This window comes from Pseudoalteromonas sp. Scap06, assembly GCF_013394165.1.
Taxonomy (GTDB): Bacteria; Pseudomonadota; Gammaproteobacteria; order Enterobacterales; family Alteromonadaceae; genus Pseudoalteromonas.
Genome location: NZ_CP041330.1, coordinates 1,463,187 through 1,693,872 on the forward strand (window position 1 = coordinate 1,463,187; position 230,686 = coordinate 1,693,872).

Sequence of the window (230,686 nt, forward strand, 5' to 3'; positions counted from 1 at the left end):
GCAGTTGTAGAGGCAACATCGTACATTTCTTTTAGATTATTTCGCTCTGTAATACGCAGTTCAACACGCTTTAATTTTTCGTTAAGTTCCTTAAAGTCTACTGGCTTGGCAATATAATCATCGCCGCCATACCCATATGCTATGAGTTTGTCTTCACTTGATGTTAAAGCGGATATAAATATAATTTCGCAATCATCGTATTCACCGGATTGAGTTATTTGTTCAACTAAATCATAACCAGTAAGGCCATTACTAAGTAAAATATCCATCAGGACGACTTGTGGTTGATGCTGTTCCATTAGTGCTAATATTGGCTCGGTTCCATCAGATGAAGCAATATCGTGTTGCTTAGAAAGCGCAATTTCCATGATGTTTCTATTTTGAGGGTTATCGTCAACGGACAATATTTTCACTTTGACTCCTTAATTTAGTTATTGTCGTCCTATCTTAAATGATATTAGTCATGGAAATGGCTACCCGCAAATAATCGACTTATGTATATTTTTCATTACTTATTTAAGTGATACAACTTGAACCCTCAATTAAGGTAGTTACCTAATTTATGTGTTTATAACCCCTATTAAAGCGGAGAAATTGTCATGAATGTCATTAGCAACACTACAATAATCACTGACTCATTAGCTTCGTGGCATAAGAGCCAATCGACGTTTCAATTTCAAGGTCATGACATTGCATATCATGTGCAAGGGGAAGAGGGCGCGCCGTGTTTATTACTGATCCATGGTTACCCAACCGCAAGTTGGGATTGGCATAATCAATGGGCTGCGCTCACTCAACACTTTAAGGTGTTTACCCTCGATATGCTGGGCTTTGGTTTTAGTGATAAACCAAAAAACAGTCGCTACACCATTAGTATGCAAGCGGATTTACTGACATATTTTTTAAAGCTGTTCAATGTAAAAGCAGCGCATATTTTAAGCCATGATTACGGTGACACAGTTGCGCAGGAGCTACTTGCTAGAAGCAACTTAAATGAAGCACATGCCATAAAAATACAAAGCATCTGCTTTCTTAACGGCGGGTTATTTCCAGAAACACATAAACCGGTATTATTGCAAAAGCTGTTACTTAGCCCGATAGGCGCTTTAGTGTCGCGACTTGCGAACTATAAAAGTTTTAAGCATAATTTTGACAATATATGTTCTATACCACTTGCTGAAAAAGAGCTAAACGAATTGTGGCAGTTAATTGAATACAAACAGGGTAAGCCTGTAATGGCAAAACTGATTTATTACATCACAGAGCGTAAATTACATCGCGCTCGTTGGGTGAGCGCTTTACAACAAGCAGATATACCCATGCGGTTAATTTGCGGTATGGACGACCCTGTTTCGGGCCGTCATATGGTTAAACGATATCGCGAATTAATCATTAATCCAGATATTATTGAATTGGAAGGGGTAGGACATTACCCGCAATTAGAACAACCAATTCAAATAACTCAGTCCTTTTTTGAATTTCATACATTAAAATAAAGACTAATTTGGCGTTACCAGCATCAGCTTTGCCTTTTTGCCATCGGTTAATATCGCTACATTACCTTCAGCAGTAACAAACACATCTCTGAGCCTGCCTTTAGCCTCTGGGAAAATATGTGATTGGGTGAACTCACCATTTGCTAAATTAACGCTGTAGAGCTTTTTATCGACCAATGTAGTAATAAGTACGTGGCGTTGCAGTGAAGGGAAGGCTGCATGCATAGAGCCATAATATGCCATGCCTGATGGCGCAATTGAGGGCGTCCAATCTACGGTTGGTTTAGCCATGCCTGGGTAGTCTCTAAAGGGCGAAATACGTGCTTGCGAGTAGTCATCACCGTTGGTTATTACTGGCCAGCCGTAATTGGTGCCAGCCTTTAAGTAGTTGAGCTCATCACCGCCTGCGGGGCCGTGTTCGTGGCTAATGATTTGCTTGGTATCGTAATCATAAACCAAGCCTTGCAAGTTACGGTGCCCGAGTGAATAAATGGCATGCGCGGTAGGGGTTTCATGTTTAATAAACGGGTTATCGCTTGGAATGGTGCCATTTAAATTAATTCGTAGCACTTTACCTAATTGGCTGGTTATAACTTGTGCTTGCTCGCGGTAGTCAAAGCCATCACCACTTGAAAACAGTAAGCTATTATCGGGCAGTACAAGCGCCCGGCCAGAGTAATGCTGCGGTGTGCCCTTATCGGTGGCAACTTTATAAATAACTTTTGGTGCTGAAAACTGCTCGCCATCAAACTTAGCTTTGGCAATAACGAGTCTGTTTGCATCAAGCTCACCTTGGGCATAAGTGAATATTATTTCTTTTGATTCACTGTAATTTGGCGAAAGTACTATATCGAGTAAACCGCCTTGCCCTGCAACGTATAAGCCCTCGAAGCTTATTTTAACTCGGCTTTGTTGGTTGTTTTTTATGATGACAACATGGCCATCACGCTCTGTAACTAACCACGTATTGTTTGGGAGCTTAACCATGCTCCATGGTGAATTGAGATCTGTTGCTAAGGTACTAGCAGTATATTGCTGTGTTGGTAATTCGGCACTGACGTTACAAGAAAACGTTAAAAGCGAGAGTAGCGTAATACAACGTAGAGATTGTTTACCCTGCAAGCCTTTGCTAGTGTAAGGAAAAAGTTTTATTTTAAGTTGAGATAACCATGCAGTTTTTAACACGTATACTCCCGTCATTTCTAGTTTCTTGGTTGCTTACATTCACTCTTGCTAGCTTGTTTCATAGCCAATACGTTGTCAATCAATTAGTTAATGTAGGTGTCGTGGTGGGCTTTAATGATTGTGTTAATTTAACCCTTGAAGACTGGCTTGGCTTGCTACCCACTTACGGCGCTATTATTGCTATTGCATTGAGTATTGCATTTTTTGTGACTTGGTTTATCGCGAAAAAGCTTAAAAATCAGGGAGTACAATTATTTGTAATTGCGGGTATTGTAGCGTTTGCAACAGCGTTAATTGCTATTGAATCTATTATGAATATTACCATTATTGCGGGTGCAAGAGGCTGGGGGTTTTATGCGCAATTATGTGCAGGTGCAGTAGGGGGTTATGTATTTGCAAAACTCATTAAGGCAAATAAGCAAAAGGCAGAGCATCACGGTTTTTAAGTCCGTATTGGTCTGTAATGTAAAAAGCCGCTATAAATACAGCGGCTTCTGTGTGTAAGAATTGCGTAGTGATATCAAAAAATCAAACTAAAAAGTTTATAACCACTTAAGCCAAAAATAAGCACTAATACTGGTAAAGTAAATAGGTTTACCAACACTGAGTTAGTGTATTTACCCATTACAGAGCGTTGATTTACTAGCCAAACAAGGTAGGCAGTTACAATTGGCAATAATAAACCATTAGCGGCTTGGGCAAAAATTATCACGGCAACAGGGTCTAAACCCAGAGATGCTACGGCAGCACCAAATAATAAAATAACAATGGCAACGCCTTTAAAGCGAGTGTTATCCATTTTATTTGACCAACCTAACATGCCACATACCGCGTAAGCGCCGGCAAGGGGAGCCGTAATAGCGCTGGTTAAGCCTGCGGCAAATAAACCAATAGCAAAAAAGTAATGGGCGGCATCACCTAGTAAGGGTTCAAGTTGTACCGCCATATTGGCAGCACTTATTTGCCCTGCATCGGTGCCATAAAACGCCACTGATGCGGTTGATAAAATAGCTAAGGTGATCACGCCACCTAGGGTGATGGACACGCCCGTATCTATATTGGTTTCTTTAATTACTTTTTGTTTGTCACTCTCGCTGTCATGGCGAGCAGCCAGTACCCCTGAGTGTAAAAATAAGTTATATGGCACTATGGTCGTACCTACCAATGCTAATACTGTGGTAACTGAGCCCTCTGGCATGCTAGGAACAAAACCAGCTAATATGTCACTGAGCGAGGGAGCCGCCATAACAAGCGTAGAGATAAACACTAGGCTCATTAAAATCACTAGTAAAATAAGCGCATTTTCAACAACTTTGTGTTTACCGCTATACAGTAATACGGCACTTAAAAATGCAATCAGTGGTGTCCAAAGTTGGGCATTTACCTGAGGGAATATTTCAATTAATCCCATGCTGGCACCGCTTAAATTACCAGCCTCGTAGGCGGCACTGCCAACACCAATGGCGCTGATCACTAAAAATATAGCAAGAGATTTAAATAGGGGAGTTTCAATATGGGCTCTTAGTGCTTGTGCTAAGTCTTGCCCGGTGGCTACGCCTAGGCGCGCCGCCATAGATTGTAATAATATGGTGGCAATTACTGAAAATAGTAGCGTCCATATTAGTGCAAAACCAAAGTTTGCACCCGCTACGCTCGCGGTGGTAATAGTCCCTGGTCCAATGAAGGCAGCGGTGACGAGTAGTCCTGGTCCTAATCGCATAGTTTGACCCTAATAGTGCTTTTTATATTGCTATTTAAAGTTACACCTAACGTTTTATAACGCGATGCCTGTAATTATTGCTGCCACTTATACTAAGTGCCTTGCAGCATTGGCCGCCCCTTGGCTTTGCCTTTTTTGATAACCATATGTTAAAAAAGGTCGCGTAGCATACCAACTTGTATATAAATTTAAAGGGGATAGGTTGCGTTTGCCTAAACTTTAAACGATTTAATAGGTTTTAGTTGTTATCAAGCTTTGGTACCAAGCAAAAATCTTATATGATGTTGACAATAGCACACAATATAAACTTTCAAAGGCGACCATTATTAGTGACTGTAATACATCACCTTTAGCTGATAACTCAGAACAATCCCCTGAGATGATGATAACCAATTCAACATTAAAAATAGCCACATTTAACCTGTTTAATTATCTTGAGCCACCTAATGCTTATTATGAGTTTGAGCGGATATATACCGCGGAGCAATGGGCAAAAAAACAGCGCTGGATTATTGATTATTTAACCGAGCATCAGCCCGATGTAATTGGCTTTCAGGAAGTGTTTAGCATTGAGTCGCTTAGAGAATTAGTAAAGCAGCAAGGTTATGCGCACTTTGCTGTGGTGGATGAGCCACAGGTAATAGATGATTTTATTTATAAACGCCCCGTTGTGGCAATAGCTGCAAAATACCCCATTGCTGAAGTAGCGAGCGTAAAACACGACTATGAGCTTGCCAGTACTTTAGGTTTAACTGAAGATTTTGCCTTTAGTCGTAAAGTTCTTAGAGCCACAATAAATTTGCCGCATATCGGTAATACCGATTGCTATGTGGTGCATTTTAAATCTAAACGGCCATCAATTGAGATTGATGAAAATAATAAAGAACTAACCGCTGAAAAAAACATTATTGAAATTTTAAAAGCAAATGTAGCGGGTGGCTGGGGCTCAACTATTCAGCGCGGTAGTGAAGCAACATTGCTGATGATAGAAATGATAAGCCGTCGTGAGGCCACGCAACAGCCTATGATATTAATGGGAGATTTTAATAACGACCTAGCTGATGGCGTTTTAAGCCATTTACTAACCAATACACTGCGTTTTTCCCCTACGTTTGATAGTAAAACTTACCTTGCAAAATATTGTCTTAACGATGCGTGGCAGTTATTTACAAAGTTAAACGATGATTGCGAGCTTGATGAAGCACCTAATGAGCCAATAAAAGGTATTACCGATAAAGATAATCGAGGTTTAAAACTACCACGAAAAGCAACGCATTACTTTGGCGCAAGCAGCTCTGTGCTTGATTATATTTTGCTATCTTGTGAGTTTGATTCTGGCTATGACGACAGTTTTTTTGAAGTAAGCGATTATCATACTTACGATCGTCATTTAATTAACCCCGAGTTTGAGCGCGACGATTTAAGTACCGATCACGGCGTTGTATGTATCACGCTTAAACTGCGGGAATAATGATTAACTCACCACTGTTTAGATATTATGCCAAACAGTGGCGGGTCGTTATTTACTGACGAGGATTTATCTCTAAAGGTGACAAGGTAATGGTGGCATTACTACTTGCGCCTTTGTAACCTTGATACTCTTTGTTTTCAAACAGTGTGTAAAAAACATCGACATAATCATCATTATTGGTAAACCATTCATCAGGCATTGCTTTAAGTAACTCATTAGTGAGTTTAGGAATAATAGTATAGCCCTGTGCTTGTAAGTCAGGGATACTTGCCATTACTTGCTCTGATATTTCTAATAACTTCATTGCTAAGGTTTTATAATTTGTGTTGTCATCTTGCTCCATTAAAAGCAAATCGACAGCTTGCCAACGATAACGTTGCCAATGAATTAAAACCTGATTAGGGCTGTAATTGGTTTTATCATGATCTAAATAAGGTAAATCAACAATATCTAATATTGGTTCATCTCTGCTAGGATCGATCCCCGTTACGATGGCATAGACTTCTGCTTTACCTGAAATCCAAGGTTCTTTATCATCCTCTAAATGTATTTTTTTCAGCACGCTAGTTTGTAATGGCTGATCATTATTTAATTGATTTTGTGGGCTAACCATGTTTTTGCTGAATTTGTTAGCTGACAAAATTCCTTTCATTACTGCAATACCCGCACCCTGTACTTTTTGCTGATCTAATTCGACAATAAAAATAGGTTGAGTTGGCATTTGGTCTACGCTTAAATAATGAATGTTACCAAACTGATCGAACGCTTCAATCTCGCTCCATTGGCTATCGTCACCAGCGGGTGCAAATGCGAATAAAGGGTTTTCACCTTGTTGCCAATCAGTTAGCATGGTTTCGCTAGCTAAACGCACTTGTAACAAGCTTCCTGTATTTTTAGGTAAGCCTTTAAGCTGTTGTAAGGCACTATTTGCCTGACTTATATTACGTTGTGTATGCCGTGCTACTGTTGATAACTGATCAGCATTTAAAACTAAGTTATATTTATTTACTGATTGTTTTAAATCAGCATTCAACACTGAATAATTAAGCGCTACTTGCTTTGCGAAATTACGCTTAATAGTTGCTACGTTTTTGTATTGAGCTTGCTGTACCAAGCTTTCTGCATTTTCAATATGATCTTGAGCTGAAAAAGCAGGTACTGATATAAAGTTCAATAATGCCGCCGTAGCTAAAGATTTGGTTATTTTATTTTTCATAAAAATTCCGCCGTTCCATTTTTAGTAACATCTATAAAACAACAATTAGAATAAATGCTCAAGTTAAATTTATAAAATACGTAATTAGTATTAATATTATGTCAAAGTTTAATATACATTACATAAATACCGTAATTTTTATATAAAGCAGGAATCTATTACAAAAAATGTATATTTTGTAAAATAATTTATATACATATCAGTTGGTTAAATTTGGCTTAATAGTTGCTTTAACTATTATTCTAATAACAACACAAAGGAAAAAACAATGACCGATATTGCACATTCTGCGTTTGTAGCATTTTACCTATACTTAATTATGATGTTAGTTCAGTGGGCCGTTGCGACGTTTAGTAAGGCTAAACAACCTGGTGCAGTGCCAGGGAAAATTGATAAAGAGCTATCTCATGGGAGCTTTATATTTAGAGCGCATCGTACTTTTCATAACACCTTAGAAAACAGTGCACTATTTATAGGAACGGTTTTATTTGCTTTTGTGATGAATTACCACAGCTCGGTATTTGCAATATGTATATGGGTATATGTGATTGCACGCTTAATTCATATGGCACTGTATTACGCAATCGCCACCGAGAAAAACCCCAGCCCGCGTAGTTACTTCTTTTTAATAAGTGTGATTGCAAACATTGTGATGTTAGTGCTATTGGGACTGCGATTAGCAAGCTAATGAAATGGTTAAAGCGAAAAGCAAATCGGCTTTTCGCTTTAAAAAATATTTATACTATCGGCAACCAGTACTATTAAAGTCAACCACTAGACTTGCGCCCTCACTGTTTCCAGAGACTTTTAGGTACCCCCAAAATTGCTCCTGATCACGAATGAAAATACACTCGTTATTCGCACTATTGGCAGAGTTTGCAATCTCGTTACTACCATTTGGCCAAGTACTATTCGAGTAACTTAAGTCAATATTACCGCTACCATTTGCTGATGTTATTGAAATACCTGACTGACTATTTACATCTGCAATGGCAAACCACATTGGACCACTGTTACTTAAACATATGACTTCACCATCTTTAAGGCGGCCTTTACTTTGCCCTGATGACGTTGCACATGCATCAGGCAGTGAACTACGCGTTTCTTTATATGATGCAGTGAGCTTTACATTATCATAGTTATTATAACCGTTTACCATTACATGATAGTTTCCTACGTGGGCAGGATTGAAAATACATTGTTCGTTATTTCCTTCAAGGTATGGGCGACAGTCATAGCGAGATAAGGTTGGCTCTGAGTTATAACTGACGTATAAATCAGCATCCCCTGAGCCATCATTTAGACTAAATGTTAATTCGCTAGCGCCAAAAGGGACGTCAAAATTAAACTGTAACTGGGTGTTTTGCTTTTGAGAAATAAAAAGGGGTTGACCATTTATGAGCGTTTGTTTATTGCCTTGAGTATTTTCAGTTACGGTTGCGATAATTGTTTTCATATCAATGTCGCCATCGTTATCAGTGACGGTTAATGATACGGTATATTGACCTGACTGCGTGTAAGTATGTATTGGATTGGCATCTGTGCTGCTAATACCGTCGCCAAAGAGCCAAGTATAACTTACGATATTTCCGTCGCTATCGTTACTACCAACACTTGAGAACGTAATAGGGGTATTTTCTAGGCCCGAATATGGGCCATTTATATTGGCACTCGGTGCAATATTTAACGGCGAACCATATACCAACTGATCGCACCATTGCACAAATTCATTTTCATAGTTATTAGCCCAATGTTGGGTTTTATTTTTGTACGCACGCCAATTTCCTTGACGTGTGTCCGTGAGCATAGCGTTGAGTTGTTCTTTGTAGCGCTCAAACATAAAGCGTACCCCTAAATAGCCCCAACGATAAATTCTATCTTGATCAAAACCATCGTAGTTAGTGGCAAATATTTGCTGCAGGGTAAAGCGCTGTCCATTTTTAATGGTATTTATTGCCGCTTCATTATCATTTTGATTCGCGATGTATTCTGCGACCCCCTCAGACCACCATACAATGTCTTCGGTTGGTGAGTTGAAGTTACCATATAAGTTAAAACGACCGTCTAAGTAATGAACATATTCGTGCTCTAAATTCCATACAAAATGATCCGCTTTTGCATAGCTTGCTTCATAAGCTACAAAGTTGGCTTCGTTATCAGTATCAGAAGGATCGCCCTCTAAATACATTCCGCCATTATTAGTATTAATACCAAAAATGGCTTTGGCATACTTGCTATAGTCGTCACTACTATCAAAAATATTTACGTATAAAAAACGGTTATAATCATTCGCGACAGGCATATTTTCTGTGGCTAATTTAGTATGAAATAACCCTTCTTCAGCCTGCATTGCATCACATGCTGCAGCGTGTTGAGCTGCTGTCATCGCCTGTGAACGGATTTTTATGGTGTTGCTACAATTATATTGCTGGGAAAGTACTTGTTGAGTGAGTGTATCTACAAAATTACAAACACCAAACTTACTGCAATCAGTGTAATAATTTACAATGTCTGCAGCGCCAAGCCACACGGCATCACCATAGCCATAACTTTGATAGGTATTAAAAATATTAGTTAAGCCTGCGTCTACATCAGGTTGAATACTTGCTTTAGAATATTTTTTAAGGCGCGCAAGCTCACTTGCTGCATTTACTATTAAAAACTCTCCGTCAGATCCAATTAACCATTGTTTTTGCGTAAATTCACTTAATTTTATTGCTAAAGCTTTATCGTTTGCTATTAACGTTACAAATTCTCCATTCCACTGCCCGCGATATAGCAACGTAAAAATTCCATTAACTGCATTACTCATATTCCAACTGCTCGCATAACTTTTATCAAAACGCGTTAGCCATTGCTTAACAACTTCAAGATAACGATGTTGTTGTTCAGCACTATCCATTGTAATAATGACTTCTGACAGTGTTTTACCATGGTCATCGTTGTTATCATAAAAATGTTGATTGTTTACAAAGGCATTAATGGCATCTGCAACGCTAGGAGTTACCAATGCAGGAAAGTCGATAGAGTCATTATAAAACTCTGCATAAAAGCCGGTTCGCAAATATAAAAATAAAGCTTCGATCTGCTCATTGCCACCACCAGTGTAACTTTGTGAAAGTGAGTTAGCATGGTTAGCTACAGCAATCATATTATCGGTGGTAAAAATCTGTGGTTGAAGATCGGTTGCAGCGAATAACTCGTTGATACACCGTGTACCTTGGCGCTTTACTTCGTCAATAATCGTAATGGGATTTGCAACAGCAAGGGCATTCAAATCACAATTAACGGCCATTACCTGGCTTAACATTCTCTTCGTTCTAATATGTTGCTGTATTGGCGTTTGTTGAGGTAGCTGTTGCGGCTTTTTTTGTGATTGTGCCACAGGTGCATTGCTATTACTGTATTGGTTTACGCCGTGATGCATGACGCGCTCTACAATAGCAGGCTGCGGTTTAAACGTTCGTTCTTGCTGGGAATGTGCAGTTGCAAAGCCGGTGATACCTAATAGCGGTAAGGCCAAAATAAATTTATATATTTTCATAACTTTCCTTTGATAATGATTATCTCAATCTGTAGTACACAATTGAGGTACAGGGTTGTATCATTTTTCTCCCTTTGCAATCAATAAGTTTTACTTTTAGTTTTAAAGTTAATGCTTTAGTTTGTTAGGTGTTAAGCTTTGGAGGCAATGAAGTCGCATTAGATGCGAAGCACTTGTAGACTTAAAGATTTAAGCAGACTCATAATATTTTTAACTCAATAGCTATTATCTTTAGTGAGCAAGGGCTTATAAACGGGTGAGTTTTGTTGATTTATATAAAGTTATTTGAAGAGATGACTAAATTAATATTCTTTAATGGCGTTTTATTTAAAGCGAATCTGATAGTGAATTCATAATATCACTTTAAAATACGATGCGCGTCTGAGGGGAATTCGGTCCGCGCAATTATTCCTTGGTTTATTGAGTTAGCTTGATTTTTCGGGTCACAATAAAACACATTAATGAGCCTAATGTAACTAAAACAACGCCTTGCCAGAATACGCTGGTGAGCGATATTGATAAGTAAATAGAGGCAAATAGTGTTGATAACACAGGAATAAAGTAAGACAAGGTGCCTAACAACACTAGGTTACCGCCAATGATCGCTTGGTTCCATAGTGCGTAACCTCCACCAATAACAATACCTGCTAATACTAAGGTCAAGCTAGAATATAGGCTAAACTCAAAGCTGGGTTCATTACTCAGTCCGTAACTTATCCATAAAGAGATTGCCGTGGCTGCAAAAAATACACTAATGGCATTTTTACCCTCGCTAAGTTTAACCGTTACACTGCAATACACAGCCCAAATAAACGCCGCTGCAAACGCCATGGAGTAGGGTAATGGATTGTCACTAATATTAGCGGTTAATACTCCTACAGATAAACCACTATTACCTGCAATGCACCATGCAACGCCTAAAAACGCAATCAGTATGCTCGGGTAGACTAATGCGCTTACTTTAATGCGGTTAACAATAATCGATAATAAAATGGTTAACGCTGGCCAAAGGTAGTTAATAATCGCCATTTCTAACGTTTGCTGGCGACTATTTGCAAAGCCAAGCGATAAAGCCAAACACATTTCGTAAATCACAAATAAGCTGCCACCAAAGACTAAATAGCGCTTTGGATAATTGTTTAGCTTTGGTACACCCATGACAAGCATTAAAAAAATCGCACTGACGCTATAAATCAAAGCAGCACCGCCAATTGGGCTAAATAACTCCGATAAATCACGAACAAAAGCAGTTAAACTGCTCCAAAGTAAAATAGCGAGCACCCCATAGAGGGTGTATTTATGTTTAATTAAAAAAGACATGGAGAGCTACTTAATGAAAAACAAAAGTAACACTTTAATATATATCAAGGGGTAGGGCATTAGTTTTACTAACTTTTAGTCTGATAGGTAGTAGCAGCATGTAGGGTCTTTTTAATCGTGGCGCGAGGTTTGTAACCTCGTGAGCAGTTGATAACTGCTCACGCGTTATTCTACTGGCTTACATCCATGTAAGAATAAGTAAGTCCGAGCAAAGTTTTCGCGTCTTGCTAACGCTCCTTACCTACATTCAGTGGGCAACAAAGAGTAAATCCACCCTAGGGAAGAGCTCGATGGGCAGCGCCTGTTTGGCATTGATGCAGCGTTATTGCCTAAATGCCAAACAGATTACTACAAATCTAACCTTAAAAGACCAACAGACCCTAGTTAAATAATTTAAATAGCATCCACAAATATAGAAGGGTTATTTATTCAATATTTACCTGAATGCTGCTTACTTGATTATCGTAGGTCGCTGAAACAATAAAACTACCAGCGCTATTCGTTTTACTGGTTAATCTATAAACCGCATTCTCTGTACCTGCGCTAATTAATTTTGTAGTTACCAAACTGCTTCCATTAATGCTCCAATCAGCAAATTCAGTTACATTCACACTTGAAGTTTCATCACTGCCATTAGCCGTCAGTGTGAGATTAATTGAACCAAGAGGGGTCATAGTTAATATTGAACTGCCATCATTTATTTGAAGATCATTTAAATCATCAGAACCATCGACTGTTACTGTAATAATTTTCTGCTTGTTGCCACAGCTGCCAATTAATTGAGTTTCACCAGACTTGAGAGCAACAAGCGTTCCTTTGTTTTCGCCTTCATCTGTTATACCAATATAACGGGTTCCTACTTGCGACCAAGTAATAGTGTCATTAATAGTCTTAGCTTCTTGAGCTACCAAAGAGGCAATTGCACTAACTTGAATACGATCGCCAATATTAAGATTGATCTCTTCAGTTGGCTCATCATTAACTAAAATATCGATAGACTCTAAATTTTTAGGATCTGCTTTCACTGTCAGCTTACCAAGAACATTGTCTATTTTAGCTGTAATAGTTGTATCTTCAACATCAGGAGCGGATGTAAACAATAAGCCGTCAGAGTTGATTGTTGCAGTACTGCCGTTATCAACAGCAAAACTTAAACCTCTAATGGTATTTAAAGATGTATATCCATCAGCATAGGTAAGATCGGCTGATAATTGCGCAGGTATACATGTATTAATGTAATCAATGTTAGAAGCGGCTGTTTTTAAGTTAATTTCAGTGACTGAGACATCACTTACTGAAACCTCACCTTCACCTGAGATATCATTGATGGTAGTTCCTGTGATAGATACAGCCCCTTGGTTTGCTGTAGTACTCGAAACCGCATTTACAACACCATTACTATTTACAGTTGCAATAGTCGGATCGTTAGATTCCCAGGTTAACTCACTAGTAATGTCGCGCGTGTCACCATTACTATCTATACCCGTAGCACTTAATTGTAATGTCTCACCTGGCTTTAAGCGTTTTTGATCTCCAACTATCTTAACAGATTCAATAATGGTGCCTTCAGAACGAAGTTTGTCTAACTGTATTGCTTTTGCAAGATCCGTTGTATCACTTTCAGAACCGCAACCCGTAACGCTGATAATAAATAATGTGGTTACAGATAATTTAAAAAAACTGTGTGTATTAATCATATTTCTATTGCTTCCTTTCATACATAACTAAAAGTGATAAACAAAGCCTAAGGTATAACCTATTATTTCAATATCATCACCTTTGAAAAGGGATTGATAACCAAGTCTTATTTGAGTGTTTTCTAAATAAGGAATTTGCTGGTGCATTGCGACTCCCCAAGAAAAACCATCATATTTATAATCACCATTTATTGACGCGGAAGGATTAGACACAACAACTTGATTTTTTGCATAACCCAATGAAACGTCCAGACCAAAGCCATTGACTACATCAGATTGCATAACAAAATAAAGGGCCAAGCTTTTGTCTAAATTAAACTCAGTATTGTAGATATGATCGCTGCTGCTAGATGCTAGGTAATGCGCTTCAAAAGCCATGTTATTGTTACTGATACCAGCACGTATTAACGCACTTTTAGGGGTTGCGTTTTCATTACTTATTTTGATATCACTCATCATGTAGTCAACACCAATATATGGAGTATCAGCAAAACTATTGAATGATGCGGTAAGTAAAAGTAGTGTATAAATTTTTTCCATAAATCTTAACTTATAGTCCATCGGTATTTTGGGTACAAATAGTATTAAATCGCCTTGCATTAATCAAGCTGAGCAGTTTACTTAATATATAATTAGCGGTTAATTATACTTTTTCGAATACATTATAATTATTCAAAATGTTATCAAGATAAGAATTTAATTAGGTGTGTAAGGTATCGAAAGTAGTACCTTACACACTGGTATTTATTCAATACCAATAAAGCCGCCAGTTTGATGTACCCACAGTGCAGCGTAAATGCCGCCTTGGGCAATTAACTCATCGTGACTGCCTTGCTCTACAACACCACCTTCATCAAGCACAATAAGCCTGTCCATTTGTGCAATGGTTGATAATCGGTGTGCAATAGCAATAACCGTTTTGCCTGTCATTAAATCATCTAAGCTTGCTTGAATAGCTGCTTCTACCTCTGAGTCTAAAGCGCTGGTGGCTTCATCAAGTATAAGAATAGGCGCGTTTTTAAGTAACACCCGAGCAATAGCAATCCGCTGGCGTTGCCCGCCCGAGAGGGTTACTCCTCGTTCGCCCACTTGTGCCTCAAAGCCTTTATTGCCTTTGCTGTCTTCTAAATCGTTTATAAAATCGAGCGCTTTGGCTTGTTTGGTCGCATCGAGCATTTCCGCTTCGGTTGCATCAGGTCTGCCGTATAAGATGTTGTCTTTTACTGAGCGGTGCAGTAGTGAGGTGTCTTGGGTGACCATAGCGATATAGCGGCGAAGGCTTTCTTGGCTTACATCAGTTATATTTTGGCCATCAATACTAATACAGCCTTTGGCTGTATCGTAAAAACGTAGCAACAAGTTAACTAATGTGGATTTACCCGCGCCAGAGCGACCCACTAAGCCAATTTTTTCGCCCGGTTTAATATTTAAGTTTAAACCGTTAATTACTGGACCTCGGTTATTTTCATTAGCGGTTTTACCATAATTAAAGTGTACATTGTTAAAGTCGATTGCCCCTTGAGTTACTTTTAAACTATCGGCTTTTGGCTTGTCATCAACCGCAATCGGGTTTGAAAGGGTGCGCATGCCATCGGCTACGGTACCAATGTTTTCAAATAAGCTGCTAATTTCCCACATGATCCATTGGGCCATGCCATTAAGCCTTAACGACAAACTCAATGCTACTGCAATAGCCCCCGCACTAATGGCACTTAACGACCATAAATACAAAGACACCGCTGCCACCGAAAATACCAGTAAATAGTTCAAGCTTTGAATAACCACATTAAGGCTGGTTACCAAACGCATTTGTTTATATACAGGCTGTAAAAATACGTCCATGCTTTGTTTAGCATATTGCTCTTCGCGTTGGGTGTAAGAAAACAGCTTAATGGTTGAAATATTGGTGTAGCTATCAACAATACGGCCGGTCATTTCTGAGCGTGCGTCAGCTTGTGAGCTTGCAATGCTTTTTAACCGTGGTACAAAGTAAATTTGCACGCAAATATATAATGCTAACCACACTAATAACGGCAGCATCAAGCGCCAATCTGAGGCGGCCACTAAAAACACCATTGAGCCAAAATAAACGGCAATGTACATCAATACATCAAGTAACTTAGTCACTGACTCTCGCACAGCCAATGAGGTTTGCAGTACTTTAGTGGCTATTCGCCCGGCAAATTCATTTTGATAAAAGCTAACACTTTGGCGTAATAAATAACGGTGCGCTAGCCAACGAATCGACATCGGATAGTTGCCTAATAAAGCTTGATGTAAAATGGCCGACCTAAAAAATACCACCACAGGCATCACAACTAGGAGCATTAACCCCATTTTTATTAATTCGGATTGTTGCTGCAAAAAAAGTTCTTCAGGGGTGTACTCGCCAAGCCAGTCAACCAGTTGCCCCATGTAACTAAATAAAGACACTTCTAAAATAGCTAATAATGCGGCACTAAGCGACATAAGCACCAACGACAGTTCCATGCCTTTGGTGTAATGGCGGCAAAATGCAAATAAGGTATTAGGAGGCTGAGACGGAGAACGCTCCGGAAACGGTTTAGTCATCCGTTCAAATAATCGATACATATTAGAAGCTTATTAAGTATTTATAGAGATGTCCCATTATACCATTGTAAAATACAAAGGCGCAGTGGGAATGAGATGTTTAAGTGTTATCTTAAGTTGAGTTAACGCTTTAAAGTTTTGTGTGACCGGTTTTATTTTTTACCAGCCAGTAAGATATACCTAAGGCTATTGTTACCAATGCAAGGCCAACAATTTGCTCTGAGGTCACTAATTTTAAATCTAAAACAATAATTTTACGTGCCACAGCCATTAGTGCGGTGGCAATAACCAGTTCAACCGGCAGTGAGCTTGAACCTAAATATAAACGAATGTTAGTAAATATTTCTACTGCTATAAGCACCACCATAAAAGCACCAAAGGTTTGTAGAATGTCTTCAATGTTTAATAAAAAGTAAGGGGGAGAGCTCAATCGCATATATAAAACATATACTACATCAGCAATACTCCAAAAAATAACCAACACCATGAGTACCGCTAATATTTTAATGGCAAAGCGAATCGCATGATGTAAATACTGCATAAGGGGATCAACATGATCCTCAGGTAATTCTTCGTGTTTCTTCATATTTTTACAGCACCTTATTATTTTAAACAGGGTATATAAAATGATAGCTGATTAATCGTGTTTCTCTCCTTAGTATACGTACAAATCAGTATAAGTGATTATTTTTATTAAACTAGCGTACTTATTAGTTGCAAATGAACTAGGCCGAGCAAGCTAGCTAATGTTAACTAAATGTAATTTAACCTGAGGTTTTTAACGTCTATCTCAAATGCATTGCTGTATAACTGCAGAGCTGTCATTTTAAAAACATCAACAATAAGGATTAAACTGCTATGTCAATTTCACCTTTAAAGTTAGTTACTCGGATTATTAAGTATAGTGCGGTTGCATCTGTTTGTAGCGCGTCATTTTATAGTGTGGCGACACAAACCACACAACAAGCATCATTGCATAATATTGCAGGGCAAATTTCAGCGCAGCGTATTGGAGATGATATTCAAACGTTGGTGGATTTTGGGACTCGCCATACTTTATCTGAAACTAAATCGGATACTCGTGGTATTGGCGCGGCAAGGCGTTGGATAAAAAAAGAATTTGAAGCAATTTCTGCACAGTGTGGTGGCTGTTTAGAAATACTAGAAGTAAAGCAAACCATTTCGGGAGAAAAGCGTATTCCTAACCCTGTAGAAGTGGTTAATATAATTGCGATTCAGCGCGGTAATACCGATCCTAACCGTATGGTGATGATGTCGGGAGATATAGACTCGCGGGTTAGTGATGTTATGGACTTTACTAGCGATTCACCGGGGGCAAACGATAATGCATCAGGGGTGGCCGGTGTTATTGAAGCTGCACGGGTGTTATCGCAATATACGTTTAATGGCTCAGTGGTATACGCCGCACTCTCAGGTGAAGAGCAAGGTTTATTTGGTGGTAAAATTTTAACTGCTTACGCACAAAAAAATAACTGGCAGGTTCATGGTGTTTTAAATAACGACATGATTGGCAATATTACCGGCATTAATGGCGTAACCGATAACACAACTGCACGCATTTTTTCTGAAGGCACGCGCGTCGTTGAAACTAAAGAACAAGCCCGCACTCGTCGTTTTACCGGCGGCGAAGTTGACTCAGCGAGCCGTAATTTAGCACGTTACATAGACACCATTGCTGATAAATACATTGAAAACTTAGATACCATGCTGGTATATAGGCTCGACCGCTTTGCCCGAGGCGGGCATCACCGTCCGTTTAATGATGCGGGCTTTGCGGCTGTGCGTATTATGGAAACCAACGAGCATTATGACCGCCAACATCAAGACCTGCGCACAGAAAATGGGGTTGTGTACGGTGATACCATTGATGGGGTCGATTTTGATTACGCCGCAAAGCTAACTTCATTAAATGCGGTTAGTCTTGCGTCAATGGCATGGGCTCCTGCGCCTCCAAAAGAAGTGAGAATTAGTGGTGCTGTACGCGCCAGTACCACTCTTACTTGGCAGCCAACAGAAGATGAAAATGTAGCGGGCTACCGTATATACTGGCGCTACACCAGTGAGCCACAATGGCAATATAGCCAATGGGTTGATAATGTCAGTGAATTTACACTAAAAAATGTGGTTATTGATAACTACTATTTTGGGGTGGCTAGCGTGAATCAACAGGGTATTGAGTCGCCAGTGGTATTCCCAGGTGCTGTAGGCTCGTTTGATCACAATATAAAGTAAGTGTGCTTTGCTTGAAAATTCAGCAAACAGCTGCGAATAAGGTGTTAAGCACGCTATTTATGCTTGCGCCTTATTTGTTATGCCCTTAAAGTGTAAACAAAGAAGTAAAAAGGTTATTAAAATGCAGCAACAAGAACAACAACCATTAACACCAAAGCAGCAAGCTGAACTTCAGCAACAAGAAATTAAATGGCAGCGCGAGTGTTTTCAAAATGCACAACAACATTTAGCTGAAAAAGGCATTATGCCTAAAACCTTGCTTGAAAAAGAAAGTCGTTTTTTAGCGCCTTTATGTGCGCTTTGGAAATTTAAAGCGCAAAACGGTAAGAGTTACTGGGTGATCACAGGTCGTTTACCAACCGATCACGCTGAAGCGTCTGCAGCAAAAGATGCACGTGATGCCATGCGTTATTTTTCATTGCAGTGGCAGTTAAAGGCCGACCAAATTATTACAGCGGGTCCGCGTGATAAAACCCAAGCCGACTTTGCAAACTTACTTATAAATCGTGCTCACGGCTTATATGAAATGCATGAAAATGAGCAGCTTTGGGCAAAAGAACCAGCTTAAAAATAAACGTAATTACCCTTTAAAAAAACCTAACTTAGGTAACTAAGTTAGGTTTTTTCAGCTATTGCCTTGCAAGAAGCTTAATACGCGCTATCTACTCGCACTGTGTTATTGGTTAAGTAGATTAGGCGAACATTATCCCCTTGATGAAAACGCATAGCGGGATCGCTGTCTTGTACCACCATAAATTGCTCACCACTTTCTACTTGTATCAGTAATTCAACGAGCTGTGTGTTTTCATAGCGCTGTGTTTGCTGCTGATTATGAGCAACGTTACCACCAATCACCGATCCTAAAATAGTCGCTACAGTACGACCACTGCCGCCGCCAAACTGGTTACCAATAACGCCGCCTATTAAGGCACCGCCAAAGGTTTTCCAGCCGTTACTTTTGTCTTGTACTAATTGTTGCTCAGTAATAGTGCGCACCGACTTTACTTTACCAAATAGTACTTGCTGTACAGGAACGGCTTTATTTCGTTCGTACTTGGCAAACGTTGGGGCACTTACTACTAATAAAGCGCATAAAATTAAGCTAAGCGTTTTCATAATTCGCTCCTGTTATTACCAACCAAACGTTGATTTTTCACGCGTTTTACGAATTTCAGTTTCGTCAGCCCATTCAATAAGGCCGCTTTGCATATCCATTAAACGTATTGTAAATTTGTAGTACACATCGGCTTTATCTGCATTAGATTTAACAATGCTTGATAGGTTACCGTACAGCATATATTGCGCACCAATTTGCTTACCAAAAGCCACCGCAGTACTTGGGTTGACTAAGGCGTCTTCGTTTTGAAATGTAATTTGCTCACGAACCGCCTCTACACGGGTCATATCAACAAATCTAAATTTGCCGCTACGCAGTAATTGTGTAGAGATTGAGTCGGTGATTGATTCTGTATCTATGTGTTCACTAGTTTTATTTTTAATACGCTCTACAAATACCACAGGGCGTGTATTGGCGGTCATAGTACCAACTACAGGCGAACTAAGCAGAGAGTCGGTCATTTGCGAGGCAACTTTTTGTAAGTCAGTAGAGCCAAAGTTTATATCTGTGGTTTCTACGGCTTGGGCATCACCATAGCTGACAACTGCTTTATTGGCACAGCCTGCAAGTGTCAGTGCCGCTAAGCCTAAAATTGCATAACTAGACAGTGATTTAAATTGTTTATTGATCATCATGATTTCCTTTAATCTTTAAATTCTTGTGCGTCGGTTGATACTTCTCTTACCGCTAATGAGAAGGTAACGGCATTAGAGCTAGGCGCTAGTCCTGCAAGCTGAGTTTTAGCAAAGCCAAATAATGTAAGGGCTTGCCACGGTGAGTGATTGCCTTTAATAACAAAGCCATCTTTATCAAACCAGTTAAATTGATACTGTAAGTATTGCGACTTTTTATAGGTACTCGCTAAAGTAACTACCACGTCGGTAAGGTTATTTGTTTGACGCGTTTTTACATCACTTATTAAAAGCTTTTTAGCTAATTGTGGATTATTAACATTGAGCTGCTCTTTATAAGCGCTGGCAGTTTGCTCAACCCCAATACCTGAGGTTACAGGTCGGCTGCTACACGCGCTAAGCATAAACAGCGCAATAACGGGAAGTATGTATTTCATGATGGCTCCTAAAGTTGCACTACATGGGAGTTAAAATAGTTATTGACAGAGGTTAGGTATATTAACGTTAACCCTTGCTTACTAACGGTAAAATTTATTGGCGGTTGCGAGCCAACGTTTAAAGTATGTTCTCCTGCTTTTACTGCACTGCGGGCAAGGCTGATCTGATTAGGCAGGGTAAGCCAACTACGCGTATCTGCTTGCTCAGATGCAAGATTATACAAATTAGCCAAAATGTTCCCTACATCACCGGCACTGCGCGCAAGCTCTGCACGCATTTTTTCTTTAGCGACAAGGCGTAAAATTTGTCTTGAAACACGCCCAGCTACTTGCTGCTCTAAGGTTTTAGCAGCCAGTGCTTCTAAATGTACTAACGGGCTTAATGCTAATACTTGGTTATTAACTTTTATATTATTCACGGCACTGCTGTAGGCATTATTTATATAAACAGGCATTGCTAGGCTATAAAAGCGGGCATCCCCCTGCGAAGTATAAATAGGCAATCGCAATTTAAACTCGTGCTGTTTTGGTATAAGACCTTGTTCAAATAATATAACTACTTCGCCTTGATTTTTATCTATGGTGTTTACTTCACCAAACTGTCGTTTAAATTGTTTGTAGTCATCCGCAAAGCCTTGCTGCTTAGCAAGGCGCAATATATCTTGCTGTAAATACGGATTGCTAGGTTGTATTTCGAGCGCTTTTTTATAGTCTATGTAGGCATCATCGCCTTGCTTTGCCGTTTCATACAGCAGCCCTGATAGGTAAAACGTATACGCATTTTGAAAGCCATTTTTTACCGAGCGAGTTAAATTATCCATGCCTGGGTAGTGTTGTTGTGCTTGAGCAACGGCATTATCAAACTCGCTTTGATTATCGAGTAGTGCATCAACTTGTACTTTATTGGCACGGCGTATTTCAACTAATGCGCTCTCAATATCGCGCTTATAAACATAATTAAGTGCTTTGTAGCTATGCAACATACTCATTTCGTAAGCAGGTGGGATATAACCTATCGCTGAGTCGTTAGTTAACAGCGCATTACTTTGCTCAAGCCCTGCACTTACTTGTATTTTGGCTGCTTGGCGCTTAGCTTGCATCTGTTGGTAGACAGTTTCAAAATATGTTTGCGCACTGTCTGGATTATTAGCTAAATCAGCAATACGCCCTTGCTCTAATTGGTTCAGTAAATAATTACTGTGGGCTTTACTGTTGGTTTTTATAAGGGTGCGTGCATTTTCAATATTATTATTGCTAATAGCTTGCCTAACAGGGGTGGTGTTTGTGGCATAATCATTAAACAAGTCGTTAAAGCCAATAGTGCTGCAACCACTTACAATAAAGCAAAAACTGAAAATTAAAATGTGACGCACACGCACTCCTTTTATCTATTTTATAAGGTTAACACATGGCTTATAAATGTAGGTGTGAAAGATTGTAAAAAAGCGTAGTGTATAAACATTAAAGCTTTATCATTAAAAAATAACCATATTAACGTTTACAACAATGGACGCTAATTTAACCTGTACATAAAAACGGTACATATTTATCAATACGTTAGGAATTTATTTGAAAGCCACTCTGTTTACTATTATCGCGTTAGTTGCCTTTGCTGCCAATTCGTTATTGTGTCGCTTAGCATTAGCTCAAGGTTATATTGATGCGTGGAATTTCACTGTTATACGGCTTCTCAGCGGGGCAGTGTGTTTGACCATTATTATGCTGCTCTATACAAAGCAGTTAAATAAAAATGCACAATTAAGTGGTTCTGTTATTAACGATACCGGAAGCTGGCGAAGCAGTGTGAGCTTGCTGATATACGCGCTGTGTTTTTCTATAGCTTATATAGAGTTAGATACCGGTATGGGCGCGCTTATTTTATTCTCCGCGGTGCAATTTACCATGATCGGCTGGGGCATCTATAAGCAAGAGCGCTTAATCGCTGTGCAATGGCTTGCATTTATTGTGGCGTTTGCGGCTTTTGTTTACTTAATGCTGCCTTCGCAAACAGCGCCACCGGTAATGGCGGCAGTATTAATGAGCATAAGTGGCGTGGCATGGGGAATATACAGTATTCGTGGCAAGGCGTGTGTGTCACCACTTAGGGCCACCACTTATAACTTTATTCGCAGCTTATTAGTGCTACCTATTTTAATTGTGGTGGGTATGAGCCAGCTTAAGAATGTACGCATGGAAGGGGTGTTACTTGCCATTGGCTCAGGTGCGATAGCATCTGGTGTTGGTTACAGTATTTGGTATGTGGCTATGCCATTATTAAAAAGCACGCATGCAGCTATAGTGCAGTTATGCGTGCCCGTTTTGGCAGCTATTGCAGGAGCGGTGTTTTTATCAGAAACCTTAACTGTGCAATTTATGCTCCCGAGCAGTATTATTTTACTAGCGGTATTGGTTTTTACGTTAAATAAAAAAACTAATAACACTGCTTAGCTGGTGGACTCACATTGAGCACAAAGCGTTCATACAAAGCAGGTAAGTGGGTTAAAATAGCGTCTTTACCTAATAAATCACTCTCTTTAATGCAGTTGTGTAATACCTCAACTGACAGGTGCCTCATAAGCTGCTCTGACTGCGAAATATGGCTAATATGCCAAAGTTCTGGGGCAACACCGCCTAAATCGTGCTGATAAGGCCGATAAAATCCAAATTCTGCCAGGTGGGTGTCTAGCCATTGACTCAGTTCGGCAAAAGGTCCGCCATGCTGATATTCATCGGGGGTTAGTTGCAACTCATAATCGTCACTCACTGCGCCTTTATCAAAAATATCTAAGTCAGTGCCTAAATGATGGCGACTTGCCCCTGGCAGTGCAGAGTACAGCATTATGGCGGTACATTTTTCAATATCACTCAGTGAATTTAGTTCAACGGCTTGTTGCGCTTTATTTAACACCACGCGCTTATTTGAAAATTTAGCATTCCAAATAGCTGATTGACGATTAAAATCTCGAAAACTTGATGCAATACATAAATCAAAGCCAGCGGATGCGGCCGCTGATTGCAGTGCAACAAAGTCGTTGACAATATTGGCATGCAAATAATGGTTTTGTATGGCGACTAGGTGTGCATCACTTTGTCCGGTGATGCATTGTATGAGTTCTTTATTTGCAGTCATTAAGTTAACAGTTGTTCTAATATTTGCTCGTAAATATCTGCCAGCGCGATCAGGTCATCTGTGCTAACACACTCATCAACTTTATGAATTGTGGCGTTACGTGGCCCCAGCTCGATTACTTTAGCGCCGGTTTGAGCAATAAAGCGGCCATCTGATGTCCCACCTGTTGTTTCTAAATTAGTGGTTAAGCCAGTTACTGATTTAATGGCAGCGACGGTAGCATCAACTAACGGACCGTGATCGGTTAAAAACGGTAGGCCATTTACAATCCAATTTAGTTCGTAATTCAAATTATGTTTTTGTAAAATCGCGTTCACTTCTTGTTGCAGCTGCTGATGAGTAACTTCGGTGCTAAACCTAAAGTTAAATTGTACTTCAAGCTCACCGGGGATCACATTACCAGCACCTGTGCCACCATTAATGTTAGAGATTTGAAAGCTGGTGGCTGGGAAAAAGTCGTTACCCATATCCCAGACAGTTTGGCTTAATTCGGTTAAAGCTGGTGTGGCTAAATGAATTGGGTTTTGCGCTAAATGCGGGTAAGCCACATGACCTTGCACGCCTTTAATAGTTAAAAAACCAGTTAAAGAACCACGACGACCATTTTTAACCACATCACCGAGTACATCGCGCGATGAAGGCTCACCAACAAGACACATATCAATTTTTTCACCGCGCTCTTCTAAAGTATCTATTACGCGGGTAGTGCCGTTAATAAACGGGCCTTCCTCATCTGAGGTAATTAAAAACGAGATAGAACCTTTATGATCAGGGTGCTTAGATACAAAACGCTCTGTGGCTACAACCATAGCTGCCAGTGAGCCTTTCATGTCGGCAGCGCCACGACCATGTAATAAACCGTCTTCAATTAGGCCCGCAAAAGGCGGGTGCTGCCAGTTTTTTTCAGGTCCAGTGGGCACCACATCAGTATGACCGGCAAAACAAAAATGGGGCGATTGCGTACCTTTACGTGCCCATGTGTTTAGGGTATCGGTAAAAAATAGCGATTCAATATCAAAGCCAATAGCGCTTAGACGTTCATTCATCATATGTTGGCACCCAGCATCTTCAGGTGTAACCGACTCTCGCTGAATTAAGGCTTGGGCTAGGGTAATTACTGGATGGGTCATTATTTAAAAATCTCATCGTATTGGGCTGCTTTAAAGCCTAAGTGGTACTGCCCGTTATTAACAAGTACAGGGCGTTTGATCATTGCAGGTTGTTCAACCAATATATCGATAGCAGTTTGCTTAGTTAAGTTTTGCTTTTGCTCATCCGAAAGCGCTCTGTAGGTTGTGCCACGTTTATTAACAAGTTGTTCCCAGTCAATATGCTCTGCAAAATCGCTAACCATATTATGATTAACGCCATCTTTACGATAGTCATGGAAAGTGAATGCGATGTCATTATCGCTTAGGTATTTTTTTGCTTTTTTAATAGTGTCGCAGTTGCTAATGCCATAGAGAGTGATCATAAACCTACTTCTTTTTGATAATAGTTAATAAGGTATCTACACCAGCATTGACCTGCGGGTGAGAATAATGAAAAGTGCCTAAGTCGTGGCCATTGAGTATGATAAGGCTAGCTAAAATAGGCGCATCGAGTTCACGCAAATCAAAGTAAGCTAGGCGCTGTCCTTTGGTTATTTTGCTGCCATTAAGCTGAGCAATATGAGTATGCGTGAGAGTTTGAGAATCAGGCACAGCTAAGTTTATTAATACTTTTAAGCCATTTTTAGCTTTTAGAATAAATTCGCACCCGCCGCTTTTAACTTGCAATAAAGTACCATTAAATGGCGCTAACACTTTATGGCTAGTTAAGCTGACAATAATCCCTGGTCCTAAAGTTCCAAAGCGGAAAAAAGCTTCAGGATGCGCGTCCATTTGCATAATTTTGCCACTGAACGGACTGGTTATTTGTATTGCGCTTCGGCAAATTTTATTTTTAGTTAAATAGCTAACGTCTTCAGATTTCATTATTAATTAAGTTACCACGTTGTAGCCATCGGCTTTAAGAGCAGCCATTGCTTTGTTGACGGTTTGCTTTTTTACTAAAATATAGTCGGTGTCATAGGTTGAAATTGAAAAAATTGACACGCCAGCTCTTGCTAATACTCCTGAAATATTTGCCATAATACCGGTTAACGAAAACCCTAATGGGCCAATTACTTCTAATGCTTGCCAATTCGATTCTGTATCTTGGCTATCAATTATAAAGTCATCAGGGCAAACGACCGAGAGTTCATCGTGCGTTTTTGAAATAAAAAATAATGGTTGCTTTAACAGGGCAGGAGGGATGTCGGCATCAAGCGCTAAACTATGAATTGATAAAACAGTGCTGTGTAATTGTAGTGTTTGTTTTGACATAAAACCCATCCCTAGCAGCAAGATAATAGCTTTATAGTATAGAGTATTGAATCTAAGTTAAAGGCCCAAACTGAGCCGTTGTTAAAGTTTTTATTAATTAAAAAATAATTGTCCACAATTTCTGTGGATAAGCTTGGGGGTTGTAAGGTATAAATAGCCTAACCTATTAATAATTAATTAAAAATTGGCTAGGCTATAAAAGGGGCATGTTAGTTAAAGGGGTTAATTAAGTGCCTCAGCTTGCGCTGCTTGAATGGCAGTTAAAGCAATGGTATACACTATGTCGTCAACTAATGCGCCACGGCTTAAGTCGTTAACTGGTTTACGCATCCCTTGCAGCATCGGACCTATACTGATCAAATCAGCGCTTCGTTGTACCGCTTTATAGGTGGTGTTGCCAGTATTTAAATCAGGGAATATAAACACCGTTGCTTTACCTGCAACAGGGCTGTTAGGTGCCTTTTTAATCGCTACACTTTCCATAATTGCCGCATCATACTGTAGTGGTCCATCTATAATTAGATCTGGGCGCTTTTGCTGGGCCAGTTTAGTTGCCGCTCGCACTTTTTCTACATCAGCCCCACTGCCTGAATCACCAGTACTGTAACTTATCATGGCTACGCGAGGTTCAATACCAAATGCTGCTGCTGAGTCGGCAGATTGAATTGCAATGTCGGCTAGTTGTTCGGCATTAGGATCGGGATTAATAGCGCAATCACCATAAACTAGAACCTGATCCGGTAATAGCATAAAGAACACAGATGACACTAATGATGAACCTGGCGCGGTTTTGATTAACTGTAGCGGTGGGCGAATGGTATTGGCAGTGGTGTTTACCGCACCCGATACCAGACCATCGACTTTACCTTGCTCTAGCATCATGGTGCCAAGTACGACGTGATCTTGTAGTTGCTCTTGGGCGACTACTTCGGTAAGACCTTTATTCTTACGGATTTCCACCATAGGTGCTACGTAGTCATTTATGATACTGCTTGGCTCAATTACAGTTACATGCTCGTTAAGCTCAATGCCTTGCTGCTCGGCTATACGCAATATTTCATCACGATCACCTAATAAAATTGTTTTAGCAATGCCACGCTGGCCACAAATAGCGGCTGCTTTAATGGTTCTAGGTTCGTTACCTTCAGGCAATACAATTGTTTTTTCGGCTTTACGAGCTTTTTCAGTCAATAAATACCTAAAGGCAGGAGGGGATAGTTTTCGGGTTTTCCCCACACTTTTAGCTAAGGTATCTAACCAATCAGAATCTATATACTCTGCGTTATGATCTTTTACCTTTTCAATGCGCTGTTCATCATCGCTTGGCACTTCTAGGTTAAAGTTATGCAGTAATAACGAGGTGCGCCAAGTGTCGCCTTCGGTTGCTAAAATAGGCAGCCCTGTTTGCATGGCTTGTTCGCACAGCGCCATGATGCGCGGCTCAGGCTCAAAGCCACCGGTGAGCAAAATAGCGCCTAGTTTAGTACCGTTCATAGCAGACAAGCAGGCTGCAACCAATATATCTGAACGATCGCCTGGGGTGACCAATAACGCACCTGGGGTAAAATAATTTAGAATATTTGATACTGTACGGGCACAAAAAGTAATGCGTCTTAGTCGACGATGCACCATGTCGCCTTCATTAATAATAGTGGCTTTTAGATAAGCACTTAAATCTTTAACGCGTGGCGCTACCAGCTCAAAATCCCACGGAATGGCACCAAGTAACATAAAAGGGTTTTTTCTAAAAATTGGTAAAGAAGCCAGGCGGTTAAGCTCGTTATCAAGCGCTTCTGGCTTGTAAGTATCGACTAAATCAGCGCGAGCACGGCCTTCTTCATCTAGAGGGGCATTTACTTTATTGAAAATACAACCCAGCACACGAGGGTGATCTATGCCACCGTAATTTCCAGCAGCAATTTCAAGGCGATCTTCAATTTGGGTAATACTGTAATTCCCAGGGGTAAGCACAAATACAATATCGGCCCCTAAGGTTTGTGCAATTTCACGGTTTATGCGTCCTGCATAAGGTTGGCGACGAGTTGGCACCATTCCTTCGATTATGGCCACTTCGTCATCGTTTATCTTACTTTGAAAACGCTCAACAATTTCTTCTAATAAGTCATCACCTTTACCATCACCAATCATTTGCTCTGCGTAATCGAGTGCAAATGGTGTTGGCGGCTTAATCGGTGATCCTTGAGTAACAATTTGGGTCGATTTTTCAGGGCCAGTTTCACCTGCACGCGGCTGGGCGATAGGTTTGAAAAAGTTAACCTTAACCGTCTTTTGTTCCAGCGCTCTTACTAAACCAACTGATACTGAGGTTAAACCTACCCCTGTAGAGATAGGTACCAACATAATACGACGAGCCATATTATAACTCCTTGGTGATGTTTGCGGCGTCGAGTGCAATAACCCATTCTTCGTTGGTAGGCATAACCACCGCTTTGCTTGTTGAATTAGCAGCGCTGATTAATCCAGCTTGGCCAAACCGTGCATCAAGGTTTGCTTGAGGGTCTAAATTGATACCCAAAAATGCTAACTGTGTAAGTACTTTTTCGCGAATAATATCGGAATTCTCGCCAATCCCACCGGTAAAAATAAGCGCATCTAATTTTTGCAGCGGTACCATGTAGGCGGCTATTTGTTTTGCTAAGCGGTAGCAAAACATATTAAGTGCCAGCATGGCTTGCGAGTTGCCAGCAATAGCAGCCTCTTCAATAGTACGGCAATCGTTTGATAACTCGCTTATTCCTAATAGGCCACTCTTTTGATTTAGCAGGTCATCAATTTGCTGCGCAGTGTAATCAAGCTGCGTAGTTAAAAAGTTAAATAACCCTGGGTCAATGTCACCACAACGGGTACCCATTACAAGTCCTTCAAGCGGGGTTAAGCCCATGCTGGTATCGACACTTTTACCGTTTTTGATTGCACACACCGAGCAGCCATTGCCTAAGTGGGCGCTAATAAAGTTACTTTCTTCAACAGGTAAAGCCAGCATTTTAGCGGTTTGACCTGCTACATAAAAATGGCTAGTGCCATGAAACCCATAGCGTCTAACCCCAAAGTCCTTATAAAGTTGATAAGGAAGGGCATATAGATAAGCAACCTCATCCATAGTTTGATGAAATGCGGTATCAAACACGGCTATTTGTGGTAAATCTTTAAATGATGCTTGTGCTGATGAGATGCCCAGTAAATTAGCGTGACCATGTAAAGGGGCTAGTGTGGCTGCTTGGGTAATACCTGCAATGACGTTATCGTCAATTAAAACTGATTGAGTAAAGTGCTCGCCACCATGTACTACGCGATGGCCCACAGCTACTAATTGATCGTCTAAATTGTGATCTTTTATTAAATCAACCAGCGTATCAATTGCTTGGGCATGTGCTTGGTTAGCAGCAAGCTTAATAGTGGTTTTTTCTCCCTGAAACTTATATTTAATTGAGGGAGCATTATCACCTAGGCGCTCAGCTAAACCTGATATAATGTCGTTTCCTGTGTTTGCATCAATAATTGCAAACTTTAGACTTGAGCTTCCACAATTGAGTACCAAAACATGGTTCGGATTATTTGGGAGTGTTGGCATAGATTCATTTTCCATTTAAGTATTAATCAGTACACTTGGTTGATGTATAAGCCTTTGTGGCTTAGATAAGCCTAGACTAAAGTGTAGTAGACTTTATTAAAAGAGCTTTGTGAGATTCTTTCGATAATTTATGCTTTTTGTGAGTTTTACTAATGAAATTAAGCATTTTTACCGATAAAGTGAAAGCAGCTATAATTGTGTTACACTTTTATAAGTATTACGTTTGTTGAAATGTTACAAACCGAGACTATGAGGATTTATTAATGCAAAAAAGTGTGATATCGCAAGTTCAATTAGGGCGTTCTTATGCTAAAACATGGCCAATGCGTAAAGAGGTCGCGCCATTATTTGCAGAATTTAAAGTGATCAGAGCCACTGAGCTTGCAATCACAGTAATGCCAATATTAGCCATGCTGACCCTGTTTTTTCAGATTAATTATTTAGGCTCAGATTTTCTGCCCCAAGCGATTGCCAGTAGTCTGTTTTTTATCTCGTTGCCATTACAAGGGCTTTTATGGTTGGGTAAACGTGCGCAAACTGAATTAGAGCCTGCTATGCAGCAATGGTATAACGAGTTATTTGCAAAAATGGTTGCTAACGGTTACGACGCGCAAATGGGAAAAAACAAGCCCCGCTATTTGGAGCTTGCCGAATTACTAAAAGATATGTTCGATAAAATGGATAAAACTTTTACTAAAGAGCAATTTTAGTAAATTGCGTAATATAAAATGACAAGGTGACGCTATGATTTTGTTTTTGCTCAAGAGCTTGCCAATGTTCTGGTCTAAACTTCCACGCAAATGGCGTCATCATAATTAAGTTCTTAACATCGTTAAATGTAAGCGATACCTGCTCTGTGATTAATTGTTGCGATGTATTTTCAAAGCCCGCAGGTGCTGCTATTTCGGTATGTTCGTTTACGTTGCTATAAATATAATCTTTTAGTTCTTTCAAATGAGTTGGGCCTGGGCTTGCCACAATTAAGCAACCATTATCTTTGACCAGGCGTGCAAGTTCACTGTCAAATAAAGGCGCAAATACACTAACCAAAACGTCAGCAAGGTGATCATCAAAAGGCGCTTGGCTAATTGAAGCAACGCTAAAGTGGCATTGTTTGTAACGTTTTGCCGCATATTTTACTGCCGACTTTGATATATCAACACCGTATACGTTAGCCTGGCTGTTGTTAGCAATAGCGTGAGTATAAAATCCTTCACCACACCCCAAATCAATCACTATGTCGGCATTAAGTGGCTTAACAATATTGGCTAAAGCCGTTTGTAAAAAGCCATAATAACCTTGTTCTAAAAATGAACGCCTAGCTTGTACCATTTCCAACGAGTCGCCAGGCTGTTTAGAATTTTTGTTTTGTACAGGGAGTAAGTTTACATAGCCTTCTTTGGCAAAATCGAAGCTGTGATTATTATCGCATCGTAATGTTTTATCATTGAGTGCTAGTGGCTGTTTACAAATAGGGCAATGGTAATGAAGACTCATGAGCCTAAATAGTCCTTATCAAAAAAAGTTTTTACCCAATGTGGGCGATAGGTGATCAGTACAGTGATTGCCATACCGTTTAGCATAGCTTCAGGAAAGGCCAAAATAGGACTTAGATAAATATAATTCTCGCTCAGCTGATGCCAACTATATTCACCTATTGCGTAATAAAAAGCACCACCGAGTATAATGTTAATACAGGCAACAACACCTGCTGTTAAAAAGCTACAAACAAATATATAGATAAAAAAGTGCCGTGCTAAATAGTGATAACAGACAATAAAAACTAAATAGCTTAATAACACCGGTATAAAGGCACTAATAATGAGTTTTAACGCGACTAATTCAGGTGTTATTTGTCCAAAAGTAGTTAAAAGCGCTGTTGCGAGTACACAACTTAAAATAGCAAGGCGCCACCCCAGTGTTAGGGTTACAGCGGTTATACCTAATATATGCAGATCGAGACCGGGCAAAATACCTGCCTTGATACGCCATAATAAAGCGAGCACCAGCGCACAAGCAAATACACCTGTTTGTCTTGCTGGGGTATTAAATAAGTGACTGTATGTTGATTTGTTAATGCTTAAAAAGCCAATAACGATGACAACAATCCACAGTAACCCTTGTAATTGCGCGCTCAACATAATCGTTAATTAAACTCTGACCAAATAGGCGCATGATCTGACGGTTTATCGATAGCACGCAGTTCATAATCTATGCCTGTGTCGATACAACGAGCCGCTAAGTCATGCGTTGCCAGTACCACATCAATTCGTAGACCGCGATTATCAACAAACCCTTTTGAACGATAGTCAAACCAGGAGTATTGGTCGTTAATTTCTGGGTTTTGTTCTCTAAAGGTGTCTTTAAAGCCCCAATTTAATAAGGTAGCAAGCCACTCACGTTCAACGGGTTGAAATGAACATTTACCCGTTTTTAACCAACGTTTTGCGTTTACTTCACCAATACCAATATCTAAATCGGTAGGGGAGATATTAATATCACCCATAACAATTACATCTTGGTCAGGAGTGAAATGGCTATTTAGATGGGTCATTAAATCTTGATAAAATTGACGTTTATACGGGAACTTAGTTTCGTGATTAATGTTATCGCCTTGTGGGAAATAGCCATTCATTACATGTAAGTCACGGCCATTTTCTTGTTCTACAGTGACGCTAATCATCCGCTTTTGCGACTCATCGGTGTCAGTAGAGAAGCCTTTTAATACCGATTTAGGCTCTTTTTTGCATAACATTGCCACACCGTAATGGGCTTTTTGCCCATGAAAATAAACGTGGTAACCCATCTTTTGTACATCATCTAGCGGAAACGCTTCATCGTGTACCTTGATCTCTTGAAGACCGATAATATCTGGTTGATGTTTATCAATAATAGCTTGTAACTGGTGTAGACGAGCGCGCAGGCCATTGATATTAAAAGAAATCACTTTCATAAAGTTAACCTTCAAACTTATTTTCATTGTTAGCTAAATTGTATCAGCATTTAGAGCGACATAACATGACTGAAATGAGAAAATAACTGCACAATTGTTGCTCAATTACTGCTTAATGTTTAAACATTGTAAATGCATTATTAAATAACAAAATAAATAAAATATTCAATTGATATGTTAAAAGTTGTCTATATAATGCGCAGAAATCGTTTGTTTAACTCGTTCAAATAGGACTACCCCTGATGAAAACTCAATTACTTTTAGCTGCCTCTCTTTTTGTTTCTGTTACTGCTTCTGCACAAAGCAATACATACTTTAGCAAAGACAACAAATTAGAGTCTAACTTGTGTGTAGTAAGCGCCAATGAAGGTTTTTCAGCTGCACGTAAAATGGCTGCAAAGCATGGTATGTACTTATCGCGTTATTCAAAAAGTATCCTATGTAATGGTCAAGATATCCGAGATATAGCTAAAAAAGAATCAGCGGTTCAAGTTGCTTCATCTAAAGTTGAAGTATTTGCAAAAGATTCACATCAAGAAACACAGTTATGTATGACTGCATTAAAGCAAGGCTTACAACCAGTACGTAAGCAAATTGGTAACTTAAACACATTAAAGTGTAATGGCCAAAACGTAACTGATTTTGTAAAGCGTTACCAAGACGCTGCAATCTAAATTGCCGTATTTGATATAAACAGCTCGGTTCTTACCGAGCTTTTTTTTGCAAAAATTACCACAGTAGTTTGCAAAAATTGCATTGTCGAATATCGCTGCACAAGAGTGTTGTTTTTAAGTTATTGTTTTTATTGAATTATAATTCTGGCATCGTATTTGTATTATTTAAATTGAAATTTATTAATTTACAAGGATACGTCTTATGAAAAAATTAACGATAGCTTCTACTATTTTAGCCGCATTGAGCTTAGCTGCATGTTCTTCAAATCAGGGTCTAGAAAAAATCGACAGTGATTTTGCAAGCTTAGATAACGATAGCGATGGTTTTATCTCAAAAACTGAAGCTGACGATGATAGTATTTGGCAACACTTTTCAAATATAGATACAAATATAGATAATCAAATAAGTCGTACTGAATATGATGCTTATATGCAGCTAAATGCTGGTAAAGTTGCAACTGATAGTGAAGTAAGTGAGTCTGCATTTAAGGCTGATATTGCGAAGTTTGATAAAATAGAAAATGACTTTAAAAGCTTAGATAATGACAGCAACGGCTTTATTTCAGTTACTGAAGCTGACGATGATGATATTTCAAATCACTTTGGCTACATGGACAGCAATAAAGATAAACGAGTAAGTAAAAATGAGTTTAATAGCTATATCCAAAAGCATGGTGATTCTGTTGCAGAAGACGATGCACTTGAGCAATTCAAAAATAGCTAAATTACATTATTAAATACACTTGATACCAAGCCAGTGTTTTTCACTGGCTTTTTTATACCTATTAAATGTTATTTTATTAATATGTTTTCCTAGTTTGCCGTTGTTCTGTCATAATAGATGGCTGTGTGTTTTTATTAACTTTAGAGTGATTATGGTTGGTCGGCGAATTAGTGATGAACAATTAATTGAAATCATTGAAGCGGCGATTTTCGTGGCAGACAAGCCCGTATCAAAACGTCATCTTAAGGACACGGTTTTAAACGACTTAGCAATTTCTATGGCGCGCATTAATGATGCTGTAGAGGCCATTCAAATTCACTATCAGACGCGTGGAATACGTTTAGTTGAGGTAGGGAGTGGCTATCGTTTTCAAGCGTGCAGTAGTTTAAGCCCATGGTTGAGTAATTTATGGCAAGAACGTGCGCCTAAGTACTCGAGAGCTTTACTCGAAACCCTGTCGCTAATTGCCTATAAGCAACCCATTACCCGTGGTGAAATTGAGCAAGTACGGGGTGTAGCAACTGGCTCAAATATTATTAAAACTCTGCTTGAAAGAGAGTGGGTTAAAGTAGTTGGGCATAAAGAAGTACCCGGTAAACCGGCACTTTATGCAACGACTAAACAATTTTTAGATTATTTTTCGATAACGGGACTTCATGATTTACCCGCATTGCCAGAGCAACAGCAAAGTAAAATTACCCAGTTATTAAGTGATCCTTCTGTGAGAGAACCATCCAAATGAGTATACAAGGTGAAAAGTTACAAAAAGTCCTAGCCCGTGCAGGGGTAGGTTCACGCCGTGAAATGGAAAAATACATCGACGCTAACCGCGTGAGTGTAAATGGTAAAGTGGCGAAATTAGGTGACAGGGTTGAAGAAACCGATTTAATTCGTGTGGACGGTCACACTGTTAAAATTGAAGAAAAAGCTGACAGAATTTGTCGTGTGATTATGTATAACAAGCCTGAAGGTGAACTAAGCACCCGTAAAGATCCTGAAGGGCGTAGAACTGTATTTGATCGTTTACCCCGTATTGATGGTGACCGCTGGATAGCGGTAGGGCGATTAGATGTGAATACGTCAGGGCTAATGCTTTTTACCAATGACGGTGAATTAGCGAATCGCTTAATGCACCCGAGTTACGAAGTTGAGCGCGAATACTCCGCTCGTGTATTTGGTGAAGTGACTGACGAAACGATGAAAAACTTACTTCGCGGTGTAGAGCTTGAAGATGGTCCGGCTAAATTTACCGGCATAAAGCCTATGGGCGGTGAAGGAATTAACCGCTGGTACAACGTAACACTTAATGAAGGTCGTAATCGCGAAGTTCGTCGTCTATGGCAATCACAAGATGTGGAAGTATCACGCCTAATTCGTATACGCTACGGTAAATTAGAGCTTGATAAGCGTGTACCACAAGGTGGTTGGATTGAGTACGATTTAGACACAGTTAACTACTTACGTAAAACAGTTAAACTTGGTAAAGAAACGCAAACTAAGCTGTCGGTTATCCCTGAAAAACGTAAAGATAAGCGCGCTAAAATAAATCAAATTCGTAAGGCGGTTAAAAAGCACAATCAACGTGTAAAACCGACTAAACGTAAGTAATTACGCTACTAAAAAAACAATAAAGCCGCTTTTTATAGCGGCTTTTTTACGTTTAAAACTAAATATTATTTTTTAACTTGTGCGTCTAACGATTGGCCATTGATATCTTTTGAGTCATCGCTCATTAAGTACAGATAAGTTGGCATTAGATCTTCAGGTGTCGCGAGTAAATCTCGATCTTCGCCCGGGAATGCGCTTGCACGCATTGACGTACGGGTTGCACCTGGGTTGATACAGTTTACACGGATTGGCGTTTTTTCAACTTCACACGCCCATGTCTGCATCATACCTTCTACTGCAAATTTAGAAATTGCATATGGTCCCCAAAACTCTCTTCCTTTGCGACCCACACCCGAAGAAGTAAATACTACAGATGCACTCTTTGACTTTCGCATTACAGGGAATAGCGCTTTAGTGATCATCGCTTGTGCGGTGACGTTTACTTTCATCACATTTTCAAATGTTGATGAACAAAAATGTTCTAACGGCCCTAAAGTACCTAAAATACCTGCGTTATTTAATAGTCCATCTAAGCGGCCAAATTGGCTCTCGATAGTTGCAGCTAAATCACGATAGTTTTGTTTAGTTGCACCTTTTATATCCATAGGCACAATAGCGGGCTGCGGGTAGCCAGCATTAATGATTTCGTCATACACACATTCTAATTTATTAGTTGTTTTTCCTAATAAAATAACGGTTGCACCATGTTTTGCATAGGTAATAGCTGCGACACGGCCAATCCCATCACCTGCGCCTGTGATCAAAATTATTTTGTCTTTAAGTGCGTTTTCAGTTGCTTGATAGGTATGCATAAAAGTACCAATGTTTAAATTTTTATTGATTTTAACATAGCAAATCGACAAGTAATCGAATTTATTGCAAATTTAGGTGGCGAAACCAGAAACTTTAAGTTAGATTTAACTGGTCTAATGTCTCATTAATATACTAGCTACATTAAATTAACTTAATTACACTGACTATAAACACACTATAAAAATAAGATTTGTGCGGAGAACACTATGAAAAAAATGCTACTCTCGCTCTCAGTTGCAGCTGCATTAGCAGGCTGTGGCGGCGGAGAAACGTTAGAAGATGTTAAAAAAAATTCAGTTACAGTTATTCCTAAAGCGACGGTAAAATTTGACCCTGCAAATGGTGTTATTTCGGTTCCTAATGATTTATTAATGAGTGGCACCCTCGATGGTACTATAAATATTCCAGGGGAGTTAAATAGCGAAAATGTTTCTATCCCTAGAACTGCCTATGCAGATCCGCAACTAGCAATAGGAGCACTTGATGGCTGGTCTACTCAAGTGCCATTCAAAATTGATCTAACCTTTCCACCGGGCATTAGCCTTGATGAAACGTCTGCAGCTTCACCAGGCTCTGTACGTATTTTTGAAGTTATCATGGGTGCAAGCCTAACTGATGCCGAATGTTCGCAAGCACCAGCCGGTGCAGCATGTAAATTAGTAGGCGAATTGACCTTTGGCGTGGACTTTGTAACCCAAGCTTCTGGTGACGCAGTAGCTATTGTCCCACTTAAGCCTTTTAAAGCCGGTAGTTCATACATTAATGTGTTAACGACTGGACTGAAAGATTCAGAAGGTCGCTCGATTGAACCATCTTCAACTTATGCCACTGTTAAACAAGAAGCGCCTTTAGTAACGCCATCACAACTTGCGCTGCAAGGGGCTGTTAATAGCTACGAAAACGTAGTGGTTAGCTCTGGTGATATTACCAAAGACGATATTATTTTTTCTGCTGCCATGACAATGCAATCAGCAGGACCAGTGCTTGGCACGATTAAAAAGGTTTTAGCAGCAAGCCTAACAGAGCCAACAATTCCAACTCCTGCGTTGCAAATTCCAACTCAGCCAATGGCTAACGTACAACAAGCTTTTGCATTGCAGGGTGTTACCGTGCCCGATATATTCCAAGTTGCACAATATCAAAAAGGCAGCATCCAGCTACCTATGTATTTAGGTACACCTACGGGTAAAGAGATCAGTGATCTAAATGATACTTACTGGCAAGGTATGTGTGACAGTGCCGTTGCTATTTTAGGTTACAAAGCGCAAGCTGGTGAAGCGTTCCCAACCGATCCCATTAGCACTAACGATGCGATGTGTGCTGCTTTGAGTGATGGACAGCTTCGTGATTTAGGGCTTGATAGCACTAAACACTTAACTAAATATAACTCACTTCCTAAAATGCAAAGCATGGCGAATGTGCCAGTACAAATTACCAAGCCAATTTTACCGGTTGTTAATGCATACCGTTCAGGTTTAGGTTTAGAGCCATTTACTGCTATGCCAGCAGGTGGTTGGCCTGTAGTTATTATGCAACATGGTATTACCACGCAAAAAGAAAGCATGTTGACACTAACAGCGCAGCTTTCATTACAGGGTTTTGCCACAGTTGCAATTGATCATCCTCGTCATGGTGAGCGTGGTGTAGATGTTGATGTAGACGGTAACGATGATTTTAACGCAACAACAGGCTCTGTACTTAGCTACATGAACTTGAGCTCTTTACTGGTCGCCAGAGATAGTTTACGCCAGTCAAGTGCTGACTTACTTGGTCTACGTTTAGGCTTAAATTTCAGTGGTGACAGTTCACTAAATTCTACTGATGTATCTTACATTGGCCATTCACTAGGCTCAATTGTAGCACCTGCATTTATTGCACAAACGAATAGCCCATTAGCCGAACAAGTAGATCCATTATTTAAGGTTAACGCTGTAGCATTAGCAAGCGGCGGCGGTGGTATTGCTAGCTTCTTGTTAGAATCAGCAGCATTTGGACCATTTATTCAAGGTTCTGTGCTTTCTCAAGCAGGAACTGCTGAAGCTGATGAGTTTAATGCATTCTTAAACGCTGATGCTTTATCAAACTGTGGTGCTTTGTTACCAGACATGCAGGACTTCTTGAGCTGTGGCTTTAATGAGTTTGCAGCATCGCTAACTATGGCGGGTGAAACTGATAAACTAGCTAATATAAAGGGCGTAATGACGCAGTTTGTATTTGCAGCACAAACAGCATTAGATAGTGGCGATCCTACTAACTATGCTGCAACGGTTAAAGCACTAGAAACACCTGTTTACATGAATGTTGTGGTAGGTGATGGCACAGAGAATAACAAGCCAGACCAAGTTATTCCGCCGATGACTGCCAGCAATCCAATTGCAGGTACTGTTCCTCTAGCTAACTTTATGGGGTTAGAAACGGTGAGTACAACTCAAGCGCCAACAGAGATGGGCTCTAGCTATTTAGTTAAATTTAACACAGGTCATCATGGCTCTGTGTTAACACCGGCGCAAGATGAAAGACAGTCGACTACAGTAGCGGGTAGCGCAGCAGCAAATGCAGAAATGCAATTGCAAATTGCAACTTACCTAGTATCACGTGGACGTTTATTATCTGTATCAGATACTGATATTGTGACTAATTAGTAGCCAACCACTCAATTAAGTCTAAAAAGCCACTGTTAAGTGGCTTTTTTTTGCTTTAAAGCATGCTAAATTGACTGAAATTTATAAACGGAGAATACAGTTGGAATTTTTATACGAGTACGGTTTGTTTTTTGCTAAAACCATTACCTTTGTTATTGCTATCGCTGTCATTTTAACCTTAATTGTAAGCTCGGCTGTTAAGCCAAAAGCAAAAAAAGGTGAGATTGAAATTGATGATTTATCGGAGCAACTTACCAATATAAAAGAAAGTTTTTTAAATAATACGCTAGGTAAAAAAGAGTTAAAAGCCTATCAAAAGCAACAAAAACTAGAGCAAAAAAAAGCTGAAAAAGATGAGCCTAAATCACGACTCTACGTTATTGATTTTAATGGTAGTATGGATGCGCATGAAGTAGAAAGTTTGCGCGAAGAAGTGACTGCGATTATTTCAATCGCGGACCCTAAAAAAGATAAAGTGCTAGTTCGTCTTGAAAGTGGTGGTGGCGTGGTACATGGCTACGGGTTAGCTGCATCACAACTACAACGTTTTAAGTCAGCTGGTATTGAGTTAACCGTATCAATAGACAAAGTTGCTGCTAGTGGTGGCTACATGATGGCCTGTGTGGCAGATCATATTATTGCCGCGCCGTTTGCAATTGTTGGCTCTATTGGTGTGATTGCACAAATTCCAAACTTTAATAAAATCTTGAAGAAAAATGATGTTGATTTTGAACAAATTACGGCGGGCGAATTTAAACGTACGCTAACACTTTTTGGTGAAAATACCGATAAAGCCCGTGAAAAATTTCGCGAAGAGATAGAGCAAACCCATGTGTTATTTAAAACCTTTGTGAGCACACAGCGTCCCAGTTTGAATATGGACTTAGTGGCAACGGGTGAACATTGGTTTGCAACCCAAGCGATTGAAAAAGGCTTAGTTGATACCATTAAAACCAGTGATGATGCCTTACTAGAGCAGCAGCATCAGCATCAAATATACAAGGTGCAATATAAAATTAAAAAAGGGCTAAGTGATAAGCTTGCAATAGGGCTCAGCCATGGTGTGAATAAGGCAGGAGTGAGTTTAATGTCAAAATTTAAGGCGTTAAACCCTTAATAATTTCATAGCTTATACATAATAAAAAAGCCTTGTTACTTAATGAAGTAGCAAGGCTTTTTTTATAACTTAAGATAGAAGCTGTTAATCAATTGATTTGTGATAGTCTTCTAAATCTTTAGCTGCATTAGGGTCGTTGAAAATACTTTCATCTAGTTCACCCTCACTTTTAGCCACAACACAGGTTACCATACAGTCGCCTGTTACATTTACTGCGGTTCGGGTCATATCAAGTAGTCTATCAACACCTATTATAATTGCGATTCCTTCAACCGGTAGGCCTACTTGGTTAAGTACCATGGCCAGCATAATTAAACCAACGCCAGGAACACCCGCTGTGCCAACCGAGGCAAGCGTTGCTGTTAGTATTACCATTAAGTAATCAGAAATAGTTAAATCAACACTAAATACTTGAGCAATAAATACCGTAGCCACACCTTGCATAATTGCAGTGCCATCCATATTAATGGTTGCGCCTAAAGGTATAGTAAATGAAGCGACAGAGTTATTAGCCCCTAGCTTCTTCGTTGCAGTCTCAAGGGTGATAGGCATAGTTGCGCTGGAACTTGAGGTACTAAAAGCAAATAAACAGGTGTGTTTCATTTTAGCTAAGAAAGTAAGCGGGTTTAGGCCTGTAAGTATTTTTAGCAGAAGAGTGTAGTTTACGAATGCATGTAATAACAGGGCTAAAACAACCACGCCAAAGTACTTAGCTAAGCTCACAATTAAGTTAAGTTCGATGGTAGTAAATAACTTAGCCATTAAGAAAAATACGCCGTAAGGAGCAATATTCATTAATAAAGTAACTAGTTTTAAGATAACGGTGTTCAAGTCTTCAAATACTGTTGCTACACGTTTGCCTGCTTTACCGCTAAGTGCCATTGCAATACCAAATAATAAAGCAAACACAATAACTTGTAGCATATTTCCTTTGGCCATTGCTTCAAATGGATTGGTTGGGAACATATCAATAATAACGCGAGCTAAAGTAGGCGCTTCTTTTGCGTCGTAGCTTGCTTGCGAAGGTAGCCCAATCCCTTCACCTGGGTTAAATAGTAACGCCAGTGAAATTGCTACTGTGATTGCGATCGCTGTGGTAACCAAATATAGACTAATCGATTTTCCACCTAAACGACCTAATTTTTTAGGATCGCTTAAACTACAAGTACCGCACACAAGCGACACAAAGACGAGGGGAACAACTAGCATTTTTAAGCTAGCTATAAATATTTGTCCACCTACATGGAAAAGGCCATCAACAAAAAAGGCTTTAATTGGCAAAGAGAATAACCCAAGAGGGATTAGGTAATCGTCTTCACCAGCTAATATAGCCTGAAATATAAAGCCTACTGCAACACCAAGAACCATACCAATCATGATGCGAGTAGTTAAACTCATCGAACGGATTTTAGACATATTTCCAATCTATTTTTTATAAATTTGGCATAGACTAACAGCATGTAATTTTTTTTACAGAAAAAACGTCAACTTTTTTAAAAATTTTTATCGCAAAAAGAAGTAAAAAACTGAGATTTTAGACTAAGTTATAGGTTAACATTAAGTAAATAAGTTTAACTTAGTAATAGCGCATTGGAGAAACATATGCCTTTAACCCGTTTGCTTAGCATTATATTGCTCAGCTCATTACTCATCGCTTGTGGCGGTGGTGGCTCACTTGAGAAGACAGGAACCGTTGGTGGGGATACTGGAGGCGACAATGCCGTACTAGATACCCAAGTTGAACTTAATTTTGAAGATCGTATCGTTACCGCTAACAATCCGCTTGAGGTCGTTGCGACTGTAACTGACAGTGATGGACAACCCGTTGTTCGTCAAGAAGTTAGTTTTACTACAACACTTGGTTCTTTCATACCTGCTACAGCAAGCGCATTAACAAATACAAGTGGTGTTGCAACTATAGAGCTCAGTGCAGGCAGTGTTGAAGGAGCAGGAACCATTGTTGCAAGCTACGAAGGCTCAACAAGCAAGCTCGGTTTTTATACCGCCGGTGACGAGCCGCAATCTAACGACGATGCTGCAAATATTGACATTAAAATCTTACAAAACTGTCCTGATAGTTGGTTAAATATAGATAGAGATTCTTTTGAACTTGATCCATCAGATTGTTCGCAAAATAGTAATTTACTGGGTCAGCAAGCGATTGTTTATGCAAAAATCACAAAACCTGGTAGTAATACGCCAGCCAGCAATGTGTTAGTTCAAGCGACAACCACGCTAGGCATTTTATTACCTGAAAGCTTAACGGCTAAAACTGATGCGTTTGGTGTGGCTATTTTGAATTTATTGCCAGGCAGTAGCTCAGGTGTTGGCCAAGTTGAATTAACCGCACAGGGCGGAGTTGCGAGTGCTTTATTTGAAATTAACGCTGTTCAAGTAAATGTAAATCTAAGCGCAGGTATTGCTACCGGTGATGTACTATCTGCCGGCTCTACCACGATTATTACGGCTCAGATTGTAGACGGTAGTAATAATGTATTTACTACCCCGCTGGAAGTGCAATTTACTTCTGCTTGCGCAGAAGAATCTACCCCCAGAGCCACTATCGATAATGTGGTAACGAGTATCGGTGGTACGGCAAGTGCAACATACAAAGCTGATGGCTGTAATGGTATAGATACGATTACCGCGACCGTAGTTACAGGTGGTAATGTTGCAACAAAAACCATAAACATCAATGTAGCTGCGGCTCAAACAGGTTCAATTGCGTTTATGGGGGTGACTAATCAAGTATTAGCTATTAAAGGAGCGGGCGGTCAAACCTTGACTGAAAATTCAGAGCTCACCTTTAAGCTCTTAGATGTAAATGGAAATCCAGTGGGTCAAAAGCAAATTGATTTTGCACTTTCACAAAACCCAGGTGGTGCTCTATTAGATAGCGCATTTCAATTTACTAACAATGAAGGTTTAGTGACTGTAAACGTTCGCTCAGGAAAAGCTGCTGGTATTTTATCTGTGATTGCCTCACATCAGATTGACAGTAGCGATACCTCACAAAATAGTGTGATCTCTATTGTCTCTAATGACATTACTATTACGACTGGTGTTCCAGATCAGGATAGTTTCACGCTTGCAGTGCAAACCTTTAATACCGAGTCATTAAACGAAGCTGGGGTGACTACAGACTTAACCGTATTTGCAGCCGATCATTTTAATAATTTTGTACCAGATAACACGGCAATTTATATTGCCAGTGAAGGTGGTGCAGTTGGCACTATTGATGATGAACAATTTACACCTTTATTACTTTGTCGCACCATAGACGGTTTGTGTAAAGCGCAGTGGCGTAGTCAAAACCCAATTCCATACCATTACAGCATTTACAATAATTCTGTTGCAGATAAATGCGACCGTTATTTTGGACAATCTGCACCTTGTACTTTAGGTATCAGAGAATCACAACTCGACGCAAATGGTAACTTAATTAATTATTTAGATAGCAATGGCGATCCAATTGCGCTAACTGATGCGCCTAATAACGCGCCAATTGATTATCCACTTGGTGGGCGTGTTAGCTTACTTGCTTATTCTGTGGGTGAAGAGTCATTTAATGATGTATCTGCCAACGGTGAATTTAATCAAAACGAGTTTGACTCAACTTTACAAGATTTACCTGAAGCCTTTATAGATTTTAATGAAAATGGGGTGTTTGATGGGAATTTACCAGCCCCAACAAATCCTGTGGATTCTAATGGTGGTGAAGATGAGTGGTATGTGGAACGCTCAGGTGCACAAGATAATGGCCAGTATGACAGTGGTGATGGTATATACAATGGCTTACTATGTAGTGATGAAGCCCTAGCTGCAAATGCATGTACCCGTGAAACAGTTAATGTGCGCGCTCGTTCAGAGTTAGTTATGTCAGGTAGTACACCTTACATTAGAGCTGTAACGGCTTTAAATAACTGTAGTTTAAGCGATGGTATTCGCTTAGAAGCTTCTGATATGGCAGGTATGTGCGACATAAACCTTATTGATATTAGCAATTCAACACCTTACAGCGCGATTTCAGTGACTATTTTCTTCAGTGACATTCATAATAATCCACTACCTGCGGGTACTACAGTGAGCGTTACTGCCGACAATGGTGTATTAAGAGGGTTAACAGATTACACCGTGGTTAATACTGCACAAAAAACGCCAATCTCTGTCTCAGTTAATATTACTAAAGAGGCTGAGCCAAATGATGTTGATTCTGGGTTTTTATACATTGAGTTTGAAACGCCTGGTGGTGTGAAAACACAATATACCGTGATGTCGATTTTAGACGAACCTAAGGTTTAAAATATGTAAAGCATAAAAAATGCCAACCAATAAGGTTGGCATTTTTGTTTCTATTCTATATATTCCACATCAATTATTCAAAAAACGCTGGTTTGTTTAAATTAACAACAGAAATTGTTTGTTTATTCAGTAAATACTGAAAAGTTTGTATTAAAAGCTTGTAAGAACTAGTGTTTGTAGATATACCTATAAATATTCGCGCCGCATGAGTCGGCTAAACACATTTAAAAAACTAGGTTAGAAATAGGCAACTATGGGCAAATCGCTAGTAATTGTAGAGTCACCTGCTAAGGCTAAAACAATTAATAAATACTTAGGTAATGATTTTATCGTTAAGTCCAGTATTGGGCACGTACGAGATTTACCTACATCAGGATCAGGCAAAAACAAAGTACCAGCAAGCAAGACACCTGCTGAGGTTCGTAAAATGCCACCTGATGAGAAAGCAGCGTATAAACAGCAACGTGACTATTCTAACTTAGTCGCGCGTATGGGCATTGATCCCGAAAAAGGGTGGGAGCCACATTACGAAGTATTACCGGGTAAAGAAAAGGTTGTTCAAGAATTACAAAAGCTTGCCCAAAATGCTGATCAAATCTATCTCGCAACGGATTTGGATAGAGAAGGGGAAGCAATTGCTTGGCATCTTCAAGAAATCATTGGTGGCGAACCTGAAAAGTATAAACGCGTCGTGTTTAACGAAATCACTAAAAATGCAATACAACAAGCGTTTGAAACTCCGGGTGAATTGAACACCGATATGGTTTTTGCACAGCAGACTCGTCGTTTCCTAGACCGTGTGGTTGGTTTTATGGTCTCGCCATTATTGTGGGCCAAAGTTGCACGAGGTTTATCTGCAGGACGAGTTCAATCTGTTGCAGTGCGTTTATTGGTAGAACGCGAACGTGAAATTAAAGCGTTTATTCCTGAAGAGTTCTGGGATATTCATGCAGACGTTAAAAATAGCGAGTCAGACTTACGTTTAGAAGTCACTAAACAAGCAGACAAGCCATTTAAGCCTGTAAATGAGGCACAAGCTACAGCAGCAGTTAAAAGCCTTGAGAATGCCGAATATAAAGTTGTAAGCGTTGAAGAAAAACCAAGTAAGAGTCGCCCAAGTGCGCCATTTATTACTTCAACCATGCAACAAGCCGCCAGTACTCGACTCGGTTATGGCGTTAAAAAGACCATGATGCTTGCGCAGCGCCTATATGAAGGTGGTTATATTACCTATATGCGTACCGATTCAACTAATCTATCAAAAGATGCGGTTGAGATGTGTCGTGAGTATGTGACCAATGAGTTTGGTGCAAAATATTTACCTGCTGATCCAATTAACTATAGCTCAAAAGGCAATGCGCAAGAGGCGCACGAAGCGATTCGTCCTTCTAGCGTATCGGTACTTTCAGGGCATGTTGAAGGTGTTGATGCCGATGCTAAAAAGCTTTATGAGCTTATCTGGCGTCAGTTCGTGGCTTGTCAAATGGTGCCTGCTGAATACGACTTAACCACATTAACCGTTGCCGCCAATGATTTCACATTAAAGGCAAAAGGCCGTGTGCTTCGCTTTGATGGTTGGACAAAAGTACAGCCAGCAGTGCGTAAAAAGAACGAAGAAGATCAATCACTTCCTGCTGTTAAGCAAGGTGAAGTTCTCACCTTAGTTGAGCTTGATCCTAAGCAGCATTTTACCAAGCCGCCAGCACGTTTTAGTGAAGCGAGCTTAGTTAAAGAACTTGAAAAACGTGGCATTGGCCGTCCTTCAACTTACGCGTCTATTATTTCGACAATACAAGACCGTGGTTATGTACGAGTTGAAAATCGTCGCTTTTTTGCTGAAAAAATGGGTGAAATTGTTACCGATCGCCTAGTTGAAAACTTTACAGATTTAATGAACTTTGACTTTACCGCTAAAATGGAAGGTCGTTTAGATGATATCGCCGAAGGCGAGCGTGTTTGGACGCAAGTTCTCGATAAGTTTTATGCTGATTTCTCAACCCAGTTAAACATTGCTAAAGGCGAACCAGATGAAGGCGGGATGCGTCTTAATCAAATGGTAGAAACCGATATTGACTGTCCAACCTGTGGCAGAAAAATGGGCATTCGTACTGCTTCAACGGGCGTATTCTTAGGCTGTACAGGTTATAACCTGCCACCTAAAGAGCGCTGTACTACCACTATGAATTTAGTGTCGGGTGATGAAGCGGTTGCAGCTGATGTTGAAGACGTTGAAACAGAAACATTAATGCAAATGAAGCGCTGTCCTATTTGTGAAACAGCGATGGATTCATACCTTATCGATGAAACCCGTAAATTGCATGTGTGTGGTAATAACCCAGCATGTCAGGGGCATGTTGTTGAAGAGGGTACCTTTAAAATTAAAGGCTACGACGGCCCTATTATCGAATGTGATAAATGTGGCGCTGATATGGAATTAAAATCAGGCCGATTTGGTAAGTATTTTGGTTGTAACAACGATGAATGTAAAAATACACGTAAGTTGTTAAAAAATGGTGAAGCTGCGCCACCAAAAGAAGATCCAGTTCATATCCCTGAATTAGAATGTGAAAAGTCTGAAGCGTATTTTGTATTACGTGATGGCGCGGCTGGTATTTTCTTAGCTGCAAATACGTTCCCTAAATCACGAGAAACACGTGCTCCTAAAGTAGAAGAGTTACAACGCTTTAGAGATCGTATTTCGCCTAAGTTTTACTACCTAGCTGATGCACCAGCCAAAGATCCTGATGGCAACCTTGCTGTTGTGCGTTACAGTCGTAAAAACAAAGTCCAATATGTGATGACTGAAGTTGATGGTAAAGCAACTGGTTGGACGGCCCATTACGAGGGTGGTAAATGGGTAGAAGAGGCTAAGAAAAAAGCTGCGCCTAAAAAGAAAGCTGCAGCTAAAAAAGCGCCAGCTAAAAGTAAAGCTAAAGCCAAACCAAAAAAAGATGATGAATAATTAATTATTCATCGCTTTAATAATAAAAACCCGGAACGCACAGCCTGTGACAGTTCCGGTTTTTTTTGCATTATCAAACCTATCGCAATGGCATTTTTAATCTGACTTTTTATTTTACAGAGTTAAAATGTAACCAATTTAGGTTTGAACTGCTCAATTATTCATTAAATCTTAACAGCAGTGACTTTGTTATAGCCTTCAGATGTTAGTTCATCATTCACACACTTTAAAACATAGTTATAAATTGCTTCATCGCTTACGTCGTCTTCTTTAGCCCAGCTAATACACATTTCTGTGAACTCTTGAATCGTTTCGGCTGAAGCGTCTGTAGTATCGCTTGTAACTGCATTTGCAGCTGATAAAACGAAAAATGGTGCAACGATTAACGCGAGTAATGCTTTATTCATTTTCTTATTCCTAAAAATGGAGTAACAATCGAATTATGCATTCAAATAATGCATGCATAAAACAAGTGTAACCAAGCCAGAACATCTCTGTTGGTAAGTTGATTTTTAATCACAATTATCACAAAGGAAAACGAAATATTTTTATCGTCAGGATAAGCATATTGTGTACCTATCTTTTATTTTAAGTGATTGTGTTACAGCTAGATTTGAGCTAATGTCGCGTTTTAATTTTTAGGTGCCCCTATGTCAGAGCCTCACACAAATAATACAAATAAAAAAATACATCCTGTTCATAAAGTAGAGCATGCGCTTGAGTCGTTTATATTTAAAGGACGCTGGTTACTTGCCCCATTTTTTGTCGGCTTATTATTTGCTGTGGTTTTATTACTTATAAAGTTTTTTAAACAGCTATATTTGATGGGGATAGCGACGTTTACTGCTAGTAATCAAGAGTTGTTGGTTGGTATATTAACGTTAGTTGATACTGCTTTGTTAGCAGGGTTGCTGTTGATTATTATTTTTAGCGGCTACGAAAACTTTGTCTCTAAGCTTAATATCGAAAATCATGAAGACCGCCCAGTATGGATGGGCAAGGTCGGGTTTTCTGGTTTGAAAATGAAGCTGATCAGTGCAATCGTGGCTATTTCAGCTGTTGAGCTGCTTAAGGTATTTATAAGCTCTGCCTCTCATTCTAATGATGAACTACTCTGGAAAGTGCTAATACACGTTACGTTTGTGGTATCAGGTGTACTATTTGCTTTTACTGATTATTTAAATAGTAAAACAATTAACCACTAAAAATTTGCTATAAAAAACCCGAGCAATGCTCGGGTTTTTTATTTGTAATAATGTAAATACTAATTGCAGTTGGCGTAATAACTACCAAATGGCTCAACGGTCAGTGTTTTATTATTAAGCTGCGCGTTGTAATGAGAAAGCGTGTTATGTTCTTTTTCAACACTAACATCAATAACAAGCTCTGCTTTTGCCCCGCTTAAATTGAATACACACAACATCTTTTCTTCGTTTAATGTGCGGTAAAACGCCAAAATTGGCTCGGCGGTTTGTATAAACTCAATATCACCTTCAAGTAATACTGGCTGGTTTTTACGCCAGGCCATAAATTCACGGTACGCGTTTAATATTGAGTTTACATCATTCTCTTGTTCAGCAACTGCTTGTAGCCTGTGTTGTTGATCAACAGGTAACCACGGTTTTACCTCACTAAATCCTGCATTGTGTGCATTGCTTTGTGAGTTATCTAGGTTCTCCCAAGGCATTGGGGTACGACAGCCATCACGACCTTTAAAGTTTGGCCAAAAAGTTATGCCGTACGGGTCTTGTAAATCTTCAAACGCAACGCTGGCTTCACCGAGTCCGAGTTCTTCACCTTGATACATACACACGCTGCCACGAAGTGAAGCGAGTAGGGCGGTCAACATTTTACATTGCGCTGGGTGTACCTCTCCCGTTTCACTCCAACGGCTAGCAACACGTTCTACGTCATGGTTGCTAAATGCCCAGCAAGGCCAGCCTTCAGTCATGCATTGCTCAAGTGTAGTAACGGTGTTTCTTATATACTCGCTCGAGTAATCATCCGTTAATAGCTCAAAGCTGTAACCCATGTGCAGTTTATCGCCACCTTGGGTGTATTCTGCCATTGTGGCTAATGAATCTTCAGATGAAATTTCACCCAGTGATACGGTACCAGGGTACTTGTTGAGTAAAGTTCGAATATCACGCATAAACTCTATGTTTTCAGGCTGGGTATTATTGTAGTAATGGTACTGAAATGCATACGGATTATCTTCGCTAAAGCCACGGCCTTGACGTTTTTCTTTTGGTTTAGCTGGGTTATCACGAAGCAAAGCGTCATGGTAGCAAAAGTTAATTGCGTCTAACCTAAAGCCATCCACGCCCTTTTTAAGCCAGAATTCAACATTATCTAGAACGGCTTGGCGAACATCGGGGTTATGAAAGTTAAGATCAGGCTGTTCAGTAAAAAAGTTATGCAAGTAGTATTGTCCACGACGCGGCTCCCATTGCCATGCACCACCACCAAAAATAGACAACCAATTATTAGGTGCTGTGCCATCTTCTTTAGCATCGGCCCATACATACCAGTCGGCTTTATCGTTAGATAAGTCTTCACGGCTATCAATAAACCATTGATGTTGATCTGAGGTGTGGCTTAGCACTTGGTCAATAATAATTTTAATGTCGCGTTGATGTGCTTGTGCAATTAACTCATCAAAATCAGCTAAATTACCAAAAAGCGGGTCAATATCACGGTAGTCACTAATATCATAACCAAAATCTTTCATAGGCGATTTAAAGAAAGGTGAGATCCAAATAGCATCTACCCCTAAGCTTTTAATGTAATCAATACGATTTATTATTCCTTTTAAATCACCAATGCCATCGTTGTTGCTATCTTGAAAGCTACGCGGATAAACCTGATAAATAACCGCACCTTTATACCATTGCTTTTGGGCCATGCTTTTCTCCGTTTTCACACTGTCTTTGTGTTGTTCTTTTTTAGAGGTAATAATCCTCGTTTATTTTAAAAAGCATACTTGAAGCCTGTCATGCTGTAAAAATCCTGCATACGTATGCACCTATTTCAAGGCATTAAAACAAGATGTACAAATCATTAAGGCAAGCGTTTTGGGCCGTGGATTATTCTTATTTTACTTTACCAATTCTAATATTGAGTTGTTAATTTATTGTTTGCGCCATGTAGGTGCGTAAAAACAAAGGTGTGCACTGAGTTGGTGTTTTTTAGTATTGGTCTTACCAATTTAATTTGAATAGATAGTGTGTTTAATAATAAATTAAAAAATAAAATCACTTTGTTTCACTTTATTGTCGTTTTATGAATGGCTTATTTCATAAAAAAATAAATACAGGTTAACGTCAAGCTCATAAAGTATAATTGCACCAAAATAATCCATTGTAAAACAGTTGCTTACATGTTTGTTTGTAAATTTAATGTTAACTTTGGCTGTGTAATGCTATTTTGAATACGTATGCATAAAGTTGTTAATAAAATAATACGAGCGTTAATATTCATCCTGACAACAAAATAAGCTCGCATGTTTAACTATCACTTAAACAAGTAAGCGGGTATCACATTATGGGTAACGGGAAAACATTATGGCTATGTTCAAACCAAGTATATTAACGCTAGCATTAACTGCTGCCGGACTATCAAGCTTTGCCACCACCGCGGCACAAGAAGAAACAATAAAAAATGATGATGTAGAAATCATCGAAGTAAAAGGTTTTCGCGGTAGTGTTGTTGAATCAATTAATACTAAGCGTTTTTCAACACAGGTTGTTGAGTCAATTTCTGCAGAAGACATTGGTAAACTTCCAGACTCATCTATTGCAGAGTCAATCGCACGTTTACCAGGTTTAACAGCCCAGCGTCTTGATGGTCGTGCTAGCCGTGTAAGTGTTCGTGGTTTTAGCGAAAACGAAAGCGCAACAACATTTAATGGCCGTGAGCAGGTATCTATTGGTGACAACCGTGGTGTTGAGTTTGACCTTTACCCATCAGAAATAATGAGCGGTGTTACTGTTTATAAAACGCCAAGTGCTAGCATTGAAGCTGAAGGCATTGCCGGTGTTATCGACATGCAAACGGTAAAGCCTTTAAGTAAAGGTGAACAAGTGATCATGTTTAATGGTCAGTATGAGCAAACTAGCTTTGATAAATTAAACCCGGATGGCGATGACAAAGGCTTTCGTGGCACCGTTTCATACATAGACCAGTTTGCAGATGACACTATAGGTGTAGCATTTGCTTACAACACAATGAGTTCTCCAAACCAAGAAAAACGTTGGAATTCTTGGGGTTACCCTGAGTTTACAGGGAATGATGGCCAAAACTATTCAATTTTAGGCGGCGCTAAACCTTTCGTACGCTCATCAACACTTGAACGTGATTCAGCGATGCTAGTAGTGGAAGCTGCACCAAATGATCGTTTAAACATGACGTTTGATGCGCTATATGTAGATTTTAATGATGAAAAAATCTTACGTGGTATCGAAGTACCTTTCGCCTGGGGTCAAGGTAGCATCGACCCAAATAGTGTTACTGTAGATGAACAGTCTGGCTTTATTACCAGTGCAGTCACTGAAGGGCAACGCGTTGTTGTACGAAATGACTACGAAGAGCGAAAAGCAGAGCTCACACAATTTGGTTTTAATGCAAAATACGATATTAACGATGATTGGTCAGTTGAGTTTGATGCAAGCCGCTCAAAAGTAGATCGTACTATTTGGAGTATTGAAAGTTATTCAGGTACTGGCCGTGGCGATGCAAACGGTATTGCTGATAACATAGGGTATGCATTTGATGGTGGAAATACGGGTGCACAGTTTACTCATGAGCTTGATTACAGCGACTACGACTTAATTCAGTTAGGTGGCCCGTTATCTTGGGGTGGCAGTGCTGCGTTAAATAACAAGTACGGCTTAAATGACACGGCTTATCAAAATACCGCACAAGATGGCTTTATTAATGCACCAGAGATTAGCGATGAGCTTTCAACGCTTAAGTTAGCGGCCAGTAAAGTACTTGAGAACGAATACTTTAGCCGTATTAATTTTGGTTTATCTTACCGCGACCGTGAGAAAGTAAAACAGTCTGAAGGCTACTTCATGACTTTAAAAGATTTCTCTTTAGATAATCCAGGCATGGTATCAGTACCAGAGCAATACCGTTTAGGTTCGGCAAGTTTAGACTTTATTGGCATGGGTGACATGATTGCTTATGACACTAACGGCCTAGTAAATGATGGTTATTACGATCTACTGCAAGAAAGCTTAACGGATCAAAAACACTTAACCCGTTCGTGGACAGTTCAAGAAGAAGTTACCGCTGCATTTATTCAAGCAGACATTAACGCTGAAATTGGTGGCATACCGGTAACAGGTAATGTAGGTATACGTTATGTACGCACTGAGCAGTCATCACAAGGCTTTGAGGCATCAAATATTAATGGTTTAGTGGTTGCATCACCTACTGATATTAGCCACGACTATTCAAATGTATTACCAAGCTTAAACTTATCTTTTGCAATTGACCAAGAGCAAACAATTCGTTTTGGCGCGGCTAAAACAATTTCTCGTGCTCGCCTTGATGAAATGCATGCATCGATTGAGACAAGCTATAACAGCGAAAAGCCAGACGAAAATGGTAACTACTGGTCTATTTCTGGTGGTAATGCAGAGCTTGAACCAAAAGAAGCAACAGGCTTTGATTTAACATACGAAAACTACTTTGATGCAGAAGGTTACTTTTCAGCAGCGTTATTTTATAAAGACATTGACCAATGGATTTTTGATGAGCGTTACGATGTTGATGTAACAGGTAAAGAAGACCCTGCAACCGGCGAGTTGCCTCCAGCAGACAGAAATACAGCTACTCGTTCAAGTAAAGTGAATGGTGGCGACGGAAGTTTATGGGGCTATGAGCTTTCATTATCATTCCCGTTCAGTGTATTACATGAGTCGTTAGAAGGTTTTGGTTTAATTGCGAGCCACACTAGCGTTGAGCAAGACTTGCAAGATCAAAACGGAAACGATTACGAACTACCAGGTTTGTCAGATAAAATTGATAGCCTAACTGTATACTTCGAACGCAATGGTTTCCAAGCACGTACCAGTATGCGTAAACGTAGTGACTTTAAAGGTGATATCTACGGTTCAGGTTTTGCAACACAACAAGTTGATATACTTGGCGAGACTATTTGGGATGCGCAAGTAGGCTATGACTTTGCTGATTCTGGTATTGCAGGTTTTGAGAACTTATCAATGACGTTCCAAATTCAAAACATTACCGAAGAAGCGTTTACATCATTGCAGGGCGATAATGCGCTGCAAGTGCGTGACTACCAAGATTATGGCCGTACTTACTTACTCGGTGTAAGCTACAAGCTATAATAAGTTTTGTATTAAGAAGCCCTTGTAATTAGTTTTACAAGGGCTTTTTTATAGCTACTTTACCTAAGTTTTATCAACCTTTATGAACATGAGCAATAATATGAAGCCAATAAAACATGTCGTCATTGCCGGCGGTGGAACAGCTGGTTGGATAACCGCAGCACTACTTAATAAAGTGTTAGGTAAAGTAATTAATATTACCCTTATTGAATCAAGTAGCATTGGCACTATAGGTGTGGGAGAGGCCACTATTCCTCCTATTATTGGGCTTAATAATGCGCTCGGTATTAATGAGCAAGATTTTATAAATGCCACCAATGCGTCTATCAAACTGGGTATAGAGTTCGAAAATTGGAAAACACCAGGGCATAGCTACATGCATGCATTTGGCTCGTTTGGTAAAGATTTTCCCTTTTGTGACTTTTATAATTTCTGGGTAAAAGGGCACATTAATGGCAGCGAGGACTCTTTATGGGATTTTTCTCTTAACTATCAAGCCGCTAAACAGCACAAATTTACGCTACTAAATACTATTCCTAATACTCAATTACCAGGGCTTAGTTATGCGTTTCACTTTGACGCCACTTTGTATGCTGAATATTTAAAAAATCTTGCATTATCACGCGGCGTTAAACACATTGATGCAAAAATAGAACGTGTTGAGCAATGCCCAGACACAGGTAATATCTCCAACTTAACACTTGACGATAATAGCCAAATCCAAGGGGATTTATTTATAGATTGCACTGGCCAGCGCGCACTTTTAATTGAGCAAACTCTCAATACGGGGTTTGTTGATTGGTCGCATTATTTACCTTGCGATAGGGCTGTTGCAGTGCAATCAACAGGCAGCAACGAATTAAAGCCCTATACGCGATCAATAGCACATGACGCAGGCTGGCAGTGGCAAATTCCGCTACAAAACCGAACAGGTAATGGCTTAGTGTATTGCAGCCGCTATTTATCGGATGAGTCAGCAACCGCACTTTTATTAAATAACTTACCGGGTGAGCCAACAACAAGCCCGCGTTTAATTAAATTTAAAACAGGTCGACGTTTAAAGCAGTGGCATAAAAATGTAGTCGCAGTAGGGCTCTCTAGTGGATTTTTAGAGCCCTTAGAGTCTACTAGTATTCACTTAATACAAAGTGCGGTCACACGTTTAATTAAGTTGTTTCCTCATAATGGGGTTAGTGATGCGTTAGTAACTGAATTTAATAAGCAAAGCATCAGTGAAATCGAGCATATTCGTGACTTCATTATTTTGCACTATAAATTAACTGAGCGAGAAGACCCCCCATTTTGGCGTCAATGTAAGCAAATGGAAATTCCTCAATCGTTAGCGCATAAAATGGATTTATTTAAACAAACGGGCAAAGTCGTGCGCGAAAACGACGAGTTATTTGCAGAAGTAGCTTGGCAGCAAGTATTTATAGGTCAAGGCCTAATACCAGATGACTATAACAGTATTGTTGATTCATTAAGCAGTGAACAACTAACGGATTTATTCGCAACGTTAAAAACCCTAATAAATTCAACGGTAGATAAACTACCTACTCATAAAGAGTTTTTGGCTAAGTTAAAAACAAACTAAGTGGCGTGACGTGGTGCTTTAATTGCGGGTTAATTGTCACTGAATATGGCTGTGAATACGTATGCAGCAACTGTAACCAAGCCTTACTTAGCTTTAGTATAAACCTATAACAACACTGAAATAAAAATGACACACACAATGAAAAAAAGATTTTACACGCCGTTGCTTATATGCAGCGCATTGCTGGTGCACGGTTGCAGTGATGACAAAGAGACAAAAACAGATTTGTTAGTTAAGCAAACAGACCCAGTTAAGCCAGTGGTATATCAAGTATTTACTCGTTTATTTGGTAACACCCAAACCGCTAATGTGCCATGGGGAACCAAAGAGCAAAATGGAGTTGGTAAGTTTGCTGATTTTAACGACGAGGCACTAAAAGGCATTAAAGAGCTAGGTACCACGCATGTGTGGTACACCGGCGTTTTGCATCATGCCTTAGTGGGGGATTACACTGAGTACGGTATAAAACAAGACGATCCTGATGTGGTAAAAGGGCGTGCAGGTTCGCCTTATGCAATAAAAGATTATTACGATGTAAACCCTGATTTGGCAATTAATGTTACTAATAGACTCGAAGAGTTCAGCGCGCTAATTGAGCGTACTCATGAGCATGACATGAAAGTAATTATTGATATTGTTCCTAATCATGTGGCTCGAGATTATCACTCAATCTCAAAGCCTAACGGCGTGAAAGACTTTGGTGAGGACGATGATACTAGCAAGGCGTATGCTAAAAATAATAATTTTTACTATGTACCGGGTGAATCATTTAAAGTACCAACAAGCGACAGCTACCAAGTATTAGGTGGCAACAAACACCCTTTAGCCGATGGTCAATTTAGTGAAATCCCAGCAAAATGGACTGGCAATGGTGCACGTGCTCCAAAGCCTGATATAAACGACTGGTACGAAACGGTAAAAGTTAACTACGGTGTTAAACCCGATGGCAGCCTAGACTTTCCAACTTTACCTAAATCGCTTGAAAACCAAGATTACCGTGCACATTATGAATTTTGGCAAGATAAAGAACTGCCAAATAGTTGGTATAAATTTAGAAATATTGCCCTTTATTGGCTAGATAAAGGGGTTGATGGCTTTCGCTATGATATGGCTGAAATGGTACCCGTTGAATTTTGGAGCTTTTTAAATTCATCAATAAAAACACATAAACCCGATGCGTTTTTACTCGCCGAAGTATATAACCCATTGATGTACCGCACCTATATTCACCAAGGTAAAATGGACTACTTGTATGACAAGGTCGGTTTTTACGACACCCTAAAAGGGATTATGCAAGGTAAGCAACCCGCTAACACGTTATTTAAAGCACAAGCTGAAGTGGCAGATATTGAACAGCACATGCTACACTTTTTAGAAAACCATGACGAACAACGTATCGCAAGTCCTGACTTTGCTGGCAACGCTGCATGGGGTAAACCGGCTATGGTGGTTTCTAACTTAATTAGTCGTTCGCCAACCTTGCTTTATTTTGGTCAAGACGTAGGTGAAGATGGATCAGAAAACGCAGGCTTTGGTTCGCCTACACGCACCAGTATTTTTGATTATATTGGCGTACCAGCGCACCAAGCATGGATGAATAATGGCAAGTTTGATGGCGCAAATTTAACTCCTGAGCAAGCACAGTTACGTCAATACTATATCGCAATTATGGAACTTAATGGCTTACCTGCTGTTGTTGCCGGTGATATGGCACCCTTGATGGTAACAGGCAGTGATAGAGTGGTGGGTTTTGTACGCACCTTAGGCCAGCAATCATTATGGGTGCTGAGCAACTTTAGCCAGCAATCACAAACAGTCACTATTACGCTCACGCCGAATCAAGCAACTATGCTCAAACCAAACTCAACGCTATACGACCTACTAGAGTCGCATAGCAGTATTTTGGTGAGCGATGAGAAACAAAATACAACCTTTACGCTGACCCTTGATGCACTCAGCAGTGCCGTTTTAACAAATAAGGCTGATCATGAATTATAACAACAAACCAACCTTAAGCTTTTGGCAAATATGGAATATGTGCTTTGGCTTTTTAGGCATTCAATTTGGCTTTGCACTGCAAAACGGTAACGTAAGCCGTATATTTCAAACACTTGGCGCTAATGTCGATGATATTCCTATTTTATGGGTTGCAGCGCCACTCACCGGCTTAATTGTGCAACCAATTATTGGTTATTGGAGTGATAAAACTTGGGGCAAATTAGGCCGCCGCCGTCCTTTCTTTTTATACGGCGCTATATTAACCACGTTATCGCTTTTTATTATGCCAAATTCTCCTACGCTTTGGATTGCTGCAGGTATGCTGTGGATTATGGATGCGTCAATTAACGTTACCATGGAACCGTTTCGTGCTTTAGTAGGCGACAACTTGCCAAACAAGCAGCGCGCCACAGGCTATGCCATGCAAAGCTTTTTTATTGGTGTGGGAGCGGTGGTTGCATCAGCACTCCCTTGGATGATGACCAACTGGTTTGATATTGCTAATACCGCACCGATTGGTCAAATTCCTGATTCTGTAAAGTATTCGTTTTACTTTGGTGGGGTTATTTTATTTATTGCAGTTGGCTGGACTATTGTCACCACAAAAGAGTACTCACCCGAGCAGCTTGCACAATTTAATCAACAAGAATCACAAACAACACAAACCAATATTACTAATAGCGTTAATTTTACCAAAGGCGGCGTTATTTTTAGCGGCTTAGGTTTGCTTGTTTTAGCCACAGTATTAGGGCTGGATCTGGAAAAAGAACTTTACTTGCTGGCTGCTGGGTTAGTTAGTTTTGGTGTTATTCAATTTATTGCAGCGGCATTAAAAGCTAAACAGCACACTAGCGGCGGTTTTTATAATGTAGTGAATGATGTATTCACTATGCCTGAGGCGATGAAGCAATTGGCATGGGTACAATTTTTTAGTTGGTTTGCGTTATTTGCTATGTGGATTTACAGCACCTCAGCGGTTACTAGCTTTCATTACGGTAGTACCGACACCAGCTCGTTAGCCTACAACAACGGTGCAGATTGGGTGGGTATATTATTCGCCGCTTACAACGGCTTTGCCGCGATTGCTGCTTTATGTATCCCGATCATCGTTAAACGCATGGGATTAAAAGTAGCACATGCACTTAACCTTATTTTAGGTGCGTTGGGCCTAGCAAGCTTTATGTTTATAAAAGATCCCAGCTTACTTATTTGGCCAATGATAGGCGTTGGCTTTGCGTGGGCGTCTATCTTATCTCTGCCTTATGCAATGTTAAGTACTTCGGTACCGAGTCACAAAATGGGTGTTTACATGGGTATTTTCAACTTTTTCATTGTGATCCCACAATTATTAGCCGCCAGTGTGCTGGGGTTAATATTACGCCACTTTTTTGAAAACCAACCTATTTACGCATTAGTACTGGGCGCTGTGTCGTTTGTACTTGCAGCGGTTGCGGTATTGCGTGTTAAGCATACTCAGTAACGTAACGAGTAAACTGAAATTAATTAAGGCTTTAAAATGAAAAAATTAAATACAATTACCACCAGTTTATTAATGCTTGGTTTAACAGCTTGTGGCGCGCAGCAAGAGCCATCAAACAGCGCTGTAATACAGGTATCGGCACCAGGTGCCCCTGGGGCAGAGCCATTTTGGGCCTATGCAGGCAAAACCGGTATTGGCACATCTTTTGAGCAATATCAAAATGGCCATTACAGTGATGAAGCCCCTACAGGAACGGTGTCAAAAGTATGGTTTTCAATTGCTAAAGGTATGATCACCGAAACAATGTTTGGGCTTATTCACCAAGCGCAAATTAAAGACATGCAATTTGTGGTAGTAGGAAAGGATTTTACAGTTACCGAAGCTGACGATTTAGACGTTACCATTGACTACTTATACAAAGACGATAAAGGCCGCCCGTTATCATTAGCTTACAAAGTAGTAAGCAAAGATAAGCAAGGCCGCTTTAGCCTCGAAAAACATATATTTACCGATCCTGATGGGCAAAGCTTATTTGTACGCAGTATTTTTAATACCCAGCTTGAAGGCGTTAAGGCATACGTAAGCGTTAACCCGTATGTTGATAATAACGGCCTTGATGATTTTGCTAAAACCACAGAACGAGGGCTGCTTGCATGGCAAGACAACAGCTACCTTTCATTACAAGGTGCGCAGCCATTTAAACAAACAAGTGTTGGTTTTACAGGTGAGAGCGACGGTTTAAATCAGCTGAAAACAACTCAGCAGCTTACACAGGTTTATAACAATACCGGTGAACAATCAGGTAATGTTAGCTTACTTGCCGAGCTGGGTGAAATTGGTGAAAACAGCCAGTTCGATTTAACCCTAAGCTTTGGTAATAGCGAACAAACTAGCTTTAAACAAGGGCAAGCTACGTTAGCCAAAGGTTACCAAGCGGTGCTTGATAATTACAACGGTAAAGGTGAAGCGCTCGGTTGGCAAGACTACCTGCAAAGCCTTGCACCGCTAAATAACATGAGCGAACAAACCGCAGATAACGGCAAGTTACTTTACACCAGTGCCATGGTACTTAAAGCGCAAGAAGATAAAACTCATGCAGGTGCGCTTATTGCCTCACTATCTAACCCATGGGGCGAAACCGTATCGGCTAAAACAGGCTCTACTGGTTACAAAGCGGTATGGGTGCGCGACTTTTATCAAGTTGCCATGGCGTTTATGGCCATGGGCGATAATGCGACCGCTAAAACCGCATTCGAATACCTTGAAAAAGTTCAAGTAAACAGCAAAACCCCAGGCAATAAAGGCGATACAGGGTGGTTTTTACAAAAAACACATGTTGATGGTGAACTAGAATGGGTAGGCGTACAGCTAGACCAAACAGCAATGCCACTCATGCTTGCATGGAAACTCCATCAGGCAGGTGTATTAAGTGATGCAGAGCTCACTGATTGGTATAGTCGTATGTTAAAACCTGCGGCAGACTTTTTAGTTGAGGGTGGTCGTGCAAACATTCTATGGAACGGTACACAAATAACGCCGCCAGCCACTCAGCAAGAACGCTGGGAAGAGCAAGAAGGGTATTCGCCATCAACCACCGCCGCTGTTGTTACTGGTTTAATTACTGCAGCCGATATCGCTAAACTAGCAGGTGATGAAGCCAATGCAACACGTTATCTAAATACAGCTAAGCGTTATAACAATGATATTGAAAAATTAATGTTTACAACGGCTGGTAATTTAGAGTCGAGCGCTTCTGATGGTGAATACTTTATTCGCATTGGCCAAGATAAAGACGCCAATTCAAATACTAAAATTAACGCCAACAACGGCCGTGAAGGCTTTAATAAAAAGCAAATACTCGATGGTGGATTTTTAGAACTTGTTCGCTATGGCGTACGTGATGCACTATCGCCTAGCATAGTAAAAACATTGCCAGAATATGATGACGAAACCCTAACAGATAACCTACAAGTTAAATACAGCTTTAAGTTTACTGACGGCAGCGGCACATTTGCAGGCTACCGCCGCTATGGTAATGACGGATACGGTGAAGACGAAGTAACGGGCGCTAACTATGCCGAAGGTGGAAAAAATAGCCCAGGTCAACGTGGGCGAGTTTGGCCATTTTTTACCGGTGAACGTGGTCATTACGAAATTGCCGCCGCAAATGCCAATAACAGTTTAGATGCAACAAAACAGCAGGCTATTAAAAATAGTTATGTAAAAGGCCTAGAGCAATTTGCTAACCAAGGCATGATGCTACCTGAACAAGTATGGGATGGTGTAGGCATTAATAAAGCGGGTTACACGTTAGGCGAGGGTACAAACTCGGCCACACCACTGGCGTGGACACATGCGGAATACGTAAAGCTAGTGCGCTCACTAAGCGACAAGCAGGTATGGGATCATTACCCAGTGGTAACTAAAGCACTAAAATAACCGCAAACTAATTAACACAGCCGTAGTAAAATACGGCTATGTTATTTATTACAATAATAACGAGGCTGAAATGAAAACATTTACCTTGAGCGCATTAGCATTAGCAATCATGCTAACAGGCTGCCAAAGCGCACCATCATTAAATAACGTCACGAATAACACCGAAACATCGCCACTAAATACTGAACAACAAGCAAACCCATGGTGGGAAACCGCCATTTTTTACCAAATTTGGCCCCGCAGTTTTTACGACAGCGATGCTGATGGTCATGGCGATTTTAATGGTATGACCCAAAAGCTCCCGTATCTACAAGACCTCGGTGTAAATGCACTGTGGTTAACCCCAATGTTTGAAGCACCTTCTTATCATGGCTATGATTTTACTGAATTTTACCAAGTAGAAAACGACTACGGCAGCATGGCCGAGTTTGAAGCCTTTATAAAAGCTGCTGACGACAAAGGCATGAAAGTCATACTTGATTTAGTTATAAACCATATATCAAGTAACCATGAATGGTTTCAGCGTTCAGCAAAACAAGAAGCCCCTTATGCAGATTACTTTATTTGGCGCGACGATATGCCAAAAGCCGGAAGTGGCTGGGGCCACGCATGGAGTAATAACGACCAACCAGATGCCGTATGGCATTGGAATGAAACACGCCAGCAGTATTACTATGGTGCGTTTGGAGCGAGCCAACCTGACTTGAATTTACGCCACCCTGATGTTGTTGCCGAAATGGAAAAAATGGCTAAGTTTTGGCTTGATAAAGGCGTTGCAGGGTTTAGATTAGACGCAGTACGTTTTGCAATGGAAGGTGGCGCAGATGCGCAAGCCGATACCGACGAAACCATTGCATATTGGCAGCATTTTAACCAATACGTAAAAAGCGTTGATCCAGAGGCGTACTTAGTGGGTGAAGCATGGGCTGACATTCCCGTTGCGGCAAAATACTTTGGCGAAGGTAAAGGCCTCGATCAAGGCTTTGATTTTGAAGTAGGCTATAAAATATTGGGCTTATTAAAACCCGATGCCAGTGGTGAAGCGCAATTTGGCACCATGCAATCTAACCAAAAAATCAACGCAGTTGATGCCAATGTGCTCAAACAAAATTTACAACAGCGTATTGATTCAACTGCACCACTTGATTTTTTTGCACCGTTTTTAACTAATCACGACCAAGAACGTGTTGCTTATCAACTTGCAGAGCACGACGATAAAGCAAAACTTGCTGCTGCCATGTTATTTAGCTCTCCTGGCACGCCGTATATTTATTACGGTGAAGAAATTGGCCTAACACAAGGTGGCACAGGTCACGATGTGTATAAACGCGCACCAATGCAGTGGAATAACAGCAACCAAGCTGGTTTTACTCAAGCTCAAACAAGTTGGATTGAGCAGGCTGAACTGTTTGGTGATAACTACACCCAGTGGTGGCCTGAATATTTAGCACAGCAAATTAATGCTGCTGATCGCAATGTAAAAACGCAACAAGCACAACCTGATTCACTGTGGCGTTTATATCAGCACTTAATCGCACTAAAAAAACAGCGCCCAGAGCTGGGTATTAAAGGCAGTTACGAATTAACACAGCATAACAACGGCCTTGTTGAAATAACCCGCGAGTTAAACGGCAGTAAAAGTATGTTTGTGCTTAACTTAACCGCTAACCCGCAAAGCATCAGCAGCATCAAACACAATGGGTTAACGCCTAGCTGGCAACACGACCTCAATGGCGAGCAACTCGCTGGCTATGGTTTATTGTTACTAAACAACACACTATAAATAAAAAAAACACAAAAGGGCTAACATACGTTAGCCCCTTTTGGTTAAAGTGCTTTTATTGCATTGCCCCAAGTTATAGCTCATTTTTAAAGCTTATTAGATTAGATAAAAGTCCTTTAAATTCATACTTTATAATATTTTACTTAGTGGGCTAATTACCCCATTCGCGCCTTGTTGTAAAACATGCGTATATATTTGCGTGGTGCGAACATCGCTATGGCCGAGTTGTTCTTGCACGGTGCGTATATCTGCACCAGATTCAAGTAAGTGGGTAGCGAACGAGTGCCGTAGTGTATGGCAGGTAACATTTTTTTGAATTTTTGCCAGCTTTGCTGCCTGTTTAATTGCTTTACGAACCGTTGTTTCATCAATATGGTGGCGACGCAGCTTTTTACTTTCTGGGTCCATGCTTAACTGGGCAGAAGGAAACAAATATTGCCAGCTCATTTCATAAGGAGCCGCTGGGTATTTTCTAGCTAATGCATTCGCAAGCCAGACACCGGCATAGTCTGTTGCTTGTTTGTCTCGATGCCAGTAGTCATTTACCAAGTGACTTTGGCTGCGCAACAACGGCAGTAGTTCGAGTGCTAATGTTACTCTGCGGTTTTTATTGCCTTTGCCCTGCCAAATCATTAATGAGACATAGTCATAATCGACATCTTTTACCCGTAGCCTTACAGCTTCCATTAAACGTAGACCACTACCGTAAAGTATCTGAGCGATAAGTTTATACTTTGGATCCATTGCCAATAATAAACGCTGTATTTCTTCACGGGTCAGTACTACCGGTAATTTAGGTGACACGAGTGATTTATTAAAATTCATTTCAAGTGATAACGGTCGACTAATAATATGACGGTATAAAAATACCAAAGCATTTAAAGCCGTTGCCTGAGTTTTCATTGCAACATTACGCTGATTACTTAAATAAGATAAGAATTGCTCAACCTCCGACTCTGCCAATTGCGCCGGATGTTTTTTACCATGGTATAAAATGTAAAATTTTATCCAATATTGATAAGTGTCTATAGTACGCTTGGCATAACGACGCGTTATCATAAAGTCACGGATTGATTCTAAAAATATAGAAGGCATAATCTGCTCTAGCTGGTGCTGTATATAAAAACAGTAGTTGTATTTAGTTTTTTTTCAACAACTCGCGGGATTATTTCTTGTATTTTACAACAACAAAAAAACAACAAATATAAATCCCTTGATTTACATTTAGATACAGAGTTAAACTTAAAGTATTAAAAAATAAAAGGATTTTATGTCTACAACTTGCGGGTTTAGATCCTTTGAATAAGCTGTAAGCTACCCATCAATGAACATGGACGTAATATGAAAACTTTATTTATCTTATCCATTATTTTCTTTTCTACATGCAGCAATGCTGTAGTGAAGAGACATGATGTTCCCCCTGAAAATTATGTCATTGATAAAATGCCTGAATACCTAATAGATATGCCCCATGAAGGACATGGTGTATTAATAAGTTCACAATGGGTTGTAACTGTAGCGCACACTATTTTTTATGATTATGTTGGCAAAGATTTATTAATTGGTTCAAAAGAGTATGAAATTGAAAGCGTTCATATACACCCAGATTACACTCAACCTAATAAAAATTTACTTAAAGGTGATTTGGCGCCCTTAATGGATTTTTTCAAATCTAGAAGTGATATAGCGTTAATCAAATTAGCTTCAACTGTTAGCGGTGTAAAACCAATCAATATATATTCTGGTAAAAGTGAAAAAGGCAAAACAATTACAGTCTATGGTAGGGGGGCTACTGGGAACGGATTAACTGGCGAAGACCCAGATACTAAATCTCTTCGTGTGATGAACCAGTTTCAAAATATTATTAATAGCGCGGAAGGTAACTGGTTAACATTTACATTTGACGAACCAGAAAACGCATTGCCACTTGAAGGCATGCATGGTTCAGGGGATAGCGGAGGTGCTTCTGTTATCTTTCAAGAAGGCGTCCCTCTTCTTGTAGGTTTATCAAGTTGGCAATTAGGGCATGGCGATATATCTACTTTTAAAGGTGGTTTGTATGGTACTACTGCTTATCAAGTTAGGGTGTCAAATTACTATGACTGGATATTAGGTGTATTGGGTAGCTAACAAGCTGTTAAACAAGGACAAAAAACAGTTGGTTTTTGCTCCTTCGTCGCTTATTTTAACCAACTATTTTATTGCCTGTTAACAGGGCGTTGGTATGACTCCCACTGTCAAGTTAAGCACACTGATCCTTGCCTAACTTTTTAAGCCATAATTACTTTAGCTCGAATTAGAGCGAGTTAATACATAGGATGAAGCAAGTAATGTCGTCGGTTATCTTGCTGATATTCGTTGGTTATTACTATTTCTAGTAACAGAGCAGACCTTACTTATTTCGTCGTGGCACCTGTCTTCAGTCTATGTTCGTGGTTCAATGCAGCGTTAGCTGCATTGCCATCCTAACGCCGTCGGTGGTTGTGCCACACCCGATGCTTGATCCCATGCATTAACTCTAATTCGTTTATCATGCGGGTACTCTTGCCAATCTCAGTTTTGTATTCACTGGCGTAAGCACCACTTCTTTAGCAATGGCCCATATGTACGCAATCATTTCTCGGGCAATTGCAGTGACAACAAGGTTGTAGTGTTTCCCTTTGGCTATCATTTTTTTATATCGCTTGCAGAGCCTAAGCTGTGCTTTCCACGCAATATCAATAATGTCCTTTGGTAAACCTTCTTGTCGTTTTTGCATATCTGTGGATATATTTGCTGCATAGCGATAAGTATGTGCACCTTCCACAAGAAGGCGCCTTGCTCGGCCGTTCCCGCATTTTGTGATGGCGCCAATATGGCGTTTGCCACCACTCGAGTGTTCACTGGGTACAAGACCGAGGTAACTCATTAATTTGCGGGGATGGTCGAATCGCGATAAATCGCCAAGCTCAGCCACAACGCCAGTGGCGACCAACAAACGAACACCACGCATAGCTTGTATTGCTTTTACTACAGGGTAATATCGCCATTGATGGACGTGATGTGTTAGCTCATTGTCTAGCCGTTCAAGTCGGCTTATTCGTTCATTAATCGTGTGAAAAAACTCTTGTAAAACGATGTGCTGCGCGGGATGTGGCAACACAAGCTCAGTGAGCCAACGTAAATGCTTTTGTGACCAATTTGCAGTGCCTTTGTAATTAATATTATTACGAAGCAGCAGTGCTTTTAATTGATATTTAGCATCTTTTAAATCTTTCATGGCTACTTCGCGTGCGCGAGATAAATCACGTACAGCTTCATCTTCAGGCTCGGGAACATAAATAGGTGTTAAATCTTCAGATTTAAGTAATTTAGTGAGCTTAAGGGCATCACGTTTATCGGTTTTAATCTTCTCGCCTGGTTTTTTAGGAATAAGAGACGGGGCAACCACATAACAGCAATGGCCAAGGCTGGTAATCAATCGATAAATCCAATAACCACAGGGACCTGCTTCATAAACAAAGTGTAGCGTTGCGCCAGGGTATTTAGATTCGAACTGACGAACAAGCTTTTGAACGGCCACTTTTGAAGAGGGAATTCGGCCAAGATGAACAGGTTGAGCGCCTCTATGTTCTTCAATATAGGCGACTTCATTGAATTCTTTATGTGTATCAAGACCGATAAAAAGTATGCTATGTTTATTCATGTTAGCCTCTGCTGTATAGTTATTTGACAAACTAATTATGGCTCTGGCTTTGAATTAAGCTAACCCACGAAAAGCGGAGGCTAACACCGTGTGGGAGTCATTATGTCTATGTTTCAAAGTGTAGTGGTCAACTAATTTTGGTCACAGTTTTAGAGTCTTTGTATCTAACCTCAGATTCGTTTGGTGCTAAACGGGCATTATAATGATGTGGTCTAACGTTGTTGTAATATCCGTTGATATAATCACTCACACTATGTTTAGTCATCTAATATTGTACGCCGTTATTGCGGCTTTTTTATAGCAAGGAGGTTGCTTTGAGATATTTAAGCATGTTGCTATTCGCACCTTTAATAATATTTCCGGCATTAGGCGTTGTATTTTTATTCGCTAGTATTTTCTCAGTACAACTAGGTGTCACCCAAAGTGGACTCTGGGAAGCTTACAAGATGATCAGTTTTTTTGGGGGGGTGATTGCATATATGGGTAATACAGTAATTGGTATTCCTATCATTTTCATTCTTGATAAACTTAACCGTTTAACTTATTTAAATATAATGAGATGTTTACTTTTTCTGGCCTTAGTCTTTGTTATAAAGGACGGTCGCTTATTTTCTTTTAATATTTTTTCACTCGATAGTGCAAAGTGCTTATTGTGGAAGTACCTTAGCGTACTTTACTTTTCTATATGTGTTGCAACTATTGACTATCTTATGGTTAAAAATAAGCAATAGGAAGGCATGATTTATGTTGTGCTTATTAAATTTTTTGATAAGTGTGATTGTTGTGAATTGAATATTAGGTTTACTGTGTACATTGTTGGTTCAATAAAAACAAAGCTTACACTCATCTTAATTTCTTTGTGATGAGTGTCATGTTAGGGTTGGTAAATTTTGTGACGCAGGTTCATTAAGAAGTTAAGGTGGCTATCACTATATGCTCTTTTACAGTGTTAAGGAAAAAGAATGAGCCTTCCCGATTTTTTTATAGTCGCTTTAGGGCTTACTATTTTTATTTTATTTTTTATAATATTAACACCGATGCTGTTTTTTATTAAAAATGGAAAATTAAAAAATGTGGAAAATATTCTTGATGATGGCAAGGCTTTTTATTCATTAAACATCCTAACAGCTGGAATGGGAATATTGCATTACGCTACTGTTTTCTTTTGGGGCAGGCATGCAAAGCGGTATGACTTATTTGATAAAAGACAGTTAGTACCTAAAAGTGTGCAGCGATGGTTTATCGTCTATTTTTGTTTGTTTATGGTGACGTTTGCTTTATGTTTTATTGCTGTTTTGATTGTACATTTGGGGTTAGGCTAAAGTTGGTCACTTGTACTAATGCAATTAATTGATCCATCTTCCATTCAAGTCATTTCAGCATACTTTTTTTTCGGTGGTTGTATAGGTGTTTTTATTTGGATTGGTTTGGTTATTTACTTAAAAACTAAGTGGTTACCATTACTCGAAGAAACTCTTGATGATGGTGTTAAGTTTTATAGCCTTAACATCTTTTTATCCGCTAGCGGAATTCTACAATACGCTACGGTTTTTATTTGGTCCTTTCATGCTAAGCGTTACGGAATGTTTGAAAAAAGGCAGAGTATACCTAAACATATTCAAAAGTGGTTTGTTTTTGCTTTTTTTTGGTTGATGTTTAGTGGGGCATTAATAGTAATATCTGCTGTTATTACTTAAGTGTATGCTCAATAAAATAAACTTATAAGATAATTGGATTTCTTACATATACAGAAGTAAGAATGTATTTAGGAATTTAATTATGATTAAGTTTATAGCTGGCAGTTAGGATGGGCGTCATTGAATTCTTTATGTGAATGTTTATTCATATTAACGTTTGTCGTTTAGTTAATTGACAAACTAATTATGGCTCTAGCATTGAATTAAGCTAACACCGTGTGGGAGTCATTATCTATAGGCATCTACGCAGGATACTTAATGGAGCCAGATTACCAAAACTATAGCCTCCAAGAGTTATTGGAGGCGCGCAGCTCAATTGATCAGCAAGCTTACCCACTTCGGTATTTTAAAATTTGCCAACAGATTGAGGTTGCGGCCAACAAGCCTCAAGAACGACAAGTTCTCAAAGACCGTGACTTTTTTTCTAGGCTCGTTTTCGTAAAAGTCATCACATCTTTGCTCAGCATAATTTTAGCTAGCAAATTATATTATGCTTTTTCGGAGGGGTATATTTCTTGGAAAGGAAATACTGACTATTTTGTCCAACAAAGTCCGCAGACATACTATTTTCTTGTTGCAGTGCATTTTTTCTTTTTAGGCATTTTTTTAGTTTTAGTATTTACAAACTGGTGGATTAAAAAGCACAATGCCAAATAAAGTTTTAGATTCGAATTTGCTCTTTCCCCCGCTTAAGTTGACTCTAGATCATAGCAACCTATTTTTAGTTTAAAATAAATTATTGACATAATATGTCGTAATGGTTACTTTTAATACATAATATTAAAAGGAAAACTAAAATGGAAATTTGGAATTTATTTACTGATTTTATTGTGCAATCAATCACCTTTTTTACTCAAGATGTGGGCGTAAGCCAAGCGGCTGCAATTATTTTGTTTACCGTTATTGGGCGATTAGTTTTAATGCCGATTAACCTTGTCGCTATGGCTAATATGGTTAGAAATAAAAAAGCAATTGCCGCACTAAAACCTGAGCTAGATAGCATAAAAAGCAACTATAAAAACCAGCCCAGCGAAATCGCAAAATTAACTATGGCGTTGTATAAAAAGCACAATATTAAGTTTATCGATAAAAAAAGTGTGATTAATATGGCAAGCCAAGGTGTATTTGGCCTTGGAACTTTTCAGGCTCTGCAACAAATTGTATTTAATAGTAAGTTTGCTTGGATTGCCAGTATTGCAAAGCCTGATATTGCGCTTTCGTTATTAGTGGGGGCTATTACATATTTATCTATGATGATGATGCCAGGTAGCGCAGAACAAACCAGCACCTTATTGTTCCTAATTCCCGCAATTATTTGTGTGGTTACTCTCGTTAATTTTCCTTCTGCAATTGCTTTGTACTGGGCTACATCCAGTAGTACTAGCTTGTTGCAGTCATTATTAGTAAATAAATATTTTAAAAACCAGCAAACACAACAAGTTTTGTAAAGGTCGCTAAACAAAGGAATGACAATAATGAATATGTGTTATCAACCCACAGCTGATTTAATGGCATCGGCACTGTTAACCTACACCAATATGCGTGGATATTATGAGCATTATGGTGTTGATTGGCAGCAACTTAAAATATGTGAGCAAATTTCAGACCTTGAAAATTGGGATGTTTTGTTAAATGGCGATGTAGTGGGTGCAATGCGCTTGGCTTTTGATAATGAGGGTTGCTATATACGTGACCTACAAGTAGATGCTGCGTTTCAAAATATGGGTATTGGTGCAGCAGTAATTAATGAGGGGGCTCGTTTAGCTGTGCTCCAAGGTGCTATGCAACTTAGGCTTCGGGTTTTTAAAATAAGCTCTGCGCACAAGCTTTACACACGTTCAGGTTTCAACATAGATAAAGAAGACGACAGATTTTATTATATGTCTAAAAGCTTAGTTTAATGGCTGTGACTTTTATTTTAAAGAAGTAATATTGCTCAGTCATTGTAGATTAATATTCGCTCATTCAAACTGCTATCCCGACAATTTAATAAAATATTTATGGATAGATTATGCGCTTTTTTACAAACAAAACAGCCACATTGAGTGTTTGCTTTTTATTGCTTGGCACGGGTTTTATGCTGATAGAAAACAGTGTGTATCAATATGTTGATCATAATGGTGTTCTACATGAAAGCGTGTTTATGCCCTTGAGCATACTGTGTTTTGCTTTGGGAGTTCTTTTTGTGGTTAGTTTGTTAGCCCGAAAAGTATTCGGGCTATTTAAAAGTGCTAGGGCAGGTGGGCATTAACCGCTGCTGTTATTGCTCATTATTTAAATTAGCGGGCTCTAATAAATTAAATGTTGGTAAGCGCCATTTAAAGCGTACCGACGCCATACGAATTAAATAGCCTACTACTAAACTTGCAACCACGCTGATATTGTCATCAATGTTGTAGTGGTGCAGTGCTAAGTATAAACACGCGACTATAAGTGCTACGCTTGCGTAAAGTTCATGATGAAGTACTAATGGTGCTTGGCGACAAATTAAATCTCGTAATAATCCACCAAATACACCTGTTACTATAGCTGCGACCACACAAATTCCATAGTGCAAACCCATATTAAGTCCAACTTGGCAGCCAATAATACTAAACGCAGCAAGCCCTAGTGCATCTAGGCGCATAAATATGCCTTTAAATTTAACCACCCATTTTGCCAACCAAGTGGTAACAATACCGGCTAGGCAAGTGATCAGTAAATATTCTGGGTGTTTTACCCAAGTCAGCGGGTAGTTACCTAATAAAATATCTCGCACGCTACCACCACCAATAGCTGTGGCACTGGCTACTAACATAACACCAAACCAATCCATGTTTCTGCGCCCAGCGCTAAGAGCACCGGTCATGGCTTCTGCTGTAATACCTATAATATAAACGATGGTTAATAGCATGAGATGATCGCTTGAAGTTTTAACAATAAAATAAAAACAGGATTGTAGTGATAAAAGTATGTATTGACGAGTGAAAAATTACATTAAAAACAGCTGCTTTCAGATTAAAAAAACTAATGTGATGGCGAGGTGTGACTAGCCTGTTAATGTTACGAAAGCACCAGCTTTAGTATTGAAAGAAAAAAGGACAAATGACCGTAAAAATGCAATAAAGCCTGAATTAATTTAAGGTAAAAGAGCGCTGTCGTCTTTAATTTTGTTGCTTCTTAAAAGTGGTTTTACTGAATGAATTAGCTTGAGCCACGTGCAATTAAACGCGGTGGTAGTAGGGTGCTTTGCACTTGCTCACCCCTAATGAGCTTTAATAGGTTTTCAACCAACATTTGCCCAGCAATAGTGGTATTTTGTTCTATGGTTGTTAGCGGCGGGTTAATATAACTGGCAATAGATATATTATCAAAGCCGATTACGGCTACATCTTTTGGTACGTTAATATTGGCTTCTTTTAATGCCCGTATTGCGCCAATTGCTATAAGGTCGCTGGCTGCAAAAAGTGCATTAAAGGTAATGTTATTAGCAATTAACGAACGAGTGGCATGATAGCCTGATTCTTCGGTAGAGATAGCATTGGCAATTTTACGCTCATTAAGTGTAATGCCATTTTGTTGTAACGCGTCTTTAAAGCCATTAAAGCGGGCAAAAAATTCGGGGCTATGATCAGAGGCATCACCTATAAACGCGCAATCTTTGCGATTATGTGCCAACAAATGCTCAGCGGCTAGCTTTCCGCCTCCATAGTTGTCGCAGCTTATGGTTAAGTCGGGGCGGTTATCAACACTTGCTCCCCAGCAAACAAACTTGGTGTTTTGTTCAAGCAAAGTATTAAATTTAGGCTGAAAGTCTATATAGTCGCCATAACCTAATAAAATGATGCCATCTGCACGGTGACTGTCTTCATAGTCTGCCTGCCAATCAGCACTGGCCGATTGAAATGACACAAGTAAATCATAACCCTCTTTAGCGCAGGCCCGAGTAATACTGCCCAGCATAGCTAAAAAAAACGGATTTATTTGCGATTCGTCAGAGGTAGGATCTTCAAACAACAATAACGCTAGGGTGCTGCTTTGTTGAGTGCGCAGGTTACTGGCGTTTTTATCAACTTTGTAATTAAGCTTTTTGGCAATGTCATGAACTCGTCTTCGGGTTTCATCATTTACCAAAGGACTATTTCGTAAAGCACGAGAAACTGTAGATTGAGACACCCCAGCATAATGGGCTATATCAAATGAGGTGGCTTTACCTTTCATCACGATTACTTACTTAAGAGGACAATAAGGGGCTATTCTCGTTTATTAATGATTTTTTTCAAGCTTATTTGTCAATAAAGGCATTTTTTTATTGATTTTAACATGACACCGGTGTCACAATGAGGGTGTTTTATCATTTTGTTGTCAAAACGTATTAGCTACCTTTATTATTAAAGGTAGCCTTTTTTTACAGTGATAGCTGCTTTGAGGTGATAGCTCAAAGTAAATAAGTATCAATGGATACCCCATTAAAATAATAAGTACTCATTACTTAAACAAAAGAGATAACACTATGGGTTTACACTCTAGCACACACTTTGAGCCTATTCTGGTTGCCGATATAGGCGGTACAAACGCCCGTTTTGCATTGATAACTGGGTTCGACGAATCAAGTAATCAATTTACCATTGAACATAACCATACGTTTCCAAGTGCTAGTTATGGATCACTCGAGAGTGCCACTGAGTATTATTTATCAACAGTGTCTCATATAAATCCTAAGCGCGCATGTCTTGCCGTAGCAGGTCCAATTAACGCAGGCCAAGTTCACTTAACTAACTTAGGTTGGCACTTTAGCGTTAATGATATTAAACATCATTTTGACTTTGAACAATTAAGCATAATAAACGACTTTGCTGCTTTTGCTTACGCTGCTCCGTACTTAGACCTTTCTCAAAACGTAACGGTTAAACCTGGCCAAGCAGATGACACTGCTAATATTGGTGTAATGGGACCAGGTACAGGCTTTGGTGCTGCGTGTTTAGTGCGTACAGCACATTCGTGTGCGGTAATGAGCTCAGAAAGCGGCCATATTTCACTGTCGGCCGTAAACGAACTTGACGCTCAACTTATTCAAGAGCTTAAAAAAGACCACCCACATGTATCGGTAGAAACGGTGTTTTCTGGCCCAGGCATTGCTCATTTATATAAAGCTATGGCGGCGGTTAAAGGGGTGGCTGCAAAAAATTTAGATGCGGCGCAAATTAGCAGCTTAGCCAATAGCGGTGAATGTGAAGTGTGTGACGCAACGCTTAATCAGTTTTGCGATTGGATTGGCAGTGTTGCTGGCGATTTGGCGCTTGCTTATGGCGCTCTTGGTGGGCTTTACATTGGTGGTGGCATATTGCCAAGAATGCAGGCTCGTTTACTAGAAAGCCGTTTTATTGAGCGTTTTTTACAAAAGGGCATTATGTCGCAATATACAGGCCAAATTCCGGTCACTTTAGTAACACAAGACAACATTCCTTTAATTGGTGCTGCCGCGTGTTTGCATACGAGTCAACAGGTTTAATTACGTTGCATACATTTGGAAATAAATAGATGAAAAAAGTCACTATAAATAGCGTTGCCAGTTATGCCGGTGTATCTAAAAAAACAGTATCGCGCGTATTGAATAACGAACCAAATGTGAGTGCGGCCACACGTGAAAAAGTATTAGCGGTATTTAAAGAGCTTGATTACACACCTAATCCCATTGCTCGAGGACTTGCACAAAACCGTAGTTTTATTATTGGTTGCTTATACGACAATCCAAGTAAAAGTTATATTACCCGTGTGCAAACAGGCGCATTAGCTGCATGCCAAGAAAACAACTATAACTTGTTGATTCACCCTTGTGAGCTCAGAGGTGATGCACTCATTAACAACATAGAGCAGCTATTGCAGTCATCACGCCTTGATGGTTTAGTGCTTACGCCGCCATTTTGTGACTTTTCAGAGTTGGTTGATTTTTTAAAGTCTAAAAAAATTCCTTATGCTCGAGTGGCTTCTGCTATTTTAGAAGATGACTCTATTTCTGTTACCAGTAATGACGAGCAGGGCGCATTTGAAATTACCGAACATTTAATAAACTTAGGGCATACCTCTATCGCGTTTATTAAAGGTCACCCAGATCACAGTGCTACACAGCAACGTTTTAAAGGCTACAGGCGCGCACTAGCAAGCCATGGTATTGAATTTAACGAACGCTTAGTTGAAGAGGGGAACTTTAGTTATCACTCAGGGGTAGACAGTGCGCGTAGTATTTTAGATTTATCGCCACGCCCTACGGCTGTATTTGCATCGAATGATTACATGGCAGCAGCCGTTCTTAAATTAGCTACACAGCGTAATTTACGTGTACCAGATGACATTTCTATTGCTGGCTTTGATAACGCCCCCATAGCGCGTCATATTTGGCCAGGCCTAACGACTATAGCGCAACCTGTAGAAGAAATGACAAAACAAGCTGTTACCCAGTTAATTACCCACATTATTGAGCCGCAAGAGTCGCCTTACAAAGTGATTTTAGAAGCAAAATTAATCACGCGAGAGTCAACCGCAGCCGTAAAATAAAACCGCTTTTTCACAGTAGCCCGAGTATGAGTGACGCTTACTCGGGCTTTTTTTATCTGCATTTTTAATCTTCATTATTTGCCGCTGGTATTTCACTAAAAATTCACGTTTATTTATTGTACATGTTAAAAAAAAGGACTATTTTTATTACTCAGGGTTGACACCGGTGTCAGTGTCATGCGTTAATACCCTGACACCGGTGTCAGGGTTGTTGTGAGAGGCTCCCTGGTAGCGTACCTTTGAACGGGTAAGTCAAAGATGCTCAGTACAGTTATTTTCGTGGAGTCTATAATTGTTACTGAGCCTTTATCCTCTAACGAATAGAGATGAGTAAAATTATGTTGCACCCTCGAATTCAAGAAGTCACAGAACGCGTTATTGAGCGCAGTAAACAAACCCGTCAAGCCTATTTAGATCGTATTTCGCACGCAAAAAAACAAACAAGAGTTCGTGCTGGTTTAGGTTGTGGCAATATTGCCCATGTTATGGCTGCGTGCAGCAGCGATGACAAAGCGCGTTTAAAAGCAGATGAGGTGCCAAACCTTGCAATTATTAATTCATACAACGACATGTTATCTGCGCATGTGCCTTACAAAGAATACCCAGATTTAATTAAAAGCATTGCCACTAAATTTGACGCAACCGCGCAAGTTGCTGGCGGTGTTCCTGCGATGTGTGATGGCGTTACCCAAGGGCGTGACGGCATGGAACTATCGCTTTTCTCTCGTGATGTTATTGCTATGTCTACTGCGGTTTCGTTATCGCATGACGTGTTTGATGGTGTGTTTTGTTTAGGTGTATGTGACAAAATTGTTCCAGGCCTATTAATTGGCGCTTTATCATTTGGCCATTTGCCTGTGTATTTTTTACCAGCAGGACCAATGCAGTCAGGTATTCCAAACAAAGACAAAGCACGTATTCGTCAAAAGTTTGCACAAGGCTTAGTATCTCGCGATGAGTTATTAGAGGCAGAAAGCGCATCTTATCACAGTGCGGGTACGTGTACGTTTTATGGCACTGCAAATTCAAACCAAATGTTAATGGAAATTATGGGCTTACACTTACCAGGTAGCTCGTTTATTAATCCATACACAGAATTGCGTGATGGCTTAACGGGTAATGCAGTTGAGACCATGCTCAAGCAGCTTACAGAAAACAAAGATGGCCCGTGTTTAGCGGATGTGATCAGCGAAAAAACCATTATTAATGGCCTCGTTGGTTTGCTATCAACTGGTGGCTCAACCAATCATGCAATCCACATTGTGGCGATTGCAAAAGCGGCTGGTATTCAGGTTACTTGGAAAGACATGTCTGATTTATCAGCGGTTGTACCATTACTGACGCGTATTTACCCTAATGGCTCAGCAGATGTGAACCATTTCCAAGCAGCCGGTGGCATGGGCTTCTTAATGCGTGAATTAGCCAGTGCTGGCTACCTACATACAGATGTGACTACTATTTTAGGCGAAGGTCTTGCACCTTACATGTGTGAGCCACTGCTTGATAAAGACGATAACTTGATTATGAGTGATGCCAATGGCCCTAGTAAAGTTAAATGGGTTGCGTGTCCTGAAAACTCACATGATGAAGAAGTACTTCGTCCTGTAAGCAATCCATTTAGCAAGCAAGGTGGTTTACAGCTACTAACTGGTAACTTAGGTAAGGCGGTTATTAAAGTATCAGCCGTTGCAGAATCTCATCAAGTGGTGTCAGCACCAGCTAAAGTATTTAGCTCACAAGGTGAGTTACAAGACGCTTATACCCGTGGTGAGCTTAACCAAGATTTCATTGCTGTTCTTAAAGAGCAAGGCCCTAAGGCTAAAGGCATGCCAGAGCTTCATAAGCTCACGCCGGTAATGGCAACATTACAAGATCAGGGTTATAAAGTGGCCATAGTTACCGACGGACGTATGTCGGGTGCATCAGGCAAAGTACCAGCGGCAATCCACTTAGCACCTGAAGCGGTAGAAGGTGGCATTATAGCTAAAATCCATGAAGGCGATATTGTTACTTTAGATGCGCCAAATGGTATTTTAAAAGTGCATGTAAGCGACGAAGAGCTTGCACAGCGTGAGCTACAAATTAGCCAAGCAAGCCAAACATTTGGTACAGGCCGTGAATTATTTACTGGATTTAGAAATATCGTAAGCAGTGCCGATTTAGGTGCAAGTGCTTTTGGACTTGAATAATAATTAGCCATATTGGGTAATGAGGAACAAGTAATGAGTATTGAAAAAATCTTAGCATCGGCACCCGTTGTGCCAGTGGTGGTAATCGAAAAACTAGAAGATGCTGCACCACTTGCAAGAGCGTTGTATAACGGTGGCTTAAAAGCACTTGAAATTACACTGCGTACACCAATTGCTGCACAAGCTGTAAAGTTAATGAAAGCTGAAGTACCAGAGGCATATGTGGGCACTGGCACGGTGGTTGATAAAGCAAGCTTTAACGCGTCAGTAGAAGCGGGCGCTGACTTTATGGTGAGCCCTGGTGTAAGTGATGAACTGTTAGCATTGGCAAAAGAGTCAACTATCCCTTTTTTACCCGGTGCAGCTACCCCAAGCGAAGTGATGAACTTGGCAGCGCATGGCTTTAAATTTTTAAAGTTTTTTCCTGCAGAAGCCGCAGGCGGTACAGCGATGATTAAGTCGATTGGCGGCCCATTACCTGATATTACTTTTTGTCCAACTGGTGGCATTAGTTTAGCGACTGCCCCTAATTACTTAGCACTTAACAATGTTATTTGCGTAGGTGGTACGTGGATGTTAGATAAACAACTTATTGAAAATAAAGACTGGCAAGCCATTGAAACGCTTGCTCGCCAAGCATGTGAAGTTAATAGGAGTCAAAAATGATTAATGTAGCAATTAATGGCTACGGCCGTATCGGTCGTAATGTATTGCGTGCACTGTACGAATCAGCGCAAAATAATGAAATTAAAATTGTGGCTATTAACGATTTAGCCCCAGCTAATGTAAATGCTCATCTGACTCAGTTTGACTCAGTACACGGTCGTTTTTCACAGCAAGTAACGCTAAAAGACAACACCATGCTAATTGGCGATGATGTGATCACGCTAACGCAAGAACGTGATCCTGCTAATTTACCGTGGAAAGCACTAAACGTTGATATTGTGCTTGAATGTACGGGTTTATTTACTTCTCGCGAAGCAGCTAACAAGCACATTGAAGCAGGCGCTAAAAAAGTAGTGGTATCGGCTCCTGGTACAGATATGGATGCTACCGTAGTTCACGGTGTAAATAGCGATGTAATTAATGCCGATAGCAACATTATTTCTAATGCTTCATGTACAACCAATTGTTTAGCGCCTGTTGCTAAAGCAATTAACGATACGGTAGGAATTGAACAAGGTAGCATGACCACCATTCATGCTTACACCAACGATCAAAACTTATCTGACGTATACCACCCAGATTTATACCGCGCGCGTAGTGCGACTCAATCTATGATCCCAACTAAAACGGGTGCTGCAAAAGCGGTTGGATTAGTTCTGCCTGAACTTGCCGGTAAACTAGATGGCATGGCGGTACGTGTACCAACAATTAATGTGTCGTTAGTTGATTTAACATTTATTGCTAAGCGTGACACAAGTATTGAAGAAATTAACCAAGTAGTTAAAGATGCTGCGTTTGGCTCTATGAAAGGTATTTTAGAGTACAATGAGCTGCCGCTTGTTTCTATCGACTTTAACCATAACCCAGCATCATCAATTTTTGATGCAACGCAAACGCGTGCTGATGGTAAATTAGTTAAAGTAATGGCGTGGTACGACAACGAATGGGGTTTCTCAAACCGCATGTTAGATCAAGTTAAAGCGCTGGGTGCTTATTTATAATTTTTCCGTGTAGTTAAATTTTACTTTATCCAGCCAAGCCACGCACTGCGTGGCTTTTTTTGTGTTTTAGTTAGCCCAAAGTTTGCTAGAATGTGCGCATTAGAATAGGGAACTGCATATTATATTAAGGAAAATAATGCTAAAACATGTCACTAAAAAAATATTTCGTACTAGTCACCTGCAAATTGGTGAGGGTAATATCAGTGGTTATATTGCTTGCTTTTTAGCGATATTAAGTTGCTTAGGAGTGCTTGCATTCCACTTTCCGGAATATTTAACGACTCCAGAACTACGCAAAAGCTATAGCGTCGACTTTTTACGTCAGCTCATGTTTGTTGCTCTTATTATTTCCGGTAGCTTAGGGTTACTTAATTTTGTACGAAATACGAATAAGCGCTTAGGGGCAACTGCGTGGTTTTTTATTGTACTGGCCATTAGCTTTGGTGGCCCGAATGTTGAAGTAAATGACTTTGCAGATAACACTCCTTATATTGGCTTAGATTGGTTTATATTAGACTTACTAGGCTCTACCTTAATTTTTATCTTAATTGAAAAACTACTTCCGCATCGAAAAGAGCAAAAAATACTTCGTAGTGAATGGCGCGGGGATTTAAACCACTTCTTTGTGAATCACTTAATAGTTGGCTTTGTATTACTGGTTACTAATCATTTTGTTCATTATGGTTTTGGTTGGGCGGTTTCGAGCACACTGCAAGCTTACATAGCGCAAATGCCGTTTATACTACAGCTATTTTTAATTATTTTGGTGGCTGATTTAATGCAGTATTGGACACATCGTGCTTATCACGAAGTGCCATTTATGTGGCGATTTCATGGTGTGCATCACAGTGCCAAAGAAATGGATTGGCTAGCGGGCTCCCGTCAGCATATTTTAGAAATACTGATCACCCGTAGTTTAGTGTTAACCCCTATATTTGTGCTGGGGTTTTCACAGCAAATAATCAGCTTATATGTAATTATTGTTGGTTTTCAAGCCGTATTTAATCATGCAAACGTGAATGTAAAATTTGGGTGGTTAAAATATTTTATGGTTACTCCGCAGTTTCACCATTGGCACCACGCATCCGATAAAGCTGCCATTGATCGAAATTATGCAGCCCATTTCTCGTTTTTAGATTATTTATTTGGTACTGCGGTAAAAGGCCAAGCAGAGTGGCCTAAAGAATATGGTGTTGTCGGGGACTACATGCCTGTAGGTATGTTAAAGCAACAAATTTACCCGTTTAAAAAACAAAAATAGTCTGTAGTTTTAGATTGTGGCCACAAGATTCATGGCCGCATACAACTATAAAAGCCAACAGACCCTAGTTGTGAGGGGTTATCAATTAACTAATCCATTCTACAAATAACAAAAAGGCCAACTAAGTTGGCCTTTAAACATAACCTATCGCAAGTAAACTCAACGCAGTTGTCGCTGAAGATAGATTTACTATCCAGAGCTCAGATTATTTGCTTAACGATTAAAATTGAGCGTTGTGGTAAACGTTTTGTACGTCGTCACAATCTTCAAGCATGGCTAAAAAGCGCTCCATAACTTCAACGTCTTCGCCTTCAATAGGGGCTTCAACTTGAGGTACAAAGGCAATTAAGTCTTCGTCAAATTCTGTCACACCCATTTCTTCAAGTGCTGTGCGGGTATTGTTGTATTCAGTGTGCGGTGCAAATACGGTTACTTTGCCGTCTTCTACTTCAACGTCGGTAACATCAACATCTGCCATCATCAGCGCTTCAAGTACGGTTTCATCGTCGTCACCGTCAAATACAAAAATAGCAAGGTGATCAAATAAGTGTGATACCGAATTTTGTGCGCCAATTTTAGCGTTTGCTTTGGTAAAACATACACGTACATCAGCAAAAGTACGTTTGTTGTTGTCGGTTAAACAATCAACAATAATCATGCAATTACCTGGGCCGTAACCTTCGTAACGCGTGGCTGCATAGTCTTCACCGCCGCCGCCTTTAGCCTTATCAATGGCGCGTTCAATTACGTGAGCCGGTACTTGGTCTTTTTTAGCACGTTCAATTAAACGACGTAGTGCTAGGTTTCCGTCTGGATCAACACCGCCATTTTTAGCACAAATATAAATTTCTTTACCGTATTTTGAATAAACTTTAGTTTTAGCACCCGCAGTTTTAGCCATTGAATCTTTTTTGTTTTGGTAAGCTCTTCCCATCTGCGTTTCGCCTTAATATGTATAAATAATTGATAAAAATTTGCAAGCCCATATTCTAAAGGTAAATGCCGGGCAGGGCTAGTAAGTATTGTTAGTAGCCAAAAATAAAACAACCCGCATAAGCGGGCTATTTATTTGTTACAAACGATGAACGGTTGTCAGGGTATTACCAAATACGAACGCGTTCTTCTTCTGGTAGGTACAACTCATCACCTGGTTTTACATCAAATGCTTTATACCAAGCGTCGTGGTTACGAGGTGCTTGTGCTCTAAAGCGACCTGGTGCGTGAGTACCACCACGTAATTGGTTTAACATGCTTTGCTCAGTACGTTTTTCTTTCCATACTTGTGCCCATGCTAAGAAGAAACGTTGATCGCCGGTTACACCATCAATTACCGGTGCTTCTTTACCATTTAGGCTTAGTTTGTAAGCATGATAAGCCATGGCTAAACCACCCACATCACCAATATTTTCACCTAAGCTGTTGCGGCCATTTACAAAGTTACCTGGAATTGGTTCGTATTTGCTGTACTGAGCTGCCAGTTTGTCAGCTTTGGCATCAAAAGCAGCACGATCTTCATCAGTCCACCAATTACGTTGTATGCCGTTAGCGTCAGATTTTGAGCCTTGATCATCAAAACCATGACCCATTTCGTGGCCAATCACAGCGCCAATGCCACCGTAGTTTACTGCTGGATCTGCATTTGGATCGAAAAACGGTGGTTGTAATATAGCGGCAGGGAATACAATTTCGTTAAATGAACTATTGTAGTAAGCGTTAACACGTTGTGGTGTCATGCCCCAACGATTACGATCGGTCTTTTTCAGCTCTTTTTCTACACTTTCAGCCTGGAAAAACTCACGCATATTTTTTACATTAGCCATTAAGTCATTGTTGCTAATGCTTAAGCCTTCATACGATTGCCATTCATCTGGGTAACCAATTTTTGGCACAAATGCCGCTAATTTTGCACGCGCGTTCACTTTTGTTTCTGCACCCATCCAATCTAAGTTATCAATACGCTCACCAAGGGCTGTGCGTAAGTTTTCAACAAGCTCAGACATTTGTTGCTTAGATGACTCAGGGAAATAACGATCTACGTAAATTTTACCAATTGCAAAGCCTAATGAGCTGGTGCCTGACATTTGGCTGATAGCGCGTTTCCAGCGTGGACGTGGCTCTTGTTGACCATTCAATTCTTTACCAAAAAAAGCAAAATTGGTGTTAAATATCTCTTCAGACAACAGCTCAGCGTTACCATTAATTGCATGATACGTTAGGTAGTCTTTCCATACGCTTAAATCTTCGTTATTGATTAAGTCAATCATGGCTTTAACAGGTTCAGGCTGCGATACGTTTAATTGTGGTACTTTATAACCTGTTTGCGCAAAGTATAAATCCCAGTTAAATCCTGGGTATTGTGTACTTAACTCATCGCGTTTTACTTGGTTTAGGGTTAAATCACGATTACGGCGTTTTTCACGAGGCCAATGACCTTCTGCAATTTTGGTTTCAAGCGCTAAAATCGCTTGTGCACGCTCTGTGGTATTATCAACCCCTGCAAATTTAAGCATATCGGCAATATGTGCCACATACGCTTCACGAGTTTTTACAAAACGTTCTGCATCTTCAAGGTAGTATGAGCGATCGGGTAAGCCTAAGCCACCTGCACCTAATGACATTTCGTATTTATTGGGATCTAAACGGTTAAACCACATACCGCCGCCAAGTGGTGCACTTACACCCGTAAGCCAAGATTGGCCAAATACTTTTGCCAAATCATCAGTAGAGGCAACCGAATTGATGTCGTTAAGCAACGGCTTAATTGGCGTTATACCAAGTTTATTAAGTGTCTCGGTATCCATGTACGAATTATAAAAGTCAGCGACCAGTTGCTCTTCGGCGTTTAAGTTTTCACGTGCTGCAATGTCTTCAATAATTTCTTTAACGCGATCTTCACTGCGCTCAGCTAGCGCAGAGAATGCACCGTAGCGGGTTTTATCTGCTGGCATTTCGTAGTTGTCGTACCATGAACCACTGGCGTACATGAAGAAATCGTCGCCTGGTTTTACAGCTTCGTTACGCGCAGTTAAATCAACTCCAAACGTGCCTAATTCGGCTTGCTTTGTTGCTTGTGGTTTTTCTGCAACTGCTGCTACTTGCTCAGTTTTTGTTGTTTGTGGCTCAGAACAGCCGGTAATAAATGTAGCGGCGAGTGCCGCTGCAATTAAACTTTTTTTCATTACTTTCCCCTATGAATTCACGTTATTTAATTCGTTATATATTTTTGTTATAAAAATAGCTACTTGATTGTATTGATAACTTCACTGCAAACAAACCTTTTGAGGTGAATAACCGTACCGGTCGATAAGATAAATGAAATACTAGCAAAATAGCAAAAAAGCACTCAGATACTTCAATCGTACCCGAGAGGCTTAGTTTATTGCGCCTTTGACTGTTTTTGTTGCAAGGTCCACATATGCGCATATTCACCATTTTGCATTAGTAATTCATCATGTTTACCTTGCTCTACTACTTCTCCCGCCTTAAGCACGATAATAGTATCGGCATCGGTAATTGTTGATAAGCGATGCGCAATAACAATACTTGTGTGGTTAGAGGCAACCTCTTGCATAGCGTTTAATATGGCTTGTTCAGATTGTGAGTCGAGCGCGGAAGTGGCTTCGTCAAAAATTAAAATTGGCGATTGTTTTAAAATAGCGCGAGCAATAGCAATACGTTGTTTTTCGCCACCAGAGACTTTTAGTCCGCGTTCACCTACTAAGGTTTTATCGCCTTTATCTAGGCTACTAATAAAGTTTGTTAGATGCGCCATGTTTATAGCTTTGTTTACTTCATCTTCACTGGCGCTGGGTCTGCCGTAGTGAATATTTTCGCGTATACTGGTATTAAATAACACAGTATCTTGCGGCACTATGGCAATAGCTTTACGCAAACTTGCCAAGGTGACCGTGTTTATGGCTTGATTATCAATTTTTATAGCGCCCGATGAAAGTTCATAAAAACGGTATAACAAGCGGGCTAACGAGCTTTTACCTGCGCCACTAGCACCTACAACCGCTACCTTAGCACCAGAGTTTACATTAAAACTGACGTTCTTAAGAATAGGACGCTTGCTATCGTAGCTAAAGCTGACGTTTTCAAAGCTAATTGCCCCATTTTTGAGTGCTAATGGTTGCGCGGTTTCGCTATCTGCTATTTTGGGGGAGGTATTTAATAACCCAAGCATGTTTTCAAGGTCGGTAAGGGCACGGCGTATTTCACGGTACACAAATCCCAAAAAGTTAAGCGGTAAAAATAATTGGATCATATACGCATTGATCATTACCAGCTCACCAATCGTTAACTCGCCGGTAACCACTTCATTGGCTCCAAGCCACATTAATGCGGTTATCGCACATGCAATGATCAGTGCTTGCCCTGAATTAAGCGCCAGTAACGAGAGTCTGTTTTTTAATCGTGCTTGTTCCCAGGTTGCTAAAAATGTGTCGTAAGTTTGGGCTTCATGCTGTTCATTATTAAAGTATTTTACGGTTTCGTAATTTAATAGACTGTCGATGGCACGGGTGTTACTTTGATTATCAGCAGCGTTTGACTCACGAATAAAGCGGTTTCGCCATTGGGTAACCGTCACGGTAAAAAAAATATAAATAGCCACAGCCAATAGGGTGATCAGCGCAAACCAAATAGAAAACAAGCTGCCAAAAATAATCGCCACAGTTATTATTTCAAACAACGTGGGCACAATATTAAACATTAAAAAGCGCATTAAAAAGCTTAAGCCACTGGTGCCGCGTTCTATGTCTCGACTTATACCGCCAGTTTGCCTGTCTAAATGAAAGGCTAAATCTAACGAGTGCAAATGTTTAAACACTTTAAGGCCAATATCTCGCATGGCATGCTCGGTGACTCGCGAAAATACCGCATCGCGTACTTCACCCAAAAATACGCTAGCAAAGCGTAATGCGCCGTACATAACGAGTAATAAAGTAGGAACAAGCAGTAGTGGGTTAATTGATTTATCAACCGAATCAATTATTTCTTTTAAAGCCCATGGCATGAGTAATGTCGCGCCTTTAGCACCGACTAGCGCTAATATAGCAATCAGCACACGGCCTTTAAATTTAGTGATATAAGGCCAAAGAGTTTGAATGCTTTGTTTTAAATTCATGGCGTCGGGGCGTTTTACTGAACTTTGTCTGGAGCGCATCGAGGATCTCAGTATTTGTTTTTATATAAATGAATTAGCTTAAGAACGGCTATTGTATTTTAATTAGCTGCCCTTATATACTAGCTATCCTTTATTTTAGTTTTAAATGACCAATGTTTAAATTTCGCGTTTTTTTAGCTACTTGCTTGTTTTTTGCTGCACTCTTTAGTGTGCAAAGCCATGCTATGGGCGTAAAGCACGAATTAAACAGTAACCAAAGCGGTTATAGCGATGTTATTAATGTTGACCATTTAACTAACATTTCCGTACCTACAAAATCGCTTGGCGATTTACAGCATAAAAACTCAAAGCATTCTGATTTTGCTGCGCATCAGCCTAGGCTAACAGCCAATAACTCATTTTTATTTTTACATAGTGCGCAGGGCGATCCTGAATACGATGTAGTGCATGAGTTTTTTGCCCTAAATGGCTGTAGGCATATTTTTTTGCGACCGCAAGCAGTCACTATAAATCAGCCTTGGTATACTTGGGTATTTAAAAGTAAAAAGTCGCGCTTGAGCGGCTGGAAAGACGCTAATCTGTTATACACCGCTGTAACTACCTACCACGCTTAAAGTTCCTTATTTAATGTTAATTGGTTTTAACGCATCGCGTTTTGACCTGCAGATTAATTGTGCCTAATAGGTACGTTACTGGGCTATGCCTAGTAATAAGGAATAACTATGTTAAGTCTAAAAAAAGAGAAAAAGCCATTTAAGGCTAAGTTTAAATTGAGCTATGTAGCCATGCTGATTGTATTAGTGTTACTAGCAATAAGCGCCTTACCTAATTTATACCCGAATAAGTCGTGGTTGCATATTAGTGCAGCTTCTGATGTTAAAACGCAAGTAATGCCAAGTACTGAGAACCTAGTTAACTTTTTAAATAGCCAAGGTTTTGAAGTGAGTGAAAGTTTAAAAGACCCAGCACATATTAATGTACTTTTAAATACGCCTACACAAAGTGCGCAGGCTCAAGCGGCTTTAAAATCAAACTTTCCAAATACACAGGTTAAAATTGTTGAACATGCAACCAGCCCTGTTTGGTTACAAGAGTTTGGTTTATCGCCCATAAAACTGGGTCTTGATTTAAACGGCGGGGTATTGTTTGTACTTGATGTTGATTTAGAAAAAGCGATAGATGAGCAATTGCTCAGTGCATATCAACAAACAAAAGCCATTATTGTTAAACAAAAAGCCTATGGCGTTAAAGCGCAGCAGACTAATCAGGGCTTTGAAATAAGTGCGCTTGAGAATGCTGACGATAAGCTAACAGTTGTTATAAAAGAGCTTAAAAGCCGTTTTGAAAACCTCACTACAACCACATCAACTAATGGCAACTTACAGGTCGTTAAAATTAGCTATTCTGAGCAAGGGCGTAGCGCATTTGATAAAGAAGTGATGAGCCAAACACTCACCACACTTCGCTCACGCATTGAAGAGCTCGGCATAACCGAGGCTGTTACGCAGCGCCAAGGTAAGCAGCGCATTCGTATTGAGCTACCTGGCGTGCAAGATCCGGCTGAAGCAAAACGCATAATTGGTGCAACCGCGTCATTGGGGTTTTATCAACTTAAAGAGAGAGGCGGGCAAACGTTTAATCTGCAATCGGGAGGGACCATAAAGCTTGACCCTGTACCTATATTTACCGGTGAGCATATTAATAACGCTAATATAGGGCGTGATGATTGGGGTAAACCTTTGGTACAACTGAGCTTAGATAGCCAAGGTGGCGATGCTATGTCGGCTTTTTCAAAGGCGAATATAGGTAAACCTATGGCAACGCTCTATTCAGAGTATTCACAAAATGCCAAAGGTGAAGTGGTTAAAAAAAGCGAAGTTATTAATGTAGCGAACATTGCCCAGCATTTAAGCTCGCGTTTTAGTATAACCAATATGCAAAGCCAACAAGCGGCTGCCGATTTAGCGCTATTACTACGCGCAGGATCACTCACTGCGCCCGTAACTATAGTGCATGAGCAAACTATTGGTCCAAGCCTTGGCCAAGACAATATTAATAATGGATTAGCAGCGCTAATGTTAGGCATGGGTTTAACGCTTGCGTTTATGGCACTGTGGTACCGCCGTTTAGGGCTTATTGCAAATGTTGCGTTAATTTTAAACTTAACCTCTTTAGTGGGGCTAATGTCGTTATTACCTGGGGTGGTTTTAACTCTTCCAGGGATAGCAGGCTTAGTATTAACTATAGGAATGGCGGTTGATACTAACGTGATTATATTTGAGCGCATAAAAGAAGAGCGTCGCAAAGGTCGTCCCCCGTATCAAGCGATACAAGAGGGCTATAAACAAGCTGCGAATACGATTTTAGATGCCAATATTACCACCATGATCACCGCGATTATTTTATATGGCATAGGTTATGGCCCTGTAAAAGGCTTTGCGATAACGCTGGCGCTTGGTCTTATCACATCGGTATTTACTGGTGTGTATGTATCGAAATATTTAAGCCAAAGCTTATATTTAAAGCTGGGTAAAAAAGCAGGAGTAAACGCGCATGCTTAACACTTTTTTTAAATGTGAGACAGGGTCACGTATGCGTTATATAGGCTTGCTTATAAGTGCCATGTTTGTGTTGTTATCGGTATTCACCATTGCACAAAAAGGGCTTAATTTTGGCCTTGATTTTACGGGTGGTTATTTAACAGAATTTACCACCAGCCAAGGTGTTGAACTAAAACAGCTTGAGCAATTTATTGCTAAAAACCATCAAGGTGAATTTGAACTTACAGCACAGGGCAATAATCATTTTCAATTAACGCAAGCGCCAAGTGAGGAAGCTAATAATGATGCTTGGAAAACCGCGATTAGCCAAAACCCAACTATAAATGCTGAGGTTTTATCATCGGCTTATATTGGCTCTCAAGTGGGTGATGAATTATTTGAGCAAGGCTGCTTAGCCTTATTTGCTGCTATGGTAGCGGTAATGATTTATTTAGCTGTTCGGTTTGAGTGGCGTTTGGCATTAGGCTCTGTGGTGGCTTTATTACATGATTTAGTGCTGGTGGTTGGCTTATTTTCGTGGTTACAAATAGAGTTTAATCTAACCGTTTTAGCCAGTTTATTGGCAATAATTGGCTACTCCCTAAATGACTCAATAATAGTGGGTGATAGGGTACGTGAGCTATTACGCATACCAACAAACATCACACTCAAACCAAGCAGTATTATAAACAGCGCTATTAAAAGCACCTTAACTCGTACGCTTATTACCTCTGGGACTACGCTAGCTACGGTGGCAAGTGTTTGGCTGTTAGCTGGCACGCCGCTGCAGGGGTTTGCCATTGCTTTGTTTGCAGGAATCGTCGTAGGCACGCTGTCGTCTATTTGTATTGCTGCGACATTACCTGAGCTACTTGGGTTAAGTGCTAAAAACTACGATAAGCAAGTGGATCAGCAAACGCAGGCATTAATGGATATGCCATAGCCTTAAATATTAGCATTGTTGTTACACAGCAAAGGGATAGTGTTCAATGTAGCAACAATGCTAATACCAACCTGCATAAATATTTGAACAATTTAACGAATTAAATTCCCCTATAACGTTGTTAACATTTTTTCATTTAGAACAACTAGATGTCAAAAATTTTGCCTAGTTATAGAGCAATTTTCTTATCGTTAAAATAGGTCCCATATCCAAGCAGATTGGTATAAAATAACAAATTATTTTATCGAATTGAGTGAATTCTCCAAATGATTAAAGCCCATGTTACTGAGCACCTGCGGTTTGCCTTAGATGAGCAACTAAACACTGCTAAAATTGCAGCTCAAACAGCTCACGATACCGCTACCCATGAAGAAAGTATTGCAGAGACCCAATACGATACCCTTGGGCTTGAAGCTGCCTATTTAGCACAAGGCCATGCAGAGCGAGTTAATGAGTGCTATAAAGAAATACAACTATTTGAAGCCATATACAACGAACCCGTTACAGACACTATCGCTATAAGCTCATTGGTATGTTTAGAAGACGATGCCAGCACACAAAAATGGTTTTATTTAGGCCCAGCAGCTGGAGGATTAACCGTTGATATTAAAGGCACAACTATTCAAGTGCTTACCTCTGGCGCACCATTAGGCCAACAGTTATTAGGTAAACAAGTCGATGATGAAGTTAGTTTAACTATCGGTGATGTAAAACATAGTTATGACGTGGTTGAAGTACTTTAAATGTAGTTTGTATTTGTCTCTTACTCTGAGGCGAAGCATCTCGTAGGTATTTTTGTTAAATAATTGCCTAAAACTTATAGAATAAAATTAAAGATGAGCCGTTTATGAACTTAGTATTGGTCAGTGATATTTTTGGTAATACAGCGGCTTTAAAAGTATTAGCTGAAAAACTAAACGCTCAGTCTATTGTCGATCCCTATGGCGGGGTTGATATGGCATTTAACAGTGAACAGCAGGCCTATGAGTATTTTAGTCAGCATATTGGCCTTGATGAGTATGTAGCTATTTTACAAAAAGCGATTAAACCACTCGCTGACAACACTATATTGATAGGTTTTAGTGTTGGCGCATCGGCGATTTGGTCAATGTCTGCACACCCGGCGATTAAAACGATAGCTAAGGGCATTTGTTTTTACAGCTCGCAAATTAGGCACCATACAGATATACAACCACAATTTGAGATTGAACTCATATTTCCCTATTATGAGCCGCACTTTGATGTTAAATCACTACAGGTGGTGCTGGCAACAACGGCTAATGTTAACGTAAAACGTGTTGAATACTTACATGGTTTTATGAACCCACACTCGAGTAACTTTAATCAGAATGCTTACGATCAAACATTAGCTGCGCTATCTAAAGAACTAAAAAATTAGCAGTTAAGCGTTATTACTTTCTGTAATTTTCTACAAGTGAGGTTCTGTAATTTCAGGCTTTTTTCACAAACTTGGCCGTTACCATCATTTCGCCAATGCCATCGACTTTACAATCTAGTTGGTGATCTTTTTTATCAAGCACACGTCTAACTACCGCTTTCGTGCCAATTTTTATAACCTGAGAACTGCCTTTAATTTTTAAATCTTTCGCAACGGTTACTTTGTCACCATCGACTAGTAAAGTGCCGTTTGTATCTTTTACCAAAATAACGTCTTCATCGCTTGTATTATTTGGATTCCATTCATAGGCACATTCTGGGCATATAAGCAGTTGTTGGTCTTCGTAAACGTATTCACATTGACATTTAGGGCAAGCGGGAAGAGGCATAATGATCACTTTTAGTGGTAAATTTTGGCTATTTTAAAACACAAATTAACAATAAAAAAGTTCATCAAAAATTTTTATCTTCACGCTAAAAATATCTCGTTTGTGTGTATCTAAAAAAGGGCTTATAAATCACATGTCGCTTAAGCAATTTAAGCGCTAACGTTTATAGTAGATATTCGTTAAAGCACCTATCGTATTAAGTGATTTGCTATTTGCTGCACTTAGTGCGATGGGTGTTTCTATTTGCTGTTTAACTACCTGAGCTAACTAGCCAGGGATTTTTATATTTTGACTTAACTAGGAAAAGTCGTGTTTAAAACCTTAATAGTGGTTGATAACAACGAGCAAGCACTTGCTCTTTCATTTGAAAATGTCATTACGTTTAACACCTACTTACGTGACTACCCAAAACGCAACGAACCTAAAACCCGCATTATTAATTTATGCGACTCAAGCCAATACTTGAGTAAGGGTTATTATTGTTCATTGCTTGCAGAAGCCCGCAAACACCAAGTATTACCAAGCGTTAAAACAATAAACGCGCTTAGAAGCGGCCATGCACCTACTTTAAATACTGGGCAAATTGATGGCGCAGTTTATTTTGGTAATGCTCTAAATGAATTGCAAAGTAAAGCGGCTAAATCGGTATTTAAACAATACCCAGCGCCTATTTTATTTGTCGATCAGCAAGGTTTATTGCAACAAGGCTCTTTAACCTCATTAAGTGAGCAGCAATATACTGCGTTTATTGAAAGGCTCAATGAGTTTACCCAAACGCAATGGCGTATTGGTAAAGTAGAGCGCCGTTTTCGTTGGGATATGGCGATATTGGTTGATCATAACGAAAAAGTACCGCCAAGTGATAGAGATGCAATAGCCCGTTTTATAAAAGCAGCAGCGAAACATGGTATTAACGCAAAAGCACTCAGCTTTGATGAAATAGACAATATTGCCCAGTTTGATGCGTTATTTATTCGTCAAACAACAGCGATTGATCACCCAACCTACCGCCTTGCAAGTAAAGCGCAAAGCCTCGGCTTAGTGGTCATTGACGATGCGGAGTCTATTTTACGGTGCTGTAATAAAGTGTACTTACATGATGCATTTAACTATCAAAAAGTACCGAGCTTAAAAACCGTGGTGGTGGCAGATCAATCAAAAGACACAATTGAGCAACTAGAAGCGTCGTTTACCTATCCGCTGGTTTTAAAAATGCCTGAAGGGTCGTTCTCAAAAGGGGTGTTTAAAGTTGCAAACCGCGGTGAGCTTGAAGCTAAATTAACCGAGCTGTTTGAATATAGCGCATTGGTATTGGCACAAGAATACATGTACACCGAATACGATTGGCGAGTAGGTGTACTTAATGGCCGCGCCATTTATGCATGTCGTTATTTAATGGCGCGTAATCATTGGCAAATATACAACCATGATGCAAAACGTTTTTTTTCCGGTGGCTTTGAAACGTTACCAACCTTTGAGTTACCAAAAGTAGTATTGGATGCAGCTTTAAAGGCCTGTAAAACAGTCGGTAAAGGGTTATACGGTGTAGATGTTAAAGAGCACCAAGGTCGTGCGTATGTATTGGAAGTAAATGACAATCCAAGTATTGATCACAAAGTAGAAGACGGCTATTTAGGTGACGAGCTATACATGATCATTATGGATGAGTTTAAACAGCGTTTAGAAGCACGAGGCCGCGGCTAATGCCTATTGCTTTGGCTGAAAAAGTAACAGTGGCGACCAAGCTAGTTATTCGCCCTGCAATAACCGCTGACTTAAAAGCATTGGTGGCGCTTGAAAATACTTGCTTTAGTAACGATAAGCTAAGTGCGCGTAGTTTAAAGCGCTGGCTTGGGGCTAAACATGGGATTTTATTAGTTGCTGAGCAAAATGCGCAATTATGTGGCTATGGCTTAGTGTGGTGTCATAAAGGCACGCGTTTAGCACGTTTGTACTCGCTGGCCGTATTACCAACGATGCAAGGTAAAGGCATAGCTAAAAAATTACTCAATGAACTTGAAAAAGCGACCAGTGAGCGTGGACGTATTTATTTGCGCCTAGAAGTTGCAGTAAATAACGACAGCGCCATTGGGCTTTATAAAAGTGTGGGGTATCGCGTATTTGGTCAATACAGTGATTATTATGACGATCACAGTGATGCCTTACGCATGCAAAAAAATATTCGCCAAACCAGTGAGTTGCAGGTTGAGCGTTTAACGCCATGGTATCAGCAAACCACCGAGTTTACCTGTGGTCCTGCTGCGTTATTAATGGCAATGGCTGCTCTTGACTCAAACACAGAGCTGAGTCAGTCACATGAATTAGCTTTGTGGCGTGAAGGCACCACGATTTTTATGACCTCTGGGCATGGCGGTTGTCACCCATTTGGCTTGGCACTGGCTGCAAATAAACGCGGTTTTACAAGTGAGGTAATTGTTAATACATCTGAACCATTATTTTTAGATGGGGTTCGCAGTGATAACAAAAAATCAGTATTGGCCACGGTTCATCAACAGTTTGTTGAGGGTATTGCAGCGGCAAATATTTCAGTTACACAAAAAGATGTTGAATTAACTGACATAGAAAACTGGTTGAGTCAGGGGTTTAGTGTGTTGCTGTTAATTAGTACGTATCGGTTTGATGGTAAAAAATCACCGCACTGGGTGTGTGTCACCTATTTAGATGCACATTGTGTTTACGTACATGACCCATTTTGCGAGCCTGGCAATAACAATCAGCTAGCAATTGATTGTCAGTATGTACCAATTGCACGCAGCGACTTTAGCAAAATGTCGGCATTTGGTAGCCAAAGGCTCAGAACGGCAGTTGCTATTGGAAAAGTAAAATAGATTAGGATATTAAGTGACATTTTTAGATTTTATCGATGTAGCGCCATACTCATGGGCAGCTATTGGCACCGCCGCTTTTTGTGGCGCTATTATTGGTATAGAGCGTCAATTGCGCGGTAAACCTGTGGGTATTCGCACATCAGCATTAATAACGTTAGGCACATATTTGTTTTTATCTACGGCGTTTAATTTACAAGGGGATGTGATTGATCATTCTCGTGTAGTGGGGCAAATAATCACGGGTATTGGGTTTTAGGCGCAGGCGTTATGCTGGCAAAGGATGGTGCCGTGGTAGGGGTTACCTCCGCGGCTACTATTTGGGTGCTTGCGTCTATTGGGGTGATGATCGCAACCGAAAACTTAGGTGCAGCAATTAAGCTTTCTGTATTGGTGGTTGGTATTTTATATGGTGTTGATGTACTCGAAGCTAAGTTTAAAAGCCTCAGCAAAGGTGTACATGCTAAAGTAAAAAGTTATCACAAACGTTATTATCGAAAAGACAGTATAGATAGCGAACGCCACTAAATAGTGGCGTTTTTCATGCGGACAATGTTGCGTTTATTGCGCTAAGTGCATCGTTAATTGGTGCGGGCCGGCCAATAAAATAGCCTTGTACACTGTCTACATTGAGCTTTCTTAACGAGTTGAACTCCTGTTCGGTTTCAATTCCTTCGGCAACAATAGTGCAGTCGATTGCTTTTGCAAACCCACACAGCGCTTTTGCCAGCAAAAATTTACGTTTGTCAGTGTTTATATTTTGTGTGAGGCTAATATCTAATTTAATAATATCGGCTTCAAGCTCTAGTATGTGCTGAAATGATGAAAAGCCTGCGCCTACATCATCAATAGCTAAGCGAAGCCCTCTTTTTCTGAGTGGGGTAAGTGCTGTCCGCATTTTTTCGTAGTCGGAAATTGGTGAATGCTCAGTAATTTCTAATACTAGCCTAGTGCAGTCAATGTTTTGTAATGTATTTTCAAGTGCACCGCTTAGGATATGCGATGGTGAGCAATTAATAGCAATGTAAGTTGAATTATTAAATTTGGCTATGTTGGTGACTGCATTTTTAATGGCTAGCATTTCTAAAGCTTCATTTAAGCCAACCTTTTTTGCTTCTTTAAACCATACATCAGGAGTTCTATAAGGTGTAGTAAAAAATCGAGCAAGTGATTCAAAACCCGCAACTTTATTATTTTTTAAACTGAAAATAGGTTGATAGTAAATATTTAAATCATTATCGGTAATAATTTGCTGAATAACTGATTTAGTGTGATTGCGCGATACACGTTTGGATAAATTTATTTCAATTAAGCCTGTCGCTATTTCCGAAATAAGATTTAAAAACGATAAATCGCGATCGTTCAAGCTCTCATCATGGTGTGATTTATAACAACAAAAAGTACCGTATAATTTACCGTTTGACAGGTTGATAGGTACACCTATATAAGAGCCTATACCTAACTTTTTGGTTACCGGCATAGCCTTGGTTATTGGGTTTGCGTTGGTATTAGTAATAACAGGGCTAAGCTTGTCATCGGTGATTTTTTGACAATACGTTTCATCAATCGGATCGGCATTACCCACTTTAACAATTTGGTTTTCAGAGGGATTATCGACCACTTTAAAAACCCGCTCATCGTTAATAAATTCAGATATAAAAGCAACATCCATATCTAAATGTTTACGAACTAACGCAAGTAAGTTAGCTAGCTTAGCTTCAATGGATACGTTATTGTGTTGATCGACAAGCAGCTTGCTAGATTTATCCATCGGCTATTTCTCTATTTGAATTCAAATTAGCTTAGTGAGTAATACTATAATTTATATATATAAAAAGATCTAATCAAGGCTATATCCATCTTTGCTAACCATCAAACGTGAGCATGGTATAGTCAAAACTTAACCAAATAATTTTCGCCTGACTACTTTACGGTATTCGCTGGGTGTTTGGCGTAATACTTTTTTAAATACTCGGGTTAAATGCCCTTGGTCATTATAGCCAACCTCTAAAGCAACTTCCTGAATCGATAAATTAGAAGATGCCAATAAATCTTTGGCGCCTTCTACTCGTAATTGTTGCCAATATTCGATTGGACTTTGGTTAGTGGCACTTCTGAAACGACGGGTAAAGGTGCGATAACTTAGACTAAATTGAGCCGCAACCTCCTTTAAGTTGAGCTCACTGGCTAGATTGGTTTTTAACCAAAACTGTATTTGTGCAATCAGCTCATCTGGGTGTCTATCTACTGCTCCCTCTAAGTAACGTTGATCTTCATAGGGTTTACGAATTTCATGGGAAAAGTTGCGCTCCACATGTTGTGCCGCTTCTTTACCATAATATTGACTAATAATATGTACGATAACATCAGCAAGTGCATTTAAACTGGCTACGGTATACATACGTTCTGACTGGGTGATAAAAAAATCAGGTTTTAAACTTACATTAGGGTAGTCATGCTTAAACTGTTTAGCATAATGCCAATGGGTAGTAGCGGGATGTCCGTCAAGTAAACTAGCCTCTGCAACAAAACAATTACCTGTGCCTACTCCAATTATATGACTTCCTACGGTAAAGCTCTCGATCAGCCAAGTGACTAATTGTTGATTAGCGCGTATCACCGGGCGAGGGTTACGCCAAATGCCAGGCACAATAACTAAATCGCAATAAGGTGAGTTTTCGCTAGTACAATCAGGAATAATCGATAGTCCAGTTCGCGTCTTAATGGCATCACTATTTTTAGCCACTAAATGAATAGCCAGAGGTTTAAAGTTATTTTTATCACTATGGCCTTTGGCAAAAGCCTCACCCGCACGCAGCATCTCAATCGGTAATGTGATACTGGTTACCAACAAATGCTCAAACACTGCGATACCAATATTTATGGGGGGAGTTAATGGGTTGTTGCTCATTGTGAATGCTCCGACCAGTTGTTTTTGGCCTTTTATGCCGCTTATTTGGCTATTAAAGCACAAAGGTGTCTCTATAATCCAATTAAACTAATGTCATATTCTTATAACACGCATTTTAAAGGTAAATTATGACTGCACTACCCGTTATTGTAGGCATGGGAGGCATTAATGCCGCTGGCCGTACTTCTTTTCATCAAGGTTATCGTCGTATCGTGTTAGATAGCTTAGCGGCGCAAGCTCGCCAAGAAACGTTTTTAGGCCTTGCCACATTAATGAACTTAGTGACTACAGTAAACGGCCAACTTGAAGACAGCCAAGGTAATCATGTTGAGCAAAGCGACATTGAAGCACGCTTTGGTGAGCAAATTATTGCTGGTACATTAATTCGAAAAATTGAAAAAGAACATTTTGACGTTGATGCCACACCTTGGCAGCAAAAAATGACGTTAACGGCTTCAGATGATAGTTCAATTGTGTTTGAAACACGTCGTCGTGACTTACCATCGCCTTTACCAAGCAACTGGCAAATAGATGACCTTGATAATAAAAAAGTAAAAGTCACGATTGCTGCTGAGCTAGATGTAAAACATGATTCAACCCGTGATAACCCGATTAAGTCGGCTGGGCAATTTCCAACCGGGTTTGATCCTGCCATTATGTATAACAGCCGCTACCAGCCGCGCGGTTTACAAGCGACCATATTTGCTGCCACCGATGCAATAAAATCAACTGGACTTGATTGGCAACATATTATGAATAGCGTAGAGCCTGACAAAATTGGTACCTATTCAGCATCGGTTATTGGTCAAATGGATGATAAAGGCTTAGGTGGATTAGTTAAAGCGCGTCAGCAGGGCGATCGTGTTAGTACTAAGCAGTTAGCGCTGGGTTTAAATACGATGTCGACCGATTTTATTAACGCCTATGTTACTGGGAATGTGGGGACGACTTTTTCAACTTCAGGCGCATGTGCCACATTTTTATATAACTTGCGCGCTGCCGTTAACGATATTCAAGCTGGTCGTACCCGTGTTGCAGTGGTTGCAAGTGTTGAATGCGCGATTACTCCAGAAGTGGTTGAAGGTTTTGGTAATATGAGTGCGCTGGCCAATATTGAAGGTTTGCGCCGTTTAGATAATTTAAGCAATGATGATGAGCCTGATTACCGTAAAAGTAGTCGTCCATTTGGTGAGAACTGCGGTTTTACCTTAGGTGAGGGGGCTCAGGTTGCTATATTAATGGATGATGCACTGGCTCTGGAACTCGGTGCAGATATTATGGGCAGTGTGCCGGATGTATTTGTGAATGCCGATGGAGTTAAAAAGTCAATTACCTCACCTGGGCCTGGCAATTACATCACCATGGCGAAATCAGCAGCACTTGCTACTAGCTTGTTAGGTAAAGAGGCACTGCAACAACGTAGCTTTATTTTAGCGCACGGCTCAAGTACGCCACAAAATCGTGTTACTGAATCTTTAATTTATCATAAAGTAGCGCAAACATTTGCTATTGATAACTGGAAAGTGACTGCGCCTAAAGCCTATGTAGGCCATACTATTGCGCCTGCTAGTGGCGATCAGCTTGCCATTGCGTTAGGTGTATTTAGTCATAATATTATGCCGGGTATTACCACCATTGATAAAGTAGCCGACGATGTTTACAGCGAACATTTAGATATTCGTAATAGCCACTACGATTGTGGTGATATGGATATTGCGTTTATTAACTCAAAAGGCTTTGGTGGAAATAATGCAACTGCGACTGTGCTGAGCGCAAAAGTAACCATGCAAATGCTTGCTAAACGCCATGGTGATGCACTGATGAACAGCTATGTTGAAAAACATAGCCAAGTAAAAGATGCACAGCATACTTACCAAACGCAAGCCGATTTAGGTCAATACTCGCTAATTTACCGTTTTGGTGATGGTTTAATTGATGAAAATGAGATTGTTTTAGATGAGCACAGCATTACACTGCCAGGCTTTGAAAAAGCAATTACATTTAGTACAACAAATTCCTATCAAGATATGTTCTAAGCACACATACTTGTTAGCAAGGCGCTTTTATAGCGCCTTTTTTAATGTTTGTTCAAATATACTTAGCAATTAAACTGTGTTTATTTTTTTGCTTCCATGCTAAATAATAATTGGCAAGAACGGCTGTTAAGCCAATTACGACTGCAATAAATAGCAGTGTTGCAACATAGCTCATACCGTACCCAGTTGGTAAACCCACCAGTGTTTCGCCATAAGTCATATCAGAAAAACTAAAGCCTAAAACAGGGATAAGTAACCAACTTATTGCATGCAGTAAATACAAGTGGGCTAAGTACGAAAACATACTGGTTTTACCCAATACTTGTAAAAACTTTGGCGAAAAATCACTTTTTAGCTTGCTCAATAGTTTAAGCATAATTAGGCCTATACCAACGGTTAACAACATAAACTGCAGGGAAAGTGGGTATTTGGTCGGGTTTAAAAATGACATTATAGTGAGTAAATAAGAGTCACTAATCGTAAATATTGACGCGTCACCATAAAGATTAAAGCCACGCAAAAGCGTGTATAAAACTAGGCAGCTTACACCCAAAATTAAGCCATAATCCATAACTCGGTTACTGTATTGCTTGGCTTTGTAATAAACACCTGCACAATAGGCTAACGCCATTAACCCAACAATAGGAGCTACGGGGTAGGTGGTTCTAATTTTAAAGTTAAAAGGAAGTTCGAGTACATTTTTTTGATGTAAAACAGACCATATCGTATTTGCGATTGTATTTGGCTCAAAGTTGACGGCATCAAATAAGTTGTGGCCAAATACTAAAATTAAGCCCATGGCAAAAATCGCATACAGACCGATTAAACGTAAAAGCCCCAGAATAATAAATCCCCAACCTATCGCCCAAATAACCTGAGCGTATAACATTGGAAACAGTGGATTAAAGCTCCAAGACCACGACACAATAGTAAATTCAAATAATATAAGGACTAGTCCACGTATAATTAAACTTTTTGAAAAAGCTTGCGTGGAAGTGTATTTATGCTCGGTTATTGCAGCTGAAAGGCCCGCTAAAAATACAAATAATGGCGCACAAAAGTGCGATATAAAACGAGTGAAAAAAGTAAGCGCATCTGTTCCTGGTATGGTCATGGGATCGGTCACTGAATAATTTAGACAATAATACATTCCGTGATCAATCACCATAAATATAATAATAAGACCTCTGAGTAAGTCTATATGGTGTAAACGATTTTGAGATAAAGGTAATGACATAAATATGCTTTGGTATGGATGAAAAAAACGAGTTTAATTATATGTTATATTATATCATTTTGCGAGAGTGATAATAAAATACTTTAGTATAAATTATGTTGTAAACAATTTTTACTTACTAACAGATTTTTACAGTTTTACTTTTTTAATGGAGTTACTCTATTAACTAAATAGTTAAAGTTGAAGCTACTAAAGGGTTAAACATGAAAAAAATATTTTTTTTATCACTATTGCTGATGCTTAATGGCTGTACATTTTTTGGCGTTATGTTGGATGGACAAGCAGCCTCAAATGCACAAGAAAATCAGCGGATGAAAAATCCAGCTCGGTCTACTCCTTATGAAAATCCATTTGAGCCAGTTCCCGTTGATAAGGACGGATTTTCTTTTGCAGAGCTAGGTTTAAAAATAGACTCTGCAGTATTTAGTTTAGTAAAAGGAGATGACGGTGTGATTAGAAAATGTAGGCAGGTTACTAAGGTCTTAAAAGAATGTGTAGAAGTAGATAAATCTACTCTACACAGTAATGAATCTAAGCAGTTAAAAACTGATGATGAAATAATAAGTGTTGGTCTATAAAACTACTAATGAAATAGTAACTATGGTCGTAGCCAGCTTGCATTTCGAGTGTTAACGGATAGCCCTTCTGTGTAGCTACAGTTACTAACTTTTGTGGCTTAAGTTGCTCATCTAAAAAGTTATCTGCATCACCTTGGCTAACCAACATAGGTAAATAATCAGCTTGTTTGGCTTGTTGCATTAATTCGCAGCTATCATATTCTGCCCAGACTGATTTATCAGTACCTAAGTAGCCAGTAAAAGCTTTAACACCCCAAGGACAATCTATCGGGTTTACAATTGGGCTAAATGCTGTAGCGCTGGTATAAGCTTTAGGATTTTTAAGGGCAATTATTAATGCGCCGTGGCCACCCATAGAATGCCCAGAAATTGCTTTTTTAGTTGTTACTGGAAAATGTTGCTCTATTAATGCAGGTAGTTCCTTCACCACATAATCGTACATATTAAAATGAGTATTGTAAGGTGCCTGCGTTGCATTGACGTAAAACCCTGCACCTTGGGCAAAATCGTAGCTATCTTCGTTAGGAACGTTTTCACCACGCGGACTGGTATCAGGTGCGACAATAGCGATGCCTAGCTCTGCCGCTTTTTTAAACGCGCCTGCTTTTTGCATAAAGTTTTCATCGGTACAGGTTAATCCTGATAACCAATAAAGTACTGGTACTTTATTTTTTTCACTGGCGCCTGGTGGTAAAAATACCGCAAAACGCATGCTGCAATGGGTGCTTGAGGAAGTATGGCTATACTGCTTATGCCAGCCACCAGCCACTTTTGCCGTTGAGATATTTTCTAACATAACAATCCTTAAAAGCCGTTACTTAATAGCAACGGCTGGTAATGGTGATTAAAAGAAATTAGTAATGAATAACAGTACGAATACTCTTACCTTCGTGCATTAAATCAAAGGCATCGTTAATTTCTTCAAGGCTCATGGTATGGGTAATAAAATCATTAAGAGCGAATTCACCCGCCATGTAACGCTCTACAATTTCAGGAAGTTGCGAACGACCCTTAACGCCTCCAAATGCGCTACCACGCCATACACGGCCAGTAACAAGTTGGAACGGGCGAGTTGAAATTTCTTGGCCAGCACCAGCTACACCAATAATTACAGATTCTCCCCAGCCTTTATGACAACACTCAAGGGCAGAGCGCATTACATCAACGTTACCAATACATTCAAATGAGTAATCAACACCGCCGTCGGTCATCTCTACAATCACTTCTTGAATTGGCTTGTCGAAGTCTTTTGGATTAATTAAGTCGGTAGCACCGAGTTTAGTCGCAAGATCAAACTTAGAGGTGTTAATATCAATACCAATAATACGGCTTGCACCAGCCATTTTGGCGCCAATAATGGCCGACAAACCAATGCCACCTAGACCAAAAATTGCCACCGTATCGCCCGTTGTTACTTTTGCCGTATTTGTTACAGCGCCCATACCGGTAGTGACACCGCAGCCCAATAAGCAAATTTCCTCTAAAGAGGCTTCTTTATTTACTTTAGCTAGCGAGATTTCAGGAAGTACTGTGTATTCAGAAAAGGTCGACGTCCCCATATAGTGATAAATTGGTTGGCCGTCTTTGAAAAATCGCGTTGTGCCATCTGGCATTAAGCCTTTGCCTTGTGTTTCGCGTACAGCAGAGCACAAGTTGGTTTTACCTGAAGTACACATTTTGCATTCACCACATTCTGCGGTGTATAGAGGAATAACGTGATCGCCAACTTCTACACTTGTAACGCCTTCGCCCACAGCGTAAACCACCCCGGCACCTTCATGGCCTAAAATAGCGGGGAAAATGCCTTCAGGATCTTCACCTGATAAAGTAAAAGCATCTGTATGGCATACACCTGTGGCAGTAATTTTTACCATCACTTCGCCTTTTTTAGGCATCATCACGTCAACTTCTTCAACGCTTAAAGGCTGATTAGGGCCCCAGGCAATCGCTGCTTTTGATTTTATAAATTCAGACATGTGTATATCCTTTGTAGTGGTTTGAATATCAATTGTAGACCCAAACTGTTTGGGTGATGTGTCTATTGTATTTATTTCTATAACAATGATAATCTCTAAATTAATAAAACACTTTTACAGTATGGTAATAATAATGCGTTGGGAAGGGATTGATGAGTTTATTTCTGTTGGCGAAGAGGGAAGTTTCACTCAAGCTGCACAGGCGTTGGGTCTATCGGTTGCCCATATTAGCCGCCATGTTACTAAGCTTGAGCAACGGTTAAATACCCAACTTTTAACGCGTACGACCCGAAAGGTGGTATTAACCAAAGAAGGTGAGCAGTTTTTACACCAAGTAAAACATTTACAACACGCTATGGATGAAGCCACTCAGGGGCTCGCGTCTGTGCAAACATCCCCTAAAGGTAAAATTAAATTAACCGCACCGGTTATGTATGGTGAAAGTTTTATTATGCCGATAGTGCATTCGTTTATGCATGATCACCCCGAGGTAGAAGTAATCGCAACGCTCTCTAACGAGCAAGAAAACTTGCTGGAGGGCGGCTTTGATTTAGCCATTCGATTAGGCCATTTAAAAGATTCGAGTTTAAAAGCGCGACGCTTGAGCTCTCGGCGATTTATTATGTGTGCTGCACCAAGCTATTTAGCGCGTTTTGGCGAACCCCATACGTTAGGTGAACTTAACCAGCATCAATGCTTAATTGGTAACAGTAGTTATTGGCGAGTAAATGAAAATAATCGTGACAAACATATTAAAGTAGCTGGGCGGTTGCATTGCAATAGCGGTTGGGCACTGGTTGACGGCGCTAAAAAAGGGTTGGGTATTGTTCAGTTGCCGGATTACTACATAGAGAATGAAATAAAAACAGGGCAGTTAGTACCAATATTAACAGCCTATCAACCTCAACAAGAGGGGGTGTGGGGGCTTTATCCTCCTCGGCAATTTGTTGCTACTAATGTACGAGTATTACTTGATTATCTAGTAACAGGATTAAAAGTTTAGCTTGGCTTAGTGATTTGCTTATAATATAGCCAAGTATAAGATTTATAAATTATTTCTTACATTTATGGTGATATTCAATTGCGCTGAGTTCGTGCTACTATAAAGCCACACTTTTAGCATTAATGTTTTAATTAATATGTTTCAACCTGTTAGCCTGTTTATCGGACTTAGATATAGTCGCTCTTCCAAAGGCAATGCGTTTATTTCGTTTATTTCTTTTTTTTCTATTGCAGGTATAGCGATTGGTTTAATGGCGCTCTTTACAGTAAGTAGTGTCATGAACGGTTTTGAAAGCAGCCTGAAAATGAATATGCTCGGACTCATTCCACACGTTGAAGTGCAGGCAAAACAACACTCTAAAACGCAAATGAATACTCTTAAAGCTGATCTTGAGCAATCACCGTATGTTGAACATGTTAGTTTATACCGCCATGGTGAAGCTATACTACAAACAAATAAAGACCTGCATGGTGTGCTGCTGCAAGGGCTCTATGATAATGATGGCTCGCTTTATAAAATCACTGACAAAGTAGTGCAGGGGAATTGGCAAAGTGTATTAAATAATAATTATCACATTGCTATTAGCCGTTATCTAAGCCGTAAACTCGGCGTTAGCTTGGGCGATAAACTGCGCGTTATTATGCCCAATGCGTCAACTTATACACCCCTTGGTCGTGTCCCTAGCCAGCGTTTATTCAAAATTGCTGCAATTTACGAAACTGGTTCAGAAATTGACATGGGACTGGCATTTACCAGTGGTGTGTCATTGCAACGAGTATTAAAGCAAAGTAGCTCTACACCCCCTAATTTAAGTGTGTCACTGCATGAGCCATTTGCACTTGATGAATTTATTCAAGACAGCCAACTTATTCTGAAGAATTTTAAATACACCGATTGGCGCAGTAGCCAAGGCACTTTATTTGCCGCTGTGGCGATGGAGAAACGCATTATGTCTATGTTATTGGGCTTAATCGTGCTGGTGGCGGTGTTCAATATTGTGTCGGCGCTCACCATGATGGTGAGTGAAAAACAAAGCGAAGTTGCGATACTGCAGACACTAGGGCTAACGCCAAGCCAAGTACAAACTGTATTTATGGTTCAAGGTTTATATAACGGTGTGATTGGTACGGCAGTAGGTGCCTCTTTAGGTATTTTATTTAGCTTATATATTAATGAACTGCTGGCGTTGGTTGGCTTAAATTTATTATCGGGGATTTCACTGCCGGTCAAATTTGATGCGCTTAGCTTAAGTGTGATTGCGCTTTTAAGCTTAGCCATGAGCTTTTTAGCGACTTTATATCCCGCGCGCCAGGCCGCTAAAGTAAACCCAGCCGAGGTATTACGTTATGAATGATTTAGTAATTAGTTGTGAACAAATAAGTAAAGTGTACCAAGACGGGCAAAACCAAGTTGAGGTATTAAAAGGGGTTGATTTAGCCCTAACCCAAGGTGAAATGCTAGCTATTGTAGGTAGCTCAGGTTCAGGTAAAAGTACCTTATTACATATTTTGGGTACCTTAGATACCGCCAGTTCTGGCAGTGCAAAAATCAAAAACCAAGATGTGGCTAAACTTTCTCGCAGCCAACAAGCCGCGTTTAGAAATCAAAACTTAGGGTTTATTTACCAATTTCATCATTTATTAATGGAATTTAGTGCGGTTGAAAATGTTGCTATGCCACTGTTAATAAAAGGCTTGAGTGCCAAAGAAGCAAATGTAAAAGCGCTCGACATGCTCGATAAAGTCGGCCTTGCGCACAGAAGTAGCCATAAACCGTCGGCACTTTCTGGTGGCGAACGCCAACGTGTTGCCATAGCGCGTGCTTTAGTGACTGAGCCTGCACTGGTTCTTGCAGATGAGCCAACGGGTAATTTAGATAAGCAAAACGCGATTAAAATTTACGATTTAATTAATCAGCTAAATAAAAGTTTAAACACCAGTTTTGTGGTGGTGACTCATGATTTAGAGCTTGCCGACAAGCTGGGTAAAATAGCGTATTTAGATGATGGTAAATTATCAATAAAAGAGTCAAACCATGTTGCTTAGTGCCTTTATAAGTAAACGTTTCAGAGCCTATTCAGGCCATAAAGATGAAAAAAACGCGTTTGTTAGTTTTATTGCTAAGGCATCTACTATTGGTATTTTACTTGGTGTTGCCGTTTTAATTGTGGCGTTATCGGTGATCAATGGTTTTGAACAACAATTGGTTCATCGTTTATTAAGTGTAGTGCCACAAGTTGAATATGTAGCACCAAGCAGGCCGATTGCTGATTGGCCCAGCAAAGTCGAAAAATTAAAACAGCAACCACAAGTAACAGGAGCAGCCCCATTTATAGCAGTAAATGGTATGGCGCAATTTAAAAGCCAATTAAAAGCAGTTGAAATACGAGGTGTTGAGCCTTCGCTAGAGAGCGACGTATCAGCGGTTAACCAATTTACACAAGGTAAATTAGTCAGTCAGCTAGCACTTGAGGATGTTATTTTAGGCAAGCAAATTGTCACTCAACTTAATATATCAATAGGCGACAATGTCACTTTATTGATCCCACAAATTAGTGAAAAAGGACAATCATTACTTGCGCCAAAACGGGTTACGTTAACACTCGCAGGCATTATAGAAATGGGCGGGCCTATTGATAGCAGTGCCGCGTTTATTCACCTTAGCAAAGCACAACAAACCTTAGGTTACGATCAAAGCCAAGTAACCGGCCTACGTTTACGGGTTGATGATGTGTTTGCAGCGCACCAAATAGCGTTGAGAGTAGGGCAAACTGTTACTGATTACGTGTATATATCGAGTTGGTTTAGAACCCAAGGCAGCTTGTATCAAGACATTCAAATGGTGCGCACGATTGTTTATATTGTGGTGTTTTTAATTATTGCAGTCGCCAGTTTTAACATTGTTTCGTCATTAGTGATGGAAGTGCGCGAAAAAGAAGGCAATATTGCCATTTTAAAAACCATGGGTGCCAAAGACAGTACCATATTGGCTACTTTTGTAATGCAAGGCTTAACTCAAGCATTTGTTGGCGTAGTTTTAGGCTCTATTATTGGCGTTATTCTAGCAATCAATATTAGTGAGCTCTTTACTTGGCTGAGTTTATTGCTGGGTGAAAATCCGCTAGAAGGTGTGTATTTTATCGAATTCTTACCGAGTAAATTAGTTTGGCAAGATATAGTGTTAACTGTTATTGCCACCTTTGTGCTTGCAATATTGGCGACGCTGTATCCAGCATGGCAAGCAACACGTGTTGATCCGGCAAAAGTATTGGGTAATTAAACACAGTATTTAATAGGGCGCTTAGTGTAACTCTGATAAACTGCGCCGCTATTAAACAGCTTTTGTTTGCTGAGCACTTATTTTACCTGGGATTTACTTTGACAAATAACGATATTTTACGCCGTATTCGCTACACCTTTGATTTAACCGATTCAGCAATGGTTGACGTGTTCGCCGCTGCAGAGCACAGCGTCAGCACAGAGCAGGTGATTGCATGGTTAACTAAAGAGGGCGAGCAAGGTTACACCCCAATAAGTGACACCGAATTTGCGGTATTTTTAAATGGCTTTATAAATACCAAGCGCGGTAAACGTGACGGTGAGCAGCCAATCCCAGAGACTAAATTAAACAATAATATTATTTTTATGAAATTACGTATTGCTTTAAATATGAAAGCAGAGGACGTAATTGCCACACTCGCATTAGTTGATTTTGATTTAAGTAAGCATGAACTCAGTGCATTTTCACGTAAAGTTGAAAACAAACATTACCGTGTGTGTAACGATCAAGTTTTACGTTTATTTTTAACCGGTGTGCAGCGTACTTTTCGCCCAGATGGCGAAAAAGCTTAATGTATTTTATGGAGGTTGGTTAGCAACCTCCATTAAACCTCTTAAACGAACTCACTAAAATCTACGCTATTATCAGTCTTACCCCTTCTACAACTTCAGTCTCATAAAGCATTTTATATTTTTGCGCTCGTAAAAACGTAGAGTCGTATTTTGTTTTACTATTTTTAATACTTTTAACGTGTTATTCATTAAAACTGGTGTTTTTAGCATAAAAATTCTTTTTTAATGGGTTTTTATACAAAAGAAACAACAATTTAATTCAACATCAAACACGTGCATCCAGTTTATCTATGATGTTAAAGTGTAAAAATAATGATCGCATAATCAATTTCTCTACTAACAATAACGTTGATCATTTTTCCTGTTTCGAATTTAAAAATACCTACATGGAAGAGTAAATATGGATTATATACACAAAACTATTTCGCAATTAAAGCAGACGAGTCCTGCGCAATGTGAGTTTTATCAAGCTGTAGAAGAAGTGCTAGACTCTCTAGAGCCTATATTTTCGCAAACCAGTCACTACCAACAACAAGCAATTATTCAAAGAATGGTAGAGCCAGAGCGCCAATTAATGTTTCGTGTGCCTTGGGTTGATGACGAGGGCAATATTCAAGTCAATAAAGGCTACCGTATCGAATTTAATTCGGCGTTGGGACCATATAAAGGCGGCTTACGTTTTCATCCTAGTGTGAATGCCAGCATTATAAAGTTTTTAGGGTTTGAACAAATTTTTAAAAATGCACTAACTGGTTTGCCTATAGGTGGTGGCAAAGGAGGCGCTAATTTTGATCCTAAAGGACGCTCTGATGGCGAGATAATGCGCTTTTGCCAATCGTTTATGACCGAGTTATATCGTCATATTGGCCCTACAACCGATGTACCTGCAGGGGATATTGGCGTAGGGGCGAGAGAAATTGGTTATATGTTTGGCCAATACAAACGCTTAACAGGGCGCTATGAAGGCATACTAACCGGTAAAAGTTTACTTTGGGGCGGATCGCTTGCTCGCAAAGAAGCAACGGGTTATGGCGCGGTGTATTTTGCTAACTATATGCTTGAAGATCGTGATGACAGCTTATCAGGAAAACGCTGTTTAATTTCAGGCTCAGGCAATGTGGCAATTTATGCCATGGAAAAATTATATCAACTAGGGGCTACGCCTATTGCCTGTAGTGACTCAAAAGGCACTTTGTACGATGAGAGTGGCATTGATTTAAAACTTATTAAGCAATTAAAAGAACAGTCACGAGGATGCCTGAGTGACTACCTAGATACTCACTCTCAGGCAAAGTATACGCCTCGCGATGAGTACCCTCAGGATGGTCATGCTGTATGGCGTTACAGTGCGGATGCGGCTTTTCCTTGTGCTACACAAAACGAATTAACCCAAGCGGATGCAAAAGCACTACTTGAAAATGGCTGTATTTTAGTCAGTGAAGGGGCGAATATGCCCTCAACCAAAGAAGCGATTGATTGCTTTATTGAAGCAAAAATTGCTTATGCCCCTGGCAAAGCAGCGAATGCCGGTGGGGTAGCAACCAGTCAATTAGAAATGGCACAAAATGCCAGTATGCAAAGCTGGACATTTGAGCAAGTAGATGAAAAGCTTAAACAAATAATGAAAGATATATTCACAACAGCCAACGACACTGCAAAAGAGTTTGATCAACCCGGTAACTTACTTTTAGGCGCTAACATCGCTGGATTTAGACGTGTAGCCGATGCAATGATTGAACAAGGTGTAGTGTAACAGCTCGGTTAATATATAATTTTTAGTAGCTTATACCTGTTTGATAGTGACATTTAATAAGTGTTGAACGAACAGGCAGGTATGAGCGAAAGATAGTTATTGAAGTGAGGTGTCATTAGCTAAGTTATATTAAAAGGGCACTTTCGTCATTTCTACATATTCAAATAATCTACAAAAAGCATAATATTTATAACTAGCAATAGCTTACACTATTTGTTATTAATATAAGTTCATAAAATGAGGATGTTTTTCGTGAAAATAGAGAAGCTGTCCTCTAATAAAGCTGTGACATGCAAAAAGGAATTTCGTATGAATATCAATGCAACAATTCTCGGTCAATTTATTTTTATATCAATGATCGTAATAACTGGTTTAAGCTTTTATCTCGGTAAACGTAAAACCCAAAATGTTAAAACAACAACCTTTATTGGTTTTTTATTGTCATTTATACCGCCATTAGGTTTAATATTTGTCGCAGTTTTGGCACTCAAAAACGATGTTATAAATAATAATGACTCTACTATTTAGGTGCCTAATTTTATATAAAATCCATTTTAATTTTCTAAAACAGTTGGTTAGGCTCTGAACCATTACATATTGAAACCACTGTTTAGTGCGCTTAATATGACGTTAAAAGGCCTAATCTAACCCCAGCTTAAATTTAAAATGAATACGTGTCGAAAATATTCAATACCTATATTGAGACAAAAGCTATCTTAGCTCCAACTACATTTAAGGAGGTGAGATATGTTTTTTCGTGCAAATTATTTTGAGCTAGCACCTAAAGCAATACAGATTCTGATGAACCAAGAAGACTATCTGCGTAAGCAATTTAGTATTTCAGAAACAGTAACAATCCCGATCTGGGAATTGATTAAACTAAGAGTGTCGCAGATGAATCAGTGTGCCTTTTGTATTGATATGCACAGCAAAGACGCATTGAGTCATGGGGAAACTCATGAACGTATTATTGGCTTAAGTGCATGGCGTAATATGCCTTTATATTCTAAGACAGAACTAGCTGCGCTCGATTGGGCTGAATATTTGACCCTAGCTAACCCCGTAGACGAAGAGTTCTATAAGAATACGGTAGAAGTATTAGGTGAAAAAGCTGTAGTGGATTTGACCATTGCGATTAATGCTATCAATAGCTGGAATCGAATTGCTAAGACGTTTATGCCAGAGGTAGGCAGCTATAAACCGTAATAAATTATTTGAACAGGCATTTAATTTTCAGTTGTCTCAACCATCGGGGCAGCTGTCTGCGTTTGTGCAGGGAGTATGGTCAGCATCTGTACAGCAACCGGTTCCGATAGTAAAGCCGCTGTATTCTGATGCTGGCAGCGGCATTATTTTTAACCTTGTTGGTGACGTGATGATTGGCAATGAAACCCTGCCGGAAGGTGTCATTATGCTTGCTATAAATAAACAGACTGAGAATATTGTTCTGCAATCTGGAGCACAACTCTCAGGCATTCGTTTCCATCCAGCCATTTGCTATGGTGTTTTGGGACAGCATTACGACAAGCCAACACTTTTATTGCCAGAGGAAGACCAGCTTTATAACCTTTATGGGGTTTATAATGATCTCCGAATTCAAAAAGACATTGAAAGGCGAATTGAAACTCTGCACCGCTGGGCAGATAAAAACCTAGATTTTTCCAAAGTAATTCCAGCCCCTCTGAAGAAAGCACTAATGTATATCGAGCAGGATGAAACGCCGGGGCAATTAAGTGCAAGTATTGATTTGAGCCAACGGCAAATTGAGCGTATTTTTAAACTTTGGCTAGAAATGACTCCCAAACATTATCAGCGGATTTTAAGGGTTAAAAAAACAATCAGCTTTTTACGAACATACAAAAAAGCAAACTTAGCTGATGTTGCTCACCAATTTGGATTTAGTGATCAGGCGCATATGACACGGGAATTTCGTACTTTTGCATGTATTACGCCAGGGCAAATAGAGTGAGTTTTTGGCTTTCATACTTGGTTACCACCGGTAAATGTTTTTCAGCTAACTCAATAAAACTAATTTCGTGCAAAGCCTATTTATCAAATCATTAAACAGGACAAAAGTAGTTGGCATTTTCTCCTTTTTCGCTTATTTTAGCCAACCATTTTTTGCCTCATAATGAGGTATCACTTTTGTAGGAAACGCACGATGAAAACAATAATCTTCAGTCTTTTAATAGTCACTACTTTATTTTCAGCTAGCACGTTCGCAAATAATGATTCGCAATACGAACAAATGGCAAAGCAACTTTCAAAACAGCTAGAAACTTCCATGAAAGTAATGAATAACCCAAAGTTAATTAAAGCCAATGCAAAATATATAAAAAGTTTATATGAAGCTTTGGTTGAAGAGGGTTTTACTAAAGAGCAAGCATTACAACTCGTTGCAGCAACTCTAGCAAGCAAAAAGTAAAACTAACGAGCCTAGTAACCATGTGAATACTAACAGCTCACTCAGTTTTGCTTCGCTTCACATTTTAGCAAATTACTACCAGCCCCTCCTGCGGGGCTATGGATCAAAACGGAGACTGGAGTATAACTATGCTATTAGCTAATCTCTCACACCCGTTAGCTTAAGCTGACACCCATTCTAAAAATTCAATATGTAAAAGCGGACTTGTATTTTGAATTTGGTACAGTTTTAACAAATAAATAAAGTGACTGTTTTTAGATTTTATTCGCCTCATATCTAACTGGTAGTGCCAACTAATAAATTTGGAGTTTATCTGATAGGTAAGTACTAGCGATTATTTCTGTAATTGGTAAAATTTTACCAATCCTTTTGATAGCCCAATAGGAAAGGTCGAGTAATGATCGCTTCCTTCAACAACTTCCTCTTCTAGCTTTAATTTTTGGTAATTACGTGAGCGTAATAGATTTGCAAACTTCACATGACCTGCGACCATATCTTCTTTCATGCCATTTTCTAACGTTTCTAATGCGCCAGTTGCCATAAATACATTAGCCTGCAGCGATGTGTTTTTCTGGGCATATTTATTTTCTAACTCAAATATCCAATTATTCTTAAACCAGAGTGAAGGGCTGGTTAAGATATAAGTAGAAAACAGCTCAGGCTTGGTCAACAATACCCAAGCGGCAAAAGATCCCCCCAATGATTGCCCAGACAATATTCTTTGTTCAGGGTTAACTCGGTAATTGCGCTCAATGTACTGAAAGATTTCTTTTTCAATAAATGCTAAGTATTCAGTTGCTCCACCTGTGGTGTATTTTGTCCAGCTCTGATCAACGACAGGTGTTAAATCTCTAACTCGACTAAATTGACCGTCTTCTCCGTGAGCAAATGAAATACCAACAATAATGACTTTATCCATGTCTCGAACATGAGTGACACCAGCAGCTACTTTAAAAGTATAAGGTCCATCATTTAAGTAAAGTACAGGGTATTTTTTAGATTTATTCTCTACTAAGAAATAACTACGGGGTACTTTGATATATAAATCGTATTTCTTACCCAGCACTGTGGATTTAATTGTTACTACTTTACTGTTAGCAATTTCAAAACGATGGCCTTCAGCGAGTGCAAGATTGCTGCAAATTATATTGAGCATAAAAATTAAAGCTAAGTATTTTACAAAACACGAGGAGGAAATAATTAAACTGCATATTGTCAAAAAAGTAGTCGGTTTCATTTTGGCTAAATCCTTTGCTATCGATAATGCTAAAGTTGAAAAGTTTTTAGTATGACAAACAGTAACTTGATGTCCATCTAACGTTTTATCCAGTTTCAAACTCATAGTGCGACACGTGTCACGGTGTTGCGTTTTAACATACAGGATGTTAAAGTGCGACACAAGTCACACCTCTTGAGTCTTTATATGAAACCCAATTCAACAGAGTTAGAAATACTGAAATTACTTTGGAAAAAACAGCCACGTACAGCCAAAGAGATTCATGAACACTTAGAATCAAAGTATGGCTGGTCATACTCATCTACACGTAAAACCTTAGAAAGAATGGGCAATAAAGGAATTTTAGAGGTGGGCTCCTCTGGCAACAAAAAAACCTTTAAAGCATTAGTTGAGAAAATACCGACGCTAGCATCTTATATGCAGGAATTCGCAACCAATGTCTTAGAGTTAGATGAACCACTCCCTGTCACTATGTTCGCTGATAGCCGTTTAATAAATAAAGCTGAAGTCGATGAATTAGAGGAATTGTTAAATCAACTTTCAAAGGATGAAAAACAAAAGTAGTGGACTCTTTCATTATTCAATTCATAGTAAATAGTATTTTTCCTTGGCTTATATTTTCTGGGCTTGTTTATGTTTGCTCATCTTATATAACCAAGCACGACAATACCTCGCCAGGTATTTGGTGGTCTGCGCTTATAGCCAGCTTTTTACCTTTTATTCCTTTATCTCTTGGCACTATTAATATACCTATCCCTGATTTCGATTATATAAGCTCTAGTTTGCAAAGCGCACAAATAGTAAAGCAAGCCAGTATAACCCATGTAAGTTTGCAGAAAATTGATTTAATCTCAACAGCGCTAATTGTTGGTTACTTTGGTTTTACCTGCTTAAAACTCGTTAAATTATTGCTTGTGTGGCAGAAACTCAAAAGCTTAACGAGATCTTCTGAGTCAATAAATGAGCTGTCGACTAGTAAGGTGAAGATTGTCATTTCCTCGCAAAACCACAGTCCTTTTGTCATTGGTATAACAACAGCCTATGTTGTGCTACCTCATTATTTTTCATTCCTAAATAAAGATCAGCAAGGCATTTTGATTCAACACGAGCTAACCCATATTACAAACAAAGATCATATTACGATTCTTTTATGGAGGATCTTAAGCATCGTTTTATGGATAAACCCATTTGTTAAAAAGATGGAATGGCAGTTTATTCGCGCTATGGAGCATAGGTGTGATAGACATACAATATGTCGCTTTAATCTCAACAAACATGATTATGCTAAGGCACTGCTGCAATCATTAAAAAAGAGCATTCAATTTAGTAACAACAATCCAGTCGCTCAATTTAGTTCTGCTGTGCTTTGTGCTGATGATTACAAAGCGAGGCTTTCAAATATTGCTTCGCCATCGAGTAAAAGCAAACTTGCTTTAACTTTTAAGTTCTTCTTAATGATACTGGTTATTTTTAGTCTGCATACATTTTTAAAAGACCCCGCAATGACAGGGAAGCTCACTTGGCAACATCCACTAAATAGCCATACGATCAGCTCAACATTTCGTAGCATAAGCAAAGTCAGAGGATATAAACCGCATCAAGGTATAGACTATGTTGCCCAAAGAGGAAGCCCTGTGCTGTCTGCTGCAGATGGAGTAATAGTTATTTCAGGTAACAAAACCTTGCATTCGAACTATGGAAATACTGTATTAATTCAACATAAAAGTGGCTATCAAACGTTATATGCGCACCTAGAATCAAGTGACGCTAAAGTCGGCTCTTGGGTTAAAGCAGGGCAGGTTATTGGTATCATTGGTGATACAGGTAAAACGACAGGGGTTCACCTGCACTTTGAAGTAATTAAAGACAACCAAAGAGTTGATCCTAGTTTAGTCCTCGTTACTAAATCATAAAATAATGGCTTTTATTTCAAATGTTTATAGAGTTATAAAGGTGTAATATGTATCAAAAGCTGCTTTTTATTATTTTTACTTTTCTTTTTAGTTCATTTAGCTATGGTGGCAAAGTATATGAGAGCTTCCCAGACAAAGTAAATCCATCAGAGCATTATGTTTTTTATTCTCACGGATTCATTGTAGAGGGTAAAGATCCCACACCTATTCATGAGCGTTGGGGGCAATATAACTTTCCAGCGATTAAACAGGAACTTGCCGACTCAAGCTATCATTTAATTGCTACTCATCGGCCAGCTAAGACTCACCCTTTTAACTACGCTCAACAGCTATCTAAACAAGTAACTAAGTTACTAAAAAATGGCATACCTGCGAGCAATATATCGCTAGTTGGCTTTTCTCGCGGCGGGTTTATTACGGCAATTACATCGAGCCATTTAAAAAACATCGATATTAACGTTGTGATTTTAGCGGCTTGTACCAGTGGATTAGCTAAAAAAACAGAAATAGCTATTTATGGTCATTTATTTTCAGTGTACGAAACCTCTGACTCTGTTGGTTCATGTGACGATGTCGTTAATAGAAGCATTAATACGGTTAGTTCTTACACAGAAATATCTATTTCAACGGGTAAAGAACATGGCGCTTTTTTCACACCGAGAAAAGAATGGATATTACCCGTTAAAGCGTGGCTCAAACGTAAAAAGATTCAGTAATATCGTATAAGCCTAAGTTCACATAGCCGATAATTAAATTTAAACAATTTTAAAAAATAATAAGCTAAGGATTAAATCAACTTCATGGAAATTAGAAAATTAAATTCTCTAAGAGCTTTAGCTGCCCTTATTGTATTTGTTACTCACTTTTCAGATATTACTCATTGGTTAAATGGTTCCCTAGGCGGCGGTTCAGGAGCCTATGGCGTAATGTTATTTTTCCTTCTTAGTGGTTTTTTAATGTCATTTCTCTATTTAGATACCAAATTTAGCAGACTGAACATTAGACGATACGTACTAGCTAGAGCCGGACGAGTTTTACCTCTGTACCTTGTAATTGTTTTTAGCTCTTACTTATTAACTCAAAATAATTATGACATTTTATACAACATAACTGATCTTAATTCGCTAATAGGTCACCTTTTGTTCATGCATGGTGAAAGCGTACTTTGGACAATTCCACCAGAAATACAATTTTATATAATCTTACTCGTTTTTTGGTTTTTAGCAGGCGATAGAAAAGGGTATATATATTTACTAATTGTGACTTTTATGATGTTTTGGTACTTGGCTGACTTCCCAAGAGTATTTGGTGAAATTAAAAGTGTCCATTACAACATATTTAGTACTTTAAGAACGTTACCGTACTTTTTTATTGGCGTTATATTTGGTTTGCATTACAAATTATTTAAAGTGCCGAGTTATATGAAGAGCAACTGGTTTATATTAGCTTTGTGTTTAATACCTTTATTGTATCCTGAGTTTTCACCTATTAACGAGGGTGACAAGAAAAGAATGTGGCTTAGTTATGAAGTTCTATTTGTTATGAGTACAGTATTCTTTTGTGTTGTTTTTTTAATCCCAGACAACAATATTTTTTTAGCAAATAAGGTTGGTGACTTTTTAGGTAAAGTGTCTTACTCATTTTATTTATTGCATATGCCTATTATTGGAATGGTGAATAAGTTTAATTTAAATATTGAACTTAAACTGTTGCTATCACTAAGCCTGAGTGTTTTTTTTGCGCATCTATCGTACGTATTCTTTGAAAGGCCTATTGCAAATAAAATTAGAAGCGCCTCAAATAAAAAGAAGCTCAACATTTAAATTTTACACATTTAAGAAAGCTAGAATGTTTATTACACTGGACTTTGTTGTTTATTCTGCTCCATATCACTAGGTGCGAAAGAAAATAGAGAGTTTAAAATTCGAAATACGCATCCCCTAATGTTGCTGAGCCTTAGGTTGATAATTTATATTTAAAATACAATGCAACGTTTAATCGTTGCATTGTAATAAAGTAGCCGTTAATTATTACGAAAATGCAGATTCGGCGAGCTCTTCTTGCATTTGTTCGCGCATTTTAAATTTTTGCAATTTGCCGGTTACTGTCATCGGGTAATGTTCTACAAAACGAATGTATTTAGGCTGTTTAAAGTAGGCGAGTTTGTCCTTTAAAAATAATCGAATTGCTTGCTCATCAAGCACTTCACCTTCTTTAGGCTGGATCCAGGCACAGACTTCTTCGCCAAACTTTTCATCGGTAATACCAAAAATTGCCGCATCTTGTATCCCTGGGTAGGTGTATAAAACTTCCTCAATCTCACGGGGATATATATTTTCTCCGCCGCGAATAATCATGTCTTTAATTCTGCCAACAATACTGACAAAGCCTTCACTGTCCATTACTCCTAAATCGCCTGAATGTAACCAACCTTTATTATCGATAGTGGCTTTGGTTTTCTCTTCATCATTCCAATAGCAGCGCATAATGCCGGCACCACGGCTACAGACTTCACCGGGTTGGCCTATTTTTTGAACTTCACCCAGTTCATCAATAATTTTTACTTCAGTGTGCGCAAGCGCTCGTCCTACTGTGGTGACTTGACGCTCAATTGATGAGTCGGTTTCAGTGATATTGTTGATTGGGCTACACTCTGTTTGTCCATAGGCTATAACGACTTGGTTCATATTCATTAGTGTTTGTACTTTACGCATAACTTGTTCAGGACAGGTTGAGCCTGCCATAACGCCGGTTCGTAATGTACTTAAGTCATAATCACTGAAGTTATTAAGCTCTAATTCGCTTATAAACATGGTAGGCACGCCATGAAGCGCGGTGCATTTTTCTTGTTGTACCACCTCTAATGTGGTTTTTGGATCGAAAGAATCACTTGGATAAATAGCTGCAGCGCCTTTACTTACGCACAATAAGCTGCCTAAAACCATGCCAAAGCAATGATAAAGCGGTACAGGGATACACAGCTTATCATGTTCAGTAAAATGCATTGCTTGGGCAACAAGCAGTGCATTATTAAGAATGTTTTTATGCGTTAGTGTAGCCCCTTTAGGATTCCCTGTGGTACCTGAAGTAAATTGAATATTAATGTCTTGATTACAATTTAGAGTTTTTGCCACTGCTTGAAGTTCTAACTGGTGAGCGTCTGTCGGCATGGCGAGTACTTCATTAAACGAAAACATACCATTTACTGGCTCATCACTTATACAAATTACATTTTTTAATGAAGGGAGCTTAGCGGCTTTTAATTTCCCTTTTTGGCAACTATTTAGCTCTGGGGCTAAACTTTGTAGCATATTAACGTAGTGACTGCCCTTAAATGAAGTAGCAGTAATAAGCGTGGAACATTCAACACTATTAAGTGCATATTGCAGTTCACTGGGGCGGTAAGCTGGGTTAATACACACCATGATTGCGCCGATTTTAGCTGTTGCAAATTGTGTTAAGCACCACTGTATGTTATTGGGTGACCAAATACCGACTCTGTCACCGACTTTTACCCCTAATGCCAACAACCCCATAGCAAGTTGATCAATCTGTTGCTGAAATTCCTTATAGTTTAAGCGAATATTTTGGTGAGCAACAACAACTGCCAATGCCTCTGGGTTATTGTCGACAATTGAGTCGAGGTACTCTCCAATTGTTTGCTCTATTAGCGGTGTGCTTTGAATCCCCTTAAAATAACTATTTGATAGCGGTATAGTGTTTATTTGTTCTACTTCTTTATGCACTGTTTGTGTCGCTTTCATGACATTCTCCATGTTTTTATCTATCCAAGGCTTGTTGATTAAATAATCATGAATTGTCGACAAAGGGAAGGGGGTTAGACTAATGTCTTACACTTTTATTTGAAAATTTAGACATAAAAAAACGCGTAATATTGAGCTATTACGCGTTTTTACAAGGATGCAATTGGTATTACATTTCGTCGCTGCGGTAGGTTTTTTTCATGATATAAACGTAAGCATTAACGAATGCATTTTCTTGATATTTTTTAAGGCCAGTGTCTTCGAACGCGATAGGGATAGGGTTGCGTTTTACTTGCTCTTTTATTTCAGTAGTTGAAAACACGCGAACATCGAGGTTGTCGATTAATTGAATCGCCGTTTCCATTTTGAACCCTTTAGCGCTACCTGCAAATTTACCTTTAGGCTGGCGTTCGCGAATGGCAACAGAATCAATTTGGTAATCTTGCATCAGCTTTGCAAAATCAAATTGAAATTTACGCATTATTTCAGTGTCGTTACCGTTACCTAATGTAAAGCGTGTTTGGCGCACGTCACGAATATCAAAAACGTCGTTATCTTTACTTAAAATACAAAGTAGTACATCGCTACCGGTAATTTCTACACCACATGTTCTCATTGTTAATCTCTACTATAACTTAATTACCGGTTATTATACGCAACACGCATTAAAATGCGAGTTTAAGCACTTTGTGTGCTGCTTTAATATAGTCCTTTACGCTAATTTGATGCGGCGTGACTGAAGAAAAGTTATTAATTGCACATTTATGTTAAAAATGCGTGGTTTTTAGTAGCTTAAAACTTGTAATTAACGCTGCAGCACGCGACAATATCTTTTTTGTAGTTGAGCAGACTCAACATCTACATTAGCCTTTGGCGGCGAAAAATAGTCAATGCTTATTCGTAAAAGCGTTGTCGAGTCATTCTCATTTAATTAATTAAAAAATACACGTGATACATTGTAGGTGTCACCACTGTATGTAAGGATTTATAATGCCAGTTATTACTCTCCCTGACGGTAGTCAGCGTAGTTTTGAAAACCCTGTAAGCACGCTTGATGTTGCAAACGATATTGGCCCTGGTCTTGCTAAAGCAACCATCGCCGGCCGTGTTAATGGCGAACGTGTGGATGCATGTGATTTAATTTCAGCCGACTCTCGTCTTGAAATTATTACAGCAAAAGATGACGATGGTTTAGAAATTATTCGCCATTCTTGTGCCCACCTAATTGGTCATGCAGTTAAGCAACTTTTCCCAGACGCTAAAATGGCGATTGGTCCTACTATCGATAACGGTTTTTACTATGATATTGATATGGAACATTCGTTATCTCAAGATGATCTTGATGCGATTGAAAAGCGTATGTTACAGCTTGCAAAAACAAACTACGATGTAGTGAAAAAAACCGTTAGCTGGCAAGAAGCACGCGATACGTTTGCGGCGCGTGGCGAAACATACAAAATAGAAATTCTTGACGAAAATATTGCTCAAGATGATCGCCCAGGTTTATACCACCACGAAGAATATGTAGATATGTGTCGTGGACCACACGTTCCTAACATGAAATTCTGTCAAAACTTCAAAATTATGAAGGTAGCAGGTGCATACTGGCGTGGTGATTCTGAAAATAAAATGCTGCAGCGTATTTACGGCACAGCGTGGGGCGATAAAAAACAACTTAAAGCGTACTTAAAGCGTTTAGAAGAAGCTGAAAAACGTGATCACCGTCGTATTGGTAAAGCACTTGATTTATGGCACTGGCAAGAAGAAGCGCCAGGCATGGTATTTTGGCACAACGATGGTTGGAGCATTTACCGTGAATTAGAAGAATTTGTACGTGAAAAATTACGTGAGTACCAATACGAAGAAGTAAAAGGTCCAATGATGATGGATCGTTCGTTATGGGAAAAATCAGGTCACTGGGAAAAATATTCAGAAGCCATGTTTACCACGGAATCTGAAAAGCGTGAATACGCAATCAAGCCAATGAACTGTCCAGGTCACGTACAAATATTTAACCAAGGTTTAAAATCATACCGTGATTTACCACTGCGTATGGCTGAGTTTGGTTGTTGTCACCGTAACGAGCCATCAGGCGCACTTCACGGTTTAATGCGTGTGCGTGGCTTTACCCAAGATGATGCGCATGTATTCTGTACTGAAGAGCAAATCATGGATGAAGTATCGGCCTGTATTAAAATGGTTTACGATACGTATGAAACATTCGGCTTTGAAAAAATTGTAGTTAAACTTTCAACTCGTCCAGAGCAACGTATTGGCGAAGATGAAATGTGGGACAAAGCTGAGCTTGCACTTGCTGATGCACTTAAAGCAAATGACATTGAATTTGATTACCTACCAGGTGAAGGGGCGTTTTATGGCCCTAAAATTGAATTTACTTTGTACGATTGCTTAGACAGAGCGTGGCAGTGTGGTACAGTGCAACTAGACTTTGCATTACCTGGTCGTTTAGGCGCAACATATGTCGCTGAAAATAACGAACGTCGTACACCTGTTATGATACACCGTGCTATATTAGGGTCTATTGAACGCTTTATCGGTATTTTAACAGAAGAGTATGCTGGTTTATTCCCAACGTGGCTTGCGCCTAAGCAAGTGGTGATTATGAATATCACCGATAAACAAGCACCGTATGTTCAGGAAATTGTACAAAAATTAAATAAACTTGGAATTAGAGCCGCTGCTGACTTGAGAAATGAGAAGATTGGCTTTAAAATCCGTGAGCATACACTTAAGCGTATTCCTTACTTATTGGTTGTTGGCGACAAAGAAGTTGAGCAACAAGAAGTAGCAGTACGAACTCGCACAGGTGAAGACCTAGGCAAATTTAATGTCGATGATTTTGTAGCTAAAATCAGTGAAGAAATCAAAAATCGACAGTAAAAATCGAGCGTGTAGGGCAAGCAAAAATAGCCAGCTACACGCTTATATTATTGATATTCTTGGAGGAACGTACTATTAGAGGCGGCAAGAAAGGGCAACAAACAGCTCAAAAAAATCGTATTAACGAAGAAATTACAGCGCAAGAAGTTCGTTTAATCGACATCGACGGCGAACAAGCTGGAATTCAGTCATTAAAAGACGCGCAAGCTATGGCTGATGCAGCGGGTGTTGATCTTGTAGAGATCAGTCCAAATGCTGAGCCGCCTGTTTGTAAGGTTATGGATTACGGTAAGTTCATCTTTGAAAAAAGCAAAGAACTAAAAGAGCAGAAGAAGAAGCAAAAGCAGATCCAGATTAAAGAAATCAAATTCCGTCCAGGTACGGATGAAGGTGATTATCAGGTTAAGCTACGCAACTTACGTAAGTTCTTAGAAGCTGGCGATAAAGCTAAGATAACTATCCGCTTCCGTGGTCGTGAAATGGCTCACCAAGAAATTGGTATCGAATTATTAAACCGTATTAAAACCGATTTAGAAGAATTAGCAGTTGTTGAATCTTTCCCAAATCGTGTTGAAGGCCGTCAAATGGTTATGATGATGGCGCCGGTTGCTAAAAAGTAATAATTAGGCGATAATACGCACCGAATTTAGCTCAGGTTTGCAAGTGATATGAAAATGTCCACCTGAGTTAACCGGTTTTAAAGTAAAATTGCGGTATTTATATCGGGTTTTCACCGGAACATAGCAGTAAGTTAGGCCTTTAAAGTGGAGCTATAGCAATATATCTCACGCCTTCTTACTAATTTTAAAGCAATACAATTGGAGTTATTGCAATGGCTTACAAGCTAAAAAGTCACAGAGGCGCAGCTAAGCGTTTCAAAAAGACTGCTTCTGGCGGTTTCAAGCGTAAACAAGCGCATCTTCGTCACATTCTGACTAAGAAAACTTCTAAGCGTAAGTTACACCTACGTCCTAAGATGATGGTTCATAAAAATGACCATGGTCTAGTTTCACGTATGTTACCATTCGCTTAATAGGGGTTTTTAGAAATGGCAAGAGTTAAACGCGGCGTTGTCGCACGTGCACGTCACAAAAAAGTTTTAAAACAAGCGAAAGGTTACTACGGAGCACGTTCACGTGTTTACCGCGTAGCTTTCCAGGCTGTTACTAAAGCGGGTCAATACGCTTACCGTGACCGCCGTGCTAAGAAACGTACTTTCCGTCAATTATGGATTGCACGTATCAATGCTGCTTCACGTCAAAATGGTCTGTCTTACAGCCGTTTTATCAATGGTCTTAAAAAGACGTCTGTAGAAATCGATCGTAAGATCCTTGCAGATATCGCTGTTTACGACCAAGTTGCATTCGCAGCGCTTGTAGCAAAAGCAAAAGAAGGCCTAGCGGCAGCTTAAGTTTTTGTATAAGTATTGAAAAGGAGCCTATGGCTCCTTTTTTTGTGCCTGCTATTTACTTTTTTAGCTGTGTAATACCTTTTAATTTCACATATTTATTCAACTTAAATTATCCACCCCACAATTTTAGGCTGGTACTTTATTGCTCTTCAAATTGATATTTATTACGTTTTTATCAGCACTTGACTAGGGCTTGAGCAAATAATCAAAGGAAACTGCAATTGGCTGCATTTTTTTGTTGAACTACCGCAGTTTTGGCATCTAAAAAGCTTTAATTGCTATAATTTTTATTAATTAATGCGTTTGCTAGAGAAGTATATGTTTATAAGTTTATTGGTTTTATCTGCAAGTATGGCGAATAACAGTCATTTACCGCCATTATTACCATGGGAAGGTGCGAGCACGTCGCTATTGCAGCAACAAGGACCTTTAACCACAGACTTTGAAATTTCTGCAGGAGTCTCGTCTCCAAATTATGCTGATACCATGGCATTTGTTGATAGGTTAGTAGCAGCTAATCCCACTCAATTTAAATCAAAAACGATTGGCTACAGCAATAGTAAACGTGCAATAAAAATGTTGATTGCCAGCGAACAAGGCTTTTTTGATGCTGGGCAAATGGCTAACAGCACTAAACCAACTGTTCTTATTCAGGCTGGTATTCACGCCGGTGAGATTGATGGTAAAGATGCAATGTTTATGTTGCTTAGAGATATTGCCACAGGTAAACGTCGCGATATATTAAAAAAGGTAAACATTCTATTTATTCCCATTCTTAATGTTGATGGGCATGAACGCAGTAGTGCATTTAATCGAATCAATCAGCGCGGCCCAGTAAAAATGGGTTTTAGAACAAACGCCAATAACCTTAATTTAAATCGTGATTTCACTAAATTAGATACCCCCGAGGTTAAAAGCGTACTTACAGTCATTAATGATTATAATCCAAATTTATATATAGACGTGCATGTGACTGATGGGGCCGATTACCAATATGATGTCACCTACGGCTATAACCCAGTATTTGCTAGCGAGTCGCCCGCTATTTCGGATGCACTCAACCGTTACTTTAAACCTGTTATTGATCAAACCTTAACTGAGCAAGGACATATCCCTGGCCCTTTAGTGTTTGTTATGGATAAACAAGAATTTAAATCAGGTTTAGCAGGTTGGGTGGCGACGCCTCGTTTTTCTAATGGCTGGGGTGATTTAAGGTCATTGCCAACTATTTTAGTCGAAAACCATTCTTTAAAACCCTATAAGCAACGCGTGCTAGGGACTTATGTATTTATAGATGGTGCTATTGAAGCGTTAGCAAACCATAAAGATAAACTCGCCAATGCGGTAAAAAAAGAACAGCAATTTGTGCCTAAGCAATTAATTGTTAAACGTAGCTACGCTGAGCAAGCTGATCATATCAAATTTAAAGGCATTGCTTATTCTAAGAATATGAATGCTTTATCAAATCAGCAAGAAGTAAGTTATTTAGGTAAAAAGCAAGATTATGACAAGCTGCCTATTTTTTGGCAAAAAGAAGTACAGCACACGGTTGAAGTCCCTAAATCGTTTTTTATCCCGCCAGTGTATACCGATATTATCGAAAAGCTTGCTTTACATGGGGTATCAATTAATAAACTCAGTGGCGCCAATACTCAGCCGTTGAAAATGGCAAAAGTGGCGCAATATAGCTTTGATAAAGCACCATTTGAAGGACGATTTAGAGTGTCGGCACGTTTTAACTATGAACCGGCCACGAATGTTGATTTAGATGGTTGGTTTGAGGTCAGTACCCAACAAAAAGCAGGCGAGTTAGCCGTACATTTATTGCATCCAGAAGCTCCTGACTCTTTTTTTGCATGGGGTGAATTTAATACAATTTTTCAGCGAACAGAGTATATGGAAAATTACGCATTGCTCCCATTTGCTGAGAAAATGCTCAGTGATGATCCTAAATTAGCAAAAGCATTTAATAAAAAACTGAAGCAAGATAAAGCATTTGCTACAAATTCTGAGGCGCGCTTAAATTGGCTCTATGAACATAGCCCGTTTTACGATCAAGCTTATTTAAAATACCCAATTTTAATGTCATATGAACAAGATATAGTTATTCCAGCGCAAAAAAATAAAGAAATATAAGATGAAAATAATCACAATTCCCGTTACGCAGTTTATGCAAAATTGCAGAATTATAGTATGCGAACAAACCCAGCAAGCTGTGGTGGTAGATCCCGGTGGTGATGTTGACAAAATTAATACAACACTAACACAGCATAACTTGAGCTTGTCAGCCATCTGGTTGACCCATGGACACTTAGACCATGTGGGTGGTGCTCATAGCTTACGTGAGCAATACAATATAAAGATTATTGGCCCACATAAGGATGAGCGCTTTTGGTTTGATAACTTACCAATGCAAGCTACAATGTTTGGATTTAAACCTATCAGTGCTTTTTACCCAGATGAATGGCTAGCACATGGTGACACCATACAAGTTGGTCAGCTTGTATTTAAAGTACTGCATTGCCCAGGGCACACCCCAGGACACGTTGTATTTTATCAAGATACGCAAAGCACCGTTATTGTGGGTGATGTTATATTTAAAGGCTCAGTCGGGCGTACTGATTTTCCAAAAGGAGACAGTAAGCAGCTTATTAGCTCAATACAGGCCCATATAATGACGTTGCCACTGAGTACCGCAATTTTAAGTGGCCATGGTGAAGATACCGATGTCGCCAATGAGAAGGCAACCAATCCGTTTGTAAGTGGTCAATTTGGTTGATGTGTTTAATTGTTAAAAATATGCAGACTGCTTTTTAAAAAGGCTGTATAATTTAACCAATTTATTAGATAAATAAGAAATAAAATGTCTCTAAATCACGTAGATCGCCAAATATTGGCACTTTTACAACAAGATGCAAGTTTATCAACCGCTGAAATTGCAGATAAAGTAGGCCTATCTCAGTCTCCTTGTTGGCGTCGTATTGCCAAATTAGAACAAGATGGCTACATCAAAAGTAAAGTCGCATTGCTTGATGAAAAAAAGCTGGGCTTTGATATGTTGGTTTACGCCCATGTACGTTTATCAAACCATGGTAAAAAGAATCTAGCCGAGTTTGAAAAACTGATACTTAGCTATGATGAAGTGACTGAATGTTACACTATGGCGGGTACTATGGACTTTATGTTACGTATTATTTCTCAAGGCATAGAAGGTTATGAACACTTTGTACGCGATAACCTACTTAGCTTAGAGTACGTCCAAGAGGTTCATTCTAACGTGACCATGACCTGTGTAAAACGTAGTACAGCCTTACCACTGTAAAATAAAAATAAGCCGATGATAAACAAATCGGCTGCATTAACTATAATTGTGAAATGAGCGCTAATTTGATAGAATTCAGCGCTTTTTTTGTCAGCTAAATAAAACTGAGGAACTCAATGTTTAACTTACTCAGTAGGGCGCCAAGCTCTGCTAAAAACGATATTCTCTCTGGATTGACCGTGGCACTTGCCTTGATCCCAGAAGCTGTTGCATTTGCCTTTGTTGCAAATGTAGAACCCCTTGTTGGTTTATATGCCGCATTTATTGTTGGCTTAATTACGGCTATTTTTGGTGGTCGTCCGGGTATGATTTCGGGTGCAACCGGTGCGCTTGCGGTTGTAATGGTAAGTTTAGTGCTTGATCACGGAGTGGAATATCTATTTGCCACCGTTTTGCTCATGGGGCTATTACAAATATTGGCCGGAGTATTTAAGCTCGGTAAATTTATACGTATGGTTCCACATCCGGTGATGCTCGGTTTTGTTAATGGCTTAGCAATTGTGATATTTTTAGCTCAGCTTGGGCAGTTTAAAGTGCCTGATGGTGCTGGCGGCCAAGAGTGGATGACGGGCAGTGCAATGTACATCATGCTCGGTTTAGTGGCGCTAACTATGGCTATTATTCACTTTTTACCAAAATTAACGACCGCAGTCCCTTCGTCATTGGTTGCCATTGTGACGGTTACTGGCTTAGTTATTGGCCTTGACCTAGAAGCGCGTACAGTACTTGATTTCTTAAAAGGAATGACAGGTAATGAAACGGCAACAATTGCAGGTGGTTTACCGCAGTTCCATATTCCTATGGTGCCTTTTAATTTAGAAACACTACAAATTATCTTCCCGTATGCGCTTATTCTTGCAGCAATTGGCTTAATTGAGTCATTATTAACGCTAAGCTTGATTGACGAAATTACAGAAACACGTGGCCATTCTAATAAAGAATGTATTGGCCAAGGTGCGGCAAACGTCACATGTGGTTTCTTTGGTGCAATGGGTGGCTGTGCCATGATTGGCCAATCTATGATTAACATTAATTCAGGTGGCCGTTCGCGTTTATCTGGTATTAGTGCTGCGCTGATGTTACTTGCGTTTATTATCTTTGCCTCAAGCTTAATTGAAATGATCCCACTAGCGGCATTAGTTGGTGTTATGTTTATGGTAGTACTTGGAACATTTGAATGGGCAAGTTTTAAAATGATGAAACGCGTGCCTTTATCTGACGCATTTGTAATTGTTTTAGTATCGGGTGTGACGGTTATCACTGACTTAGCCATTGCTGTGTGTGTGGGTGTTATTGTGTCTGCATTAGTGTTTGCTTGGCAGCATGCTAAACATATCTACACAACGAACTATATCGATAAAGAAGGTTCAAAAGTGTACGAGTTACACGGGCCTTTATTCTTTGGTTCAGTTAAAAACTTTGCCGATTTATTTGATGTAAAGAACGACCCTAAAGACGTTATTGTTGAGTTTAAATACAGCCGTGTTGCGGACCACAGTGCAATAGAAGCAATTGACAGCTTAGCTGATAAGTACAATAAAGCCGGTAAAAAGTTGCATTTACGTCACTTAAGTAAAGATTGTACTGAACTACTTCATAAAGCGCGTGACTTAGTGGAAGTAAACGTTATTGAAGATCCAACTTATAAAGTTGCTTCAGACAAGCTTGCTTAATAAATAAAAAGTAAACATTGAGAAGCGAAAGGTACCTACCTTTCGCTTTTTTTATGCGTACAACTTAAATGAAATGCTTAACTATAAATGCATAAGCTTGGGTTATAGTTTGCGATAGGGCTATTAAAAAGTAAGACAGTTGGTAGTGCTATACCCGTTGATAAATCGATATAATAATACCAAATTTACAAGGTAATAATTAATTTTGAATTGGCAGTCTTTAATTGATAACAGACAACGCTTTTTCTGGCTTTTACAAATCGCTGGCTGGATAGGGTATGCGTTAGTTAATTACATTGGTTCTAAAGTATTTGAAATGCGTGATATTTACGTATTTGTTATTTTACTCAATGCCTATGCGGGCTGTTTAATGACTGTCCCGTTACGTTATATATATCGCAAAATTTGGAATGCCTCGCCGTGGGTCTTAATTATTGTTGTATTTGGTGCCTCGTATGTAACTGGTACGCTCTGGGCCGTGGTTCAAAAGTTTAACTTATGGGAGATTTATCGTCACGGTTATCGCCCTGAAGAATGGTTTTATTATTTACAACAAGGGTTAGACTCCGTTTATATTATTTTGTGTTGGAGTGGCTTGTACTTTGGGGTTAAGTATTATCAACTATTACAAAGTGAACGCCAAAAAGCGTTAAAAGCAACTACAATGGCGCATGAAGCGCAGCTAAAGATGCTCAGATATCAGTTAAACCCGCATTTTTTATTTAATACCCTTAATGCTATCTCCACTTTAATTTTGGTTAAAGAAAACAAAGATGCTAACCTAATGGTATCTAAGTTGAGTGATTTTTTGCGTTATACACTCAACACTGATCCAATTAAAAAAGTGCCGCTAGAGCAAGAGTTACACGCATTAATGCTTTATTTAGAAATTGAACGTGTGCGCTTTGATGAACGGCTACAAGTTAATGTTGATGTGAGTGATCAAGCACAACAAGCATTGGTACCTAGCTTAATATTACAACCGATCATTGAAAATGCTATTAAGTATGCCATTGCCCACATGGCAGAAGGTGGCGTGATTGATATAAAAGCACAAGTATTTGCTAATGAATTATTACTTGAAGTGGGCGATAATGGTCCAGGCACTGAAATTGTAAATGGCCAGTTAGTTAATGCACAAGGCGTGGGTGTGGCAAATACCCGAGACAGATTAAAAACGCTCTACGAAAATAATTACTCGTTTGTATTATCACATAATACGCCAAGTGGATTAAAAGTTAATCTGCGAGTCCCGTTTGAGAAGGCTGTGAAGAAATGACAAGAATAAAAACGCTTATTGTTGATGATGAACCATTAGCACGTAAAGGTTTAGCCGTCAGGCTTGAAGAGTTTTCTGATATTGAAGTGATCAAACTATGTAGCTCAGGATTTGATGCAATCGAAAGCTGCAAAAACGAAAAAATTGACCTCGTGTTCTTAGATATTCAAATGCCTGGGATGAACGGATTTGAGGTTGCGCGCGCATTGAGTGAAAGTAGTAAAGATTTGCCAGCTATTGTGTTTGTGACTGCGTTTGATCATTTTGCTGTTAAAGCATTTGAAATCCATGCTTTAGATTACATTTTAAAACCCGTTGATGATAACAGATTAAAACAGGCGGTAGAAAAAGTGCATACCTATTTAAAAACACAGCAGGACAACGCCCATAAGAAAAAATTAGCTAGCTTTGTAGCTGGAATAACGGGTAATAACTGTGAAGAGATTTTAAAGAAATTAGCCACAGGTGATACCTTAACTGATCGTCGCTACCCTGAATCATTAGCAGTAAAAGAGCAGGGCGAAATTGTCAGAGTGCCAGTTGCTACCATACAGTGGGTAGATGCAGCGGGTGATTATATGTGTTTACATTGCCAAGATGGGCAAACGCATATATTACGTAAAACCATGAAAGAGCTAGAACAAGAGTTAGATCCAAGCTTATTTGTACGTGTCCATCGCAGCGCAATTGTTAACACTAAACAAATTAGTAAGCTGGTTACTCAGGTAAGTGGTGAGTACCTATTGGTACTTGAAAACGGTCAAGAGCTCAAAGTTAGCCGAAGCTATCGAGACAAAGTAAAAGCAGCGCTGGCAAGCTAAATTAACCAGAGTTCAGGTTAAATTAACAGCATAAAAAACGCGAGCATATAGCTCGCGTTTTTTTGTAGTAACTTTTACGAAACAGTCACAATCTTCATCGTGTTGGTTGCACCAATCGTTTCCATCGCATCACCATGGGTGATAATCACGGTGTCGCCTACTTGCAGTGAGCCTGCAGCCACTAACGTGCTTAATGCGTCTTTAACCATGTTATCTTTTTCACATTTTGTAGAGTCAAAAAACACTGGGTAAACACCACGGTATAGTGCTGTTTGTCCTAATGTACTGGCATGACGTGAAAGTGAGTAAATGGGTAAGCCTGAGCTAATACGTGACATAAGTTTTGCTGTGCTACCGGATTCAGTCAGGGTGATAATCGCTTTAACAGAGTCTAAGTGATTAGCTGCATACATTGCAGAGAGAGCAATTGATTCCGCATTAGAAGAGAAACGGCTATCTAAACGATGCTTAGAGACATGGGTCTCTTTTTGCGACTCAGCGCCTAAACAAACACGCGCCATAGTAGCAACGGTTTCTTCTGGGTAATCACCAGCGGCGGTTTCAGCAGAAAGCATAACTGCATCGGTGCCATCAAGTACTGCATTGGCAACATCCATAACTTCTGCGCGTGTTGGCATAGGATTATCGATCATCGATTCCATCATTTGAGTAGCGGTTACAACGGTACGGTTTAATGAACGAGCACGACGAATAATGAGTTTTTGCTTACCCATTAGTGCAGCGTCACCAATTTCAACACCTAAATCACCACGGGCAACCATCACAGCGTCAGACGCTAAAATGATATCATCTACTGCTTCTTGTGTTTCTACTGCTTCAGCACGTTCAATTTTAGCTAAAAGCTGTGCATTAGAGCCTGCAGCCTCTGCAAGAGAGCGTACATAACGCATGTCATCGCCACTTCGCGGGAAAGAAACGGCAATATAATCAACATTAATTTCAGCAGCAGTGATTAAGTCTTCTTTGTCTTTGTCGGTAAACGCGGGTGCAGTTAAACCACCACCTAAACGATTAATCCCTTTATTGTTCGAGAGCACCCCACCCACAGTAACCACAGTGTGTACTAAGTGACCTTCAACATGCTCAACAGTAAGCTGAATTAAACCATCGTTTAACAGCAGTAAATCACCAGGAGCCACATCTTGTGGTAGCTCTTTGTAATCAATACCAACGGCGTTAATGTCGCCTTGGCCTTTTTCCATTTTTGCATCAAGAACGAATTTTGCACCAACCGCTAAAGTCACTTTACCTTCTTTAAAGGTTGAAACACGGATCTTAGGGCCTTGCAGGTCAGCAAGAATTGCAACGTGCTTACCTAATTTAGCGGCTATATCTCTAACTGCTTGTGCACGGTCTTTGTGATCTTGTGCAACACCATGTGAGAAGTTTAATCGAACGACGTTTGCGCCTGCGCGAATTATTTTTTCTAAGTTATTATCTCTGTCTGTTGCAGGTCCAAGTGTCGCGACTATTTTTGTACGTCTTAACATTAAATTCTCCTGTGCGCTTATTTTAAGCAAGTTGACGGTTATTTTGTTTTAGTGACTATTTAATAAATCTCATAAGAAGAGTTTAGGTTAAATAGTAATTTTAGTTTTATGCAATTTTCATAACATTGCGACTATTATATACAAGATCAATATGTCATCATTATGACACCGGTGTCACAGGGCGTCAATGATCTAAAAATTTAAATAGCAGCGCTATTTCTTCCCCTGTGAGGGCGGTTGTTTGATATAATTGCAGTGTTTATTTTAACTGTAATAAATGCATGTAGCTTTGCTCATGGCTTAGGCCTGAGTATAATGCACGCGGTATTATTTTAATTTACTAACCAAATAGTTGTTACCGAGGAGGGCACTAAATGCAAGTTGCATTAGTAGGGTTAGGCGTTATGGGGAAAAATCTTGCCCTGAACTTGATTGAAAAAGGGATAACGCTGGTCGCTTATGACAAAAACCCAAATGCGGGTGAAGAGTTATTAAGCTGTGCTAAGTCACAAGGCATGGCTGACAAACTTCACATTGTCTCTGATCTAGGGGATATGGTTAGGCGTTTAGAAACACCGCGTTCTATTTTATTACTTGTACCTGCGGGTGAGTTGGTTGATGCGGTTTGCAATGAGCTTATTGAAGCGGGTGTTCAATGTAGTGATATTATTGTTGACTGCGGTAACAGTAATTACAAAGACGGAATTAATCGCAAGCTAAAATACCAAGACAAGTTTGAGTTTGCCACCATGGGTATTTCAGGTGGTGCTGAGGGTGCGCGTCATGGGCCAGCTATGATGGCAAGTGGTTCTGAAGGTGGCTGGGAGCGTGTCGAGCCATGGTTTACAAAAGTTGCTGCAAGCTACAAAGGCGAGTCGTGTTTTGCTCGCGTTGGACAATCAGCCAGCGGTCATTTTGTAAAAATGGTTCACAATGGAATTGAATACGCACTGATGCAACTTATTGCTGAAGTGTATCAGCTACTTCGTCACGGAACTAAGCGCTCACCAAAAGAAATTGCTGAGATATTTAATGAATGGTCACAAGGCCAGTTAAATAGCTATTTATTGTCAATTTCTAGCCATATTTTGTCACTTGAAAATTCGCAAAATGTGCCCCTTGTTGACTTAATTGATAACAAAGTTGGCGCAAAGGGCACTGGCTTATGGACAGCTCAAAATGCACTTGAATTGGGTATTGCGGTACCTTCATTAGTAGCTGCTGTTCAAGCACGCCATTTAACTAATGCATGCAATACCACTGCTGCACAAGAGATGACGTACAGCGCGCAAAATACCACTCAAGTTGATGTTGATTTAGATGAATTGAAAGATGCATTTACTCTTGCAAGTTTACTAGCGTATCGTCAGGGACTTGCACTAATTAAAGGTGCTTCACGTACCCATCAGTGGAAAGTTGATTTAGCTAAAACACTACAAACCTGGCGTGCAGGGTGTATTATTCGTGCAGATTACTTAGACAGTGTTGCGCAAGGTGTTGAGTTTATTGATACTCTTGAAAAAGAGTCACTCGCAATGCGTAAGGTAACGGGCCAAGCAGTCATGACTGGTCTGGCATTCCCTGTGCTAAGTGCAACACAAACCTACTTAGCAACGTTAACAACACCAAGTAATGGGCATTTAGTACAAGCCCAGCGTGATTACTTTGGTGAGCATGGCATTAAGACTCACAGTGGTGAAACGTGTCATTTAACTGACTTAGTTGATATTGACGCAAAAGTTCGTTAATAAAATCTAAGTAAATAAAAAGGACGCTATATAGCGTCCTTTTTTGTTATTCGTTTAGCTGAACACCTAACGAGTTAACTCACCCCGCAAATTATCTTGCATTAAATGGCGAATCGTTTCGATTTCTAAATTTTGACTAAAAAGATAATGCAGTTTAGTTAAACAGGCTTCTAAGGTCATGTCAAAACCACTGATCACACCTATATTGAGTAGCGCATTTCCTGTGGCATACCCGCCCATATTCACTTGCCCTTTTAGGCATTGAGTGAGGTTTGTGATAATAACGCCGCGCTTGCTCGCTTCATCAAGTATATCCAAAAACTCAGGGTCTTGCGGTGCATTACCCACACCAAAGCTCAGCAGTACCAATGCTTTAATGTTGCCATTAACTAAGCTTTTAACCACTTCTTTGCTGATCCCAGGGTATAAATACAATACACCAATGGCTTGAGGAGTGATCTGCGCAACTTGTAATTCATTTTCTACATACGGACTTAACTGACCTTTGATCAGTTGAATATTAATGCCAGACAGCGCTAATGGCTCTAGGTTAGGGGAGGCGAATGCATCAAATCCATCGGCATGCGCTTTGGTTGCTCGGTTGCCTCTAAATAATTGATTATTAAAAAATAAACTGACTTCCGCTATCGGGTAGTTAGCTGCTAAATACATGGCATTAAGTAGGTTAACTTGACCATCAGAGCGCAATTGAGAGAGCGGAATTTGTGAGCCGGTCACGATAATAGGCTTTGTTAAGTTTTCAAACATAAACGATAAAGCCGATGCCGTATAGGCCATGGTATCTGTACCATGCAGCACTACAAAGCCGTCGTAATCTTGGTACTTACTTTTTATGTCATCAGCAATAAGTTGCCAGTGGGCAGGAGACATATCTGAAGAGTCAATCAGTGGGCAGTATTCATGAATATCGAATAATGGCATTTCTTCACGATTAAATTCTGCGTTATTAACCACAGTTTCGGTTAAAAAACCTTCGGCAGGAATATAGCCGCGGATTGATTTTTTCATTCCTATAGTACCGCCAGTATAAGCGATGTAAATGCGTTTACGTTTCATAAAAAAAGCCCAGTAAAAAAACTGGGCTTAGTATAACGCTAAGTGCTAATCAATACAGCCTGTTAGGGCATTATTGTGCAACTGTACATTCTAAACAGCGCGCGTAAACACCTTGTGGATCGTTATAATCTTTCAGGTTTTCTACTTCGCTGCTTAATTGCTTAATCACGCTTTGCAGGTTAGCTTGACTAGCTAGTACTGCTGATTTTTGTGTTTCAAGTCCAAGCACTGATTTAACCGCGGCGCTACCAAAAATATCTTGGAGCATTTGTTCTTGAGGGCTAAGTGATTGTCTAATTGTTTTAACTTCATAGAAGTTAAGTTTAGCAAGCTCTGCAGCCGCTTTGATAGCGTCTTGCTTGTTACCCAGCTTGTCAACTAAACCAAGCTCTTGAGCTTGCGATGCAATCCAAACGCGGCCTTGGGCAATTTTATCAACTTGCTCAGGGGTCATATTACGTGCATCGGCAACGACATTTAAAAAACGTTCATAAGCTTCTTCAACACTCATTTGAATCACTTGTGCCATTTTTTCATTTAGTGGACGAGTTATTGAAAAACCGGCCATTTCTGTAGTCGCTACACCATCAGAGTAAACACCGATTTTAGCTAAGGTATCTTCAAAGGTCATAAAGGTACCAAATACACCGATTGAGCCGGTAATCGTACTAGGTGCTGCCCAAATTTCATTTGCCGCTGATGCAATCCAATAACCACCTGATGCAGCTACTGAGCTCATTGAAGCAATGACTGGTTTACCTGCGGCCTTAAGCGCCAATACTTCAGCACGAATAACTTCAGAGGCAAACATGCTGCCACCGCCAGAATCAATACGTAACACGACTGCTTTTACTTTATCGTCAAGGCGTGCCTTGCGTAATAGTGCAGCTGTTGAATCACCGCCAATCTCACCGGCACGACGCTCACCGTCTACGATGGTACCTCTAGCTACAACAACAGCGACTTTTTCTGTCATTGGGTTATCAAACTCAATTGGCGGCTTAACTAAGCTTAAGTATTCACCAAAAGACACTTGTTTAAATGTTTTACCATCTTCCTCAGCGCCAACTAGATCAATTAATTGCTGACGAATTTGTTGATTAGTTTTGAGAGAATCAACCCATTTATTATCCAGCGCGTATTTACCCGCATCACCATTGGCAGCCTGCATTTTGGCTAAATAAGTATCCATTGTTTCATCAAAATTTGATTCGTCAAATGGACGCACCGCACTTACATCTTGCTTATATTCGTTCCATAAAGCACCTAACCATACGCGGTTTGCTTCTTTAGCTGCTTCTGACATATCGTTTCTGATAAACGGTTCAACGGCAGATTTGAAAGTACCTACACGAAATATATGCTGAGTGACTTCTAATTTTTCTAATGCATCTTTGAAGTAAAGCGGGTACATACCGTAGCCTTCAATAAGCACACTACCATAAGGGTGCATCGCAATTTCGTCTGCATGCGCGGCAATGTAATATTGCGCTTGGGTATAGTAATAACCTGAAGCAATTACTTTTTTTCCAGTTGCTTTAAATGCATCAAGTGCTTTTGTAATTTGCTTAAGCTTATTTAAGTGCGCTTTTGGCATTTCTTGTAAATCAAGCAAAATTGCGCTGATACGAGAGTCTTGTGACGCCTCATTGATCACTTCAATGACATCATCAAGTAGTATTTCAGTAGGGGTATCAGCACTTGCTGTTACATCATTAATGGCCGCTTCTACAGGGTCTACGTAGGTTTTTTCTTCCACAATAGGACCGTTTAGGTTGAGCCTGAGGACAGAACCCTCTTCGACAATGATTTTATCGCCGTCACTTGATACTGAGACAATGAAAATGATAACCAAAAATAAAAATAATAAATTTAGTACTAAACGACGCGAGAAGTTAATCCCTGTCCATATACCTTTAAATACCTTCGCTATCAAAATAGCTCCTTAAATTCGTACAGCTAAAACGTTATTGCCATAGTAGCTTAGAATATAAATTAATTTAACTGCTAAATCGTAACGAAACATTTATAAATTCAATTACACTTATGATTATACGAATGTTTATGTCACTTTTAGCCGTATTTTACAATTAACAGTTATACATAAAACAAGATTATTTAGGGTGTTTTAAATTAAAAAGTTTAAGTTTAAGCTGCTCGTATATTGCTTATTTTGCGTCATTAAAGCAGAATTGGACAAACACACAGGTTAGACCAGTTATTGGGGCACAGGATGTTAGAACAAAAACTAGAACTAAAACACACACAACTACGCAACCGTTTAGTAATGGGATCAATGCATACCGGCCTTGAAGAAGGTTGGCACAATCGTAAACGCCTTCGTGCCTTTTATGAAGCACGTGCCAAAGGTGGCACTGCAATGCTTATTACCGGAGGCTACAGCCCTAACTTACGCGGTAAGTTAACGCCTATTTCCTCATCATTTAATAGTTATTATGATGTATTTAAGCATCGTGCATATACGCAAGCTGTTCATCAACATGGTGGTAAAATATGTTTGCAATTATTACATGCTGGGCGTTATGCGTATCACCCTTTTAATCAGGCACCAAGTGCTATAAAAGCCCCGATTAATCCATATAAACCAAAGGAAATGTCTTTAAGTTCAATTAACAAAACGATTAAAGATTTTGCTCACTCGGCTTATTTAGCTGAAAAGGCTGGTTACGATGGCGTGGAAGTAATGGGCTCAGAAGGTTATTTGATTAATGAGTTTATGGCACCGCATACTAATAAACGAAACGACGAATTTGGCGGCAGCCTTGAAAACAGGATGCGTTTAGCCGTTGAAATTGTAAAAGCGGTAAGAGCAAAAGTATCGGATAAATTTTTAATTATTTTTAGACTCTCGGTTATAGATCTAATCCCTAATGGTTCCACCCCTGATGAAGTAACTCAACAAGCTGTTGCACTTGAAAAAGCGGGTGTTGATATTTTTAATACCGGAATTGGTTGGCATGAAGCGCGCGTACCTACAATTGCGAGTATGGTGCCACCAGGTGCATTTAAAGAAGCGTCAAAGCGTTTAAAAGATGTTATTAGCGTGCCTGTTATTGCGGTAAACCGCATTAATACCCCAGAGATTGCTAATGATATTTTAAATGCTGGCGAAGCTGATTTAATTTCTATGGCGCGTCCATTATTAGCCGATCCTGAATTTTTTAATAAATACGCGGCTAAGCAATCTGAGCATATTAATATTTGTATTGGTTGTAATCAGGGTTGTTTAGATCATGTATTTAAAGGTAAGCGCGCTACCTGTTTAGTAAATCCACAAGCAGGTTTTGAGCTTGATTACCCGTTAGAAAAAGCAGAGAAAGCTAAAAATGTATTAGTTGTTGGCGCTGGACCTGCAGGTTTATCGTCTAGCTGTTACTTAGCGCAAAAAGGGCACAATGTAACCCTGATTGACCAAAAGCAACACATGGGTGGGCAATTCAATTTAGCGATGCAAATACCTGGTAAAGAAGACTTTAATCATACATTAGCTTACTTTACTAATGAACTTAAGCGTCTTAATGTAACCATTGAATTAGGCAAAGCATTTAGTGACAGTATGCTAACTGAGTTTGATGATGTGGTATTTGCAACCGGTGTAAGGCCACGTGAGGCTACGATTAAATGCAGCGATGATAAGCGTGTATTTGCTTACGATGAAGTTATACGCGGTGAAGTAGAGCTGGGTAATTCTATAGCTATATTAGGCGCAGGCGGTATTGGTTTTGATATGGTGGCATTTTTAAGTGAACATAAGTCACAAAGCATTAGCGACTTTAAAACCCAATGGGGTATAGAGTGCGAACCTCAACCGCACAAAGATGCTCGTCAGCTCTATATGCTAAAACGCAGTGCAGGGCGCTTTGGTGGTGACTTAGGTAAAACTACGGGTTGGATCCACCGTCAAGTTGCCAAACAGCATGGTGTTAAACAAATTGCAGACTGCCAATACTATAGTTTTGATAAAAACGGCCTAACCATTAGTGTGGCTGGTGAAACTCAAGTACTGCCAGTTGATACGGTTATTGCCTGCATTGGTCAAGTGTCTAACGACGAGTTATTTAAAGCACAAGCTGAGAGCGCCAACGTGCATGTTATAGGTGGCGCTAAATTGGCTGCTGCTATTGATGCTAAACGCGCAATATTTGAAGCGTTACAAGTAGCAAGGCAAATTTAATCTTTAAGGGCGAAATAATTTAGCTCTGTGCGCGGTCATGTTTGTTTATAGTCTATAACTTAATAAACAATGAACATACAAGAGTGCGCATGATTAAATTAATTACACTTTACGACAATATTATAGGTAAATTATCTTTATTGGATGGTTTGCCTGCTTTGCTTTTTCGCTTGATTTTAGCGCCTGTAATGATTATTGCAGGCTATAACAAACTCGCAATAAGTGGCGATACTAATGGTTTTTTTAATCAGTTTTTAGCCTCTGATGATGTCGTTCAGTGGTTTGGCAATAGTGACTGGGGATTAGGATTACCGTTTCCTGATTTGCTGGCTTTTTTAGCCGGTTGGAGTGAGTTTTTAGGAGGTTGGTTTTTACTTATTGGTTTATTTACGCGATTAGTGAGTATTCCACTTATGTTTACAATGGTGGTAGCAGCAACAACAGTACACTGGCATAACGGCTGGTTTGCTATAGCGCCAACAAATCCACAAACAAGTGCCGCCCAAGTACTTGATTGGCTATCAGTCCCTGGTGCCAAAGAAAGCCTTGAAAATTCAAAAGAAGTACAAGTCCGCATAGGTAAAATTCGCAGCTTAGTTGAAGAATATGGCTTTGAAGATTACCTATACGAAAAAGGTAAACCATCAATACTAAATAACGGCATCGAATTTTCTGCTATTTATTTTGCCATGTTACTTAGCTTATTCTGTACCGGAGGTGGGCGTTTTGTAAGCCTAGATTATTGGTTTAAACGCGGTGCCTACATCAATAGTTACTAGGATATAAACACTCGCTTCATTAATTTTATCTGCTTGGTAGTTTTAACCCTGCAGTGTTTATTTTTTACTTATAAATGTTACTCTTACGTTTTGAATTTTGAGAGCACACTATGGATGCTATTGAGCTTTTACTCACTCGCCAATCTGATGCAAAATTGACAGCGCCAGGGCCTAATGAAGAGCAGTTAAACATTATTCAGCAGGCTGGGTTGAGAGTGCCCGATCATGGCTGTATTGCACCGTGGCAATATATTATTGTTCAAGGTGATGCGCGTCATAAGTTAGGTGAAATTTATTATCAAAGCGCTATAGCAGAGCAGCAGGCTGAAAAAGTAATTAATCGCGCTAAGGAGTTACCGCTTAGAGCACCCATGATTATTATTGCGATTGCAAAATATCAACCACACCCAAAAGTTTCTAGAATTGAACAAGTACAAAGCGCAGGTTGTGGCGTATTGGCAATGCAACAAGCCGCATTCGCTCAGGGGTTAGGCGGTATTTGGCGTACGGGTTACTTTGCACAAAGCCCCAGTGTTAAACAGGCGCTTAACTTAAATGATGATGATGAAATAGTCGGTTATTTATATTTAGGGACGCCGGCAATTGAATGCAAAAAGTCACCAAGGCACAAACCAGAAAATTATTTTAGTTTTTTGTAGAAATAGTATGAACTTTTTATATTCAATATAGTCATAATTCATTAAGTTAATCGTGTTACACTACTGCGGTTAATATTGTAGCTGCGAGAAGCGCACGGAAGCACTAAACGTAATAAATCTTCTTCAGTTTGTTTTTTAATCGGTTGTTTTTTGGTAATGTATGGAAAGTCTTACCAATAATAACGATAAAGAAGACGAAAATGATGGGAAATTTATTTTTACGTGAAAAAGAAAACTGGTTTGCTTGGTCAATCTGGGGTGTAGTTGGCGCGCTTGCGACATTTTATGTTGCAATGAGCACTCAAGCTGAGCATTTTATTGCTGCTTCAGCAATAGGGGTGCTGGTATTGCTAACTTGGTGGATGCAACAATCGAAACGGTTTGATTTTGGCAGAGCCTTTAAAATATGTTGTTATGTTTTACTGTTCACTGTACTGCCTTCATTTGTATTGGTTGTGATCCCGAGCGATGACCTTAATCGCTTCGATTTAATATTTCAAAGTATTGCATTTTTAACAGCCAGCTTATTGGTCTGTTTAGTGTGCTCTTGGATTGCTCGTAGGCCTAAGCAATATTACTAATAATGGCTAATTGATAACTAAAGCGGTTTATATTTAACTATTTAGCCGGTTTTATTAAAATAGGGCTTTACAAGCTAAGCGTATGATCTTATTATGCGCGCCGTACGGAGAGATGGCAGAGTGGTCGAATGCACCGGTCTTGAAAACCGGCAGGGGTTTATAGCCCCTCTAGGGTTCAAATCCCTATCTCTCCACCATTATTTAAAAAACCGCCTTATTGGCGGTTTTTTGCTATCTGGAGCTTTATAATGTCACAGTCCCCGGAATTATCCTTTTCTAAACGTTTACTTAAGCACATTCTTCTATGGACTGTGTTTGGTTATTGTTACCAAAGCGCCATATCGTTATTACAAAAAATGGCTATTGATGCATATCCAGAAGACGCACTAATAATGACCTTATTATATGGCATCGGGTTTAATATTTTATCGGGGCATTTAATTACAAAATACGATAATTATTGGCCTGTATGGGGCGCGTTTTATATTGGCACTATCGGTTTAGTAGCTGTGCCTCTTTTACTGGTCGGTGTGGCTGGATTATTGTCGATGAGCTTACTTGTTGGAATTTTGCTCAGTTTGCCTGTGTGTACCTTTGCTATTGGTTTAATTAAAGAAAAACTCAATAAAAACTAGCCCCAAAGACCTTTTATTTTGTGATAGCATATACGGGTCTTTTAACTAACAAAACGTGAATAACACATTATGTCAGATAATTTTACTACAGATGCTGAAAAAGCAAGTTACGGTATTGGCTTACAAATGGGTGAGCAACTTAAGGCTAATCCTTTTGAAGGTTTAAACTTAAATTCAGTATTTGAAGGCATGAAAGATGCGTATGCAGGCAGTGCTTTTCAAGTTGAGATCCCTGAGATCCAAGCTGCATTTGAAAAAATTAACGAAGAGATCCAAGCTCGTCGTGAAGAAGAAGCTAAAGTACTCGCTGCTGAAGGCATTGCATTTTTAGAAGAAAACGCAAAACGTCCTGAAATTACAGTAACTGAGTCAGGTCTTCAGTACGAAGTACTTGCAACAGGTGAAGGCGAGAAGCCAACTGCTGAGTCTACAGTACGTGTTGATTACCACGGTACTTTAGTAAACGGTACTGTTTTTGACAGCTCATACGAGCGCGGTCAACCTGCTGAATTCCCAGTGGGCGGCGTGATCAAAGGTTGGACTGAAGCATTACAAATGATGCCAGTAGGTACTAAGTGGCGTTTATACGTTCCTCATGAGCTTGCTTATGGTGAACGTGGTGCCGGTGCAGCAATCGCACCTTACTCAACACTTGTATTCGACGTTGAGTTACACGCAATTCTTTAATTAGAACGTACATAACATTTTAGTTATGAAAAAACCGCATTCATTAATATGAATGCGGTTTTTTATTGTCTCATTAAACTGATCTTTGCTTAAAAGTAGCCTCTTACTCCAAATTGGAAGTTACGACCAGGAAGTGGCGCGGTGTCTTTAATAAACGAGCTGTGTACAAAACCAAGTTCATCAGTAATGTTATCAACACTTAGGTAAAGCTGTGAGTCAACGGCACCTAAATCAAGCTGATAATTGGCTTGTAAATCAATCAATGTATAGCCATCTGTTGCTGTTTCGTATGCACTAATATCATTTTGCTCAAAATAATGTGTTCCTGTTAAGGTAAATTGTGCGCTACCTAGGGTGTATTGAAGTTCTGAACCCAATTTATTAGCAGGAATGCGTGGTAAATTTCCTTCATTATCTTTTAGTTTGGCGCGAGTAGAATCACCAAATACTTTTACCATGGCGCTGGGGTTTATTTGATAATGTACATCAAATTCAAAACCATACAGCTCAGCATCTTTACTTGTGAACTGATAAACATCAATTGCGTCACTGTGACCATTGGCTGCAGGTTCAAAACCATCCATTTCATCAAACACTAATCCTGTGTTTTGCTGATAATAAAAGTTTTTAATGTCGTTATAGAAAAAGTTGACAGTGTAACCAAAGTCTCCACTAAAGCGACGTAAACTAATATCTAGATTAGTTGATGTTTCTTGTTTAATTTCTTCAGGCTCAAAATGCGCTTCGTTACCTTCAATATGGTAACCCAAACCAAGTTCATAAGTCCCGGTAGCAATATGCACACCATTAGAGAGTAGCTCCGCTGAAAGTGGTGCACGTTCTGAATGTGACAAACTAACGGCTAGGTTGTGACTTGGCATATACTCCCAAATCGCACCTGCTGAGGCACTTAGATTAGTAAAGCTTTGGGTGTAGTTAACAGTTTCATCTGCTGATACAGGTTCGTCATCATGGCTGTGCTGATGCGTATCTACATCACTTTTTATCTCATAATCTTCTAAACGGGCGCCAAGTTCTACGGTGACGTCACCAAACTTGCGTTCTTCAAGTAAATATAGCGCATGAGTCGTAGTGATACTTGCAGGTGTAAAGGCTTCTTCACCAATCGCGTCATAATCAGACTCACTATAGTGATAGCCAATCATGCCATGCCATTGGCCTAATTGATGCTCTACGTTTAAACGTGCTTCAGTGGTTTCATTACTAAAAGTGGTGCCAATAGCGCCGTCTTCAATTTCACTATGGGTATAGTCTGTGTAACCAAGACGTAGGTTAATAGACTCAATCCAGTTATCATGAAATGCATAACTTACCAGCCCCTGCCAACGGTCTTGTTCTAAATGAGCATAAACAGGTGTTTCTGAATGTTCTTCACCTTCGTGTTCTTCATGCTCGCCTGCTTCTTCATGTGCATGATCGTGTTCATGATGAGCATGTGAATGGCCTGGAATACCATAGTCTGTTTCGATATTACCGTATGAAAATCCAACGGTTAAATGCTCACCCACATAGCTAGTACCAAAATTAACTGTTTCACTGTCTATAAAGGTATTTTCAACTGAAGTAGCTGTTTCTTCATCGCCTTCAACATGTACTTCACCTTCTTCATGTTCATCCGGTAAATTAAAACGAGGTGTTTGGTAATCATCACCGCTGCGTTTAGTACCATCAAAATGGAAATTAAAGTTATTGCTACCCGTTTCTAGTTTTGCTGCGTAGGTATTCGCATTTGAAACTGTATCGTGTGTGTATTGGGCAGCTCCAGATAGAGAGTCAATGTTATTGGTTGGAATACGGTTATCAACCACATTGACTACACCACCAATAGCACCAGAGCCATAAAGTAGAGTGCTTGGGCCACGTAACACTTCAATTTGCTCTGCCGCTAGGCTGTCACTTGATGTAGCGTGATCAGGTCCAATGCGAGACGCATCGCTGCTATCCAAACCATTTTGTGTAATTTTAACTCGAGGACCACCTAAGCCGCGGATAATCGGACTTGATGAAACAGGGCCAAAATAACTAGCATTAACGCCTGGTATGCCTTTAAGTGTCTCACCTAGCGTCGGCTTAGCTTTATTTTTTAGCTCATCGCCTGATAGCACACTTACTGGTGAAATCATTTCTAAGCTATTTTTATGCAGGGCAGAGGCATATACAACAACAGTTTCAACCGAAGTTGGCTTTAAAGTAACATCAATAGTGTTGTCTGTATTTTCAAGCGATATACGAGAATCTAGGTAGTTATCTTTACTGATATGTAATTGACTCTTAGAATCTATGTCAATACTAAACTGGCCTTGTGCATTACTTTGCACGCTTTTTGACTTACCATGAACATGAATTGTGGCATTGGCAATGGGTTGCTTTTTTGTGTCTGTTACCGTGCCGTTAATCGTCGCAGCAAGTGCAGAGTGAGAACACAAAACAGACAGTAGTGCTGAGGATATGAGTGTTAGCTTAGTCATAGTTACTTCAATTCGTGGTTGTTATGTTGTGATATAATATAACACTACAAAATTATGCTATCAACAATGTTATACTATAACTTTAAAATTTGCGTTGAATAACACAATAGAGCGATAAATTTAATCTAGCACGGTATTATTACAGTTAAATTTAAGAGCGACTGTCTATCATCAGTATGTCTAACTTTTTTTGTGCTTTAAAATGATTTTGCTTATCGACTGGTTCGAGCATTTCACAGTCATCGTTTATCATTTCTGAAATTAAACTCGGATAATGCCTGCAATCTTGGGGTCGGTCATGATAAATACTGCAAGTATATTTATCTTTTTCTTCAGGGGATGCTTTATTGGCAAGCTCTAAAAATGGGCATTGCGTTAATTGCTCACCCGTCGTTGGGTCAAACCATAATTGATCGTTTTTAACGTATTGAAATATTTCAGGGTTGAATAACGCCCACATTTCAATTTCATCCTGATTAGTATCTAAATCTGCCGCACCATATTTGGTACAGCACTTACCGCATTGATTGCAATTTTGCATAGGGTAGATTTTTACTGTTGCTGTTAATAGTAAGCATTAAGTGTAGCACTCTAATATCCGTGTCAATAAACTAAACAGTGCTTTTTGTTGCTTATACTACTTTTGTAACAACGCGGCGCTTAATAATAATGTATTATTAGATAATAGGTTTCTGACACAGCGCTGTAAAAAATTAAATAGGCGCATTAATTAAGGTAGCGAGTAATTATGAATACTAAAGTATACAAAGCGGTTCACGATTTAGCAGAAAAGTTGATGGCAGCTGCCAATAAAAATGATACTAAACAGTTTGAATCTTTATATGCAGAGCTCAAAGCAATTTGTATTGAAAACGAAAATACCGCTAAAGATCACCCTGTACAGTGGGAAACTCTAGCAGATTTTACCGAAGAGCTAGAAGACGCTATTGAGACTTACGAAAAAGCGTTGCAGAAGTCGATAGAAATTAATAACAAAGATCATATGTCGTCGGTTGCATTTTCTATGGCTACTTTGCAGCTTGAGCTGGGTGATAAAGAAGCGGCGATTAAAAATCTACAAGATGCAAAAGTCAGTGCGAATAAAATTGAAGACAAAGAATTAAAGTCAGAGATCCATGAGCTATTAGAGTCACTGGTTGAAGAAGAAGGTTAGGAAACTTTATAGTGATTATTAATAATCAGCGCCAGTAGTTTACACTTGGCGCTTTTTTATGAAGAAGATAAAGTTCAACTTCATAAAATACTTATAAATAACTTACCGAGTAATTTTTTGGAGAAAAAATGCTAGCGCAAATAGAACAATGGATTGATAAAACGAATAGCGAATATGCAAATCAAAGAATATGCTGTGAAAAATTTGCTAGCGAGTTTGAGGGCTTTTACCCAAATGAATTTTTGAAAACTGCATTTTATGTAGTTGTTGATAAAATTCCTAAACCTGACTTTACAAGTTTACGTGAACTTGGTTTAAGCAATTTTATTGATATGGATGTAGCTGGAATAACCTATAAAAATACATATTATATACTACCTAACGCTGTGCATAATTTAAGAGTGCATTTTCATGAGCTTGTTCATGTAGTTCAATGGCGTGAACTCGGTGCGCACGCTTTTATAATGCGTTACATCAATGAAATCCAAACCTGTGGTTACAATGATGCTCCACTTGAAAAAATGGCCTATAAACTTGATGCGCACTATACCAGTAATGGAAATAAATTTAATATTCCTGACTACATTACGCAACAGCTTTAGTTAATTACTATTATAAAAGGAATTTATATGTCACGTTTTTTGTTTTATTCACTAGCTCTATTTACTTTTCATGTGCAGGCGAGCTCTTTTGATGATGATATCGTTAATGCATTAATCTATAGAACAACACAACCAGTAACTTACGATGGTGCCTATCATCAACTTGAGTATCCAGGTGGTGATGTGCCCGCTAATATTGGTGTGTGTACCGATGTTTTAATTAGGTCGTACCGGCAGCTTGGTGTTGATTTGCAAAAGTTAGTACACGAAGACATGCAGAACAATTTTCGTGCATATCCTTCTAAGCGTATTTGGGGATTAACCAAGCCAGATAAAAATATTGATCATCGACGTGTGCCTAACTTACAAGTTTACTTTGAGCGCCATGCAAAAGTGTTAACTAAATCGCTTAATGCAGAGGATTATAAAGCCGGTGACATAGTTACTTGGATGCTGCCAGGTAATTTACCGCATATCGGTATGGTCGTTAATGAAATAGCGCAGGGCAGCGGCAACCCGCTTATTGTGCATAATATTGGTCGTGGACCAGAAATGAGCGATATGCTTTTTGCGTATACAATTACGGGTCATTACCGATTTGTGCCTGCAAAATATTCAGAGTAAATAACACTGTACTAGTAGGCGTGTTTGAGTTTAAAAACACGGCATACAGGTTTGGTACAAACCTAGCTGTTATATATTATTCTAGTGCTGTTAAATACGCTTAATGTGAGTTACTTACTTTAAATTAATACTGATATCACCATTTGGTTTGCAGCAACACAAGAGTATTTCACCATCGCGAACAAACGCTAACGGCTCTTCATTGTAATTAACTTCACCAGAGACAAGTGTTGCTCGACACGCACCGCAATATCCCTCACGGCATTGGTAAGCGGCATCAATCTTATTCGATTCTAGGCAATGTAAAAGAGAAGGGCAGCCAGCGGCAAAATCAATGCGCTGGCTGTTATCTGCAAGTGTGATACTTGCAGTGGTTCTATCAGTCATTATAAATCAAAGTCACCAAATTCATCGGCATCTACTTGTGAGTCAATCTGACCAACTAAGTATGAGCTTATTTCGGCCTCTTGAGGAGCAACTTGCACGTTATCTGACACTAACCATGAGTTGATCCATGGAATAGGGTTACTGTTATTTTCAAACTGTGCAGGCAGACCAATCGCGGTCATACGCGCATTGGTAATGTACTCAACATATTGACATAGAATGTGTTTATTCAAACCAATCATCGAGCCATCTTTAAATAGGTACTCGGCCCATTCTTTTTCTTGCTCTGCGGCTTCAACAAACATTTTAATTGCTTCTTCACGGCACTGTGCGGCAACAATCGCCATTTCAGGGTCATCTTTACCATCTTGCATGATATTTAAAATATGCTGAGTACCTGAAAGGTGGAGTGCTTCATCACGGGCAATAAGCTTTATAATTTTAGCATTACCTTCCATCAATTCACGCTCGGCAAACGCAAATGAGCAAGCAAAGCTCACATAAAAGCGAATGGCTTCTAAAATGTTCACTGACATCATTGCCAGGTACAATTTCTTTTTCAGCTCAAATAAATTAACTACCACGGTTTGGCCATTAATTTCGTGTTTGCCTTCACCGTATAGGTTGTAAAGCGATACAGAATTGATTAGGTCATCATAATAAGTAGTTACCGCATCGGCACGCTCACTTATTTTGTCATTGCTAACAATGTCATCAAAAATGAGTTCAGGTGCTTGGGTTACGTTACGAATAATATGGGTGTACGAACGACTATGAATAGTTTCACTAAACGCCCATGTCTCAATCCATGTTTCTAGCTCAGGAATAGACACAATCGGTAATAGCGCTACGTTAGGCGAACGACCTTGAACACTATCAAGCAGCGTTTGATATTTTAAGTTGCTTAAAAATATGTGCTTCTCGTGATCGGGAAGCGCTTGAAAGTCTAAACGGTCTTTACTTACATCAACTTCTTCAGGTCGCCAAAAGAAAGACAATTGTTTTTCTATTAGTTTTTCAAAAATAGGGTATTTTTGTTGATCGTAACGTGACACGTTAACGGTTTGACCAAAAAACATTGGCTCTTGCATTTGGTTATTATGGTTTCTGCTAAAAGTAGTATAAGACATGTTTATCACTCAAAAAACTATCACTAAAACTATCAGGACAAAGCGGGCAGGGCGCCCGCTTTAAGTTTAACTATTAAATTTTACACGCGCCGCCTGCACAATCATCATCTTCCACTTCTGGAGTGTCTTCTTGAGCATCTGATGCGCCATCGCGGGTATTATGGTAATACAGTGTTTTAACACCTAACTTGTAGGCACCGAGTAAGTCTTTTAGTAAGACTTTCATAGGTACTCTACCGCCTTCGTATCTGTTTGGATCATAATTAGTATTTGCTGAAATTGTTTGGTCGATAAATTTCTGCATTATGCCTACTAATTGTAAGTAACCATCGTTTGATGGAATATCCCACAGTAACTCATAGTTATCTTTAAGGCGTTCGTACTCAGGAACAACTTGCTTTAAAATACCATCTTTACTTGCTTTAACACTAATATGGCCACGTGGTGGCTCAATACCATTGGTTGCATTTGAGATTTGCGATGATGTTTCTGATGGCATTAATGCGCTCAGCGTTGAGTTACGCATACCGTGCTCTTTAATGTTGGCACGTAACGTATCCCAATCAAGGTGCAGTGGTTCATCACAAATTTTATCTAAATCACGCTTATACGTATCTGTTGGCATAATACCTTGTGAGTACGTAGTTTCGTTAAATTTAGGACATGCTCCACGCTCTTTTGCCAGCTCATTAGATGCTTTCATTAAGTAGTACTGAATCGCTTCAAATGTTTTATGCGTGAGTGCATTTGCGCTGCCATCTGAGTAACGCTTACCGTTTTTAGCTAAGTAGTAGGCGTAGTTAATCACACCTATCCCTAGGGTACGACGTCCCATAGTGGCATTTTTTGCCGCCGGTACTGGGTAGTCTTGGAAATCAAGTAAGTTATCTAGTGCACGTACTGCAAGCTCAGCTAACTCTTCTAATTCATCCAGTGACTCAATCGCGCCTAAGTTAAATGCAGACAAGGTACATAAGGCAATTTCACCTTCTTCATCATTTACATTGTTCAGTGGCTTAGTCGGTAATGCAATTTCTAAACATAAGTTAGATTGACGAATAGGCGCCACTTTCGAAATAAATGGGCTATGTGTATTACAGTGGTCAACATTTTGTAAGTAAATACGACCGGTGCTGGCACGTTCTTGAGCAAACATAGAAAACAGTTCAATGGCTTTAATACGTTTTTTACGAATTGACTCGTCTTGTTCATACTTTACGTAAAGTGCATCAAATTCGTCTTGATCTTCAAAGAATGCGTCGTAAAGGCCCGGCACGTCTGAAGGGCTAAATAAGGTAATGTAATCGTCTTTAATTAAACGCGAATACATTAATTTATTAAACTGTACGCCGTAGTCTAGGTGACGTACGCGGTTATCATCAACACCACGGTTGTTTTTAAGTACCAGTAGGTTTTCTACTTCTAAATGCCAAAGCGGGTAGAATAAAGTAGCGGCTCCGCCACGTACACCGCCTTGCGAACAACTTTTAACGGCTGTTTGAAAATGCTTATAAAAAGGAATACAACCTGTGTGGTACGCTTCGCCGTTACGAATAGGGCTACCTAATGCACGAATACGTCCGGCATTAATACCAATACCGGCACGTTGAGAAACGTATTTAACAATCGCTGATGATGTCGCGTTAATTGAATCTAAGCTGTCGCCACACTCAATCAGTACACATGAGCTAAATTGGCGCGTTGGTGTACGTACACCCGACATAATTGGTGTAGGTAAAGAAATTTTAAATAATGAGACCGCATCGTAAAAACGTTTGATGTAATCAATACGCGTTTCACGTGGGTAATCTGAGAATAAGCTTGCCGCAACTAATATATATAAAAACTGTGCACTTTCGTAAATTTCACCGGTTACACGGTTTTGAACTAGGTATTTACCTTCAAGCTGTTTTACTGCTGCGTAGCTAAAGTTAAGATCGCGTGAATGATCTAAGTAAGCATCTAATTCATCAAGTTCTTGCTCTGTGTAATCAACAAGCAAATGTGCGTCGTAGCGTTTTTGTTCAACCATGTCAGTAACGTGGTCAAAAAGGCGCGGTGGCTCAAATTGGCCATACGCTTTTTTACGTAAATGGAATACAGCTAAACGAGCAGCAAGATACTGATAATCAGGTGATTCTTTTGAGATCTGATCCGCAGCGGCTTTGATAATCGTCTCATGAATATCTTTAGTACGAATACCGTCATAAAATTGAATATGCGATTTAAGTTCAACTTGTGAAACCGAAACGTTGTTTAAACCTTCGGCGGCCCATTCAATAACGCGATGGATCTTGTCTAGATCAAGCGGCTCTTTACGGCCGTCACGTTTGCTTACAGATAACTGTTGGTTCATAGTTTTGCCTGTATTCCTTGGGAATTAAATATTTTTGACCAATGAGTGCACTTAAAACGCCCAGTGCCTATTCTTTTATTGTTATTTCCACCGCATAGGTAAATTTAATCGAATAACATTTAGCCACAATATCTGGTGTTGTTCAAATTAGAGATCACAAGATAGTGTGGTCTGTGATCTTTTGCAAGGGACAGAAACCGCTCTCATTGTGGATAACGTTGGGATAACGTAATTGTGTTAGTAGGCATTAACCTTTGATCATTCGGTTAAGTTGAAATTTGTAAAAATCAACTAAGGAAAGATTAAATTTACGCTTTTTAAAAATAAATTTCGTCTGCTTTTTTTATCATCAAGCTTTGCGTAAAAACTAACACAATCACAATATGTAGTGTTTATTAATTAACATGGCACTATATGTGGTTGAATGCATCTATAGGGCTATGCCAATTAAAATCTGCATTCCAAGCCAATGCTTCGTCTATACTCGGTACATATCCCCACAGTGCGGTAGCGGTGTGCATATTCGCAGCTTTACCTGCTTGTATATCTCGCTGTGCATCACCTATATATAGGCAGCGCGAAGGATCAACACTCATTTGCTCAGCACAATGTAATAAAGGAAGGGGTGAGGGCTTAGATTCAGCTAATGTATCACCACTTATCACAATTTGAGCATTTTTTAATGCAGGAATCGCCTCGACTAAAGGATCGGTTAAAAAGCCAGGCTTATTTGTCATAATGCCCCACGGGATCCCTTTATTATCAAGGGCAATGAGTAACTGTTCTATACCTACAAAGCATTGGGTATGGGTGGCAATATTGGCAGCGTAGTGTGCAACTAGCTCTGCTAAAAGTTGCTCTTGCGGTTGTTGCGCCCAAGCTTCTTTAAAACCAGCAGCAAGTAATGCTGCTGCGCCATTTGAAGCTGCGGGTCGATATATATCACTGCCCACTAAGGGCTGTTGATGATTATGCAGCACACTATTTAGCGCGGCGCCTAAATCATCAGCGGTATCGAGTAAAGTGCCATCTAAGTCAAACAGCAATGCTTGATATTCAATTGGGCTAGTAGGTGTTTGCAAGCTTGCCATTACGCTAACTTCTCAAAGTGCAGCATATAATTTACGCTGACGTCATCATTAACCGTATATTGCTTTGAAAGTGGGTTGTAACTTAATCCTGCACTGGCACGTACCTTCAAGCCTGCTTGTTCTGCCCATGCGATTAATTGCGCAGGTTTAATAAACTTTTTATGGTCATGGGTACCTTCAGGCACCATTTTTAACAGTTTTTCTGCACCGACAATAGCGTATAAATAAGCTTTAGGGGTTTTATTAAGGGTAGAGAAGAATACATCCGCCCCAGGTTTTGCTAATTTAGCGACCGCATGAATAATAGAAGCAGGGTCGGGAACGTGCTCTAACATTTCCATGCAAGTAATCACATCAAAGCGCTCAGGGTGCTCATCAGCAAATTGTTCAGCAGGTACTTTTATATATTCAACGGGTACACTTGTTTCTAAACTGTGTAACTTAGCGACAGTTAAAGGCTCTTGCCCCATATCGATACCTGTTACCTTTGCACCCATTCGCGCCATGCTGTGACTTAAAATACCGCCGCCACATCCTACATCGAGGGTTTCTTTGTCAAATAATCCTTTAGTTTTGTCAGCGATAAAATCTAATCGTAATGGATTAATTTCGTGAAGCGGCTTAAATTCGCCTTCTAAATCCCACCAACGCTCTGCGATGGCTTCAAACTTTGCTATTTCTGCGTTATCTACATTTTGATGTTCGGTCATAAAATACTTCCTCGTCAATCTGAGGCCATTATATAGGGCTAAATTGATAAATCGCAAAGTTTTGCGCCTGTAAATTAAAATTAATTGTGATAGCATGGTTGCTTAGAAATAATAACAAACACTCTTAATACCTAATACTGGGTTGTTAAGAGCTGATACTGAAGGAATGTGATATCAAATGACTGATCTCGCCAATGAAATTCTGCCAGTCAATATTGAAGACGAGTTAAAAAACTCCTACTTAGATTACGCCATGAGTGTAATTGTAGGACGTGCATTACCAGACGTACGTGACGGTTTAAAACCTGTTCACCGCCGCGTCTTGTTTGCAATGAACGAGCTTAGTAATGACTGGAACAAGCCTTACAAAAAATCGGCCCGTGTGGTCGGTGACGTAATCGGTAAATACCACCCACACGGCGACAGTGCAGTTTATGACACCATCGTACGTATGGCTCAGCCATTCTCACTACGTTATATGCTAGTTGATGGTCAGGGTAACTTTGGTTCGGTTGATGGTGATTCAGCAGCGGCAATGCGTTATACAGAAGTACGTATGGCAAAAATGTCGCACGAATTATTAGCCGATCTTGAAAAAGAAACGGTTGATTTTGTGCCTAACTACGACGGCACAGAACAAATTCCTGATGTGTTACCGACTAAAATACCTAACCTGTTAGTTAATGGTTCGTCAGGTATTGCTGTTGGTATGGCGACAAATATCCCGCCACACAACTTAACAGAAGTAGTGAATGGCTGTTTAGCGCTTATTCAAAACCCTGAATTAACTATTACTGAGTTAATGGATTACATCCCAGGGCCTGATTTCCCAACTGCGGCCATTATTAATGGTAAAAAAGGCATTGAACAAGCCTATCAAACCGGTCGTGGTAAAGTGTACATGCGTGCGCGTGCTGAGATTGAAACTGATGAGAAAACTGGCCGCGAAACGATTATTGTTCATGAAATCCCTTACCAAGTTAACAAAGCCCGTTTGATTGAAAAAATTGCTGAGCTAGTTAAAGATAAAAAAATTGAAGGGATCAGCGCATTACGTGATGAATCAGATAAAGACGGTATGCGTATCGTTATCGAGATCAAACGTGGTGACGTAGGTGAAGTTATTTTGAACAACCTTTATTCACAAACTCAGTTACAAACTGTGTTTGGTATGAATATGGTTGCGTTAATTAATAACCAACCTAAGTGTTTCAACTTAAAAGAAATGCTTGAAGAATTTATTATTCACCGTCGTGAAGTTGTTACCCGTCGTACGGTATTTGATTTACGCAAAGCCCGCGACCGTGCGCACACGCTAGAAGGTTTAGCGATTGCACTGGCAAATATTGACCCAATTATCGAACTTATTCGTAAGTCACCAACACCTGCTGAAGCAAAAGTTGCACTAACAGCGCGTCCTTGGGAATTAGGTAATGTTAAAGCCATGCTTGATAAAGCAGGTGAAGACAATGTTGCCCGCCCAGATTGGCTAGCAAGCGATCTTGGTATTCGTGATGGTCAGTACTATATTTCTGAGCAACAAGCTCAAGCAATACTAGACTTACGTTTGCATAAACTAACAGGTCTTGAACACGAAAAAATTCTTACTGAATACCAATCGTTACTAGACCTAATTGCTGAACTATTATTCATTTTGGCAAGTCCGGAACGTTTAATGGAAGTTATTCGTGATGAGTTAGTTGAAATTAAAGAACAATATGGTGATGAGCGCCGCACTGAAATTAATGCAGCTGCACACGATATTAGCCTTGAAGACTTAATTAACGAAGAGAACGTGGTTGTGACCTTATCACACGAAGGGTACGTTAAGTATCAAGCGTTAAGTGATTACGAAGCGCAGCGTCGTGGTGGTAAAGGCAAGTCAGCAACCAAGATGAAAGATGAAGATTTCATTGAACGTCTACTTGTTGCCAATACGCACGATACTATTTTATGTTTCTCTACTGCGGGTCGATTATATTGGCTTAAAGTGTATCAGTTACCACTTGCAAGTCGCGCAGCGCGCGGTAAGCCAATTGTTAACTTATTACCGCTTGAAGCAGATGAACGTATTACTGCTATTTTGCCGGTACGCGATTATGAAGATGATAAATACATCTTTATGGCGACAGCATTTGGTACGGTTAAGAAAACACCATTGACTGCATACAGCCGTCAACGTGCTAGCGGTATTATTGCCGTTAACTTAAACGAAGGTGATAGCTTAATTGGTGTTGATATTACCGATGGTAGCAACGAAATTATGTTGTTCACTGATGCGGGTAAAGTTGTACGCTTTAAAGAAGCTGAAGAAACCACGGTAGTTGATGAAAATGGTAACCCTGTTCTTGATGAAGAAGGTAAGCCTGAGATTCGCTTCAAAGGTGTACGCCCTATGGGTCGTACTGCAACAGGTGTTCGTGGTATTAAGATGCCAGACGAACAACGTGTTGTATCACTGATTGTACCTAAGAATGATGGTGCAATATTAACAGTAACAGAAAATGGTTACGGCAAGCGTACTCAACTTGAAGACTACCCATCTAAGAGTCGTGCAACACAAGGTGTTGTATCAATTAAGGTGAGTGAGCGTAATGGTGCCGTTGTTGGTGCTGTTCAAGTTGATGACAACGACGAAATAATGATTATTTCGAATCGTGGTACCTTAGTACGAACTCGCGTTAATGAAGTTTCTACGGTTGGACGTAACACCCAAGGTGTTATTTTGATCAGAACTATTGACGAAGAGCAAGTAGTTGGTTTACAACGTATAGAAGAGATTGAAGTGACTGAAAGTGACTTGATTGATATCGAAGACGTTGAAACAGTAGATACGGTTATAGATGAAGTAGCGGATGACAATCCTCCTTCAGAATAATTGAGATTGAAAAAAGCGGCCTTGGCCGCTTTTTTTATGTGGTTGAAAAAAACTAAAGACACTTGAATTAGTTTAATACCAATTCACTTAATTAAGTGGTCTATTTTAAGGCTGGAAAAACGTGTTGATAGCTAGGCAAAAAATTTGCTATTTAGTTGTTTAAATGAGAATTTTTTAACGCAGGTAGCGACACGTTTAGCCCCGTAAAATGATTAAGTATTATTGCGGATTGGTATTAGTTCAAGTTAAACAGTAAATTACTGGAATGAGGAAAAGGTAATGAGTATTTATAATTTTTGTGCGGGTCCTGCAATGTTACCACCGGCTGTCATGCAAAAAGCACAAAAAGAGTTTTTAGACTGGCAAGGGCTTGGCGTTTCAGTAATGGAAATGAGCCATCGCAGTAAAGAATTTTTAGCATTAACGGCTAAGTGTGAAGCTAGTCTACGTCGCTTAATGAATATTAGTGATGAGTTTGAAGTGCTGTTTATGCACGGCGGTGGTCGAGGTCAATTTAGTGCCGTACCTTTAAACCTCCACGTTGATGGAAAAAAAGCGGTGTATTGTGAAAATGGCGTGTGGTCAAAAAGTGCAACTAGCGAAGCTGATAAGTTTACTCAAACTCACACTATTGACGTACGTAATGACGATAATGGCTTATTTTCTATCAAGCAGGTAGCCGATTGGGTTTTACCAGCCGATGCTGCATATATTCATTATTGCCCAAATGAAACTGTAGATGGTCTAGAGATTTTTGATGTACCCAGTCACCCAACAGCACCGATTGTCGCCGATATGTCGTCGACTATTCTATCGCGCGAAATTGACGTTAATCAATTTGATTTAATCTACGCAGGTGCTCAAAAGAATATCGGCCCATCGGGTATTGCTATCGTAATTGTTCGTAAAACGCTACTTGAGCGTGAAGGGCTAGCTAAGCCAGGTATTTTAGATTACGCACTTGAAGCAAAACAAGGCAGTATGTTTAACACTCCACCTACATTTGCATGGTATTTAGCAGCTGAAGTATTTGAATGGCTTGAGCAAAATGGTGGTGTTAAAGCCATGGAAACACATAATACTGTCAAAGCGCAGCTGCTTTATGACTTTATCGATGAGTCTGATTTTTACACCAACAAGGTAGCAAAACATTGTCGTTCACGTATGAATGTGCCTTTTTGGTTAGTTGATGAAAGCCTAAATGATAAGTTTGTTAAAGAGTCAACAGAAGCGGGCTTATTAGCGCTTGAAGGGCACCGTATTGTTGGCGGTATGCGCGCGAGTATTTATAACGCAATGCCACTGGAAGGAGTTAAAGCATTAGTTGATTTTATGGCGGCTTTCGCAAAGGAGAACAGCTAATGGAGCAACTTTCTTTAGCGCCTATTTCACAGGTTAATGGCAGTGTTACTCTGCCGGGTTCGAAAAGCTTGTCAAATCGCATTCTATTATTGGCTGCACTATCAAACGGCACTACGGTTGTAGAAAACTTATTAGACAGTGATGATATTCGTCATATGTTGGGCGCCTTAGCGCAGCTCGGTGTGAATGTGACACTTAATGATGAGCGAACCATCGCGACCGTAGAAGGTGTAGGTGGCGTATTTAAAACGCCAACTGAAGCACTGTTTTTAGGTAATGCAGGTACAGCATACCGTCCTTTAACGGCCGTGCTTGCAGCGATTGCTGGGGAGTATGAGTTAATTGGTGAGCCACGTATGGAAGAGCGACCAATTGGCCACTTAGTTGATGCACTGCAAGCCTTAGGTGGTAATGTTAGTTATTTAAAAAATAAAGATTATCCGCCGCTTAAAATTGTTGGTGGGCAAATAGCAGGTGGTGAAGTCGAAATTGACGGTAGTATTTCAAGCCAATTTTTAACTGCGCTTCTTATGGCTGCACCGTTATTTAAAGGTGATACTCAAATTAAAATTAAAGGCACGTTAGTGTCTAAGCCTTACATTGATATTACTCTTGATGTAATGGCGCGTTTTGGTGTTACCGTTGAGCATGATAATTACAGTACTTTTTTTGTAAAAGGTGCACAGCAGTATCAAGCCGTTGAGCGAATTATGGTCGAAGGGGATGCTTCATCTGCTTCTTACTTTATTGCTGCTGCAGCAATTGCCGGCGGCGAAATAGAAATTAAAGGCGTCGGTGCTAAATCAGTTCAAGGTGATATTGGTTTTGCTAATGTTATGGAGCAAGTAGGTGCAAAAATTGATTGGTATGACGAACGTTTAGTTGTTCGTAAAGGTGAGCTTAACGGTATTGATATTGATGCGAATGCAATACCTGATGCTGCAATGACCCTGGCTACAGTTGCCTTGTTTGCAAAAGGGCCAACGGCAATTCGCAACATTTATAACTGGCGAGTAAAAGAAACTGACCGTTTACACGCTATGGCTACTGAGCTTAAAAAAGTAGGGGCTGAAGTAGTTGAAGGGCATGACTTTATTGAGATCACACCGCCAAAACAATTTAATAATGTGGCTGTAGATACCTATGATGACCACCGTATTGCCATGTGCTTTGCAATGGTGGCGGTAGGGGGTAAGCCAATCACGATTAACGATCCGGCCTGTACTTATAAGACATTCCCAACATTTTTCAACGTGTTAGCATCTGTCAGTAAATAGGCTATTTATAAGTATTTATAAAAAGTTACATACTAAAAGCGGATAATCTTTAATAATTGACGTATAATGTGGCGGTTTATTTTGGTGTGCATTGAAGGAGGTTTTAAATGCCGGCGTTATTAATGCCCGTAATCACCGTAGATGGCCCAAGTGGTTCTGGTAAAGGAACTGTTTGTCGCTTATTGGCTGAAAAATTAGGCTGGGATGTGTTAGATAGCGGTGCAATTTATCGCGTACTTTCACTTGCAGCACTTCATCACCAAATTGCGTTAGATAACGAAGAAGCACTGGTTCCACTAGCTGCAAATCTTGATGTGCAGTTTCTGATAGACAGTGATACTAATGCAGGAAAGATTATTTTAGAAGGCGAAGATGTAACAACCACTATTCGAAATGAAGAAGTGGGAGCTGCAGCGTCCAAAGTTGCGGCATTGCCACGAGTTCGTGAAGCGTTACTTCGTCGCCAGCGTGCGTTTAGAACTGAAAATGGCTTAATTGCTGATGGTCGCGATATGGGCACTGTTGTGTTTCCTGATGCGCCATTAAAGATATTTCTAACCGCAAGTGCAGAAGAACGTGCTCGCAGACGTTTTGTTGAGTTGAATGAGCGCGGGCTTGATGTTACACTAAGTGGTCTATTACAAGACATTCAAGCACGTGATGATCGCGATATGAATCGCGCCGTTGCGCCGCTTGTACCTGCAGAGGATGCGATTGAGCTTGATACTAGCGAACTCAACGCACAGCAAGTCTTTGATAAAGTTATAACTTTATTAGATTCAAGTATCTCTGAAGGTAAGCTTCCTAAACGAAGCTAAACACATTTTATGCACCAGCAGGACGCCAGTGCTATTTTAACAACCCCATGCAGCATGGTTGCTTATTGGTATTAATATATGAGACGTATATTCGTATGTCAGAAAATTTTGCGCAGTTATTTGAAGAAAGCTTAAAGGGTTTTGAAGCAGAGCAAGGCTCTATCGTTAAAGGTACAGTAATCTCAATCGAGAACAACATTGTACTTGTAGATGCTGGTCTTAAATCAGAAAGTGCTATCCCTGCAGAGCAGTTCAAAAATGCTGCTGGTGAACTAGAAGTTGCTGTTGGCGACGAAGTAGATGTTGCACTAGATGCAATCGAAGACGGTTTCGGTGAAACTATCCTTTCTCGTGAGAAAGCGAAGCGTCACGAAGCGTGGATCCGTCTTGAGAAAGCATGTGAAGAGCAAGAGACTGTTACTGGTGTTATCAACGGTAAAGTTAAAGGCGGTTTCACTGTTGAAGTTGATTCAATCCGTGCTTTCCTACCTGGTTCACTTGTTGATGTTCGTCCAGTACGTGACACAACTCACCTTGAAGGCAAAGAGCTTGAATTTAAAGTAATCAAGCTTGATCAAAAACGTAACAACGTTGTTGTTTCACGTCGTGCAGTTATCGAATCAGAAAACTCACAAGAACGTGAAGAGCTTCTTGCTAACCTTGTTGAAGGTCAAGAAGTTAAAGGTATCGTTAAGAACCTTACTGACTACGGTGCATTCGTTGACCTTGGTGGTGTTGATGGCCTACTACACATTACTGACATGGCGTGGAAGCGTGTTAAGCACCCTTCAGAAATCGTTAATGTTGGCGACGAAATCGCAGTTAAAGTTCTTAAATTCGACAAAGATAAAACTCGTGTATCTCTAGGTCTTAAACAGCTTGGCGAAGATCCATGGGCAGCTATCGCTGGTCGTTACCCAGAAGGCTCTAAACTTTCTGGTCGTGTAACTAACCTTACTGATTACGGTTGCTTCGTAGAAATCGAAGAAGGCGTTGAAGGTCTAGTACACGTTTCTGAAATGGATTGGACTAACAAGAACATCCACCCTTCAAAAGTTGTTTCACTTGGTGACACTGTTGAAGTTATGGTTCTTGAAATCGACGAAGAACGTCGTCGTATTTCTCTTGGTCTTAAGCAATGTATTGCTAATCCTTGGCAGGAATTTGCTCGTCTACAAAACAAAGGCGATCAAGTTACTGGTAAGATCAAATCAATCACTGACTTCGGTATCTTTATCGGTCTTGACGGTGGTATTGATGGTCTTGTACACCTTTCAGACATTTCTTGGAATACACCTGGCGAAGAAGCTGTACGTGAATTCAAGAAAGGCGACGAAATCACTGCTATCGTATTGCAAGTTGACCCAGAGCGTGAACGTATCTCTCTAGGTGTTAAGCAAATCGAAGCTGACCCATTCAATAACTACCTTGATGCAAACAAAAAAGGTGCTATTGTTAAAGGTAAAGTGACTGAAGTTGATGCGAAAGGCGCAACTGTTGAACTTATCGAAGGCGTTGAAGGTTACATCCGTGTAGCTGATATCGCTCAAGAGCGCGTTGAAGATGCAACTACTGTTGTTTCTGTAGGCGACGAAATCGAAGTTAAATACGTTGGTGTTGATCGTAAGAACCGCACTTTAAGCTTATCTGTTAAAGCTCTTTTCGAAGCAGAAGAGAAAGAAGTACTAGAGAAGCTTAAGAAAGAAGAGCCAGTGTTCGAAAACGCAATGGCAGCTGCTTTCGCAAATGCACAAAAAGACTAATTAATTATAGTCTTTTAATTGGAAGGGCAGTTTATGCCCTTCCACTATTTCTTTTAAGGAAACGCTATGACTAAGTCAGAACTGATAGAAACACTTGCTGAACAACACGCACATATTCCTGTGAAAGATGTTGAGAACGCTGTTAAAGAAATTCTTGAACAAATGGCCGGCTCATTATCTTCTTCAGATCGTATTGAGATCCGAGGTTTTGGAAGTTTCTCTTTGCATTACCGTGCACCTCGTACAGGTCGTAATCCTAAAACAGGTGAAACTGTAGAGTTAGATGGTAAGCATGTACCTCATTTTAAGCCAGGCAAAGAACTACGTGACCGTGTAAACGAGAGCATTGCTTAGTAAATTTATTGGAGTAGTTACTTGTTCAAGGTATTAAAAATTATTCTGGCAGCACTTTTTTTAATTGGTGCATTTGTATTGGGTTCGCAAAATCCACAATTAACACAAATTAACTACATAATAGCCAGTAATACATTACCTTTAGCCGTTATAATAAGTATCTGCTTTTTGTTAGGTGTTGTAGTGGGTTGCTTTGTGAGCTTTAAATTGTTTACGCAATTAAAGTGGCAAAATTACCGTTTAAAAAAGCAAATAACGCCTGAAAAAGATAATAAAAAGCGTATTGCCAACAAAGATACCTAATTATGATTGAGCTGTTGTTTTTACTGCTTCCTGTCGCCGCCGGTTATGGCTGGATCATGGGAAAAAACAGTGCGAAAAATCAGGCTCATCAATTTAATAGAGAAATCACTTCTGAATACAGTAAAGGGTTAAAGTTCTTACTGGACAGAGAAGAAGATCAGGGGCTTGAGCATTTAATTAATTTGCTCGAAGTAGCTGCTGACTCTGTAGAACACTATTCTACATTAGCCACTATGTTTCGCCGCCGTGGCGAGCTTGACCGCGCAATAAAAATTCATGAATTGCTATTAAAACACCCAAGCCTTAACGAAAAACAAGCTGCCAATAGTCGGTTAGAATTAGCAGAAGACTATATTATGGCAGGTTTACTCGATAGCGCAGAAGAACATTTAATATGGCTGGTAAAAAATAACCATGAAGATGCTCTTGAGCCAATTATTTCCTTATATTCACAGACCCGTGAATGGGAAAAAGGCATTAGTATGTTTGAAGCGCATACTGAGCTTTTTTCAAAAGAACAACACTTCAAAGCCATCGCAAACTTTTATTGTGAATATGCTATTACCAGTAATAATCCTCAACTTATGCGCAAAGCTATTAGCTTAAACTTTAAAACAATCAGGCCTCTATATGAGCTTGGTTTGTCTGCCTATACAAAAGAAGATTACGTAAAAGCAATTTATTATTGGCGAGAACTTATCTGTCAATTTACCTTTTTTGCGCCATTATTTATTGATAAGTTAGCGCATAGTTATAAGCAACTTAAACTAACCCATCAGTTTCATGAACTCGTGAACGACTTATTAGATAAGGGTGGGGTAATGATAAAAATACAGCATTGCCAAGCGTTGCTTGAGCAAGGTCACACTGAACAAGCCTTTGAATTTTTAACCGACAGTTTAAAACGTCAACCTACCATCCGTGGCTTTAGTTTTTTACTGCAGTTAATGAGCGCCGAAAATAAAAATACCAAAGATGTGCTTAATCAAATAGATAAACTTGTTACCTCATATATTGCTACCAAGCCTGACTTTCAATGCCAGCATTGTGGCTTTACAAGTTACACCATTTATTGGAATTGCCCTTCGTGTAAACATTGGGAAACCATTGTGCCTAGCAGAGGCTTAGACGGATTTTAATCTTTATACTTTTCGCTCACTAGTAGGATAGTTATGTCTTTCGAACAATCAAAAAAAATTCTTATCGCTCTTGATTATGATGATCAGCAAACTGCTTTAGCATTTGTGAAACAGTTATCACCGGATACCTGTCGATTAAAAGTGGGTAAAGAAATGTTCACATATTTTGGCCCTGAATTTGTTAAAGAGCTGGTTGATTTAGGTTTCGATGTATTTTTAGATTTGAAATTTCATGATATCCCAAATACTGTTGCTAAAGCAGTAACCGCTGCAGCTAAAATGGGCGTGTGGATGGTTAATGTTCATGCAAGTGGTGGTTTTGAAATGATGCATAAAGCAAAGCAGGCACTCGAACAATTTGGTGATAAAGCTCCTTTATTGATTGCCGTGACCGTTTTAACCAGCATGGATGAAACTGAGCTTGGGCGTTTAGGTATAACTAAATCACCACAAGAGCAAGTTATGCATTTAGCAAAACTAACAAAGCAAGCAGGGCTTGATGGTGTGGTTTGTTCTGCACAAGAAGCACAAAGTTTAAAGGCGGCTTTAGGCAAAGAATTTAAACTCGTAACCCCAGGTATTCGTCCTGCTGGCAGTGATGCGGGCGATCAAAAACGTATTATGACACCTAAAGACGCGATTGAAGCTGGCAGTGACTATTTAGTAATAGGGCGTCCGATTACTCAGGCACAAAACCCTGTAGAAGTATTAAATGATGTTAATAAATCAATAGCTTAAATTTAAAGTATGCATAATTATAAGGAGTTTATTACAACTTTTTTTGTTTGTGCTACATTTAGTTACGGCTATGCAGTGAGGAACTAACTTTGCGTTTAATAATGTTTGTAGTGGTAATTATCATTAGTGGCTTTGCTGTTAATAAATATGTATTTTCAACCAAAATGTATGATGATGTTTCGAATGTTACCGATTTGGTATCTGATTACCCCGTTGATTTATTTAAGTTTAAAAAAATCGCCCAAAACTATGCTCAGCATTTATGTTATACAAATGAAGCTGTTTTAGCAGGACTTGATATAAGTAGTAGAGAATGTGTTGATGTACACGATGAAATGCAGAATGAGTGTACAAAAAAAGTATTTAGATTAGCGCCATTAAATATGACATCTAAAAAAGAATTAATTGAATATTCAAATCAATATTCACGTTGTACCTTACCTTACAAAAACATTAAGTTATAAATTTTAAATACGAAAAAGCCACTTAAGTTTATACCTAGGTGGCTTTTTTATAGAATTATTTTAAACGAATAGACTTAGCTTCAATATCAATTAAGCCTTGTTTAAATAACCCACCAATGGCTTTTTTGTAGTTTGCTTTACTGGTCGAGAAAACTTTTTTAATTAATTCAGGTTCAGATTTATCGCCTATGGCTAAGATGCCACCTTCATCTTTTAGTTTTTCCATAATTTTTTCGCCAAGTTCACTGACTTTACCCATACCTGGCTTTTCAAGTATAACGTCAATTTTTCCGTCTTCACGCACTTTTTGAATAAACCCTTTGAGCTTTTGACCAACAAATAGGTTTTTAAATACCATGTTGTAAAATACAACACCAAAATGAGACTCTTCAATAAGTACTTTGTAGCCGATATCGGTTTTACCTGCCACAATTAAATCGACTTCTTGCAAGTGGCTATACTGCGGCTCGTCTTTTGATAAAAAGCGATTAAAGTTGGTTGAAGCACAAATTCGCTGACTGGCATTATCTAGGTATAAACGGACTAAATACGAGTAACCTTCTTGCATACGCGGTTTTTGTTCATTAAACGGTGCAAGCACGTCTTTTTCTAAACCCCAATCTAAAAAAGCACCAATGCTGTTTATTTCTTTAACGCGCAGTAGGGCATATTCACCGACTTGTGCGTGTGGTTTTTTAGTTGTTGCTGTTGGCAGGTTTGCGTTATCTAAAAAGGTAAAAACGCTGATGCTATCGCCAGCTTCAAGTTCATGTTTAATCTCGTGTTTAGGTAAAAATACTTCACCTAAGTCATGGCCATCTAAATAGGCACCTTCATTACTGACTTCTTTTACAAATAAGGTTTGGGTAGTTCCAAGGTAACTCATAATTATTCCTGCTCAGGCTTTTTTTTACGACGCATAGGGGTATCACCATCGATGTTAAGTGGTGCTTTAATTGGGGCTACTGGTTTTTTCGGTTTCGCTTTGCGTTTTTGATGTGGTTTTTTATCAGCCACTACCTTTTTAATTGGTTTAACTGGCGTAACCTTTTTCTCTTTGATGCCTTTAAATTTCGCTTTTAAACCATCAACCACCGCAAACGACAATTCGTCATTTAAAAATGACTTTATTGCTAAGTAACTTGCCCAATCTTTAGGACCAACAAATGATAGCGCGTTGCCTTTAAAACCAGCTCGGCCTGTGCGACCAATACGGTGAACGTATTCTTCAGCGTGTTTTGGTAGATCAAAATTAATAACATGGGTCACACTGAGTAAATCTAAACCGCGAGATGCAACATCAGTAGTAATTAATATTTTAAAGTTCTCACGGCTAAACGCATCCATGATATCAAGGCGCTTACTTTGAGTTAAATCCCCGGCTAGTGCGACAGACTTAAAGCCTTTACTATTTAATGCCTCGCTTAAGCGACTGGTATCAGCACGTGTTGCGGTAAATATAATACATTGCCCTACATTATCTTGATTAAGAAAATGCTCAAGTAGCGCTTCTTTATGATCAAGATGATCGGCTAAATACAATGTTTGTTTAATATCACTGTGTTGCTCATTGGCTGCACTGAGAATAATTTGTTTTGGTTTTTTTAATAAATTACGCGAAAGGGCATCTACTTGAGCATGATCTAATGTCGCTGAAAACAATAGGGTCTGGCGTAATCGGTGATCTGCCAGTTCATTAATTAACTTAAGCTGGTCGGTGAAACCTAAATCCAAAATACGGTCAGCTTCATCAAATATAAGTAGCTCTAAGCCACTTAACTGTAAAGAGCGTTGCTTTAAGTGATCGGCTAAGCGCCCTGGTGTAGCAACCACAAAATGTGGGTCGTTGCGCAGTGCTTTAATTTGGTCGTTAAAGTTTTCACCACCGAGAATTTTAACTGCCTTAATATTGGTACCGGCAATAAGTAACCGTAGTTGGGTGAACACTTGGGTTGCAAGCTCACGAGTTGGAGCAACAATAAGTACACGAGGATCACGTTTACTGAGTGCTTTTTGTTTCATTACTCGCTGCACAGCAGGTAATAAAAACGCTAAAGTTTTGCCTGACCCAGTTTTTGACTGAGCGAAAATGTCATGTCCAGCGAGTGCCGTTGGCACAGCATGAGCTTGAATATCGGTAGGCTGGGTGATCCCTTGGTGCGCTAATTGTGTTTCTAGGCGAGTATCAATCCCAAGATCAGTAAAGTGCAATGTATATTTCTCCAATATGAGCAAGTCTTGTAAATTTATCCGCGCATTATAGCCCACTGAGCCACTGCGCTAACAGTAAAAAGCGCATTATCATCCATTTTTTTGCATTTAAATAAAAAAAGCGTAAAATACGCGCCCCATATGCGCCGGATTTACGATTCGGTAAACGCCCCTTGCGGGGTTTAAAGGCAAAATAGGAAAACCATGACTGCTATCCATAAAGATAATGTAACCAGCGATCACTTTGTTGTGTGCGCACTGTATAAATTTGTTTCTTTACCTGATTTTGAAGCACTTCGCCAACCTTTACTTAATGTAATGGAGCAAAACGACGTGCGTGGTACTTTGTTAATTGCCGCGGAAGGAATTAACGGAACTGTTTCAGCAAAACGTGAAGGCATAGATAACTTACTGGCGTGGTTAGACACCCAGCCTAATTTAGACAATATTGTTACTAAAGAATCATATGATGACGAATGCCCGTTTTATCGCACTAAAGTAAAACTTAAAAAAGAAATCGTGACTATGGGTGTTGAGGGCGTTGACCCATTAAAAGTAGTGGGCAGTTATGTTAAGCCAAATGAATGGAACGCCCTTATTTCTGATCCAGAGGTTATCCTTGTTGATACCCGAAATGATTATGAAATTGAAATTGGTACGTTTCAAAACGCGGTCGATCCAAACACGAAGACGTTCCGCGAATTTCCGCAGTGGGCCAAAGAAAATCTCGACCCAGAAAAGCATAAAAAAGTAGCTATGTTTTGTACAGGTGGTATTCGCTGTGAAAAATCAACAGCTTATATGAAAGAGCAGGGCTTTGATGAGGTATACCACCTTGAAGGCGGCATATTAAAATACCTAGAAGAAGTACCAAAAGAAGAAACCATGTGGGAAGGCGAGTGCTTTGTATTTGATAACCGTGTCGCGGTAAATCATGACTTACAAAAAGGCTCATATGATCAGTGTCACGCATGTCGGATGCCTATCACAGAAGAAGAAAAGCAAAAGCCTGAATACATGGAAGGGGTGTCGTGTCATCATTGTATTGATGATGTAACCGACGAGCAACGCGCTCGTTTTGCTGAGCGTCAAAAGCAAATAGAATTGGCACAAGCACGCGGTGAAGGCCACATTGGTAACGAAGCACAAGCTGCTTTACAGCAACGTAAAGAAGCAAAAAAAGCGCAAAAAGACGCACAACGAAATAAATAATACCACGCGTTTATTTATTCATTAAAAAACCTCAGTAAATACTGAGGTTTTTTATTTAAAAGTAATTTATAAATAGCGAGCTACATTGCTTAGCAGCTTAAAGGTTTGATACTCACTTTGAGCTTAATCAACGAATACAATAACTTTTATCTATCGGCGTAAGTGTAATTTTATTAGCTGAATTTACAAGAACACATTCTGTGTTTTTATCGAGTTTTTTCTTTTGAATAACCGTAAATTCACCTTCATCAGCAGCGTATAAGTTATACTGATAAGCCGTATTACCTCCCTCAAATAATGCAGTAAATAACCCTCCAACTAAACCGCCGACAATAGCGCCACCAATCATTTCTTCGCTGTTGCCATCTAAGCTGTCAACAAAGCCAAAACCCGCTCCCGCAGCTATGCCTGTTCCAACTTCAGAGGAAAGTGTTACTTTTTGCTCTGACTCAACAGATGCATAATAGCGTTTAATTAATTGATTTTGACTCGTACGATCAACCCCTTGTGATGCACAGCCACTAAGTAGTAAAACCAAAATTATACTTTTATTCATAAATACTCGTTTGTATATTCACTCTAATGACCAAATCATAGTGTTTAATACGCACAAAATATGTGGTGATTTTGTAGGCTGGTGTAAGAATGTGTAGTAAATACGTGGGTGTTTAATTTCAGCGTGTTGTTTTGCTAATTTGTCGTACTAAGCTATTTATTGATCATAGAGGTGTTAAACTGCGTAACATAATGGAAATAATAATTAATTAGGGTGATCCTTTGAAGTCGCAAAATCTTTTAATGGGCATAACGGCCTTATTTTTATCGGTTAGTTTGCCAGTAACTGGTGCTAGCGTGGTCGTTGAAAATATCGCTATGGAACAAGCCCAACAGCAGGTTCAGGCCGTTGGTAATGCTGAAGCTATCCATTCTGTTATTTTATATCCTGCCGTAGGTGATAAAGTAGCAGCGGTTCATTTTAAACCTGGCGATAAGGTTAAAGAAGGTGATATTTTACTTGAGCTAGATTCACGTAGGCAAAAAGCGGCCCTTGAAGAGGCTAAAATAAAATTAGCAGATAGTCAGCGAACTTTAAAACGTTTAAAACAAAGCCAAGCTAAAGGAGCTGTTCCGCAAAGTGATGTAGATGATGCAAAAACCATCGTGGAGCTTGCAAAAGTTACTCTCACTCAAGCCGAAACTGAATTAGAAGACCGCCAAGTCCGTGCCCCTTTTAATGGCACTATGGGGCTGACTGACATTGAAGTGGGTGACAGAATCACAACACAAACAATGATTGCTAGCATCGATGATACCCGCCAGTTATACATTAATTTTAACGCGCCTGAATCAGCGATTGCGATGCTCAGAAATAATGCTAGTGTACGCGTGTTCCCATGGCAATCGCAAGCGCCCATTGAGGCAGAAATAGCTTATTTAGACTCACGTATAGACCCACAAACTCGTACCTTAAGAGTCAAAGCAAAGTTAAATAACAAAGATCAACAATTCTTACCGGGTATGAGTTTTCGAGTACATATAGAAGTATTAGGTCAACGCTTTGCCGCTATTCCTGAAGCAGCACTACTGTGGGGCGCAACGGGTCCATATGTGTGGACGAGTGTGGATAACAAAGCTACCCGGGTTGATGTGAAAATAGAGCAACGCTTGGCAGGGCGCTTACTCGTATCAGGGGCATTACAGCCAAACGATACGTTAGTTGTTGAAGGCGTTCAGCGCTTGCGAGCCAATCAAGAATTAAGCTTTACTGCACCTATCGCTAGTACGCAGGAGTAGCCATGAAACAGCAACCTATGATGCAAGACTTGCCGTCTATGGCAATTCGCCGCCCTGTACTTATTGTGGTGCTTAATTTATTAATAATTATTGCCGGTATCGCCGCTATAGCTGGCGTAGAAGTGCGAGAGCTTCCTGATGTAGATAGGCCGCGTATTACGGTATCAGCTTCGTTTCCAGGTGGTTCCCCAGAAACCGTTGACACTGAAGTCACCAGCAAACTTGAAGGTGCTGTTGCCCGTGTGAGTGGAGTTAAATCTATTCGTGCACAAAGTGAAGAAGGCAGCTCACGTATTGTGGTTGAATTTAGACCTGGTGTTAATCTGGATGATGCCGCTAATGAAACACGCGAGTCAGTTTCGCGAGTGCAAAGAGAGCTCCCAGAAGAGGTTGAGCGTGTATCTATTATAAAAGCCGATAATGATGCTGAGGCGGTCGTATCACTCACCGTATCAAGTGAGAGTTTATCGTTAGAGGCATTAACCGAGCGAGTTGATGTTGACTTAGCACCACAGTTTTTAACTATTCCCGGTGTTGCTGATGTGCGCTTAAACGGTGATAGAGAACGAGTGCTTAGAGTACGTATAGATCCGCTTAAGCTCAGTAGCTTTAATTTAACTATTCCTGATGTTGCTGACGTTCTCAGGCAAGCTCCCTTTGATGTGCCTGCAGGAAGTTTAAAATCAAACGATCAGCAAATCATTGTGCGTGCTGATGCTACCTCGGTCACACCAGATCAAGTCGGTGATATTATCATTCGTGGTGATACCCGTATTAGCGATATTGCTGCGGTATATTTTGGCCCGGCAGATCCACGCTCTATGGTTAGGCTCAATGGTAAACCCGTTATTGGTATGGAAATTATCCGCCAAGCGCAATCTAACACCATAGAAATATCAGATGAAGTTCTAAAGCTTATTGAGGGAATGCGTGAACGCTTTCCTCAGATGGAATTTACCTTAACATCAGATGATGCACAATTTATTAGAAGCTCAGTGGATGAAGTTATTAACTCATTAGTGCTGACAGTGCTGCTAGTGATCATTACTTTATGGGTATTTATTGGTTCTTGGCGCGCAACCTTAGTGCCCGCATTTGCCATTCCGGTTGCCTTGATAGGCTCGTTAGCACTGATATGGGCACTGGGTTTTTCCATTAATATTTTAACCTTACTCGCATTGGTACTTGCGACTGGTTTAATCGTTGATGATGCGATTGTGGTGAGTGAAAACATTCAACGCCAGCGTGGATTAGGCTTAGGCAGGCGTGCCGCTGCGGTCGTTGGCACCCGTGAAGTATTTTTTGCCGTTATTGCCACCACGGCAGTGTTAGCAGCTGTGTTTGTTCCCATCGCTTTTTTACCATCAACAGCAGGGCGTTTATTCAGAGAGTTTGGCGGTGTTCTTGCCGGTGCAGTGATCATATCAAGCTTTGTTGCGTTATCGTTAGTGCCGGCACTTACCTCTAAGCTTAAGCTTAAGCAAGGCGGTTTTCATCCATTTGCTAAGTTTGGTAACGTACTTGCTAATTTATATACCAAAACAATTCATAAAGTTCTCGATCATGCGTGGCTTACTTTTATTGCCTGTTTATTAGTGGCAGGCGGCTCAGGTGCATTGTATATGAGCTTAGATAACGAGCTATTACCAACAGAAGATCGCGGTAAAATTAGAATATTTGCTCGTGGGCCAGATGGCGTAGGCTTAAACTTTATGGACAGGCAAGCCATTAAAATGGAAGACACCTTACTGCCTTTCGTTGAAAGCGGTGAAATTGAATCTATTTACACAGTAGTTGGTCAATGGGACCCTAATATTGTGTTTATTACTGTGCCTTTAAAACACTGGGATGAACGCAACTTTAGTCAACAAGAAATCATCAATAAAATTCGTCAGCCTTTAATGAATATTCCTGGAGCACCCGCATACGCAGGGGGGGCTAATAGTTTAAACTTACGTGGCCAAGGTGGCGGAATCGAAATTGCTTTGCTGGGGCAAGATTACCTTGAAATATTTAAAGCTGCACAGCAGTTTTCAGCAGATCTTGAAAAAGCAGTACCTGAAGTTGCACCGGTTCGCGTATCGTATCAGCCATCGCAACCACAACTTCGCGTCAATATAGACAGACGACGCGCAGAAGAACTCGGTGTATCGTTAAGTGATATAGCCATTACCCTAAGAGCTGCCATTAATGGCGACGATATAGCCGATTTAAATATTGGCGATCAGTCAATACCAATTATGTTACAGGCTCAAAATCAAACCATTAATGACCCCAGTGATTTAGCAAATTTATATGTAAGCGCCCGCGATAATCAATTAGTACCGCTCAGTAGTGTCGCTAATATTACAGAGGAAGGCGTAGCTGCAGAGCTTGAGCGCCATGCTCAGCGACGTGCCATAGAATTAAGCATGGAATTACCCGAAGGTTTAACTATTGCCACACTGGTAGAGCAAATAAAACAAGTGTCTGAGCAATCATTACCAGCAGGTATTACTTTAGCGTTTAAAGGGGAAGCTCTGACATTTGAAGAGACCTCAAACGAAGTATTAATGACCTATGTATTGGCATTTTTAATTGTATTTTTAGTATTGGCAGCACAATTTGAAAACGTTAACAGCGCCATTGTGGTGATGATTACTGTGCCATTTGGTATTACATCCGCTATTTTAGCACTGTACTTAACCGGCACATCACTCAATATTTATTCGCAAATTGGTCTGGTAATGCTTATTGGTTTAATCGCTAAAAATGCAATTTTATTGGTCGAGTTTGCTGATCAATTAAGAGATAACGGGCTTAGTGTTCGAAAAGCGGTTGAACAAGCTGCACTGGTACGCCTACGACCCATTACCATGACCTTAATTTCTACTTTATTGGGTGCATTACCGCTTATTATGTCAACAGGTGCGGGCGCTGAGGCGCGTAATGCGATTGGCTGGGTAGTGTTTGGTGGACTAGCATTAGCGGTATTGTTTACGCTTTATTTAACACCGGTGATTTATTTAGGACTTGCACGTTTTACCAGCCCTCGCGGCGATGAGTCAAAACAATTAGCGCAGGAGTTAGAGCAAGTAGATAATTAATCGCTAACTATTTACGTAAATTGGCTATTTTTCTTTGAAAAAATAGCCAATTAGGCTCACAATTCAACTAGATTCACGCCACAAGGATTCCCTATGCAGGCCGAGCAAGTTGAAATAGCCCAATTTTTAGTTGAACATCCCCCATTTGATACGCTTCCTACTGAGGCATTGAACGAATTAGCAATGCAAATAGAGGTTGCTTACTTCCGTGCCGAAACTGATATCCTGCATTTAGGGCAAGATATTAGTGACTTGTATATTATTCGTAGTGGCTCAGTTGAGATTTCACGCCGTAATGGTGAACTCTATAACCGCTTAGCTACAGGCGGTATTTTTGGCCAAATGGGTTTATTGATGAACCGCAAAGTGCGGTTTCCAGCTCGTGCACTTGAAGATACCTTAACGTATTGTATTAATGTTAATACCTTCAACGAATACTGTGATAAATACGAAACCTTTGCTGACTTTTTCGAAGTGGATGGCAACGTACGCTTGCACCAAGCAATAGTAGAGCAAGCCGACAGCAATGATTTAACCACCGCAAAAGTTAAATCATTATTACATCGCGATGTAGTCACTGTTACTACACAAACCCCCATACAAGACGTCGCGTTTTTGATGACACAAGAATCGGTCTCTTCAGTACTTGTTACTGATATAGAAAAACAAATAAGCGACGATCCAGAAGAGGATGACGGTCAAGTCGTCGGGATCATCACAGATAGAGATATCCGTACCAAAGTTGTTGCCCAAGGACTTACGTTTGATACGCCGGCGAAGGAGGTAATGACCTCAGGTTTGGTTTTGCTCGATAGTAACTCTTACGTTTTTGAAGCTGTTTTAGCCATGCTCAGAGATAACTTACATCACTTGCCTGTGGTACATAAAAAGCGACCAATAGGGGTGATATCGCTATCTGATATTTTACGCTATGAATCACAAAGTAGCTTATTGTTAGTACGCGGTATTTTAGCTCAACAATCGGTTGATGACTTAGTTCATTACGCCCGCCAATTACCTAATGTGTTTGTGCGTATGGTAAACGAAGATGCTAATTCGCATATGATAGGGACCGCTATGGCAGTAATAGGACGTACCTTTAAACAGCGCCTATTAGCCCTAGCAGAAGAAAAATTTGGCGAGCCGCCCATTCCTTATTGTTTTATTGCGTTGGGCTCAATGGCACGTGATGAGCAGTTAATTGTAACCGATCAAGATAATGCACTGATTTTAGATAATAGCTTCAATGAGGCATTGCACGATGAGTATTTTCAAAACTTATCAGACTTTGTGTGTGATGGCTTGGCTAAGTGTGGCTATACCTATTGTGATGGTGAAATTATGGCCTCGTTTAAAAAATGGCGTATGACCCGCGAACAATGGCAAGAAAAATTTGCTAGCTGGATGGCCGAGCCCAAACCGCAAGCACTGCTCAATAGCTCGATATTTTTTGACTTAGATGGTGTGTGGGGTAAGTTAAAATGGGCCGATGAGCTTAAAACGCTGGTGGCAAAAGAAAGCAAAGTAAATAAACGCTTTTTAGCTAACCTTGCTGCTAATGCTCGCAATCGAACGCCACCATTGGGATTTTTTAACGGCTTTGTACTTGAGCACAATGGCCAACATAAGCGCTCAATGAACTTAAAACGTCGTGGTACAGCGCCGCTATCTGATGTGGTTCGCGTTCATGCATTAGCCGTCGGTTCACGTAAACAAAATTCGTTTGAGCGCTTAGAGGATATTATCGAGGCTAACTTATTACCCAAAGGCAAAGCACAAGATTTGCGTGATGCATTTGAATATATTGCCACTGTACGTATTCGCCATCAGGCATGGCAGATAGAGCAGGGGGAAGCGCCCGATAATGATTTAGACCCGCATTTACTCTCACCATTTGAGCAAAGTAATTTAAAAGAAGCTTTTGCGATTTTAGAAAAAGCGCAAAGCTTTCTAAAGTTTAGTTATTCTGCTCATTCAGGTGTGAAATAAGTTATGGCTAAATCACCGTTAGATTGGCCACGTCGTTACGAGCAGCTTTTACATAGTGCGCAAAACTCGTTGCTTAAGGAGTTTTATAAGCAGGCATTTACCAATCAGACTGCTCCACTTAAAGATGTACCTTTTGTGGCGCTAGATTTTGAAACAACAGGTCTGGACGCTAATACCGATGATATTGTTAGTGTGGGGTTAGTGCCTTTCAATGTTAATCGTATTTACTGTAAAGAGAGCCACCATTGGGTAGTACAACCACGACGAGATTTGAGTGAAGAGTCGATTGTTATCCATGGTATTACCCACTCAGAAGTGGACGAAGCTCCCGACCTCAATCGAATTTTAGCCCCACTTCTTGATGCACTTAAAGGGAAAGTGGTGGTGGTGCATTATGCCGCCATTGAGCGCCACTTTTTTTATAATGCGCTGCTCACACGTATAAAAGAAGGGATTGAATTTGCTCTAGTCGACACTATGGAAATTGAAAGGCGAGCGCTTAGAGCGCGTCAAGGGCTACTAGGTAGGCTATTTAATACAAAACTAGGCTCATTACGGTTAAGTGATACAAGGGAGCGTTATTCCTTGCCATTGTATCAAAACCATAATGCACTGACTGACGCTTTAGCCACCGCAGAATTACTGCAAGCTCAGCTGAGTTATCATTATCGGTTAGATACGCCACTAAGTGAAATTTGGCTTTAGCGAAACGTTATAAAATATTATAGGAAAAATAGAGTAAAAAAAACGCCGCAATTAGCGGCGTTTTTTAATGTAGGGTGTTATTTAACTGGGCGAGGCTCAGTTCGTAAACCTAAAATTAAGCTTACACACATTAATAGTAAAACAATGGTAAACGGTAGACCGGTTGAAATAGCCCCAGCTTGTAGTGCTTCAATCGCTTGAGTACCACCAATCCAAAGTAATGCAGCAGCAATTGCGCCCTCAACAGTAGCCCAAAAAATACGCTGTGGTACCGGTGCATCAATTTTGCCACCTGCTGTGATTGAATCAATTACAAGTGATCCTGAATCAGAAGAAGTAATAAAGAATACCAGTACTAATACAATAGCAATGAAAGAAAGCACACTCGCCATTGGCATTTCATCAAGCATTTGGAACATCGCCATAGGGACACTTGTTAGACCGTCAGTCCCAAGAGCACCAATACCATTAACTACTTGGTCAATTGCGATGCCACCATAGATAGACATCCACAGGATAGTAACCGCTGTTGGAATAAGTAATACCGCGGTTAAAAATTCACGGATTGTACGACCACGCGAAACACGCGCAATAAACATACCTACAAACGGTGACCATGAAATCCACCAAGCCCAGTAGAATACTGTCCAACCATGCATCCATGTTTCATCTTCACGGCCATGTGGGTTACTCAATGGAATAATGTTCTCTACATACCCCATTACCGTGTTAGGGATATTACCCATAGAGACCGCAAAACCAACTAAACATACAAATACTAGTAATACTAAAGCAATGAGCATATTTACGTTACTAAGTAATTTAACGCCGCCATCAATGCCTCTAATAACAGAGACGACTGCTAGTAACGTAACACCTGTAATAACCAGAATTTGTGAACCTACGCCACCTTCAAAACCAAATACATGATTAATACCGGCAGAAGCTTGTTGTGCACCTAGCCCAAGTGACGTTGCTAAACCAAATAAGGTTGCTAATACAGCTAAAATATCAATTATGTGACCAGGCCACCCCCACGCTTTATCACCTAAAATTGGGTAAAAAATCGAACGAATAGAAAGAGGTAAGCCTTTATTGTAAGTAAAAAATGCTAACGAAAGCGCAACTACAGCATAAATTGCCCAAGGGTGAAGACCCCAATGGAACATAGTTGCACCCATTGCCATTTTCGCGGCTTCTGGTGTGTTAGCTGTTACATTGAGCGGCGTTTCATACCAACCAGTGTAGTATGCGACTGGTTCAGCAACCCCCCAGAACATTAAGCCAATACCCATACCTGCAGCAAATAACATTGCCAGCCAAGAAATACGAGAATGCGATGGTTTAGCATCGTCACCGCCTAAGCGGATATTGCCATATGGTGAAAAAATTAAAACTAAACAAAAAATAACAAAGAAGTTGGCAGCCCACATAAATAAGCCGTCAAAATTATTAATAATATCGGTTTTGATACCATTTAGTGTTGTTTTAGCTACTTCGGCATCTGACACTAGTACGGCGATTAAAAAAAGTGCTATTAACCCTGCACTGATCCCGAATACAGGGTTATGTATATCAAATCCCCACTTTTGTACGTTGTCTTGACCTACGGTGTAGTCCGTATTATCAATACTGTACTTGTCATGATTCTCGCTCATGCAATACCTCATTGGTTAATGAAACAGGTTGGCTTAATGCCAGTTTTTTTATAGTTCACTGTATTCGTCTTATTAGATTTATAACTAAAGCTAATAACACGAATAGTTAGAAGACTAACTAATTTAATTGCCCATCATACCTTTACTAATAGGGGAGTTAAATATTAAATGCAAAAGATTTAACACTTTGGCAAAACTTTAAGCTACTTTTGTCTTTTTATTGTACATATCTGGCAGCTGAACAAATGATAACTAATGTGTCAGCTAATTATTTTATAGTCGTATATAGCATTGAATGCAAAGCTAAGTGAATGAATATTCGGCTTAATCAGACAAGTAAATAACTAAAAAACGCTATTGAATACGTAAAAACTAACTCAGCGTTTTAAAATCACTATTAATTTATTAAATGATTTTTTAATGACATTTTAACTATGTTTTTATGATTTGGGGTAATGAGCTAGATAGATATTTTTCATGAGGTTAATGAAAAAGCGAGATTGAAATAGTTTTTATAAAAAGCGACTAAATCTTACTGTTTAAACTAAATTGGTCAAAGGTTTATCTCACCTTTGCGATTTAATTTATAAAAATGGCAAAGAAACGCTGCGCTTGTAAAGAAGTGACAAACAACAGTGATTAAACATAAATGATTAAATTGAATGGTTTTGATTTCTTATTCACTTCTTTTAGTGGAATAAAATTTTCAAGAAATTATTCACAAAGACAGCGAAGAAAAGCTGCAGTTTTTAACCTGCAGCGTAGATAGGGGGGTAACTATTTTTTATATGCTTCATTGTGGACGCCTGCGGCGCGTCCAGATGGATCCGCATTGTTTTGAAATGATGCATCCCACGCCAGTGCTTCGGGGGTTGAACATGCTACTGATTTACCATGTGGTACACAGTTAGCAGAGGCATCGCCCGGGAAGTGCGATTCAAAAATACGGCGGTAAAAATACGCTTCTTTTGAATCTGGCGTGTTAATTGGGTATTTAAATTTAGCATTCGCTAGTTCTTGATCCGTTACTTGCTCATTCACATACTCTTTTAAAGTATCAATCCAGCTGTAGCCAACACCATCAGAGAATTGTTCTTTTTGACGCCATAACACTTCGTCTGGAAGGTAGCCGTCGAAGCCAGCACGTAAAATATGCTTTTCAATTTTTTCGTCTTTACACATTTTAGCTTCTGGGTTGATGCGCATTGCAACATCAACAAATTCTTTATCTAAAAATGGCACGCGTGCTTCAACACCCCAAGCAGCCATTGATTTATTAGCACGTAAACAATCAAACATATGCAGTTTTGATACTTTACGGTTTAGCTCTTCATGAAACTCTTGTGCATTGGGTGCTTTATGAAAATATAAATAACCACCAAATAATTCATCGGCACCTTCACCTGAAAGTACCATTTTAATGCCCATAGCTTTAATTTGGCGTGCCATTAAGTACATAGGGGTTGATGCACGAATAGTGGTTACATCGTAGGTTTCAATGTGATAAATCACTTCTTTAAGAGCATCAATACCTTGTTGAATAGTAAAAATAATAGGGTGGTGAATAGTACCTATCATATCAGCCACTTTTTGCGCTGCTGCTAAATCGGGAGAGCCCTCTAAACCCACTGAAAACGAGTGCAGTTTAGGCCACCAAGCGTCACTTTCGTCGTTGTCTTCAATACGTTTTGCAGCAAAATGTTGAGTAATAGCTGAAATAACCGACGAATCTAACCCACCTGATAGTAATACACCGTAAGGTACGTCACACATAAGCTGGCGTTTTACCGCGGCTTCTAGAGCATCTTTTACATCTTCTGCCTTGGCATCGTTGTTTTTAACTGCGTCGTAGCTTTGCCAATCACGTTGGTAGTACGGTGTTAATTTACCGTCTTTGCTGTAAAGGAAATGCCCCGGTGGGAACTCCTCAATATGTTTACAAATAGGTGAAAGCGCTTTTAGCTCTGATGCTACATAAAAGTTGCCATGCTCGTCGTGGCCTGTATACAGCGGAATAATACCAATGTGGTCGCGACCAATTAGATAAGCATCTTGCTCTTCATCATATAAACAAAAGGCAAAAATACCATTTAAGTCATCTAAAAATGCAGGCCCTTTTTGTTTATACAGGGCTAAAATAATTTCACAATCTGACTGGGTTTGAAAATCAAACTCGACTTCTAAATTAGCGGCAAGCTCTTTGTGGTTATAAATTTCGCCATTTACCGCTAAAATATGCGTTTTTTCTGGGTTGTATAATGGTTGCGCACCGCTTGATACGCCTACTATTGCTAAGCGTTCGTGTACTAAAATTGCTTTGTCTGATGAATACACCCCTGACCAATCAGGCCCGCGGTGGCGAAGCAGTTTGGACATTTCGATTGCCTGAGCGCGTAACTGGCTGGGATCCGATTTAATATCAAGTACGCCGAATATTGAACACATAATTTTTCCTCATTCCTATTAAGTGCCTACGATAGCGAGTTTGCTAAAGACTAACCTTGTTTTATCAGAAATAAATACCTAAGTCACATGGCTTTTTTAAAATAATAAGAATAATTTATGCACCAAATAGATTGGCGTTGCACCAATGTGGTGATATTGGCAAGGAGATTAAAATGCAATGTGCAATTTTTAATTTAAAATTACGTTAAAGTTAAATTAAATTGCAACAATTAGTTTGCCTTGCACCAAGAAAGTGCAAAGCGAAAAATAAATAAATAGCGGTTGAGTTACTCAGTGAGTGAGCGTGAGTGCACTATTAATTAATCCCAGTAGCGGCTTAAACTCAGCTTAAGTTGTGCTAGGTGAGCATCGAGCTTATTTTTTGCAGCATTTGCTTGCTCAAGTGATACAAATTCAAAGGTGATTGGATCAGCAGTTCTAAATTGTGCAAACTGATGTAAGTCGGCTTCTATCACATGCGCTATTAAAGGATAACCCCCCGTTGTTTGCCCGTCATTTAATAACACTATAGGATTGCCATCAGGTGGAAGCTGTATGCTCCCAGGTGCTACGGCTACAGAGGGCAATGAAAGTGTATGTTGCATAATATCAGCATTTTTATGGTCCAGGCGTACGCCCATACGATTACTATTTGGATTAATAGTAAATGCGGTATCACAAAAAGCATTAATGCACTCGGGTGTTAGTAGCTCATAATGAGGACCAACATGTAAACGGATAATATTACGTTTAGGTGGGGTAAGAGCGCCCTTATTACATAACCATGGTTTAGTATAAGGACTTATGGCTAGCACGTCGCCGCTTTGCAGTGCACGGCCATTAAAGCCTCCAATGGCTGCCCCTAAATCGGTAGATTTAGAACCCATAACCTCTGGGCATTCAATACCGCCTTTTACTGCAATATAAGCACGGGAGCCACCACGGCCAGTTGCAAATTTAAGTGTTTGCATTGCTTTTATTGGGTAACTCCAGCCTGGATAAAGTGGGTGTCCATCAAGGGTTGCTTTGAGGTCGGCTCCATGAAGGGCAATAACGGTATCACACTGAAATTGCAGTTCGCATAAACCCACGGTTAATTCCAGCACGGCAGCGTTGTCGGTGTTATTTAATAAACGGTTCGCAATAATGTGAGCATAGGTATCAAGGCTGCCTGAGCGGCTTACCCCTAAATGTCGAAAACCCACACGGCCTAAATCTTGGATTGTTAGTTGAATACCGCTCTTGATTACTTTAATCATTGCTTACTCCTTTTACAGGCACAAACTCTATGGTATCGCCAGGTTTAAATAAGCAAGGATTAGCCGCTTTAGAATCAAATAAGCAGGCATCAGTGTGAGCTATAATATGCCAACCACCTGGCGAATCTTCAGGGTAAATACCAGTTTGGTCTGCTCCAATAGCAATTGCGCCTTTAGGTACACTCACTCGCGGGTTATCGCGCCTTGGGGTAAATAACCGTGAGTTGAGCCCATGTAAATAAGGAAAACCGGGAACAAAGCCTAAAAATAGAACGTGATATAACTCTTTACTATGTAAGTTAATCACTTCATCAATTGTGAGTTGATGATAGTTAGCTACGTAATCTAAATCTTCACCTTGGTAGTAGGTATTAATTTGGTGGTGCTGGCTATCAAACGGGTAATCATCCACTTCCTCCCATAACTTAGCTAAGGTGTTGTGCCATTTATGGAGCATTTCTGAAGACTTTAAATACAAAGTTAATGAGTTCATAGCCGGTACTAAATCAAAAAACTCATTACTATTTTTACAGTGCTGGGCTAACGCCCAAAGCTTTTTTTGCGTCGCAAGTATGTGTGGTTCGCTGTAGTGAGAAACATCAAAAAGCAGGCTAGAGTTCGTTAAAATTTTTATACTAGGAATCATGCTCATACCGATAACTCATTAATATTAATTACATTTAAGCTATCACAGTCGCTGTACTATTACGATATTAATAGACAAACTCGGATCGAATGTACTCTCTCATCCGTAAAGTTTTGTTGTGTGTGAAATTTATTCTTGGGTTTACAGGTCTGCTTTAGGGTCTGTTGACCTTTGCGGATTAAAATTGTTCAAACTAGGAGCGGTTTAATCGCGGCGCGAGGTTTGTAACCTAGTGGGCTAAGTAAAAACCGAGCAACAAAGAGTAAATCGCTCCTAGGCAGAACCCTTCGGGCAGCGCCTGTTTGGCATTGATGCTGCGTTATCGCCTATTTATGGGGAATAACCACACCACATAGGCTCTGCCTTGCCTAAACACCAAACAGACTGCTGCAAATTTAACCTTGGAAGGTCAACAGACCCTAGAGTAACTAAAACTAAGAGGTAATCGTATGTTTAAGGGGGTAATATTACCGGGATTTGCCATTGTGGGCTTGCTTAGTGCGATGAGCGCAATCTCGTCAGATGAAGTAGCTAAACCCAGTGATTTAAATGCAACCATGCATGTAGAAAAGCTAGTGCTTGGCTCAGGTTGCTTTTGGGGGGCAGAAAAACGCTATGAAGCACTTAATGGGGTACTCGATGCAGAGTCGGGTTATGCCGATGGGCATGGGTTTAAACCAACCTACAGGAATATAACTAAGCTATCGCGTCGCTTTGATGAAGATAACTACGCTGAAGTGGTGCAGGTTACATTTAATAGCAATATTATTTCGGCAAAAGAGCTGCTGAAAAATTATTACGAAAGCCACGATCCGACTCAAAAAAACCGCCAAGGTAATGATGTAGGCACACAATATCGCTCTATTATTTTAACTACAAGTGACGAGCAAGCAAATACCGCGATTGCTGTAACACAGCAGTACCAGCAGTTACTCACCGAAGCAGGTTATGGAACAATAGCTACACAAATTAAGCCACTAGAGCAATTTTATTCTGCTGAAGAATATCATCAAAATTACCTTGAAAAAAATCCAAACGGTTATTGCCCAGACCATTCAACCGGCGTTGTTTTTAGTCAAGATGAAAAGCAGCAGGTTGATAACACTGCATTGTCGACTGGCAAACAAATTGTTATTTTAGACTCTCGCGATTACTGCCCTTACTGTGAAAAATTTAAAGCGGCGGTAGCTAATGACTATAAAGGCACAATACCAATGACATTTCGCCATGCTGATCAGCTAAATGGCTTAACCATCAAATCGGCTACCTGGGCTACACCCACCATACTATTTTTAGAAGATGGAGTAGAAGTGTATTCTCGCCAAGGCTATATGGATGCCGAGCTGTTTTATAAAGCGCTAGGTGCATTTAAACTCGGTGACAGTGAAGCTTATAAAGTAGCGTTTAACGCTAAAACCGACAGCCCATATTGCAAAGAATACGCTATTTTTAAAAACACCCCCGATGGCATTTTTATCGACAAACTCAGTGGTGAACCCTTGTTTGATACCCGCGACAGATTTAATTCGGGTACTGGCTGGTTGTCGTTTACACATCCTGTAAAAGACAGCGTAACGCAGCATGAAGATAACAGTTGGGGAATGCAACGTATTGAGCTTAAATCTAAAAGTACCGGGATTCATTTAGGGCATTTATTCCCGGGTGAAGGGCCAAATGGTCAAGATAGATATTGTATTAATGCCACTGTATTAGAATTTGTTGCTCGTGAGGAAATAAACAGATCAGATGATGTTTAAGCTAATTAGCAAATAGGCAAATTTAAAGTAAAAAAAAAGCAGCGATACTTAAAAAAGGTCGCTGCATTTCAATTGACAACATCTTCACACACAATAAAGATTCGGGGGGTTGTATTAGTAATAACTAATGCTGAATTATTGTTGCTGATGTGAATGTAAATAAAAACAACTCAAGCTCAGTCACCACCGAACTTGAGTTGCTTTTTACACTGACAACATCTTCACACACAATAAAGATTCTTATATTTATTGGCGGGTGTAAGCGTAAAATAAAAACAACCCAAGCTAAGTCACCACCGAACTTGAGCTGTTTTTTACACTGACAACATCTTCACACACAATAAAGATTCTTTTTTACTAGCTTGTTGTTACAAACTAATTAAATTTGGTTTCAGTAACGCGTTTTATTATTTTTGGTCGTTGCTGATTTGTTGAGTTAACTTTAGAGCTTTTACTCAATTTCGACAAGCGATAAAAACAAAACTAATAAGTGAAAAAAACTAATCTATAAATTCAGTCAACAAGGAGTTGCTCAAGTGGTTGATAATGCGGTTATATTTTGTTTTTTGAGATTTACGTGAGACACGAAAAAAATATTTTAAAAAGGTCGTAAATAATAAAACGCCCATAAAAGGGCGTTTTATTAATAGTCACTTTGTTTGTCTGAAGGTGTTAATTACCCACTTGGCAAATAAGTCGAGCGGGTGGTTTGCCGTACTAGAGCCGTGTTGTACCAAGTAGTATTTATCTTTGGTAGTAAGGGGTTGTTCAAACAGTTTATAGAGCCATTGCTCATCCAGCCAGCTTTGGCTAATTGGTAGAGGAATAAGTGCAATCCCCATTCCTTGCTGCGCCGCTCTTGCTACACCAAACATACTATCTATTTGAATAATTTGCGTTGGTGAAAAGTCATCAATCCCAACTTTTTCTGCCCACTGATGCCAAGCCCAAGGGCGTGCTTTATGCACAATAAGCGGCACTTGATTAAGCGCTTGGCAATGATCGTTTTGCCATTGTTCAAGCAGTTTTTTATTACACGCTGGAATATATTCTAAATTAAATAACTCAGTAGCCAGTCCATCAAGCGGTTTACTTGAAGATAAAATTATAGATAAATCACTTTGGCGAGTCAGCTCTTTGCGCGTTTTGAGGGTATCCATGTGTAAATTAATATTAGGGTGCTCGCTGGTCCATTCACTGAGCTTAGGCATTAACAATTCACTGGCAAAAAATTCGGGCAGGGTAATGGTTAAGTTTACATTTTGTTGTAACTGACTAAATTCATTAATGGTGCTCTCTAGCATATTTATAATTGGATAAATTGCTTCAAAAAAGTTTTTACCTGCAGGCGTTAAACTAATAGAGCGAGTTTGTCTTTGAAATAAATCAATGCCTAGCTGCTCTTCTAGCTGTTTAATTTGGTGGCTTACAGCCGAGGGCGTTAAGTAAAGCTCTTTAGCAGCATGTTTAAAACTTAAGCTTTTTGCGGCAAAACAAAAAGAGCGAAGGCCGCGAATAGGTGTTTGCATGGTATCCAGTATAAAGTTATTTCAATCGCCTAGTAATAGGCAATAATTAAACCAAAAATAAAAACTAACTATATCAGCAATTTATTTATTTTATTAGGTCGAATTCACCTAAGTGGTGCGTTAAATTGTCACTATAGTGCAAAAACTAAAATATAGACAAAAAAAATCCCTCTTACGAGGGATTTTGGGTAACTCAGCGCCATTGGCACTGGGAATGAGGTCGGTACAGGGTGAAATTATGAGTGGTTTAAAACACCATCTCAGGAATATCACCATTAACAAGCAATTTACCTGCCGTTTTGCTAATAATTTCATCAACTGATACGCCTGGTGCGCGTTCTAGTAAATGAAATGCGCCGTCTTTTACTTCTAGAACGGCTAAATCAGTAACTATTTTTTTAACACAGTTAACGCCCGTTAGCGGTAACGTACAGCTTTCTAATAACTTAGAGTCGCCGTGTTTACTGGCATGGGTCATGGTAACAATAATGTTTTTTGCACCTGCGACTAAATCCATCGCTCCGCCCATGCCTTTAATTAATTTTTTAGGGATCATCCATGAGGCTATAGAACCGTTTTGGTCTACCTCAAACGCGCCCAGAACGGTTAAGTCTACATGACCACCCCGTATCATGGCAAAACTATCTGCACTATTAAATATAGCTGCACCGGTAGCTGCCGTCACGGTTTCTTTACCCGCGTTGATCATATCCGCATCAACAGTGGCTTTAGTAGGGTATTCGCCCATGCCTAAAAGACCATTTTCGGACTGTAGCATAACTTCTATGCCATCGGGTACATAGTTTGCGACGAGTGTCGGAATACCAATGCCCAAATTAACATAAAACCCATCTTGTAACTCTTGAGCTACGCGCATTGCGACTTGTTCACGTGATAATGCCATTGTTAGTGCTCCTGCTTAATCTCGTGTGGTAACACGTTCAATGCGTTTTTCAAAGTTACCTTTTATAACGCGGTTAACAAAAATTCCTGGCGTATGTATTTGGCTTGGCTCAAGTTCGCCTGGCTCAACAATTTCCTCTACTTCTGCAACGGTAATTTTACCCGCAGTAGCCGCCATTGGATTGAAGTTCATGGCTGTATGACGAAATACTAAGTTGCCGTAGCGATCCGCTTTCCATGCTTTTACAATAGCGAATTCACCGGTAATTGACTCTTCTAAAATATAAGGGCGACCATTAAACTCTTTTACTTCTTTACCCTCAGCAACCGGTGTGCCGTAACCTGTGGCTGTGTAAAAAGCAGGTATTCCTGCACCACCAGCACGCATTTTTTCAGCAAGAGTACCTTGTGGCGTAAGTTCTACATCAATCTCGCCACTTAGTAGCTGCTGTTCAAACAAGGCATTTTCGCCAACGTATGAGGCGACCACTTTTTTAATTTGCTTGTCGTGCAGTAACAGCCCTAAACCAAAGTCATCAACACCACAGTTATTGGAAACAACGGTTAATTCTTTAGTTTGCATTTTTTTAATTTGGGCAATTAGACCCTCAGGGATACCACATAAGCCAAAACCACCGGCTATTATTGTATCGCCGTCTTTTAAACCTTCCATTGCAGCTTCATAACTAGAAACTACTTTATCAAAACCGGCCATGAGTCACTCCTCATTCTGTGCTATTTAATTATTGTGCGTGTAATGCTGCAGAAACCTTGCTAGCAGGTTGTTTGTTCAGTGCACTCGTAATTTGCCAACCTGCCTCAGCAAGCCTTTGTAAATCAATTCCATGCTCAATGCCAAGTCCTTGCAGTAAGTATACAACATCTTCGGTGGCAACATTTCCTGACGCGCCTTTGGCATATGGGCAGCCACCAAGGCCGGCAACAGCACTGTCAACCGTTGCTATACCAAGGTTTAGAGCAGCGTAAATATTTGTGAGCGCTTGCCCGTATGTGTCATGAAAATGTACAGCAAGTTTAGATTTATCAATATGTTTAAGTAGCAATGTAAGTAGCTCTATTACTTTAGCGGGTGTGCCAACACCTATGGTGTCACCTAGGCTAATTTCATAACAGCCCATTTTTAAGAGTTTAGCAGCAACAGCCAGTACAGTATGAGGGTCAACATCTCCCTCATACGGGCAACCTAACACACAACTTACATAACCGCGTACGCGAATGTTATTCGCCTTTGCAAAAGCCATAACTTCACTAAAACGCGCCAAACTTTGCTCAATAGAGCAATTAATATTTTTTTGGCAAAATGCTTCGCTCGCTGCGGTAAATATTGCAAATTCTTTAATACCTACAGCATCTGCTGCCTCTGCCCCTTTTAAATTAGGGGTAAGGGCACTGAGATTAACCTCAGGTAAATAAAGTGCGCTTATTACTTCACTAGAGTCTTCCATTTGTGGCACCCATTTAGGTGAGACAAACGCACCAGCTTCTATGTCTTTTATGCCTGCAGCGGCGAGTGCGTTAATAAGCGTTATTTTATCAGCAGTTTCTACAGCGGCTTCATTTTGAAGTCCATCTCTGGCGCCCACTTCAACAATGCGCACTGCTTTAGGTAATAATGAACTCATATTAAGCGGGTTCCTCTGCAGTTGTGTCTTCAACTATGGCCAGTAAAGCGCCATGGCTTACCAGTTCACCCTCAGCAAAACAGTAACTTTTTAATACGCCATCATGTGGGGCATTAAGCGTGTATTCCATTTTCATTGCTTCAATTATAACCACTGCATCGCCTTTAGTAATGGTGCATCCCACCTCTAACAAGTGTTTAACTACAGTACCATTAAGTGGCGCAGCAAGGGGTAATGCCTCATTTTCATGTGAGCTGATGAAATGTTTATCAACACATTCAAACTTAGTTTGCAGTGCTTGGTTCATTACAGTAATGGCATTATCAACGTGGCTAACATGCGCAGTGTGTTTAGCGCCATTAATCGATACGTTGCAGTAGCCATTAGTTAACTCACCTTGCACTTCAAAGGTGTTGTCATTAATAGTCATGCTATAGCCCTGCGCGGTTTTTATTGCGTTTAAGGGGGTATCGCTAAATGGAATGTTAACTTCTTGCGGCGCATTTAAACTAAACCCATGTAATTGTTGCCATGGATTTGCACTACTTGTATTGCTACCAAGTGATGCTAAATACGCAAAACCTGCAATTAAGCGGCTAGTTTGTAATAAAGAAGGGTCAATAGTAACTAACGCTTCACCTTGCTCTGCAATAAAGTGGGTGCTTGGAGCACCTTGTTTAAAGCGTGGATGAATCGCTAAATTATATAAAAAGCTGATATTAGTGCTAAATCCGGCTAAATGAAATTGTGTTAATGCTTGTTGTAAACGCGAAAGTGCTTGGTCGCGGTTATCATCATGAACAATAAGTTTGGCAATCATTGGATCGTAATACGGGCTTATTTCATCACCTTGGGCAATACCAGTATCAATACGTACATATTCACTGTTAGCCGGCGTAAATAGTGCCTCAATAGTGCCAGAGCACGGAATAAAGTCATTACTTGGATCTTCAGCGTAAATACGTGCTTCAAAGCTGTGGCCTTGTAGCTGAATATCTGCTTGCGCTAAAGGTAACGCTAAACCACTGGCTACATTAATTTGCCAATTAACTAAATCAACGCCTGTGACCATTTCGCTAACGGGGTGTTCTACTTGCAAGCGAGTATTCATTTCCATGAAAAAGAACTCATCACCACAAAGTAAAAATTCCACAGTGCCAGCGCCTCGGTAGTCTATGGCTAGGGCACATCGTACCGCGGCTTCGCCCATTTCTTTTCGCAATGAGTCTGATAAACCGGGGGCAGGCGCTTCTTCAATCACTTTTTGATGCCGACGCTGCAATGAGCAATCACGATCACCTAAATACACACAGTTGCCATAGTTATCAGCAAACACTTGTACTTCAACATGGCGTGGTTGGTCAACATAACGCTCAAGCAAAACCAGATCATTACCAAAACCGGCAATAGCTTCACGCTTAGCGCCTTCTAATGCGCTTATAAACTCACTGGTTTTTGAAACAATACGCATGCCTTTACCACCGCCACCAAAGGCCGCTTTGATAAGCACAGGGTAGCCAATTTTTTCAGCCTCAGCTTGTAAAAAGCTAGGGTCTTGTTTATCGCCATAATAACCTGGCACCAAAGGAACATTAGCGGCTGCCATAATTTCTTTTGCACGGGTTTTAGAGCCCATAGCTTCTATGCTACTTGCTGGTGGCCCAATAAAGGCAATGTTATTGGCTTCACAAACATTAGCAAATTCGCTGTTTTCAGATAAAAATCCATAACCAGGATGAATACAATCGGCGCCACTCATTTTGGCAACGTTTAGTATTTTATCAGCAACTAGGTATGAGTCTTTACTCGGCGCTGCACCAATATGATAGGCTTCATCAGCCATTTTCACATGTTGAGCGTTTTTATCTGCATCTGAATAAACCGCAACCGTGGTCAAGCCCATTTGCTTTGCTGTTCGCATAATACGACAAGCAATTTCTCCGCGATTAGCAATCAGAATTTTTTGTAAGTGTACTGTGTTCATAATGCGTCCTAGAGTTGCCATTGGGGAGGGCGTTTTTCAAAAAAGGCAGTTAGACCTTCTTGACCTTCGTCTGATACACGAATTTTGGCTATACGTTCTGCAGTGAGCGCAATTATTTCGTTATCGATTTCTTTGTTTGCCACATCATTAATAAGCGCTTTAGCTGCTTTAACCGCTACCGGGCCATTATCTATCAGCGTTTGTAATAGGTTATCCAGTGCACAGTCTAAATTCCCTGTAATTTGGTGAACTAGCCCCAGCTGTTTAGCCGTATGCGCATCAAATACTTCAGCCGTTAAGAAGTAACGACGAGCAGCGCGTTCACCAATAGCTTTTATTACATAAGGGCTTATAACAGCAGGAATTAAACCTAATTTAACTTCACTTAAACAAAATTGAGCGTCGTCTTTACTGAGCGCAATATCACAGCAAGCAATTAAGCCCAATGCGCCACCAAATGCTGCGCCTTGTACCGCACAAATAGTAGGGTGTGGGCTTTGTGCTAATACTTGCATTAGTTTAGCCAGCTGCATCGAATCGGCCAAATTATCGTTATAGTTGTTATCTGCCATCGATTTCATCCAGGCTAAATCGGCACCGGCTGAAAAGTGTTTACCCTCAGTTTTTAATACAAGGGCACGAATATCGAGCGTATTAGCATGTTCAATACATTGAATAAGCTCATGGATAACGTCGCTATTAAAGGCATTGCGTTTTTCTGGGCGACTTAAAACAAGTACAGCCACATTAGATTTTGTTATTTGTAGTGTTACTGACATTTTAAGCTCCCATTACATTCTAAATACGCCAAATTTTGATTCACGCTCAGGAGCATTTTTAGCTGCGCTAAGTGCAAGCCCAAGAACATTGCGTGTATCGGTAGGGTCAATAATGCCATCATCCCATAAACGGGCACTGGCATAATAAGGGTGGCCTTGCTGTTCGTATTGATCGATGATTGGCTTTTTAAAATCGCTAATTTGTTGCTCGCTCATGCTTTCGCCTTTGCGGGCTAAACCATCTTGTTTTACTTGCGCCATTACACCAGCGGCTTGTTCACCACCCATAACCGAAATACGGGCATTTGGCCACATCCACATCATGGTCGGTTCAAACGCGCGGCCACACATACCATAGTTACCTGCACCGTATGAGCCCCCGATTAAAATAGTAAATTTGGGTACATCGGCACACGATACCGCCATCACCATTTTAGCGCCGTGTTTAGCAATGCCTTCAGACTCGTATTTTTTACCAACCATAAAACCAGTAATGTTTTGTAAAAATACCAGAGGAATGTTGCGCTGAGCACACAGTTGAATAAAGTGCGCGCCTTTTTGCGCAGACTCACTAAATAAAATACCGTTGTTAGCCACTATGCCTACGGGATGACCATAAATGCTGGCAAAGCCTGTTACCAGTGTTTCACCAAAGTAGCGTTTAAATTCATCAAACGATGAATCATCAACAGTACGTGCAATGACCTCACGGACATCAAATGGCTTTTTGAGATCAGTACCGACAATGCCGTAAAGTTCGTTAATATCATAACGAGGGGCTTTTACTTCTTCTAGTAATGGTGAGGTAGGGCGCGAATAGTTAATTCGTTCAATACATTGGCGAGCAATCGACAAGGCATGAGCATCGTTTTCAGCGTAATGATCGGCCACACCTGATGTTTTACAGTGTACATCGGCGCCACCAAGCTCTTCTGCAGTAACTACTTCACCGGTGGCAGCTTTTACCAGCGGCGGACCAGCTAAAAAGATAGTGCCTTGCTCTTTTACAATAATACTTTCATCGGCCATAGCAGGAACATACGCACCACCTGCAGTACATAACCCCATAACCACAGCAATTTGTGGAATGCCTTTACCCGACATACGCGCTTGATTATAAAAAATACGACCAAAATGCAGTTTGTCAGGGAATACGTCGTCTTGCTCAGGTAAGTTTGCGCCACCTGAGTCAACTAAATAAATACACGGTAAATGACAACGTTCGGCGATGTCTTGAGCGCGTAAATGCTTTTTAACAGTCAGCGGGAAATAGGTGCCGCCTTTTACTGTCGCATCATTAGCAATTACCATACATTCAACGCCCTTAACGCGACCAATACCTGCAACTACACCGGCACAAGGAATATCTTGTTCATAAACGCCAAAGGCAGCAAATTGCGATATTTCTAAAAATGGCGAGCCTTCATCTAGCAAAGTGGTAATACGGTCACGGACAAATAATTTACCGCGACCTTCATGGCGCTCTTTTAGTGCAGCACCACCGCCTAAACGTATTGTCGCTGCTTTACTGCGTAAATCATCCACTAGCGCCGACATATTGTTGTGATTTTGCACAAAATTTGGATCATGCGGATTAACGCTCGATTTTAAAATCGTCATAACTAATCCTTAGCGGCTTTCAGTGAATAATTCGCGACCAATTAACATACGGCGTATTTCTGAGGTGCCTGCACCAATTTCATACAACTTCGCATCACGCAGTAAGCGACCTGTTGCGTATTCATTTATATAACCATTACCGCCTAAAATTTGAATTGCGTCTAATGCCATTTTAGTTGCAAGCTCAGCAGCGTATAAAATTGCGCCAGCAGCGTCTTTACGGGTGGTTTCGCCGCGATCACATGCTTTTGCTACTGTGTACACATATGAGCGAGCTGCATTCATTTGTGTATACATATCGGCAATTTTGCCTTGTATTAACTGGAATTGACCAATAGGGCTGTCAAATTGCTTACGCTCATGGATGTAAGGCACCACAATATCCATACACGCTTGCATTATGCCAAGTGGGCCGGCCGCTAAAACAACACGCTCATAATCAAGGCCACTCATCAGTACCTTAACGCCTTCGTTTAAGTTACCTAAAATATTTTCTTCGGGTACTTCACAGTTTTCAAATACCAATTCACAGGTATTTGAGCCACGCATGCCAAGTTTGTCTAGCTTTTGAGCGGTTGAAAACCCCGGGAAAGTTTTTTCTACAATAAAGGCTGTAATCCCTTTAGCGCCGGCGTTTAAATCTGTTTTTGCATAAATCACCAGCGTGTCTGCGTCAGGGCCATTAGTGATCCACATTTTATTACCGTTTAAAATGTACTTATCGCCTTTTTTCTCTGCTTTAAGTTTCATAGAAACAACATCAGAGCCCGCATTAGGTTCACTCATAGCCAGCGCACCAATGTGCTCTCCACTAATAAGTTTAGGTAAGTATTTTTCTTTTTGTGCTTGTGAACCATTACGGTTTATTTGATTAACACACAGGTTTGAATGCGCACCGTAACTTAAACCAATAGAGGCACTTGCACGGCTAATTTCTTCCATGGCAATAACGTGCTCTAAATAGCCTAAACCAGCACCACCAAATTCTTCATCCACGGTCATGCCAAGCACGCCCATTTCACCCATTTGCGGCCAAAGTTCATTGGGGAACGCATTATCAAGGTCAGTTTTTTCAGCTAGTGGGGCAATTTCTTGACTGGCAAAGCTGTTTACGTGACTGCGGATCATATCTGCAGTTTCGCCAAGGCCAAAGTTCATTTCTTTATATAGTGAAATAGTGCTCATGATTAATTCCTGTGTGTTGATGACGTTGTTATATTTTATTCATCTATTTTGCTAAGCGTGTCGCGACAGCGACGTTCAGCGGTGACCAGTTCCATAAGAACCACTTTAATGTCATCCATCTGTTGTGAAAGATCGGCTTTTTTCTCACTGATAAGGTCAAGCATGGTGACTAACTGTTTTGCACTTGATTTATCAGCATCATACAGTTCAAACAAACGACCAGTTTCAGCTAAGGTGAAACCTAAACGCTTGCCGCGCAGTATTAGCTTTAGGCGAACCTTGTCGCGCTTGGAGTAAATACGTGTTTGACCATTGCGCTCTGGCGATATTAACCCTTGGTCTTCGTAAAAACGGATAGAGCGGGTGGTAATATCAAATTCTTTAGCCAATTCACTAATGCTAAAAGTTTGTTCGTTTTTAGCCGGCTCGTTGGCTGAATTTGCAAAGTTTGTTTGATTATCTGATTTCATTGTAATGTTTACCTCATTCGAATAACCCCAATATAAGTGAAGTTTACGTAAAGGTAAAGTGTGATCTGGTTGTTATACTTTAGACGTATAAAATAAAAGCGGAAATGCAGCAGAAGTTGAGTGTTTATGAACGCTATAAGCTAGTTAGGCAGTATGTAATAAATTTTTAGCAAGCTAACTTTACAGTTTTTACACTAATTAGAAAGTTGATTTTAGATTTACGTTGGCGTAAACGTAAATTTTATGTATGCTCGTATTTATCAGATTAGTTTAAACATTAAGCTAAACATAATAAAACATGTTTGCGTTAATTGAAAATGGAGCCTTTTATGTCTTTCGAAAGCGTTGTAATTGTAGCAGCAAAACGCACCCCAATGGGTGGATTTATGGGCGCACTAAGTGATGCGCAGTCTACCGAATTAGGTGCTACGGCCATTGCAGGCGCACTTGCTCAAACGGGTTTAAGCAATGATGCAATTGATGAAGTTATTATGGGCTGCGTATTACCAGCCGGTTTAGGCCAAGCACCTGCACGTCAAGCAATGCTTAAAGCAGGGCTTGCACTAAGCACCGGCGCTACCACTATTAATAAAGTATGCGGCTCGGGTTTGAAAGCAGCGATGTTAGCGAATGATTTAATTAAGGCAGGCTCTATTGAATCAGCAATCGCTGGTGGCATGGAAAGCATGACCAATGCACCTTACTTTATTCCTAAAGCCCGCGGCGGTATGCGTATGGGACATGGCGAAATCAAAGATCACATGATGAGTGATGGCTTAGAAGACGCCTACGACAATAAAGCAATGGGATGCTTTGCTCAAGACACAGCCGATGAATACGGTATTGGTCGTGAGCAAATGGATACGTTTGCACTGGGTTCATTAAGTAAAGCAAACGCAGCCATAGACAATGGGTGGTTTGATAACGAGATTACACCGCACACTATTAAAACGCGTAAAGGCGATGTCACCGTTTCAATTGATGAGCAACCTGGCAACGCACGCCCTGAAAAAATTCCAAGCTTAAGAGCTGCATTTAAAAAAGACGGCACTATTACTGCCGCTAATTCATCGTCTATTTCAGATGGTGGTGCTGCACTAATACTAATGAGCGAATCAAAAGCAAAAGCTGAGGGTTTAACACCACTTTGTAAAATTGTTGCTCACAGCACTCATTCTCAAAAACCAAGTGAATTTACAGTAGCCCCAGTGGGCGCAATGAACAGCGTTCTTGAAAAAGCTGGCTGGACAATCGCCGATGTTGATTTGTGGGAAATTAATGAAGCGTTTGCCATGGTCACTATGCTGGCTATTAACGAATTAAAGCTCGATGAAAGCAAAGTAAACGTCAATGGTGGTGCGTGTGCACTAGGCCACCCAATTGGTGCTAGTGGCGCACGTATTTTAGTAACACTTATTCATGCGCTTAAAAACCGAGGCCTCAAAAAAGGCGTTGCCTCTTTGTGTATAGGTGGCGGTGAAGCCGTTGCTATGGCAGTCGAAGCACTTTAACTGATAACAAAGCCGCAGCAACTATAACAATCACAGCGCTGCGGCAATTAAATTGACTCAATAGGATTTATTATGCACCAAGTACCCTTATTAATTAACGGCGAGTTCGTTCAGTCAACGTCAAATGAATTAATTGATGTTGTAAACCCAGCTAATCAAGAAGTGCTCGCGCAAGTGCCATGCGCTACAGACGCAGAGATGGATGCGGCGATTGCATCAGCAAGCGAAACATTTAAAACGTGGAAAGATGTGCCAATTACAGAGCGTGCGCGCATTATGATGAAATACGCGGCGCTATTAAAAGAAAACCATGATGAACTAGCCACTATTATTTGTCATGAGCTAGGCAAAACGTTTGAAGATGCAAAAGGTGATGTGTGGCGTGGTATTGAGGTAGTTGAACAAGCAGCTAATGCGCCGTCGTTAATGATGGGTGAAACCATGGAAAACGTAGCGCGCAAAATCGATACGTATTCTTACATGCAACCACTGGGTGTGTGTGCAGGTATTACGCCATTTAACTTTCCGGCAATGATCCCATTGTGGATGTTCCCACTGGCAATTGTGTGTGGTAACACCTTTATTTTAAAACCGTCTGAGCAAGATCCACTTACTCCTATGCGCTTAGCTGAGCTATTTATTGAAGCCGGTGCGCCAAAAGGCGTGTTACAAGTAGTACATGGTACAAAACCACAAGTTGACCGCTTATTAGAAGACAAAGCCGTTCGTGCTATTTCATTTGTGGGTTCATGTGGTGTAGGTGCCTATATTTACTCTAAAGGCACACAAAACTTAAAACGCGTTCAAGCGTGTGTTGGCGCTAAAAACCACATGGTAATTATGCCTGATGCGAGTAAATCGCATGTTGTTAATAACCTTGTGGGTGCCTCTGTAGGTGCAGCAGGTCAGCGCTGTATGGGTATTTCAGTGGCGGTATTTGTTGGTCAAGCAAAAGACTGGGTTGATGAAATTAAAGCAGGCTTTGAAGGTGTACGCCCAGGTGTTTGGGATGATGCAGACGCGGCTTATGGCCCACAAACATCACCTGCTGCAAAAGCACGTATTTTATCACTAATTGCCGATGGTAAAGCACAAGGCGCTACCTGTTTAATTGATGGCTCTGACTTTAGCGTTGAAGGTTACGAGCAAGGTAACTGGGTAGGCCCTACATTATTTACTGATGTAACCAAAGATATGAACTTGTACAAAGAAGAGATTTTTGGCCCAGTATTGGCGTGTATGTTTGTTGATACCCTTGAAGAAGCCATTGCGCTTATTAACGAGAGCCCTTACGGCAACGGTACCTCACTATTCACCTCAAGTGGTGCGGCTGCACGTAAATTCCAACACGAAATTGAAGTAGGCCAAGTGGGTATTAATGTGCCAATTCCTGTGCCTTTACCATTTTTCTCGTTCACGGGTTGGAAAGGCTCATTCTACGGTGATACTCACACGTATGGTAAACAAGGTATTCGTTTTTACACAGAAACCAAAACCATTACCTCTCGCTGGTTTGAAGATGATATCGCTTCAGGTCCAAATATGAGTATTAATCTTAAGTAACATTTTAACCGCATAATCAATAAAAAAGAGGGGCACAACACACAGTGTTGTCGCTCCTCACTAATAACTCCCTTGATGGGATGCACCGACAACAAACAAAACACTACAAGAGGTCTACCATGGACTTTAACTTATCTGAAGATCAACAAGCTTTTGCGCAAACGGCGCGTCAATTCGCAGAATCAGAACTAGCACCACATGCAGCTAAGTGGGATCGCGAACATATTTTCCCAAAAGACACAATTAAAGCCGCTGGTGAGCTTGGTTTTTGTGGCTTATACACCCCAGAAGAAGCCGGTGGTTTAGGTTTATCTCGTTTAGATTCAAGCATTATTTTTGAGCAACTTGCACTGGGTTGTACAGCTACTACGGCTATGCTGACCATTCATAATATGGCAACCTGGATGATCGCAAGCTTTGGTACCGATGCAGTAAAAGACAAATACGTTGAACAATTGGTAATGGGTGAGTTGTTAGCCTCTTACTGTTTAACCGAGCCAGGCTCTGGCTCTGATGCTGCGTCATTAAAAACTAAAGCAGTTCGTGATGGCGATGAGTATGTTATTAACGGCTCAAAAATGTTTATTTCTGGCGCCGGTGAAACAGAAATTTTAGTTGTAATGGCACGTACAGGGGCTGATGGCCCAAGTGGCATTTCAGCGTTTGTTGTACCTGCAGATGCCAAAGGTATTGAGTACGGCAAAGCAGAAGAAAAAATGGGTTGGAATGCACAACCAACACGCTTAATTAGTTTTGAAGATGTACGAATTCCAGCAGCAAACTTATTAGGCCAAGAAGGCGAAGGCTTTAAGTTTGCCATGCAAGGATTAGATGGCGGCCGTATTAATATTGCAACTTGCTCTATTGGTACTGCACAAGCTGCACTTAATACCGCACGTGAGTATTTAAAAGAGCGTACCCAATTTGGTAAGCCATTGGCAGCATTTCAAGCGCTACAATTTAAAATTGCCGATATGAATACCGAGCTTGTCGCAGCGCGCCAAATGGTACGACTCGCGGCGTTTAAACTTGATACTAACGACAGTGAAAAAACCACTTATTGTGCGATGGCTAAACGCTTTGCAACCGATGTTGGTTTTACTGTGTGTAACGATGCGCTGCAAATTCATGGGGGCTACGGTTACATTAAAGAGTACCCACTTGAACGCCACGTACGCGATGTACGTGTTCATCAAATTTTAGAAGGCACTAACGAAATTATGCGTGTGATTATTGCACGTCGTATCTTAGCCGAATCAGCCAGCGAAGTTTTATAAGGAGATTAGTATGTCAAATCCTAGCATTGAATTAACTATTGAAGGTCATGTTGCCATTTTAACTATGTCGAATCCGCCAGCGAATACCTGGACGAAAGACACCTTAGTGGCGCTTAAAGACACAGTTAATCAGCTCAACACCAATAAAAATATTTATGCATTAGTACTGACTGGTGAAGGCGAGAAGTTTTTTAGCGCCGGTGCCGACCTAAATGTATTTGCCAGTGGCGACAAAGGTGTAGCCGCAGATATGTCATGTGTATTTGGTGAAGCATTCGAAGCGCTAACTAATTTTAGAGGTGTGTCGGTTGCAGCCATTAATGGTTATGCAATGGGTGGCGGCCTTGAAGTAGCGCTTGCTTGCGACATTCGTATTGCAGAAGAACAAGCACAAATGGCATTGCCTGAAGCAAAAGTGGGTTTATTACCCTGTGCTGGTGGAACGCAAAACTTAGCATGGCTCGTTGGTGAAGGCTGGGCAAAACGCATGATTTTATGCGGTGAGCGCTTAAAAGCCGATAAAGCGCTACAAATTGGCTTAGTGGAAGAAGTGGTTGCACAAGGTGAAAGCTTTGCAGCAGCACTAAAACTGGCAAACCAAGTGTCAGAGCAAAGCCCATCGTCGGTTGCTGCATGTAAAACGCTGATTCAAAAAGGGCGTCATCAGCCAATGGCGAATGCATTGCCACTGGAGCGAGAGCTGTTTGTTGGTTTATTTGATACCGAAGATCAGCAAGAGGGCGTGAACGCCTTTTTAGAAAAACGCAAGGCTAATTGGGTGAATGGCTAATGAGTGAACTAACCCGTTTAAATTCAGCTGATGCTGCTGTGGTATTCGAAACGGCAACCACAGACAATGGCCGACTCATTGGTTTTGCTACGCTTAACGCGCCTAAGTCATTAAACGCGTTAAATTTTGAGATGATCAGCTTACTCGAGCCACAACTACAGCAATGGGACAAAGACGATAACATTGCATTAGTGGTTCTTAAAGGTGCTGGTGAAAAAGCATTTTGTGCCGGTGGCGATGTAGTGAGCTTACACAAATCAATGAGTGAGGGTAAACCGAGCTCACTGGTTGAAGAGTTTTTTACTCAAGAGTATCAGCTCGATTACCTAATTCACTGCTACAACAAACCCATTTTAGTCTGGGGTAACGGTATTGTAATGGGCGGCGGTTTAGGTTTAATGGCCGGTGCGAGCCATCGTGTGGTTACAGAAACATCACGCATCGCTATGCCAGAGCAAACCATTGGGCTTTACCCTGATGTAGGCGGCAGTTATTTTTTACATAAAATGCCTGCCCATGTTGGCTTGTTTTTAGGGCTTACCTCGGCGTCAATTAATTGTGAAGACGCTAAGCTTGTATCGCTTGCCGATCACTTTGTAAATTCTGATAAATACCCAGAGCTTGTTGAAGCGTTACTCAATACTAAATGGGGTAAAACAGCAAGTTTAAACCACGACAAGCTAAGTACCTTGCTTATTGAGTTAGATAACAACTCTAGCCGTATGCCAAAAGGCAATTTAAAAGCTAACTTATCGCTAATTCAAAAGTTAGGCGACTTTAACACGTTACAGCAGCAGGTCGATTACATTTTAAACCTAACCACAGATGACAAATGGCTACAACGCGCACAAAAATCGTTGGCGCATGGTTGTCCATTAAGTTGTGCTTTAGTGAGTGAGCAGCTTAAACATAGCAAAGGCAAAAACTTAGCTGACTGTTTTAAAATGGAATTGGGCATGTCGGTTCGTGCTGGCGAAGTGGGCGAGTTTCAAGAGGGTGTACGTGCCTTACTAATCGATAAAGACGGTACGCCACAGTGGCAATTTAACACTCTTAAAGATGTGCCAAACGAAGTAGTAGAGAGCTTTTTTGCAAATCGCTTTGGCGAGCAACATCCGCTAGAGCCGTACTTTTCACAACTAAATTTACAAGGGTAAAGCGATGAGTAAACTTAATATAGGATTTATTGGTTTAGGAAATATGGGCGGCCCAATGGCAGCAAACTTAGTTAAAGCAGGCCACAGTGTACGCGTTTTTGACTTAAGTGCAGAGGCCGTTAAAGAGCTTGTGAATCATGGGGCTAGTGCGGCGCAAAGCGCAAGTGACTGTGCGCACGAGGCTGATGTGCTAATTAGCATGCTACCGGCAAGCAAACATGTTAAATCACTTTATTTAGGCACAGACGAGCAGTCGGGTTTAATTAAAGTACTAAGTAAAAGCACATTAGTGATTGATTGTTCAACCATAGATGCACAATCGGCTCGTGATGTAGGCCATGCCCTAAGCGAGCAAGGTATTGCGTTTGTTGATGCACCTGTATCGGGTGGTGTAGCAGGCGCAACAGCGGGCACGCTTACATTTATTGTGGGTGGTGAGCAAACCGCATTCGATAAAGCCAATACTGTATTAGTCGATATGGGTAAAAACATATTCCATGCCGGTGATATTGGTGCAGGGCAAGTTGCTAAAATATGTAACAATATGCTGTTGAGTATTTTAATGGCGGGTACCAGTGAAGCCATTCAAATGGGCATTAATAACGGTCTCGACGCAAAAGTACTCAGCGACATAATGAGCGCAAGCTCGGGTCGAAACTGGACGTTAGAACTTTATAACCCCTGCCCAGGTGTTATGGAAACCGCACCAGCTAGTAACGACTATAAACCTGGCTTTATGGTCGATTTAATGGCTAAAGACTTAGGCCTTGCTATGGAGGCGGCGCAGCAGAGTAATTCACTGACGCCAATGGGCTCAATGGCTAAAAATTTATACACTATGATGCAGCACCAAGGTGCAGGCAGTGATGATTTTAGTGCCATTTTTAAATTGTTTTCGAAGTAGGAAAGTATTGTGGAAATAAAAAATAATACCGTAGTTATTACCGGTGGCGCACAAGGCTTAGGTTTTGCAATGGCGCAAAAGTTTGCCTTAATGGGCGCTAATATTGCCTTAATTGATATGGCACAAGCCCAGTTAAATGAAGCAACCGAGCAGCTATCTGCATTAGCAGGCGTAACAGGCACTATTAAAGGCTACAGCGCTAATGTAACGGTAGAGAGCGAAGTTGAAGACGTATTTAATACCATTAACAGTGACTTTGGTCACATTGGGGTATTAATTAATAACGCCGGCATTTTACGCGATGGTATGTTTATAAAAGCCAAAGACGGCAAAGTGGTTAAAAAAATGTCGCTTGATCAATTTCAATCAGTAATTGACGTTAACTTAACAGGTGTATTTTTAGCAGGGCGCGAAGCTGCAAGCCACATGATTGAATCAGGCAAAGGTGGCGTAATTGTAAATATGTCGAGCGTAGCGCGTGCGGGTAATATTGGCCAAACTAACTATGCTGCCTCAAAAGCCGGTGTTGTGGCACTAACCACTACATGGGCCAAAGAGCTTGGCCGTTTTGGTATCCGCGTTGGCGCCATTGCTCCAGGTGTTATTAGCACCGCAATGACCGATGTAATGAAGCCAGAAGCCAAACAGCGCATGCTAGCAGTAACACCAGTAGGGCGCTTAGGTGAAACCGGTGAAATAGCCCATACTGCTCAGTATATTATCGAAAACGACTTTTTCACTGGCCGTGTAGTAGAGATAGACGGCGGTATTCGTTTGTAAACTAATGTTTATAAACGTATGAGTGTTAGTTGATTTAAAAGCACAGCCTTTTGGGTTGTGCTTTTTTTGTTTTAAATCGCACCATTATAATTTAATCATGATTAGAAACAGAGATTTCATAAACGATATTCAAATAAAAAAAGATACTGTATATATAGACAGTTTATGGTGTTTTATCTAATAACATTATTAAAAGTCGTTTTGGTGTATTTTAACAACGATAATTTAGAACTTGCGTAATAACTTGTTTACATTGAAGTTGTTTAGTGGAATTATTGAGCCATGTAATATACGCCGTTTTGGGGTTTTATAACCCCCCAAAGTGGTGTTCAATAAGCTGTTATGTTTATGGAGAAAAAAATTGTCACCAGAGGAAATAAAGGCTGTTGCAGAGACATTAAAGATTTTTGGCGACATGACTGCATCAAAGCCAAATGAATGGCTTCCTGTTTTTGCCGCGTTAGGTGGTGCAGTGGCTGGTGCTATCGCATCCTTCTTCCCTACATGGCTTATAGAAAAACGTAGAGAATCTGCTTTTTCTAAGCAAATACAAAATTGCTTAGTAGCAGAGGTATCATCTCTTATAGAAATTATAGAACATCGAAATTATTTGGCCGCAATTAAAGCAGCGGTAAACCATCTAAAATCAAATCCTAAAGACAAATACTCTTTGGTCGTTGATGTGCCACCTCATTATTCAAGGTTGTACCAAGATAACTGCAAGCATATTGGTGTTGTCGATGCTCAGGTGGCTCGTGAAATAATTACATTCCACCAACTCATTGATGCCGTTATCCAGGATATGAAGTCTGATGGGCCTTTTAGTTCAGGGGCTTCACTGGAAACATTTGAAGAAATGGAATCAATCTTCGAGCGAGCAATATGCATAGGAAGGAAATTAACAGCAGCACATAACAAGCAGCTCTACCGTATTCCGTAACGTTGGCACCTTTTCCGCAAAAGAACGCGAAAAAGCCGCCAACAATACTCCACCGGTGAGCTGAGCGCTATGGTTCAATTAGAGACAGGTTTTATAATATTAATGAATGCAGATAATGCCATAGAGAGTCACTACAGAAAGCTCTTTGATATTTTGAATAATGAATTCGAAGATCTTTACGAATCAATAAATAATGACAAGTTAAGAATTTTATTCTCTACTCTTCACTCTAGCGTCACTAGTCTTTTTGACTCGATGAATAATAGGCTTCCAACAGATGAAGACACGGCTCACTTCTGGGCAGACCCGAGTAGGGAACTCATTAGATCTATAGAGACGATTGAAGCTTTAGAGAGATCTTTGAAGAACTCTGAATATGCATTCTATATTGAGGAGTACCATCGAGATAGACTTACTTTTTGTAAGAGCTTTCTAAGTAAGAGTGGTGGGAGTGAAATCCCCCCTTATACTGAAAAGCTAGAGATTTATTACACTATCCCAATATTTTTTCCACAAAGCTCAGTGAAAATTGAGAACAAAAATAAGACCGCTGATCTAAACGCTCTAGGTAGTGGGTCTTATGCAAATGTCTATAAGTATTTTGACAGCTTCTATAATAAAAACTTTGCTTTAAAGCGGGCAAAGAAAGATCTAAATGCAAAGGAAATTGAAAGGTTTAAGCGAGAGTACGAACAAATGAGTATGCTAAGCTCACCATATGTTCTAGAAGTTTATGGATACAATGAGAAAAACAATGAGTACATTATGGAATTTATGGACAACTCATTGGATAAGTATATGTTAAAAAACAATTCCAAGTTATCGTTTCAGGATCGCGTTAAGTTAGGGCTGCAAATACTCAGAGCTTTCTCGTACATACATTCTAAAAATATTTTGCACAGGGATATTAGCCCTAAAAATATTCTACTCAAAGAATATGATGATGTGGCTGTAGTGAAAATAGCGGATTTTGGCCTGGTGAAAATCGTTGATAGCGAACTAACTTCTGAAAATACGGATTTTAAAGGCTACTATAATGATCCAAGCCTAGTTACAGAAGGATTTGATAGTTATAGCATCTTGCATGAAACATACGCGTTGACTCGTATTTTATATTACGTCTTAACCGGAAAGAGTAATACAGAAAAGTCACCAGAGAATGTGCGTGCTTTCATTGATATAGGCCTGAGTAGTGATAAGTCTATTAGATTTAAAGATGTTGATGAGTTACGCATGGCTTTTCAAGCTATCGCACCAGTGTAATTTTGCCGTGAACCATAACAAAACCCAGCAGTTCTTAGCCTTCGGCTACCGGACTCGCTTCGCTCGCCGCTGTGGGCGGCGTTAGATGATAAGGGAATAATGACCAATCATTACCACCTGCTAATCAAAACCCCTGATACAAATTTAGGCCGAGCCATGAAGCATATTAATGGCCTTTATACCCAATACTTTAATCGAACACATAATACGGATGGTGCGTTGTTTAGAGGGCGCTACAAAGCGGTGCTTGTGGATGCAGATAACTATTTATTGCATGTTAGTCGGTACATTCACCGTAACCCAATTGAAACGAGTAACCCCTTGGTAGAAGAGCTTGTTAAATATAAGTGGTCTAGCTATTCAGCTTTCATTCGAAGGGGAGTAACGCCTAAATGGCTCGTTCGAGACTTTATATTTTCGTTGCAAGGCAAAAAGCGTAAATATGCAGCTTATAAGCAGTTTGTGGAATATGAAAACAACAAAGAAATAAGCGCTTTTTATGGTGCTAAAAAGTTATTGTCGGTTTTGGGTTGTGAGGACTTTATTGAAAACATAAAAGACTATATTGCCAAGTCAGATAGTGAAAGCAAGTTTGTTAGTAAAAAGTACTCTGCAAATGATGTAATTGCTTATGTAGCTAAACATTTTAGTGTTGAAGTAGATGATATAGTAATGGTTAAAAAGGGGCGCAAAGAGAAAAACTTACCCCGTTGGTTTGCTATTAAATTGTGCCAAGATTTAACGGGATTAAATTTGCAGGCTCTAGCAGATGTTTTTAATGTTGAGCATTATTCGGCGATATCGAAAACTGTCGGTAGGTTGAACACATTAATGGTTGAAGATAGAAAGGTTAAATTACAATTGTACAAGCTGCAAGATTGTTTGATGTCTGAAGTCAAGATTTGACCCCATTTGCTTTGAAGTCAAGATTTGACCCCATTTGCTTTAACAATCCGCGTCATTCAGGGCCTTCGGGCCGGAATGACGCTCTTAAGTTCGCGCGCATGTGCGGAGCGCTATACACAAGGATGAGCAGTGGCATTTAAATCTACGATTTTATTTTTTTTATATTTATGATTTCTGGTTGTGCTTCACGAAGTGCAGAAGAGATCGGGTGTAATTTCACTTCTGGCTCTTACTTTACTTAGCATGACAAAGAAAGTTCTTGGATCGATAATTTTTTTACCCTAAATAAAAGCCACTCAGACACTTGTAATCCCCCTTCAAAACGCCGATTAAAAATATCAAACACTTCTTTATATGCTGCGTAACAGTACAGTAATTGATTGAACCAAAATAGGAACTCAGCTATGGTTTGTTTATAAATAAAAACAAATAAAAAACGAGTTAATCTACAGGCTCGTTAGTCCCACAAGAGGAAGACATGCGTATTAAATTTATACTTATATTGATAACTTTATTTTCGAGCGTATCAAGTGCGCAAGACTTTTTTGTTAAGGAAGTGAGGTTCAAAAACATTGTTGCCAATCTCTATCTTCCTAATACCTCAGAAAAAGTTCCTGTGGTTATTGCAATCGGTGGTTCTGAGGGAGGAATCAGCACAGGTGATGCCAATGGTAAAATGATTGCACCACATGGGATCGCTGTATTAGGGCTCGCCTACTTTAAAGAAAAAGGGATTGCTCAGACACTAGATCAAATACCCTTAGAATATTTTTTAAGTGCAATTGATTATCTTGAGACTGTTTCTTCAATAGATTCGTCAAAAATTGGTTTTATTGGTGGTTCTAGGGGAGCTGAATTAGCGCTTTTATTAGCATCGATGGAACCACGCATCAAATCTGTTGTAGCGACAACTCCAAGCAAAGTAGCTTGGTACGGAATGACTACAGCAAAGTCAGCGTGGACATTTAACGGAAAAGATATTCCTGCTTTAAGCTTGGAACTTGATGAAAAGGCTCCTTTACTTAATCGATTTGAAGTTGCTTTAGAAAATAAAGACAATGTAGCAAACTCATTATTCTCTTTCGAAAAAATAAATGGTCCAATATTGCTGATTTCAGCAAAAAACGATCAAGTTTGGCCTTCATTTCAAATGTCGAACGAGATAGAGGAATACCTTAAAAAACATAATTTCAAACATTCCGTCACACACAACGCATATCCAACAGGTCATGGTTTTAGTCAAGAGACAGCGCCTGAAATAAAACAGTCAATAATTGACCATTTCATGCGTACTTTATAGTGCTAACATATATGAACCTTAACCGAGTCAATGGACTAGTTTTTTTACCGTTTTCATAAATTGACGTTTAATTCTAAATCAAAAAACAATTCGTTTGCTTCGTCTGTTAAGTAGGTAGCTTACAGCAAATTATGGATTCATGTTACTGTAAAAGTTCATTGAGCTGTCTCCTATAAGGTTGGTTACCCTTTCATCGTAGTTGAATAATCGCGATGCAGGGGAGGAGGCTTAATGAGAATCAAGCCATTACAACAGGACAAAAAATTGTTGGCTTTTCTCCTTCGTCACTTATTTAAATCAACTAAATTTGCCTATTATTTGGGCGTGATGGATTAGTTTAGTCTTTAACATAATAGGTTACAAAATGTATGAATTTTTAGTTGGCTTGGAAGTTTCGGACAATGGCGCGTATTCAGACTATAGAGCGGCTATGGCACCCATTCTTAGTGCTTTTGGTGGCGGTTTCGGTTTTGATTTTGTAGTTTCGGAGGTTCTTCTTTCAAAAGTTGATACTCCTATTAATCGAGTGTTTACAATTCATTTCCCAAATAAAACCATCTCAGAAAACTTCTTTTCCGATCCTGAATATTTAAAAGTAAAAGCTCAATTCTTTGACGTGTCTGTATCTCACGTAACAATCATTGCGGGCTATGAAAAAGACTCTCAAAATATCATCTAAAAAATATTTTTACTCTGTATTTAAACCTTTATAACAGTTTTTGCGACTAAGTTTTAAAGCAAATAATAAAGGTTTTGTATGAACTACTTAAAGCAGGTTTTAAATATAGCATTATTGGTATTAGTTAGCTTTGCGGGTATTAAGCCCGTGCAAGCTACTAACTTACCTTTTGAACAAATAATCACACCTCAACAAGCAAAGCGAGATGTTGCGCAGTGGTCACAATGGCTGCACAGTACGCACCCTGATTTAAAACACAGTGTGGCCGACATTGATGCTTTTTACTTGCAACTAAATACTATAACCGCAGCTATTACCGATGAACTTAGCGTGCGGGAATTATGGGCCCGTTTAGCGGTATTAAATTCAACATTGGCTGATGGGCATTTAAAAGTAGGGCATGCTTCTACGTCGCAATGGCGTAAATGGGTCAATGGTGGCGTGGGGCTTTTTCCATTTGAAGTTGCGATTGTAAACCAGAAACTTTATATAAAATCTAACACGGGCGGTACCAAGAGTGGCTATGCTGAGCAGCAAATAAAGGCGATTAATGGCGTGCCATATGAGCAAGTCGTAGCTCAGTTATTACGCCGCACACATGGTGATACTGATGAATTTAGACAAGAAGTATTAGCACGTCAATTTCATCGTTTATTATATTTAACGTTTGGTTACTCAGAGCAATTTAGCATTACCTTAGCAGATGAAGAGCTCACGCTAGCTGCGAGCAAAACTTTGCCACAAAGCATGGTTGAACGCTCATTTGTAGATACTTTTAATGTTGAGTAAACAGGTGAGACGGCAACCCTTACAGTTAATTCATTTTCATGGCCTGATTTTAAGCAATACCTTGCCTTTATGGACGCCACTTTTACTCAGCTAACAGAAAAAAACATAAAGCACCTAATAATTGATATCAGTAATAATGGCGGTGGCGATGATGACTTTTGGATGGCAGGAATTATGCGTTATATAACGGATGTACCATATCGTCACTTTTCCCATTATCGCTCTAAGGTGTTGTTAAAGTATCGTGATCCAGGCCAAATAGTAGGTGAAATTGAGTCTGGTGAAAACACTCGTTTTATACAGCCAGAACCTGATCTTGCTAACTTTTTTACCGGGGATGTTGCTGTAAAAATAGGGGCTTACACTTATTCGTCAGCAATTGTGTTTGCTAACACCCTACAAGATTTTTCAATTGCGCCATTGGTTGGCGAAGACACAACAGGAAGAAGCACTCAAACTGGGGGGATCCAGTTTTTAAACTTAATACATAGTAATTTGCAGATGGTCAGCCCGTGCTTTATTTTGACAAGGCCAAATGGTGAGCTGCAAATGACTGGCGTTAAAGTTTCTTCGTTGTGACGCTTAAACACCGAGAACTGATATTAGCATTTTGTTCGTTCACTAAAGTGGCTGTCGCTTTAAAACATTGCTTAGTATAAAAATCTAAGCAATTGTCTTTAATGCGTATTTTGCTAAACTATAAGCGCTGATACTCGAGTATAAATGTATAACTAACTTCGAGCCATATATTTACCTTTGAATATTTTTATTTATAAAAGGTATTCTATCTAAACTATTACAATTAAGGAAAACGCGTTCCAATGTTTAGGAAAAACATTCGTTGCAGCTTACACATTTTATCATTAAGCACATTATTACTTACCAGCCTACTACCACAGGTAAAGGCCGATGAAATAGATGACTTTTTACTAGAGAAAATGCGCACAGCTAATATTCCAGGATTACAACTGGCAATCGTGAAAGACAATAGGCTGATAAAAAAAGCCAGTTACGGCCTGTCGAACTTACAAGACCAGATCACGGTACAAAACCATACCCCTTTTCCTATTTTTTCGATGACTAAAGCTTTTACTGGCGTTGCAATTATGCAACTTGCCGCTGAAAACAAGTTATCGGTTAACGATCCGATTTCAAAGCATTTAGATGATTTGCCTAAAGCATGGCAACCGCTAACTATCCGTCAGCTGCTAAGCCATACTTCTGGTTTACCTAAAATATTAAATGGTCATTGGGTTGATTTAATTTCCAATGGTCAGCCAGATCCTGCGTGGCAAGAAGTACTTACTTTACCAATGCGTTATGAAACCAATAGCCGCTTTGAGTACAACCAAACAGGTTACATTTTGTTAGGTAAAATTATTGATAAGTTATCGGGTCAGCCTTTTTCTAATTATATTCAGAAAAATCAGTTGGCTAAACTAGATATGCCCATAACTTTGGCTGCAGGTTTTGCTCATACTGAATCTATTGTCCCTAATCAAGCTCGTCCTTACGTTGCTGGCAATCAAGGAAAGCTAAAGACGGTACAAATAACTTTCGACCCATTCTTTAGAACTGCGGCGGGTATGAGTGCTACCGCAACTGAGCTTGCTAATTACGCGATAGCGCTTCAACAACGACAACTCCTTGATGAGAAGTACCTTAAAGAAATGTGGTCACCAACGCGTTTAAAGAGTGGTCAAACTGCAGGTTTTAGCAATTTAGAAAATGGTTACGCTCTAGGTTGGCAAACAATTGGACGAGAGCAGCATCCAGCAGTAAGTGCCAGTGGTGGTGATGCTAATTCAATGGTGATTTATCCAAAAGATCACTTAACCATCATTGTATTAACTAATAAGCTAGGAAGCTTGCCAATATTCTTTATTGATGAAATTGCTGGCTTTTATTACCCTGAGATGAAAGCTGAAAATGGTTGGGGGTTGTCACAAGACTTATTCAAACTTTTCCAAGGGATTAAAAAACAGGGCTTTAATCAAGCCATCACTTTAGCGGATGAGATGAAAGTAAGTGCAGCGTTTGATGTGCAAGAAATTAATCTTTTGGGCTATCGCTATGTGGCTAAAAATGAACTAGCAAAGGCATTAGAGATATTTAAGCTAAATGTTCATTTGTTTCCCGACAATGCAAATGCTTATGATAGTTTAGGTGAAACCTATGCTGCACTTGGAAATAAACCAGAAGCGATAGCTAATTACGAAAAAGTACTCGCATTTTTGCCGAATAATCAACATGCCCTTAAGCAGCTGGCTCGGTTGAACCAATAACCTAACAAAGCGTAGACAATAAATAAAATCGCGCTAAGGCAACTACCATACTTCGCGCGCTTTTAAAAACTATGCTGGTCGAACTATATGCGGTAAATCTTTACTTCAGACATCAAAAGCCCAATCTTTAAAAGTATTAGTTACTCAAAGCCAGACGACCTCATTGTTCTTATATTTACTGCTGTATATTACTTCTAAACACGTTGATTTATTAAAGCGATAACTTTAGGTTGCCGTTTTTTATTCCTACTATTTAAGTTTATTTTAAGCTTACTCAATTAATACTCAAATTCAAGAACCTTTAAACCATGCATCTGATTTACTGACTCATTGTATGTTTCAGATCATTAAACAGAGGATGATTAAAGGTTAGCCTGAAAACATATACTTATACCCATAAGTGAGCTTTTAACTTTAATGCGTTTATTAGGAGGTATTATGAATTTTAAAAATACAGATACTCATTACAATACACTCTCTGTTGCTTTACATTGGTTGATGTTTATTTTAATTGTGACTGTGTACGGCAGTATTGAACTTCGCGAATTATTTGATAAAGGCACTGAAACACGTGATGCCTTTAAAATGTGGCATTTTATGTTGGGTTTATCGGTTTTAGCTTTAGTTAGTGTGAGGTTAGCTGCGCGTTTAGTGGGTGGTGCAGCACCTGCCATACACCCTGAGCCTGCAAAATGGCAAAATAAATTAGCTATATTTGTTCATATTGCGCTGTATGTGTTTATGTTTGCTATGCCTATAGCTGGTTGGCTAATTTTGAGTTTAGCAGGTAAACCCATCCCGTTTTTTGGTTTAGAGTTGCCTGCTTTGGCCGCTCAAAACTTTGAACTTGCTAAAAGCATTAAAGAGATACATGAAACCGCAGGGGAAGTGGGGTATTACGTAATAGGTTTACATGCGGCTGCGGCTTTGTTTCACCATTATATTTTGGCTGATAATACGGTATCGCGAATGCGTTTGCCTAAATAATAAAAAAGTTAATAGTAAAAAGGGAGACAGTGTCTCCCTTTTTAATGTTTAATACTCTAATAAACCCGATTCTAAACCCACCCCAATGTTTACCATTTACATATAATTGGCACCGATAGATCATGCAATATCTCGCCGGTATCGCGCTTATAGGTTTGTAATTAAAAGCTCTCTGCATGGCTACCGCAGTGAATGCCTGTGGGGTCATTAAAAATTTGCTTAGTGCGGTCATTATTTATAGTCAAATGGATAAAATCTTGTCTGCAGACATTTTATAAAATCATTTAGCGTTAGTTGAATTGTTTTTTGTAAAAATATGGTCTTTGTTAGTCATTAAAGATTTAAAGGGCACACAATGAACTTAACATATGCAAATAACGCAATTACCTTGCTACTTGCACTTAGTTTTATACTACTTGGTGTATCGTTTGCGCTCGGTGCAAATCCAAACACACTAATAGCGACATTTAGCTTTTACGAGCTTGATAGCGTATTAAATACTAATACGCTAGGTCTACTAAGTGGTACAGCCATGATTATGTTAGTGGTAGTAACCCTATTGGCACACTTTAAATTAATACAGCCAACCTCAGCATTTATGCTAGCGCTTGTTGTTAGCATTGTGCCTTTACTAACCTTATTAGCAAGTAATCGCTGGATGACTCAGTTAGGGGGCTTTCCTATTATTGGTAGTGGGCAGGGAATAATTAAATACTTTGCTGTAGTGCCTTTATACTTATTTTTATTTTATAAAAATAAGATGAGCGACAAACAGCATGTCCTTTTAAACTTTATTCCTATGGCTATGGTTTTGCTATGGATTGGCGGTATGAAATTTTACGATTTTGAAGCTAAGGCCATTGTAGGCTTAGTCGAAACCTCGCCTTTTATGTCTTGGTTATATAGTTTATTTAGCGTGCAAGGTGCGTCGAACGTGATTGGTGGGTTTGATGTATTATTTGCGCTACTACTAGGCGCTGGTATTTTATTAAATAATAAAAAACTAATTATAGTTAGTGGTTTAGCATGCTTGAGCGTTTTTTTAATGACCCAAACGTTTTTACTGTCTGCCCCTAACGCATTTAGCTCAAGTACGCTGTTGGCGCGGTTAGGGCAATTTGTAATTAAAGATTTATGGTATGTGGGAAATTTAATTGTTATTGCCACTTTAATGCTCTCTAAACCAGCTAAACATAGTTAAAGCAATATGCTTTGTTGTTACCGCTACAAAATTATTAAATAAAATAATGTGTATAAATAAGAACGTTATTTATACACAAAAAAGCGCCAAAACAGTAAACCATTTTGGCGCTTTTAATTAAGCAAATTAATTTTGATTAGTTAGCTAATAGCCACTCACTTAGTAAACGTACACCAAAACCTGTACCACCTGGTGAAAGCTCATCTTTGCCTTTTTTCACTAATGCATTACCAGCGATATCGATATGTACCCAACGGGTTTCGCCAGCAAAATGCTCTAAGAAAGTAGCGGCAGTGGTTGCACCAGGGCCACCTGAACCTACATTTGTTATATCAGCAATGTCAGATTTCAGCATATCTTTATAACCTAACGGTAAACGCCATAGGTTTTCGTTTACTTGTTTACCTGCAAGGGTAAGTTGCGATACTAGCGTGTCATCATCAGAGAATACCGCTGCGTATTCATTACCAACAGCACGAATTTTAGAACCCGTTAAGGTTGCAACATCAATCATGATCTCTGGCTTGTAGTGCTCACGTGCATACCACATTGCATCACTTAGAACTAAACGACCTTCAGCATCGGTATTTAAAATTTCTACACTTAAGCCTTCAGCGGTGCGAACAACATCGCCAGGAGCTACAGCAAACTGCGATACCATATTAGCTGCCATGCCCATAACGGCTACCACGTTTTTATCGGCTTTAGCTAACGCCATTGCTTTTACAGTACCAAGTACTGCAGCAGCACCAGCCATGTCTGATTTCATACGTGCAATAGACGCACCGGTTTTAATACTGTAACCACCTGAGTCGAACGTAATGCCTTTACCAACAAGGGCAATAGGGGCATCGTCAGAGCCTTTATAATGAGCAACCACTAAACGTGCACCTTGCTGGCTACCTCTACCTACAGCTTCTAATGCGCCCATGCCTAGCTCTTTTAGCTCTTTAGGCTCTAACACTTTGATAGTAACCCCTAACGACGCTAATTCTTTTGCTGCATTGGCAAAATCAACCGGCGTCATTTCTGTAGCCACTTCTGATGTTAAATCGCGTGCTAAAAATACACCTGCTTGAATACTCTCTAATTGGCTGTAAAGCTTGCGAGTTTGCTTGGTGTTATCAACATCAAACGTATAGCTAACTGTTTCAGTGCTTGGTTCTTTTTTGTAGTTTTCAAAACGGTGATCGCGTAGGTTTGCACCGTGGGCAAAATTAGCAGCAAGTGCTGCGTTGTCGTTTGTACCCGTAACATCATCAAAAATAACACTGGCAGTGCCCGCTTTAGCTTTAACTAGGCGAGCATGAATATTACCGCCTAACTTAGCCGCTTTTGCTTTATTTAATTCGTCTGCTTTACCTGTACCTACAACCAAAATACGGCTGTAGTTACTTTTACTAGGCGCGACAAGTTGCGCGACTTTAGCGTAATCGCCAGTAAAGTTTTCTATATCGATAACACGTTGTAATTGGCCATCGAATTGTTTATCAAGTGTTTTAAATTGGCTGTTGCTGCCATCTTGGCTATAAAATACAACCAGCGTATTTGCGTCGCTGTCTACTTTTGTAGAAAAATTAAAGTGTGCTGCTTGTGCATTAATACACATACCCAGTGCAAGCGCGATTGAAGAGGCTTTTATAATACGTTTCATTTTTTAACCTAAGAATAATTTAAAGGGGTGTTTTACCCTATTTAGGCTGTTATGGGTAAGTAGGATACGGTGAAACCGCAAATATCAGCGATATACGTCAAAATCATTAGTAAGTAATATAAATTTGACTAATGGAAGTGACCTTAAAGGTTTAATAAAAATAACGGTCGCGTTACTATCAAACATAAAGGCATTACGCAGCTTTAAACCACCAACCTAGAGAATCTGCATTGAAAGCAAAAGAAATTCGCAACTTTTATATTAACGAAGAACAGTCTGTTTATTTGTTATCGCACCGTGATGCTAAAAAGCATCGCCAGTGGCTTAACATTTGTATTAAACAGCTAACACTACTTGGTTATAAAAATGTCGAAATGATTGGCTCTGGTGCGTTTGGCTTTGTTTTTGCGGGTGATGATGAACATGGCCTGCCTTGGGTGTTTAAATTTTCAAGAATAACGCTGGCGCAAAGTGTACGAGATCGCCTTGAAGACGAAGCGTATATGCTATCTCAAATTGATAATCCGCTAATACCAAAATTTTATGGCTTTGAGCGAATTAAAAAACAGGGCATTTTGATGATGGCTCGTGCAACAGGTGAAGATCTTGAAAAAGTATCACTTAAGCAAGGGCGACTATCTGCTGCAAAAATAATGAACTTAGCGGTAAAATTGAGAAATGTGTTGCTCGATTTACGCCATCATAAAAACGGATTAAGCCCACAACCTATTGTGCATGGCGATATTAAACCCTCTAACTTGGTGTGGGATGAAAAAGCCAAGCAGCTTTCATTGGTTGATTGGGGGAGTTCGGTATATGCCCAAGTAGATGAACAAGGCAACCCTATTGCCAGTAATTTTATGGATTTAATGTCGGGTGATTTAAGCACGACTAACGCGCGAATGGGTGATGTGTATTTTATTGGTGATGCGCAAATGTCTGGTGAAAAGTCATCCCCTCGTTTTGATGAGCAAGGGGTTGCATCAACTTTGTATGCACTTGCATCGGCTCAGTCTTGTCGATTTGGCGCTCAGGCTATTCCGGCCAGTAGTTTAATGTTACCTAAGGAGCTGGCAAACGTTATTGATGGCATGCTTTCAAAAGAACGGTTGGTAAGAGACAAAGCGGGTGACTACTTTATGCGTAACATAGAAACCATGGCAAAAGCATTTTTACCAGAGCTACCAAAGCAAGACACTAAAGCACGCATTCCTTTTTGGTTTAGCCAAGATCCTGAGCCCGAAACCGTTGTATATAGTTCCCGAAAACAATTTTTACGCCAAGCCGACCATAAACAGCAATTACTCGATGTAAACGATGCCCAGTTAGATAGGTATTACAAAGAATTTTTGTTTGATACTGGGGATACCGAAAAAGCGTTTTTAGCCTCAATTAGTCGCTTAGCGAAATACCCTGTAGTAGGGGGGCTGAGTTTTCATTGGAAAGATGATTCTTTATATGTTGAGTCATCACTTATTATGCACGATGAAGCTTTAGCAACCGCATTTACTGATGCGGTAAACAATACAGTGATGCTTGCACAAGCGATTAGTCAAAAGGGCTTATTTAAGTGTTGTTTATTTGATGCCCGTAAAACGATTCAGCTAGAACGCGATGGCACCGGTGCGTTTAAATTTAACCAGTTACCTGAGCTTGATTATGAAGTGGTTAATGTAAAAGCCAGCGATGTAACCCGTCCGCACTCATATTTTGAAGATGGTAAAGATCCCGATGAACAACTGCAACTGCCTAAAAAGGTGATTAAATGTGTATTTGAGCTAAACCAGATACATCATACGGGTTGTATTATTTTTGAAGCACTACCAGATAGGATGAAGATTCACCATTACTATCGATTGCTCGATGCTAGTAAAGAAGTTGAATTTAAACGTTTGCTAAATAAACTCATGCAGTACGCGGTTAATATTACTGATGTTGGGGTCGCTGGTTTTATGAAGTTGCCGTATAAAAATACTCGCGAGTTTAGTTTATGCGAGCAGCAACCCAGCAATTATTATCCTAAAAATCCAAAACAACTACTTAATTAATAAGTCACTCGCTGAGGCTGGTGGCTTAACAATAGAAAGAAAAATAGAAAGTTAATGGCAAAATCTAAACCACAAATTACATTAGAAAGTTACGGTATATATTCCAAATGGGACAAAGCTGACAAAGCGTTACCACAAATCACGCAATTCACTACGCAAGTAAAAGCAGAACTTGATATAGAATTTGGCCTGATAGTAAATATCAAAAAAGCGAAAGGCGAAAAACTACATTATTGTATTTATCACCCCGGTATTATAGATGCCGATGGCGAAGTGATGCAGCCTTTTGAGGGGAATGTATATGTTAAAGATAACGATTGGTCGTTTTATTTAGGCGACACCGTGTGGGAGCCTATAGAAGATAAAATAGGTAACTGGCGTATGACCTTATCATTAGCAGGAAAAGTCATTGCGGATAAAACATTTAATCTAACTAATGAACAGACCAAAACAGAAGATGATTTTTGGAAACACCGAGGCTATTAATTTCCTCAATAAACAAAAAAAGCTAACAATAAAGTTAGCTCTTTTATGAAATTAGCTTAGTTACCCCAAGGGTTACTTGAATTTGAACGTTGTTTACGAGTACGGGCACGTTGCTTGGCTGCTTTTTTCTCTTGAATACGCTTAGCATCAGAAAAGCTTAACTCGCATGGTTCACCTGGTTTATCGCCTTCAGGGATAATACGGTCTCGTGGAGGCAGTTCGTATTGTACGTCATCTGGGCGTGGTAAGTTTTTTAGGCGGTACAAATAGAAATTATCTACTTTTTGTTGTGCCCACTCGGTTTTACGTAAAAATTTAACTGCTGACTTAATGTCAGGATTATTTTTAAAGCAGTTGAGTTGTAAGTAGGCATGCAGGAGTTCCCACCCATATTGCTCAACCAGTTCTTCAACCACTTGCTCTAATTTAACGCCTTGCAGTGGGTTATTACTGAAAAGTTCTTGGTTGCTCATAGGTGTTCTCTCGTTATTAAAAATACGGCCAGTATTATAAATTTAATAACGAGAGTTTAATAGCAAAAATGCTTAACTTTGACAATTAACCACAACACGACCACGAATTTGGCCCTGCATGAGCTGTTCAGCATTTTCAATAACCTGATCAAGTGTGATTTCGGTCGAAATTTTATCTAAGTAATCGCTACTAACTAGGGATGATAAACGATCCCATGCTTCAACACGGTCCGCTTTAGGGCGCATTACGCTATCAATACCCATTAAAGAAATACCACGTAAAATAAATGGCGCAACAGACGCTGGCAAATCCATACCTTGTGCAAGCCCACAAGCTGTTACTACACCACCGTATTTAAGTGAGGCACAAATATTAGCAAGTGTGTGACTACCTACCGAATCAATGGCAGCAGCAAAGCGTTCTTTTTGTAGTGGTTTACCTGAGTTTGAAAACTCGTTCCTATCAATTACATTAGTTGCACCTAATGATTTTAAATAGTCAGCTTGTTCCATGCGACCTGTTGCTGCGGTTACTTGATAACCTAGCTGGCTTAGTAAATAAATAGCAAAACTGCCTACGCCACCATTGGCACCGGTGACTAACACTTCACCTGAGTCAGGGGTGATCCCTTGTTTTTCAAGGGCAATCACGCTCAACATTGCTGTGTAACCGGCAGTACCAATTTGCATAGCTTGTTTAGCTGATAAGTTGGCGGGTAGGGGAATTAACCAATCGCTGCTAAGAGCCGCTTTTTGGGCTAGGCCACCCCAATGTTTTTCGCCAACACCAAAGCCATTTAAAATAACCTTATCGCCAGCTTTAAATTCTTCACTGTCGCTGTTGGTAACTGTACCCACTAAATCGATGCCAGGTACCATAGGAAAGCTGCGAACTACAGGACCTTTGCCAGTAATGGCTAAGCCATCTTTGTAATTTAGGGTACTGTACAGTACGTCAATTAATACATTTTCGTTTGGTAGATCGTCACTGTTTATGCTGCTTAAAGTGGCACTGTAGTCGTCGTCTTGCTTGTCTATAACAATAGCTTTAATAGGATTGCTCATTAGATTTCCTTTTAGACCGATCGTCTTTAAATTGATAATAAAAAATGCATCATTTGAGTAATGTGCGTAAAAACATTTCTGTGTATAAAGTCAGTGGCTTGCTTGATTGTGTTAGTTTAGCTCGCATTACAGCGCCTTCCCAACCAATCCAAAAATATTCACTCATTTGTGTAGTATCAACATCAGTTTTAATAGTGTGTTGCTGTTGAGCTAAGTCTAAGCACTGTGTTAACTGTGCTTGCCAAGCATGGTAACTCTGCATTAGGCGTATTTTAAACTCGTCACTTAAATGATTGAGTTCTTGGTTTAAATTGCCTACTAAACAACCGCGTTTGTAATCATACTTTTGCATCCCAGCTATAGCACTTTGGGTAAAGTTAACAATGCGTTCTAGGGGCGGTACTTCAGATTGCCCTAAATAAAACTTAAGCTTAGCTATAAAAAACGTGTCGTACGCATCAACCAAAGCTAAGCCAAATGCTTCTTTACTTTTAAAGTAATGATAAAACGAGCCCTTAGGGACTTTGGCTTTTTTTAATATGGTGTCGAGCCCTGTGGCACTAAAACCAAACTCAGTGAGGGTTTCTAATCCCACACGAAGGAGCAACGCTTTAGTGTCTGCGTTGTCTCTGGCTATTTTGGGTGGGCGGCCACGCCTAGTTGCAACTGCTGGTGTTTTGTTCATGCTTTATATTAGACCGATCGGTTTTAATTAATCAAGCTTTTATTTGGAATGTTTTTAAAACAGCTCTGACGTTCATTTTTTGATTACAAATTAATTGGGAACTTAAGGGTATATTGTTAGTCACAAATATGACACTTATGTGTTTTGAACCGATGTATCGGAACATTTTAATAAAGTTAAATAGGTTAAAGTTGAGCAATAAAATTATTTTTAAATTAATTTATCATTGCATCAGCAGCTTAGTTAAAGTCAAACAAATTAATTGTATTTTGTGTTTGAATTAAACATTTTTGTTGGCTATTTATTAAATGTAGATGAACTTTATGCTACAAAAATATAAATATAAAGGTGAGGATTTTACCGATGAAGAGACAGAAAAGAGATCGTTTAGAAAGAGCTCATTCTCAAGGTTTTAAAGCAGGTTTAGCTGGTCGCTCAAAAGAGCACTGCCCTTATCAACAAGTTGATCCTAAGTCTGAGTGGCTTGGTGGTTGGCGCGAGGCAATAGAAAATCGCAATATGTATAAAACATAAACTCATAACGAATTAAAGCAAAAAGGCCTCCAAATGGAGGCCTTTTTGTTGCGTGTTTTAAACTTAAAACGCGCTGGTATCTTGGAACAAGCCTACCTTTAAATCTTTTGCTTCGTAGATCACGCGGCCATCTACTTCTACGGTTCCATCAGCCATACCCATAAACAATTTACGCTTAATAACGCGTTTCATGTCTAGACGGTAGGTTACTTTTTTAGCTGTTGGCAATATTTGACCGGTAAATTTAACTTCACCTACACCGAGTGCACGACCAAGACCAGGACCACCAGACCAACCTAAGAAAAAGCCCACAAGTTGCCACATAGCATCTAAGCCTAAACAACCAGGCATTACTGGGTCGCCTTTAAAATGACAGTCGAAAAACCAAAGGCTAGGATCGATATCTAGCTCTGCAACTATTTGACCTTTACCATGTTCACCACCGTCATCGGTAATTGAAATGATACGATCCATCATTAACATGTTGTCACTTGGCAAACGACAATTTCCTTCACCAAACATTTCACCTTGACCACAAAGGATCAAATCTTCTTTTGTATAGCTATTTTTAGGTTCCATAACACTTTATCTTTGCTTAGAAATTGCCCCGTACTTTAGCGTACACTTGTACGCTAAACAACTCGGAGCAGTTAAAAAATGGTTTAATTATAAGCAATCAGTAAATGCAACTGATTTTAGTATGATTAAACCGCGCAATTACTAACAGAAATCATTATAATTGGGGCTGACTTTTAATCAGTTTAAAGGAAATTTATGACCCTTTTTGTTAACTCACTCACTGTGATTGATTTTTCTTACTTATGCAATAAACGCGGTGCAGTTGGCGAAAGTTGGATTGTTGATTTGACTTTACATGGCAAACTAAACGAAGAGTCTATGGTTTTAGACTTTGGCTTAGTTAAAAAGCAAATTAAAGGCATTATTGATGAGTGTATAGATCACCGTTTAGCTGTCCCTAACAACATAAACGGCAGCATCAACGAGTTTGCTGATCACAAAACATTAGATTGTAAATTTGCTGATAACAAGCACCTTGCAATGAGTGCACCTCATCAAGCATATTGCTTAATAGATACTGATGAGATTAACGTTGAATCAGTAACAGAGTACTTAGTTGCCACAATACTGCCACAGCTTCCTGATAATATTGAAAAGATTGAGTTGGTGTTAAAGCCTGAGCACAATCAGAGCTTTTATTACCACTATAGCCATGGCCTTAAAAAGCATGATGGTAATTGCCAGCGTATTATTCATGGTCATCGCTCACAAATTGGTATAAGCCTTGGCGGTATTTCTATGCCTCGTTTGCAAAAACAGTGGGCTGATAAATGGCGTGATATTTACTTAGCAACTAGTGAAGATCAAATAAACGTCTCTGAATTAAAACATATCTCAGCTAAAAGTGATGATGTTTGTTTTGCGTATACTGCGGCGCAAGGTTACTTTGAAATGGCTATTAGTGAATCACGTTGCGACATTTTACCAATTGACACCACGGTAGAATGTATTGCTGACTACATTGCCAGCCAAGTGAAATTAGAGCACCCAGAAAAAGACGTTAAAATTACCGCCTATGAAGGTGTTGGAAAGGGGTCGATTAGTTATGCTTAAATCCTTATTAGTTTCGGCGTTAATTGTATCAACTAGCTTTAGTGCTATAGCGCTTGAGCTAAAAGGGCATTTAACTCAAGGCGGCCTAGTAACAGGGCAATTAGATAACGCTAAGTCGGTAAGCCTCAATGGTAAGTCGTTAAAACTTGCTGATAATGGGTTATTTGTATTTGGTTTTGGCCGTGATGCAAAACCTGTACATACATTAAGCTGGGTAGATAAAACCGGTAAAGGCCACAGCCAAGATTTAGTTATTACTCTTCGCGATTACGATATAGATAAAATTACCGGTGTTGCTAAAAAATACGTATCGCCGCCAAAAGCAGTAAGTGAACGTATAAGCCGTGAAGCGATCGCAGTTCGAAAAGCACGGGCTGTTAACTCTGATTTAGAATACTTTTTACAGCCAGTACTTAGGCCTGCAAAAGGGCGCATTTCAGGTGTTTATGGTAGCCAACGTTACTTTAATGGCGAACCTCGCAGGCCACACTTTGGTTTAGATATAGCAAACAAAACAGGTTCACCTGTGTATGCACCGATCAGCGGAACCGTGGTGTTTGCTGAACCAGATTTATATTACTCTGGTGGTACTTTGATTTTAGATCATGGGCATGGGGTTACTTCTACTTATATTCATTTAAGTAAGCTTGATGTAAAAGTAGGGCAGAAGATTGAACAAGGTACAAAGGTAGCTGAAATAGGTGCTACGGGCCGTGTAACTGGGCCGCATTTAGATTGGCGATTTAATTGGCAAGGTGAACGCCTTGACCCTGCATTATTAATGCAAGACACATTAGCTAACAAAAAGTAGAGATTATGACTCAAGTAGAGCGCGAAGCCATTATTGCGCAACGTATAAAAGATTCGACCACTTCGGTAACTAAGGCCGTATTTCCTGGGCGTACTAACCATCATAATACGCTATTTGGTGGTGACGCATTAGCATGGATGGATGAAGTTGCTTTTATAGCTGCCACCCGTTTTTGCCGTAAACCATTAGTAACTATTTCATCAGATAGAGTCGATTTTAAAGAAGCTATTCCTGCTGGTTCATTTGCTGAGTTGATATCAAAGGTATCGCATGTGGGGAATACCAGTTTAAAAGTGGATGTTGAAATATTCCTAGAAACTATGCACAAAGATAACAAGCACTCTGCTATTACAGGCAGCTTTATCTTTGTTGCTGTTGATGATAACCACAGGCCAACACCTGTCGTGTGTGACAAAATGCTGCATGGTTTTGAGTTATAACACCTAACAGTAAAAATAATATAAGCACCAATTATGGTGCTTATATTATTAACCATAAAGAACACATCATACTTTATTTATCTAATGGCCAACTTAGCAATTAAACAAGATAAAAAGTATTAGTTTTTCAATGAGCAGGGCGTATTAAAGTAATAAATGAGACTAATAAAAAGGCGTGCAATGCACGCCTTTAAATAACTATAAAACCATAGCGGCTATCCAGCCAAACACCAATAACGGAATATTAAAGTGAATAAAGGTTGGCACAACCGAATCCCAAATGTGGTCGTGTTGTCCGTCAGCATTAAGTCCTGATGTCGGCCCTAGAGTAGAGTCAGAGGCAGGGGAGCCGGCATCACCTAATGCGCCAGCCGTACCAACAAGTGCAGCGGTTGCCATTACAGAAAAGTTTAGCTCTAAACATAAAGGCACAAATAAGGTTGCAATTATAGGCACAGTCGAAAATGAACTACCAATGCCCATGGTTATAAATAAGCCGACTAATAAAATTACTGCAGCTGCAATGGGTTTATTACCGTCAAAAATGGCGGCGCTGCTATGGACTAGGCTAGCAACGTGTCCGGTTTCTTTCATTACAGCAGCAAAACCTTGCGCAGAAATCATAATAAAACCAATCATTGCCATCATGGCAACACCCTTACTAAATACGTCGCCGTTTTCTTCCCACTTAACCACACCAAATACACTAAATATAACCACCCCTACTAGGCCACCTAATATCATTGAGCCACTGGCATTTTGAGCGATCAGAGAAGCAAGCACGGCAAATAAACCAACCAGCATTACCTTTTTTGGGTTTTCAACATCAGCTTGTTGGCTTTGAACTGTTAATGCTGTGCTTGTGTATTCGCGGCGTTTTCGATAACTAATAAATAGGGCAATCAACAAGCCGACAAACATACCAATAGCTGGAATTATCATTGCTAAAGGGACACTGGTATTAACAATCTCAAGGCCATTATCAACTAGATTTTTATGTAATATTGAGTATAAATAAATACCCCCAAAACCATACGGCAGCACCATGTACGAGGTGGCTAAACCAAAGGTTAAAATACAAGCAATGGCACGTCTATCTAATCGCAGTTTATTAAACACAACAAGCAGCGGCGGGATCAAAATGGGAATAAAAGCGATATGCACCGGCACCAAGTTTTGAGAAGAGATAGCACAAATCAAAATAATAAACAGAATAAAGTAGCTTAATATGGTTTCACTAGAGCCTGTTTGAGCATTTACTTTAGCGAGTAACTTAGCGGCCAAAATACGCGTTAAGCCTGACTTAGAGATAGCGACGGCAAATGCACCTAGCATCGCATAGCTTAAAGCAATTTCGGCGCCTGATGATAAGCCAGAATTAAAAGCATCAATACTTTCTTTTAAGCCCATGCCTGCGGTTAATCCGGCAACAAGCGCACTTATTGTCATTGCAACAATCACATTTACGCGGACCAAAGTGAGTCCAAGCATTAAAATAACGCCTATAATAACTGCGTTCATAGATTTCTCTGTTTTATAGATTTAATTAATTTTATCAGATCTTTAGCCTGATTTTTACGTTCTTTGGTAAATGGTTGTCTCGCATAGCGCACTTGCTCAAATAAGTGACAAAAGGCGGTTATTTGTTGCTCTGCATAGGGGGCTTGTTGACTAATGTGTTGTAATGTTTGAATAGGTGTAGCATTTTCAGGGTAGTTTATAGTGTGCTTATTAGCCCAACTGAGTATTTGATAATACTCTTTTACCAGCGGAGGTTGTTTTGTTGTTGCCTTGGGGCGGTTGATATAAATAAAATAAGCACTAAAACTTAAAATTAAAACAATAATAACCCCAAGCGGTACTAACCAAACATAAGTGTTACCAAATAGGGACGCTAATAAATCTTGTTGTTTATTTTTATCAAATCCCAGCACCCAACTAGACCATTGATAATCGAGGTTTTCTAATTCTAGGCGAAGCCAGTTTATGGCAGCATAATTACTTAAGCTAACTAAACCAAAATTAATATTATTTTTAAATTCATCATTTAATGCAGCACTCTGTGATAAAGAACCATTTAATCGTTCGGGCGCAACAACCGCTGTTGCATCAAATATTCTCCAGCCTGCATTAGTATATACCTCAACCCAAGCATGCGCATCGTATTGACGAACGGTAATATAGTCATTGTTTTGATTATGCTCTCCGCCTAAATATCCGCTTACTACCCGCGCTGGAACGCCAGCACTTCTAAAAATAAAGGCAGCTGCACTGGCATAATGACCACAAAAGCCACGTTTATTATTAAACATAAATTGATCAAGCGTATCATCACCGCGCATAGGTGTTGGCGTAAGAGTGTAACTGAAACTATTTTGCGAAAAATAATCTAGCAGTTTATTAAAAAGCTCATCAGCGTTAGCACTTCTGTTTTTTAACTGTTGCGCCAGTTGATAACTTTTTTGGTTATTACTCACAGTAAGCGTTTTATAAAAACGCTGCTCTACGCTATTAAGCTTCTTAGTCGATAATGGTTTAGTACTAACAGAATATTTTAACACTTTGGATTTATATTGTTTTTTACGCAGCAAGCCGACTGAGTTGGAAACTACATTTTCATTGTTACTACTGGCATAGCCAAGCCCATATAACCAATCAGCCATTGCTGGCTCAGCAATTATTGAGTATTGAGTGGTGTTTCCATTGCTGCTATTTTGGCTTGGTAACATCATTGCTTGCTTTAAAAATGAAGATGTTTTCCAAGCTTTACCGTCAAATTCATCATGTACAATAGCGCGCCAGTAATAAGGAGGCGTGGTTGAATTATTATCAAACTTCGCTCTAAAAACCAATTCATCGGAGTTTGATAATTTAGCTATATCAAATGGGTCTACTTGTTCAGATAGGCCTGTTTGCGCCATTTTTGGCCCAGGTAATTGCCAAAATGCAGGGAGTTTTGGTAAAAATATTAAGAGTACAACTGCCAAAGGAAAAGCCAGAAATATTATTTTAGCACTTTGTTTTGATGACAGTTTTAAACTATGACTAGATTCAAGTAACCCAAGTACAGCAAAATTTAAAATATACAGTGTACTAATAATTAAAGTGGTAAAAATAGTTTGGCTAAACAAATACACAGCTGAAAGTGAAAAGAATGTGAGGGTGATGATCAATTGATAATGCTGCTTTGTTTTTGCCTGTAGTAATTTAAAAACGCATGACAGCAAAAGCATGGCAACAAACAGCACCACGGTATCTTTAAAGCCAATACTGCTGAGCATAATAATTAATGCTATTGCAGCGAGTCCGTTGGCCAGCCACGCATTGGGCTTTTGTTTGTATTTAAGGGTTAAATAAATATTCCAGCCACATAACGTGCTGAGCATAATAATAAAGGGCAGGGGCAAGTGCTCTATAAAAAAGCTCACTAACCCTAAGTAAATAAATGACAAAGAAAAATTTATAACGCGTTGATTTTTGATCTTATTCATAATCAGCGCCTACATTACTTAAAGCTTGTAAGCAGCGTTGCTGATGAAACTTTCCGGAGCCATTTTCTATGACCTTATTGGGCAATTTCAACGAGTAATTAATGTCGCTTTCAAACGCTTGGCATACTAGGTAACACAATTGCCCTAAGCGTTGCTCGGTATCGCCTGTCATTAAATTAAAGTCAAATTGTGTATCGGCAGATTTAAAATCACTAAATTGTTTTACTAATAATTGCTGAGTTTTTGCGTAGTGTTTCCACGAAACTCGCTGCAATCCCATTTCTGGTAAGTGATTGATTAGAATGTCAAACTCATCATCGCCTAGATGTTTTTCAGCTCCTTCATCATCATTAGCAGTCATTTGGCTTAATTGTTTTTGATTTGGTGTTTTAATAATTGAAGGGTAAACATAAACGGTATGATCTGGTTGAATATAGCTCCATACACTCACCAAACCAAATGGATAATTACTGGCAATTTTTATTGGCTTTAGTAAATAGCGACCGCGCTTTAAATAAGGCAATGGTAACTGGCATTGTATGGTATCGGCTTTAACACTCTCTATATAGCAGTTTTGTTCAAAATTATTGGGATAACTTAAGGTGATTGACTGACATGTGTCGTTTGATTTTATTTGCCACACTAACTGAGGTTGCTGTGGCGCATAACTCTCAATAGTATTTTTAAAGCTGACAGTTAATCCTTTTGCGTTGCTATAACCTAGCAACAAGGCAAAAATAATAATCACAAACATTAAATACGCCATAAACAGTATTAAATTATTTTGATAATTAATTCCCATTACAAAATTTAATAGTGCAACAATCGTAAAATATACACCCAGTGTGGAAGGCAAAACATAGATAGTATTATGCGTTAAAGTGATGCTGTTTTTTTTGTGCTTATTTTTTAATAATGTCGTTAAAATTGTACTTTTTATAGCACGAATAAAAGTAGGGCGTTTTAATTTTAAAATACCCATTGATCTAAACGGGCACTAAAACATGTTTTAAAATGTCTGCAATTTGGTTCTTGCCAGACTCACTATGCAAACCTAATCGATGCTGGCACACACTAGAAAATACCGCTTGTACATCTTCAGGTAGAACAAAGTCTCGACCTTCAATATAGGCCCATGCCCTTGCAGATTTTGCCAGCGCCATACTGGCTCTTGGTGAAAGCGAAGCAGCTAACGATTGAGCCTCACGTGTGTAAGTCACTAATTCAATTATATAATCAACAACCGGAGCGCTTAGTGTAACATTTGCTATAGCCTGTTGTATTTGTTTAAGTTGTTGCTGGTTAATTCGCTGTGGTAATTGGGAGTAATCGCGCTTTTGATTGTTTAATAGTAATCTTTTTTCAGCGTTTTTAGGTGGAAAGCCTAAGCTTATACGCATTAAAAAACGATCTAATTGCGATTCTGGCAGCGGATAAGTTCCTGCTTGATATAAAGGGTTTTGAGTAGCAATAACAAAAAACGGAGTAGGGAGCGGGTACTTTTCTCCATCTACTGTTACTTGTTGTTCTTCCATCGCTTCTAATAACGCACTTTGGGTTTTAGGGCCCGCACGATTTATCTCATCAGCAAGTACTACTTGGCTAAAAATTGGGCCTTTATGAAATGAAAAACTGTGTTCTTTATTATTAAAAATATTGGTACCAATAATATCAGCGGGTAATAAATCGCTAGTAAATTGAATACGCTGATACGACAACCCCAAAACAGCAGCTAATGCATGCGATAAAGTGGTTTTACCCATACCTGGTAAGTCTTCAATTAGTAAATGACCTTCACTAAACAAACAGGTTAATGCTAATTTTATTTGTTGTTGCTTGCCAAATATAACGGTAGATAGATCATCAATAATAGTGGTAACTAGATGCTGCATAATGTCCTTTAATCTATCAGTTCTAAACGTTTCATTACGGCATCAACTTTTTGCGCGTTGAAAGGCTTGGCTATAAATTCTTTTGCGCCAAGTTCCCAAGTATTTTGTACGGTCTCAAAACTATTATGGCCTGAGCACATAACCACATGAGCATATGGGTGCTCGTTATTGATCGACTCTAAAATTTCGATGCTTTCAGAATCAGGTAAATCAACATCTAAAAATATAACGTTGGGTGATTTTTCGCTAAGTAAGGGTTTAGCACAATCAAAATTATCGCACTCAATAATGTCATCAAAACCTAAGCCGGCTAACACTTGGCTTAAGTCAGCACGGATTTGTTTAACATCATCAATAATTAAAATTGGTTCGAGTGGGCGTACAAATTCCATATGAATACTTCAACATTTTTTACGGCTTGTGGTTTAATATTAAGCCAAGCATTAAGGAACCTCAAGCTGATAACTATGAATTACCGTAATAGTCGTTTAAATGCACTTAATGTCCGATACCGTCTAGTATTGGACTTAGTGAGCTTGAAGTTATTAAAATAGAGCGCCACACATGCACTTAAATACCACTACCTATAATTTATATTATGTTAAATGACGTCAAAACCGACAAAATGGCGTGAATTATAGGTAGCGTGCTATGATTGCTCGAACTGTTTATTTTTACATGTTTTCAGTGTTATACGCTCAATCAGTATTATTGATTGAACACCCTGCTATCAATCTAAAAAAATCATCAAAGTTTTTTCCGCGTAGACCATTAATAACAACGTCAATGGAATCAAGGGAATAATAATGACTAATTTTAAACAGTTACTTTTTCGCGCTGGATTTATGAATTTTGGTAAACTTGACCGCCGCGCCGCCATGGAATTTTTATTTATTAACTCTGAACGAACGCTTGAACGATGGATTAAAGATAATAAACCGTGCCCGCGTGCCGTTGCTATGCTTGAGCAACGCATAAAAGGCATGGTTTCTATGCACAAGGATTGGCAAGGCTTTAGTATTTGCAGAGACGGATATTTATGGACGCCAAGCGGCAACCGGTACGAACCAAGCTACATTAACAAAATTGATTTTTTACAGCGTTCAGTGCGTTATAACGAAAACCACGTTTTAGCCCTGCAACAACAAATTACGCATTTAAATGATTTGGTTAAAGCCAGTGATACGCTTAAGGCGATTGGCCATGATTTAATTAACATGAGTGATAAGTTTAAGTTGAAAGAAATTGTGAAGAAATACGAGGGCAAAAAAACCGCCTAAATTTAAAAACCCCGCACTTTTGCGGGGTTATTTTTAATAAAATCAATATATTACACTTTTGTACCCTGGACACTCACCCGCTTTCGTTTTTGGCGCGTAAAACGTTAAGTTTTGCTACTTCATTTTCAATAACGCCCACCCTAACAGCCAATTCACCATGGTTTTTGTATTGCAATTCAATAGCTGCTTTTAAATAAACAATATGCACCTTTAGCGCTGCCACTACTGCGGCGGCACTGGTTGCACCTGTAATTATTGCGGTTGCTGCTATTTTTAAAATAATATCATCCATTTTTAACCGCCTTAAATTGACCAACAAACTGAGGGATGATGTTTTTTAAACTGGCAAGACCCCAAACGCCGCCGTTAATTGCTATCCATGTTTGTACTAACCACGGTGGCACGTTTTCCAAGTTTGTGAATATTTGCGAGCCATGCTCAGGTGATACGACTGTAATTAAAATGGGCGCGGTAAACATACAAAAACTAAAAAGCCTTAACCCTTTGTCTTTGTCTTGCAGTGTTGCCATTTCCCATTGGTGGTTATAGTCTTTTTCTGACTGCGCCAAGCGTGCTTGGTTGTTTATTATGGCTAAATCGCGCTTATGCTCTGCATCTGCTTTTGCTGCGCGGTTTTTTAACCATGTATCAAGCGGGTTTAGTAACGATAAAAACCAGTCCATAACTACCCCTTAGCCGCTGCTGCGATTGTATCAGCATCAACAAGGCCATTTAAAAGCGGCCTATATTGGCTTTTTAACCGCAGGTCACTGTCAAATATCTCATTCAATAGCGCTTCATTGCCGTCATTTAATTTAGTGATTGCGTAAAGCCACTGCATATCAGCGACTTTTAATGTGTAGTCGAGTTTTGATTGCTCAAGATAAAAACCAGCCCATGCGCGGGTTATGTAATTACTGCCATTAACAAAGAATTGAATTTCAGCAAGTGCTTTGCTTACTGGTTTTGTTATTGGTGCGGTAATTTCGCGGCCTTTTTCAACAAAGTTATTAATTAGCCAATACACGCCAAATAAACTTATTAGCGCTGGTAAGCTACGTTCGAATATTTTACCCATAATAACCCCACTCAAAGCCGCGTTTTATTTCGTCCATGGTGTACGGGTTTTGCCCGTTTTCCATTGTTACCATTGCTGACAATACAGCGGGATATGCTGCATCATTTAACACCATATCGGCGGGATACCCTGCCTTATCGCTGACAAAGTTAATATAATTTTGTGTATGATTTTCATTGTCCGGTGCCCATTCATTAATGATACTTTCAATGGTGCGAACCCCGCGCTTTGCTTTGGAGCGCATAATGCGCCCCGCTGCTCTAAAGCCGTGTAAAGGCGTTTCAAAAATGATAAAGCGACCATCATCCCCAACTTGACCAACCCAACTTTCGCGAGCTTCAATATTTAGCGGATTGTGATTGCGGATACCGCGTGGCGTACCAGAGCTTGATGTAACACCCGCCAACGCAGCAAGCCCTGCCATAGATAAAAGAACCGTTGATTTTTTCATCAGAACGACTCCTTAAAAACTCTAAATAAGGCTTTTGGCTTTGTTAAATCCGGTGTTAATCCGAATTTTAAAATCTCACTATTTGCGGTTGAGTCATTAACCCATGCAACAAGCTCATTACCAACAACATCAAACATACCGTAAAGCCTGTCACAAAAAACGCGATTATTCGTATACGCTATGCTGTACGTATTAAAGTTATCCTCAGTTATATAAACCTTATCACCTGATAAAACTAATATTGCATCACCCACTGCGGCCACCGCTTTAGGTGATGGCACGAACGCATAAACGTCTAAAACTTGTCCGGTCTCCCTAACCCATACTTTTGAGCTGGTGTTTGATGTAAAACAGACGTATTTATTAGAAAATACAGGTTTATCTGCTGCGCCTGTTGACTGATTAATTATTTTTTCACTAAGCGTGACTAGCTCATCATCTGAATAATACCAATCTGAATCAATTGATACCCATAATCGCCCGTCAATCTCATCTCTAAAAATCTTTTCAGCTGCACCATTCCCTTTTAAGAGTAAATCAACACCATCTCTCACACTAAAAACACCATCTTTGTAATAATGTATCTCGCTTGGCTTGCCTGGAAAGTTAACGCTAATTAATACGCCGCCGTCACTGACTTCACAGCCATATGGAAGCGCCCCGCTCAAACCGCTGGCAAATGGGTTTTCAATATCCGCTATTAATTCACCGTCAAAATCTATTAATTTAAAAGTTGACGACCCCGCCGTTAAAAAAATCATATCGTTAATCACACACGCCGAATTGTAACTGTGAGCAACATTTTTTATCTCGCCTGTGTCTAAATTTACAATTCTTGAGCTGTTCGCCTGATTTTTAAAGAGCATTTTATCTTCAAAAACAACCCACCCACGACATTCGTTATCACCAAGCACTAAAACAGATTCCTTTGTAGTTATATCTAAAATCAAATCCGGCTTATCATTTATAAAAGCGTGCAACGGTGCTGCTGAATTGTGCTGGTAAACTTCACCTTGAGCTACATAAATCCCGCTTTCACTGCTAACACCCTCACCACCCACCCAAAAACCACCACTTGATAGTGCGACCTTTGCGCCGCTTTGTGATGGGTCATACGGTAATATTTGCTGTGATAGTCCGTAGTGCTCAGATATAAATGAAGCTGAACGGTTTGGCTTTGTGCTCAATGCGTCATAACTTAATTTATGCGCCGATACCCAAATCTGTAACTTTTGCTCAATATCTGAGGTTATTTCGATAAAATCAAACGGCTCATTAGTTTGAACGTCAAACCCCGCCGCCGCATCTGTATCTATAATCGCGCTGCCTTTTCTTAATGCGCGGATTCTAAAAATACCTTCGCAATTCATCACTTTTATGAAGCGGCCTTCTGCATTCACCTCATCAACTTTATTTGGTTTTAAAAATTTACGAATAAACATTATTTACGCCCCATAAAAACAACGGCAAGAATAGCAACGCCACCTAAGCCGATTACGATATATTTCATTGTTTCGTTTGTGCTAATTGCCAGTTGCTGACCGTCTGAACGGCTGGCATGGTCTGCGAACTGTAACGCCTGTTTATGCGCTAGAATTGTTTGGTCGCCCGCGTCTTGATAAGCATCGGCAACTTTATCAACTGCACCCGCTGCTAAATCGGTTGCTAGATTGCTATTGTTTTCGATTGAGAAATACGCCAAATCTGCCATGTTGTTGTTGGCATCACCTAGCGAGTCAGACACGGTTAAAATGGCGTTATTAGCAAAGGCGGTATTGTTGCCGTGCATGTTCTCGGCCATTTCTGTAACACTGCGCGCTAAGTCGCTATTTTCTTTGATAGACGTTTCAGCTAGTGAGTTTTGAGCGTTTATGCTATCGGTTGCTAGATTGCCCGTCATTTGCAGCGCATCGGCACCAAAATTAAACGCCTGATTTTGCGAGTCTTGCATAGCACTGAGTGCATCACCGCCAAAGCCATAAGCATCAGCTAGGGTTTCACCTGCAAAGTCGAGCGAATCTCGGTTAACGTCACTAGCAAAGTTAAAGCCGCTTTTTGTCATGTTTTCTGCGGCTATGGTCATTTCGCGCTGATTGCCCGCCATATCACCCCAAATATCAACAAGACCATCAACTAAACCGTGGTCTGTTTGGGTTATGTTGTAACTGTTACCGCTGCCATTTGTTATAAATCCGTTGTTATCACCTTGAACGCCAAAAGACGTGCTAGTGTTGCTCGTTGATTGTTTGCTATCTGATTTTGAACTGCTACCGCCCATATGCCACCATCCGGAAAACCTGATAATTATTACTATCAGTTTTATAAAATTTAAAATTCCAACGTTTTAAAAGTCGTGCTAGTGCGG

General features: G+C 39.8%; 205 protein-coding genes, 1 tRNA gene and 3 pseudogenes (1 of these 209 running past the window's edge). 122 read left to right on the forward strand and 87 right to left on the reverse strand.

The annotated features are described in order from the left end of the window. Positions 1 to 413: the 5' end (the start) of a response regulator gene (locus FLM47_RS06695; RefSeq protein ID WP_256872130.1), read on the reverse strand. The gene continues 700 nt to the left of window position 1, outside the view; the window shows 413 of its 1,113 coding nt (coding positions 1–413); it begins with the start codon at positions 411 to 413; the stop codon falls past the left edge of the window. 186 nt (positions 414 to 599) lie between these two features. Here FLM47_RS06695 and FLM47_RS06700 point away from each other — a divergent pair, with 186 nt between their 5' ends. Then, on the forward strand, positions 600 to 1,496 hold the full coding sequence (locus FLM47_RS06700; RefSeq protein ID WP_178955873.1) for an alpha/beta fold hydrolase: 897 nt from the start codon (positions 600 to 602) through the stop codon (positions 1,494 to 1,496). A gap of 3 nt (positions 1,497 to 1,499) precedes the next feature. Here FLM47_RS06700 and FLM47_RS06705 read toward each other — a convergent pair whose 3' ends face one another. Further along, positions 1,500 to 2,681, reverse strand: a complete 1,182-nt coding sequence (locus FLM47_RS06705; protein WP_178955875.1) for a PQQ-dependent sugar dehydrogenase — start codon at positions 2,679 to 2,681, stop codon at positions 1,500 to 1,502. On the opposite strand from FLM47_RS06705, the gene FLM47_RS06710 reads away from it, so the two are divergent. After that, positions 2,666 to 3,127 (forward strand): hypothetical protein, encoded by a 462-nt coding sequence (locus tag FLM47_RS06710; protein WP_178955877.1) that lies wholly within the window; start codon positions 2,666 to 2,668, stop codon positions 3,125 to 3,127. The two genes, FLM47_RS06705 and FLM47_RS06710, sit on opposite strands and share 16 nt — an antisense overlap. A gap of 74 nt (positions 3,128 to 3,201) precedes the next feature. On the opposite strand, the gene FLM47_RS06715 is transcribed toward FLM47_RS06710, so the two are convergent. Then, positions 3,202 to 4,401, reverse strand: coding sequence for an Nramp family divalent metal transporter (locus FLM47_RS06715; RefSeq protein ID WP_178955879.1), 1,200 nt, complete (start codon positions 4,399 to 4,401; stop codon positions 3,202 to 3,204). 421 nt (positions 4,402 to 4,822) lie between these two features. On the opposite strand from FLM47_RS06715, the gene FLM47_RS06720 reads away from it, so the two are divergent. Beyond that, positions 4,823 to 5,872 (forward strand): endonuclease/exonuclease/phosphatase family protein, encoded by a 1,050-nt coding sequence (locus FLM47_RS06720; protein ID WP_178956851.1) that lies wholly within the window; start codon positions 4,823 to 4,825, stop codon positions 5,870 to 5,872. Positions 5,873 to 5,924: 52 nt separating this feature from the next. Here FLM47_RS06720 and FLM47_RS06725 read toward each other — a convergent pair whose 3' ends face one another. Continuing rightward, the gene (locus FLM47_RS06725; protein WP_178955881.1) at positions 5,925 to 7,088 is read right to left on the reverse strand and encodes a DUF3103 family protein; all 1,164 of its coding nucleotides are present in this window, start codon (positions 7,086 to 7,088) and stop codon (positions 5,925 to 5,927) included. Positions 7,089 to 7,356: 268 nt separating this feature from the next. Here FLM47_RS06725 and FLM47_RS06730 point away from each other — a divergent pair, with 268 nt between their 5' ends. Next, positions 7,357 to 7,776: an MAPEG family protein gene (locus FLM47_RS06730; protein ID WP_138604895.1), complete on the forward strand. Its 420-nt coding sequence runs from the start codon at positions 7,357 to 7,359 to the stop codon at positions 7,774 to 7,776. Positions 7,777 to 7,830: 54 nt separating this feature from the next. Here FLM47_RS06730 and FLM47_RS06735 read toward each other — a convergent pair whose 3' ends face one another. The 6 genes from FLM47_RS06735 to FLM47_RS06760 form a co-directional block, all read right to left on the reverse strand. After that, on the reverse strand, positions 7,831 to 10,632 hold the full coding sequence (locus tag FLM47_RS06735) for a collagenase (protein WP_178955883.1): 2,802 nt from the start codon (positions 10,630 to 10,632) through the stop codon (positions 7,831 to 7,833). Between the two features lie 417 nt (positions 10,633 to 11,049). Beyond that, entirely contained in the window at positions 11,050 to 11,952 is a 903-nt protein-coding gene (gene yddG, locus FLM47_RS06740) for an aromatic amino acid DMT transporter YddG (protein ID WP_178955896.1), read from the reverse strand. 425 nt (positions 11,953 to 12,377) lie between these two features. Beyond that, positions 12,378 to 13,649, reverse strand: a complete 1,272-nt coding sequence (locus FLM47_RS06745; RefSeq protein ID WP_178955898.1) for an Ig-like domain-containing protein — start codon at positions 13,647 to 13,649, stop codon at positions 12,378 to 12,380. A gap of 27 nt (positions 13,650 to 13,676) precedes the next feature. Next, positions 13,677 to 14,249, reverse strand: a complete 573-nt coding sequence (locus FLM47_RS06750) for a hypothetical protein (protein ID WP_178955900.1) — start codon at positions 14,247 to 14,249, stop codon at positions 13,677 to 13,679. A 144-nt stretch (positions 14,250 to 14,393) separates the two neighbouring features. After that, complete coding sequence (locus FLM47_RS06755; protein WP_178955902.1) at positions 14,394 to 16,241, reverse strand: ABC transporter ATP-binding protein; 1,848 nt, start codon at positions 16,239 to 16,241, stop codon at positions 14,394 to 14,396. Between the two features lie 109 nt (positions 16,242 to 16,350). After that, positions 16,351 to 16,806, reverse strand: a complete 456-nt coding sequence (locus FLM47_RS06760; RefSeq protein WP_138604889.1) for a phosphate-starvation-inducible PsiE family protein — start codon at positions 16,804 to 16,806, stop codon at positions 16,351 to 16,353. Between the two features lie 272 nt (positions 16,807 to 17,078). On the opposite strand from FLM47_RS06760, the gene FLM47_RS06765 reads away from it, so the two are divergent. Together FLM47_RS06765 and FLM47_RS06770 are read left to right on the forward strand one after the other, a co-directional pair. Beyond that, positions 17,079 to 18,473 (forward strand): M28 family peptidase, encoded by a 1,395-nt coding sequence (locus tag FLM47_RS06765; protein ID WP_178955904.1) that lies wholly within the window; start codon positions 17,079 to 17,081, stop codon positions 18,471 to 18,473. A 121-nt stretch (positions 18,474 to 18,594) separates the two neighbouring features. Continuing rightward, a complete protein-coding gene (locus FLM47_RS06770; RefSeq protein WP_178955906.1) occupies positions 18,595 to 19,041 on the forward strand; it encodes a DUF4826 family protein in 447 nt (148 codons plus the stop codon). 80 nt (positions 19,042 to 19,121) lie between these two features. Here FLM47_RS06770 and FLM47_RS06775 read toward each other — a convergent pair whose 3' ends face one another. Genes FLM47_RS06775 through FLM47_RS06790 form a run of 4 tightly spaced genes read right to left on the reverse strand, consistent with a single transcriptional unit; the run spans position 19,122 to position 22,032 of the window. Beyond that, on the reverse strand, positions 19,122 to 19,589 hold the full coding sequence (locus FLM47_RS06775; RefSeq protein WP_138604886.1) for a glycine zipper 2TM domain-containing protein: 468 nt from the start codon (positions 19,587 to 19,589) through the stop codon (positions 19,122 to 19,124). Positions 19,590 to 19,604: 15 nt separating this feature from the next. Continuing rightward, positions 19,605 to 20,225: a penicillin-binding protein activator LpoB gene (gene lpoB / locus FLM47_RS06780; protein WP_178955908.1), complete on the reverse strand. Its 621-nt coding sequence runs from the start codon at positions 20,223 to 20,225 to the stop codon at positions 19,605 to 19,607. 8 nt (positions 20,226 to 20,233) lie between these two features. Next, a complete protein-coding gene (locus FLM47_RS06785) occupies positions 20,234 to 20,659 on the reverse strand; it encodes a YcfL family protein (protein ID WP_178955910.1) in 426 nt (141 codons plus the stop codon). 8 nt (positions 20,660 to 20,667) lie between these two features. Next, positions 20,668 to 22,032, reverse strand: coding sequence for a COG3014 family protein (locus FLM47_RS06790; protein WP_178955912.1), 1,365 nt, complete (start codon positions 22,030 to 22,032; stop codon positions 20,668 to 20,670). 196 nt (positions 22,033 to 22,228) lie between these two features. Between FLM47_RS06790 and FLM47_RS06795 the strand changes: the two genes are divergently transcribed. Further along, the gene (locus FLM47_RS06795) at positions 22,229 to 23,107 is read left to right on the forward strand and encodes a DMT family transporter (RefSeq protein ID WP_178955914.1); all 879 of its coding nucleotides are present in this window, start codon (positions 22,229 to 22,231) and stop codon (positions 23,105 to 23,107) included. Here FLM47_RS06795 and FLM47_RS06800 read toward each other — a convergent pair. The 7 genes from FLM47_RS06800 to FLM47_RS06830 form a co-directional block, all read right to left on the reverse strand. Continuing rightward, positions 23,091 to 23,789 (reverse strand): M15 family metallopeptidase, encoded by a 699-nt coding sequence (locus FLM47_RS06800; protein WP_178955916.1) that lies wholly within the window; start codon positions 23,787 to 23,789, stop codon positions 23,091 to 23,093. The genes FLM47_RS06795 and FLM47_RS06800 overlap by 17 nt on opposite strands. Then, the gene (gene dapE, locus FLM47_RS06805) at positions 23,789 to 24,919 is read right to left on the reverse strand and encodes a succinyl-diaminopimelate desuccinylase (RefSeq protein ID WP_178955917.1); all 1,131 of its coding nucleotides are present in this window, start codon (positions 24,917 to 24,919) and stop codon (positions 23,789 to 23,791) included. The genes FLM47_RS06800 and dapE overlap by 1 nt, the downstream gene beginning before the upstream one ends. Continuing rightward, entirely contained in the window at positions 24,919 to 25,263 is a 345-nt protein-coding gene (locus tag FLM47_RS06810) for an ArsC family reductase (protein WP_178955919.1), read from the reverse strand. Before FLM47_RS06810 ends, dapE begins: the two co-directional genes overlap by 1 nt. A 4-nt stretch (positions 25,264 to 25,267) precedes the next feature. Further along, a complete protein-coding gene (locus FLM47_RS06815; RefSeq protein WP_178955921.1) occupies positions 25,268 to 25,765 on the reverse strand; it encodes a PTS glucose transporter subunit IIA in 498 nt (165 codons plus the stop codon). Between the two features lie 6 nt (positions 25,766 to 25,771). Further along, positions 25,772 to 26,155, reverse strand: a complete 384-nt coding sequence (locus tag FLM47_RS06820) for an ACT domain-containing protein (RefSeq protein WP_171039579.1) — start codon at positions 26,153 to 26,155, stop codon at positions 25,772 to 25,774. A gap of 222 nt (positions 26,156 to 26,377) precedes the next feature. Continuing rightward, positions 26,378 to 28,531, reverse strand: coding sequence for a phosphate acetyltransferase (gene pta, locus FLM47_RS06825; RefSeq protein ID WP_054200797.1), 2,154 nt, complete (start codon positions 28,529 to 28,531; stop codon positions 26,378 to 26,380). A 1-nt stretch (position 28,532) separates the two neighbouring features. After that, positions 28,533 to 29,747, reverse strand: coding sequence for an acetate kinase (locus FLM47_RS06830; RefSeq protein WP_178955923.1), 1,215 nt, complete (start codon positions 29,745 to 29,747; stop codon positions 28,533 to 28,535). Between the two features lie 263 nt (positions 29,748 to 30,010). Between FLM47_RS06830 and yfbV the strand changes: the two genes are divergently transcribed. Beyond that, entirely contained in the window at positions 30,011 to 30,457 is a 447-nt protein-coding gene (yfbV, locus tag FLM47_RS06835) for a terminus macrodomain insulation protein YfbV (RefSeq protein WP_138604877.1), read from the forward strand. Here the strand turns inward: yfbV and rlmA are convergent. Genes rlmA through xthA form a run of 3 tightly spaced genes read right to left on the reverse strand, consistent with a single transcriptional unit; the run spans position 30,441 to position 32,700 of the window. Beyond that, entirely contained in the window at positions 30,441 to 31,244 is an 804-nt protein-coding gene (rlmA, locus tag FLM47_RS06840) for a 23S rRNA (guanine(745)-N(1))-methyltransferase (RefSeq protein WP_178955925.1), read from the reverse strand. The two genes, yfbV and rlmA, sit on opposite strands and share 17 nt — an antisense overlap. Further along, on the reverse strand, positions 31,241 to 31,888 hold the full coding sequence (locus FLM47_RS06845; protein ID WP_178955927.1) for an energy-coupling factor ABC transporter permease: 648 nt from the start codon (positions 31,886 to 31,888) through the stop codon (positions 31,241 to 31,243). Before FLM47_RS06845 ends, rlmA begins: the two co-directional genes overlap by 4 nt. Positions 31,889 to 31,893: 5 nt before the next feature. After that, positions 31,894 to 32,700: an exodeoxyribonuclease III gene (xthA, locus tag FLM47_RS06850; protein WP_178955929.1), complete on the reverse strand. Its 807-nt coding sequence runs from the start codon at positions 32,698 to 32,700 to the stop codon at positions 31,894 to 31,896. A 242-nt stretch (positions 32,701 to 32,942) separates the two neighbouring features. On the opposite strand from xthA, the gene FLM47_RS06855 reads away from it, so the two are divergent. The 4 genes from FLM47_RS06855 (at position 32,943) to rluB (ending at position 35,706) form a co-directional block, all read left to right on the forward strand. Continuing rightward, positions 32,943 to 33,374, forward strand: a complete 432-nt coding sequence (locus tag FLM47_RS06855; protein WP_138604873.1) for an exonuclease III — start codon at positions 32,943 to 32,945, stop codon at positions 33,372 to 33,374. 202 nt (positions 33,375 to 33,576) lie between these two features. Further along, positions 33,577 to 34,098, forward strand: coding sequence for an EF-hand domain-containing protein (locus tag FLM47_RS06860; RefSeq protein ID WP_138604872.1), 522 nt, complete (start codon positions 33,577 to 33,579; stop codon positions 34,096 to 34,098). Between the two features lie 151 nt (positions 34,099 to 34,249). Beyond that, positions 34,250 to 34,840 carry an SMC-Scp complex subunit ScpB gene (gene scpB, locus FLM47_RS06865; RefSeq protein WP_138604871.1) on the forward strand — a complete coding sequence of 197 codons (591 nt, stop codon included), beginning with the start codon at positions 34,250 to 34,252 and terminating at the stop codon, positions 34,838 to 34,840. Next, a complete protein-coding gene (rluB, locus tag FLM47_RS06870) occupies positions 34,837 to 35,706 on the forward strand; it encodes a 23S rRNA pseudouridine(2605) synthase RluB (RefSeq protein ID WP_008110001.1) in 870 nt (289 codons plus the stop codon). Before scpB ends, rluB begins: the two co-directional genes overlap by 4 nt. 65 nt (positions 35,707 to 35,771) lie before the next feature. Here rluB and FLM47_RS06875 read toward each other — a convergent pair whose 3' ends face one another. After that, a complete protein-coding gene (locus FLM47_RS06875; RefSeq protein WP_178955931.1) occupies positions 35,772 to 36,518 on the reverse strand; it encodes a YciK family oxidoreductase in 747 nt (248 codons plus the stop codon). 207 nt (positions 36,519 to 36,725) lie between these two features. On the opposite strand from FLM47_RS06875, the gene FLM47_RS06880 reads away from it, so the two are divergent. Together FLM47_RS06880 and sohB are read left to right on the forward strand one after the other, a co-directional pair. Continuing rightward, complete coding sequence (locus FLM47_RS06880) at positions 36,726 to 39,161, forward strand: VolA/Pla-1 family phospholipase (RefSeq protein ID WP_178955933.1); 2,436 nt, start codon at positions 36,726 to 36,728, stop codon at positions 39,159 to 39,161. Between the two features lie 100 nt (positions 39,162 to 39,261). Beyond that, on the forward strand, positions 39,262 to 40,278 hold the full coding sequence (sohB, locus tag FLM47_RS06885) for a protease SohB (protein WP_138604868.1): 1,017 nt from the start codon (positions 39,262 to 39,264) through the stop codon (positions 40,276 to 40,278). A gap of 84 nt (positions 40,279 to 40,362) precedes the next feature. On the opposite strand, the gene FLM47_RS06890 is transcribed toward sohB, so the two are convergent. Further along, a complete protein-coding gene (locus FLM47_RS06890) occupies positions 40,363 to 41,694 on the reverse strand; it encodes a dicarboxylate/amino acid:cation symporter (protein WP_178955935.1) in 1,332 nt (443 codons plus the stop codon). Between the two features lie 186 nt (positions 41,695 to 41,880). Between FLM47_RS06890 and FLM47_RS06895 the strand changes: the two genes are divergently transcribed. Continuing rightward, complete coding sequence (locus tag FLM47_RS06895) at positions 41,881 to 44,580, forward strand: Ig-like domain-containing protein (RefSeq protein ID WP_178955937.1); 2,700 nt, start codon at positions 41,881 to 41,883, stop codon at positions 44,578 to 44,580. 253 nt (positions 44,581 to 44,833) lie between these two features. Then, positions 44,834 to 47,542 carry a type I DNA topoisomerase gene (gene topA, locus FLM47_RS06900; protein WP_013464804.1) on the forward strand — a complete coding sequence of 903 codons (2,709 nt, stop codon included), beginning with the start codon at positions 44,834 to 44,836 and terminating at the stop codon, positions 47,540 to 47,542. A 164-nt stretch (positions 47,543 to 47,706) separates the two neighbouring features. On the opposite strand, the gene FLM47_RS06905 is transcribed toward topA, so the two are convergent. After that, positions 47,707 to 47,949, reverse strand: coding sequence for a hypothetical protein (locus FLM47_RS06905; protein ID WP_178955939.1), 243 nt, complete (start codon positions 47,947 to 47,949; stop codon positions 47,707 to 47,709). Positions 47,950 to 48,192: 243 nt separating this feature from the next. Here FLM47_RS06905 and FLM47_RS06910 point away from each other — a divergent pair, with 243 nt between their 5' ends. Next, positions 48,193 to 48,747, forward strand: a complete 555-nt coding sequence (locus FLM47_RS06910) for a TIGR00645 family protein (RefSeq protein WP_138604863.1) — start codon at positions 48,193 to 48,195, stop codon at positions 48,745 to 48,747. Between the two features lie 59 nt (positions 48,748 to 48,806). Here FLM47_RS06910 and FLM47_RS06915 read toward each other — a convergent pair whose 3' ends face one another. Continuing rightward, on the reverse strand, positions 48,807 to 50,447 hold the full coding sequence (locus tag FLM47_RS06915) for an alpha-glucosidase family protein (protein ID WP_178955941.1): 1,641 nt from the start codon (positions 50,445 to 50,447) through the stop codon (positions 48,807 to 48,809). Between the two features lie 658 nt (positions 50,448 to 51,105). Here FLM47_RS06915 and FLM47_RS06920 point away from each other — a divergent pair. The 6 genes from FLM47_RS06920 to FLM47_RS06945 all read left to right on the forward strand — a co-directional run bounded on the left by FLM47_RS06920 (position 51,106) and on the right by FLM47_RS06945 (position 63,195). Continuing rightward, positions 51,106 to 53,901 carry a TonB-dependent receptor gene (locus FLM47_RS06920; protein ID WP_138604861.1) on the forward strand — a complete coding sequence of 932 codons (2,796 nt, stop codon included), beginning with the start codon at positions 51,106 to 51,108 and terminating at the stop codon, positions 53,899 to 53,901. 100 nt (positions 53,902 to 54,001) lie between these two features. Continuing rightward, positions 54,002 to 55,495: a tryptophan halogenase family protein gene (locus FLM47_RS06925; protein ID WP_178955943.1), complete on the forward strand. Its 1,494-nt coding sequence runs from the start codon at positions 54,002 to 54,004 to the stop codon at positions 55,493 to 55,495. 138 nt (positions 55,496 to 55,633) lie between these two features. Continuing rightward, positions 55,634 to 57,493, forward strand: a complete 1,860-nt coding sequence (locus tag FLM47_RS06930; RefSeq protein WP_178955945.1) for an alpha-amylase family protein — start codon at positions 55,634 to 55,636, stop codon at positions 57,491 to 57,493. Then, on the forward strand, positions 57,483 to 58,973 hold the full coding sequence (locus FLM47_RS06935; protein WP_178955947.1) for an MFS transporter: 1,491 nt from the start codon (positions 57,483 to 57,485) through the stop codon (positions 58,971 to 58,973). Before FLM47_RS06930 ends, FLM47_RS06935 begins: the two co-directional genes overlap by 11 nt. 36 nt (positions 58,974 to 59,009) lie before the next feature. Continuing rightward, a complete protein-coding gene (locus FLM47_RS06940) occupies positions 59,010 to 61,412 on the forward strand; it encodes a glycoside hydrolase family 15 protein (RefSeq protein WP_178955949.1) in 2,403 nt (800 codons plus the stop codon). 70 nt (positions 61,413 to 61,482) lie between these two features. After that, a complete protein-coding gene (locus tag FLM47_RS06945; RefSeq protein WP_178955951.1) occupies positions 61,483 to 63,195 on the forward strand; it encodes an alpha-amylase family glycosyl hydrolase in 1,713 nt (570 codons plus the stop codon). Positions 63,196 to 63,324: 129 nt separating this feature from the next. Here the strand turns inward: FLM47_RS06945 and FLM47_RS06950 are convergent, their stop codons facing one another. After that, complete coding sequence (locus FLM47_RS06950) at positions 63,325 to 64,290, reverse strand: integron integrase (RefSeq protein ID WP_178955961.1); 966 nt, start codon at positions 64,288 to 64,290, stop codon at positions 63,325 to 63,327. A gap of 246 nt (positions 64,291 to 64,536) precedes the next feature. Here FLM47_RS06950 and FLM47_RS06955 point away from each other — a divergent pair, with 246 nt between their 5' ends. Beyond that, complete coding sequence (locus FLM47_RS06955; RefSeq protein ID WP_178955963.1) at positions 64,537 to 65,325, forward strand: trypsin-like serine protease; 789 nt, start codon at positions 64,537 to 64,539, stop codon at positions 65,323 to 65,325. A 400-nt stretch (positions 65,326 to 65,725) separates the two neighbouring features. Here FLM47_RS06955 and FLM47_RS06960 read toward each other — a convergent pair whose 3' ends face one another. Beyond that, entirely contained in the window at positions 65,726 to 66,880 is a 1,155-nt protein-coding gene (locus tag FLM47_RS06960) for an IS110 family transposase (RefSeq protein WP_178955965.1), read from the reverse strand. Between the two features lie 314 nt (positions 66,881 to 67,194). Here FLM47_RS06960 and FLM47_RS06965 point away from each other — a divergent pair, with 314 nt between their 5' ends. The 7 genes from FLM47_RS06965 (at position 67,195) to FLM47_RS06995 (ending at position 70,828) form a co-directional block, all read left to right on the forward strand. Further along, a complete protein-coding gene (locus FLM47_RS06965) occupies positions 67,195 to 67,611 on the forward strand; it encodes a hypothetical protein (protein ID WP_178955967.1) in 417 nt (138 codons plus the stop codon). 231 nt (positions 67,612 to 67,842) lie between these two features. Continuing rightward, entirely contained in the window at positions 67,843 to 68,202 is a 360-nt protein-coding gene (locus FLM47_RS06970) for a hypothetical protein (RefSeq protein WP_178955969.1), read from the forward strand. 18 nt (positions 68,203 to 68,220) lie between these two features. Further along, the gene (locus FLM47_RS06975; RefSeq protein ID WP_178955971.1) at positions 68,221 to 68,577 is read left to right on the forward strand and encodes a hypothetical protein; all 357 of its coding nucleotides are present in this window, start codon (positions 68,221 to 68,223) and stop codon (positions 68,575 to 68,577) included. A gap of 258 nt (positions 68,578 to 68,835) precedes the next feature. Then, positions 68,836 to 69,234 carry a hypothetical protein gene (locus FLM47_RS06980; protein ID WP_178955973.1) on the forward strand — a complete coding sequence of 133 codons (399 nt, stop codon included), beginning with the start codon at positions 68,836 to 68,838 and terminating at the stop codon, positions 69,232 to 69,234. Positions 69,235 to 69,374: 140 nt separating this feature from the next. After that, positions 69,375 to 70,025, forward strand: coding sequence for a membrane protein insertase YidC (gene yidC, locus FLM47_RS06985; RefSeq protein ID WP_178955975.1), 651 nt, complete (start codon positions 69,375 to 69,377; stop codon positions 70,023 to 70,025). A 27-nt stretch (positions 70,026 to 70,052) separates the two neighbouring features. Next, a complete protein-coding gene (locus tag FLM47_RS06990; RefSeq protein ID WP_178955976.1) occupies positions 70,053 to 70,478 on the forward strand; it encodes an N-acetyltransferase in 426 nt (141 codons plus the stop codon). A gap of 110 nt (positions 70,479 to 70,588) precedes the next feature. Beyond that, the gene (locus tag FLM47_RS06995; protein ID WP_054200833.1) at positions 70,589 to 70,828 is read left to right on the forward strand and encodes a DUF3955 domain-containing protein; all 240 of its coding nucleotides are present in this window, start codon (positions 70,589 to 70,591) and stop codon (positions 70,826 to 70,828) included. 9 nt (positions 70,829 to 70,837) lie between these two features. Here FLM47_RS06995 and FLM47_RS07000 read toward each other — a convergent pair whose 3' ends face one another. Further along, complete coding sequence (locus FLM47_RS07000; protein ID WP_075169453.1) at positions 70,838 to 71,470, reverse strand: trimeric intracellular cation channel family protein; 633 nt, start codon at positions 71,468 to 71,470, stop codon at positions 70,838 to 70,840. Positions 71,471 to 71,760: 290 nt separating this feature from the next. Beyond that, positions 71,761 to 72,777, reverse strand: a complete 1,017-nt coding sequence (locus FLM47_RS07005) for a LacI family DNA-binding transcriptional regulator (RefSeq protein WP_138687080.1) — start codon at positions 72,775 to 72,777, stop codon at positions 71,761 to 71,763. A gap of 292 nt (positions 72,778 to 73,069) precedes the next feature. Between FLM47_RS07005 and glk the strand changes: the two genes are divergently transcribed. The 6 genes from glk (at position 73,070) to FLM47_RS07035 (ending at position 80,228) form a co-directional block, all read left to right on the forward strand. Next, complete coding sequence (gene glk / locus FLM47_RS07010) at positions 73,070 to 74,068, forward strand: glucokinase (protein ID WP_138604847.1); 999 nt, start codon at positions 73,070 to 73,072, stop codon at positions 74,066 to 74,068. A 29-nt stretch (positions 74,069 to 74,097) separates the two neighbouring features. Next, positions 74,098 to 75,111: a LacI family DNA-binding transcriptional regulator gene (locus tag FLM47_RS07015; protein ID WP_010389842.1), complete on the forward strand. Its 1,014-nt coding sequence runs from the start codon at positions 74,098 to 74,100 to the stop codon at positions 75,109 to 75,111. A gap of 338 nt (positions 75,112 to 75,449) precedes the next feature. Further along, on the forward strand, positions 75,450 to 77,300 hold the full coding sequence (gene edd / locus FLM47_RS07020; RefSeq protein WP_178955978.1) for a phosphogluconate dehydratase: 1,851 nt from the start codon (positions 75,450 to 75,452) through the stop codon (positions 77,298 to 77,300). A gap of 33 nt (positions 77,301 to 77,333) precedes the next feature. After that, complete coding sequence (eda, locus tag FLM47_RS07025) at positions 77,334 to 77,966, forward strand: bifunctional 4-hydroxy-2-oxoglutarate aldolase/2-dehydro-3-deoxy-phosphogluconate aldolase (RefSeq protein ID WP_138569579.1); 633 nt, start codon at positions 77,334 to 77,336, stop codon at positions 77,964 to 77,966. After that, positions 77,963 to 78,967 carry a type I glyceraldehyde-3-phosphate dehydrogenase gene (gene gap, locus FLM47_RS07030; protein WP_008110546.1) on the forward strand — a complete coding sequence of 335 codons (1,005 nt, stop codon included), beginning with the start codon at positions 77,963 to 77,965 and terminating at the stop codon, positions 78,965 to 78,967. Before eda ends, gap begins: the two co-directional genes overlap by 4 nt. 136 nt (positions 78,968 to 79,103) lie before the next feature. After that, positions 79,104 to 80,228: a sterol desaturase family protein gene (locus FLM47_RS07035; RefSeq protein ID WP_138569581.1), complete on the forward strand. Its 1,125-nt coding sequence runs from the start codon at positions 79,104 to 79,106 to the stop codon at positions 80,226 to 80,228. 220 nt (positions 80,229 to 80,448) lie between these two features. Here the strand turns inward: FLM47_RS07035 and FLM47_RS07040 are convergent, their stop codons facing one another. The 3 genes from FLM47_RS07040 to FLM47_RS07050 all read right to left on the reverse strand — a co-directional run bounded on the left by FLM47_RS07040 (position 80,449) and on the right by FLM47_RS07050 (position 85,395). Then, a complete protein-coding gene (locus FLM47_RS07040; protein ID WP_008110544.1) occupies positions 80,449 to 81,162 on the reverse strand; it encodes a YebC/PmpR family DNA-binding transcriptional regulator in 714 nt (237 codons plus the stop codon). 166 nt (positions 81,163 to 81,328) lie between these two features. Continuing rightward, complete coding sequence (locus tag FLM47_RS07045; RefSeq protein ID WP_178955980.1) at positions 81,329 to 83,407, reverse strand: M13 family metallopeptidase; 2,079 nt, start codon at positions 83,405 to 83,407, stop codon at positions 81,329 to 81,331. 197 nt (positions 83,408 to 83,604) lie between these two features. Then, positions 83,605 to 85,395 carry an ABC transporter ATP-binding protein/permease gene (locus FLM47_RS07050; protein ID WP_178955982.1) on the reverse strand — a complete coding sequence of 597 codons (1,791 nt, stop codon included), beginning with the start codon at positions 85,393 to 85,395 and terminating at the stop codon, positions 83,605 to 83,607. A gap of 113 nt (positions 85,396 to 85,508) precedes the next feature. On the opposite strand from FLM47_RS07050, the gene FLM47_RS07055 reads away from it, so the two are divergent. The 5 genes from FLM47_RS07055 to FLM47_RS07075 all read left to right on the forward strand — a co-directional run bounded on the left by FLM47_RS07055 (position 85,509) and on the right by FLM47_RS07075 (position 90,238). Further along, positions 85,509 to 85,970: a hypothetical protein gene (locus tag FLM47_RS07055; protein WP_076920240.1), complete on the forward strand. Its 462-nt coding sequence runs from the start codon at positions 85,509 to 85,511 to the stop codon at positions 85,968 to 85,970. A 108-nt stretch (positions 85,971 to 86,078) separates the two neighbouring features. Next, positions 86,079 to 87,917 carry a protein translocase subunit SecD gene (gene secD / locus FLM47_RS07060; protein WP_178955984.1) on the forward strand — a complete coding sequence of 613 codons (1,839 nt, stop codon included), beginning with the start codon at positions 86,079 to 86,081 and terminating at the stop codon, positions 87,915 to 87,917. After that, positions 87,910 to 88,839, forward strand: a complete 930-nt coding sequence (gene secF / locus FLM47_RS07065) for a protein translocase subunit SecF (protein WP_138604839.1) — start codon at positions 87,910 to 87,912, stop codon at positions 88,837 to 88,839. Before secD ends, secF begins: the two co-directional genes overlap by 8 nt. Before the next feature lie 266 nt (positions 88,840 to 89,105). Continuing rightward, the gene (locus FLM47_RS07070) at positions 89,106 to 89,582 is read left to right on the forward strand and encodes a GreA/GreB family elongation factor (protein WP_178955986.1); all 477 of its coding nucleotides are present in this window, start codon (positions 89,106 to 89,108) and stop codon (positions 89,580 to 89,582) included. A gap of 104 nt (positions 89,583 to 89,686) precedes the next feature. Further along, a complete protein-coding gene (locus tag FLM47_RS07075) occupies positions 89,687 to 90,238 on the forward strand; it encodes a hypothetical protein (protein ID WP_178955988.1) in 552 nt (183 codons plus the stop codon). Positions 90,239 to 90,290: 52 nt separating this feature from the next. On the opposite strand, the gene FLM47_RS07080 is transcribed toward FLM47_RS07075, so the two are convergent. Then, positions 90,291 to 90,626 carry a zinc ribbon domain-containing protein YjdM gene (locus FLM47_RS07080; RefSeq protein WP_178955990.1) on the reverse strand — a complete coding sequence of 112 codons (336 nt, stop codon included), beginning with the start codon at positions 90,624 to 90,626 and terminating at the stop codon, positions 90,291 to 90,293. A gap of 309 nt (positions 90,627 to 90,935) precedes the next feature. Here FLM47_RS07080 and FLM47_RS07085 point away from each other — a divergent pair, with 309 nt between their 5' ends. The 3 genes and pseudogenes from FLM47_RS07085 to FLM47_RS07095 all read left to right on the forward strand — a co-directional run bounded on the left by FLM47_RS07085 (position 90,936) and on the right by FLM47_RS07095 (position 94,000). Next, positions 90,936 to 92,330, forward strand: a complete 1,395-nt coding sequence (locus FLM47_RS07085; protein WP_178955992.1) for a RimK family protein — start codon at positions 90,936 to 90,938, stop codon at positions 92,328 to 92,330. Beyond that, the gene (locus tag FLM47_RS07090; RefSeq protein ID WP_178955994.1) at positions 92,330 to 93,475 is read left to right on the forward strand and encodes a GNAT family N-acetyltransferase/peptidase C39 family protein; all 1,146 of its coding nucleotides are present in this window, start codon (positions 92,330 to 92,332) and stop codon (positions 93,473 to 93,475) included. Before FLM47_RS07085 ends, FLM47_RS07090 begins: the two co-directional genes overlap by 1 nt. A gap of 13 nt (positions 93,476 to 93,488) precedes the next feature. Continuing rightward, positions 93,489 to 94,000, forward strand: a pseudogene (locus FLM47_RS07095) (MgtC/SapB family protein). A gap of 13 nt (positions 94,001 to 94,013) precedes the next feature. Here FLM47_RS07095 and FLM47_RS07100 read toward each other — a convergent pair. Together FLM47_RS07100 and FLM47_RS07105 are read right to left on the reverse strand one after the other, a co-directional pair. Next, a complete protein-coding gene (locus tag FLM47_RS07100; RefSeq protein ID WP_178955996.1) occupies positions 94,014 to 95,243 on the reverse strand; it encodes an EAL domain-containing protein in 1,230 nt (409 codons plus the stop codon). 129 nt (positions 95,244 to 95,372) lie between these two features. Next, a complete protein-coding gene (locus FLM47_RS07105; protein ID WP_178955998.1) occupies positions 95,373 to 96,383 on the reverse strand; it encodes a GlxA family transcriptional regulator in 1,011 nt (336 codons plus the stop codon). 128 nt (positions 96,384 to 96,511) lie between these two features. Here FLM47_RS07105 and FLM47_RS07110 point away from each other — a divergent pair, with 128 nt between their 5' ends. Continuing rightward, positions 96,512 to 98,419 (forward strand): beta-ketoacyl synthase, encoded by a 1,908-nt coding sequence (locus tag FLM47_RS07110; RefSeq protein ID WP_178956000.1) that lies wholly within the window; start codon positions 96,512 to 96,514, stop codon positions 98,417 to 98,419. 52 nt (positions 98,420 to 98,471) lie between these two features. On the opposite strand, the gene FLM47_RS07115 is transcribed toward FLM47_RS07110, so the two are convergent. Further along, on the reverse strand, positions 98,472 to 99,656 hold the full coding sequence (locus FLM47_RS07115) for a DUF1624 domain-containing protein (RefSeq protein ID WP_178956002.1): 1,185 nt from the start codon (positions 99,654 to 99,656) through the stop codon (positions 98,472 to 98,474). A gap of 203 nt (positions 99,657 to 99,859) precedes the next feature. Between FLM47_RS07115 and FLM47_RS07120 the strand changes: the two genes are divergently transcribed. Beyond that, positions 99,860 to 100,234 (forward strand): hypothetical protein, encoded by a 375-nt coding sequence (locus FLM47_RS07120; RefSeq protein WP_010389876.1) that lies wholly within the window; start codon positions 99,860 to 99,862, stop codon positions 100,232 to 100,234. Here the strand turns inward: FLM47_RS07120 and fghA are convergent. Beyond that, positions 100,188 to 101,030, reverse strand: coding sequence for an S-formylglutathione hydrolase (fghA, locus tag FLM47_RS07125; RefSeq protein WP_138593909.1), 843 nt, complete (start codon positions 101,028 to 101,030; stop codon positions 100,188 to 100,190). The genes FLM47_RS07120 and fghA overlap by 47 nt on opposite strands. Positions 101,031 to 101,088: 58 nt before the next feature. Next, on the reverse strand, positions 101,089 to 102,210 hold the full coding sequence (locus tag FLM47_RS07130) for an S-(hydroxymethyl)glutathione dehydrogenase/class III alcohol dehydrogenase (protein WP_138608554.1): 1,122 nt from the start codon (positions 102,208 to 102,210) through the stop codon (positions 101,089 to 101,091). Between the two features lie 130 nt (positions 102,211 to 102,340). Between FLM47_RS07130 and FLM47_RS07135 the strand changes: the two genes are divergently transcribed. From FLM47_RS07135 to FLM47_RS07180, 10 genes are all read left to right on the forward strand, one after another. Beyond that, the gene (locus FLM47_RS07135; protein WP_178956852.1) at positions 102,341 to 103,213 is read left to right on the forward strand and encodes a LysR family transcriptional regulator; all 873 of its coding nucleotides are present in this window, start codon (positions 102,341 to 102,343) and stop codon (positions 103,211 to 103,213) included. 136 nt (positions 103,214 to 103,349) lie between these two features. Continuing rightward, complete coding sequence (locus tag FLM47_RS07140; protein WP_178956004.1) at positions 103,350 to 104,567, forward strand: lipoprotein-releasing ABC transporter permease subunit; 1,218 nt, start codon at positions 103,350 to 103,352, stop codon at positions 104,565 to 104,567. After that, positions 104,560 to 105,258 carry a lipoprotein-releasing ABC transporter ATP-binding protein LolD gene (gene lolD, locus FLM47_RS07145; protein ID WP_010389881.1) on the forward strand — a complete coding sequence of 233 codons (699 nt, stop codon included), beginning with the start codon at positions 104,560 to 104,562 and terminating at the stop codon, positions 105,256 to 105,258. The genes FLM47_RS07140 and lolD overlap by 8 nt, the downstream gene beginning before the upstream one ends. Further along, positions 105,248 to 106,492: a lipoprotein-releasing ABC transporter permease subunit gene (locus FLM47_RS07150; RefSeq protein WP_076920259.1), complete on the forward strand. Its 1,245-nt coding sequence runs from the start codon at positions 105,248 to 105,250 to the stop codon at positions 106,490 to 106,492. Before lolD ends, FLM47_RS07150 begins: the two co-directional genes overlap by 11 nt. Positions 106,493 to 106,590: 98 nt before the next feature. Continuing rightward, positions 106,591 to 107,064, forward strand: a complete 474-nt coding sequence (locus tag FLM47_RS07155) for a DUF1456 family protein (protein ID WP_178956006.1) — start codon at positions 106,591 to 106,593, stop codon at positions 107,062 to 107,064. A 400-nt stretch (positions 107,065 to 107,464) separates the two neighbouring features. Then, a complete protein-coding gene (gdhA, locus tag FLM47_RS07160) occupies positions 107,465 to 108,817 on the forward strand; it encodes an NADP-specific glutamate dehydrogenase (RefSeq protein WP_178956008.1) in 1,353 nt (450 codons plus the stop codon). Between the two features lie 309 nt (positions 108,818 to 109,126). Then, positions 109,127 to 109,345, forward strand: coding sequence for a hypothetical protein (locus FLM47_RS07165; RefSeq protein WP_178956010.1), 219 nt, complete (start codon positions 109,127 to 109,129; stop codon positions 109,343 to 109,345). 219 nt (positions 109,346 to 109,564) lie between these two features. Then, the gene (locus FLM47_RS07170; RefSeq protein ID WP_178956012.1) at positions 109,565 to 110,023 is read left to right on the forward strand and encodes a carboxymuconolactone decarboxylase family protein; all 459 of its coding nucleotides are present in this window, start codon (positions 109,565 to 109,567) and stop codon (positions 110,021 to 110,023) included. A gap of 31 nt (positions 110,024 to 110,054) precedes the next feature. Then, the gene (locus tag FLM47_RS07175; RefSeq protein WP_178956013.1) at positions 110,055 to 110,786 is read left to right on the forward strand and encodes a helix-turn-helix domain-containing protein; all 732 of its coding nucleotides are present in this window, start codon (positions 110,055 to 110,057) and stop codon (positions 110,784 to 110,786) included. Positions 110,787 to 110,978: 192 nt separating this feature from the next. Beyond that, positions 110,979 to 111,242 carry a hypothetical protein gene (locus FLM47_RS07180; protein WP_178956014.1) on the forward strand — a complete coding sequence of 88 codons (264 nt, stop codon included), beginning with the start codon at positions 110,979 to 110,981 and terminating at the stop codon, positions 111,240 to 111,242. Between the two features lie 334 nt (positions 111,243 to 111,576). On the opposite strand, the gene FLM47_RS07185 is transcribed toward FLM47_RS07180, so the two are convergent. Further along, complete coding sequence (locus tag FLM47_RS07185) at positions 111,577 to 112,584, reverse strand: alpha/beta hydrolase (protein WP_256729685.1); 1,008 nt, start codon at positions 112,582 to 112,584, stop codon at positions 111,577 to 111,579. A gap of 81 nt (positions 112,585 to 112,665) precedes the next feature. Between FLM47_RS07185 and FLM47_RS07190 the strand changes: the two genes are divergently transcribed. The 4 genes from FLM47_RS07190 (at position 112,666) to FLM47_RS07205 (ending at position 116,215) form a co-directional block, all read left to right on the forward strand. Next, complete coding sequence (locus FLM47_RS07190; protein ID WP_178956015.1) at positions 112,666 to 113,043, forward strand: BlaI/MecI/CopY family transcriptional regulator; 378 nt, start codon at positions 112,666 to 112,668, stop codon at positions 113,041 to 113,043. Continuing rightward, positions 113,043 to 114,392 (forward strand): M23/M56 family metallopeptidase, encoded by a 1,350-nt coding sequence (locus FLM47_RS07195; RefSeq protein ID WP_178956016.1) that lies wholly within the window; start codon positions 113,043 to 113,045, stop codon positions 114,390 to 114,392. Before FLM47_RS07190 ends, FLM47_RS07195 begins: the two co-directional genes overlap by 1 nt. A 47-nt stretch (positions 114,393 to 114,439) precedes the next feature. After that, a complete protein-coding gene (locus FLM47_RS07200) occupies positions 114,440 to 115,108 on the forward strand; it encodes an alpha/beta hydrolase (protein WP_178956017.1) in 669 nt (222 codons plus the stop codon). A gap of 84 nt (positions 115,109 to 115,192) precedes the next feature. Then, entirely contained in the window at positions 115,193 to 116,215 is a 1,023-nt protein-coding gene (locus FLM47_RS07205; protein WP_178956018.1) for an acyltransferase, read from the forward strand. A 207-nt stretch (positions 116,216 to 116,422) separates the two neighbouring features. On the opposite strand, the gene FLM47_RS07210 is transcribed toward FLM47_RS07205, so the two are convergent. Both FLM47_RS07210 and FLM47_RS07215 read right to left on the reverse strand, forming a co-directional pair. Further along, entirely contained in the window at positions 116,423 to 118,156 is a 1,734-nt protein-coding gene (locus tag FLM47_RS07210; protein ID WP_178956019.1) for an AMP-binding protein, read from the reverse strand. Between the two features lie 169 nt (positions 118,157 to 118,325). Next, positions 118,326 to 118,772: a DUF3010 family protein gene (locus tag FLM47_RS07215; RefSeq protein ID WP_010389888.1), complete on the reverse strand. Its 447-nt coding sequence runs from the start codon at positions 118,770 to 118,772 to the stop codon at positions 118,326 to 118,328. Between the two features lie 374 nt (positions 118,773 to 119,146). Between FLM47_RS07215 and thrS the strand changes: the two genes are divergently transcribed. The 10 genes from thrS (at position 119,147) to FLM47_RS07265 (ending at position 129,563) form a co-directional block, all read left to right on the forward strand. Further along, a complete protein-coding gene (thrS, locus tag FLM47_RS07220; RefSeq protein WP_008466944.1) occupies positions 119,147 to 121,057 on the forward strand; it encodes a threonine--tRNA ligase in 1,911 nt (636 codons plus the stop codon). A 59-nt stretch (positions 121,058 to 121,116) separates the two neighbouring features. Continuing rightward, positions 121,117 to 121,677: a translation initiation factor IF-3 gene (gene infC, locus FLM47_RS07225; RefSeq protein WP_008466946.1), complete on the forward strand. Its 561-nt coding sequence runs from the start codon at positions 121,117 to 121,119 to the stop codon at positions 121,675 to 121,677. 212 nt (positions 121,678 to 121,889) lie between these two features. Continuing rightward, the gene (gene rpmI / locus FLM47_RS07230) at positions 121,890 to 122,090 is read left to right on the forward strand and encodes a 50S ribosomal protein L35 (RefSeq protein ID WP_004587840.1); all 201 of its coding nucleotides are present in this window, start codon (positions 121,890 to 121,892) and stop codon (positions 122,088 to 122,090) included. A gap of 15 nt (positions 122,091 to 122,105) precedes the next feature. After that, positions 122,106 to 122,468 (forward strand): 50S ribosomal protein L20, encoded by a 363-nt coding sequence (rplT, locus tag FLM47_RS07235; protein ID WP_008110477.1) that lies wholly within the window; start codon positions 122,106 to 122,108, stop codon positions 122,466 to 122,468. A gap of 318 nt (positions 122,469 to 122,786) precedes the next feature. Continuing rightward, the gene (locus FLM47_RS07240; protein ID WP_138608528.1) at positions 122,787 to 124,604 is read left to right on the forward strand and encodes a M14 family metallopeptidase; all 1,818 of its coding nucleotides are present in this window, start codon (positions 122,787 to 122,789) and stop codon (positions 124,602 to 124,604) included. A 1-nt stretch (position 124,605) separates the two neighbouring features. Further along, a complete protein-coding gene (locus FLM47_RS07245) occupies positions 124,606 to 125,247 on the forward strand; it encodes an MBL fold metallo-hydrolase (protein ID WP_178956020.1) in 642 nt (213 codons plus the stop codon). Between the two features lie 84 nt (positions 125,248 to 125,331). Then, complete coding sequence (locus FLM47_RS07250) at positions 125,332 to 125,790, forward strand: Lrp/AsnC family transcriptional regulator (RefSeq protein WP_008110469.1); 459 nt, start codon at positions 125,332 to 125,334, stop codon at positions 125,788 to 125,790. 116 nt (positions 125,791 to 125,906) lie between these two features. Beyond that, positions 125,907 to 127,463: a SulP family inorganic anion transporter gene (locus tag FLM47_RS07255; protein ID WP_178956021.1), complete on the forward strand. Its 1,557-nt coding sequence runs from the start codon at positions 125,907 to 125,909 to the stop codon at positions 127,461 to 127,463. Positions 127,464 to 127,668: 205 nt separating this feature from the next. Beyond that, positions 127,669 to 128,742, forward strand: a complete 1,074-nt coding sequence (locus tag FLM47_RS07260) for a sensor histidine kinase (RefSeq protein ID WP_178956022.1) — start codon at positions 127,669 to 127,671, stop codon at positions 128,740 to 128,742. Then, the gene (locus FLM47_RS07265; protein WP_178956023.1) at positions 128,739 to 129,563 is read left to right on the forward strand and encodes a LytTR family DNA-binding domain-containing protein; all 825 of its coding nucleotides are present in this window, start codon (positions 128,739 to 128,741) and stop codon (positions 129,561 to 129,563) included. Before FLM47_RS07260 ends, FLM47_RS07265 begins: the two co-directional genes overlap by 4 nt. A gap of 74 nt (positions 129,564 to 129,637) precedes the next feature. On the opposite strand, the gene pyk is transcribed toward FLM47_RS07265, so the two are convergent. Continuing rightward, positions 129,638 to 131,074, reverse strand: a complete 1,437-nt coding sequence (gene pyk, locus FLM47_RS07270) for a pyruvate kinase (RefSeq protein ID WP_076920269.1) — start codon at positions 131,072 to 131,074, stop codon at positions 129,638 to 129,640. Positions 131,075 to 131,448: 374 nt separating this feature from the next. Here pyk and gndA point away from each other — a divergent pair, with 374 nt between their 5' ends. After that, complete coding sequence (gene gndA / locus FLM47_RS07275) at positions 131,449 to 132,822, forward strand: NADP-dependent phosphogluconate dehydrogenase (RefSeq protein WP_054200862.1); 1,374 nt, start codon at positions 131,449 to 131,451, stop codon at positions 132,820 to 132,822. A gap of 66 nt (positions 132,823 to 132,888) precedes the next feature. On the opposite strand, the gene ansA is transcribed toward gndA, so the two are convergent. Both ansA and sppA read right to left on the reverse strand, forming a co-directional pair. Further along, on the reverse strand, positions 132,889 to 133,899 hold the full coding sequence (ansA, locus tag FLM47_RS07280) for an asparaginase (protein WP_138608516.1): 1,011 nt from the start codon (positions 133,897 to 133,899) through the stop codon (positions 132,889 to 132,891). A 70-nt stretch (positions 133,900 to 133,969) separates the two neighbouring features. Then, a complete protein-coding gene (sppA, locus tag FLM47_RS07285) occupies positions 133,970 to 135,835 on the reverse strand; it encodes a signal peptide peptidase SppA (RefSeq protein ID WP_178956024.1) in 1,866 nt (621 codons plus the stop codon). A 297-nt stretch (positions 135,836 to 136,132) separates the two neighbouring features. Here sppA and FLM47_RS07290 point away from each other — a divergent pair, with 297 nt between their 5' ends. The 7 genes from FLM47_RS07290 to FLM47_RS07320 all read left to right on the forward strand — a co-directional run bounded on the left by FLM47_RS07290 (position 136,133) and on the right by FLM47_RS07320 (position 141,435). Then, a complete protein-coding gene (locus tag FLM47_RS07290; protein ID WP_178956025.1) occupies positions 136,133 to 138,094 on the forward strand; it encodes an FAD-dependent oxidoreductase in 1,962 nt (653 codons plus the stop codon). A gap of 89 nt (positions 138,095 to 138,183) precedes the next feature. Beyond that, the gene (locus FLM47_RS07295) at positions 138,184 to 138,873 is read left to right on the forward strand and encodes a DoxX family protein (RefSeq protein WP_178956026.1); all 690 of its coding nucleotides are present in this window, start codon (positions 138,184 to 138,186) and stop codon (positions 138,871 to 138,873) included. A 110-nt stretch (positions 138,874 to 138,983) separates the two neighbouring features. Next, positions 138,984 to 139,532: an NAD(P)H nitroreductase gene (locus FLM47_RS07300; protein WP_178956027.1), complete on the forward strand. Its 549-nt coding sequence runs from the start codon at positions 138,984 to 138,986 to the stop codon at positions 139,530 to 139,532. A gap of 203 nt (positions 139,533 to 139,735) precedes the next feature. After that, a complete protein-coding gene (locus FLM47_RS07305; RefSeq protein ID WP_041709037.1) occupies positions 139,736 to 140,113 on the forward strand; it encodes a hypothetical protein in 378 nt (125 codons plus the stop codon). A 106-nt stretch (positions 140,114 to 140,219) separates the two neighbouring features. Further along, a tRNA-Ser gene (locus tag FLM47_RS07310) sits at positions 140,220 to 140,310 on the forward strand. Between the two features lie 114 nt (positions 140,311 to 140,424). Next, on the forward strand, positions 140,425 to 140,748 hold the full coding sequence (locus FLM47_RS07315) for a hypothetical protein (protein WP_178956854.1): 324 nt from the start codon (positions 140,425 to 140,427) through the stop codon (positions 140,746 to 140,748). A 69-nt stretch (positions 140,749 to 140,817) separates the two neighbouring features. Beyond that, on the forward strand, positions 140,818 to 141,435 hold the full coding sequence (locus FLM47_RS07320; RefSeq protein ID WP_008112467.1) for an FKBP-type peptidyl-prolyl cis-trans isomerase: 618 nt from the start codon (positions 140,818 to 140,820) through the stop codon (positions 141,433 to 141,435). A gap of 89 nt (positions 141,436 to 141,524) precedes the next feature. On the opposite strand, the gene FLM47_RS07325 is transcribed toward FLM47_RS07320, so the two are convergent. Together FLM47_RS07325 and FLM47_RS07330 are read right to left on the reverse strand one after the other, a co-directional pair. Then, the gene (locus FLM47_RS07325) at positions 141,525 to 143,924 is read right to left on the reverse strand and encodes a TonB-dependent receptor (protein ID WP_178956028.1); all 2,400 of its coding nucleotides are present in this window, start codon (positions 143,922 to 143,924) and stop codon (positions 141,525 to 141,527) included. A gap of 151 nt (positions 143,925 to 144,075) precedes the next feature. Further along, positions 144,076 to 144,465, reverse strand: a complete 390-nt coding sequence (locus FLM47_RS07330) for a YkgJ family cysteine cluster protein (RefSeq protein WP_138608504.1) — start codon at positions 144,463 to 144,465, stop codon at positions 144,076 to 144,078. 207 nt (positions 144,466 to 144,672) lie between these two features. On the opposite strand from FLM47_RS07330, the gene FLM47_RS07335 reads away from it, so the two are divergent. The 3 genes from FLM47_RS07335 to FLM47_RS07345 all read left to right on the forward strand — a co-directional run bounded on the left by FLM47_RS07335 (position 144,673) and on the right by FLM47_RS07345 (position 146,324). Next, positions 144,673 to 145,098 (forward strand): tetratricopeptide repeat protein, encoded by a 426-nt coding sequence (locus FLM47_RS07335; protein ID WP_010389912.1) that lies wholly within the window; start codon positions 144,673 to 144,675, stop codon positions 145,096 to 145,098. 128 nt (positions 145,099 to 145,226) lie between these two features. After that, positions 145,227 to 145,700: a hypothetical protein gene (locus FLM47_RS07340; RefSeq protein WP_178956029.1), complete on the forward strand. Its 474-nt coding sequence runs from the start codon at positions 145,227 to 145,229 to the stop codon at positions 145,698 to 145,700. Positions 145,701 to 145,727: 27 nt separating this feature from the next. Beyond that, the gene (locus tag FLM47_RS07345) at positions 145,728 to 146,324 is read left to right on the forward strand and encodes a DUF1287 domain-containing protein (protein WP_178956030.1); all 597 of its coding nucleotides are present in this window, start codon (positions 145,728 to 145,730) and stop codon (positions 146,322 to 146,324) included. A 114-nt stretch (positions 146,325 to 146,438) separates the two neighbouring features. Here the strand turns inward: FLM47_RS07345 and yfaE are convergent, their stop codons facing one another. The 5 genes from yfaE to ubiG form a co-directional block, all read right to left on the reverse strand. Beyond that, positions 146,439 to 146,711 (reverse strand): class I ribonucleotide reductase maintenance protein YfaE, encoded by a 273-nt coding sequence (gene yfaE, locus FLM47_RS07350; RefSeq protein ID WP_076919572.1) that lies wholly within the window; start codon positions 146,709 to 146,711, stop codon positions 146,439 to 146,441. Beyond that, on the reverse strand, positions 146,711 to 147,841 hold the full coding sequence (gene nrdB / locus FLM47_RS07355) for a class Ia ribonucleoside-diphosphate reductase subunit beta (RefSeq protein WP_138608498.1): 1,131 nt from the start codon (positions 147,839 to 147,841) through the stop codon (positions 146,711 to 146,713). The genes yfaE and nrdB overlap by 1 nt, the downstream gene beginning before the upstream one ends. A gap of 73 nt (positions 147,842 to 147,914) precedes the next feature. Then, positions 147,915 to 150,197: a class 1a ribonucleoside-diphosphate reductase subunit alpha gene (nrdA, locus tag FLM47_RS07360; RefSeq protein WP_138608496.1), complete on the reverse strand. Its 2,283-nt coding sequence runs from the start codon at positions 150,195 to 150,197 to the stop codon at positions 147,915 to 147,917. Between the two features lie 410 nt (positions 150,198 to 150,607). Then, positions 150,608 to 151,288 (reverse strand): HAD family hydrolase, encoded by a 681-nt coding sequence (locus FLM47_RS07365; protein WP_178956031.1) that lies wholly within the window; start codon positions 151,286 to 151,288, stop codon positions 150,608 to 150,610. Continuing rightward, a complete protein-coding gene (gene ubiG / locus FLM47_RS07370; RefSeq protein ID WP_054200873.1) occupies positions 151,288 to 151,998 on the reverse strand; it encodes a bifunctional 2-polyprenyl-6-hydroxyphenol methylase/3-demethylubiquinol 3-O-methyltransferase UbiG in 711 nt (236 codons plus the stop codon). The genes FLM47_RS07365 and ubiG overlap by 1 nt, the downstream gene beginning before the upstream one ends. Positions 151,999 to 152,176: 178 nt before the next feature. Here ubiG and gyrA point away from each other — a divergent pair, with 178 nt between their 5' ends. The 10 genes from gyrA to FLM47_RS07420 all read left to right on the forward strand — a co-directional run bounded on the left by gyrA (position 152,177) and on the right by FLM47_RS07420 (position 163,094). Then, a complete protein-coding gene (gene gyrA, locus FLM47_RS07375; protein WP_178956032.1) occupies positions 152,177 to 154,876 on the forward strand; it encodes a DNA topoisomerase (ATP-hydrolyzing) subunit A in 2,700 nt (899 codons plus the stop codon). Positions 154,877 to 155,155: 279 nt separating this feature from the next. Then, entirely contained in the window at positions 155,156 to 156,238 is a 1,083-nt protein-coding gene (gene serC, locus FLM47_RS07380; RefSeq protein WP_178956033.1) for a 3-phosphoserine/phosphohydroxythreonine transaminase, read from the forward strand. Continuing rightward, on the forward strand, positions 156,238 to 157,515 hold the full coding sequence (aroA, locus tag FLM47_RS07385; protein ID WP_178956034.1) for a 3-phosphoshikimate 1-carboxyvinyltransferase: 1,278 nt from the start codon (positions 156,238 to 156,240) through the stop codon (positions 157,513 to 157,515). The genes serC and aroA overlap by 1 nt, the downstream gene beginning before the upstream one ends. 107 nt (positions 157,516 to 157,622) lie before the next feature. After that, on the forward strand, positions 157,623 to 158,333 hold the full coding sequence (cmk, locus tag FLM47_RS07390; RefSeq protein ID WP_010389925.1) for a (d)CMP kinase: 711 nt from the start codon (positions 157,623 to 157,625) through the stop codon (positions 158,331 to 158,333). Between the two features lie 95 nt (positions 158,334 to 158,428). Next, positions 158,429 to 160,096, forward strand: a complete 1,668-nt coding sequence (gene rpsA, locus FLM47_RS07395) for a 30S ribosomal protein S1 (RefSeq protein WP_002961176.1) — start codon at positions 158,429 to 158,431, stop codon at positions 160,094 to 160,096. Positions 160,097 to 160,162: 66 nt separating this feature from the next. Further along, positions 160,163 to 160,450 carry an integration host factor subunit beta gene (ihfB, locus tag FLM47_RS07400; RefSeq protein ID WP_024600987.1) on the forward strand — a complete coding sequence of 96 codons (288 nt, stop codon included), beginning with the start codon at positions 160,163 to 160,165 and terminating at the stop codon, positions 160,448 to 160,450. Positions 160,451 to 160,471: 21 nt separating this feature from the next. Next, positions 160,472 to 160,753 (forward strand): lipopolysaccharide assembly protein LapA domain-containing protein, encoded by a 282-nt coding sequence (locus tag FLM47_RS07405; RefSeq protein WP_138608486.1) that lies wholly within the window; start codon positions 160,472 to 160,474, stop codon positions 160,751 to 160,753. A 2-nt stretch (positions 160,754 to 160,755) separates the two neighbouring features. After that, a complete protein-coding gene (gene lapB / locus FLM47_RS07410) occupies positions 160,756 to 161,892 on the forward strand; it encodes a lipopolysaccharide assembly protein LapB (RefSeq protein ID WP_138608484.1) in 1,137 nt (378 codons plus the stop codon). Positions 161,893 to 161,925: 33 nt separating this feature from the next. After that, the gene (gene pyrF / locus FLM47_RS07415) at positions 161,926 to 162,630 is read left to right on the forward strand and encodes an orotidine-5'-phosphate decarboxylase (RefSeq protein ID WP_138608482.1); all 705 of its coding nucleotides are present in this window, start codon (positions 161,926 to 161,928) and stop codon (positions 162,628 to 162,630) included. Between the two features lie 89 nt (positions 162,631 to 162,719). Further along, positions 162,720 to 163,094, forward strand: a complete 375-nt coding sequence (locus tag FLM47_RS07420; RefSeq protein ID WP_171039639.1) for a hypothetical protein — start codon at positions 162,720 to 162,722, stop codon at positions 163,092 to 163,094. A 55-nt stretch (positions 163,095 to 163,149) separates the two neighbouring features. Here FLM47_RS07420 and FLM47_RS07425 read toward each other — a convergent pair whose 3' ends face one another. Then, positions 163,150 to 163,980 (reverse strand): S1 RNA-binding domain-containing protein, encoded by an 831-nt coding sequence (locus tag FLM47_RS07425; protein WP_010389931.1) that lies wholly within the window; start codon positions 163,978 to 163,980, stop codon positions 163,150 to 163,152. 2 nt (positions 163,981 to 163,982) lie between these two features. Continuing rightward, positions 163,983 to 165,305: a DEAD/DEAH box helicase gene (locus tag FLM47_RS07430; RefSeq protein WP_178956035.1), complete on the reverse strand. Its 1,323-nt coding sequence runs from the start codon at positions 165,303 to 165,305 to the stop codon at positions 163,983 to 163,985. 204 nt (positions 165,306 to 165,509) lie between these two features. Between FLM47_RS07430 and FLM47_RS07435 the strand changes: the two genes are divergently transcribed. Continuing rightward, positions 165,510 to 166,517, forward strand: a complete 1,008-nt coding sequence (locus FLM47_RS07435) for a rhodanese-related sulfurtransferase (protein ID WP_075169263.1) — start codon at positions 165,510 to 165,512, stop codon at positions 166,515 to 166,517. Positions 166,518 to 166,644: 127 nt separating this feature from the next. Here FLM47_RS07435 and FLM47_RS07440 read toward each other — a convergent pair whose 3' ends face one another. Continuing rightward, a complete protein-coding gene (locus FLM47_RS07440) occupies positions 166,645 to 167,073 on the reverse strand; it encodes a hypothetical protein (protein WP_010389934.1) in 429 nt (142 codons plus the stop codon). A 221-nt stretch (positions 167,074 to 167,294) separates the two neighbouring features. Between FLM47_RS07440 and FLM47_RS07445 the strand changes: the two genes are divergently transcribed. The 4 genes from FLM47_RS07445 to FLM47_RS07460 all read left to right on the forward strand — a co-directional run bounded on the left by FLM47_RS07445 (position 167,295) and on the right by FLM47_RS07460 (position 174,091). Beyond that, positions 167,295 to 168,311, forward strand: coding sequence for an efflux RND transporter periplasmic adaptor subunit (locus FLM47_RS07445; RefSeq protein ID WP_372239238.1), 1,017 nt, complete (start codon positions 167,295 to 167,297; stop codon positions 168,309 to 168,311). A 2-nt stretch (positions 168,312 to 168,313) separates the two neighbouring features. Further along, on the forward strand, positions 168,314 to 171,397 hold the full coding sequence (locus FLM47_RS07450; RefSeq protein ID WP_075169261.1) for an efflux RND transporter permease subunit: 3,084 nt from the start codon (positions 168,314 to 168,316) through the stop codon (positions 171,395 to 171,397). Positions 171,398 to 171,490: 93 nt separating this feature from the next. Continuing rightward, on the forward strand, positions 171,491 to 173,386 hold the full coding sequence (locus FLM47_RS07455; protein ID WP_178956036.1) for a DUF294 nucleotidyltransferase-like domain-containing protein: 1,896 nt from the start codon (positions 171,491 to 171,493) through the stop codon (positions 173,384 to 173,386). Positions 173,387 to 173,389: 3 nt separating this feature from the next. Beyond that, on the forward strand, positions 173,390 to 174,091 hold the full coding sequence (locus FLM47_RS07460) for a 3'-5' exonuclease (RefSeq protein ID WP_054200885.1): 702 nt from the start codon (positions 173,390 to 173,392) through the stop codon (positions 174,089 to 174,091). Positions 174,092 to 174,168: 77 nt separating this feature from the next. Here the strand turns inward: FLM47_RS07460 and FLM47_RS07465 are convergent, their stop codons facing one another. The 4 genes from FLM47_RS07465 to pxpB form a co-directional block, all read right to left on the reverse strand. Further along, on the reverse strand, positions 174,169 to 175,749 hold the full coding sequence (locus tag FLM47_RS07465; RefSeq protein WP_010389940.1) for a BCCT family transporter: 1,581 nt from the start codon (positions 175,747 to 175,749) through the stop codon (positions 174,169 to 174,171). 777 nt (positions 175,750 to 176,526) lie between these two features. Next, a complete protein-coding gene (gene asnB, locus FLM47_RS07470; protein WP_178956037.1) occupies positions 176,527 to 178,194 on the reverse strand; it encodes an asparagine synthase B in 1,668 nt (555 codons plus the stop codon). Between the two features lie 320 nt (positions 178,195 to 178,514). Next, a complete protein-coding gene (locus FLM47_RS07475; RefSeq protein WP_055013294.1) occupies positions 178,515 to 179,453 on the reverse strand; it encodes a biotin-dependent carboxyltransferase family protein in 939 nt (312 codons plus the stop codon). Continuing rightward, positions 179,446 to 180,105 (reverse strand): 5-oxoprolinase subunit PxpB, encoded by a 660-nt coding sequence (gene pxpB, locus FLM47_RS07480; protein ID WP_178956038.1) that lies wholly within the window; start codon positions 180,103 to 180,105, stop codon positions 179,446 to 179,448. The genes FLM47_RS07475 and pxpB overlap by 8 nt, the downstream gene beginning before the upstream one ends. 443 nt (positions 180,106 to 180,548) lie before the next feature. Here pxpB and msrA point away from each other — a divergent pair, with 443 nt between their 5' ends. After that, entirely contained in the window at positions 180,549 to 181,856 is a 1,308-nt protein-coding gene (gene msrA / locus FLM47_RS07485) for a peptide-methionine (S)-S-oxide reductase MsrA (protein WP_178956039.1), read from the forward strand. A 650-nt stretch (positions 181,857 to 182,506) separates the two neighbouring features. Here msrA and FLM47_RS07490 read toward each other — a convergent pair. From FLM47_RS07490 to FLM47_RS07530, 9 genes are all read right to left on the reverse strand, one after another. Next, positions 182,507 to 183,385, reverse strand: coding sequence for a LysR family transcriptional regulator (locus FLM47_RS07490; protein ID WP_010389946.1), 879 nt, complete (start codon positions 183,383 to 183,385; stop codon positions 182,507 to 182,509). A 247-nt stretch (positions 183,386 to 183,632) separates the two neighbouring features. Further along, positions 183,633 to 184,289 carry a 3-oxoacid CoA-transferase subunit B gene (locus tag FLM47_RS07495; RefSeq protein ID WP_008114705.1) on the reverse strand — a complete coding sequence of 219 codons (657 nt, stop codon included), beginning with the start codon at positions 184,287 to 184,289 and terminating at the stop codon, positions 183,633 to 183,635. A 15-nt stretch (positions 184,290 to 184,304) separates the two neighbouring features. Next, positions 184,305 to 185,003: a CoA transferase subunit A gene (locus FLM47_RS07500; protein WP_008114703.1), complete on the reverse strand. Its 699-nt coding sequence runs from the start codon at positions 185,001 to 185,003 to the stop codon at positions 184,305 to 184,307. A 28-nt stretch (positions 185,004 to 185,031) separates the two neighbouring features. Beyond that, positions 185,032 to 185,931, reverse strand: coding sequence for a hydroxymethylglutaryl-CoA lyase (locus FLM47_RS07505; protein ID WP_178956040.1), 900 nt, complete (start codon positions 185,929 to 185,931; stop codon positions 185,032 to 185,034). Position 185,932: 1 nt separating this feature from the next. Next, entirely contained in the window at positions 185,933 to 187,915 is a 1,983-nt protein-coding gene (locus FLM47_RS07510) for an acetyl/propionyl/methylcrotonyl-CoA carboxylase subunit alpha (RefSeq protein WP_178956041.1), read from the reverse strand. Between the two features lie 8 nt (positions 187,916 to 187,923). Beyond that, positions 187,924 to 188,694, reverse strand: a complete 771-nt coding sequence (locus FLM47_RS07515; RefSeq protein WP_010389950.1) for an enoyl-CoA hydratase/isomerase family protein — start codon at positions 188,692 to 188,694, stop codon at positions 187,924 to 187,926. Between the two features lie 12 nt (positions 188,695 to 188,706). Next, positions 188,707 to 190,314 (reverse strand): carboxyl transferase domain-containing protein, encoded by a 1,608-nt coding sequence (locus FLM47_RS07520; protein WP_178956042.1) that lies wholly within the window; start codon positions 190,312 to 190,314, stop codon positions 188,707 to 188,709. A gap of 9 nt (positions 190,315 to 190,323) precedes the next feature. Beyond that, positions 190,324 to 191,499 carry an isovaleryl-CoA dehydrogenase gene (locus tag FLM47_RS07525; RefSeq protein ID WP_008114693.1) on the reverse strand — a complete coding sequence of 392 codons (1,176 nt, stop codon included), beginning with the start codon at positions 191,497 to 191,499 and terminating at the stop codon, positions 190,324 to 190,326. Between the two features lie 35 nt (positions 191,500 to 191,534). Then, positions 191,535 to 191,969, reverse strand: a complete 435-nt coding sequence (locus FLM47_RS07530; RefSeq protein ID WP_008114692.1) for a MerR family DNA-binding transcriptional regulator — start codon at positions 191,967 to 191,969, stop codon at positions 191,535 to 191,537. Positions 191,970 to 192,298: 329 nt separating this feature from the next. On the opposite strand from FLM47_RS07530, the gene FLM47_RS07535 reads away from it, so the two are divergent. The 16 genes and pseudogenes from FLM47_RS07535 (at position 192,299) to FLM47_RS07610 (ending at position 209,100) form a co-directional block, all read left to right on the forward strand. Beyond that, positions 192,299 to 193,480 carry a thiolase family protein gene (locus FLM47_RS07535; protein ID WP_178956043.1) on the forward strand — a complete coding sequence of 394 codons (1,182 nt, stop codon included), beginning with the start codon at positions 192,299 to 192,301 and terminating at the stop codon, positions 193,478 to 193,480. 72 nt (positions 193,481 to 193,552) lie between these two features. Next, a complete protein-coding gene (locus FLM47_RS07540) occupies positions 193,553 to 195,043 on the forward strand; it encodes a CoA-acylating methylmalonate-semialdehyde dehydrogenase (protein WP_076919545.1) in 1,491 nt (496 codons plus the stop codon). Between the two features lie 119 nt (positions 195,044 to 195,162). Beyond that, on the forward strand, positions 195,163 to 196,320 hold the full coding sequence (locus FLM47_RS07545; RefSeq protein WP_010389955.1) for an acyl-CoA dehydrogenase family protein: 1,158 nt from the start codon (positions 195,163 to 195,165) through the stop codon (positions 196,318 to 196,320). Between the two features lie 10 nt (positions 196,321 to 196,330). Beyond that, the gene (locus FLM47_RS07550) at positions 196,331 to 197,110 is read left to right on the forward strand and encodes an enoyl-CoA hydratase (protein WP_076919543.1); all 780 of its coding nucleotides are present in this window, start codon (positions 196,331 to 196,333) and stop codon (positions 197,108 to 197,110) included. After that, the gene (locus tag FLM47_RS07555) at positions 197,110 to 198,267 is read left to right on the forward strand and encodes an enoyl-CoA hydratase/isomerase family protein (RefSeq protein ID WP_178956044.1); all 1,158 of its coding nucleotides are present in this window, start codon (positions 197,110 to 197,112) and stop codon (positions 198,265 to 198,267) included. The genes FLM47_RS07550 and FLM47_RS07555 overlap by 1 nt, the downstream gene beginning before the upstream one ends. A 4-nt stretch (positions 198,268 to 198,271) precedes the next feature. After that, entirely contained in the window at positions 198,272 to 199,171 is a 900-nt protein-coding gene (gene mmsB, locus FLM47_RS07560) for a 3-hydroxyisobutyrate dehydrogenase (protein WP_054200896.1), read from the forward strand. A gap of 9 nt (positions 199,172 to 199,180) precedes the next feature. After that, a complete protein-coding gene (locus FLM47_RS07565) occupies positions 199,181 to 199,951 on the forward strand; it encodes an SDR family oxidoreductase (RefSeq protein ID WP_178956045.1) in 771 nt (256 codons plus the stop codon). A 361-nt stretch (positions 199,952 to 200,312) separates the two neighbouring features. After that, entirely contained in the window at positions 200,313 to 200,891 is a 579-nt protein-coding gene (locus tag FLM47_RS07570) for a hypothetical protein (RefSeq protein WP_218648496.1), read from the forward strand. A gap of 69 nt (positions 200,892 to 200,960) precedes the next feature. After that, on the forward strand, positions 200,961 to 202,154 hold the full coding sequence (locus tag FLM47_RS07575; RefSeq protein ID WP_218648497.1) for a protein kinase family protein: 1,194 nt from the start codon (positions 200,961 to 200,963) through the stop codon (positions 202,152 to 202,154). 99 nt (positions 202,155 to 202,253) lie between these two features. After that, entirely contained in the window at positions 202,254 to 203,060 is an 807-nt protein-coding gene (locus FLM47_RS07580; protein WP_178956046.1) for a transposase, read from the forward strand. Between the two features lie 478 nt (positions 203,061 to 203,538). Further along, positions 203,539 to 204,360, forward strand: coding sequence for an acyl-CoA thioester hydrolase/BAAT C-terminal domain-containing protein (locus FLM47_RS07585; RefSeq protein WP_178956047.1), 822 nt, complete (start codon positions 203,539 to 203,541; stop codon positions 204,358 to 204,360). A 364-nt stretch (positions 204,361 to 204,724) separates the two neighbouring features. Beyond that, on the forward strand, positions 204,725 to 205,039 hold the full coding sequence (locus tag FLM47_RS07590) for a DUF1330 domain-containing protein (protein WP_178956048.1): 315 nt from the start codon (positions 204,725 to 204,727) through the stop codon (positions 205,037 to 205,039). Between the two features lie 78 nt (positions 205,040 to 205,117). Next, entirely contained in the window at positions 205,118 to 205,828 is a 711-nt protein-coding gene (locus tag FLM47_RS07595; protein WP_178956049.1) for a hypothetical protein, read from the forward strand. Between the two features lie 24 nt (positions 205,829 to 205,852). Then, a pseudogene (locus FLM47_RS07600) lies at positions 205,853 to 206,407 on the forward strand (S41 family peptidase); the annotation flags it as partial. A 242-nt stretch (positions 206,408 to 206,649) separates the two neighbouring features. Then, entirely contained in the window at positions 206,650 to 208,113 is a 1,464-nt protein-coding gene (locus FLM47_RS07605; RefSeq protein ID WP_178956050.1) for a serine hydrolase domain-containing protein, read from the forward strand. A 438-nt stretch (positions 208,114 to 208,551) separates the two neighbouring features. Beyond that, on the forward strand, positions 208,552 to 209,100 hold the full coding sequence (locus tag FLM47_RS07610; RefSeq protein WP_178956051.1) for a cytochrome b: 549 nt from the start codon (positions 208,552 to 208,554) through the stop codon (positions 209,098 to 209,100). Here FLM47_RS07610 and FLM47_RS18840 read toward each other — a convergent pair. Continuing rightward, positions 209,093 to 209,330, reverse strand: a pseudogene (locus FLM47_RS18840) (hypothetical protein); the annotation flags it as partial. The gene FLM47_RS07610 and the pseudogene FLM47_RS18840 sit on opposite strands and share 8 nt — an antisense overlap. A 125-nt stretch (positions 209,331 to 209,455) precedes the next feature. On the opposite strand from FLM47_RS18840, the gene FLM47_RS07615 reads away from it, so the two are divergent. After that, positions 209,456 to 210,301, forward strand: a complete 846-nt coding sequence (locus tag FLM47_RS07615; RefSeq protein WP_178956052.1) for a DUF417 family protein — start codon at positions 209,456 to 209,458, stop codon at positions 210,299 to 210,301. Between the two features lie 136 nt (positions 210,302 to 210,437). Here FLM47_RS07615 and FLM47_RS07620 read toward each other — a convergent pair whose 3' ends face one another. Then, complete coding sequence (locus tag FLM47_RS07620) at positions 210,438 to 211,955, reverse strand: leucyl aminopeptidase (protein WP_178956053.1); 1,518 nt, start codon at positions 211,953 to 211,955, stop codon at positions 210,438 to 210,440. A gap of 230 nt (positions 211,956 to 212,185) precedes the next feature. Here FLM47_RS07620 and FLM47_RS07625 point away from each other — a divergent pair, with 230 nt between their 5' ends. Then, entirely contained in the window at positions 212,186 to 214,003 is a 1,818-nt protein-coding gene (locus FLM47_RS07625; RefSeq protein WP_178956054.1) for a phosphotransferase, read from the forward strand. Between the two features lie 54 nt (positions 214,004 to 214,057). Next, positions 214,058 to 214,489, forward strand: coding sequence for a DUF3859 domain-containing protein (locus FLM47_RS07630; protein WP_138569640.1), 432 nt, complete (start codon positions 214,058 to 214,060; stop codon positions 214,487 to 214,489). Positions 214,490 to 214,545: 56 nt separating this feature from the next. Here FLM47_RS07630 and FLM47_RS07635 read toward each other — a convergent pair whose 3' ends face one another. The 3 genes from FLM47_RS07635 to FLM47_RS07645 form a co-directional block, all read right to left on the reverse strand. After that, a complete protein-coding gene (locus FLM47_RS07635; RefSeq protein ID WP_008114664.1) occupies positions 214,546 to 214,962 on the reverse strand; it encodes a VF530 family DNA-binding protein in 417 nt (138 codons plus the stop codon). Positions 214,963 to 215,034: 72 nt separating this feature from the next. Continuing rightward, complete coding sequence (locus FLM47_RS07640) at positions 215,035 to 216,027, reverse strand: MDR family oxidoreductase (RefSeq protein ID WP_178956055.1); 993 nt, start codon at positions 216,025 to 216,027, stop codon at positions 215,035 to 215,037. Between the two features lie 49 nt (positions 216,028 to 216,076). After that, positions 216,077 to 216,712 carry a TetR/AcrR family transcriptional regulator gene (locus FLM47_RS07645; protein WP_178956056.1) on the reverse strand — a complete coding sequence of 212 codons (636 nt, stop codon included), beginning with the start codon at positions 216,710 to 216,712 and terminating at the stop codon, positions 216,077 to 216,079. 363 nt (positions 216,713 to 217,075) lie between these two features. Between FLM47_RS07645 and rmf the strand changes: the two genes are divergently transcribed. After that, positions 217,076 to 217,246: a ribosome modulation factor gene (rmf, locus tag FLM47_RS07650; RefSeq protein WP_008114656.1), complete on the forward strand. Its 171-nt coding sequence runs from the start codon at positions 217,076 to 217,078 to the stop codon at positions 217,244 to 217,246. Between the two features lie 63 nt (positions 217,247 to 217,309). Here the strand turns inward: rmf and fabA are convergent, their stop codons facing one another. Then, a complete protein-coding gene (gene fabA, locus FLM47_RS07655) occupies positions 217,310 to 217,825 on the reverse strand; it encodes a bifunctional 3-hydroxydecanoyl-ACP dehydratase/trans-2-decenoyl-ACP isomerase (protein ID WP_010389976.1) in 516 nt (171 codons plus the stop codon). Between the two features lie 195 nt (positions 217,826 to 218,020). Here fabA and FLM47_RS07660 point away from each other — a divergent pair, with 195 nt between their 5' ends. Genes FLM47_RS07660 through FLM47_RS07670 form a run of 3 tightly spaced genes read left to right on the forward strand, consistent with a single transcriptional unit; the run spans position 218,021 to position 220,129 of the window. Continuing rightward, positions 218,021 to 218,878, forward strand: coding sequence for a 6-carboxytetrahydropterin synthase (locus FLM47_RS07660; protein WP_178956057.1), 858 nt, complete (start codon positions 218,021 to 218,023; stop codon positions 218,876 to 218,878). Then, positions 218,871 to 219,689, forward strand: a complete 819-nt coding sequence (locus FLM47_RS07665) for a M23 family metallopeptidase (protein WP_054200907.1) — start codon at positions 218,871 to 218,873, stop codon at positions 219,687 to 219,689. The genes FLM47_RS07660 and FLM47_RS07665 overlap by 8 nt, the downstream gene beginning before the upstream one ends. 5 nt (positions 219,690 to 219,694) lie before the next feature. After that, complete coding sequence (locus FLM47_RS07670) at positions 219,695 to 220,129, forward strand: acyl-CoA thioesterase (RefSeq protein WP_178956058.1); 435 nt, start codon at positions 219,695 to 219,697, stop codon at positions 220,127 to 220,129. Positions 220,130 to 220,327: 198 nt separating this feature from the next. Here the strand turns inward: FLM47_RS07670 and FLM47_RS07675 are convergent, their stop codons facing one another. The 5 genes from FLM47_RS07675 to FLM47_RS07695 are packed head-to-tail and all read right to left on the reverse strand — an operon-like array spanning position 220,328 to position 225,904. Further along, on the reverse strand, positions 220,328 to 221,650 hold the full coding sequence (locus FLM47_RS07675) for a Na+/H+ antiporter family protein (RefSeq protein ID WP_010389979.1): 1,323 nt from the start codon (positions 221,648 to 221,650) through the stop codon (positions 220,328 to 220,330). After that, complete coding sequence (locus FLM47_RS07680) at positions 221,647 to 223,620, reverse strand: DUF3488 and transglutaminase-like domain-containing protein (protein ID WP_178956059.1); 1,974 nt, start codon at positions 223,618 to 223,620, stop codon at positions 221,647 to 221,649. Before FLM47_RS07680 ends, FLM47_RS07675 begins: the two co-directional genes overlap by 4 nt. Continuing rightward, complete coding sequence (locus FLM47_RS07685) at positions 223,613 to 224,602, reverse strand: DUF58 domain-containing protein (RefSeq protein ID WP_178956060.1); 990 nt, start codon at positions 224,600 to 224,602, stop codon at positions 223,613 to 223,615. Before FLM47_RS07685 ends, FLM47_RS07680 begins: the two co-directional genes overlap by 8 nt. A 4-nt stretch (positions 224,603 to 224,606) precedes the next feature. Continuing rightward, positions 224,607 to 225,512 (reverse strand): MoxR family ATPase, encoded by a 906-nt coding sequence (locus tag FLM47_RS07690; RefSeq protein ID WP_178956061.1) that lies wholly within the window; start codon positions 225,510 to 225,512, stop codon positions 224,607 to 224,609. An 8-nt stretch (positions 225,513 to 225,520) separates the two neighbouring features. Then, complete coding sequence (locus FLM47_RS07695; RefSeq protein ID WP_055012203.1) at positions 225,521 to 225,904, reverse strand: response regulator; 384 nt, start codon at positions 225,902 to 225,904, stop codon at positions 225,521 to 225,523. Between the two features lie 414 nt (positions 225,905 to 226,318). Between FLM47_RS07695 and FLM47_RS07700 the strand changes: the two genes are divergently transcribed. Next, entirely contained in the window at positions 226,319 to 226,792 is a 474-nt protein-coding gene (locus tag FLM47_RS07700; RefSeq protein WP_178956062.1) for a DUF3653 domain-containing protein, read from the forward strand. 73 nt (positions 226,793 to 226,865) lie between these two features. Here FLM47_RS07700 and FLM47_RS07705 read toward each other — a convergent pair whose 3' ends face one another. From FLM47_RS07705 to FLM47_RS07730, 6 genes are read right to left on the reverse strand one after another with little or no spacing between them, the layout of a single operon-like run. Continuing rightward, complete coding sequence (locus FLM47_RS07705; protein ID WP_178956063.1) at positions 226,866 to 227,084, reverse strand: hypothetical protein; 219 nt, start codon at positions 227,082 to 227,084, stop codon at positions 226,866 to 226,868. Beyond that, positions 227,077 to 227,475 carry a hypothetical protein gene (locus FLM47_RS07710; protein WP_178956064.1) on the reverse strand — a complete coding sequence of 133 codons (399 nt, stop codon included), beginning with the start codon at positions 227,473 to 227,475 and terminating at the stop codon, positions 227,077 to 227,079. The genes FLM47_RS07705 and FLM47_RS07710 overlap by 8 nt, the downstream gene beginning before the upstream one ends. 2 nt (positions 227,476 to 227,477) lie before the next feature. Continuing rightward, positions 227,478 to 227,870 carry a hypothetical protein gene (locus FLM47_RS07715; RefSeq protein ID WP_178956065.1) on the reverse strand — a complete coding sequence of 131 codons (393 nt, stop codon included), beginning with the start codon at positions 227,868 to 227,870 and terminating at the stop codon, positions 227,478 to 227,480. Beyond that, the gene (locus tag FLM47_RS07720) at positions 227,863 to 228,321 is read right to left on the reverse strand and encodes a virion protein (protein WP_178956066.1); all 459 of its coding nucleotides are present in this window, start codon (positions 228,319 to 228,321) and stop codon (positions 227,863 to 227,865) included. The genes FLM47_RS07715 and FLM47_RS07720 overlap by 8 nt, the downstream gene beginning before the upstream one ends. After that, positions 228,321 to 229,763 (reverse strand): hypothetical protein, encoded by a 1,443-nt coding sequence (locus FLM47_RS07725; RefSeq protein ID WP_178956067.1) that lies wholly within the window; start codon positions 229,761 to 229,763, stop codon positions 228,321 to 228,323. The genes FLM47_RS07720 and FLM47_RS07725 overlap by 1 nt, the downstream gene beginning before the upstream one ends. Beyond that, positions 229,763 to 230,599, reverse strand: a complete 837-nt coding sequence (locus FLM47_RS07730) for a hypothetical protein (RefSeq protein WP_178956068.1) — start codon at positions 230,597 to 230,599, stop codon at positions 229,763 to 229,765. Before FLM47_RS07730 ends, FLM47_RS07725 begins: the two co-directional genes overlap by 1 nt. Positions 230,600 to 230,686 lie beyond the last annotated feature (87 nt).

Coding starts and splice junctions, on each gene's coding strand:
- FLM47_RS06700 (WP_178955873.1), top strand. CDS start 600: ATGAATGTCATTAGCAACACTACAATAATCACTGACTCATTAGCTTCG.
- FLM47_RS06710 (WP_178955877.1), top strand. CDS start 2,666: ATGCAGTTTTTAACACGTATACTCCCGTCATTTCTAGTTTCTTGGTTG.
- FLM47_RS06715 (WP_178955879.1), bottom strand. CDS start 4,401: ATGCGATTAGGACCAGGACTACTCGTCACCGCTGCCTTCATTGGACCA.
- FLM47_RS06725 (WP_178955881.1), bottom strand. CDS start 7,088: ATGAAAAATAAAATAACCAAATCTTTAGCTACGGCGGCATTATTGAAC.
- FLM47_RS06730 (WP_138604895.1), top strand. CDS start 7,357: ATGACCGATATTGCACATTCTGCGTTTGTAGCATTTTACCTATACTTA.
- FLM47_RS06735 (WP_178955883.1), bottom strand. CDS start 10,632: ATGAAAATATATAAATTTATTTTGGCCTTACCGCTATTAGGTATCACC.
- yddG (WP_178955896.1), bottom strand. CDS start 11,952: ATGTCTTTTTTAATTAAACATAAATACACCCTCTATGGGGTGCTCGCT.
- FLM47_RS06745 (WP_178955898.1), bottom strand. CDS start 13,649: ATGATTAATACACACAGTTTTTTTAAATTATCTGTAACCACATTATTT.
- FLM47_RS06750 (WP_178955900.1), bottom strand. CDS start 14,249: ATGCAAGGCGATTTAATACTATTTGTACCCAAAATACCGATGGACTAT.
- FLM47_RS06755 (WP_178955902.1), bottom strand. CDS start 16,241: ATGTATCGATTATTTGAACGGATGACTAAACCGTTTCCGGAGCGTTCT.
- FLM47_RS06760 (WP_138604889.1), bottom strand. CDS start 16,806: ATGAAGAAACACGAAGAATTACCTGAGGATCATGTTGATCCCCTTATG.
- FLM47_RS06765 (WP_178955904.1), top strand. CDS start 17,079: ATGTCAATTTCACCTTTAAAGTTAGTTACTCGGATTATTAAGTATAGT.
- FLM47_RS06770 (WP_178955906.1), top strand. CDS start 18,595: ATGCAGCAACAAGAACAACAACCATTAACACCAAAGCAGCAAGCTGAA.
- FLM47_RS06775 (WP_138604886.1), bottom strand. CDS start 19,589: ATGAAAACGCTTAGCTTAATTTTATGCGCTTTATTAGTAGTAAGTGCC.
- lpoB (WP_178955908.1), bottom strand. CDS start 20,225: ATGATGATCAATAAACAATTTAAATCACTGTCTAGTTATGCAATTTTA.
- FLM47_RS06785 (WP_178955910.1), bottom strand. CDS start 20,659: ATGAAATACATACTTCCCGTTATTGCGCTGTTTATGCTTAGCGCGTGT.
- FLM47_RS06800 (WP_178955916.1), bottom strand. CDS start 23,789: ATGACTGCAAATAAAGAACTCATACAATGCATCACCGGACAAAGTGAT.
- dapE (WP_178955917.1), bottom strand. CDS start 24,919: ATGACCCATCCAGTAATTACCCTAGCCCAAGCCTTAATTCAGCGAGAG.
- FLM47_RS06810 (WP_178955919.1), bottom strand. CDS start 25,263: ATGATCACTCTCTATGGCATTAGCAACTGCGACACTATTAAAAAAGCA.
- FLM47_RS06815 (WP_178955921.1), bottom strand. CDS start 25,765: ATGAAATCTGAAGACGTTAGCTATTTAACTAAAAATAAAATTTGCCGA.
- FLM47_RS06820 (WP_171039579.1), bottom strand. CDS start 26,155: ATGTCAAAACAAACACTACAATTACACAGCACTGTTTTATCAATTCAT.
- pta (WP_054200797.1), bottom strand. CDS start 28,531: ATGGCTCGTCGTATTATGTTGGTACCTATCTCTACAGGGGTAGGTTTA.
- FLM47_RS06830 (WP_178955923.1), bottom strand. CDS start 29,747: ATGCCAACACTCCCAAATAATCCGAACCATGTTTTGGTACTCAATTGT.
- yfbV (WP_138604877.1), top strand. CDS start 30,011: ATGCAAAAAAGTGTGATATCGCAAGTTCAATTAGGGCGTTCTTATGCT.
- rlmA (WP_178955925.1), bottom strand. CDS start 31,244: ATGAGTCTTCATTACCATTGCCCTATTTGTAAACAGCCACTAGCACTC.
- FLM47_RS06845 (WP_178955927.1), bottom strand. CDS start 31,888: ATGTTGAGCGCGCAATTACAAGGGTTACTGTGGATTGTTGTCATCGTT.
- xthA (WP_178955929.1), bottom strand. CDS start 32,700: ATGAAAGTGATTTCTTTTAATATCAATGGCCTGCGCGCTCGTCTACAC.
- FLM47_RS06855 (WP_138604873.1), top strand. CDS start 32,943: ATGAAAACTCAATTACTTTTAGCTGCCTCTCTTTTTGTTTCTGTTACT.
- FLM47_RS06860 (WP_138604872.1), top strand. CDS start 33,577: ATGAAAAAATTAACGATAGCTTCTACTATTTTAGCCGCATTGAGCTTA.
- scpB (WP_138604871.1), top strand. CDS start 34,250: ATGGTTGGTCGGCGAATTAGTGATGAACAATTAATTGAAATCATTGAA.
- rluB (WP_008110001.1), top strand. CDS start 34,837: ATGAGTATACAAGGTGAAAAGTTACAAAAAGTCCTAGCCCGTGCAGGG.
- FLM47_RS06875 (WP_178955931.1), bottom strand. CDS start 36,518: ATGCATACCTATCAAGCAACTGAAAACGCACTTAAAGACAAAATAATT.
- FLM47_RS06880 (WP_178955933.1), top strand. CDS start 36,726: ATGAAAAAAATGCTACTCTCGCTCTCAGTTGCAGCTGCATTAGCAGGC.
- FLM47_RS06890 (WP_178955935.1), bottom strand. CDS start 41,694: ATGTCTAAAATCCGTTCGATGAGTTTAACTACTCGCATCATGATTGGT.
- FLM47_RS06895 (WP_178955937.1), top strand. CDS start 41,881: ATGCCTTTAACCCGTTTGCTTAGCATTATATTGCTCAGCTCATTACTC.
- topA (WP_013464804.1), top strand. CDS start 44,834: ATGGGCAAATCGCTAGTAATTGTAGAGTCACCTGCTAAGGCTAAAACA.
- FLM47_RS06905 (WP_178955939.1), bottom strand. CDS start 47,949: ATGAATAAAGCATTACTCGCGTTAATCGTTGCACCATTTTTCGTTTTA.
- FLM47_RS06910 (WP_138604863.1), top strand. CDS start 48,193: ATGTCAGAGCCTCACACAAATAATACAAATAAAAAAATACATCCTGTT.
- FLM47_RS06915 (WP_178955941.1), bottom strand. CDS start 50,447: ATGGCCCAAAAGCAATGGTATAAAGGTGCGGTTATTTATCAGGTTTAT.
- FLM47_RS06920 (WP_138604861.1), top strand. CDS start 51,106: ATGGCTATGTTCAAACCAAGTATATTAACGCTAGCATTAACTGCTGCC.
- FLM47_RS06925 (WP_178955943.1), top strand. CDS start 54,002: ATGAAGCCAATAAAACATGTCGTCATTGCCGGCGGTGGAACAGCTGGT.
- FLM47_RS06930 (WP_178955945.1), top strand. CDS start 55,634: ATGAAAAAAAGATTTTACACGCCGTTGCTTATATGCAGCGCATTGCTG.
- FLM47_RS06935 (WP_178955947.1), top strand. CDS start 57,483: ATGAATTATAACAACAAACCAACCTTAAGCTTTTGGCAAATATGGAAT.
- FLM47_RS06940 (WP_178955949.1), top strand. CDS start 59,010: ATGAAAAAATTAAATACAATTACCACCAGTTTATTAATGCTTGGTTTA.
- FLM47_RS06945 (WP_178955951.1), top strand. CDS start 61,483: ATGAAAACATTTACCTTGAGCGCATTAGCATTAGCAATCATGCTAACA.
- FLM47_RS06950 (WP_178955961.1), bottom strand. CDS start 64,290: ATGCCTTCTATATTTTTAGAATCAATCCGTGACTTTATGATAACGCGT.
- FLM47_RS06955 (WP_178955963.1), top strand. CDS start 64,537: ATGAAAACTTTATTTATCTTATCCATTATTTTCTTTTCTACATGCAGC.
- FLM47_RS06960 (WP_178955965.1), bottom strand. CDS start 66,880: ATGAATAAACATAGCATACTTTTTATCGGTCTTGATACACATAAAGAA.
- FLM47_RS06970 (WP_178955969.1), top strand. CDS start 67,843: ATGAGCCTTCCCGATTTTTTTATAGTCGCTTTAGGGCTTACTATTTTT.
- FLM47_RS06975 (WP_178955971.1), top strand. CDS start 68,221: ATGCAATTAATTGATCCATCTTCCATTCAAGTCATTTCAGCATACTTT.
- FLM47_RS06980 (WP_178955973.1), top strand. CDS start 68,836: ATGGAGCCAGATTACCAAAACTATAGCCTCCAAGAGTTATTGGAGGCG.
- yidC (WP_178955975.1), top strand. CDS start 69,375: ATGGAAATTTGGAATTTATTTACTGATTTTATTGTGCAATCAATCACC.
- FLM47_RS06990 (WP_178955976.1), top strand. CDS start 70,053: ATGAATATGTGTTATCAACCCACAGCTGATTTAATGGCATCGGCACTG.
- FLM47_RS06995 (WP_054200833.1), top strand. CDS start 70,589: ATGCGCTTTTTTACAAACAAAACAGCCACATTGAGTGTTTGCTTTTTA.
- FLM47_RS07000 (WP_075169453.1), bottom strand. CDS start 71,470: ATGCTATTAACCATCGTTTATATTATAGGTATTACAGCAGAAGCCATG.
- FLM47_RS07005 (WP_138687080.1), bottom strand. CDS start 72,777: ATGAAAGGTAAAGCCACCTCATTTGATATAGCCCATTATGCTGGGGTG.
- glk (WP_138604847.1), top strand. CDS start 73,070: ATGGGTTTACACTCTAGCACACACTTTGAGCCTATTCTGGTTGCCGAT.
- FLM47_RS07015 (WP_010389842.1), top strand. CDS start 74,098: ATGAAAAAAGTCACTATAAATAGCGTTGCCAGTTATGCCGGTGTATCT.
- edd (WP_178955978.1), top strand. CDS start 75,450: ATGTTGCACCCTCGAATTCAAGAAGTCACAGAACGCGTTATTGAGCGC.
- eda (WP_138569579.1), top strand. CDS start 77,334: ATGAGTATTGAAAAAATCTTAGCATCGGCACCCGTTGTGCCAGTGGTG.
- gap (WP_008110546.1), top strand. CDS start 77,963: ATGATTAATGTAGCAATTAATGGCTACGGCCGTATCGGTCGTAATGTA.
- FLM47_RS07035 (WP_138569581.1), top strand. CDS start 79,104: ATGCTAAAACATGTCACTAAAAAAATATTTCGTACTAGTCACCTGCAA.
- FLM47_RS07040 (WP_008110544.1), bottom strand. CDS start 81,162: ATGGGAAGAGCTTACCAAAACAAAAAAGATTCAATGGCTAAAACTGCG.
- FLM47_RS07045 (WP_178955980.1), bottom strand. CDS start 83,407: ATGAAAAAAAGTTTAATTGCAGCGGCACTCGCCGCTACATTTATTACC.
- FLM47_RS07050 (WP_178955982.1), bottom strand. CDS start 85,395: ATGCGCTCCAGACAAAGTTCAGTAAAACGCCCCGACGCCATGAATTTA.
- FLM47_RS07055 (WP_076920240.1), top strand. CDS start 85,509: ATGTTTAAATTTCGCGTTTTTTTAGCTACTTGCTTGTTTTTTGCTGCA.
- secD (WP_178955984.1), top strand. CDS start 86,079: ATGTTAAGTCTAAAAAAAGAGAAAAAGCCATTTAAGGCTAAGTTTAAA.
- secF (WP_138604839.1), top strand. CDS start 87,910: ATGCTTAACACTTTTTTTAAATGTGAGACAGGGTCACGTATGCGTTAT.
- FLM47_RS07070 (WP_178955986.1), top strand. CDS start 89,106: ATGATTAAAGCCCATGTTACTGAGCACCTGCGGTTTGCCTTAGATGAG.
- FLM47_RS07075 (WP_178955988.1), top strand. CDS start 89,687: ATGAACTTAGTATTGGTCAGTGATATTTTTGGTAATACAGCGGCTTTA.
- FLM47_RS07080 (WP_178955990.1), bottom strand. CDS start 90,626: ATGCCTCTTCCCGCTTGCCCTAAATGTCAATGTGAATACGTTTACGAA.
- FLM47_RS07090 (WP_178955994.1), top strand. CDS start 92,330: ATGCCTATTGCTTTGGCTGAAAAAGTAACAGTGGCGACCAAGCTAGTT.
- FLM47_RS07100 (WP_178955996.1), bottom strand. CDS start 95,243: ATGGATAAATCTAGCAAGCTGCTTGTCGATCAACACAATAACGTATCC.
- FLM47_RS07105 (WP_178955998.1), bottom strand. CDS start 96,383: ATGAGCAACAACCCATTAACTCCCCCCATAAATATTGGTATCGCAGTG.
- FLM47_RS07110 (WP_178956000.1), top strand. CDS start 96,512: ATGACTGCACTACCCGTTATTGTAGGCATGGGAGGCATTAATGCCGCT.
- FLM47_RS07115 (WP_178956002.1), bottom strand. CDS start 99,656: ATGTCATTACCTTTATCTCAAAATCGTTTACACCATATAGACTTACTC.
- FLM47_RS07120 (WP_010389876.1), top strand. CDS start 99,860: ATGAAAAAAATATTTTTTTTATCACTATTGCTGATGCTTAATGGCTGT.
- fghA (WP_138593909.1), bottom strand. CDS start 101,030: ATGTTAGAAAATATCTCAACGGCAAAAGTGGCTGGTGGCTGGCATAAG.
- FLM47_RS07130 (WP_138608554.1), bottom strand. CDS start 102,210: ATGTCTGAATTTATAAAATCAAAAGCAGCGATTGCCTGGGGCCCTAAT.
- FLM47_RS07140 (WP_178956004.1), top strand. CDS start 103,350: ATGTTTCAACCTGTTAGCCTGTTTATCGGACTTAGATATAGTCGCTCT.
- lolD (WP_010389881.1), top strand. CDS start 104,560: ATGAATGATTTAGTAATTAGTTGTGAACAAATAAGTAAAGTGTACCAA.
- FLM47_RS07150 (WP_076920259.1), top strand. CDS start 105,248: ATGTTGCTTAGTGCCTTTATAAGTAAACGTTTCAGAGCCTATTCAGGC.
- gdhA (WP_178956008.1), top strand. CDS start 107,465: ATGGATTATATACACAAAACTATTTCGCAATTAAAGCAGACGAGTCCT.
- FLM47_RS07165 (WP_178956010.1), top strand. CDS start 109,127: ATGAATATCAATGCAACAATTCTCGGTCAATTTATTTTTATATCAATG.
- FLM47_RS07170 (WP_178956012.1), top strand. CDS start 109,565: ATGTTTTTTCGTGCAAATTATTTTGAGCTAGCACCTAAAGCAATACAG.
- FLM47_RS07180 (WP_178956014.1), top strand. CDS start 110,979: ATGAAAACAATAATCTTCAGTCTTTTAATAGTCACTACTTTATTTTCA.
- FLM47_RS07185 (WP_256729685.1), bottom strand. CDS start 112,584: ATGAGTTTGAAACTGGATAAAACGTTAGATGGACATCAAGTTACTGTT.
- FLM47_RS07190 (WP_178956015.1), top strand. CDS start 112,666: ATGAAACCCAATTCAACAGAGTTAGAAATACTGAAATTACTTTGGAAA.
- FLM47_RS07200 (WP_178956017.1), top strand. CDS start 114,440: ATGTATCAAAAGCTGCTTTTTATTATTTTTACTTTTCTTTTTAGTTCA.
- FLM47_RS07205 (WP_178956018.1), top strand. CDS start 115,193: ATGGAAATTAGAAAATTAAATTCTCTAAGAGCTTTAGCTGCCCTTATT.
- FLM47_RS07210 (WP_178956019.1), bottom strand. CDS start 118,156: ATGAAAGCGACACAAACAGTGCATAAAGAAGTAGAACAAATAAACACT.
- FLM47_RS07215 (WP_010389888.1), bottom strand. CDS start 118,772: ATGAGAACATGTGGTGTAGAAATTACCGGTAGCGATGTACTACTTTGT.
- thrS (WP_008466944.1), top strand. CDS start 119,147: ATGCCAGTTATTACTCTCCCTGACGGTAGTCAGCGTAGTTTTGAAAAC.
- rpmI (WP_004587840.1), top strand. CDS start 121,890: ATGGCTTACAAGCTAAAAAGTCACAGAGGCGCAGCTAAGCGTTTCAAA.
- rplT (WP_008110477.1), top strand. CDS start 122,106: ATGGCAAGAGTTAAACGCGGCGTTGTCGCACGTGCACGTCACAAAAAA.
- FLM47_RS07240 (WP_138608528.1), top strand. CDS start 122,787: ATGTTTATAAGTTTATTGGTTTTATCTGCAAGTATGGCGAATAACAGT.
- FLM47_RS07245 (WP_178956020.1), top strand. CDS start 124,606: ATGAAAATAATCACAATTCCCGTTACGCAGTTTATGCAAAATTGCAGA.
- FLM47_RS07250 (WP_008110469.1), top strand. CDS start 125,332: ATGTCTCTAAATCACGTAGATCGCCAAATATTGGCACTTTTACAACAA.
- FLM47_RS07255 (WP_178956021.1), top strand. CDS start 125,907: ATGTTTAACTTACTCAGTAGGGCGCCAAGCTCTGCTAAAAACGATATT.
- FLM47_RS07265 (WP_178956023.1), top strand. CDS start 128,739: ATGACAAGAATAAAAACGCTTATTGTTGATGATGAACCATTAGCACGT.
- pyk (WP_076920269.1), bottom strand. CDS start 131,074: ATGTTAAGACGTACAAAAATAGTCGCGACACTTGGACCTGCAACAGAC.
- gndA (WP_054200862.1), top strand. CDS start 131,449: ATGCAAGTTGCATTAGTAGGGTTAGGCGTTATGGGGAAAAATCTTGCC.
- ansA (WP_138608516.1), bottom strand. CDS start 133,899: ATGAAACGTAAACGCATTTACATCGCTTATACTGGCGGTACTATAGGA.
- FLM47_RS07290 (WP_178956025.1), top strand. CDS start 136,133: ATGTTAGAACAAAAACTAGAACTAAAACACACACAACTACGCAACCGT.
- FLM47_RS07295 (WP_178956026.1), top strand. CDS start 138,184: ATGATTAAATTAATTACACTTTACGACAATATTATAGGTAAATTATCT.
- FLM47_RS07300 (WP_178956027.1), top strand. CDS start 138,984: ATGGATGCTATTGAGCTTTTACTCACTCGCCAATCTGATGCAAAATTG.
- FLM47_RS07305 (WP_041709037.1), top strand. CDS start 139,736: ATGGGAAATTTATTTTTACGTGAAAAAGAAAACTGGTTTGCTTGGTCA.
- FLM47_RS07320 (WP_008112467.1), top strand. CDS start 140,818: ATGTCAGATAATTTTACTACAGATGCTGAAAAAGCAAGTTACGGTATT.
- FLM47_RS07325 (WP_178956028.1), bottom strand. CDS start 143,924: ATGACTAAGCTAACACTCATATCCTCAGCACTACTGTCTGTTTTGTGT.
- FLM47_RS07330 (WP_138608504.1), bottom strand. CDS start 144,465: ATGCAAAATTGCAATCAATGCGGTAAGTGCTGTACCAAATATGGTGCG.
- FLM47_RS07335 (WP_010389912.1), top strand. CDS start 144,673: ATGAATACTAAAGTATACAAAGCGGTTCACGATTTAGCAGAAAAGTTG.
- FLM47_RS07340 (WP_178956029.1), top strand. CDS start 145,227: ATGCTAGCGCAAATAGAACAATGGATTGATAAAACGAATAGCGAATAT.
- FLM47_RS07345 (WP_178956030.1), top strand. CDS start 145,728: ATGTCACGTTTTTTGTTTTATTCACTAGCTCTATTTACTTTTCATGTG.
- yfaE (WP_076919572.1), bottom strand. CDS start 146,711: ATGACTGATAGAACCACTGCAAGTATCACACTTGCAGATAACAGCCAG.
- nrdB (WP_138608498.1), bottom strand. CDS start 147,841: ATGTCTTATACTACTTTTAGCAGAAACCATAATAACCAAATGCAAGAG.
- nrdA (WP_138608496.1), bottom strand. CDS start 150,197: ATGAACCAACAGTTATCTGTAAGCAAACGTGACGGCCGTAAAGAGCCG.
- FLM47_RS07365 (WP_178956031.1), bottom strand. CDS start 151,288: ATGGCAAGCTTGCAAACACCTACTAGCCCAATTGAATATCAAGCATTG.
- ubiG (WP_054200873.1), bottom strand. CDS start 151,998: ATGACCGAACATCAAAATGTAGATAACGCAGAAATAGCAAAGTTTGAA.
- gyrA (WP_178956032.1), top strand. CDS start 152,177: ATGACTGATCTCGCCAATGAAATTCTGCCAGTCAATATTGAAGACGAG.
- serC (WP_178956033.1), top strand. CDS start 155,156: ATGAGTATTTATAATTTTTGTGCGGGTCCTGCAATGTTACCACCGGCT.
- aroA (WP_178956034.1), top strand. CDS start 156,238: ATGGAGCAACTTTCTTTAGCGCCTATTTCACAGGTTAATGGCAGTGTT.
- cmk (WP_010389925.1), top strand. CDS start 157,623: ATGCCGGCGTTATTAATGCCCGTAATCACCGTAGATGGCCCAAGTGGT.
- rpsA (WP_002961176.1), top strand. CDS start 158,429: ATGTCAGAAAATTTTGCGCAGTTATTTGAAGAAAGCTTAAAGGGTTTT.
- ihfB (WP_024600987.1), top strand. CDS start 160,163: ATGACTAAGTCAGAACTGATAGAAACACTTGCTGAACAACACGCACAT.
- lapB (WP_138608484.1), top strand. CDS start 160,756: ATGATTGAGCTGTTGTTTTTACTGCTTCCTGTCGCCGCCGGTTATGGC.
- pyrF (WP_138608482.1), top strand. CDS start 161,926: ATGTCTTTCGAACAATCAAAAAAAATTCTTATCGCTCTTGATTATGAT.
- FLM47_RS07425 (WP_010389931.1), bottom strand. CDS start 163,980: ATGAGTTACCTTGGAACTACCCAAACCTTATTTGTAAAAGAAGTCAGT.
- FLM47_RS07435 (WP_075169263.1), top strand. CDS start 165,510: ATGACTGCTATCCATAAAGATAATGTAACCAGCGATCACTTTGTTGTG.
- FLM47_RS07440 (WP_010389934.1), bottom strand. CDS start 167,073: ATGAATAAAAGTATAATTTTGGTTTTACTACTTAGTGGCTGTGCATCA.
- FLM47_RS07450 (WP_075169261.1), top strand. CDS start 168,314: ATGAAACAGCAACCTATGATGCAAGACTTGCCGTCTATGGCAATTCGC.
- FLM47_RS07455 (WP_178956036.1), top strand. CDS start 171,491: ATGCAGGCCGAGCAAGTTGAAATAGCCCAATTTTTAGTTGAACATCCC.
- FLM47_RS07460 (WP_054200885.1), top strand. CDS start 173,390: ATGGCTAAATCACCGTTAGATTGGCCACGTCGTTACGAGCAGCTTTTA.
- FLM47_RS07465 (WP_010389940.1), bottom strand. CDS start 175,749: ATGAGCGAGAATCATGACAAGTACAGTATTGATAATACGGACTACACC.
- asnB (WP_178956037.1), bottom strand. CDS start 178,194: ATGTGTTCAATATTCGGCGTACTTGATATTAAATCGGATCCCAGCCAG.
- FLM47_RS07475 (WP_055013294.1), bottom strand. CDS start 179,453: ATGATTAAAGTAATCAAGAGCGGTATTCAACTAACAATCCAAGATTTA.
- pxpB (WP_178956038.1), bottom strand. CDS start 180,105: ATGAGCATGATTCCTAGTATAAAAATTTTAACGAACTCTAGCCTGCTT.
- msrA (WP_178956039.1), top strand. CDS start 180,549: ATGTTTAAGGGGGTAATATTACCGGGATTTGCCATTGTGGGCTTGCTT.
- FLM47_RS07490 (WP_010389946.1), bottom strand. CDS start 183,385: ATGCAAACACCTATTCGCGGCCTTCGCTCTTTTTGTTTTGCCGCAAAA.
- FLM47_RS07495 (WP_008114705.1), bottom strand. CDS start 184,289: ATGGCATTATCACGTGAACAAGTCGCAATGCGCGTAGCTCAAGAGTTA.
- FLM47_RS07500 (WP_008114703.1), bottom strand. CDS start 185,003: ATGGCCGGTTTTGATAAAGTAGTTTCTAGTTATGAAGCTGCAATGGAA.
- FLM47_RS07505 (WP_178956040.1), bottom strand. CDS start 185,931: ATGAGTTCATTATTACCTAAAGCAGTGCGCATTGTTGAAGTGGGCGCC.
- FLM47_RS07510 (WP_178956041.1), bottom strand. CDS start 187,915: ATGAACACAGTACACTTACAAAAAATTCTGATTGCTAATCGCGGAGAA.
- FLM47_RS07515 (WP_010389950.1), bottom strand. CDS start 188,694: ATGTCAGTAACACTACAAATAACAAAATCTAATGTGGCTGTACTTGTT.
- FLM47_RS07520 (WP_178956042.1), bottom strand. CDS start 190,314: ATGACGATTTTAAAATCGAGCGTTAATCCGCATGATCCAAATTTTGTG.
- FLM47_RS07525 (WP_008114693.1), bottom strand. CDS start 191,499: ATGAGCACTATTTCACTATATAAAGAAATGAACTTTGGCCTTGGCGAA.
- FLM47_RS07530 (WP_008114692.1), bottom strand. CDS start 191,969: ATGAAATCAGATAATCAAACAAACTTTGCAAATTCAGCCAACGAGCCG.
- FLM47_RS07535 (WP_178956043.1), top strand. CDS start 192,299: ATGTCTTTCGAAAGCGTTGTAATTGTAGCAGCAAAACGCACCCCAATG.
- FLM47_RS07540 (WP_076919545.1), top strand. CDS start 193,553: ATGCACCAAGTACCCTTATTAATTAACGGCGAGTTCGTTCAGTCAACG.
- FLM47_RS07545 (WP_010389955.1), top strand. CDS start 195,163: ATGGACTTTAACTTATCTGAAGATCAACAAGCTTTTGCGCAAACGGCG.
- FLM47_RS07550 (WP_076919543.1), top strand. CDS start 196,331: ATGTCAAATCCTAGCATTGAATTAACTATTGAAGGTCATGTTGCCATT.
- FLM47_RS07555 (WP_178956044.1), top strand. CDS start 197,110: ATGAGTGAACTAACCCGTTTAAATTCAGCTGATGCTGCTGTGGTATTC.
- mmsB (WP_054200896.1), top strand. CDS start 198,272: ATGAGTAAACTTAATATAGGATTTATTGGTTTAGGAAATATGGGCGGC.
- FLM47_RS07575 (WP_218648497.1), top strand. CDS start 200,961: ATGGTTCAATTAGAGACAGGTTTTATAATATTAATGAATGCAGATAAT.
- FLM47_RS07580 (WP_178956046.1), top strand. CDS start 202,254: ATGACCAATCATTACCACCTGCTAATCAAAACCCCTGATACAAATTTA.
- FLM47_RS07585 (WP_178956047.1), top strand. CDS start 203,539: ATGCGTATTAAATTTATACTTATATTGATAACTTTATTTTCGAGCGTA.
- FLM47_RS07590 (WP_178956048.1), top strand. CDS start 204,725: ATGTATGAATTTTTAGTTGGCTTGGAAGTTTCGGACAATGGCGCGTAT.
- FLM47_RS07595 (WP_178956049.1), top strand. CDS start 205,118: ATGAACTACTTAAAGCAGGTTTTAAATATAGCATTATTGGTATTAGTT.
- FLM47_RS07605 (WP_178956050.1), top strand. CDS start 206,650: ATGTTTAGGAAAAACATTCGTTGCAGCTTACACATTTTATCATTAAGC.
- FLM47_RS07610 (WP_178956051.1), top strand. CDS start 208,552: ATGAATTTTAAAAATACAGATACTCATTACAATACACTCTCTGTTGCT.
- FLM47_RS07615 (WP_178956052.1), top strand. CDS start 209,456: ATGAACTTAACATATGCAAATAACGCAATTACCTTGCTACTTGCACTT.
- FLM47_RS07620 (WP_178956053.1), bottom strand. CDS start 211,955: ATGAAACGTATTATAAAAGCCTCTTCAATCGCGCTTGCACTGGGTATG.
- FLM47_RS07630 (WP_138569640.1), top strand. CDS start 214,058: ATGGCAAAATCTAAACCACAAATTACATTAGAAAGTTACGGTATATAT.
- FLM47_RS07635 (WP_008114664.1), bottom strand. CDS start 214,962: ATGAGCAACCAAGAACTTTTCAGTAATAACCCACTGCAAGGCGTTAAA.
- FLM47_RS07640 (WP_178956055.1), bottom strand. CDS start 216,027: ATGAGCAATCCTATTAAAGCTATTGTTATAGACAAGCAAGACGACGAC.
- FLM47_RS07645 (WP_178956056.1), bottom strand. CDS start 216,712: ATGAACAAAACACCAGCAGTTGCAACTAGGCGTGGCCGCCCACCCAAA.
- rmf (WP_008114656.1), top strand. CDS start 217,076: ATGAAGAGACAGAAAAGAGATCGTTTAGAAAGAGCTCATTCTCAAGGT.
- fabA (WP_010389976.1), bottom strand. CDS start 217,825: ATGGAACCTAAAAATAGCTATACAAAAGAAGATTTGATCCTTTGTGGT.
- FLM47_RS07660 (WP_178956057.1), top strand. CDS start 218,021: ATGACCCTTTTTGTTAACTCACTCACTGTGATTGATTTTTCTTACTTA.
- FLM47_RS07665 (WP_054200907.1), top strand. CDS start 218,871: ATGCTTAAATCCTTATTAGTTTCGGCGTTAATTGTATCAACTAGCTTT.
- FLM47_RS07670 (WP_178956058.1), top strand. CDS start 219,695: ATGACTCAAGTAGAGCGCGAAGCCATTATTGCGCAACGTATAAAAGAT.
- FLM47_RS07675 (WP_010389979.1), bottom strand. CDS start 221,650: ATGAACGCAGTTATTATAGGCGTTATTTTAATGCTTGGACTCACTTTG.
- FLM47_RS07680 (WP_178956059.1), bottom strand. CDS start 223,620: ATGAATAAGATCAAAAATCAACGCGTTATAAATTTTTCTTTGTCATTT.
- FLM47_RS07685 (WP_178956060.1), bottom strand. CDS start 224,602: ATGGGTATTTTAAAATTAAAACGCCCTACTTTTATTCGTGCTATAAAA.
- FLM47_RS07690 (WP_178956061.1), bottom strand. CDS start 225,512: ATGCAGCATCTAGTTACCACTATTATTGATGATCTATCTACCGTTATA.
- FLM47_RS07695 (WP_055012203.1), bottom strand. CDS start 225,904: ATGGAATTTGTACGCCCACTCGAACCAATTTTAATTATTGATGATGTT.
- FLM47_RS07700 (WP_178956062.1), top strand. CDS start 226,319: ATGACTAATTTTAAACAGTTACTTTTTCGCGCTGGATTTATGAATTTT.
- FLM47_RS07705 (WP_178956063.1), bottom strand. CDS start 227,084: ATGGATGATATTATTTTAAAAATAGCAGCAACCGCAATAATTACAGGT.
- FLM47_RS07710 (WP_178956064.1), bottom strand. CDS start 227,475: ATGGACTGGTTTTTATCGTTACTAAACCCGCTTGATACATGGTTAAAA.
- FLM47_RS07715 (WP_178956065.1), bottom strand. CDS start 227,870: ATGGGTAAAATATTCGAACGTAGCTTACCAGCGCTAATAAGTTTATTT.
- FLM47_RS07720 (WP_178956066.1), bottom strand. CDS start 228,321: ATGAAAAAATCAACGGTTCTTTTATCTATGGCAGGGCTTGCTGCGTTG.
- FLM47_RS07725 (WP_178956067.1), bottom strand. CDS start 229,763: ATGTTTATTCGTAAATTTTTAAAACCAAATAAAGTTGATGAGGTGAAT.
- FLM47_RS07730 (WP_178956068.1), bottom strand. CDS start 230,599: ATGGGCGGTAGCAGTTCAAAATCAGATAGCAAACAATCAACGAGCAAC.